Genomic DNA, 230,686 nt, shown 5'->3' on the forward strand with positions numbered 1-230,686 from the left:
GTATCGTCAACATCTTTGGCAAATTCATTGTCCAAAGCAGGTGTTTCGAGCTTCTTCAATTCGTGGATTTTAACGGCAAAAACGGCTTCCTTACCAGCCAAATCCTTGGCCTGGTATTCCTTAGGGAACGTTACTTTGACATCGACATCGTCACCAGCCTGGTGTCCGACCAATTGGTCTTCAAATCCAGGGATGAATTGTCCTGAACCCAAGCTTAAGCTGAAGTTCTCAGACTTGCCGCCGTCAAAATGATTGCCATCGACAGCACCATCAAAATCAATCACAACCGTGTCGCCGTTCTCGGCTTTGTCGCCTTCTTTAGCAGGCACCAACTCAGCTTCGCCTTTTTGCAAACGAGCTAATTCAGCGTTCAATTCATCATCGCTGACTTCATCGGACTCTTTTTCGACTTCGATGCCCTTGTAATCACCCAACTTAACGGCTGGTGCCAAAACAACTTCAGCATGAATCTTCCAAGGACCGCCATGCTTTAAATCATCAGGAATGATCTGCGGACGGCCAACGACCGTGATGTCGGCATCAGTCACAGCCTGATCATAAACGTCTGGCAGAATCGCATTGAGAGCATCTTCATATAGTGCTTCTTCACCAAAACGTGCCAAAAACATGTCTTTGGATACATGCCCCTTTCTAAAACCAGGGATGTTGATTTTATCTTTTTGCTGATTAAAAGCTTCGTCCAAGCCACCGTTAATTTGTGCGGCCGGAATTTCGAAACTAAGAGTGCCTTTGTTGCCTTCGCCGGCTTTGAAAACGGCATTGGTCTTAATAATATCTACCATTATTCCTCCAGATACGTACCTATAAAATTATATCACTCGAAAGATTGCCTTCATTTATTACCTTTATATTGGTAGGAAAGAAGACCTGTTTTGCAAAAACGAACATAGATTAAGCCTGTTTAAGTGTCTATATCCTTTGATAATTGCATTTTTCAGCATAACAAAAAAAGACCAAAAGGTTTTACAAAATACACTATTTATCCAAAGGTTTTCCCACCGCAACACCAATATCTTGACAGATGATTTTCAATAAATCGTCAGGGCTGACTGTCTCATCGATGATTCTTTCCTGAGCAAGCCCGAGCACATCATGTGGAATGAACCAAGCGGCCATTTCCTTTTCGCCAAATGTCGCTCCCTGCTTGCTCTGATGCCTTTTTAAAGTCTCTTGGAAAGGCAGATCATAATAGTAAGCAAAGACATTGTCCTCCGGCAATAGAGTCTGCCGCAGCATCTGGCCATATTTGCTGCTAGGCAGGATACCCTCTAAAATGACGCAATCACAGTGTTCCTGACCATAAATCAGCATATTTTGAATTAAGCCGATTGCTAAATTATGCGGCTTGTCGGCTACCTTCAGCATGCCGCGGCGCACAAGGTCTTGTGATATCAGCAAATTGCCGGCTCCTAATAAAGCATGCAAACGGTTAGCGACAGTCGTCTTGCCGCTGCCAGAATTTCCGCGAATCACAATCGTTTTTGCCATCTGTCCTCCTGCATGGAGATTATTCTATGGCAGAACACGACAGAAAAACGGTGCTTTAGCCAGATCTTCACACAATTTCAATCACACGGTCAGTCTGTTTAGCAACATCGGGATCGTGAGTCACAATAATCACAGTCTTACCTTGTTTGTGCATAGCAGTCAAAAGGCTCAGCACCTCATCGCGATTTTCATGGTCCAATGACCCAGTCGGTTCATCAGCCAGCACAAGATCACCTGGCTTAATCAAAGCCCGCGCAATGGCGACTCTTTGCTGTTCACCACCCGAGAGCTCGAAAATTTTCCCTTGGCTGTACCCTGATAAGCCCACTTTATCAAGCGTGGCAGCAATCAAAGCTTTTTTCTGTGCCTTGCTGGCTTTATAATATTTCAGCGCCAGCATCAGATTATCCTCGGCTGTCTCAGTCTCAATCAAAGCAAAATTTTGAAACAGATAATTGATTTTATCGCGGATCATGATTTGTGCTAAACGCGAATTGGCTTTAATATTCTTTTTCCCAAAAAACAAATATTCACCGGCATCAAAATTCTCAATCAATCCCAGGATATTCAATAAGGTCGATTTCCCCGAACCGCTCGGCCCTGTAATCGCCAGCAATTCACCAGCTTGAATCGTCAAATCAAAATGATGAAAAACGGTTTTCTTGCCAAAACTTTTTTGTAAGTGCCTCATTTCGATGATCGTGTCAGTCATGATTGTTCCCCTTTCAATGTCAGTGCTAGACTACTTTTCTCTCTAATTAGAATGAAGGCAACCGATATAGCGGCATCTAGCGCGATCAGCAGCAGGACAAAGGGAAGCAGCAGCATGGAACGCCCAAATATCATGATGGCCGCTAGCTGAATAATATATGAAGCGGCAAAACTGATAATCTCTGTCCGGTAGCGGTCAAATAATTTAATTCCTAATAAACGCTCAACGGCCAAACGATTAGCCTTGCTTTGGATAATGCAGGCTAGTAGGAAGATTGAAGAGACAAGGCTTAGGAAAAAGACAGCCAAGGTTACTGCTGATGAACGGTTAATTACTTCTGTATCAGTGGATGCCTGATCGGCCAGTAACGAATTATCTGTGACAAATTGCAGCTGCAGAGGCCTAAAGAAATTAGAATGGCTAATTGTCTTGATATTGCTGCGATTAGCAGCAGTATTTTGGATTTTGATCGGATTGTTAATCCCGTTGTTGGTTAATATGATTTTTTCAAAAAAAGTCGCATTATTGTCGTCGAAAATCTGAAAAATAGGTTGAGCAAAATTATCTTTAGTATCAGCGCTGTATGGGAAAACCGAGAGCTGAGGGTCATCGTAGTAATCAATCTGCACCGGAATATCAGTCAGATTAGTCCGCTTTTCTTCAGCCGAAGATAAATCACTGAAAATAAGATTTTGACACAGGTACTTAGTCTTAGCCGCTTGTTTTTTATAGGAAGCAGGTACTATGAACTGGCGGATATTACTTGGATTTTTTCTTAATTCCAGCTGTCGATTATGAAAATGCTTAAAATAATTTTTGTTGACCGTCATGGCTGGAAACTTGCTGCGTGCGAAATATAAGGATTGATTTTCTTTCTTTTGCGCGCCGCCCGTAGCGTATGGTTTAGTCATCTCACCATTTATGTATACGGCATCAGTTGACCTTTCTAGTTTTTTAAATAACACAAATAATTTGTCCGACGTTTGGTGTCCTCCTAACAAACTATCCTGAAATTCACTATTTGATTCGTGATACTGATTGAGCGTCAGGACTCGACCGTTTTTTTGCCAGCTGCGATTAAACGCATTCTGCTGCATCAGCGCATGTACATTATTGCCAATAAAAATCAGTAAGGCAGTAACCAACAACATCATGACGCCTTTCATGATCAGGCAAAGAACATTCCCCAGTCGAAAATTAAGAAAATTCTTCAATAATTTGCTAATTGTCACTTGCTTGATCGTTAGATAGACAAAAGCATTTAGGATAAGAAACAGAAGCAGAATGAATAATTGCGACATAAGTAGAGAAAGGAAAAAGCCACTGGGCCGATAACGGAAATAAAACCAAGCTGTCGCATCAATTAACATAGATACTAGGATAATGACGCATATGTTCGTTTTAATAAAATCCCAAAAAATCGACCTGTTGCTAATACCATTAAGTTTCTTAATCCCGATCTCTTTGATTTGTGCCAGGGGCGTGTAGATGATCACAATAGCCAAAACTAATATAGTCATCACAATAATTAGGACAAACAGCATCAGTGAAATATTGATAAAGCTAGTGCCGCTGCCATAGCTGGACGTTAACAGCACCTTGGGACTAACGGCAAAAAACTGACTCAATTTATTGACAACGGCCGTCTTATTAATTGATTGAGTCGAGGAAACTGTATAAGTGCCATTGAGCGACTTGTCATCTTGGCGATAATAGCGGGCCATTGTCTGAAGCTGCACTTTATTAGCTGACCAAAAGACGGGGATAGACCCCGCTTGATAGCGGCTGTCAGTTTTAAAACTTGTGTAGATACTTTGGCCATTTTTAAATAAGTTGTGCGGACGAAGATGGAATTGTTGAAAAGGAAAACTGCTTTTTTCAAAAACAACCGACTTTAAGACAACATCACTATTCTGTCCTTTTGTATCTGTCCTAAAAATTGAGACTTTTTCTTTATCGGCTAATTGCCTGAAAAAGGCCAGTTCTTGTCGGGCAGTTCTATTTGTATTCGAAATATAAAACTGGAAAGAGGATGGCGTCTGCCCCAGATTATTAACAGTGATATAGTCTCTAGTCTCGTAAATATTGATGACAAGAAAACTGGCAAATATAAGCGCAATCAGCAAGCACAATGACGTAATTTTTTTCATGGCAAGAACCCTCTAAATGACCAAAAAGTCCATAATAACTGTACCACTTATTGTAGTACAGTTATTGAAAATAAACAGATTATTTTGAAATAACCTGTTTGTTCTGGATGAATTATTTGTTCATACCAATCTAAAACCCATAATAATAACTCATTCTAGTTGGGGGAAAGTGTTGGATACTGGCTTTAGACCAGTGGCCAGCTGCTCCTGTGCTTGTATTTGTTTCCGACCCTCTAACAACTTTTGACCAGTGCGACCTGCTACCATGATAATAGTTCGAATAACCATAGTCACCATTCCACCCCACGCCATAGTTCCAGGTGCCTCCACTAACATTTGCAGCAAGAGCAATCGTGGAAAAACCAAAAGTACCAACAGTCAAAGTCACAATGACAATTTTTTTAATTTTGCTTCCAAAAGTCATATTTAAGTATCTCCAATCATAATGATCAATAAACAACAAAAGTTCATAACTAATTAGATCAAGGTATCGCGCACTAAGTTCGATACCTTAGCTTCTTTATACAGCGATCTGTTAAGCACAGATCAAAATTATCAGATACTATCAAAAAGCACTTTTTAAATCTTTTTTTAGTAGCAAAAAACGAGTTCTTCACAAATTTAAAAAGGGTGTTCTTGGAGAAATTTTTCTTGATATTCTTCATAAGAGGACGCTAATTGCTTAGAGCCAATAATTCTTAACGTATGAATAAGCGAACTATTATCTTGTAATGCATCAGAATTTTTAGATAAAAGATTTTTGAAAAAAGCCAACTTGATTCGAATCACGCTTGCTTCTTGACTCAATTGAGCATTCTCAAAAAATCTCACTAATTGTTGTGCCCCGGCTAAATCGTTTCGATTTAACAACACTTCTACAGCATTTACAATTGCCGTAAGAGCATACTCTTGATTATCATGCACATGAGCCATCTTGCTGATCTTAAAAGCAAGCTCCTTCATGATCGAATGAATCATTTGAGAACTTAAAATGGTCAGACAATTATTAAATATACTAATTTGAAAATTGCCCCAGTTTTCAACTGCCATCAAATAATCAAATAGCTGATTATTAATCTCGGGTTCTACAACAAAATTAGGATCCAGATCTTTAATCAAAGCAACCACCACCGCTTGTATCAATATGCCAAAATTACTTTCCTCGTTTTGATATCGTTTAGCAACATCATCCAGAGCCTCCCTTAGGCTTCTGATATCTTTATGAACATAATCTTGGTAGATTTTGTTTATTAAATCCTGGTAGCTGCGGCCAAAATCTGGTTCAATTAACTGAATAAACTCATCAGCGCTTATATGTAGCCTATCGAGGAGCATTATTACTTTCGCAAACGAAAGGTTGAGATCACCTTTCTCAAATTTGTTCAATGACGAAATAGAAGTAATACCAGCAACGAGGTCAGGCCCCTTATATTTCTCTTCTTTCCTCAATTGCCTAAAAGTTTCACCGATTTTTTTTGCTTCTAATTTCACCATAACTCTAGAATAATATAATAATAAGGTGAGTGCTGGATTACAAAAATAAAAAATTGAATCCCGCACGACGAGGCAGAATCAAAATGAAAAAAGCGAGTTCTTTAATTTTGCTCATTTTTGGCGTAATTATTGTAATCGGCGGCAGCCTTCAAGCGGAACATAAATCTAAGCCAATCGTGTCCGCTCAGCAATATCTCCAAAAATAAAAATCTATGTCTTGGAAGTATATTGAAAGTTCGATCCGTCTGAAGTGGTTTTGTTGTACCCTAAAATCAATTATTCTGACTATAAAACTCATTCATATAAGCCTGGTAAGCAGCAGCTAATTGTTTGGAGCCGAGCCGATCAAGTGAAAGGAGTAAGGCACCATTACTTTTCTTGGCCTCCTCAGCGTCTAAGAGTAGAAGATTTTTTAAAAAAATGAGTTTGAACCGTGCCAATAGAGAAATCTCTGGGATATCCATTGACTCGATATCGTTCACCAATTCCTTAGCATAGATGAAATCTTTTCGGTCAATCATGGCATCAATCGTGTTGACTAAAGCTAATAATAAATATTCTGAATTTTTTGAGTTTAACCTATGCTCCTCGTGCTGAGTAATCATCTCTTTAGCCATGATCTCAATCACGCGTGAGCTGATAATCGTCAAGCAATTGCCAAAAACCGTGATTTGAAAATTCTGCCAGCCACCAACTCTCAACAAATAGTTGGTCAAGTCCGAAACAAGTGCTTGATTAACTGGATAGTTGTGATTCAAATTCTTCAATAAAGCCATCGTTGTGGCAGCACATACGAGATCAAAATGGTCTTTATTAGACTGATACTGATGCAAATGAGATATAAAAATGTCCTCTAAATCAACCAGCTTATTCTCGCTATATAAAACATTCATCTGATTCAAAAAAATTTGATACTCATTATTGAAATTAGAATCTGTGATTTGAACGAAATCATCCAAATCAACATGCATTTTTTCCAGTAATTGAACCACTTTGATAAAAGACAAATTCACATCATTTTCTTCAAATTTATAAAGAGTCGAGACAGACAAAATACCATCTGCCACGGTGCTTGCAGAATATCCCCGCTCTTTTCTGATGGTTTTAAATTGTGTGCCTAGTGAGTGAGTTCGAGGATCATACATAGCTCTATAATAGACGAAAATGAGTAGCTTAAAATGAAAGGATTGCTTATGAGGAAATTCAGCGAAATTTTGAAAATGTTAGTCGGCATTGTTATTATTGTTGGTACTAATCGTATTATTAATGGTCTTCAGGTATTTTACGAGTTACCTCAACAGTGAGTGCAAAAAAGCAAGGGACTATGCATCCCTTGCTTTTTCAAAACATCATTTTGTCAACACAAATTACTTTTTAATAGGTGTCAAAAGAATTTTTAGATTTGGATCAATGACATTTGTCATACTGACTCGTATAAGGCGATTTTTTTGGACTCTCAAGAGCCCTTCTTTCATTCCTGCATCGTGTTTACTTGGTCCTTTATAGAGTCCCACAAGGAAATGATCTTTTTCGACACTTTGCATGACTGTAGAACCATCATACTTTGTTAACTCTAGGCTTAAATTTGTACCTGGCTTACCATCTGTAGCATGTGGCTCCTGCACAGACATCTTGCCTTCATACGTGACATGATAACTGCCCACCGGAATTTGAACGTCGGGTAAGTAATTACCCGGATTAGTAATGACATAACTATCGCCTTGTTTCTTTAAGGGACTAAATTTCGTCGGTGTTAATTGAATAGTTCTACCAGCTTCTAAACTAGTTGTTAAATTACCTATTAAGAGCAGTCCTTGCTCATCCAGCTGAGGTGTCAAACCATCCATGTTGAAATATTGTGTTGTCCCCCCAGTCAGGTGTGCATCATAAAAACCAGGAATTACTTTCATATCAGCGATCGTTTTGCTATCGATAGGCCCTGTCAGAGTTATGGCTTTGGCTGGATTCCTGTTTATATAATTGTTTGATTGGCCTGCCTTACCGACTTTTTTAACCTTAGGCACATAATTTCTGGCAGCATTTTGGCTGATTCTTTGGCTCAAAAAATTGTAGCTTAACAGCCCAAAGAGGCCAAGGACAATGATAATGAAAGCAATTAAAGAGGCTTTTTTACTGCTTCTCATACTAATTTACCTTCTTCCATATTGAAGACCTGATCTGCCAAGATGGACAAGTCTTCTGGATTATGACTTGCTAGAATAATCGTGGCACCGGCTTCCTTTTCCGCTTCAAAGATTCGGCGCATTTCTTTCACGCCCTCAATATCAATCGCATTAGTCGGTTCATCTAATAAAATCAATTTCGGTTTTTCAAACAGGGCTTGCGCAATCGCGGCCCGCTGCTTCATACCTAAAGAATATTGACGCACCTTTCGCTTATCTGTAGGATCCAACCCCACGCGTTTGATTGTCGCATCAATCATTTCCGGACTAGCCACTTTGCGAATTTTAGCCAGTAAAAGGAGATTTTTTCTTAAAGTGAATTCCGGCAGAACATTATTGTTTTCAATGAGCAAACCAAGTTCAGACGGAAAATCAATATCTCGGTGCAGGACTTTCCCATCAATAGTAATACTGCCTGAGTCCAAACGGATTAAGCCGGCAATCGCTCGCAGCAGCATCGTTTTGCCAGCACCGTTTCGGCCTTTTAGCCCATAAATTTTGCCAGTCTCGAAGGTCAAAGATAGATTGTCTAAGACCGTCTTATGGTTAATGGTTTTGATAATATTTTTAACTTCAATCATATGTATCTCCTTAGTGTGATCCAAAAAATTCTTTGCGTTGCAAAAAGAGGGCCGAGATGCACAAAACACATATGGTTGCTACACAAAGACCCAAGTAGCTCCATATCGGCACAGCGATGTGATTAATCAAAAAGAAGGCGGCCAGTCCAGCTGGTAATCGAAAAACTAATAAAGCTGTTAATAAAATCGCGCTAATAATCAGTAAGGCTGGGCCCGGTGAAAATAGCAGTTCAAATAACATATATAGACTGGTAAAAAAAATGTAGCCCATAATTAATGAAAAAAATTGTGGCCACAGGGCATTTTTTTCAAAAATGAAAAAGTCAGCCAACAGAATAAGCAGAGGATTAATAATTAAAATCATGACATTTCGTAAGTAGGTCTTCACGAGTAAATGCCAACGTGCCTTATAACGAATCAATTGATTCAGCGTGGCACCCGTCTCCCACTCTTTGACACTACCAACAATTGGCAAAAAACTAGTTAGTAACAAACCAAAAAAGAAGATGCGAGTAACAAGACTAACGTGCATATAATCAAAAAAATAGACAGCTTGGTGGCCTCGGCTCTGCATCAAAAAGGTTAGTAAGACCATCACGCTCAAGATAGCAAAGCGTAATCCATAGTTTACTTTATCCATTCGCGTCTCCGAATACTGTTTTGAAAAAAAATGTATAAACAGAAAAGAATAACTATATAAATAAATAAACCAAAAGTAGCGTAGCTAATTCCCGCTCCTAAAGCGTGAGGCGCGGCAAAAAGGGTTACTTGGGTTTGAGAAAAAATCGAATTGTTCAAAAGAGGCAGAGGAAGATAGGCAATCACAGCCATCACAGTATTGATAATTAGTCCTATTAGTATAGAAGACCAAGAAGTATAATTCATCACAATTTGTACAAGAGAGATAATGATTAATGTCCAGCCCAGAGATAAGGCGACCTGTAACGTCCATAGAACTAAAAAAGTCACCAATTCTGCACTACTTGGATTAAATTGAAAAATACGAGTCCAAGGTAACAGCCAATAGATTAAGGCAAACACAAAAGTGAGCTTCAGTGTCTTAATCATATACATACGGGAAAGTAGACTGCTTTTTTGTAGACGTACAACAGTCTGCACCGGAACCGCAATATTGATCGACCAATAAATAAGGAAAATAACTGAAAAAACCGTCTGCCAGTTAAGCCGGTAAAAGTAGATACCACCAGCTTCAGATGTTAACCAATCTCGATAAGTAATGGCCGACCAAGAGATACCAAAGACATAGCAGATGACCAAGAACAGAATCATCAGGAGAGTCGAGAACAAAAAGCGTGGATTTTTAATCATTCCAGTTCTCCTCGTTTGCGCCAAAAATAAATTGCCAAACTAAAAATCGCCAAGATGGCAAGAAGGTCTATCCAAGCATTCGCCCAATCTCGAACAAGTACCAAAGGTGCAAAGGTCTGAACCAAGGTCCCTATATTGAAAATTTGGCTACCTAACAAGACAGTAGCTAAGACTGTAACGGTTAAGACTTGATAAAAGCGATTCAGGATCAAACTAAAAGAAATCATCAACATGCCGACTAGAAAAGCGGCCAACAAAAACAAAGCTAGATAAAGCCAAAAGGTTGCCGCAGGATGCCGAAATTGCCAGAGTAAAAAATCATATTTAGGTATTTTTGGTGCAGACTGGAACATTTGTGCTTGACCATCCCATCTCGTAAAAGGAAATAATCTCAAAATATAAATGAGCAGGGCGTTCCATAATAAAGGCACAGCGAATAAAATCACACTGCTAATACCAGCACCGATATAATGGCCGCGCAGAAACTTGGCCACACCTACCCGACTCGCCACGTTATAAGCTTGGCCGGACTCAAAATCATTTAGCAAAGCAAAACCAGATCCCAACAAAATCCAGACGGGAAATAAACCAATCGTGAAAGCAATCAATAAATGACCGATATATGCCGCAACCAAACTGCTAGCCATAAAAGTTGAGAGCCAAGCAATTTTTGTGAAAGATTGTCCACTTGCCATTACGACATGTTGGATCGCATCAACGCTAGTTATGACAGTTAACACAAACAAAACGCCCCAAAAGCGTTTTGTCCAAATAATACGTTCTAAGCTATATCTAATCATAATTAATAGTTACCAAGTCTCCTCATCCCATGCACCAGTGATATAAAATACAGATGGTGTCCAAGTAGGATTGAATACTGCCATGCGGACATTCTGTTGACTTGCGTTAGAATAGGCTCCGCTATATACATACGGATAAGCTGGACCGGTATAGGCATTTTTGGTCGGCGAAGCAAGTGCTCCATTCTGCGATCCGTATAAATGAGCCGAATAGTAAGAGCCATTGCCTTCAGTTGAAGTATACACACCAACTTTCCATGGATTCGCCGTGGACTTCGTTTGTCTATAGCGCCAGCCTGTTGTTGATTCCTCCTGATAAGATTGGATTGTAAAAGCAAATCCAATATTGTTGTCAGACGCAAAAGTCGGTAAAGCGACACCGGCAACCAGTGAAAAAGCTAATACAAATAATGCAATATACTGCTTACTTATGTTTTTCATAAAGCCTTCATTTTTTCTCAAAAAATATAATTTATTTTGAGAAATTTTCTCCTTTTTTAAAATTCGGCACTTTATTTACAGGTGCCTTGTTTTTATTTATACCACGGCTTTTTTATTTTGGGAGAACTTAGCAGGATATTGATAAAAATCGAGCATTTTTTCAATCATTTATTCTTTTTTACTAAAATGCTCGCCAATCACACTCACAGCGATGCAAATAATCACGAGAGCCACATCAATAACTTGAGCGTTAGGCACGCGATAGAATTGCAGCAGCAACACGGCGGCTAACAAAATAACGATCGGCAATACTTTAAAGAGAAAACTTTTCTTCACGAGAGACTTCCTTATACGATATGAGACATTCCGACTAATTCCTGCCGATGTTTCATCATCTTGCATTAATGATACCGCTTTCAGTATTACCTCACCGTTCACCCTACGCATGGGTCTCAATTATAAATGACAGCATTTTATCGACTTCTTAAGCAGCCGGCCATCTTTGAGAGAAAATGAGAACAGGTATTTAAAATGAACAAAGAAATTGTACAAGAACAAGCGTTATTTGACCAGGTGAAGCAGAATTTAGAAGCACATTATCCAACAGGCTGGGGTGGTTCCGCTGGTGTTTTACTGGAAGATGGTTCAATTTTGACCAGTATATCACCGGATTTTCCCAACGCCGCTTCGTCCGTCTGCATGGAATTGGGTTCTTATCTGCAAGCGGCCAATTTGAACAAAAAAATAACTCACAGTCTGTGTTTGGTCCGGGAAAACGAGAAATCAGCTTTCCAAGTATTGACGCCTTGCGGTATTTGCCAAGAACGACTTAACTTTTGGGGCGACCAGGTTCTTTGTGCGGTTGAGATTGACAAACATCATTCAGTCCAATATCTTCCTTTAAAAGAACTCCAGCCGCATCATTGGCTGAATGTGTATCGGGAACAGTAGAAAAAACCAATAATTTTGTGTTACTAATCCGTGGCGCAACACCAACGCAACAAATTGTTGTGCTTTTGATGTACTAAGCCAGTGTTCACATGTTACATTAAAACTAATCCAAAATAGGAAGAAACAGAACTATTAATATTTATATGAAAAACTTAAAACAACTAACAAAATCAGCTTTAGCTTACGTTCTGTTGTTCGTTATCTTAGATTTGCTTATCATCTTTGGCTTGCGAGGCGTGATCGATCTGATTGCTGGACGAGGATATCGCTTCTCCAACTATTTACAGCATAGTTGGATAGACAGCCTTCGCACCTTCATCTTCTTTTTCTTTTGGGGCTGGGTCGAATATTCGTATCGAAAACACCAGGCTAAAAAGCGAGCCAATGTCAGTAACACTAATCCTAAATGAAAGCTGATAGAAGAATGATCCGGATGATCCTTTAACCATAGGAGCTGATTATTGATCAGACAAGACAAACAAATTTTACAATCACAGATCAACAACACAGAAACAGAGATTCAAGTGACTGGCCGCCTGGCTAAAAAGCTGAGTTGTTTAATGAAAGTCAAAGCGGCAACCTTGGAAAAATCAATTATTCTCCTTCGACCAATATCAGCCTTGATCATCAACTGCGCCGAGTCCTCACTGAGGCCGGCATCTCCTTGCTGCAAGCTTATCGAGTTATTCGGTTGCTACCTGTTGATGTCCTGCTGCAGATTCTCAGAGCATATGACATCAGCGGAAAGCCAGATGGGCTTGTTTTGACAAGAAAATATTGAACCAAGTCAGCAAGTAGCAAACAGCATAGACTTTTCCTGAAGCTCAGTTCGAGAGGCCTTAGAGGGTCGTAGCTATTGGTGACTTAGCTGTCTAAGGCAACATGAAGACCGGTGTTTTTTGCTTTTCAAACAGTCCTCGTATATACTTAATATATACAAAGACATACGGGGGTTAACGCAATGATTGGTGCCACAGTTAAAATTAGAAAATCCGGCAACTCAAATATTCTGACACTGCCTAAAGAGATAAAGCCAACTGCCAAAGAGTTTACCGTTTTCCAGGGTCGTGATGGTGAAATTGTCTATACACCCAAGAAAACCAACCCTTTCAAAGATGAAAAATGGGTCCAAGCACACGAACACTTAACCCAAAAAGAAGCGTTTGGAGGTTCGGATTTTGACACCGAGTTCTCAGATTAACTATATTCCGGATCAGCAGGATATTATCTATATTGACTTCAATCCCTCCGTCGGTGAAGAAATTAGAAAACGCCGTCCAGCTCTCGTTCTCAGCAGCCAAAATTATTCTCGCGTGACTGATTTAGCTGTCGTCTGTCCAATAACAAGTTCCGAAGATAATCGTTTGAAAGATTTTTTCATTCCTGTTTCTGGCGCTTCCACCGTCCACGGCTATATCAATCCACTGCAATTTCATACTTTCGATTACAAAAAGCGTCATGCACAAAAAGTCGGTCTGCTTCCCACCTCATCTTTTATTGAGGCTAAACAGACTATTTTGGATCTTCTTGAATAGTGGTCATGAAAAGTTCCTAATTTAGGAACTTTTTTCTGTCGAACAAACCCAGGAGACGAATTACTGCTTTTAGAAAAGCTTTTATGAGTTAAACGACTGCCGCGCTTTTTGTGTACAAACATACAAAAACAGCGTTATATCAAGCTTTCTTACACTTGATATGACGCTGTTTTATAAATATGCTGCCGACTGGCGGGTTCGAACCGCCGACCCCCGGTTTACGATACCGATGCTCTACCAACTGAGCTAAGTCGGCTAGACTTATTAGAATCTGCCCAAGCATTTCCAATAAAAAACGGTTGGCTGTGAAATCAACCGACCGCAAACTCCGACTGTCGGGCTCGAACCGACGACAACCTGATTAACAGTCAGGCGCTCTACCAACTGAGCTAAGTCGGAATAATCATGTTGCTGAACAACCATTTAAGTTTAGGGCATTTTCAAACGCAGGTCAAGCAAATTAACCCAACAACTTATTCTACTATAATATTCAAAAACAGTGGCCATCCTCATGACGAAAATCAGTTTTCATACAGGTCCTTTAACATTTCCTGCCGTTTATCATCATTGACATTCAGCAAACCAAAATAAAACAAATCAGTCAATTGTGTCACCCAGGTCTTCAGATCAATTCCCTGCGCCCAGCGGCTATTCTTCGGATCGGCAAAATAACTGGTCCAAATCTTAAAATACAGCATCAGCGATTGATCATTGATTCGCGAAGCGATATAGCCGCTGCTTCGGACCTGGGCGATCATATATTGCCAAAAAACGGTCAATTCCTGTTCATAATAGTCATAAATCTCGTGATCGCCATTTTGCCCTTGGTATTCGGCGACAACATCTTCAAAAAATACTTTGGAGAACTCCCGCGTCTCTTGTTGGGAAAACTGAATGACTTTTAAGAAATTTTGCGGCTGATCGACAGACAAATCAGATAGGGCTTGTTTCATATTTGCCAATTCACGCTGGATCAAATCTTTCAGTAAAGCCTTAAAAAGCAGCCGCTTGGAAGCAAAATACTTATATAAAGTCACTTGCGATACGTGAGCCGTCTGGGCAATCTGACTCACTTTGGCAGCTTGATAACCAATCTGATTGAAAACAGCATAAGCAGCTTGTAAAATTTTGTCCCGTTGCTGGGACTTATTTTTTTCGCGTTTTCCTGACATGACTGAACTTATTATATCGCTAAACTGAGCTATTTTTCTAAAAAGTGAACTTTAACAATAAAATATTTCATTTTTTATTGACTTTCTGCACAAAACAGTCCAAGATATTCTCGTCAGCGGAAAGGACAAGAAAATGGAAACAGTTTTGCATATTAAACATCTACAAAAGAATTTTGGTAAAACGCAGGCTTTAAAAGACATTAGCTTCGATGTACATAAAGGCGAGGTCTTTGCTTTTATCGGCCCCAATGGTGCTGGAAAATCGACAACCATCCGAATTGCGTTGGGATTATTAAAAAAATCCGGCGGCGAAATCAGTTTGTTTGGCAAGGATGTCTTTAAAAACCCAGTCGAAATTCACAAGAATCTCGCCTATGTACCCGGAGACGTCAGCTTGTGGCCGAATTTGACCGGTGGTCAGACGATTGATCTGCTTTTAAGGCTCGGAGGCCAAAAGCGTTCGCACAAGACGTGGGACTTAATCAAAGAATTTGATCTTGACCCTAGCAAAAGGAATCGTACCTATTCTAAAGGAAATCGGCAGAAGGTCGCCTTGATTGCGGCTTTCTCAGCTGATGTCGACTTCTATATTTTTGATGAACCGACCAGCGGCCTTGATCCCTTGCAGGAATTGAATTTCCAACAAGAAATTCTAAAGCTGAAAGCAGCTGGTAAGACAATCCTGCTCTCATCACACATCTTGTCGGAAATTGAAAAAATCGTTGACCGTTTGGCCATCATTCGACAGGGCAAAATCATCGAAGTCGGTGCTTTGGCCGATTTGAAACATCTTTCTGCTTTGAATGTCAGCGCCCTCGTCAAAGAAAAAGCGGATAAACTGGCTGCAATGCCTGGGGTACGAGCTTTCAAACAAGATGGCAGCCGGATTAATTTCACGATTGACCGCGAACACCTGTCAGAAATGATGCAGGTGCTGGCGGCTCTCTCCGTGACAGATTTACAGGTCACACCGCCAAGCCTAGAAGAATTATTCCTTCACTTTTATGATGGTGGCCAAAAGAAGGTGAGCTGATGTTTGCAAACATGTTTTCAAAAAACGGCTTAATCTTAAAAGCAGCACTCAAGCGAGACAGCACTTTTATCATCGTGTGGATCTTAGCAATTGCGGCCGCGCTTTTAGCCGGCGCCAGCAAATTTAACGGCATCTATGGCAATAGAAAAGCGATCGCGTCTATCATTGTTACTTTAAAAACACCTGCCATGACATCCATTTTTGGTGTACCACCCACGGGCAGCGGCATTTCGACGGGTCAAATTTTTATCGCTATGATGCTTGTCTTCACAGGGATATTCACAGTGATCCCAAATATTTTATTGGCCGTTCGAACAACACGTGCCCAAGAAGATAAGGGTGTTACAGAAATCATTCGCGCAACAGCTGTAGGCAGGCTGGCGCCCTTCTCAGCCGCTGTTTTAGAAATAATCATTTTTAATTTGATACTGATGATTATTTCTTACCTGTCCATATGGGCTGCCAATATAACCGGTATGACCTCTGAAATGATTTCGCTTTTCTCCTTAGAGACGGTCTTAGTCGGCTTGATGTTTGGTGCAGCTGCCTTGTTGGCAGCTCAAATATTTAATAGTTCCCAAGCTGCCAATTCCGCCAGTTTTATCTTTTTCGCTATCTGCTACGCGGTCCGTATGGCGACCGATGTCAGCGCAGCCAAGTGGACTTGGTTATCCCTGTTCGGATGGGTCGAGTTAGGCAAAATAGGAACACAAAACGACCTGAAAGTTGTGTGGCTGATGCTCGCCTTAACCGTCGTATTTGCAGCACTGGCCTTCCAAATTGCTGGCCATCGTGATTTGAACGCCGCTTTAATCCAAAGTGGGCGCGGACCAGTAACTGCACCGCGTTTCTTATCCAATCTCAATCGCCTTTCCTTCTACCTTCAAAAGTACATCGCTCTAATCTGGATTTTTGCCAATGTTGCTACCGCCGCCATGTATGCATCGATCTTCCCGCAAATCAGCGATCTACTAAAAATCAATCCCAGCATCGCTCAAATTATTGGCAGTGATCAGGTCAGACAAGTCAGCAGCCAGATCCTGCTGCAGTTCATTGCCATGATCAGTTACTTCCTTATATTATTAGCGATCATCCCCGGCATCCAGATGATTGCAAAAATCAATTCCGACACGGCAAAAGGTCTTACGGAACTGGTTTACGCTAAGAAGACTTCTCGTGGCGGACTACTCCTGAGTTATGTCCTCCCCGCCTTGACCACGACCATCTTGGCTGATCTGGGTGCGGTATACACAATGGCGTTGATAGGAAACGCCTTGTTAAAACACGGTCTTCCCATTAGCCATTTCAACGAATTGGCACTTGGCCTGATGCCGGGTATTTTGACCTTCTTGGCTCTGGCACTATTCTTAATTGCTTGGCTGCCTAGAATTGTGTCAGTCTTATATGCCTACTTAGGACTGTCTTTCTTCCTGCTTTATTTTCACAACATGCTAAAACTGCCGAACTGGGTTTTGACCATCACACCATTAGGCTGGATGCGTGATTTACCAGTGAAGAATATCGACTGGCCTCTTTGGTGGCTGCAATGGATCATCATGATGATACTAGTCGTCATATCTGCTTGGGGTTTTTACCGTCGCGATCTAATTTAAAAAGGCTCTGTTATCGCAGAGCCTTTTTATTTATAATCAAAACAGCGACGCATACAGTGTACTAGTAAAGAAAGAAGGATCAATGCCAAATTTATCAAATAAACACAAGAAATTTTTTATCAACTTATTATTAGCAACCAGTTTTACATTTTCGATCAGTCAGTCAGCTATGACAACCATTTACCCGACTTTAATGCAGCGTTTTTCTGTACCGATTGCAAGTGTCCAGTGGTTAACGACAGGCTTTATGCTGATCATGGTCTTGATGATGCCTTTATCGCCTTGGTTTTTGAAAAATCTGCCCTTTAAAAATTTTTTGTTAGCTTTACAGCTTATTTTTATGGTTGGCACCTTAATTGCAATCTACGCACCAAACTTTGATCTGCTGATGGTAGGCCGCTTATTAGAAGGCATCTCGGTCGGACTCTTATTTCCCAGTTTCCAGTCTGTGATTCTATCGATCACACCATCGGAGAATCGCGCCGCTCAAATGGGGGCAGTCGGATTGGTGATGGGTTCTGCGTTAGCTGTTGGACCAATTGTCTCCGGTGTCATTTTGCAGGCTTTTAATTGGCAATCCGTTTTCGCTTTTTTCTTACTAGTCCTGCTGGTCTTATTTCTGCTGTCCCTCAAATATATCAGTAATGTCATGCCGAAAGAACCTTATCATTTCGACTGGATCTCATCTTTATCTTTAGTGGGGCTGTTAATGGTCTTATACGCTTTGCAAACATTATCTTCAGGTATCCGTGTCTGGCTGCTCATTTTATTAATTGCCGGTCTTCTACTAACTGCTTACTTTGTTTATCGGCAGCTGACAGTCAAAAATCCCCTCTTGGATTTGCATGTACTAGCCAAGTCTGCTTTTCGGCTTGGCATGTTTCTGACGGCTGGATCCTATATCGGTTTAATCGTGACAACGGTTTTAATGCCGCTGTATTTTCAAAGAATCCTGAATTTGAATAGTCTATGGTCAGGCCTTTTAATGGTGCCGGCGGCGTTAAGCTTAAGCATTTTGAACCGCCGCTCGGCCAAGGTCATGGCACAATTTGGTCTGAAACGCACCATGCTGATTGGTGCGTCCATGATCTTTATTGGCTTCGCAGGTCTTTCATTAATCGTTGAACTGAAAAACTGGTTGTTTGCCGTCATCTTTGCCGCATTGGTTGAATCAGGAAACGCCTTTATGATGATGCCGGCCGTCACTTATGCAAACAACGCTTTAGATGATGACTTGATTCCCCACGGCACTGCTTTGATAACCACCGTTAGACAAGTAGCAGGCGTCATCGGTGTCTTAATTGTGAGTCAAGTGCTGTCCGTGGTTTCTCGTCCTAGACAAGTCTCAATGATCGGGATGCTGGCTGCTTTGATCGTATGCAGCGTCTTTGCTGCGATTTTGTTGTATCTGGTCTTGCGGATTAAACGGCAAAAAACCACTAATGTTTAATCTTTATTTTGGATTATCAGCATTAATCTTTTTTGCAAGTTCATCTATCTTTTTCTCCAAGCGGTCGACTGTCACTTGCAAATCGGCTGTTTGTTTACGATGAGCACGAACATGTTTATGAACACTCGTGCCAACGCCAGCCGCAATGGCCGCACCTAAGGCCGACAGGACATTCGTATAATTGCCTAGAATTAACTGGCTCGTATTCGATGGTTCAAGAAACTTGAGTTGCGGAATTAAACCCAAAATTCCGAAAATAACGAGATAAATAAATAAAAATAAGAAAATCGCGATCGATATCGGACTAGATAAAATCCGTGGAATGGCTTCTAAAAATTTATTAATTGTTGATTTCTTCTGCATGCAGCCTATTTTAGAACAAAAACCTTGATGAGGAATCATCAAGGTTTTTAAATACTGTTTTAATTTCTCATTGTTGGGAACAGCAACACATCTCGAATTGAAGCCTGGTCAGTCAAAAGCATCACCAGACGATCAATACCAATCCCCAAACCACCCGTTGGTGCCATACCGTGTTCGAGGGCTTCAATATAATCTTCATCAATCGACTCAGCTTCGTCATTACCATTTTCACGTTCAGAAGCTTGGGCTTCAAAACGCTGCCGTTGATCAATCGGATCGTTCAGTTCCGTGAAAGCGTTGGCATACTCGTTACCGGCAATATAAAGCTCGAAACGTTGAACAAAATCCGGATTGTCATCTTCTTTTTTAGCCAATGGGCTGACTTCCAAAGGAAAATGATAGACAAAAGTTGGTTCAATCAAAGTCTTTTCGACAAAAGTATCGAAAAATTCAGAAATAATATGGCCGACACCCCAGAAGCTCTCATATTTAACATGATTATCATCAGCTAATTGACGGGCATCATCTAAATCCATCTTTTGATCAAAATCAATGCCGGTCTTTTCTTTGATCAAAGCAGTCATCGACTTTTTAGCAAAAGGTTTTGTGATATCTACCTGATGATCTTTATAAGTAATCAGACCATCTTCATTAACTGCCTGAGCAGCGGCGCGAATAATATTTTCTGTCTCGATCATCACATCTGACAAATCCCAATAAGCAGCATAAGATTCAAGCGTGGTAAACTCAGGATTATGAGTTGTATCCATACCTTCGTTACGGAAAATCCGGCCAATCTCATAGACACGTTCCATACCGCCGACAATCAATCGCTTTAAATACAGCTCTGTTGCAATTCGTAGGTACATATCAATATCCAAAGCGTTATGGTGTGTTACAAATGGACGAGCAGCGGCGCCACCAGCAGAGTTTTGCAGAATTGGTGTCTCAACTTCTATAAAGCCAACCGAATCCATATAATCGCGAATGGCTTTGACGATTTTCGACCGTTTGATAAAGATATCAAAAGAATCCGGATTTGCAATCAAATCCAAATAACGTTTGCGATAACGTGTATCAATGTCAGTTAAACCATGGAATTTATCAGGCAATGGCCGCAGTGCTTTTGACAGCCAAGTAATTTTGTCAACCAAAACTGTCGTCTCGCCAGCATCAGTCTTCATAACCTGACCAGAAAAACCCAGAATATCACCTAAATCAGCACGACGCAGAAGACTATAGTTTTCGCCCAAGTCATCACGACGTGCGTAGATTTGAACTGTTCCGCTGACATCTCTGATGTCAGCAAAAATAACCTTGCCAGCACCACGCTTGGCCATCATACGACCAGCAACAATGACATGTTTTTTGGCCTCATATAGTGATTCGCCGCTTTTATCATCTGCAAAATTATGAATATCTTTTGCATATGTATCTCGTTCGAAACGATGGCCAAAAGGGTCGACACCCAGGTCATCTTTTAAAGCCTGCATTTTTTGCAAACGTACTCTGAGTTGATCATTTAATTCTTTATCTGCTTTTTCTACCATAAAATCCCTTAAATATACCTAGTCTAGTGTATCAGAAAGCCAGGCCCTTCCCCATGCTTGATTCCGTATTTCATTATTTTCCTGCTGCAAGAATCGCTTTCAATTCCTCTTCACTGAATTGATATTTGTGCCCATTAAAACGATCAACGATTTCAGCACCGTGGTCCTCAGCAATCATGGCTGTTAATTCAGTTTTCGGTAATGTCCCCAAAGCGTCTGCATACCATTTTTTGGGTAAGGGTGCTGCCAAGGTGACCGGAATTTTATCCAAAATCGTCATCTTTGTCTGTCCAAAAAATTTAGCAAAAATCTGTTCCGCCTGCAAGCCTTCTGCTAGCATTGACGAAATATTAGGTAATCTGCCTAAATGCTGTTCCAATAAGTTCAATTCATTATCGCTGGCACCCGGCATGGTTTGGATCAAAAAACCACCTGCCCGCTCAACCAAATTCTTAGAGTTAACAAAAACAGAGACACCGACTGCGCTTGGAATCTGCTCGGACTGCGCGAGATAATAGGTAAAATCATCACCAATTTCACCAGTTGTTAAAGCAACTTCGCCGGTATAAGGCTCCAACCCAGGCTGCACTTTCGTTAACCGCAGGCTCCCATTCAAGCCGACAAGGACGGGCACATTGGGTTGGCCGTCCGCTCTTTTAGCAACAGATGCCTGAGGATTAGTCACGTAGCCTCGCAGCTGCGCCTGGGCATTTGTCTCCGTAACAATTTGGCCAATCGGTCCACGGCCGTTGATAGCCACGTGGATCTGATCCGAACCCTTTAAAAGAGACGTACCGGTCAGAGCCGTCGCAATCAGTGCACGCCCTAAAACCGTCGTCGCGTCTGGACTGCTATGATGTATTTCAGCTGCTTTTCTTACCAGATCTGACATATCCGTCAGATAGGCGCGAAAGTGCCCATTGTGTGTGACGCTTTTAATCAAATAATCCATATCAATTCATAAAAACGCGGCTGTTTAAAGTCGCGTTTTCCTTACTTTTCATCTTTATCTTTTGTATCTGTATCATCATCAGTCTTAACAGGCTTTTTAGGAGCAGCCTTACGGCGAGGACGCGGTGTCGTTGTACTTGTTGTCTTTTTAGCCCTTGGTTTTTTAACTACAGGTTTAGGATCAGCGGGTGCGTTGGCATCATCTTTATTATCCTCTGATTGGTCATGTGAATTGTTCTTCTGTAATGCAGCTTTAGATTCTTCATATGACAGCGGTCGTGCATCAACATTTTTCGTTGCTGCCAAGTCGCTTGGAACTTCACCCGTCTCATACAATGACCTGATTTGTGCCTCATCCAAAGTCTCATATTTAAGCAGCGCCTCAGCAATCGCCCTATGCTGATCACGATGAGTTTGAATAATGTCGACAGCCTTTTGATAAGCCTCTCTAGTCAAACGACGCACTTCTTCATCAATCAATTCACTAGTCTTTTGCGAATACGGTGGGTTAGGATTATTCGGATCTCCGATAAATGCGTTAGCATTGCCTTCCAGCTGAACCATCCCTAATTTATCTGACATACCATATTGCGTAACCATTTCCCTGGCAATCTGTGTTGCCTGCTGGAAATCATTTGACGCACCGGAACTAGCTTGCTGATTAATAATCATTTCAGCAGCACGGCCGCCCATTAAGCCAGCCAATTCTTCTTTAGCGTCCTTTTCGGTCATCAAATACCGTTCATCTTTAGGCATCATCAAAGCGTATCCGCCAGCGCGCCCACGAGGGACAATCGTAACCTTACGGACAACTTGTGCATCATTTAGAACCAAGCCGACAATAGCATGCCCGGCTTCATGATAAGCAACGGTCTGTCGTTCAATTTCGGTCGTCTTGCGGTCTTTTTTAGCAGGACCGGCAATCACACGATCTTCAGCTTCATCAATGTCGGCAGCTGTGACAGCTTTTTCACCATTTCGAGCAGCCAATAGAGCAGCCTCGTTCAAAAGGTTTTCCAAATCAGCACCGACAAATCCAGGTGTCTGCTGGGCAATCACTTTCAAATCAACATCATCGGCCATCGGCTTATTCTTAGCGTGTACGCGTAGAATAGCTTCTCGGCCTTTAACATCCGGTGCACCCACCAAAATCTTCCGGTCAAAACGACCAGAACGGAGCAAAGCCGGATCCAAAACATCAGAACGGTTTGTAGAAGCCAGAACAATGACGCCTTCATTACCTTCAAAACCATCCATCTCAATCAAAATCTGGTTCAGGGTCTGCTCACGTTCATCATTGCCGCCACCCATACCAGCACCACGGCGCCGGCCAACGGCATCAATTTCATCAATAAAGATAATCGATGGTGCAGCTTTTTTGGCATTTTCAAATAAATCACGAACTCGGCTGGCACCAACACCGACAAACATCTCCACAAAATCAGAACCGGAGATACTGAAGAATGGTACTGATGCTTCCCCGGCAACCGCTCTGGCTAGCAAAGTCTTTCCAGTTCCTGGAGGTCCTTCAAGCAAAACACCCTTTGGTATACGAGCGCCTAAACTAGTAAATTTCTTTGGATCCTTTAAGAATTCAACGATTTCAACCAATTCCTGCTTTTCTTCTTCTTCGCCTGCAACATCAGCAAAACGTACTTTATTCTGCTTCGGATCTGAAGGTTTAGCCTTGGAACGGCCAAAACTCATAATTCCGCCAGGTCCACCGCCAGAACCGCCTTGACCCCGCTGTCCGCCAAGCATCATCCAGTAAAGCAGCGCAAATAGAATCAGCGTTGGGACAATCATCGTCAGCATCGAGCCCCAGAAATTCGACGGAGCAGGCCTTGGATTAATCGCAACCCCGGCTCGACGAGCAGTGCTCGTAATCTCTTTTAGGCTTGAATCGTTGGGCAGTACGTAAGCGGTAAAACGCGTAACCGTTGCCTGATAACCAGAAATCAGGCTAACACCGCCATTATTCTGACTAGACTTCTGTGCCTTTTTAAAATCGCCGGAAATCGTATAGACACCACTATCTCCAGGCTGAATTGTAAAATCTTTAATTTTATTGGTCCGCAGCTGCCTTAAAAAGGCAGTCGTCGAAAGATGTTTGACATTACCATCACTCCGTCCGAAGAAACTATAGATTAAGAAGATAATCGCTAGTATCACAATGGCGTATGATAACGAACTACGGAAGAATCCGCGATTCTTATTCTGCATATATTACCTCGTTTACGCTAACACAATATTTTAACATTCCTAGATACAAACAACATTAAGAATAGACTTCTGGGTTCACAACACCGATAAAAGGCAGATTCCGCCAAATTTCTTGGTAATCTAATCCATAACCGGCTACAAATTCATTTGAAATTTCAAAGCCGATATAATCGGCTTTTACCGCGACTTTATGTCCCTGCTGTTTATTTAGCATCGTGGCTGTTTTAACAGACTTTGCGCCGCGATCTGTTAGCAAAGAGATCAGGTATTGTAATGATAATCCAGTGTCGACAATATCCTCGACTAGGATAATGTCGTGTCCCCGTACATCAGAAGTCAAATCAGTTCTCAAAGTAATGGCGTTAGTCGACTTGATACCGCCATGATAACTGGCAATATCAATGAAATCCATCTCAACATCAATCGAAATATTTTTAAAGAGATCACCTGCCCACATGACAGCACCCTTTAAAACAACAACCAAAATAGGCGTTTTGCCGGCATAATCATGATCAATTTGTGCCCCAATCCGTTTGGCAGCATTTTCGATTTCATCGTGATCGTGGAGTATTCTTGAAAAACGGGGATCTGTATCAGTCATTTTATTGTTTTTATGTTAACACGAATCAGGCAGGGACAACAGCCAGTCTTATTCGTTTTCCTTTCTAACTTGAATTCCATCGTGGTGCTTGATTAACGATACCTGGTCAGCTAACTCGATTCTCCCATTTGGCGACTGCTTATTTTTCAATAAAGCCTCGAATTGGTCGATCTGAGAGCGCTTGATCGGTAAATCAGGTGCTGACTCTTTTACCCAGAGCTTTAACATTTCAAACAACTGGTCTTCTTTCAGATGCTTAATCTGCTCTGCAAAATCAGCGATGTGTTCGATTGCTTGAGGATTGATTTTTTCCAGAGCCGGCAGAACCACTTGGCGGATCTGATTTCGGCTCGTGTAGTCCGGGTCTTGGTTGCTGGGGTCTTCGATCCATTCAAGTCCTGTCGATTTGGCATACGCGTATAAATCAGCTTTTTTGATATTTAATAAGGGCCTGACAACACGGATATCAGAAGAGTTGTTTAGAGGACGCGACCAATTCATGGCAGAAATTGTTTCCCAGTCTCCCCCCCGGATCAATTTTAACAAAGTCGTCTCAGCCTGATCATTCGCATGCTGAGCTAAAATAATCGTCGAAATTCCCAGCCTGCTGGCTACTTCTTCATAGAATTGGTAGCGAAAATCACGCGCGGCGTTTTCGATACCTGAAGTTGGATGCTGAGAACGCGGCCAGATCTTATGGAATACCTGCAATCCGCGGCTTGCAAACTGACGATCAATTAATTCTTTCTCTTTAAATGAATCAGGGCGCAGTTGGTGATCAACATGAGCTAAAAAAAGATGGTCAGATGGCTGGCTTTCATATTTAAAGAGCAAGTTCGCTAAAACAGTTGAATCCACTCCGCCAGAAATCGCCACAAGAACTTTATCGCGTCCGGAAAAAAGCCGATGGCTCTGGATATTCAATTGAAATTGTCTGTAGAGACTCTTCATATTAATAAAATAACAGCAAAAAAACTGTTATTTTGTGTCGCTTCCAGCAGGCAGATTAAAAATAACTTCGCCTTTTTTGGAATATTGATATTTATCACGTAAAACCTGTGCGAGGTAATCAGGCTGTTTGAGATTAGTCAACACAGTTTTCAATTTGCCGTTTTCACCGCGAGTACGATCCAATTGCCGATTAACTTGCCGCAGCTGGGCTAAGGCTGCATTCAGTTTGACAGCTGAAGACAACAGATTGACGGAAAAAATCACAACAAAGAAAATGCCAAGGCAGGCAATTAACCGGCGGCGGCGAGCAATCTCTTTATGATAATGTCTCTCGCGAGCTTGGTTGGACCCTTGTGCCCGACGGATTTGAGCAGCGGTATCAGCTTGCACCACATGCAAAGCAGGACCTTGCGGTTCTGTCTTAGGATTGACCCTTTTCGTTTGTCTAGCTGCACCGTTCCTCATCGCTTAAAATCAATATCGCACAGGATTCCAATGATAAAAACTGCTTAAGAAAATCGCAAATAAATCTTAATAATTCGCCACGGACAATCACCCTTCAATTTCGAACTAAAAGCTTTTGGCTGCTAATAGCAGCCTGTATGAGACTCTCATTTGACAAAGCTGTATACGCATTTTATAATCCTTGCAAAGATGAGTATTGTCCTATTCCGATAAAGAGAACCGCGCGAAGCTGAGAAGCGGTCGGCCGCAGAACAAGAAGATGGTCTTTTGATGCAATCATACTAGCGAACGGCAATGGCTGAATATTTTTTGCGCAAGCTAGTGTCGGCTTTTGCCCGTTAGCGCAATTAAAAAAGTGGGTGCAAGTCATGCATCAATGAAGGTGGTACCACGGTTTTCCGTCCTTTATCGTTTTTATACGATAGAGGATTTTTTGTATCTATTTGTGTCAGGCAAACATGGCTGGCCTGATGAAGCTTCAAAGTTAAAGGAGATTTTAATGGTTACATTTGATGAATCAAAAGTGTTAAAACAACTGCCCCAACAGTTTTTCGCCCAATTAGTTAAGAAAGTCAACGCAAAAATTGCGACTGGCGCTGACGTGATTAATTTAGGCCAAGGCAATCCTGACCAGCCGACACCTGATTTTATTGTCAAAGCCATGCAAGAGGCAACAGCTGAGCCGCAGAATCATAAATATTCCCAATTCCGTGGCGATCCTGAATTAAGGCAGGCTGCAGCAGATTTTTACAAAAGAGAATACGGTGTTTCTTTGGACCCTGATAAAGAGATTGCAATCTTAGGCGGTTCTAAAATTGGATTAGTGGAGCTGCCCTTTGCATTATTAAACCCTGGGGACACGATGCTTTTGCCAGATCCGGGTTATCCAGATTACTTGTCCGGTATCGCGCTGGCTTCAGTCCGTTTAGGGCTGTTTCCCTTAAAAGCAGAAAACGGATTTTTGCCTGACTATGACACATTCGACCCGGATTTGGCAAAAAAAGGCAAACTGATGTACCTGAATTATCCGAATAATCCCACCGGTGCCGTTGCCAATCCTGAATTTTTCCAAAAAACAGTCGATTTTGCCAAGCAAAATCAAATCGGCGTTGTACATGATTTTGCTTACGGTGCGATCAGCTTTGACGGACAAAAGTCATTGAGTTTTTTGCAGACACCCGGTGCAAAAGACGTTGGCATTGAAACTTATACTTTTTCTAAATCCTATAACATGGCCGGCTGGCGTCTGGGCTTTGCTGCCGGAAATGCCGACATGATTGAAGCGATCAACCTGCTTCAAGACCATCTTTTTGTCAGTGTCTTCCCAGCTATCCAAAAGGCTGGTATTGCTGCTCTAAAAAGCGATCAGCACACAGTTCATGATTTGGTGTCATTATATGAAAAACGCCGTAATCAATTCTTTGCCGCTGCTAGAAAAATCGGCTGGGAGCCTTATCCTTCGGGTGGGTCTTTCTACGCTTGGATGCCCGTACCAACAGGCTACACGAGTGAATCGTTTACAGGCCTATTGTTAGATAAAGCAGCTGTTGCCGTGGCACCAGGGATCGGTTTTGGTAAAGGGGGAGAAGGTTTTGTCAGAGTCGGCTTGCTGATTGATGAACCTTATTTCACCGAGGCCTGCCAACGGATTGCGAAATTAAATTTGTTTTAAACACTAAATAGAGAACTCATAATCTAAAAATAGATGCAGAGATGAAAAACATATCCATAGCAGTTTAATGGATCGAAGAATTATCAGAATTTGATTCCGATGAAAGCAAGTCATACATCTCCCCTGCATCGTTTTTCTTCACAATTTCTGAAGTATCGGTAATTTTAATTGTCAAAATACGGGTGCCGAACGAAAGTACCAAGACATCCCCGATCGTCACGCTTGCCGAAGATTTGACAACTTTGCCATTGACTGTAACACGTCCCTGGTCAGCAAATTCTTTGGCCAAGGTGCGTCTTTTAATCAGGCGGCTGACTTTTAAATATTTATCCAAACGCATGTTGGATCTCCTTTGCAGCCGATTCGAGATAATCGGTTATTTTTCCTAAATAGGTTAGTTGCGGATCTTTGTTTAAAATGACGGTTAATTCTAATTGATCATCGATGGCTTTGACGCGAACCTTATAAGGCAGGTCCTGCAAGGTTTTAAAAACAGTCTCGCCAGCAAGTGCTCGGCTGGCTTTTTTGCTGAACAATATCCGGACTTGAGTCCCGTCGCCACGCAAATTAACAACATTAGCCAAATCAGCGGCATTTTTCAAACGCGCCAGCGCAAACAGATTTTCAACCTGTTGAGGAATTGCGCCAAAACGATCGATCAAATCCTGACGGACTTCGTCAAACTGTGCCTGGTTCTGAGACTTTCGGATCCGCTGGTACATCTCGATTTTCTGAGATGAATCACCCACATAGTCCTCAGGCAGCAGAGCCTCAATGTCCAAAACAATTTCAGCATTAGTCTGTATGGCTTTTTTGTGTTTGCCTTGCCTGGCTGCTACGGCCTCTTGCAGCATCTGCTGGTATAGTTCATAACCAACAGAATCGATAAAGCCGTGCTGCTGTTTGCCCAATAAATCACCGGCACCACGAATTGACAGATCGCGCATGGCCAATTTAAAGCCGGATCCTAGCTCCGTGAAATCACGAATGGCTTCCAGGCGTTTTTGAGCATCTTCAGTCGGTTGGCGATCAGGCGGAAAAGTGAAATATGCATAGGCTAGACGGTTAGAACGACCGATTCGGCCGCGTAATTGGTAAAGCTGCGACAAACCAAAACGCTGTGAATTCTCGACAATCAACGTGTTGACATTCGGAATATCAACACCTGTCTCGATGATCGTAGTCGTGACCAGCACATCATAGACGCCGTTTAAAAAGTCCATCAAAACATTTTCTAACTGGGTTTCGTTCATCTGACCATGAATATAGCCAACATTGGCATCAGGCACCAGACGTTGTACTTCACCAACAGTCCGTTCAATGTCCTGAACACGGTTATGCAGGAAAAAGACCTGTCCACCGCGTCCAATCTCTTTTTCCATCGCATCAGCAACGACTGGCCAATTACTTTCCAAAACATAAGTCTGAATCGGAAAACGGTTAGCTGGTGGTGTCTCTAGGACTGATAAATCACGTGCGCCGACAAGCGCCATATTTAAAGTACGCGGGATCGGTGTCGCTGTGAGCGTGAGGACATCGATACTGGCACGCAGCTGTTTGATCTTCTCTTTGTGTTTGACGCCAAAACGCTGCTCTTCATCAATAATCAGCAGGCCCAAATCATCAAAAACCACATCCTTGGACAAAAGACGATGAGTCCCGATAACCAGATCAATTTGGTGGTCTTTGATCTTTTTAATAGCCGCTTTGTTCTGTGCGGGCGTATTAAAGCGGGACAAAACAGCAATCCTGACATCCGGAAAATCGGAAAAACGTTCCAAGGCCGTTTCGTAATGCTGTTGGGAAAGGATAGTAGTCGGCGTCAAAAATGCAACCTGTTTGTGATCATGAATCGCTTTAAATGCAGCACGCAGGGCGACCTCAGTCTTCCCAAAACCAACATCCCCGACCAGCAGGCGGTCCATCGGCTTGGCTGACTCCATATCGCTTTTGATCTCTTTAATCGAACGCAGCTGGTCAACAGTCTCTGGGTAGGCAAACTCATTATCGAATTTGTCCTGTGCTTGATCATCAGCAGAAAAGGCAAAACCGCTTTCGGCTTCGCGCTTGGCGTATAAAGCAATCAAGTCATCAGCAATATCTTCGACTTTGGTGGCCACCTTGTGTTTTGTTTTGGCCCAGTCGGTTGAATTCAAAGAATTGATTTTAACTTTGCCCTGATCGCCGCCAATGTATTTCTGAACTAGGTTCAGGTGTGTTATCGGTACGAAAATCTTGGCGTTTTGTGCATAAGCCAGTGTCAAATAATCTTGTTTGCCGCCATTGGCTTCCAGTGTGGTTAAACCTTCATAGCGTCCGATACCATGATTAACATGTACTACATAATCGCCAACCTTGAGTTGGTTATAACTGGTAATTCTTTCGGCATTAGAAAAAGTTGCATGCCGCGGAATTCGCTTTTTGACTTTGGCGAACAATTCCGCTTCGGTTAGAACAACCAATTTCTGATCCGGCAATTCAAAACCGCGTGATAAAGCACTAACTTGTAATTGGGCCGTACCGGGCAATACCTCATCAGTGATAGCAAAATTCATATCAAAATCGTGCAAAGTCCGCTGCAAGGACAACAACCGTTCATGAGAAGCAGCAGCCAAGACCACGGTGAATTCTCGCTTACGATAAGAATCAACATCAGCTTTTAGGGCCGGCATCTGGCCAAAATACTGCTGCATCGGTCGGGTCAATAGAGTTTGTTTGGCAGTAAAAGCCAGGCCAACCAACCCACGGGTTAAATTACTCAAGAAAATTTTCGGATTGTGAAAACGCTGCAGTTTACCGGTAATATTCTGCTGTGATTTCTTCAAAAGATTAGTTGCATCAAGCTTGATTTTTAAATCAGGTAGGAGCCGAAACTCTTTTAAAGCATCAGTCATCCATTGCGCATCTTTTTCCTCTTGAAGTTTGGCCTGTTCATTAATTCTGGCGAAATCATCAATGAACAGCAGGTCGTCTTGCTTAGCATACTCTAAAAGCGAGTGTGTTAAAAAGAACTCAGCAAAAGGTAAAAGACCGCGATCAAAGCCGCTTTCCCTAGAACGAGCCAGTAGAGGGTCAAAAAAACTTGTAATTTTCTTCTTTTCGATCCCCTTCAGAGAATCACGGTAGGCAATAAAAGCATTTTGCAGTGTTTGCAAATCTGTGGAAAAATCAGCTTGTGACAGAAGGAAGTCCGAAACTGGAAACACAAAAACATGCTGGATTTTGTCCAAAGATTTTTGTGAATCGGCATCAAAAGTCCGCATAGACTCAAGCTCTTCATCGAAGCAATCCAAGCGTACAGGGCTATCCATATTGATCGGATAGATATCAACAATCTCGCCTCTGACCGCAAATTCACCAGGACTCGCAGCCAATGCTTCTTTGCGATACCCCATCTCGATCAATCTGCCGGCCAAATCCGCCTGCACATAGGTGTCCGATTTTTTAAGATCCAAAACAGCAGACCGAAAAACTGCCGGATCTGGATAACGACGCGTCAAGGCAACTAAAGGCGCAACAATCATGGCTGGAGTGTTAGACTGCATGGCTCGCAAGGCCAAAACGCGACTCAAATCTGCATCGCGCGACGCAATCGCTGTTTCCGTCGCCAAGGATTCTTCTGCTTGAATTTCAAAGACATTATCCTGGCCGACGAGAGCTTCCAGGTCACCGCTAAGCCGATCAGCACGGAATTGCGTGTCTGTGATAATTAAGCTGTTTTTTTTCTGTTTTTCAGCTTTTAAACGCACAAAAACCCCAGCGGCTAACGCGGCCTTGGGGGTATCGTCAATGCCTGAAATAAGTTGCGCCGTATCCGGGCTGCTTTGGTTCAGGACTATACTTTCAGTCAAAGGCAAACGACTGATAAAATCTGTCAATGCGCTCATCATTAATTATTGTAACGATTCGTAATTGTATTCAGTGCAATGCCCTTAATAAAATCCTCTGACGCTAAAACGGCCTGGTCAATCTGGGGCTGAACCAAGTCCATTTGCGGTTTTGTGAAATCACCCAACACATGATTAATGACAGCCTGTGCAGCATGAGCGGGCCTCCCTGTGCCGATACGGATTCGGACAAATTTCTGACTCCCAATAGCTGATTCGATTGATTTCAAACCATTGTGTCCGCCTGATGCACCGCTTTTTTTGATACGCAGCTGACCATAATCCCGATCAATATCGTCAACAAAAACGATTAAATCATCTAGCCCGGCGTCAAAATAATGCATCACGGCCTCTACGGCCAGACCAGAATCATTCATCATCGTTGTCGGTTTAACCAGATATACTTTTTCAGATGCCACAACAGCCGTTGCGATAAATGCGTGCAGATTTTGTTTCAAAGAAAAGGTTGTATTGAGTCGCTGTGCGAGTTCGTCCACCGCCATAAAACCGACGTTATGCCGATTATGTGCGTATTTTGCACCAATATTTCCCAATCCTACGATAACTTTCATCATTTATTTATGTGACCCATCCCTTCTCAAAAACGGTTTTCTTAAATTTCTCTTTTTTTATAAGCGACTTCAGCCGTGATGTAATTTGCTAACGACACAGCCACAATTTTACTATGGGTCGGATCTAACTGGCGTCCCTGTCCGCCATGGATTACCACCGAGGCTAGCGATAACTGATAACCCTGTAATGCAGTCATTGCATCACTTAGTCCAACCTTAACGATTACACCAATCGGGCGAGCAGAAAACTGATTCATGCCGCCATAGATCAATAAACCGCTGGGCACGTATTTTAAATCAAAATACGGCAGCAGCGTACCCGGATAATTAGCCGATATTGTTTCATGCGCCAGCAGATACCTCTTTATTTGCGAGCGGGAAAAATGACCATAATTCTGTTCAATCAATTTGGCCTGCAGCATTCGCTGATAGAGATTGGATAAGTTTTCTTGTTCTTCTAAACTTGACACAATCACCGTACCCAGCACTTGATCACGTCGATAAAGGCCATTGGCCGGTACAGTTTTCAGAGCAGCTTCTTCTTCAGCTTTATCGCCACCCAAAAAGTGGTCAATCAAAGGCGAAATATCCCATTTAACTGTTTTGTCTGTAAAATAATAAATCATATTCAGCACAGAAAAATACAGCAAGACGACAAAAGCTAATAGGAAAACAATCCCCCAAATCTGACGATTGATGATTAAACGCACACCAACATAAAGGAGGTAAAAGTTAGCGATAAAACCGACGATTGAATAAATACGCCCTCTAGCCTGATTGCGAACACTAAAAAAACCAAGCCATTGATTAATTAAAGCCAGTAAACCAATTCCCATTATTTACCTCCTGCCGGCGGTGTGACAGCTGATGAACTAGTAGTGCTGCTGGCAGCTGGTGCTTTATCAACAGATTGCGAGCTTTCAGACGTACTGCTAGAAGAGCCGCTTGTTTCTGAAGGCGTTTTTTGTGAAGAACTGCTGCTGGACGCTGTGTCTGGCACAGATGAAGAACTGCTGGAAGACAAGTCAGAAGATGACTGCCGATCCGGTCTGGATGAACTCACAGCTGAACTCGTTGACGAACTTTGGCTGGGCGTATAGTTTGTTGGTGCACCACCCTCAGCTGTATGAGTTGTCACATTAGTCACAACATTAACCGCTGATAAAGCAATGATAATCGACACAATAGCCGGGGGTGTTAAAAAAGGCGGAACTCGTTTAGTCATTGATTAAATTATAAGGCGGCTGCAGTTAAACATAAATTAAGTTAAAAAAATTCTAATCAATCACGATTGTGCCCGAAGACACGCGACTGAGCAAGCGATAACTTTTAGCTTCGCCGACAGTACCTAATTTAGCAGAGGATGACTCGATATCATAATCCACTGGTGCGTCAAAAACATCCTTCAAACGAACTGTACCGGTTTTAGCCGATAACTTGAAAGCAAATTCGTCTTGGCTAGGCAAAACAGCTCTAATCATGCCTGACAACGCGGTCAATTTTAAATCACCGGTTACCTTTTTAAAATCAGCACGCACAACCCCCGACGATAGATTGACACTACCGGCACCGGTTATTTTATTCAGGCGTACCGTGCCCGAGGTGGCTTTAATATCATATTTTGCCGTAACATTGTTCAAACGCAGCGTGCCTGATGAAAAATCTGATCCGAAATAATCGGCCAAGCTATCCGAAACAGATAGGCTGCCGGAATGAAAAGAACAGCCGCTTTCTGAAAAGACTGAATTTGAAATCTTCAAGCTGCCGGAATGAAAGGTGAAATTAGCGGCTGCGTGATTTTTAATCCCCTTTACCAGCATGCTGCCGGATCCAAAGTCGCTATTCAATGTACCTTTATAGCTGTTTGGCAATTCAATCAGCAATTTAGGCAGACGCGTCGTAGAAATAAAAACACCAATACTAATCGAGAATTTTTTTTCTGGTAAATGAATATTTAGATCACCGTTTTGGCTGCTGACTTGAACGATCGGATCATCAGCAGTCTGCGGATTTTTATACTGAGTCAGTTTCAATTTGTCTGAATCTGTCGAGATAATTTTTACAGCATCTGAATGGAATTTGAGATTGATTTTTTCAATCTCGTCTAAGGCAAACTCATCTTCGTAGACAACTTCGCTATCCTGTTGACTGAGGAAATGAAAATTGAATTTAAAAGTCCCGTTTCCTTTTTTTTCACCAATTTGATCGATCACTTTTGTCAGATCGCCCATTTGCAAAAATGCTTTGTCAACAGCTTCCTCATCGCTGAGGTGTTCTTTCTGCTGCAAATCTTTGGCACTTTCTTTGACATCATCGAAAATCTCGTCATGCAAATCATCTAAATCAGCAGTTTTTTCATAGCCTGAAAATAGTCTTGTCAGCTTTTTGTTAATTAAGTCATCCATTCTTCTTCTCCTGCAGCAGCGCATCAACAATTTCTTTTGAAAATTCCCAGTCGGTACGGGATCGATTGAGCTCTTTTTTGCCGCTTTCGGTCAAACTGTAGTATTTGCGGCGCCCGCCTTGATTTTCATCGTCATTGCCGTAGTAGCTTTTCACAAATCCTTGAGCTGATAAACGGCGAAAAACGGTATACAAAGTGGCTTCGTTGAGTTCGTAACGATCATCAGTTATCTGTTTGATCTGTTTGGAAATCTGGTAACCATAGGAATCTTCAAACTCTAAAACACTTAATACAATCGCACCTGTCAGTCCGCGAATCATATCTTTCGATATTTCTTGAGCCATTGATCCTCCTCATCCTTCATGTATTAATTTACAGCATATTACTATGTGTGTCAAGGTAATGTGTTCAAAAAATTACCTCAAATATAGCTGTCTAGGAAAATCCGCCGGCAGCGGTGAGGTCACACGCCGCAGCTGCTGATAATCAGTAAATAAATCCGGCAATTCAATACTGGCCGAATGCAGCAGCAGGCGTGGATAATCCGGTCCGCCGTATAGTCGATCACCAATTAACGGGTGGCCGATAGCAGCCAGATGAACTCGGATCTGATGCGACCGTCCGGTTGCCAGCTGAATACGCAGTAAAGTGTTTTGATAGACAACATGCATTTTGACCCAACGCGTCAGCGCCGGCTGTCCCGATGGATCAACAATACGGACATACAGATTTTTCGGATCCTGGGCAATGGGCAGTGTAATAACGCCGTTTGGCTCAGATAAATGGCCTGATACCCAGGCTAAATAGGTTCTTTTAATGATTTTTTTGGCAATCAGCTGATTCAAAACGGCAGCAGCCAGTGGATTTGTAGCAATCAAAACCAAGCCTGAAGTATCAGTATCGATGCGGTGAACCATATAGGCAGAGGCCGGTAGGCCGTGCGATCGACGGCCGGCTAAAGCAGCTTGAACAAAATTCAATAAGGTATCAGTCTCATTGGGTGAGTGCGGATGCATTTTCATTCCAGCTGGTTTATCAACGATGATGCAATCATCGTTTTCATAAACGATTGAAATCTGCTGCAGATTGTTGGACGGATATACCTGCTGTTTCTCTGAAAAATCAGCAGCAGATAATTTAAAACTCAGCTTATCGCCAGCTGCCAATAAAGCTGCTGTCGAAACAGGCTGGCCATTTAAGAAAAGCCGTTTATCCTGCCGCAGCAATCCGCGGACATGCTTGGGGATCAAGAGCAGAGCCAGATACTCTTTGACACTTTTGTTAACAAAATGTTGTGAGATGACAAAATTAAATTGGTAGAATTGCACTATGTTAAAATTTTAGCGCTTCCAGATTTGTGCAGGCGCTTTTTAACATTTAAAGGGATAACGAGGTGCAGATGAAGAGTAAAAATTGGAAAATCAGAGATGTCATTTTAGCAGCATTAGTCGGTGTGGTATTCGGTGCCGTTTATTTTGCCTCAGGCCAGCCATATAACTTGTTTATCAGTATCCTAACGCCTATAGCAACTTTTTTGACCGGCCACTCACTGGCGAGCTCTTTATCGACCTCATTGGTAGCAGCTCAAGTCACAACAGCAGCAACAGTTGGCCTGTTTATGATGGCGGGTCCGATTGCAGCTTTAATTATTAAAAAACCAGGTGCTGCTTTCTTGTCTAATTTGATCGCTTCGGCCGTCGAGATGGTCATCGGGTCATCTTGGGGAATTACAACTCTGCTATGGGGCATCGAACAAGGTGCTGGCATTGAAATCGGTTTTGCCAGTGTCCGCTATCGGCGGCCAATGGCTGGTCTGTGGCTATCTACAATTACCGGCAGTATTGTTAGTTTTGCTTACCACTACTTTGAGCGTTCTTATTACAAATTCGATGTTAATTATGTGCTGATTTTGTTTGTCATTTGGTTTTTGTCGATCTTTGTTTTTGCGGGCCTGATTAATCTATTAATCTTCAGTCTTTTAAAAAGAACCAAACTTGTGCAATAAACTTATGCTAGAATCAATTTAAAAGAGCTGAATACTTCTATCTGGGGTGCTTGCCTATAGCAAGCTGAGAATTACCCATTGAACCTGTAGGTTAGTACCTGCGTAGGGAGATAACAAAAAGAGTCGTTATCTTTCGGCTCTTTTTGTTATTCTTTGGAGGAATTTTATTTTATGACAGCACACACATCAACAAAAAATTGGCGGATCAGGGATGTCATTTTAATCGGCCTGATCGGTGTGATTTTCGGCATTCTGTTTTTTGCTTTCGGTATCCCTTGGAATACCATGGTCAGCTTGAGCGGTCCTTTGGTCAGCTTGGTCTCTGATCAATCACTTGCACAAACCATCGGGGCTTCGCAAATTTCTGAGCAGGTTGCCACAGCAGCGACAATCGGCCTTTGGGTCATGGCCGGCCCGATTGCCGGTATGATTATCAAAAAACCAGGTGCATCCTTGCTTGGAGAAACCTTAGCCGCCACAGTAGAAATGGCGGTTGGATCAGCTTGGGGCATTTCCGATATTCTCAGCGGCCTCATACAAGGGGCGGGTACAGAAGCAGGTTTTGCCCTGACAGGTTATAAACGTCCTTTTGCCGGATTGTGGCTTTCCACATTGACATCAACAGTTATCACTTTCGGATTTACCTATTTTCAGAATTCGTATAACCGTTTTCCTATCAGCTATACTTTGTCACTTTTTGTCATTTCTTACCTATCGATTTTGATTTTCGCCGGTATTGTGGTCTATCTGATCTACACCATTCTAAAGAAAGCTAAACTGATTAAATAAGTGTCGATAATTGATTTTAAAAATCAAAATATTGAAATTGATGGGCAGACGATTTTGCAAAACATCAACTTGAGTATTAACGCGGGTGACTTTATTTTACTTTCTGGGGCTTCAGGCTCCGGCAAGACAACTTTTATTAATGAACTCGTGGCAAAATATGATAAAACTGCAGCACGTGTTTTTCAAAGCCCTGACCAGCAGTTTACAATGGAAACACCTTTTTACGAACTGGTCTTTTTGTTGGAAAATCTGCAATATCCAGCCGATCAGATTGAAAACAAAATTAATCAGATCCTGACGGAGTTTCACCTAGAAAACAAAAAAAACCAACTGGTCGATACCCTATCAGGCGGCGAACAGCAGCGGCTGGCTTTGGCAGAAGCCGTCAATCTAGGTACTCAACTCGTTATTTTAGATGAACCTTTTGCCAGTATCGATCGGCAGAGTATCCGGTTTCTGCTTGCCAAAGTGCAGGAATTGCAGCGGCGGGGTCGGACAATTGTGATAGCTGATCACAATCCTTTAATTTACGACGGACTCGCACAGCGCATTTTTCTATTTGATAAACACACAATTACATCCTTACCAAAAACGGATTTCCGTCAATTCTATGATTCTTTTAAAAGACAGAATCACTTCCATCTAAAAAGTGATTTTCAGTCGGATAGGATTAAAATTGATCGGCTCTCCATCTCTTTTCCCGATCAAATCATTTTTGATCAAGCTTCTGCATTGATACCTGACAAAAGCAGCGTTTTAATTGTTGGTGAAAACGGTACCGGCAAATCGACCTTGTTAAAAGCCATGTCAGGTCTGCAAAAATTTAACGGCAAAATTACTAGCCGCGGAAAAATTTCACTGGCCTTTCAAAATCCTAGCGACAGTTTTTTAAAAATCACGGTTCAAGAAGAACTGTTCTTAAGCCAGCACAAAAGTTTCCATGAAGCAATGGCTCCCGCCGCCATAGAAGATTGGCTGACGCGTTTATCTTTAAAGGATCGCCTGGATGCTTCAGTTTACACATTATCCGGTGGGGAAAAGAAAAAACTGCAACTTCTGTTGCTTGTGATTCAATCTCCCGACACCATTCTCTTGGATGAGCCTTTTGCCGGACTAGATCAAAAATCTGTCCTTGATTTGATTGCGTTGTTAAAAACTTCAGCGGCTACGAAAATTTTTATTAGTCATCAATTGTTCGCCATGGATCAAATTATTGACCATGCTTATCAAATTCAAGATCATAAACTCATCAGATTGGCGGAATTATCATGAGAGCGTCCTTAAAATTCCTTCTTGTTCTTGCGCTTGCAATTGAGCTGGCCTTTGTGAGGTCTTTATGGCTGAACCTAGCCATCACGGCATGTGCCTTAATCTACGTTATTTATAAGAAAATTTCTTTTAAAAGAATTCTTTGGTTAATTATTGTCGGTATTCTCCCTTTTGTCGGGGGCTGGTTTATGTATTACACCATGAGCCCAGACCACTCAAAAACCTTTGCTTGGATTATGGCGACGCGTGTGTACGCCTATATTTTTCTCGGTAGTGTGCTAGCCTTCAGCCAGTCGATGACCGCTTTAATGCGTGGTTTTGAACAAGACTTGCATGTCAATCCGACTTTTGTTTATGGAATTTTAGGGGCCTTGAATTTCTTGCCAAAAATGACCCGTCAAATTAAGATCATTCGTGCATCTGCCAAAATGCGTGGTGTGCGTTTAACTGTCTTTTCCCCGCAGTTATATGTAAAAGCCATTTATAATTCATTTGTCTGGTCAAACAATCTCAGTCAGGCTATGTATGCCCACGGTTTTTTGGAAGGGAAGAAACGCAGCCATTATCATCATGAATCAATTCATGCTAAAGAAATTTACCTATTTATTCTGATTCTTGTCCTAAGTATTTTAATTGCATTGATAAAATGAACTTGTGTTCAAACAGTTGCAAACAATTCTTTTAAGTAGCGGCATTAATCCTGTCATAMCGCTAGGGTTGGCGCTGATTTTTCTGCTCTTAGCAGTTTTTGTCTCGCACCTCAATCGCTATTCTCTCAAGTGCGGCTGGTTTTTAAACTTATCCCTTTATTCTCTGCTGGTTTTTTTCCTGTTGGCCTCGGCTGATCGGGGGTTGCTGGCCTTTACTGTCGTTTCAATTGCTATCGGCATACTCGCAGCTGCCATTATCGGCCTAGCCCTCTATTCCGCACTAACGCTGGTTGCTTGGAGCTTTAGGCTATCAGCCAACAAGAAATACCGCTCACGATATCATTTCGCGACCGATTTGGTTATTTTCATTTTTACAGTCATCTGTATACTGCTAATCATAGATTTTTTCCAGATCAAACTGCCAGCTGCTTGGGTGGCGTTATTTGCCTTTGCCCCGCTATTTACGATTTATTTAGCTTTTGTATTCGCTAATTTTCTAACACAGACATTTTTAATTAATTGGCAGGGCCATCGTGCCGCCAGGCAAGCTGCCAGCTATGATTATGTGATTATCTTGGGAGCTGGATTAATCAACGGCAAGCAAATTTCTGCCAGTTTGGCCCAGCGCATCAAAGCAGTCATCTTTTTTGCACAAAATCACGGACAAGCAATAATTATTGCTTCTGGCGGAAAAGGCAGCGATGAAAAACTCAGTGAGGCCACGGCCATCGGCCAGGAACTACTCAAGGCTGGTTACCCGGAAAATAAAATTCGTTACGAAAATTCATCCACGAACACACGTGAAAACTTTAAAAATTCCCTGCAGCTCATTAGCCAAGAACATCATAATAGTGAATCGCTACAGCTGGCCTTTGTCAGTAACTCTTATCATTTGACCAGGGCCGCATACCTTGCCAAAAAACAAAAAATCAAAATCACGGCCATTCCGGCAAAAACGCCTAAAAATTATATCGCTTCCGGATGGTTTCGAGAATTTGCTGCCATGCTGTTGATAAAAAAACGTCAACAGATGGTCGTGCTATTATTGTTCTTGTTTGCCAGTTTATTTTTGGCGATGTTAATCTGGTTTTTCTAATGCTGAAAACACATCAAATAAATACAAAATTGATTTGGTACGAGGTGCAAGATCCCAGCCAAGCAGAACAGGATCAATTAATCAAACTGGGCGTGACCCGTGAGATGCTTTTTTATGCCTTGGATCAAAATGAATCGGCCCGTACTGAAATCGATCCGGTTAGCGGAAATTCACTGATTGTCTTTGATATTATCACACCCAATTCCCGCTTGGCTGCCACAGAGCCAGTTGGCATGCTGATTGATAAAAAAGGCAATTTTTATACCATTGCTCGCTCGACAACGACCAGAATTTCTGAAAAACTGTTTGCTACAGCCAGGGAAAATTATCCCGACAAAAGCCATTTGACAGCAATAGATATCTTTTTAAATACCAGTTCAGTTTTAATTGCAGAATACATCAGCACAATTACAACCGTGAACCGGCGGCGGAACGTCATTCAATCTAATCTCAGACAAAAAATTCAATCTGGTGCCATTTCATCTTTAATGGAATTGGAAACACAAATGATTTATATGCTGGATTCTTTGAGAACTGATCGGACAGCCATTTCACGACTGCAAGCCTATTTGGGCGATCAGGTAGATGATCGGCAAAAAGAATACTTTGCCGATGTCCTCGTGGAAAACACACAAGCGGTCGATATGGCCAATCAAGCGGCTGAAGTCATTGGAGCCATTTCGGGTGCCTATACCAATTTGAACAATCAGCGTTTGGACAAGTCATTAAGAATTTTGACAATGCTGCAAGCATTAATGGCTGTACCGACAATTGTGACAGGCTTTTACGGGATGAATATGAAACTGCCCTTTACGAATATGCCCTATTCTTGGCTGCTGACTTTTGCAATTACAGGACTATTAATCATTGTCGAAATCTATATTTTAATCAAAGCACATTTCTTCGACCGCTAAAAAAGACGTCTTACGGCGTCTTTTTTATTTCGTCCGTCCTGCCGAATCATCAGGATTGTGATACTGGATTCGAGCCCAATTAGAAGGCTTAAAATATTGTTCTGGTGCATCAGTCTTATAGAGGCTAGCTGTGGTTTTATCATTATTTTTCGACCAAAGAGAAGTGGACTTTTTGCCTAAAATACGATTTTGCCTATTCAATTGCTGGCGTGTGTTGCGGATACCATAGTCATATCTTTTAGGATCAACATCTGTAAAACCTTGAGGGTGATAAAAACGCATCAAATCTTTATAGGTTAATTGGTCTGACAAAGACAGTTCGTCGCTGACTTGGTCTTGCCATTTTTTCACTTGGTTAGCAAGTTTTGGTAACATGGTTTTTTCGTCAATCGGCTGTCCACTGGCATTGTCCCATAATTTTCCGCCAGTATAAGTATATTTGGGTGTCACAAAATCCTGATCACGAAAGGCCACTAACTGTTGATGCTGCTTGCTAAGCAGATCCTGACCAAATTGGAGATAACGTTTGTTGGATATTCCCAATAAATGTTCCAAAGTTGGTAAGGCATCTATCTCACCACCGTAGGTTGGATCGATGTGCCCGACTTTACTGCCCGGAATATCAATCATATAAGGTACACGCTGCAATTGCGCGTCGTCGTTTGCTGTCCAGGTTGCTGGATCGCGGCCGAAAACAGTGGCTAAGGTTTTATTTTCCGAATTTGAAATGCCGTAATGGTCACCGTACAAAACAATGATGGATTTTTTCAAAAGGCCGGCTTTGTCCAAATAAGCATAAAATTCTTTGATAGATTGATCCAAATAATGGTTCGTTAAAAAGTAATTATCAATAATCGGATCGCCGGTCGCGGTTGTCTGGAATTTAGGGTCTTGATCAATTTTATCGAGTTGAAACGGATAATGGTTAGTCACAGTCAGGTATTTAACGTAAAAGGGCTGCTGCATTTTTTCCAGATACGGAACGGAATCCTTAAAAAGGAGCTTATCTTTCAGACCCCAGCCCTCCGATTTATACCCGCTAACATCGAAATAAGAGGCGTCAAGAAAATGCTGATAGCCTAGTGATTTATAAACGACATTCCGGTTCCAAAAAGAAGCAACGTTTCCATGAAAAACGGCTGTTGAATAGCCCCTGCGCTGATTGATGATAGCTGGCATAGCCTGAAAGGTATTGGTTGCATATTTGTTAAATAGTGATCCCGTCGGCAGGCCGAATGTCGATGTTTCTAACATATTTTCCGCGTCTGAAGTTTTCCCTTGTCCTACTTGGTGGAAAAAATTGGAAAAAGCGATTGTATCTTTGCCGTGGTAAAGGGAATTCAAAAAAGGTGTGACTTCCTGACCATTAATTTTCAAATCGATTGCAAACTGCTGAAAGGATTCCAAATGGATATAAATAACGTTGCGTCCTTTGGCAATTCCGAAATATTTCTTGTTCGGTTTGGCGTAATGTGATCGAATAAATTGTTTAATTGGATTTAAATCGCTTGGTTTAGCAGAATTTCTCAGGGTATTGATCTGCACAGTATTAATCGCGTCTTGTACCGTGTAAAAATTGATTCCCATGTATTTCACAAAATATGTATCATCAAAACCACGTGTCAGCAATTGTGGACGCGAGCAGTCAGCTAAAAATAAATTAAAACATAAAGCCAAAAAACCTAAAGACAAAGCTAGAAAAGAGTGTTGCTTGCTCACTGATTTTTCCTGCATCCTAACTCGTCTCAATAGCAGCAAAACGATGATAACGATCAGGTCCAGCCAGTAAAATGGATCCTGAAAATGCATGAGAGACAAAGATGCGCTCCCAAGGCCTTGGTTCACTTTGGAATAGCCCAGCATCACATTAACTGATACAAAACTAGTCATTTCTCGATAGTAAATACAGTTAATATACAAAAGGAGCGTCAGCAGTGCGTCAACGCTCAAAGCCGTGATATAGAAAGGCAGTTTGTGCTTAATGAATGAAACAAGTGAAAAGATAATGATCATCGTGGCCAGAGGATTAATGATCATAATAAAAAATTGGAAAGGATCAGCCGCACCAAGACCGGCAAAATCTGAAAAGTAGGCTAATAACGTTTTTGCCCAAAAAAATAAGGTCAGCAGCCATAGGAAGGCAGCGCGACTACGATTAGGATTGAAACGATTAATAATATGGCCGGCAAAAATTTTGAGAGCTGAAGTCATTGTTTATCATTATAACGCCGAACAAAAAGACAGGTATTAAATGTGGGCAATCAAAGTTGCTGAAAAGTCATGTAAATCCATCTTAATTTGCTCATCAAAACGGTTGATTGTTGTCGAATCAATGTCCATCACACCGATTTTTTGGCCATCAGCTTTTGTCAGCGGCAAGACAATTTCGGCATTCGAGGCTGGATCACATGCAATATGTCCGGCAAACTGATGAACGTTCGGTACAATGATAATCTGTTGTTTGGCGAATGCGGTCCCTACAACGCCCTTTCCTTGGGCAATCCGCGGAGTGGCCGGCAGGCCTTGAAAGGGGCCTAGGACTAAATCACCATCCTCCTTAGAAAACAGATAAAAACCGGCCCAGTTAATGTCCTCGACAAATTGGAATAATACAGCTGCCGCATTGGCCAAATTGGCCGTCGTATCCTTTTCGTCTTCGTAAGCGGCCAAAAATACTTTGCTTAAAGTTGTATCAGCTTTTAATTCAGTCATGAAATTCTCCTAGATTCAAACTTGTGGAATGGGCTGGGCCGCCGCGTTCGGGATCAAAATAATTAACAGCCGAGTTGGCGGCTGTTGGTACTTCGCCAAAACCGCTGGCGATAATATCCGCTTTTCCGGCATAACTGCTGGCATCCCCGACCGCAAAAATGCCTGGGATTGAGGTCATTTGTGTGGGATCAGTCACAAAACCATTGTTAATTTTGACTGGCAGCGTCTCCCATAAGTCCAAGCTGGCCGATGAGGCAGTAAATCCATACCCAACAATCAATTGATCAGTCACAATAGTCTGCAAGCGGTCATCGTCAATATTCTGCATTTGAATTGCCAAACGACCGTCTGATATTTGAAGACCGACAATTTTATTAGGCGTTTCAAAAGTTGCCAGCGGGTTTTGCTGTAATTTGGTAATTGAGGATTCTAGCGCTCTGAAGCGATCCCGACGATGAATCAGATGCACCTGTTTATCGTGCTCGATTAATTCCAGTGCATAATCGACTGCTGTATTGCCGCCGCCGACCACAGTGAAATCCTGATATGGGCTTTTAGCCAGATTCGGCAGCAGATATCGCATCCTGCCGGCTTGGAACATTTCCTCAGCACCGGGTACAGACAATTTACGGGGGCTAAAAGAACCATTTCCGCTGGCAATGATGACTGATTTAGCTGTAATCAAAGCATGATTATTAATTTCTAATTCAAATTGACTATCTTGTTTTCTTAAATTCGTGACATTGGAGTTCAAAAAAGTTTTGCCATCAATCAAATTAGCCTGCTCCTGTAATTTTTTGACAAGATCACGGCCAGAAATACCGGGAAAACCAGCCACATCCAAAATATTTTTCTCAGGATAAAGAGCTGTAATCTGCCCGCCCAATTGCGGTGTCGCTTCAATCAAAGCCGTTTTCAATTCACGCAGACCGGCATAATATTGCGCAAAAAGACCCACTGGGCCAGCACCAATTATTGCAAGATCAAATAAATCGTTTGCCATTAATCCACCACGATTCTTTTCAAACGGTCCGAGAAAGCAACTGTAATTTTCCAAGGCGGCACACCTGAATGCTTATGCAGATCATATAAGGTATTTTCTTCGCTGCCATCTTTGCCGATCAAAGTCACTTCGGTCCCGATTGGATATTCTTTTGGCAGCAAAACCATCATCTGATCCATTGCAACCTGGCCTATTTGTCGGCAGCGCTGGCCATCAATCAGAAGCGAAAAGTCCTGGTATTCAGCCAGCCAGCCATCCCCGTATCCAATCGGAATCGTGCCGATCCAACTGTCTTTATCTGTCACAAATTTAGATCCATAACTAATGCCTTCGCCGGCGGGAATTTTCTTGACAAAATTCAAAGCTGATTTTAATTGAAAAACAGCCTTTAATTTGTCGATTGGGCCAAGTTCTCCCTCTGAAGGCTCTACGCCGTAAACCACTGTGCCAACCCGCGCAATGTTGTTGCATCCAGGCAATTCATCGGCGTGATACATAGCCGCGCCTGAATTCATGACGTGCACAAATTCAGGCATCGGCAAACCCTTTGTCATATCATACCAGCGCTGCTTCTGTTTTTGAAAATAACGATCATCAGCATTATCCGAACTGGCAAAATGCGTATAAATCCCCTGATACTTAAAATGGTCCTCATGTGCTTTTAAATAATCAATTTCATCCTGCAGCGCCTGTCTGTCGCGAACCCCAATCCGGTTCATGCCTGTATCGACAGCTAAGTTGGCTGCCAAACACTGATCACCTAACAACTTGTCTGCCTGCTTTAACCAATCCAAAGAAGGCACAGTTGTTAAAAAACCGTACTTAGCGGCCAGAGGCGCGTCTGCAACATCTGTCGGCCCTAAAATGAGGATGAAATCGTTCAAACCCGCTTTACGAATCGCGATACCCTCATCAATCTCAGCCACGGCCAGACCATCGATTCCTGCTTGTTTGGCTAATTTTGACACCAAAAGCAGCCCATGCCCATAAGCATTAGACTTGACTGCCAGCCATAATAATTTGGCACCAGAGACTTTTTTTACATATTGAACGTTATAAGCCAGAGCAGATTTGGAAAATTCCAAACGAGTCGGCCGATGTATCGCTTCTACCATAAGGGCAATTATATAATGAAGCCGTCTTTTTTTCTAAAATTTATTAACAATCCAAACAATTTTCAGCCTTGTATAAGACCATTTTAGATTTTGCAAAACAGCCTATAATTAAGTGATTATGTCAGATAACGAAAAATTAATTATTGCCAGCCAGTTCGGACCTGGCAAAGTTCTTGATGATGCTATGAAAATCCGCCGAGCTGTCTTTATGCTGGAAGAAAATGTCAGCCCAGCAGACGAGATAGACGGGCAAGATGGCCATTGTCTGCATTATGTCGGCTATGTGCAGGACTGGCAGCCGGCCACGACCAGCAGAATCTACACAGTGAATCATGATAGCTGGCACATTGGGCGTGTTGCAACTTTCAAAAATTTTCGTGGAAAAGGATTTGCCAGCCAATTATTGAAACAGATTGAAATCGACGCCAAAAAACAACATATAAAAGAACTTGAGCTGGAGGCTCAAGTTCATGCAATTTCTTTTTATGAAAATTTAGGATACGCCGCCTATGGCGACATCTTTTTGGATGCTAACATTCAGCACCGCAAGATGCAAAAAATACTGACAGCCTAAAACTTAATCGCTTTCAAATCCGCGGTGGTATCTATTTTGAAATAATGGGCTGACGCTGCCGTTTTCTTGGACAGCCGTGATGGCTCTAGCAAACAAATCATCGGCGCTGACAATCTGCAGCTTGTCAAAACGCTTGGATTCTGGAATATCAATCGAATCGGTCACGATCACGTGATCAAAATCAGAATGCTGCAGTAATTGCGGTGCATCGCCCGATAGCAAGGCATGGCTGGCAACAACAATAATCTTCTTGGCACCCTTTGCTCTTAACAATTTGGCACCTTCAACAATCGTATGCCCTGTATCGATCATATCGTCAATGATGATGGCGGTCTTCCCATCGACGTCTCCGATTAAATTCAAAACTTCGACCGTGTTCTTCTTATCAACAGGACGGCGCTTATCAATCACAGCATAAGAATCCGGCAGACCCAAAAACTGGTTCAGTTCCCTAGCTCGACGGACACCGCCATGGTCTGGTGAAACAACAACTGAATTTTCTGGATCAATCAAGTGGTTGGATAATAAATAATCAGCCAAGATTGGCGCACCCATCAAATGATCGACAGGAATATCGAAAAATCCTTGAATTTGAGATGCGTGCAGGTCAAAGGCGATCACACGTGTGGCACCAGCTTGTTCCAGATGATCGGCAATAATACGTGCAGCAATTGATTCTCGACTGCGCGCCTTTCGATCCTGCCTAGCATAACCGTAATAAGGCATCACAATGTTAATTGCATGAGCCGAAGCTCGTCTCAAAGCATCAACCGCGATGAATAATTCCATAATGTTGTCATTTACGCTGGCATGCGGTGAAGCGGCCGTCGGTGCAATCACGAAGACATTGTCTCCGCGTACCGAATTATTAATGTTCAAGCGAATTTCACCATCCGCGAATCGATCCAAATTAACATCGGCCAAAGGTTGATGCAGACGTTTTGCGATTTTCTCAGCCAGCGGCAGATTGGCAGAAAGTGCCATTAAAACCATGCGATGTTCATTAGCAGTCATATATTAAAGCCCCTCTGTTTTTAAGTATATCAGCCAATTAAAGGGAAAGACTATAATGTAAGATATGAACGAGGAACTTCAAAATAAATTAAAAAAGGCCGCTGCAGTTCGAGTAGCCGATTACGTGAAAGACGGTATGATAGTCGGCCTTGGCAGTGGTTCGACTGTCCGGATGCTTGTCGATGAACTTGGCCGGCGTGTTCAAGAAGAGGGTCTGCAATTCACAGCCGTTGCCACTTCCATTTTAACTGCGACGCAAGCTAAAAAATTAGGTATCAAGGTTGTTGATTTGGATTCAGTTGACAGTATTGATCTCACGATAGACGGTGCTGATCAAGTGGACAGCAATTTTAACGGTATCAAAGGCGGCGGCGGCAACTTGCTGTGGGAGAAAATCGTTGCCATCAATTCCAAAAAAATTGTCTGGGTAGTCGATGAATCTAAAATTGTCGACACAATTGGTGCCTTTCCTTTGGCGGTCGACGTAATTCCATTTGGCAGCCAGCATGTTCTCGCAAAATTCAACCAGGCAGGTTTTGAGCCGGTGATTCGAAAAGATCAAGCGGGCCATGTATTTAAAACAGACTCCAATAATATTATTTTGGATTTGCATCTGCACAAGATCACACAACCGGTCGAACTGGCAGATGAATTAATCAAAACTGTTGGCGTGGTTGAACACGGCCTTTTCCTTAATATGGTTAGCGAAGTTGTTGTCGGTAAAGAAAGCGGCCCAGAAGTATTAGTTAACCCGAATCTTGGTTAGTTTAGCTTACAAAGACTTTCTTTTTCGCTTTTTGTTATGTCATAATGGTTGCCAATATGGGAAAGCAAGTTGACTTACACATTTTTAACGCCAAAATTTTGGATGTCTTTAACCAAAAATTTGAAGATACAGATTTATGGATTGATCATGGAGCTGTCTATTTCCGTGGTAAATCAGAAAAACTAACAGCTGCTCACGATTTTGACGCAGAAGGCAAATATATTGTGCCAGGTTTGATAGATGCTCATTTACACATCGAATCATCACTTTTGGCACCATCAGAATTAGCCAAACTAGAATTAGCGCACGGTGTCACTCGAATTTTCGCCGACCCGCATGAAATAGGGTCTGTCTCGGGTGTCTCTGGGCTTTTTTATATGATTGAAGAAGCCAGAAATACGCCTCTGCATATTCACTACATGCTGCCAAGTTCGGTTCCAGCCACAAATTTCGAACACGCAGGTGCTGTTTTACACGCCGATGCCTTAAAACCTTTTTACGGTTTCCCAGAAATCAATGGTTTAGCCGAGGTCATGGATTTTCCAGCCGTAGAAAACCAAGATCCAGACATGTTACAAAAAATTAAAGATGCTCAAGCAGCAGGCCACCACGCCGATGGACACGGGTCAGGCTTAACGCGTGAACAATTAGCTGTTTACAGAGCTGTCGGAATTGACACCGATCACGAAAGCACATCCGGCAAGGAAGCCTTAGAAAGAATCCAATCCGGTATGAAGGTTTTTATCCGTGAAGGAACTGTTGAACGCGATGAAAAATCAATTCTACCGGTTGTCCATAAAAACAATCAGTCCTATTTCTCTTTTTGCACGGATGATAAATCCGCGATTGATGTTCAAAAAGAAGGATCAATCGACAATAACGTCCGTTTAGCAATTGATGAAGGTATTCCAGCTGAAAGAGCTTTTACAATTGCCAGTTATAATGCCGCCGTGGCACAACATTTGGAAAATGTCGGTGCGCTGACAGACGGCTATATTGCCGACTTAGTCTTGACGTCAGATCCCAAGAATTTCCAGGCCGAGAAAGTCATGACCGCCGGTAAATGGGTAGACAAACTCGATTCCAAAGTATTGACTTTTACCAGTCCGGCTATCAATGCACATCTAACTCTGGATGATCTCAAACTGCCTTTAAAAAGTGATCGCGCTCACGTCATTAATGTCCAGCCTCATCACATTACAACGCAGCATACTGTGGAGACCGTTTCTCGTGATGAAACAGGTAATTTTGTTGCCGATGAGGACTATGCAAAAATTGTCGTGGCCGAACGCTACCATAATTTAGGTCATGGATTGGGTATTATTCACGGCTTTAATCTTAAAGAAGGTGCAATCGGATCAACCATTGCTCACGATTCACATAACATGATTATCGCTGGTGTTGATGACAAGGCTATGATTATCGCCTACGATCGCTTAAAGCGCATGGGCGGCGGCTTGATTTTGGTTAACAAAGATGGTTTTGCTCGTGAACTGCCTCTTGAAATTGGGGGCTTAATGTCTAATAAGCCGTACCAAGAAGTGATTGATAAACAAAAGAAACTGCTATCGGCATTCAAAGACATATCAGATGATATTAATTTTGATCCTTTCCTCACGCTCTCTTTCATGGCTCTGCCAGTTATTCCAAGCTTAAAGATCACAGATCAAGGTCTTTTCGATGTTGATCAATTCAAGTTTATCGATATCAATGCCGACTAAAAGATTGTCAACACAACATATATGATCATAGAAAAAGCTCGCACAACATTGAGTGCGAGCTTTTTTAACACTATTTCTGAACAAATGCCTGATAAGTTTCAATTTGAGCAGCCGGCAATTCTACGCGCAGTCGAGTACCCTGGGCGGTAAAATCTTGTTCTAAAACGTTATTCCCATTTAGAATTTGATTCACCACAGCCCCTTGATCAAAAGGAATCATTAGTTCAACTGTTTTAAAATCGGCGAATAATTTCTCATCCAGCAGCTTGATGAAAGCATCCAAGGAATTGTCGTCCAAAGCACTGGCAATTAAATCCTCGCCGCTGCGTTCTGGATAGGTAACACCGGCCTTGTCGGCTTTATTAAACACCGTTACCATTGGAATCTGCTCGGCGCCAATCGCAGCTAAAGTCGATTTTGTCGTCGCCATCATATCGCGATAATGCGGATCGGAAACATCGACAATCTGCACCAGCAAATCTGCATGCACAGCTTCATCCAATGTAGATTGAAAGCTGGCAATCAAGTTATGCGGCAGATTAGAAACAAAACCTACCGTATCAGACAATAAGAAACGCCTTTTATTAGGCAGACGTATCGCACGAACTGTTGCATCCAACGTTGCAAAAAGCATGTCTTTTTCAAAGACTTTTTTGTCATCGATATCTTCTTTGCTTTCTGAATATTTTTCGATCATGCGATTCATCCAAGTTGACTTGCCGGCGTTTGTATAGCCGACAAGGGCAACCGTTTTTAGCCCAGAATGATCGCGCTGAGATCGCTGAACGGTTGAAGCAGACAATAGCGTTTTTAGCTCGGCTTTGATTTGAGTAATTTGATCCTCGATTGTGCGGCGGTTTAATTCCAGTTTTGTTTCTCCGGAACCACGGCTGGTAAAGGACCCGCCGCCAGCTCCGCCCTGCTGATCCAATTCATTAGCCAAAGCCGTATGCAGCCGTGGCAATTGATATTGTTTTTGTGCCAAACGTATCTGCAGTTTGGCCAATTTACTCTTCGCGCGAGAAGCAAAAATATCCAGAATTAAAGCCGTACGATCAACAACTCTTGTACCGCCACCTATCTTTTTTTTCAGATTACGAATTTGAGTGGCCGTCAGATCATCATTGGAAATCACCAATTCGGCCTCTCTAGCAGCAACGAGCTCTTTTAATTCTGTAACTTTGCCCTTGCCGAAATAAGTGCTGGCATTAGGACGATCATATTTTTGAGTCAAAACGTCCACCACATTTAAATTGTTGGCGGCCGCTAAATTTTTGAATTCTTCGATTGTGTAAGCAAAACTTGCCGAGTTTTTTTGGTTTTCCAAGGCCACTAAAATGACCCTTTCTTTTGCCTGCTCGGTGTTAAATAATTGTTCGGCCAAAAAATCCTCCTTTAAAATACATAAGATAACTGATTAAGGCATTTTTGCAATTTGGTCTTGAAGCCAATCGCGAAAACGTGCGGCATCAATATCAGTCAGCACTGTGGCATTTGTCCTGCCTTGATGATAGGCAGCACGGATATCGACAACCGTTTCACCAATTGCCGGTCCTTCTGTTACGATATCAACCCATACATCCTTAGTCTGATAAAACTCAGGGTGGCATAAATAGCCAATCGTATTAGCATCATGAATCGGCCAACCTTCAGCGTGAATGTCATTATAATGCGAAATCAAAGCTGCTAACATTTTTCCGGATCGGTTCATGGCACTGACCTGATGGATCCAATCTTGGTTGACCATGGCTTTCAGCGTGACATCCAGCCCAACCATTGTGATCGGCAGCCCGGCAGAAAGTAAAATCTTAGCTGCATCGGGATCAGTGAAAACATTAAACTCAGCCGCACTGGTCATATTGCCGCCACAGATACTGCCGCCCATTGCAAGCACTCGATCAATTTTAGCCAGATCCTGTGGATATTGACGAAACCATAATGCGAAGTTAGTGTAAGAACCGGTTAAGACTAATGTGACCTTCTCATCACTTTGTACCAGTACATTGTGCCAAGCTTCAGCAGCCGTCTGCTTAATTGGACTGCTTTGTATGGCTGGAAAAATGTAGCCCTCCATGCCTGATTCGCCATGAATACGGGCAGCATCTTCAAAAGCTTTAATTAAAGGCTGACTAGCACCAGTCGCAACCGGCGTCTGCATATTGAAAAATTCAACAAGACGCAAAGCATTCTTCGTGGTTTTATCAACGGTTACGTTACCAGCAACTGTTGTAATCAATTTAACATGAAAAGCCGGGTTGTTTAAAATAACTGACAAAGCGACTGCATCGTCAATGCCTGGATCAGAATCAATAATTACGTTCATAACTTCTAAGTATAAAGAAAAACGGCCATCGCCGTTTTAACTACACACAATCTTTACTTCACTAAATTACGATATTGTCTATTCGCTACCAGAGCAATTGGTGATTTTGTCCATTTAGCAATCTTTTTACCTTGAAAATGCTGAATCGCAATTTGAATGGCAATTTCACCCATTTTTTGGGGATGCTGCGCAACAGTTGCACTCATTTTGCCGGAACGGACAGCAGCAACACCATCTGCTTCACCGTCGATACCGACAATCACAATGTTTTTACCATTCACAGCCTGTGCGGCACCTAAAGCCATTTCATCGTTTTGCGCAAAAATACCTTGGAGATCAGGATGCCCCTGAATAATATTTTCCGCGACCGACAATCCTTGAGAACGATCAAAACCAGCTGTCTGCTTGGCAACAATAGATAGCTTTCCTCGTGCATTGCCATCAAAACCTTTTCCACGATCACGTGTGGCTGAGGCACCAGGAATCCCCTGCAATTCAGCCACTTTAGCATTGTTTCCCAAGGCTTTGATCAAAAAATCAGCAGCCATTCTGCCTGCCAAGACAGAATCTGACGACACCAGAGAGAGCACTTTGCCGCCAGTGGAAGACCGATCAATGGCGATCACAGGGATGCCGGCATCATTAGCCGCCTTCACTTCAGGTGTCACCGCATCAGAGTCGACAGGGTTAACAATCAGCAGATCAACTTTTTGCTGAATCAAATCCTCAATGTCGTTGGACTGTTTGGATGTATCATTTTTACCATCATCAATAATCAGTTGTTTAACACCTTGCTTACGGGCCTGCGTTCTGATGCCTTTCGCTACTGAAATAAAGAAGGGATTATTCATCGTTGAAATAGAAACACCAATTTTCAGCTGCTTGGCATCGATACGTTTATTCTGATCAATTCGGACCCAAGGATTATTCAGTGTCAGCAATGGTTTACCGGAAATAAACAGAGCGACCAAGATAATGACAATGAGACCGATTGAGATAATTGAAGTTTTTTTCTTTAACATCGTTTCCTCCTCAGGCCTTACTCTTCTTGCGGTCTAGTAAGACAGCAATCAAGATCACAACGCCCTTGACAATCTGTTGGTAAAAACTCGAAATACCCAACAAATTCATGCCGTTATTCAAGACCCCGATAATCAAAGCACCAACAAAAGTACCGGAAATCCGACCTTTTCCGCCAGCCAAACTTGTGCCGCCTAATACGACCGAGGCAATGGCATCCATTTCATATCCAGTTCCCGCATCCGGCTGTGCCGAGGACAAACGAGAAGTTAATATCATGCCGGCCAAAGCCGCAGCAGCTCCAGAGATCGCATAAATCCAGATGAGAATTTTATTTGTTTTAATACCAGAAACAAAAGCTGCTTTGATATTGCCGCCAATTGCATAAGTTTTCCGGCCAAAGCTCATGCGATGAAGCAGCAGGTAAAGGACTACAAATGCGGCAAACATAATGATGACCGGAACCGGAATACCGAGAAAGTATCCCCGCCCCAGCACTTGAAAACTATAATTATTTGTAATTTTCGCACCGGTAATCGGTGAGCCGTCAGTGAAAACATAGGTGGCACCACGAAAAATGGTCATCGTAGCCAAAGTGACGATAAACGGCGCAGCACCGCCTTTTGTGATTAGTAAACCATTAATTGCACCGGCAACACCACCCAGTAAGATACCGCTAACAACAGCGATAACAGTTGGCACGCCGCTGACAATTAATTGAGCTGTAATCGCAGCGGAAAAAGCCAGGATCGAACCAACGGACAAGTCAATGCCGGCAGTTAAGATGACAAAAGTCATCGCAAAGGCGATAATGGCGTTAATTGAGACTTGTCTTAATAAATTTAAAAGGTTGTTAATGTCCAAGAAGGCCGGGTTCAGGATTGCCACGATCAGTACTAAAACGATCAGAGCTCCCCATGGTCCAAGTTTGGCCAGGAAAGACTTTACAGAATTGCTTGTACCTGTTTTCATTTTTTATTTCCCCTTTGTCGCAAGTGCCATAACCTGCTCTTGAGTTGCTGTTGTGCCATCTAATTCACCGACCAGCTGCCCCTCATACATTACTTCAATCCGATCCGACATGGCAATGAGCTCAGGCAGATCAGATGAGACTAAAATAATGGCAACTTTTCGATCCGTCAATTCGTTCATCAGATCGTAGATCTCTTTTTTGGCACCGACGTCAACGCCTCGAGTGGGTTCGTCAAGGATTAAAATATTTGTTCCAGCACCAATCCATTTTGCCAAGACAGCTTTCTGCTGGTTGCCACCCGATAGACTTGAAACCAGATCATATTCACTCATGGCTTTGACACCTAGGCGTTTAATTAACGCTTCGGTAAACTCATCGACAGCCTTCTCATCAATAAATAAACCTTTTTTAAAGCCGTCAATACTTGGCAGAACAATATTTTCTTTCAGATTGAAGTCTAAAATCAATCCTTCATCTTTACGATTTTCTGTCAAAAAACCAATATTCTCTTTAATCACTTCAGCAGGATTGGCAATCCTGTTTTTCTGACCATGAACATAAATATCGCCAGCGGTCACCCTATCGACACCAAATATTGCCCGCATCGTTTCTGTACGGCCGGCACCCATCAAACCTGAAAATCCTAGAATTTCACCTTCGTGAAGCTGAAAGTTGACATTGGAGAAACTCGCTCCGCTCAGACCAGAAACTTTTAAAACCTCCTTGCCTAATTGCGGCGTTCTTTTCGGGTAAAAATCACCTATATCCCGGCCAACCATGTCTTTAACTAGCTGAGTAATTCGGCTTTGTGCTGTCGGCCGGCTAGAGACACTGACGCCATCGCGCATCACAGTCACTGTATCCGTAATTTGGAAAATCTCTTCCATACGGTGAGAAATATAAATAAATGACACATTCTGCGCTTTTAATTTTTGGATATTTTTAAACAAGGATTTGATCTCAGTCTGTGTCAGAGCCGCTGTCGGTTCGTCCATAATAATGACTTGGGCCTTGGTCATTAACGACTTGGCAATTTCAATCACTTGCTGCTTGCCGACCGGCAAACTGCCGATTTCATCGTAAATATTGACATCCGATCCCATTTGGGCAAGATATTTTCGAGCAATTTCGGCCATTTTTTCTTCATCCAAGAGACCGAACTTGTTTTTGATTTCACGATTAATAAACATGTTGTCCAGAACTGACATCTCGCTATAATTGTTCATTTCCTGATGAATAAAGGAAATACCAGCCTGTTCAGCAGCCATTGCATCGGGATATTGAACAGCCTTGCCATCAACCATAATTTCGCCTCGATCAGCTTTTAAAAGCCCGGTCAAAATGTTCATTAAAGTAGATTTGCCGGCCCCGTTCTCACCAACCAGGGCATGTACTTCCCCTGGCTGAATCATTATATTGACACCCTTTAAAACTGAGTTTTGGCCAAAGGCCTTCCAAATGTTTCTCAGCTCAATTTTCATGTTTCCTCTTTTCTAGAAGACAACGCCTGATTCTAAAATCACGTTTGAAAAAGGATGTTCCTCGCCGGTGCGGACAAATGCCCGCGCATATTTAAGGTCTTTTTTCATTTGTTCGTGCGGAATAAACACAATTTCCACTTGACTGCCCAGAATATCAATTAGGCTCTTTAATCCTTCTGGATTATTTGTCTTCATTTCTAAAGCAACATAGGCTCTTTGAACTTCCAATTCTTGAAGAATTGTTTTTACAACATCATCAAAACGAGGTAAATCTTTTGTCACAGCCAAATCGATTTTTTTAGTACCGGCAGGCACAGGCATGCCGGCGTCACCGATAGCCAAAGTATCAAAGTGGCCCATATCAGCAACGACAGCCGAAATTTCAGAATTTAACAGAACACCTTTTTTCATTTTTCATCTGCCTCAACCTCTGCAAAAGTAGGAATAGAAGGCAAAGCGCCAGCTTTTTGGACAGTCAGCGAAGAACTCCGGCTGGCCCAAATCAGCGTTGGTACCAAATTGCTCAAATCGTTTTTGATGTTGGCCGCAAAAACACCGATAAAAGTATCACCAGCGGCAGTCGTATCGACAGCTTTAACTTTAAAACTCGGAATCATACCGGATTTATCAGCGACTTTGTAAAAGGACCCTGACTTCCCCAAGGTAATCAATGTATTTTTGACGCCTAATTTTTCTAATGCTTGAGCAGCATTCATGAGTGAGTCCTGATTAAAGGCAACATCCTGGTCAATTAAAACCTGTGCCTCGGTCTCATTGGGCGTGACAAAATCAGATAAACGCAGCAGTCCCGCGTCAATCTTTTTCGCCGGGGCCGGGTTTAAAATCGTCATAACGTGATGCTTCTTCGCAATTTCAAAAGCACGGATCGCAGCTGGAATCGGCGTCTCAAATTGAGTGATAATCGCATCTGCTTCAGCAATTTCATCTTCGGCTGCCTGAACGTCTTCCACCGTTACCCGCATGTTGGCACCACCATATACTAGAATCGTGTTGCTGCCATCAGCTTCCAGCAGAATCGAAGCTGACCCGGTTGGTACCGACTTAGTCACAATCCGAGAAACATCAATCTGATTATCAGCCAATGCTTGTTTCATAAAACGGCCATTAGCATCATCGCCCACAGCTCCGATAAAGCTGACTTGCGCACCTTGCCTAGCAGCCGCAACGGCTTGATTGGCCCCTTTGCCGCCCGGTGCACTCGTCAGACTGTTAATGTGAATCGTCTCGCCGCGTTCAGGCAATTTATCCATGTGCTGAATCGTATCGACATTCAAAGACCCCAAGACAACAATTTTTTTATTTTGTTTTTCGATTACGTCCCCCTCCGGCCGAATCCCCAGCCGCTTAATGCATCCCTTTGTATGGTAAAACGGTTTACCATCTGCGAATAGTATAACAAATATTCAACGAAAACGCTTACATTTTACTGAAAGAATTTAAATTTCTCGAACCGAGTCGCGTACAATCAACTCAACATCAACAGCCATAACCTGCCAGTCTATTTGGGGATCCGCAATTCTATTCTTCAGCATTTCCAAAACATATTTGGCAATCAGCTCTACGGGCTGGCGAACAGTAGTTAACTTAGGATTTGTGAATTCGGCATAATCTGTATCATCGTAACCAACTAAGGAATAATCCCGCGGTACCTGCTCGCCGGCGTTAAATAAACCGCCCAAAACGCCAATTGCTAATTCATCGCTTAAAGTAAAAATCGCACTTGGTTTAAAGGCTAGAATATTTGGGACAGCCCGCTGCCCGCCATGTTTCGTAAAAGCAGTTTTAACAATTTGAATTTGTGTTGTTTGAATACCTAAATCGCGGCAGGTCTCTGTAAAACCTTGTAATCGCAAGGCTAAATTGGCAGTCATCGCATTTTTATCAGGCACCACGACACTGAAGCGGCGATGTCCTAACGAATAAAGATAGTGTGCAACAATTTCACCGCCATGAAAGTCATCAGAAGCAATAAAATCAGAATTTTTGCTGCTATTTTGATCAAGCACAATATAAGGGGTGCGATTTTCTTTTAACAAATTGGTCACTTGAGAATTTTCTTGAATGGCAACTGCAATAATCAAGCCGTCAACATTCTGGCCAATCAAACCTTCAATCGCAGAATACAGCTGGCTTCTGTCGCCATCCAAGCCGACCATTAAAATATGTGTATGTGCATCGGAATAGTTTTCCAGCAATTGTAAAAATTCACTAAAAAAAGGGTTGGAAATTGTTGGTACCAAGACCCCGATCGTAGAATCCGTCTTATTACTGAGGTTTCTTGCGGCAGAATTTGGTACATAATGCAGCTCCTCTTTTGCCTGCAGAACCTTTTGAATATTTTTTTTGGAAAAACGCGCGCCTTTGCCATTCAGGATTTGGCTGACGGCCGTAGCTGATAACCCGGCCTTAGCAGCAACTTCTTTAATCGTAATTTTCCTACCCATACAGCCAAGTATAAGTAAAATGATGCCAAAAAACTCATTTTGAAATAATCGTTAAATTTGTTGGCTGTTGCGACTTGATCGGTGAATGATCAGCTATGTAATTGCTTATCAGATCCACCATGTCTACGGTCGAACTTTCAACAATTTTGTCAACTGAATAACTAGTGTAGCCTCCAACACCCGAACTGCGATAGTTCGAGATAGCTAGACGATACTTTTTATTTAACTCGATCTTTTTACCCTGATAACTGACATTTTTAACACGATGGCCAAAAGGTTGTGTAAGATCAAAAGTATAATCAATGCCTGAAAAATAATCGTAGTTATAATGTTGAATATTAGTAATACCAAAACGGTCCGAAATGTTAATTTTGCCGTCAGAATCTACAATGAAATATTCCGCAGCACGCTCCAAAGCTGATAGGAGATCGCGTCCCGATACTTCTTCAGCCACGGCCGTATTAGGAAAAAGATAGTTTGTTGCAATAGCACGACGTGTGACAACGTTTCCTAATCCAAACTGTCCATCAGAAAACAAGGCAGTAGCAGAAATATCAGCGTGCACGGCCTGCCCCTGTACTTTGTTGATCATCGATAAATAAGGATGGCCATGCAGACGAGCAGCGAACGGATCCTTAATTAGCATGTCGGGTTGGATTTCGCCAATTTTTTCATCCAAGAAACTATCCAATTGCTTCTGCACTTGATTCAGTTTCTGCATGATATCTGTGTCGGCCACAAAATTTTTCGTTGGTAGCAGGCAAGCCTCACTGCGCGTGATTTGCTTATTCGCAGGATCAAAATCCAATTCGATTTCCCCGACTGCCTCCGCCTGATAACCCGGCTGGGTAACCGGTACGGAACAGTGCCCAGCATCAACTAATTGTGCCAACTTACGGTGCTGGTGACCAGTAACAAGCGCATCAATACCGGGAACTTGCTGCAGGAGTTCATAAGCACGGTTCTCACCAGTAAATTTTTCCGTCGCTTCGCCACTATTTAAGTCACATTCAAAACCGGCATGGTAAGCCACGACAATAATGTCAGCCTCTTGAGCACGCATGATAGGAATGTACTTTTTCGCTGTTTCAACCGGATTTTCAAAGTGGACATTGCCAAGGTGGGCAGCTGTTTCCCAATGCGGAATATATTCAGTCGTTAATCCCAAAACACCTATTTTCGTGGAAGCGTAGTTGAAAATCTTATAAGGATTTGGGTATAAATTTTTTTGTCTTTCAAAGACATTAGCATCCAAAACGCCCGCATCCGGCCCAATTGCTTTTTTTAAAAAAGACAAGCCATAATTAAATTCATGGTTGCCTAAAATTCGCACATCATAGCCAATAATATCGGCAAATTTCTGATACAGTGACGCATATTCAGGATGTTTTTGAGCAATAAAATTCGTCAAGGGAGATCCTTGAATGAAATCACCGTTCTCTATTGTCAGAACTAGATCGTTTGGATGATCCAAACGAAATTTTTTAATTAAACTAGCCGCTCTAGCCAAGCCAAAATCCGTTTGCTCCGAATCTACAAAATTACTTGGCGCAATGTAACCATGTACATCAGACGTGGACAGGATATACAACTTCATAAATTAGATGATCCGCTTTCTCAGTTGCCCAGATATAAAGTCAATCAGTGTCACCATAATCACAACGCCAATCAAGATAATGCCAGCCCGCGGCCAATTACGTACCTGCGTGCTTAAAATCAAATCCTGTCCAATACCACCGGCACCGACCATTCCTAAAATAGAAGCAGATCGTACAGAAATTTCAAAGCGATACAAAGTGTTGCTCAAAAAACTTGGCATCGCGTTTGGCAGCGTTGCTAACGTCAAAGTATCTAATTGCGTCCCACCAGCAGCAACAATCGCTTCATTAGGGCCGCGATCCAAATTTTCAATTGCCTCACCGTCTAGTTTACCCAGCATACCAACTGAATGAACGGATAAAGCCAGCACACCAGCAAAAGAACCCGGGCCAACAGCTTTGATAAACATCAGAGCCAGGACAATTTCAGGAAACACACGTATAAAAGTCAGAATAAATTTACCATTAGTGGATTTGGGACGAAAAATCGTATATTTACTGATATCTTGCACGAGGCCATTCGCAACAATAAAGAGGCTTTCAAAAAACCAAAGCACAAAAATGAAGATAAATAAATTTTTCGGGAAAACATCAAAACCAAAAATTAAACGAAATCCCCAGATGATTAACGCAACAGCTAACATACCAACCGCCAAATAGAGAATAGCTTTGGCGCGTTGTTTCCAAGACTCGCGGCTTCTTCCTTCAGTGCGTGCTGACAAAAAAGCAAAGGGAATAGCCAGGAAAGCCGAAACAAAGGTTCCCAAAAATGCAATCGCAACTGTCTGCAGAAGTTTGGCCACCAAATCTTCACCATCAGCCGTCGCCAAGGTCGAAGGAATGCCGGTTTGAAAAGTTGCATTCAGCCATCTGTCCAGCGGTGCAGAAACAAACTGCCAATCTGGATGAACCAGCCCGTTAAAAACGGCAGCCGTGATCTGTCCAGCCATCTGTTGAATACCATTAAATTGAATGCCGGCAAAGGCCCAAATATAGATCGCAAGAATGATAATCGCAATCACGTAGGGCTGAATTTTTCGAAGAAAACTTTTTTTCGGAATATCTATCATGCCAGCTTCTCCCGCAAATAATTGTTCATAAATTCAATTAATACAACCACTATCAAAATCACAAAAATAATGACAGCTGTTTCATCGTAACGGAATTGATTAATCGTCACTTGGAGCAGCTGGCCAATACCGCCAGCGCCAACATAGCCAATCACAGTTGAAGCGCGCACATTAACTTCGAATGTGTATAAAAAGTTCGAGAAAAAGGTATTCAAAACTTGTGGTACAACAGCAAAGATAATGATTTGTACTTTGCTTGCTCCGGCAGCTTCTAACGCCTCTAATGGCCCCTGATCAATTGTCTCGATCGCCTCAAACATCAGCTTAGCCATTTGTCCAAAAGTGAAAATCAGCAAAGTCACCACACCAGCCAAAGGGCCGAAACCCAAAATCGCAGTGAAAACAGCTGCCAATAAAAGATCAGGCAGCGTTCTAACCAGATTAGAAATAACGCGGATGACACCACGAAGCCAGCCTAGCGACACAATATTTCTTGCTGATAATAAGGCAAATGGAATGGCAATAATGGTACCTAGAAGCGTTCCTACCAGTGCCATTCTGATTGTGTCTAGTAATGGCCCAACAACATATGACCAGTAAGGCCAATAGGGATGAAACATCTTCTGCCAAAGGACTGCAAACTGGCCTAATGAATCATGATTAAAAAATTGGTCCAGTTGCGTACCGGTAATAATTGAAGAAAAAATCAACAAAAAAATGATTAGAAAAAAGTACAGGACCCCTTTGATGTGAAAACGCTGTGTATTACTTCTTTTTGGCAGGACATTCATTTGGATCCCGCCTCATGCTTATCTTGAACAGATTGATAAATTTGTTGAAAATCCGATTCGGAAACTTGATCGGCCTCTTTATCGAAAATCAGCTCGCCGTCTCTCAATCCAACTATCCGAGAACCATATTTTAACGCCAACTCCTCGTTATGCAAATTCGCTACCACTGTGATACCTAAATCCTGGTTGAGTGCTTTTAAATCATCCATAACAAGATTGGAAGTCGCCGGATCCAAGCTTGCCGTTGGTTCATCTGCCAACATAATTTTCGGTTCCTGCATTAAAGCTCTGGCAATTGCAACACGCTGCTGCTGTCCACCGGATAACGCATCGGCACGGTCATAAAATTTCTCGGCTAAATTGACCCGTTTGAGAGCCGTGACGGCATGCTGAACATCCTCTTTCTTCCAAAAACCAAAACTCGAACGAAGAAAGCCATAATAGCCAACCCTGCCAGAAAGTACGTTCCTCCTGACGGAAGCACGTTTAACCAAGTTAAAGTTTTGAAAAATCATCGCAACGTTGCGTCTCATCATACGCAAGGCTTTGCCGCTAGCGTGTTGGATTGATTGCCCGTCAATCAGAATATCGCCGGACGTCACGTCGTGGAGACGATTAATTGAACGTAGTAAAGTGGACTTTCCGGCTCCGGATAAACCGACAATCACAAGAAATTCGCCTTTTTTAACATTCAGATTAATGTCTTTTAAGCCAACGACACCGTTATCATAAATTTTATTTACATTTTTGATTTCGATCAGGTTAGTATCAGTCATAAGTCTTCTTTATTATCTATGTAGGAAGAAAATTGAGCAAGCATTTTCACTCAATTTTCAACAATTTATTAATTGCCTGTAACGGCTTTATCAGCTTTACGCACAACAGCAAAATTCGAATTCTTGGACTTTGCAAATCCTGCAATGTCGTACAGATTTTCTACTAATTTGTTACCTTTCTTGGTTTTAGCAATCTTGATAAAGGCATTTTGGACCTTAGTGGATAATTTCTTAGACAAACTCTTACGCGCTGTAACGGTATCGTTAGGAATCTTCATCGTTTCAGCTAAAATTTTTGTGTCCTTGAAAATAGTTGGCACATCACCCTTAACAATATTACGAGCATCTTGGAAGACAAAGGCAGCATCGGCTTGCTTATTCTCAACAGCTAAGACACCTTGATCATGCCCTTTAACTGTGACTAAATTAGAATTCTTAACAACGTTGATACCTTTACTTTTCAAATAGTAAATTGGGAAGATGTATCCCGAAGAACTTGTAACATCCTGCACGGCAATATTCTTACCCGTGAGGTCTTTGATACTTTTAACTTTTGAATCTTTACGAACAAGGATTAAAGCTCGATACCAGCTCACCATCTTTTTCTGGAGACTGCCATCGTTATTGACACCATTTCGAACCGTCTGCAAAAGTACTCTGGCACCATATTGTTTATGTGCCTGAACATATCCGTCAGGCGGCAAAAATCCGATATCAATCTTTCCTGAACCAAGTGCTTCAACAATCGAATTATAATCAGTTGAAACCGTCACAACGACCTTTTGTCCCAATTGCTTTGAGAGCATCTGTCCCAAAGGTTTCGCCCGAGCTTCCATGGTTGTTGCATTACTCGAAGGAACAAACCCAACGCGAAGCGTCTTCGGATTTGCTGCTTGAGAAGCACTAGCAACGACAGGAACTGTTGTTGCCAGAACGCCGGAAACAATAGCAAGAACTGCAGCAGAATGTGCGAATTTTTTCATTACTAACCTCTTCCAAATTTTTGCCACCCTAATGGCTAAGAAAATCGTATCATAATTACAGACGAATCCGAATCATTTTCCTTTTTTTGTAATAAATTACGAATTTTATCCACAAGCAAAAACCGAATGTTCGGTTTTTACTGTCTATGTGATTTTTACCCCAAATCATATAAATAAAACACGATGATAAAAGATACCTTTCAGCTATAATGAATATAATTAAGGTTTTATTAAGAGGTTAAGATGATTGTTAGGATGCCAAAATTTTTGAAAAAAGCCGGGCTTGCTGCCGCACTTGTTTTTTTGCTGCTGCTGGTTTTGGTCGGCATTAGATTTGGAATGACAATATCCATCGATAGATGGTTGACAAGTTCGCTAGGAAATACAAGTTTTTCCTTTGGAGATGGCTTAATGACCATTATATCGGCGCTAGGCTCTCCTTTGGCAACTTTTATTTATGCGGTCGTGATCGCTGGGCTACTGTATTTTTCGAATCTGCGCATTCCAGCTATTTGGGTATTACTTACATATATCAGCGGTTTAGCAATTGGGCAAATCTTTAAAGTCGCTGTTGGCCGAGCCCGCCCTATTGGCCACTTAGCCTCAGGCTACGCTTTCCCTTCTAATCATGCTCTAACTACATTTATCATTATCACGATCATTTTCGTCTTGGTTCTGCCCAATCTTTCTTCGACAAGCCTGCAGCTTTGGTTTGGCTGGGGAACGATTACATTTGGGTTGCTGTTAATGGAAGCAACGCTTTACCTTCAGGATCATTTCTTAAGTGATGCGCTTGCCGGTGCAGCTTTCGGTATTGCTTGGGTGACATTATGGGTGTGGCTCTATGAGAAATATGCACGAGTTTTGCACGATCGGATTCCAATGCTGCAGTACGATGCCATTTAAAATATAAAAAAACGTTTGGTTAGGAACACAACAGCCAAACGTTTTTTTATATTTTAATTAGAGCAGTTAAATCAGTCCAACCCAGAATATTATTGTTTTGAGAAACCAGTGCCAGAACTTGGCCATTAGATAAAGTACCAATTTCTTTAACTGTCACATTTTTGGCAGATAAAGTTGTTGAGTTACCGATAACCTTGCCGGCAACAGACCGGTCGAAAATTTCTGTATTTCTGCCAAATTTCAGCCAACGTGTTTGTGTATCCCGCTTAATAATGCTTGGCAGGCCATACCCTCGCATGAGAGTGGCTGATTTTATTTGATTAACCAGCCATATAAAATCATCCATATTGTAACTGCCGGAAAACCAATTGGAAGCAGAATTATTCCAATAACTTACCGGGTCACTATGATTGGTGCCTCCCAAAACACCGCTAACATCATCATGGCTCCAAATAGTAGCTCTCCGACGACCCATACCAAGCCCGTAGTAGGACAATTGATCAGCCGTAAATTTAGCTAAATTCAACTGCTCGCGTGCGAAATCATCTTTGCTATGAACTTCCAGCTGTTCTACTTGAATAAAGCGCTGATTGGCAATCGTACCAGCACCCCAACAAAGATAATCTGTATTAGCAACACCCACCAAATGATTAGCGTCAACAAATTCGTGCACAAATGCCGACTGCCAGTGTCCATACATATACGAAATTTCATTGTAAATCGTTGATGTCGGGTTAGCAGTTTCATGAATCACAATTCCTTCCGGGCGGCCTTGCCCATTGCGATAATTATTTCTCGGCAGCATTCCTGACCGATTCAAAAAATTTTCTTCTTGAACAGGCTGCCAAGATTTGCGCGCTATCCCTTCTTGTATGTACTGAATAACAAGATTACTGGATAAATCAGCCTGTGCGCTTTCATTAAATAACCAAATCCCGCTTAATAAAGATGCCAAAAATAAAAACTTTGATAATTTCATAAATCCCTCTAATAGTTAGTACGAATTTACGAGACAATTCAAAGTTTTTAATGAGTTGCTTTTAATTTGGGTAAGACCACCTTAAAAACACTGCCCTCCGGATAATTGTCGCTCACAGTAATCTTTCCCTTGAATGCGTCCACGATCCACTTGGCAATCGAAAGTCCAAGGCCAGTACCGCCTGTATTACGGTTTCCTGATTTTTCTTCCCGGTAAAAACGATCAAAGACATGCCGTTTGGCTTCCTGAGAAATTCCGCGACCCGTGTCAGCCACTTCCAGGATCAAATTATTTTTATCCCGCCGTGCTTTAAGTGTGATGCTGCCTTTTTCATCTGTATATTTCAATGCGTTATCCAAGAGAATCACAATTAATTGGTGAACACGCTTATTGTCAAAAGTCATTTGCCCTTTAACGTTGATATCGCTATTGAAAACCTTATTTTCAGACTGCGCAATTTCGGAATACGGCTCAACGACTTCATCAATAAATTTCTTTACATCGATGGTTTTAGGATCCAATCTCGACATATTTGAGCCTGTCTTTGCTAATGTCAGCATATCTGAAGTCAATTGATTCAGACGACGAACCTCAGATAATGACACTACAATGTTTTCAGAAACATCAGCCACTGGTTTGGTTGGCGTACGCAGTAGATTCTCTAACTTATTTTGAATAATAGTTAAAGGGGTCCTGAGTTCATGGGCAGCATTATTAACAAAATCTTGTTGCTGTTTCCATGATTGCAAAATGGGTTTCATCACTCTTAAGGTAACTAGCCAACTGACCACTAACGATAAGACTGCTGCAAACAACAAGCTCCAAAGTAGAACCGATCTAAAAGATTCAATATTCGCCAATTCAGAATCGAAATTATATGTGACAGCCGCATAATCAGCTTTGCCCAATAAGATGCTGTCATTTTTTTGATCGTTGTAAACCAAAATCACAGGTTTTCTCAGACGAATCAAACGGACTCTGAAATAGGACCCTCCTAATTTGACTGCTTGAGTAGTGGAGAAATCACCCATAATTTTTTTATAGAGATTTTCATATGTAAAATAGCGCAGCCCCAAAGAATTATAGTTAATGATATTGCCGTCTTTGTCATAATAAATCGTATCCTGCCCGGCAACATCTGGTTGGATAACGCCCACACCTTGCACAGGATTGGTGCCAGCTGGCGAGTTTTTGCTAGGATCATTGTCGTTACTTTCCCGGCCTGGAATCGTTAATCGTTTGACACCGCTTAATTGAGAGTCTCTTTGGACTCGCATCACCATCGTGCTAAGAATTTGATCAAAGTTCTCTTGAACAGAACGCGTATATGTAAAGTAAATGTATCCGCCGACAAAAGAAAAAATCATTAAAAAACCGATCGCTTCAAGAAAAAACAATCGCACATATTGTTTTAAATTAATTTTTGCTTTGTTCATCGTATTCGAGAATAAAACCAACATTTCTTAAAGTTTTTATTAAGTCATTTTTCCCGACCGATTCCAACTTGCGTCGTAGATTATTCAAATAAATATTAACAACGCTGGTCGTTGTTTCGGAATCAAGTCCCCAGACACGGTCGAAGATCTGATCTTTAGTGATAATAATATTTTTATTTTTGGCCAAATAAACCAAAATATCATATTCTTTTCCGACCAACTGTACATTTTGCTTACCGACCGTGACAGTACGGTTAGCTAAGTGTATCGCCAGATCACCAATTTTAATTTTTTTTTCTTCTGTATCGATACCAGCACGCCGCAATAAGGCTTGGACACGAACTAGGAGCTCCTCACGATGAAAAGGCTTAGTCAGATAATCATCGGCACCGACTTCAAATCCCTTAACTTTATCATCCACAGAATCCTTAGCAGTCAAGATTAATACTGGAGTCTCGATATGCGAGTCCCGCATTTCCTTAATAATATCCAATCCATTCATTTCCGGCAGCATCAGATCACAGACGATTAAATCATAAGGCGCTTCAACCGCTTCGTATTCACCATCCGCACCATTGAAAACCTGTTTGACAGTCGCAATTTCAGAAAGCATGGCAGCGATATCATCGTTAAGTGTCTTATCATCTTCAATTAAAAGAATTTTTACAGAACTGTTTGCCATATTCAGGATTTTGCTCTTTTCCGATTAAATTTACATTAACTCTCCTACCCATTTTACACTGAGACGAAAAAAACGCCTTGATAAGCGTTTTTTGGTTTTTCGGGATTATTTATGAAGAGAGTTTTTTTATTTGGAAGGGATAGTTTATTTTTCAGAGAGTGCTCCGCGGGTGGTTTCCTTTGGAACAAGATTAGTATCGTCGGACCAGATTAAAAGAATATAAAAAGGAAATAAAACGAAAATTAAAGCAGAAGATAGAGGGCAGAAAAAGTTAATAAAAACGTAAAAAATTCAATTGTTACAAATTTTCTTCTTGTTAATTCTCATTCTTGTATAATACAACCTATGTTAATTCTTCAAACTGTCACAAATTTGTTATCTAAAGACATTTTATCGTAATTTTCATTTGGAAAACTAATCGGGTGATCAAAGGGATAAAATATTTCATTAATAAAAAAATACTCTTTGCGTTGGCATTATTATCGGCAATCTGTGTATCAGCTAATGCACAAGCAGCCAGCAGCCAAGGCACAACGCAAGTAGCGCCTATCTACTTCGCATCGGATAAAAAAGCTGTTAATCAATACCTGCGCAGAGCTAGTGATGCTGCAAGTAAGAAAATAAGAGATCAGCAGCAGGCTAAAGAGCAGGCCGCTAAAAAGGCCGCCGACGAGAAAAAAGCCGCTGATCAAAAACAGGCTGAGCAAGCAGCGTCTGCACCACGGCAGATAGCGTTTCATAACACAGCTGTAATGAACGGCAGCAACAATTACGTTTACGGCACTTGCACTTGGTACGTAAAAAATATGCTTCCCTGGGTGCCATCTAGCCTAGGAAACGCTTCTAATTGGGCAGCAAGTGCAGCTGTACGGGGATATTTAGTCGATAACTCCCCAGCTGCTGGGGCAGTCGTTGTGTTCGCCCCCGGACAAGCAGGAGCTAGTGTTTACGGCCATGTAGGCGTTGTCCTTTCAAATAATGGTGATGGCAGTATTACAATTTCCGAAGGGAATTTTTCAAGTGCTGGACCAGATATTCGCCGCGTGTATGCTGCAAGCAGCTATCTTTATATCCACCCCTGATAAAAAGCAATTTAAAAAAGATCTGCAATCGCAATGATTGCAGATCTTTTTTACTTAATCCTGGTCCTCAGAATCAAAACCGCTTTGCGTCGACTTACCAACTTCATAATCGCTATCAGTCAAATTTTCAACTTCACCCAAGCGATAACCATTACCCACCTGACTGAAGAAATCATGATTGGCAGTTGATGTAGAAATACCATTCATAACAACTGGGTTTACATCTTCAGCACCATCAGCAAACATAGGCTCCAAGCCAAGGTTCATTAAAGCTTTATTGCCGTTATAACGTAGAAATACCATTACATCGTCAAACCAATCAATATCGTCATACAGTTCGTGTGTATAGGCCTCTTCGTTGGCATACAAATCATAAAGCAGATCATAGGCCCACGCAGTTAAATCCTGCTGTTCTTTTTCTGTCAATTTTTTATAGGCAACTTGAAATTTATAACCAATATAAGTACCGTGGACCGATTCGTCACGAATAATCAATTTAATGATTTCAGCGACGTTAACCATCTTGTTATGCCCGGCAAAATAGAGTGGCGTATAGAAGCCCGAATAAAACAAAAATGTTTCCAAAAAGACAGAAGCGATTTTACGTTTTAATGGATTTGGATCATGATAAATTGAGTTGATTTTGTTCGCTTTATATTGCAAACGTTTATTTTGTGATGCCCAGTCAAAAATTTCATCAATCTCAACTGGTGTGTCTAATGTTTCAAAGATACTAGAATAACTCTTAGCATGGACTGATTCCATAAATTTAATATTATTCAGAACAGCTCTTTCATGCGGCGTAACAGCAGCTTCTAGCAAACTGGCCATACCATCTTGACTTTGCAAGGTATCCAGCATCGTCAAACCACCAAAAACATGATCGTAAAGCCTATGTTCTTTCTTACCAAGCGAACGCCAATCCTTCAAATCGTTAGAAATAGGAATTCGTGTATCCAACCAAAACTGTTCAGTCAGCTTTTCCCAAGTGGCTTTATCAATTGGGTCGATTACCTTGTTCCAATTGATCGCATCATAGTGTGTAAATTGATTTTTCTCTTCCGACATCTCTTACCTCTAAGTCTATTTTATGCTAGCAAGTCAAATGGAACATGATTCGCATTCGTTAACGCCCTGTTCGGTATTGTCATCCGTAAAAGTCCGGATGTAGTAAATTGATTTGATCCCCTTGCGAAAAGCGTAATGCCGAAGAATCGTCAGATCGCGCGTGGTCATCTTTTCTGTGTGACCTTTTTTCCAATCATAGATGCCATCAGGAATCGTGGAACGCATAAACAAAGTCATTGCCATCCCCTGGTCAATGTGTTCCTGAGCTGCTGCATAGGTGTCAATGACCTTTCTCTGGTCCAGATCGTAAGCAGAAACATAATAAGGCATCGTTTCGTTATTCAGACCACTGGCTGGATAGAAAACACGCCCCGTCATACCTTCAGCACGGGCCTCAACGCGGGATACGATTGGCTGCAGACTAGCAGTTGTGTCATTAACGTAAGAGATGGAACCTGTTGGCGCGACTGCTTGACGGTAAGCATTATACAGACCATCGGTCATGACTGATTCCTTTAATTGCTGCCAATCAGCAATCGTGGGGATGTGATAATTAGTAAAGAGGTTCTTAACTTTTTCAGTTTTTGGACCCCAATCTTTGGCTAAATACTTGTCAAAATAACTGCCATTAGCGTAATCTGATTTCTCAAACTCAAAGAAGGTCTGTTTTCTCTCTTTGGCAATTTTATTAGATGCCAGCAATGTGTAATAGTTCGTCATCAAAAAGAAAGTGTTGACGAAGTCCAAAGCAATATCATCACCGTAGTAGATCTTATTCTTAGCCAGAAAGGCTGCTAGCCCCATAGCTCCTAAACCGATCGCGTGTTTCTGCTGATTACCGTTTTGAACCGAAGGAACGACCGAAATATCAGAACTTTCGGACACAAAAGTCAAGGCACGCGTCATCGCTTCGATTGACTGAGCAAAATCAGGCGTATGCATCATATTATCAATGTTGATAGAACCTAAATTACAAGAAATGTCGGCTCCCAAAAGCGTATATTTCTGTTCGTTATTAATGTGCGAAATAGTCTGAGTCTGTAAGATCTCCGAGCATAAATTCGAAGAAACAACTTTACCAAAAATAGGATTGGCCTTGTTAACGGTATCCAAATTAATGATGTAGGGATAACCTGACTCTTGTTGAAGTTTTGAAATCTCCGTCTCTAAAGTACGGGCATCGATCCAGTGTTTGGTAATTCGATCGTCAGCCACCATGTTGTCATATTCTTTGGTTAAATCGACATAATTAAAAGGCACACCGTAGACTTTTTCAACATCTGCCGGTGAAAAGAGCGCCATCTGCTCGCCCTTTTCTGTCAATTCATAGAATTTATCCGGTACAGTTAGGCCAAGTGATAAAGTCTTAACACGAATTTTTTCATCCGCATTCTCTTTTTTTGTCGATAAGAAACGAACAATATCCGGATGAAAGATGGATAAATAGGCAACACCAGCGCCTTGTCGTGCGCCGGCTTGATTACTATATGTAAAGACATCCTCCATCAATTTCATAATCGGAATCACGCCGGCCGCCATGTTGGCAATGCCCATAAAAGCGGCACCTGCCTCACGAACATTCGACAAGTTAATGCCGACACCGCCGCCGATCTTAGATAACTGCATGGCAGAATTAATAACGCGGCCGATCGAATTCATGTCGTCGGTTGTTTGCAAAACAAAACAACTTACCAGCTCGCCACGGCGCGCACGACCAGCATTCAAAAAACTAGGTGTCGCCGGTTGGAAACGCTGATGAATCATTTCATCAGCAATGCGCATAGCCAAGGTTTCATTGCCATCGGCGTAATAAAGTGCATTGATCGCAATCCGATCCTCATAAGACTCGACGTAATAGTTGCCGTCATTTGTTTTCAGTGCATATTGCGTGTAAAACTTGTAAGCGGCCATAAAACTGTGAAACTGGAAATGAACCGCATCCAAAAAGTCATACAGTTTCTCAATAAATGAAAACTGATACTTATTGATGAACGTTGGATCAATAAAATCATTTTCAATCAGCCAATCAAAACGCTCTTTAAGCGAAGCAAATTTCAGGCGGTTCGGTTCAACGTTTTCTGTTAAAAATGCTTTGAGTGCTTCTTGGTCTTTTCCAACTTGAATTGTATTATTCTTCGGGATATTGACCTCATTATTCAAGTCATAATAATGCACTTTTTCAAGATCGATTTCTTTTAACGGCATAGAATCCTCCTAGTTATTTTGATTAAAAAACACCGAGAAAAACCCGATGCTTGCCTAGATTATTTTGTAAAAGACAGTTAAGCAGCGGCTGAAGAGGCGAGTGCTTTTTTCAAAACATCCGGACGAAAACCGGAGAAAGCATCAAGACCATCGATTTTGACAACCGGTGTTTGACGATAACCGGCTTCTTTCAACTGAGCAACAAATTCTGGATGCTGATCGATGTTGATTTCTCGGAAATCGGCTCCCATTGAAGTCAAAAACTTTTTAGTCATTTTGCACTGGACGCAATCATTTTTTGTATAAACCGTAATATCTGTCATCTTTTACCTCCTAATGTTTGTTTTTAGCGCCTTTATTTATTGGATGTTTATTAATATAAACGCCTTGAAAACAAGATACAAGGGCAATTTCACATGCGAACAAGCGGTCGCTGTCCCAAAAGCTAGAACTGGTGCGGATCGAGCCGAAATATTACAATTTATTATCAGATCGTTGTCTTAAACAACTTGCAATAATTTAAAAATTGTTGCAAGCTTAATAGCGTCTAAATGCCTATTTAAGGGCATTTTTGAAAGATTAAGAATATTAAGAAAAGGTAATGTTAGGATTTTCGTTCAAATATCTGAGAAGAAAAAACCACGGAACGTTATTTCCTGATAAAGAGGTATTTTCCATGAAAAAAGTTCGTGTTTTATATGTGTCTATTGAGGGAAATTCACGAAATTTTATGCAGCGTTTAGCAGCCTATGCAAAAACGCAAATACAGGAAAATCCGAACAATGTCGAAATTGAGGCCGTCGAAATTAGCGATTCTACTGATTTCGCTGAAGAAAAGGCACCATTTTTTATAAACGTCCCGACTTACCTAGAAGGAGGCACTGGTATCGGACCAGAAATTCACGAAATTTTTACTAACGCTTTAGGCGACTACCTTGACTACCATGAAAATTACAAAAAACTGCTTGGCGTTTTCGGGTCCGGCAATCGTAACTTTAACGTTCAATACGTGCTGACTGCCAAGCGTTATGCAGCCAAGTACAATAAGCCATTACTCTATAGTTACGAATTATCCGGCATTCAATCGGATTTACAAAAATTATACACAAGAATAATTGCTAATCTGTCTAAAGCTGGCCAATAAGTGTGTTTTCTGTACTCAAAGCTTGATATAATAGCAATTAGACTATTTAAGAAAGTAGATATCAAACATTAATGGACTCCGACCCCTCAATATTAGTTTCAGTGATTGCCTTACTCATTTCCCTTATCTTAGCTGTGATGTTCACACTCACAGAATACTCCCTTATCCGTTCGCGTCCATCCGCTCTAAAAGCGATTCAAAAAGATCAGAAAAAGCCAAATAAGCGGGTTGCCTTAGCAATTCATATGACAGATCATCTTAATGAATATCTGTCGACGGCACAGACTGGCGTTACACTCACTTCATTAATTATCGGGTGGTTGGGTGAAGGCGCGGCTTCCCAATTTTTACAGAATTCCGGCGTTTTTGCATTTCTGGGCAGGGAAAGTGAATTAGTCGTTTCATCTATCGTTGGTATCCTTATCTTTACCTTTGTGCATGCCGTATTTACCGATTTGGTACCAAAGAACATTGCGATTGATGAACCAATCAAGGTATTATTGAGCATCGCGCGTCCAGTGCGTTTTTTTCATGTTGTTCTTTTCCCTTTGATTTGGTTATTCGACCGTACGGCCGCAGCGGTATCTAATCTACTAGGTTTTAAGACTGCAACTGATGAGGATATTTATTCACCGACCGAGATCATTAGTTTAACGAAAAATTCAGCCTTGGCCAGCGACTCTGAGGTTGACGAAGAAGATGCCAACTTTATGCAGCGTGCTTTTGAGATGAATGATAAAGTTGCTAGCGATGTGATGGTAGATCGAACTTCCATGAGCGTGATCGACGTTGAAGACAAGATTGCCGATGCTTTAAAGCTCTATCTGGAAGAACAATATTCACGTTTTCCCGTAACGGCTGATAATGACAAAGATAAAATCATTGGTTATGCCTATAATTACGATATTGTTCGTCAGGCGAGAATTGACGACCAAGCTAAAGTTTCCACGATCATGCGTGATATCGTTTCTATTCCAGAGAATATGAAGGTTCCTGATGTCATGGACGAAATGAGCGCCCACCGTGTGCCGATGGCAATTGTCATTGATGAATACGGCGGAACTTCAGGTATCATTACTGATAAAGACATCTATGAAGAATTGTTCGGTAACTTAAAAGATGAACAAGATGATGAAGATGATGAGATGATTAAAAAACTTGGTAATAACCGTTATCAAGTGGTTGGCAAGATTTCATTGTATGACTTGGAAGATTTTTTCAAAACTAAAATTCCTGATTTTGATGAAGACGAGGCTGTCACTTTAACCGGATACATCCAAAATAATTACCCCGATACCAGAAAAGGCGATACCGTAACCGTTGAAAATGATGATTTTCGTTTCGATATCACTGCCAATGATTATGAAGATGCCTACATCAATTTTTTCACAGTTAAAAAGATAGAAAAAGAGTACCAGCCAAACGGTGATTTTGAAGAGAAAACAAGCGAAAAATAAAAGTCTGATTTATATCAGGCTTTTATTTTTTGATCTGCCAAAGATATAAACAACACCATCAAGAATCAGCAACAAGAAAAAGCTGCTCATAAAAAGAGCAAAAATCCACCCCCGATCCATAAAAATGCCCGCGTAAACTGGCCCGATCGCACGTCCCAAGCTGATCATAGCGCTAATAAAAGCCATGCCTTGCCCTTGAAACTGTGCAGGCACCAAATGAGCAATCCAAGCTGTTGTTCCGGGCGAAAATAACATTTCGCCAACGACCAGCACGATTGTAATCAAGATCATTTGCCAAAAACGATTGGCCCAGATCAAAGGCGGAAAACTCAGAGCAAAAATAAAAGTACCAATGACTACCGTTTTCATAAAGGACCAATTTTTTGTTGCTTTCGTGACCAAATTTTGGAAAAAGATAATGACCAAGCCGTTAATTGTCCACAAATAACCATATTGTTCGATTGACATGCCCAAGCTGACCATGTGCGGGCTCATAACTGTTTCCCAAAACTGATAAGTTAAGTAGGTCATCATCGTCAAGGCGCCAATCGCAATTAATAAGCGTGAAAAAGCCAAACGGCTCGGTTGTTTTGCGGCAAGCACCATAGACGCAGGCCGGATTTGGACGCGAAAAAATAAAATAGCCAGCCCAAGCATTTCCAGATAAAAAACGATAGCAAGGAGCATCATGCCCTGGATTTTCATTTTGTCAAAGATCCAGGTACCGAAAAAAGTGCCAATGACTGTGCCGATATTCAAAGTAATGGCCATGTTCGAGAAAAAGTGCTTTGGATTATCTGTTGAGAGGTAGGCACCATATGAGTTTATCAGCGTTTGAAGCATGCCAATACCAATATTCAGAATCATGAGCCATGGAACATATATTGGCCAGTCATGAAAACAGAGCATCATCAATGATCCAAACAAGCAAATGGATAAAGCAATAATAAAGCTGTGGTAAGGCCGCCAGCGATCAAATAAAAGTCCCGCTCCCCAAGCGGCCAGCATTGAAACGAGGGATCCCAGCATTAAAATCACGCCAATAATTAAAAAAGACTGATGCAGATAATTATGCAGATACAAAGAGGTCACCGGCCAGGTCATTGCAGCAGCCGCGTTGCTGATTAAATTTTCTGCATAAACGTAAATTGGGCGGATCGTGCTCGTTTGAACATGCAAAGGCGGTCTGCGACGCGGTTTTTTGTCTTCCGAATATTGATCCATATGAAAATAGTAACATCTTCACAAACTTAACTAATCCGATAGGTTATACTTTTATATGTAAAAGTTTGGAGTGAATATGGATAATAAACCTACTGAATTACCTTTAGTTCTGCTGCTGTTTGGCGGCACCGGGGATCTTGCCAAGCGTAAGTTATACCCCTCATTGTTCAATTTATTTAAAAAGGGCTACCTGCAGGATCGTTTCGCCGTGATCGGGACTGCGCGTCATGATTTAGATGATGAAAAATTCCAGGAAATAGTTCGCCAATCTATCGCCAATAACGGTACAGAGGGGCAGATTAAGGCTTTTGCCGCTCACTTCCGTTACCGCAGTCATGATGTGACCGACTTAAAGGATTATGGCAAGCTGAAAGATCTTCTGGCTCAACTGGATCAACAATACAATGCCAATGGCAACCGCATTTTCTATATGTCAGTTGCGCCACGCTTCTTTGGACAGATTGCACAAGCAATCAAGTCTGAGGGCTTAATGTCAGATAATGGCTATAACCGTTTAATGGTTGAAAAACCCTTCGGTACGAGTTTTGACACAGCACAAGAATTACAAAACCAGCTCGAATCAGGTTTTTCTGATGACCAAATATTCAGAATCGATCATTATCTTGGCAAGGAAATGGTTCAAAATATCCCAGCGCTGCGTTTTGGCAATGCCTTTATTGATGCAACTTGGAATAATAAATACATTAAAAATATTCAAGTAACACTAGCTGAGGAGTTGGGTGTTGAAGAGCGCGCCGGCTACTATAATACAGCCGGAGCTTTGCTTGATATGATTCAAAATCATACCTTCCAAATTGTCGGTTGGCTCGCTATGGAAGAACCAGCTTCATTTTCAGACAAAGATATCCGTGCCGCTAAGAACGCTGCTTTTTCAAAACTCAAGATGTACAAGGGTGAGGAAGTTGCCGCGAACTTTGTGCGTGGTCAATATGGCCGCGGCCGTGAAGTTTGGCAAAAGGCCTATACTGAAGAACCAGATGTGCCGGCCGATTCCAAAAATGATACTTACGTAGCTGGCCGTCTGCAATTCGACACAGACCGCTGGCAAGGTGTTCCTTTCTACATTAGAACCGGTAAGCGTTTGGCTGCTAAGCAGACGCGTGTCGATGTGGTCTATAAGAAATCCACTTTCGATTTTGGTACTACGAATGATGACAAACTGACCGAGCCTGTCCTAAGTATTTTGATTGATCCAGTCGGCGGCATTCAATTCTCTTTGAACGGCAAAGATGTCACAACCGAATTCAGTACCCGTTCTGACTTGCTGGCTTGGTCCATTTCTGATAAAGATAAAGCCCAGACGCCGGATCCTTACGAAAGAATGCTGCATGACGCGATGAATGGAGACGGTTCGAACTTTGCCGATTGGACTGGTGTTTCCATTTCTTGGAAATTCGTTGATCAGATTGCTAAAGTCTGGGCTGAAGATAAAGCGCCCCTTGAAAGTTACGAGTCCGCTACTATGGGGCCGGTTGCTTCCGACCGTCTATTGGCTGAGACTGGTGACCGGTGGATTTACCGCGGTTAAAAAATTAATCCGTGTTTTCAAACACAGCAGACGCTGTGTTTTTTTGTCTAATAGCAAAGGAATTGTTTTTAATCTGAAAGATCGAGCACTTTTCTTATATCATGGAAAGTATGGAAAAAAAACAAAAGAGTCAAGCTAGAAATATAACACTTATCGGCGTTGTTGCCGCTTTATACATTCTAATCGGTATGATCCCGCCTTTTAATCTGCGTGGCGGTGCCATTCAGATCCGTCTTGGGGAAGGCTTCAACAACCTAGCCATTTTCAATAAACGTTATATCATCGCCCAAACAATTGGTGTTTTCGTCTTTAATCTATTTTTTGGTTTGGGAATCGTTGATGCAATTATCGGTGGTTTGCAGACTTTAACCATGACTTGGGTAGTTTATCAGGTTACGCGGCGCATTCCTAACACAATTCTCAAATTCGTTGCTTCAACATTGATTGTCAGCATATTTATGTTTTGGATCGCAGCTGAATTAATTATTTTTTATCCTAAATTTGCTGATGGCGGCTTTTGGCTGACATACGGCATGCTCTTTATCAGTGAACTTGCTTCAATGATTGTCGGATCGATTGTCATTTACGCTGTTTCCAAGGGCATTAATTTAAAAAAATAATGAGATACTAGAGACATGAAATTTACATCCTTTCTCCATCGGGTCATTATTGGAAAAAACGACCGCGCCGAACAACAATTACAGCCTAAGCCTGTTTCACCTTCACGTGTGCAAATTTCTCTTCCGGAAAATAAGACGACTCCTGCTGCAGCTACGAAGCCAGATCTTGTCACTAATTTAAAAGCTGAAACACCCATAGAGCAAAATGACAATTCTGTACCATACAAGTCAACGCCAACCGACAATGGCACAGCTGCCTCGCTGTCTCATTTAGACATGATGATCAGCCAATTAAACCCTAGCCAAAAAATCTTGTTAGAAAATTTCGCCCAACAGTTGATTAATCGGCAGCATACCACTGACGCGGTCCCTAACGTTTCCTCAAGCAGTCCAAATAGTTTGCCATCATCACTCCGATCCGAGGCCGCCAGCATTCAAGCAGAGGATCAAACTTCTCAGGCCGCACTAGAAGAAGATAGTCGGCAAAGGGTCGCGCAAGCCAGCGAGTTCATCAATTCATTAGCACAAGATGAAGAGAAACAGACCTATTCCAGAGCAAACATCGATTTCTACAAGAAAGAATCTGCTCAAGAAGAGATTCGTATTCCGGAACGGGACGTCCGTCTAGACAATCTGCGACAGTTACTAGCTTCATCCGTCAAAGATCCTCGCGGTTTAGGCCGGATTCTTGCATCAAATCATTTTTAGATAAAAAAATCCACTTGATTTCTAACGATCAAGTGGATTTTTTAAATTACTTAGCAAGCAATTCTTTATTTGTAACTTTTAAATCCTTATCAAAATCATAAACGATTGGCTGCCCGTTGGCGATTTCAAGGCCCATGATATCAGCATCGGAAATGTTTTCAATATACTTGGACAAGGCACGCAACGAGTTTCCGTGAGCAGCAATGATCACGTTCTTGCCGGCGCGCAAATCTGGCGCAATTTTATCTTCCCAGAAAGGCATAACGCGTGTCAGAGTTACTTTTAAGTTCTCACCCAAAGGCAGTGTCTTAGGATCCAACTCAGCATAACGACGATCTAAGGCAGGATAAGTCCGACCATCTACAGTAATTGATTTCTGAATTGAGTCTTGCAATGGCGGCAAAACATCATAGGAACGGCGCCAAATATGCACCTGATCATCACCCCATTTTTCAGCTGAAGCCTTCTTATTCAGCCCTTGCAAAGCGCCATAATGGCGCTCGTTCAAGCGCCATGATTTTTCTTCAGGAATCCAAAGCTGGCCGATTTCTTCCAAAGTGATATGAAGCGTTTGAATTGCACGCGTCAGCACAGAAGTGTAAGCCTGATCAAACTCAATACCTTTTTCCGCGAGCAGTTCACCGGCCTCTTTTGCCTGGCGAATGCCCTCTTCAGATAGTTTTGTGTCGACCCAGCCATTGAATAGATTTAAAGCATTCCATTCAGATTGACCGTGACGAATAAATACTAATTTAGCCATTTTTCCTCCAAAGTTTCCTAATTTATCATAGCGCAAACGTGAACAAATTCGCTAGTCTAATGAGTTAGCCAACGCCAATATCTGACAAAAGGATTGAGTTGCCAGACGGCAGACCTCATGGTTTTTAAGTACAGTTTGCCCACCGGCTTTTGACCATATAAATAATCAAAATCACGTAAATTATTGATCCTGGTAACTAAAATACTATCCTTGGCAATATTGGCAGACCGCCGATCATAAGCAATGTGGTTTGCTGAAACCTGTTTCCTCTTGCCAGAGGTCCAAAAATTAATGCTTGAGGCATTTTGTAAAGCAATCCGGCTAGGAGATGTCTTTTGCAGATAAAGGTTTTCAGCACCCGAAATCTGTGTATTTTTAGGTATCGATAAATAGCTGCCTTGCCGTGACACCTGTGCCGCAGTCTTCGCCGTCAAATCCCAAGTTGGCCAAAGATTAGTGTAATCAGAAGCATGCATCGTCAAGACAATATAGCGATGACCATTGGGCATTTTGTTTGTCAGCGCGAGCAAAACCGATCCGGCCGCCTCAGAAGCACCGCTTTTAACGATAGAGAAAACTTTTGCATCTTGAGGAAATTGTTTGTTAAAACGCGTTAAAACAGAATCTCCGCAAAATGCATAATCGCTGGCAGGAAATGGAAAGAATAATTCCGGTGATTGCATTTCTTTGATAACTTTTGGATATTTTTTAAATAAACGGTTCGCAATTGTTGTGAGTGCTTTAGCCGAGGCCACATTCTCATCGTTATCTAAAGCCTTAGGTATTTTATCTTGGCCTGATAGGTAAACATTGTTGATGCCCACTGCATTATAAAAATGATATTGCGAACTAGGGATACCAAAGGAAGCCGTTGTACGATTCATTAAATCGGCAAAATTTCTCTGGTTGCCAGAGATGGCATCTCCTAATAAAATGCCTGTCGCATTACTCGAAATCAGCAAAGTCGCATCCAATAACTCCTTCACTGTATATGCCTGGCCTGCCTGCAAGGGTATATTCATAAGTTCGCTATTACGGGAAAGTGCTTGAATTTGCGGCGTTACTTTTATGCGCTGCTGCCAAGACAATTTCTTTTGCTGGACAGCTTGATAAACTAAATAAGCCGTCAGCAACTTGCTAGTAGAGGCGATAGCTAAATTTTGATTCGGATTCTTCTCTGCAATGATTTGTCCACTATCGAAGTCGGCAACCAATGATGCGGCAGCCTTGTTTTGAAGCTGAGCCGGTTTCCCACTAATGACCGGTAATACTCGGCTAGGTACTTTTTCGTTGATAAAAACACCAACTACACAAGAAGCGACCAGAAATAAACACAAAAGGCCGAGCAAACACGCCATTATTTTGTGTCGAAACCTGTGCTCTTTAAACATATAATTAGACCGACGATTAACCACGAGGCATCCCCAAAGAAGCGTCCAAGGGAAGTTCGATCACAAAACTCGTCAACTGAGAATTGGATTCCGCTCGAATTGTCCCGTGATGCTGTTGAGCAATGCCTTGTGCAATGGCAAGGCCCAAACCGGTACCAGAGATATTTTTGTTTCCCGATTGGTCAACACGATAAAAACGATCAAATAGCTTGCTCAAACTCGACTTAGGGATCTGCTCGCCATCATTTTGCACTTTAATCTCGACCTTGTCTTCCTTTGTGGCTGCGGTCAATTTGATAAAAGTCATGGTTTTGCCATATTTAAAAGCATTATTGATCAGATTCATGAATAAACGAGCCAATTTTTCCGGATCAGCCACGATCTGAATCTGGTCCGGGTGAGTCAGACTAGACATTGTAATAGCGTGTTTGCGAGCCTCCAACTCAAACTGCACAATCAGCTGGTCAAAAAATTCAGAGATTTCCATCGGCTGGAAATGCAGATTTTCGCCGCTAGTCTGTGTTTGGGAATAGGAAAAGAGATCTTCCACCATCGATACCAGCTGCTGTGCTTTGGTATAGGCAGTTGAGGCATGCTTACGCATCTGATTAACCGGCATATTCGGGTTCGATTCAATCAGACCCAGATAACCAATAATTGATGTCAGCGGTGTTCTCAAATCATGGGAAACATTAGTGACCAACTCCTGCTGCTTGCGTTCATTTTGACGTTCTGTATCAAGGATTTTCTGTTTTGAGGCTGTCATTTGATTGATTTGCAAAACGAGGCTCGTGACCATAGGATCAATCGATGACATTTTAATCTGATCATTATCTTCTGTTTGATTAATTTTCGTAATTTCAGCCGAAAGCCGTTTTAGCTGAATTTGCTGATATTCACGTAAAAATAAAAATACCCACAGCGCAATACCCAGCAGCAAGATCAAAACAAAGCCCCACCATTGGTAATTTGCTGGTGTAAAATTTTTGCCATTAAACAAAATATATGCCGTCGTTTCAAAACGCCCGCGGCCAACTTTAAAATCACCGGATATGAGTGCTGCAATTAAGCCAAAAACAGCCCAGTCTAAAAGAAGCAGTACGAAGGCCGCGACTGCTCCAAAAAGAATCAGATGAATAATTTCTCTAGCTGTTAGTTTCATAGGCTAATTGATTTCGACTTTGTAGCCAACACCCCAGACGGTTTGAATGACTTCATCACCGTTTGTACTCTCCTTGATTTTGTCGCGTAGATGGGAAACATGAACCATCACCGTCTTTGCTGAAACGACAGATTCGGTCTGCCAGACACGTTCAAAAATTTCATCTGCAGAAAAGACCCGATTCGGGTGGCTAGCCAGCAAATAGAGGATGCCGAACTCCAAGGCTGTCAATTGAATCACTTCACCAGCAGCTGTTTTCACCTCATGAGAATCTTTATTGATTGTCAGAGCGCCGGCATCAATAATTTCAGGCGCTTCGTCTCGGACTGCATTTGACGACCTGCGCAGCAAAGAGCGGACACGAGCCATCACTTCCAATGGATTAAAGGGTTTTGTCACATAATCGTCTGCACCGGTAATCAGGCCCTGAATCTTGTCCATATCGCCCGTTTTAGCAGAAACAATCAAAATAGGAATATTTGTATCCTTGCGAACGGCTTTGACCACATCAAAGCCGTTCATCCCCGGCATCATCACATCCAAAATCATAAGTGCGATATCTGGATTAGTATTGAGTTTTGAAAGCGCCTCTTCGCCTGAATAAGCCAAAATAGGGTCATTGCCCTCATTTCGAATATAAATCTCCAGTAATTCAGCAATTTCTTTATCGTCGTCAACCACTAGAATTTTTGTCATTACTTCTTCGTCCTAACTTTTTTCGCTTTCGGATATTTCTCGCGATACTTAAGTGCTGCATTTGTTGCCAAGCTGCCAATAATTAAAATTCCCTTTGGCAACGGTGACTGCCTGCGCCAAATATAATAAACTGCCGCACCAACCACCGCAATCGTAAATAGCCATGCTGAATTGAGTGCTGGATTTATAACAGGCGGAATAATCAAAGCCAAGCCGGAAAACGCACCAACCCAGACCACACCGGCAACTAAGGTGAATAAGACCCGCTGCCAAACAGGGCGCCGCTCTTTTTTACTAGGATTCGGGCTGACAATTCTAAGAACAAAGACATAGGCTGCACCGGTAATAATCGCCCAGATAAACAACGTCACAACACCTACGCCTTGGTTTCGGCCATTACTGGTCAGCATTGTCAAGCCATACAACGCTGCCAGTATAATCAAAAGCGTCCAGCTGGTATCAATGAATTCCAGCCAAAAACTAAAGTCAAATAGCTGCTCACTGATTTTTGGACGCGCACGTCTATCAGCGGGTGCAGCCTTTTTCCCTTGCTGCATCTGTGCAAGTTTTCTTCTACGTTCAGCTGCGCCCTTAGGGTCGACTAAATCCTGGTAATATTCACTGGGAGTGCCAAAAAGTTGACGAGCCGTTTGACCAGTTTTTTGTCCTGCCAAAAGTTTTTCAGTGACATTGCTGATTGTTGAATTTGTTTTATCATCATCAAAACTTTTCGATTCGCCGAGAAGTTTTGTTAAATGAAAAACAAATTCCTGATTTCGTTTAGAAAGTTCGGAATTTGCCATGAAGCCTCCGTGTAAAATTATACTAAAAAGGCGAACAAATTCTTAAGATTGTTCGTCCGCGTTTGAATTTGATTAAACATTGAAACGGAAATTGATAATATCGCCGTCAGCGACCAGATATTCTTTGCCTTCAGAACGAAGCTTCCCAGCTGCTTTCACAGCAGCCATCGAACCCAATTGATCCAGATCCGTATAGCTGACAGTTTCAGCTCGGATAAAACCTCTTTCGAAGTCGGAATGGATAATACCGGCTACTTGCGGTGCCTTCATGCCTGCTTTAAAAGTCCAAGCACGGGTTTCTTTACCGCCAGCCGTAAAGAAAGTCCGCAGGCCCAGCAAATGGTAGGCCGTTCTGATCAGACGATTTAATCCAGCCTCTTGTACGCCGGCCATTTCCAAAAAATCAGCTTTATCGCTTTCAGCCATTTCAGAAATTTCTTCTTCTGTTTTCGCCGCTAAGCCAATAACTTCCGCGTGATCTTTGGCCGCATAATCAGCGACTACTTGGTAAAGAGGTGATTGAGAAGGATCGGCCATGTCATCCTCAGCGATGTTAGCTACATAGAGCATGGGCTTGTCAGTCAAAAAGAAGAGGCCGTGCACAATTTTAGCTTCATCCGTATCAAATTCGAGGCTACGGACCGGTTCTCCAGCCTCTAAAACGGGTTTGATTTTTTTTAATAATTGATATTCAGCAATGGCTTCTTTATCTTTAGAATTGACAGCTGCCTTTTCAACTTTGCTATAACGATTATTGACATGATCTAAATCAGCAATAATCAATTCTGTATTCAGTGTTTCAATATCTTCTAAAGGATCAACCTTACCAGAAACATGTGTAATTTCTGAATCTTCAAAAGCTCGGACAACTTGGATAATCGCATCAGTCTGGCGGATATTTTCCAAAAACTTATTGCCTAATCCTTCGCCTTTAGATGCGCCTTTGACAATACCGGCAATATCTGTAAATTCAAAAGTCGTGGGCACGACCTTATCGGCTGGCTCGATTTCTTGAATTCTGACCAAACGTACATCTGGTACTTCGACAACCCCAACGTTTGGTTCAATTGTGGCAAACGGATAGTTGGCCATTTGAGCACCAGCTTTCGTGATCGCGTTAAAAAGGGTCGATTTACCTACATTGGGCAGACCAACAATTCCTGCAGTTAATGACATATTTACTCCTGATTCCTTATTTATTCTACTATTTAATTTCCGGCAAACAAAAAGGCCTCTTCAGCCCTTAATAATTTTGCTCAAGCGTTTTTCAAAATCTTGGCGGGTCATCATAATCACACGATGGCAATTCGTACATTCAATCTTAATATCAGCACCCATTCGAACGATTTTCCAAGCATTCGCCCCGCAAGCGTGTGGCTTTTTCATTTCAACAATTGTATTTAGCGTGTAGTTCATTAAATTTAGTCGGCATTAACACCGAGTATTTCCAAAATACGATTTAACTCATCTTGATCCGAAAAACTGATTTCAAGTTTCTTTTTAGATAAGGAAACTTTCGTTGAAAACTTATCTTCAAGTCGTTTCTCGATTTCCTCGGCATAGATATTAGTCTCACTATGTTTTTTCGTCAACGAAACCGGCTGCTTTTGGCTCTGCCCGCGAACTAATTCTTCGACTTGACGGACAGATAATCCTTCTGACACAATTCTGTTGGCCAGCGCCACCATCTCGGCTGGTGTATCCAAGCCCAGCAGAGCTCTGGCATGCCCCATAGCGAGCCTGCCATCGATCATAAACTGCTGAACCGCTTCTGGCAGATTCAATAAACGCAACGTGTTTGTAATTGCTGCTCGTGACTTGCCCAGTTTTTCAGCTACTTGAGACTGCGTCAGAGCCAGCTCCTTCATATACGAATTAATGCCCTGTGCCTCTTCAATCGGATTTAAATTCTCCCGCTGAAGATTTTCAATGATAGCCAATTCAATCATGGCACTATCTGAAAGCGTCTTTTCAATAACCGGCACTTGAGTCAAACCAGCTAACTTTGCCGCACGAAAACGACGTTCTCCAGCAATAATTTGATAACTGCTGCCGTGTTTTCTGACAATCAAAGGCTCGATCAAGCCAGTTTGCTTCAGCGATTGTGCCAGCTCAGCCAAAGCCGTCTGATCAAAAGTCTTTCTGGGTTGATATGGATTAACTTCTAATGACGACAGTTTTAATTGTAGTAACGATTGGCCAGCCGTGTCTTTTGGAGCAACTTTTGCAACAGCCTGCAGCGTCTTTTGATCATCCTCATCAGAAAACAAAGCATCAATACCACGGCCTAAGCCGCGTTTATTCGCCATCTATGGTCGCCTCAAACTCGATAACCGTATAAAAATGGCCGGGTTCATGACGATGATTAACATCTGGTGTTCCTACAAAAGAAGCAACAACATGTCCACCAGAATATGCCAGATAGTCATTTACCTTCTGCTCGTGAAGGTGATAATCACCAGCAGTATGTATAATTTCAACTTGGTTCACTTTCTTCTGTGCCATCTTTGCTAATAATTTCCTTTACTAATTTATTGTATGCCCGTGCACCCGATGAAAAACCGGCAAAGTCAAAAATTGACTGCCCAAAACTCGGAGCCTCTGTTAAACGCACATTGCGAGGAATCGTAATCGAATATGTTTCCTCTGGAAAATGCTTTTCAACTTCCGCCACCACTTGCCGGCTTATTTTTGTGTGTGTAGTCATTGTCATCAAAATACCTTCGATCGTCAAGCCTAAATTACCATGTTCTTTAACTAAATCAATGGTTTTTTTAAGTTGGGCCAAGCCTTCCAAAGCAAAGTATTCTGCTTGAACAGGAATCAAGACAGAATCAGCTGCCATTAAGGAATTTAAGGACAATAATCCTAATGCTGGCGGGTTATCGATAATCACAAAATCATAATTTTCTTTTTCCTGGGCAATTTTCCGTTTGAGGATCATTTGCCGATTTTTCTTCTTGGTCAATTCAATCTCTGCACCGGCTAATTCCGGTGAAGACGGCAGGATATCAAAATTATCTGTCCGCTTGAGAATGGCAGATTTAACCGAACGATTAGAAATTAAAACATCGTAAGCATCAAAATTAATCTCTTTTTTGTCAACACCAGCGCCCGAAGTCGCGTTGCTTTGAGGATCCAAATCAATCAAAAGAACTTTCTGTCCATTTTTAAGCAAACCAGCTGCGATATTCAAGGCTGTGGTTGTTTTACCAACACCGCCCTTTTGATTTGCCAGCGCAATTACTCTAACCATTTTTCCCACCAATTGGCGATCTTTTTGGCGTACCGGCCTTCCGTGGATACTTGTTTTTCGTTGGCTCAATCTTATCGACCACTATCAAAACACGCGGATCGCCATTGGGCAATTCGAAAGAAAATGACTGTGAAGCGCGGCCGCCTAGTTCTTCGAGTGCTTTGCTGGCGTGGAAAATTTCGTTTTCATCGTGAACGGTCTTCATGAGAATTGCTTTGCCGCCGACCTTAACAAAGGGTAACAGCAGTTCTAATAAAGTATTGGTTCCCGATACAGCCCGCGCAATGGCAAAATCATATTTCTCACGAAAATTAGGATTCTGCCCAAAATCTTCGGCACGGCCATGAACGGTCTCAACGTCATCTAACGACAGTTTCCTAACAAGCTTGTCCAGAAAAACAATGCGTTTCTGCAGCGAATCTAACAAGGTCAGCTGTAAATTTGGATCGGCAATTTTTAAAGGGATTCCTGGAAATCCAGCTCCGGACCCCACATCAATCAACGAGAATTTTATAGTTGGATTCGGCACCGGCAGAAAGATCAAGGGTGTCAATGAATCATAAAAATGTTTCAGCCAAATATCCCCTGGTTCTGTAATAGCTGTTAAGTTAACTTTTTCATTGTAGGCCAGCATAAAAGTCAAATATTCTCTAAAAAGACCAATTTTCTGCTCTGAAATCGGCAGACCTTGTTTTTCCAATGCTGATGCAAATTCCTCAGGCGTCATTTTTATTCTCCTTATTAGCAGATTTTTTCAATAATTTCGCTGAGTCCGCTGAACTAACTTCGCCCACAGCATGCTGTTCATCTTTTTTTAATTGATAAATGTTGTAAACAAAAATCACGAGAGTTCGGATAATTGCATATATCGGCACGCCCAAAATCATTCCCGGCAATCCCCAAATATTACCGGCAGAAAGCAGAATGATAATAATGGTTAAGGGGTGAATTTTCAAATTACGCCCAATCACATTGGGATAAATCAGGTTGCCATCTAATTGACTAACAATGATAACGACCAAAGCCACAGCCAAAACTTGTTGTGTGCTAATTGTGATCGCAATCAACATGCTGGGTACCATACCGATAAAGGGGCCAACGTATGGTATTAAAACGCACAGACCTGCAAACAACCCTAACAAAGGCGCAAAGGGCTGCCGAATAATCAGATAACCAACCATGACACAGATCATGACAAACAGCGCTTCGATAAATTGCCCACCAATATAACGGCCGATGGTACTATTCATGCGTGCCGCCAAATCGTTGACCTCTTTAGCGCGGCTAGGAAAAATAAAATGGTTCACAAAGGGAACGAATCGATCAGCATCAGCCAGCATATAAAAGAGCATGATCGGAATTGTAATGATGTTGATCGTAAAAGTAGTCAGAAAGGACAGAGCATTCCCCAAGCTGCTGAGCGAGACTCTGAGAAAGGTTGACGAATATTTACTGATTTGCTGTTGAAAATCATTGGTCCGAATCTGCCAGCCGAGTTGTTTAAACCAAGTTGATCTTAACCAACTATTCACATTTTTCCTGATACCATTTGCAAAATCGGGCAGCGTTCCTAAGAGATTGCTTATTTGACCAATTAATTGGGGCAGAAAGGTCACAAATAAAGATGCAATAATAATCAGAAATGCTGTGAAGGTCAAAACCACAGCTAGCATGTGTTTCAGATTAAAATGTTTTTCCAAAAAATCAACTACCGGATGCAGCAGATAATACAGGAAACCCGCCGCAATAATCGGAATAAAAATTGTTCGGAAAAAAATGCCAATTGGCTCAAAAATAAAGCTCAGCGAAGAAAGAACTAAGATCAAGATTGCGAGCAGCAAAACTTCAACGGTCCAGTAAAGCAATCTATTTTTTTTGATAAATTCCATTAACTAAATTATAGCTAAGATTGCCGTCTTACTTGCTTTTTCGGGCAAAAGCACGTAAAATAAACAATTGCTTAAAATATTCCTAGAGGTATAGTAATGTCTAATAAAAATTTAACCGGCAAGTCGCCTTTCAACAGCTTCTCAACACCGCGCCCTGTCTCTCACAACCAACAAAAGAAAAACCAATTAAAGCGTACTGCTCAACTGCAGCAATGGGCTAAGGGCGTCGAAGGCGTCGAGCTTCCTAAAGCTGTTAAGATTAACGGAAATTGATTAAACTCGCACTTATCTGCGGGTTTTTATTTGTGGTAAGGACTGCCTTCGTTGATCATAAAGGCCCGATATATCTGTTCGGACAGTACAACTCGAGCCAATTGGTGCGGCAAAGTAATACGGCCAAAGGAAATTTTTTGGTCCGCTCGCTGTTTAACTGCGTCAGATAACCCTAAAGAACCGCCAATCACGAAATCAATTGTTGAAAAGCCATCTAGGGGAATCAATTTTAGCATCGAGGCTAATTCCGGAGAAGAAATAAGTTTGCCTTCAATCGCCAAGACAATTACATAATCTCGGGGACCGATTTTGTCCAACAAACGCTGGCCTTCTACTTCTAAAATTTCTAAATTTTCTGCTTGACTGGCCTTTTCAGGAGTAGCTTGATCCTTAACAACACAAATTTCCGTCTTGGCAAAACGTGAAAGCCGTTTTGTATATTCGGCCAATGCTTGCGAATAGTATTTTTCTTTAATTTTGCCAACGACGATAATCCGAATATTCAGCATATAAACAATTATACTGTTCGTCTACTTTTCCACTTTTCCACACGAACAAAAAAATTTTTCGATAATACAAAAAGCCGATTTCTCGGCCTTTAGCGTGTTCGTATCCAAAGTTATCCACAGATTTTAGAAAACCTTAATAATTTGTGGATAGCTATTCTTTTAAGGATTCACTCATTTTAACGGTGACAGTTTTTTGATCAGCACCGCGATAAAAACGGATTCTGACCGAATCGCCAACAACCATTTTGTAGATAATATCCCGCATGTCCGCTAAATCACTAACGTGCTTGCCATTGACAGCAACAATCACGTCATAACGCTTCATACCAGCTTTTTTGGCTGGTGATTTGCTATCCGAAAAACCAGCAATAACAATGCCGCCTTTGACACTATTAGGCAGTTTCAAACGATTCTGCCTATCATCAGTGGAAACCTCGCTGAGATCAACTACTTGTACGCCTAAGGCCGGACGAGTCACCTTGCCATCCCGCACTAATTTATTCACAATATCAACAACTGTGTTTGATGGGATCGCAAAACCCATCCCCTCAACAGATTCGCCGCTGGTCGTCTGAGTCAATTTTTGAGAATTAATGCCAATTACTTGTCCAGCTGTGTTAACCAAAGGCCCGCCTGAATTTCCCGGATTAATCGCGGCATCAGTCTGAATGGCGACCGAATCGCCATAATTCGTTTTACCATCCTCGGATGTATTTGAGACAAGTCTTTTCGGTGCTGAAACGATGCCTTGAGTCACAGAAGAGGCATAATCAGTTCCAAGAGGCGATCCAATGGCCAAAACAGTCTGGCCTGTCTGAATTTGATTTGAATTGCCGAATTGAGCAACGGATTTGACACTACTATTAGGAATTTGCAGGACCGCTAAATCTGTCATCGCGTCCGATCCGATTAATTTGGCCGTTACTCGCGTGCCATCATATAAAACGACTTGCAGACGGTTAGCACCTGCAACCACGTGCCGATTGGTCACAATATAAGCAGCTGCATCAGCAGAGCGGTATATAACACCCGATCCTTCAGATACGGTCTGCAGGCTATTACCGGATGAACTGCTGGAACTGGCAAAAAAACTATCAGCCGAGCTGCTGCTATTACGCTGTTGGTTAAGTACTGAAACAACAGCACCCTTTAAGTTGTTATAAACCTTACTGGCATTTGTTTTTCCAGAAATCACAGGTGCTTGAATTGTTTTTCGGCCGGACAAACTAGAAAAAGTCGGCCCATTGGTCGAGCCGTTCGTCTGCAGATAAAGATAACCAGCCCCAGCGGTAATACCACCACCAAGAATACCGGCAAGTAAAATCGTCACCAATAGGCGGCCGCCATGATTATGGTGATCATTTGTGCCTTGATCGTTTATGGTATTTTGTTTTTTTTCTTGATTTGAATCTTCAGTCACTGCAAAGAGCCTCCGTCAAATATTATCTGGATTAAAGATTAAAGGAACATTAATTGAAGTCGAGTTTTGATGCACTCATATCAACTTTTGGCAAAGTAACAAAGAAAGTCGTACCGACATCAACAGTGGATTCAACACGTATTTTGCCATTCAAAGCTTCAACAACTTCTTTTGAGATAGCTAACCCTAATCCTGAACCACCTTGCTTTCTGGCTCTGGACTTATCTACACGATAGAAACGGGTAAAGATATTATCTAAATCTTTTTTAGGAATACCAAGGCCATGATCTTTCACGCTCAAAACGATACTACGATCAGTCTCTTGGATATCAACTTCAACATTGCCACCATCTGGTGAATAATTAATGGCATTATTGATCAAATTATCGACAACTTGAATGAACTTCTCCGAATCGATTTCAACATAAGTCGATTTTGCCTGGTCATAGTTTCGAATGATGTGGTAAGTATGATTGGCGTGCATCGAATGGCCTTGTTTGAACATGACATCGAAACGATCAATCACGTAATTCATAAACTTTGTGAAATTAACCGGTTCGGTTTCCATTTTAGTCCGCCCTTGATCCATTCTTGATAATTCAAGCAGATCGTTAATCATACGAATCATACGCTGGGTCTCATCATGAGCAACACCCAAAAATTCAGTCGCAATCTCCTTTTGCGATAAGGCACCTTCCTGTAAGGTTTCGATATAAGAGTTGACGGATGTCAATGGTGTGCGCAATTCATGGCTAACATTGGAGACGAAGTTCTTCTGATCAGTTTCCAACTTCAGCTGCCGCGTGATATCACGCAAAACAACAACACCGCCGGAAATAAAACCCGATTGACGACGCACAAGGCTGGCAACAATATTTAATGTAATGCCGTTAGAGCCATCAGGCTGAACGGCAAAACCATGTGCAGACTGAAAAAGATCCCGTAGCGTGATTCTCTTATCAACAAGCTTAAGGAGATCAGAAATATTATGCCCGACTGCACTGTCCGAATTCGACAAATGAAGCAGATCCAGTGCCGCCTGGTTAATAATCGTAATCGTCCCGTCTCGCGTGATCGCTAAAACACCATCGGTCATGTTGGATAAAAGAGAATTCAGACGATCCCGCTCCATATTAGAAATCGCTGTCTCAGAAGCAATCGTATCTGAGAGATCGTTAATCTGGGTAGCCAGGATACCGATTTCATCTTTTGACTTAATCGTATTTCTCCGCGAATAATTGCCACGCGTGATTTGCCCCGTCTGATCTGCCAATTCTTTGATAGGCTGTGTCAACAGGCGTACCATCAAAAAACCAATCATAATGGCCATCAGCAGCGGAATAAACAAAGCACCAATAAACATACTGGTGATGTTTGCAATTGAAGCATAGATGGATTCCATGCTAGCTGTATAAACCAGCACACCTACAGTTGATTTACGATCACCGGGCTTTGTTTCCAGAGGTACCATCAATGTTTCATAGCGGCGGCCCAAAAGGCGCGTGCGAAAACGCCGCGTATAGGAATCGCTGCTGGATAAAGCCCGATAGATATTGTTACGTGCTCGGCTGCTCGTCACCGAAGAACTATCAATACCTTGTCCGACCAGCTGCTTCATTTCAACAGTCAGGCTGCCGCGGATAACGCCTTTTTGATCAACTACATAGACATAATCCTGATCAGTAGCGCCACCAATCGTAGACAATGTCTCGTTGATTCGCTGATTAGCCTGACTAGTATCAGAAACTTGCAGATCGGAGATCAGCTGGTTTTCAATTGTTTTCGGAATTGAGACACGCGCATCAAAAGACTGTATCAGCTGTGACGAATATTGATTGACAAAAAAAGCGCCAACTAGACCCAGAGTTATCAGCGTAATAGATGTGAAGATCAAGGCAATTTTAAAATGGACTGATCGAAAGAATCTGGAAATAGAGTTGGAAATATTATTCATATGTTACTTATTTATTTATGGACACTATCTGGTTTGATGAAATAACCAACTCCGCGTTTTGTAATTAGAATTTCAGGACGGCTAGGCGCGTCTTCAACCTTTTCGCGCAAACGGCGAACGGTCACATCAACGGTTCTGACATCCCCAAAGTAATCAAATCCCCAAACCTCGGTCAGCAGGGCTTCACGAGTTAGCACTTGTCCTGGGCGACGGGCTAAATAATGCAAAAGGTCAAATTCACGGTGAGTCAAATCCAGATCAACACCATTTTTTGTGACAGTATAAGCATCAGGTTTAATGACAAGATCAGCAACCTTAATTTCTTTTTGCGACTTGCCGTCAGCAGCGTCAACACCTGGCAGCGTTGCATCTTGTCGGCGTAAATTAGCTTTTACCCGCGCTACAAGTTCGCGATTAGAAAAAGGTTTGGTTACATAGTCGTCAGCGCCCATCTCAAGGCCGACAACTTTATCAATCTCGCTGTCTTTGGCAGTCACGATAATGACAGGTGTCGATGATTTAGAACGGATCTGACGCAAGACTTCTGTACCCTCTATTTCCGGCAGCATTTGGTCTAAAAGCACCAGATCTGGATTTTCTGCGGCGAAAACATCCAAGGCTTCGCGCCCGTCAAAAGCAGTTACGACATCGTAACCCTCTTTTTGCAAATTAAATTTGATGACATCAGAAATCGGCTTCTCGTCATCAACAACTAGAATTTTGCTCATATTTAATATTATACCAGCCAAGAAATAATTTATTTAGAGAAAGGCGGTTTGTGCTTGTATATTCGCAGGCAGTCGTGATAAAATATTAACTTGTTCGGATGCTTAGCTCAGCTGGCAGAGCAACGGACTCTTAATCCGTGGGTCCAGGGTTCGATCCCCTGAGCATCCAGAGCGATATGTTGACAAGGCGCTTTAACCGCATGGTTGAGCGCTTTTTGTTTGTTTTAGTGTTGCAGATAAGTCCTGATATTACTTACAAAAGTAATACGAAAAGTAATATCATTTTTAAGCAAAGTGAGGTTATGAAGATGACTTTACACACACAATCAGTCTCTACAATAAACTAGAAAAGAGATAGAAACATGTTCTATACAGTTAGTAAAGAAACGTTTGAAGAAACAGATTACAAAGCCTCAGCTCCATGATCTAATGTTTATCCTGAGCGACTATGGTGGTTTAATAACAGACAATGCAAGCCCTTTTAATCATGATGGTGCTTATGATGCCTATCAGCATGTCGCTAGCGTCACTGGTGCGATTGTCAGCCTTGTAACCGAGATTGACAACAACCTGAGCAAAATGGAAAAAGAGGATATGGCTTATAAGAAAACTGTCGAGGTGGCCGCTCATGATTGAAAATGAAGCATGGGACTTACTCGATAGGGCAAGTTCATACAGTACTCGACTAGAGAAAATGATCGGTAGCTTGAAACTAGATGAGCTAAGCAGTAAGCAAGCCATTATCAGATTGAGTGTGATCTTCTCACTGTCGCAAGCCGTCAGAGATGATATTAAGGCCTTTAAAGACGTGACAAAAATAGAAAGAGAATAATAATGTGGCTGCTGATTACAATTATTTTGCTAGTTGCCTGCTTTAAACTCCTTGGCAAGCTATTGCCTTATCTACTGATTGCTTTAGTGGTTCTATGGTTGATTAAGCTCTGGTGGCTGATTGTTATTCTAGTTGCGGGTGGCTTAGCTTTAGCTAAATATCATAAATGATAAAAAAAGCGTCCATAATGGGCGTTTTTGTTTGCTTGACGGGAATATTATGGGTGTGCTTGTAAGCACGGTTGTAAAAACTTTGCTGTGTGGATGCATCCACGGCTGTTAAAAATAATGCCGGCTTAAAACTCAAAGCCCCCAGTATTGACCGTCTAACAGAGCGCACACATTGCCATCATTTTGTGTCAAAGCAAAATTTTTAAAACTTTTTAGGTGGGGGTGGGTGTGGATAACTTGCCTTTTTTACCTGAATTTAGTTTGTTTTAACTGCTTTGGTTCGTGATTTAGTCATTAATCTGTGCAATTACTGAAATTAATTGCCATAAAGCGAACGATTTTAACTGTTTTTCTATTGAGTATAGGTTTTAAGCTAGTCATATCAAGGGCTTAGAGCGTTTTTAGCGATAATGTGGTGCTTATTCTAACCCTAAAAACGACTTTTAAGCTCATTAAACACGCCTCATCATATTCACATTCAATAGCATTCATGCTATTATATGGACGTGATAGATAATCCAAAATTTGAAGATATAAAACGTGCTGATGGCACGAGTGAATTTTTTGATTATTTATCTGGACTATCAGACAAAGAACAAGCCAAAATATTAAGCCGGATCAAAAACATTGAAGAGTTCGGTATTCAAATTGCCCAACAGAACCAATGGGTGGCTTATCTGGATGATAATTTATACGAGATACGCTCACGAGTTGGTAATAGTCAGCAAAGAGAGATTTATTTTAGACTAGAGCAGAATGTTTATAAGATTACACACGGCTTTATAAAGAAGACAAAAAAGACACCTCCTAAAGAATTAAGGCATGCACAAGAGGTAAAAAAACGTTTTCTTAAAGATTGGCAAAAACAAAAAGGGTCAAACGATTAGTTAAGGAGGTACATGATGGAAAAAGGCTTTAAAGGTTCGATAGATGACTATATAGCAGCTAAGCGGCAGCAGAGTCAAGCGTTTGCTGATGAATACGATCAAGAAGATATCCGACTAAAATTAGCCGTTATGATCTCTCAGAAAAGAAGAGAAGCTAACCTCAGCCAGGCACAGTTAGCAGATAAGGCAGGCTTGCCTCAGTCTACAGTCGCTCGGATTGAGTTAGGCGATAACTACCCCTCTAGTAAAACCTTGCAAGCGATTGCTAAGGCATTGAATAAAAAGCTCAGTGTCCAGCTTGTTTAACCAGAAGCTAGCTAAAAGGATTGAACAAAACTATGGATAAAGAAGATGTGAAGTTATTAGAAGAGAGTATCGGAGATGTTTCTAAGGCATTAAAAGGCGATCTGAGCGGTATTTCTGAGATTGTGCATCTTAATAAAACTGCTTAATCTGAGTGCATAGATAACCATCACACAACCGTTTTAGTCATCACTAGAGCGGTTTTTTGTTGCCTTGCGGGTTGAATTTTCTTGAAAAACGACTTTTTTATCAAGGCAGCAGCATACCGTTCAGTAGCCGATCATTGCTCAGCAGAAAAACGATATGGGGGTGCTATCTGCACTCAGGAAGCCTAAAAGACCGCTGTCAGGGCTGATAAGCCAGTCTAGTCCGCTAGGTAGAGGCAATGAAACAAGTTGTATCTGTGCTATATGGTGTGTCTGAGAAGCAATAAGACTAAGTGGACAAAGTGGGCGATAAATGTCGATTATTGACCTGCTTTAAGCCATTTTTAAGCTGTTTTAGCCCGATTAGAACCACTTTCCTGTTATGAACTAATGAGTGGTCATAGGCCTGATCTGTCTCTGTTACTAACGCTGCTCAGAACCTGTTAAAACTTGTTATCAAAACAACCTGCGTTCTCTGATAAGGCGGTGGTTGATTAAGGGTCTATCAGGCGTGACTAGGTTACACCGTTTAAAAGTTCTATCGGAGAACCTTAGGCTAGCTGTCTGTAATCAGTCAAAACAACAGGTTAGAACGAGAACGAGGCAAAGCGCCCGAATTCTTGGGCTGTCCTGTTTGAGGATGATTATGCAGTGTTCACCAGCGTAGTGATATGCGACTGGTCATACTGCAAAATACTGCATTGAAAACCTGTTAAAACCTGTCATTAAATCATGGCCGTGGCGAGCTTCGTGTTGTTAGAGTTGCCCATTCTGGTATGGTTCCACAACCATCACTGAAAAAAGGAACTTCTTATGAAACCTTGCCTAACCAAGCGGCTGATAGAATGCGACAGCTTTATTCGTCAGAGGGTCTCTCTAAGACCACCTTAGTCTCACAGACGATTTTAAAAGCTGTCAGTTCTAGTAGTCAACCAACGAGTTCTGCTGCTCAACCAGCAGTGGGCACAATTGTGAATCGGCCACAAGGCGCTTGGGTAGTGACCTTTGAACGTAATCTCTACAATGGCTACAAAGTCACACCTAAATACTATAAATATTATGGTAATGGGCTTTGGGAAGTTTGGGTCAAGGAAATCAATACGCAGGATTATCCTTATGTTACTGTCGACCAGTATACAGGTAACTTCCACGGTTAAAAGAAAGATTTAAATTAAAAGCCTCTCCATGATGTTCTCGTGGCAGAGGCTTTTTATATGTACCGGTATTTTTTTGGTTAATTTACTTTTTTGTGAATCGCCTGTGGCACTCAAATTGGTCTATACTTAATTACAAATTTATCAAAAAGGAGAGAAAATGAAAAAAACGATAGCCATCATTTTGGTGATTTTTGATGTAGTTATTATTATTCAACCTCATGACATCACTAAACTTAATACAACAAATCATAATTATTCTGCGCTGCAAATTCAGGATCAGAACAATATCCAAGAATGAGTACCCCAAAAGAAAGATTGATGATGATTAGGACACTTATTATCATAATTTTCAAACGATGTAATTAATCGACTTGGTGGCTTCGTTCAGAAATTTTTTGGATACAATACTTGTAAATGGCTGAGGATAGGACAAGTCAGATCAAAAAAATGGGCATAGCCTTTAAGACTCTAAGAAAGGATCGCGGTTACGCCATCAGAGATGTAGGCGATAAGATCGTTTCTGCCTCAAATTTGCGCAAATTTGAAGAAGGATTGATTGATATTTCGGCGACTAGATTAATTTATCTATTGGGCAGGATGCACGTTAGTTTTGCGGAATTTGTTAACTTCGTCGATCCTAATTTGGATACAGAATACAGTGTTTTTTTAACAAAAGTATCCTCGCTATATTATAAAAATGACCAAAAAACCTTAGAGAGCGTTATTGAAAATGAAGCAAAAAAATATTTCAACAGCCAAGATGAGTTCTATTTAATAACTGAGGCCACTGCTGCAGCATTACGAAAAAATATCGATCACAGCTATGTCGTTGAAACAAGTCTAGCGCGTCAAGTGTCAGATTATTTAATGAGGGTTGAGATTTGGGGCGGCTTTCAGATTTCAGTTTTTGGTAATTGCTTGGCAATTATTAATTCAGAAACAATTAAAACTATTACTCGAGAATTCACTAAAAGAATTAGTCGATTAAAAAGTAGTTCGAATAACTATACCGAGTTTTTATTATCACTGGTTAATGCTGTTGGCACCATGACGGATCGTGGACACTTTGATTATGCCAGAGAGCTGATTAATTTCATCAGTAGTCTGGATATTCCTCAAATTGATTTGATATTCAATTTTAAATTAAGCTTTTTTAAGAATTTGCTATTCCTCGAAAAAAAACAAGCTCTATTGCAGAATGATAAACTAATTGAGTCTTTAATCTTAATGAATCTTGATCAAACGGCTGCGGCTTATCGCGAGTACTTGAATAATTTTTATAAACCAAATCAGCATGCCTGAATGATTCATGAATTAAAAGGCTTCAAGCGAAGTATTCAAAAGTCACCACCAAGCAAGAAGAAATAGCATCTTGGGGTTAGATAGAATTTTTTGGCCAATTTGAGTGTCCATTATAGTAAAGAAATTGTAGGGAATGCTGTTTTTAGAGAGGAAGTAAATTATTCCAGCTGACCCAGAAAATAGAAGCAAAGAATACAGAATTCCTTTCACATGACTAATAATCAAACTTAAAAGTAAAGTCAAGAAAATTGAGAGTAGGACACCAATAATCACTTTTCCTGTTAATTGATTTAGAACAGTACTTTTTGTTTGGTTTAAAGAAGTACTTGCGAACCAAGAATATTGGCCACCTTTTAAGTAAGGCACAGCAAAGAAAATTGAGAGGACGGCGCTTTCTAAGAAGGACAGAATTGTCCAAAAAAATAATTGTATTAAAGCAAAAAGTACGACCGATTTGAACCAATCAACTTGGCGGTGACTATTCAGAACCATGAAATACTTATTGGAAGAGTTTTTATCTAATAAAAACCCAGCTAGAATTAGGATGGAAGCGACACAGACTAAAGGTAAAAAGAAAAAGTAACTGGCATAAGTTGATAAAAAATTTGGAAAAACAGAACTATAGCGTTCGCTTTCTAGGGCCAGGTGCTGCTTCAGAAGGTGATGATATAGTTTGAGTTCGTGCTGATCATTAAATTGGTTTACAAAGAGCCCGTTGCCACTATTCTTCTGGTTATAAAGATTGATTTGTTGGTGAAGCATCACAGCCGATCGCAAATATGCTTGCCCGCGGTTATCTTGGAAATTTGTTAAAAACTGCTGAGTATATCGGGATAAAATGACCCCATCTTGAATTTGCTTTTTAATTTGTTTATAGGCACGCGAACCCGGTTCCTCTTGAGTCAATTTTTGTTTGAGATTAGTGATTGTAAGTATATAGCTATTATTAACGTTGTTTCTGATTTGGCCTAAATAATTTGTTCGTTGGATATGAACCTGTTCATTAGAGTAAACAAAAACAGCTAAAGGCAAAAGAACAAAAAATGACAAACCTATCCAACGGCTCAAAGACTTTCTTGTCTTTAAAAACTCAAATTTGAGAGAACTAAACATCGAAATCCTCCAAGTTCATATAAAGCTCTTCGTAAACTTTTTCGGTCGATTCTTGGTTGTTTAATTCTTTGAGCAAGATTTTGTGTCCTTTAACAAAGAAAACATTTTTGGTAATCTTGTTTAACTCATCCAAATTATGGGAGGAAATGAGCAATGTGCTTCCTTGATCTCTTAATTCAGTGACTACTTTCCTTACAATCGCTAAGCTAGTGGGATCAAGCCCGTTGAGGGGCTCGTCCATTAAGATTAGTTGAGGTTTCGTTATAATGGCCAAGCCTAATAATAGCCGCTGCTTCATGCCCAAGGAATATGAGATAATTTTCTGATCAATGTAGTTACTCATACCTAACACGTGAGCCACTGTTTCAATCTTTTTTTGATCAACGTGATGTTGCTCGCATACAAAGTTTAAATGTTCACGGGCCGTTAAATAAGGATAAAGGACACGATTATCTTGTAGAAAAGATGCATAATTAAAAAAAATATCAGGAGTATCTTTTTGCCCAAATATATCGATACGGCCGTTTTTCACTGCTAGTAAGTTTGCGACAAGGTTCAGCAAAGTAGTTTTGCCAGAACCATTAGGTGCAACGAGACCATAAATACCTACTTTAGTAATCTCTAAATTAGCTTCATCATAAATTAGTTTGCTCCTATATGAAAAGCTTAAATGATTAATCTGAAGAATGTCCCCACTCATATTAAATACTCCTTTTTTTGTTAAAAATGAGATATCCTATCAATAAGCATATAGTCGTGGCTGTTAACAGGATGAGCATGGTTAGAGATTGATTCCCAGAACCTGCTTGAAAATAACTATACCCATCAATAGCTTGGCTAGTATTAAAGTATGTTATTGGAACGTAAATCCAATGATTAATAAACATACTAGAAAAAAGAATTAAAGAACAGAAAATAGCAGTTGCCCAAATTTGTTGAAACCAGACTCCGAATAGAAAAACTAAAGAAAGAAGGAAAGCAACAGTCAGCAAAACAATCGGAAGGGCAACCAACAAGCTCGAGCCAATAGTTTTAAAATAATAGCCTGCTTGTAACGGATCATTTTTCCAGAAAAAAATCGGATAGTTTAAACTTCCTGAACGGCCCAAGCAAAAAGTTATGAAAATTAGAATTCCCGCCGGGATAACTACGAGTAACATTGATGAAATCAGTGAAATGGCATACTTGACGAAAAAAAATTTCTTTTTACTAATTTTTTGCGTTAATAGCCAAGTACCGGACAAGGAATTTTGAAACTCGCTAACTAAATAATAAGTAAAAACCAGAATTAAAGAAAAATAAAAAATAAGAGGTAGAAACTGATTCTGTAAGATACTATACAAATAATTCCAACCATAAGTATAAAATCGAGAAAGGTAGAGCCGAGCGGATTTTTGATAGTTATGAATTTGAGTATTATAGTTGAGACCAAGCGTATTTGGAGCTGATATATAATTGTTAAAAATTGTTTCGTTAGACAAAAGCCGACTAGGGTAGAGAAAGTACAACTTTTTGTTTTTAATAATGGACATTTCTTTTGCTGTTGACTGCGTCTCAATTGAATCAGAGCTGTTCGATCCGTCTAACCATCCAAGCGATGGGTTAGTCGTGCCGTTACTGAAATAATTTACGTCAAAACCAACCGTATTAGCGCTGTAAGGAAGAACTGAGGCCTGTCTAATGATACCTTGGTTGTTTTCAATTGACCGAAAATATCCTTTGAAATATTGTGCCGGGTTTTTCAAATCTTGGAGCTCTCGTTGATACATCCGATTAAAGATCTGTCGCGTATTTCCATCAACATGTACGTCTCGCTTGTTAGCCAAAATTTGTTTATCAATTTCATTTCGGTAAAAATTTAAGAACTGTTTTTGTGCATAAAATTGATAAACAAATCCAACCAATAAAAATATCGAAATTACCAAAGCCAGTAGCAAAAAAAATTTTTGCCGAATTAATTTTCTTATCTCAAAGCTTATGTAAGTCTGATCCATTAGAGGGCAATTCCTTTACAACATCTTAATTAGCTAACATTATAAATCATGAAAAATGTTCCTGTTTTTTTTCACTATATATGGTGAAACTTACCCTTTTTTAATCCAACTAAACCATTTATGGTGTTTTTTGTTTCGATTTCCAAATCTGTTCTTAAATACAAGTTAAATGCTAAAAATAAATTTTTAGCATTCAACAAAAAAAATAGAGAAACAGGTGAAATATTCATGAATAAAACAGTACAGATTCTCAAATTATCAGTAGTGCCGGTTTTAGTTCTCTTATCAACAACGGTAGCTACTTTATCTTTAAATACTTCCACTAATTCCGCACCTCAGATTACGGCCTACGCTGCCACTAGCCAAAAGCGAGTTAGCATAGGTATACATTCAAAAACTTATCCAGCATTAACGTATCATTATTCTCAAGCTGGATATTCAGGCACTTTGTCTAGAGTTGCCGTTGAAAGAGACGCTGCAACGGGGGAATATATTGGTATATATCAGGGCACGGTTTATCAATAATTCAATAATTGATATTTTCTATCTCTAAATTGCTCAAATTTTTAGACTAAAGAGGGCATCTGTTAAAGGCTGCACCCTTTTCAAAAACGAAGGATGGAAGACCTGTCGAAAGACAGGCCTTTTTTGTTGACTGCTAGGTGTGTACATCAAGCGATAAAGAGGGCTTGTTGCAGGGTCTGCTATCTGTCTTATAAGCGGCACAAAAGCAAAAGTAAGAAAAAGCCTATCAACTAGGCTTTTTTGTTTGTTCTGTAAACATGTTTCAGAAACAAATTTTGTTTTTCTCATCGTTCTTAAAATGCAAATGATTTTGATCCTGGTGATATTTGGTTACTGCTGGCTAGTGCATGATTTTATATTGCGTAGTTAGCTCTGCTGGCATGTGACTATTGATTGCTTGAATAATATGACCAAACTTGTGTTGGAGTGTCTCTTGTTAAGATGACAGCTGGCTTGCCTGTAGGCTGAAACAAAGATAGGAATCAGACTCAAAAAAATTCAGAAGAAATATAAGATTTTTTAGGTATCGACAATTAAAACATGATTTTCCCTCAGGAACCAATCTGATTTTTGAAAATAAAACGAACTTATTACGTGGGATGCAACAACCCGTTCAGCACTCAAACAGCATTCAGCAGAAAAATAATAGGGGGTTGCCCATGTCTGGTAGAGCGTTCACATCACTGTCTACCTGTGTTAAAAATGCCAAAATTAAAACTTTTTTATAAGCTGATTTAGCGCTATAAATGTCCCTATAACGGTGTTTGATTGTACACCAGCACACACCGGCTTTTAGTCATTCTAGTCTATCTGACTGCACTAGAGAGGCTATCGGATCAATCAGAGAAAAAAATAAATAAAAGGGAAGACAATGCCTTAACAGCAGCCTTAGTAGCCATTAAACACACAAAAACAGCCAAAAATAAGCGATTATTTGCCACTTTTTTCCTTGTTCTTAGCGTTTTTTAGCCCTGATTTCTGCCAATACCCCCATGCCTATTCTTGTAAAGGGTAACGGCGTCTAGGTGGACAAGCGTTAAAAATTCCCAAAAAATCAGATTTTATTAGAGCAACCTGTGTCCTCTGATAAGACGCTGGTTGATTAAGCGTCTTATCAGGCGTGACCAAAGTACATCTGTTCAAAGTGCTGTCAGAGAAGTTTAGAGAAGCTGTCTACTCATCAGTTAAAACAACGGGTTAGATAAGGCAAAGCACCCGAATTCTTGTGCTGTCCTGTTTGAGGACGATTGTTCAGCGTTCACAAGCGTAGCGATATGCGACTGCCACTACTGTAAAATACTGCGTTGAAAACCTGTTAAAACCTGTCATCAAATCAGGGCTAAGACTTGCTCATATAGATAAGCTGGCTCGGCTGTTTACCGACTCAGAGAACCAGTACCCTGTCAGAGGGTAGTGGTTTGATCTCACAGCCATCACTGAAAGGCTATCCTGTTTCCCAACTTTTTGAGAATTGCACTTTGTGTTAACTGAGTAAGAACGTTTAAAAAGCAGTATAACAACGTTTTGGCGCACTTTTAGCATAGATAAAAAGGCGCCGTTTTGCACAATTTGCGCAATTATTTATCTCGGTTCTGTGATTTTAACTGCAGGTTTTTGCAGGTTTTAGGCTAGCAAAAGCAAGCATTTAGACTAGCGTTTACTAGCATTTATGCCCTGAAATGTCATGATTTTATGTTGTGTTTTGTTAGGTTACTTAATAACGATATCTAACCTTTAAGCCATCCTTTGCTATCCATCTAACCTTAGGGTTTGCAAGGGTGCTAGACCATCAAATACCATCATTTAACCTTATGAATTATGAACATTGAACCTTAGCAATTCTTAGCATGCAAGCCTGATCTAACGGCTTTATAACGCTGATATAACAGCTTGCAACCTGTGCAACCTTTTGTTTTTAAGGTGCAACGTTTGTGTGCAACGGCGTTGCGTTGCGTTGCAGCAGATTGACCCCCTGAATTTCATTTTTTGGCAATTTTATACAAGGTGCCATCTATGCGCCGTTCTCTTTTCAGCAGCATAATAGCCCCCATTAGCCAGTTATCAAAACCAAGTTTTTATTTTATTCTTTTTGATAAAGCCTGCTTTTTTTAGATCGTGATAGGTCCCCCAAACAAGTGAAGTGATTGAAATAATCAAGATAATAATGATTAGCTGAGTTTTCGCTAGATTTGAAAACGGGCTTTGCAAGGCATAAAGCACAATGAGTGTCGTAAAAGTCATATCCATGATTGGCAGCACAATAGCCAGAAAGATAAAATACCAAGTTCTTTTATCGTGTTGCATCGTTGCTGTTCCTTAGTCCTTTATTTTGGATTTCTTTCGACCAATAAAACCATCCTTTTTGAGAAGATGATAGGTAACGATAATTGTTTCAACTAACAAAATAAGGATAATCGTAACAGAGATAGTCAGTTTTTCTGAAGCCGTAAAGGGCAAGAGCCGAGCAGTCATAATTAAGAAGACAGCCGCCACGATAATCAATAGTGGATATAAAAGAGCATCATATAAAAAACGCCAAGTGCTTTTACTCTTATTTGTCATCTTCATCACCTCAATTCAAATCTGCATAAACTGGACCCTCAACGAGACTCAGTTGCAGGTTGGTATAATTTGAGTTCCTGTAAAAATTATAGTGGATTTCATATTCAACTTCGCCACTACCGATTATCTTATAGCTGTAATAATAAGATACATATTTGCCCTTTGGAGTCTTGTGGTTAGGATAGACCGTCGCATAATAGGTTCTAAAGTAACCGTAAATATCGAGTGCTATGCCGCCGCCAGCGCCGATAGGACCCGTTAAAGCAGCAGTGATAGTTGTAGCTATGCCATTCCCTAATGTTTTGGCAGCTTGCTGTTTAGTGTAAGTCTTGAGTGTGGTATGAAAAGTCTTTCCTTTCGTCCAAGTACTGGCAGCTTTGGCAGTCACAGATAAAGCTGAGGCACTGCCAGTGATGACGCTAGTCGCTGGCACCTCACCAATATAAACCCCATCCACGAATAAATGAGTCCCTTCAGTATAAAAACCACTTTTAACAACAGATGGCGTAATGAGCGTGTTATCACTTACTTGTGATGATGTTGATCCTATGACCTCACTACTAATATCCGCAAAGGCTGCCAGTGGTGTGATACTTGTTGACAGCGTGACTGCGACCAAGGCTGAAGCTAACAATGAATGCTTCTTCATTTTCATTTTTCTTTTCTTCCTTTCTTAGAATTGCCCTTATTCTAGTTCCTAAATCCTGATGTGGCACATAAAAAGCGCAACAATTTGTTGCGTTTGTGTTGCGCGATGGATTAGTGAAGTACATGAGGTCATCAGGAATTTTCTAACGATTCTTTTCATGAAAAAAGAGCATTGTTTACATGCTCTTATCGTTTGAATAATCGGCTGAATAAGCCTTTTTTCTTTGCCTGCTTGTCTTCTATGAGTGCTGGCTTCTTATCGCTTAACTGTAGTTTCTGGGCTTGATCTAGCAAAGTGTGCAGCTCTTCTATTTGTTTATCTTTGCTTGATAGTTGGCTATCCTTAACTTTTAGCTGTTCGTGCATCACGTCTAACTGATCTATTAGTGCGCTAATAGTGTGCTGGTTTTCGCTTTTTGGTGTGCTATTAGCTTGTTTGCTCTGATTGCTGTTAACTTCTAGAGCATCCCCGTTATTGGTTTCTATTCCGTATTTTTGGCTTAAATACGTTAGCGCACTATCATCATATTCAGTGTGCTATTTAGTGGCTACGGTCAGCAGACGGTTAAGAAATGAGCGGGCTTATTTTGCTGCCCATTTTGATCTGTTTGATCTGCATAAGCTAGGCAAACAGATACAAGATACGAATTATAAAGGCATTGCGCTGCATATTTAATTGCCATCCCCGCTGAGTTCTTTGAATCACTTATCATCTCACTGAATCATTTAAGGCAATTCTCTATGCTCCCTTTTACTATGAGTTAATTACTAACTTAACTTAACTTAACGTCCCTTTTTACCGGCAACCTGCCGGCGGTTTGTCGGCGATTTACATAACATAAATTAAGATAAATAAAAAAGCCCGATTTAACGGACTTTGTCACAAGTTATGGCTGTGAGTGTCTCATTCTTGCATGTAAAGCGAAGCGCTGCTCGCTGTTGAGAATCTGTTTCTTCCTAGCTGAAAAGCTCATATTGAACTGATCTGTATCAAAGTAGCCCCGTAAATAATTGTCTTCCTCTTGTTCAATCACTTTGAGAAAAGGACGATATTTTTTGATATGTTTCTGTACCGTGGTATCAATGTGCCAAGATTTCTCTTGATAGTCATAAATAATGACCGTTTCTCTTTCTTCATTCAAGACTTTCATCTTGTTACCTCTAATCTGCGATATTTGTCTGTTTTATCCAAGCCCAGCTCGTGTTTACGAACCTCACTAACGAATCAGGTATCTTGTACCCTTATCAGAGTGAAGGCGTTTCTTGCGGGTTGTGGCTGAGCAGAATCTGTATTCTTTGAATCATCGCCTCACTCAAGATGTGGCTGTTTTCAGTGAGCCATTTCTTCAGCGGGCTAAAGTTGGCAGAAGTTTGGTAGATATTTTCAATCAGTAACTGATGATTAGAGATAAAGGACTCATTTTCGGCTTGCTGATTATTCTTGTAGACCGTTAAGCCTTTATCATCCACGAACAAATCAGGAATCAATAGCTGATTGAAGATACCACTGATCTGAAAATGTCTAAGGTGTTGAATACCTGACCATTCTTTGAATAAATAAGCGGGTGTGTGGCCATTATCGACTCTGAGCAAGTAACCGGCATTGGTTAATTCCTGTAAAGCATTGGTATCAATTCCTTGGCCTTTCAAAGCACTTTTTGGGTTCACGATCAGCCCTAAGTCGTCTGTCTTATCAAACAGTGGCAATAAAGCACTTTTACCGTCTAAGCTGAGGTCTGTGTAACGATCATCAACTAGCCAGCCTTTTTTATAATTCCGACTATTAGCCATGTGCCCGCTGCTTTCTGTCGGCGCTTTTACTCACAGAAACGATGGCTCTTTGTAATTCATCATCAGCCAGTGGGTTATCCGAGTGAGCGTTTGACCAGCTTAGCAGCGTTTCAATCACAGGCTGATCTAATTTCATAAACAAGAGCGAACCAACTAGGGAACTGAAATAAAGATGACGGTTGATACTGGGCGGGTTAATCAGACTAGTCAAAGTTCGGTTAGCCATATCCTGCCAAGGCTGACGATCAAGCGGGACTGTCTGCCTGTCAGGGGATGAAGTGTGTGCCTTGATTGAAAGAATCTTTGTCTGTGATAAGACTTGATGAAGGCTTAAAAAGGGTGCTGTATGGCTAATCGACTGATAATCATGCGCTAATGAATAGGCGTTTAAGATAGGCAAGCCGGCTAATTGTGACCAATTAGAGCGATAACTGGTCAAGTCTGTTTCCCAGTCCTCAGGCAATAAGTCAGCCAGATAAGTGCCAAGCTGTGCCCGTTGTTGGGCATTGAAGGGCTGATCTATGGGAACGGCTACTCTCAGCCGTGTGCCTTTATAGCCGTTTGAAATAGTCGGGTAAATTAGATAAGCCATTGCTTTCAAAGCTGTTTGAATCTTGGCTACAGCAGTCGGGTAGTCATCCCCATTAGTGCTGTCGATATCAAAGAACAAAATTGACCGGTTGATTAAGTTAGCATTCTGCCGAATGGTTTTTGTCATTGTCCCAGCAATTACAAAGGTGGCTTTGTCCCGTTTATAGCTTTTAGCTTTCACAGCACTGTCAATCTCGGGGACTTTTGAACCCACTATAGCCAATAACTCCTGCCAGTCGTTGACTGTGTGCCTAGTCCGCAGACGATTAGTGACTATCCCAGTCTGTAGATACAGCATTAGCTTGCCCTCCGTTGGCTGTTTGCCAGGGCTTGAATGGCTTTTTGATAGAGATTGTAGCCAGCGATCACGCCGTGCATACGTTCATTACTGTGATCTATTCGTGCTTGCGCTTGGGCAACAAACGCAGCCAACTCGTTATCATCAATCAGGATATAGTTGCCTTTGTTATCTCCGACTGTGATGGTGGCTAAGGGTAGATGATACTTAGCTGTCAGAATGTGCGTATAAGCCGAGAATGTACGAGGTTGTAGGTGCAGCGGTTTAGCCAGTGTGTCCACTGTGCGGGCATTAGCTAAACCTAAAGGAATACTATTAGCCACTGCCTTGAGATAAGTGGGAATCTTGAAATTATCAAAATAACCGTGTGTCTTGATTTCCGGCATACCGGCTAATTCAAGCTGTTGGAACTTGGCAGCCTGCTTTTCGCTGATGTTTTCGTTATTATTAAAGGTAGTTAGACTCTTTTTGTCTAGCTGTTTCTTCGATCTGTTAGCGCCAGTGCCGTGCAAAGCTGAAGCGTTAGCAGATTTTTTTATATCTTTATTTGTCATGATTGTTTATCCTGATTTCTTATTTGATTTGTTTTTTATCCAGATACGCCAGCATGTCGCTAGTCTTATACAGCTTTAAGCTGCCGAAGACAATCGGGTGTAGCTTACCCTGATTAACCAACGTATCGAACGCTCGAACGTTAAAGCCGAATAATTTCGGTATATCTTTACGTCTGAATGTCACAGGCCAGAATTTACTTTCATTGTCCATTGCCTAGCTCCTGAATCGCAGTGAGAACTTTGTTTCTCTGATCCGCTGTCATATCGTCTTCAAACTTGAGCCAGCCCCATAAGGTAGCCCGATTGATACCTGCTTGATGTGCGACTTGAAAATAGTTTAATTTGTTGCTTTTAATTAACTGATTGAGTGATTGTGTTTGTACTGCCATTTCTGACCTCCTTTTGTTTTGAATTGACACCATTGTTTTCGCTGATGTCGTTAGATAAGTTATCAGATAAAAAAATATTCAACAACAGCGGAAATGTTTCAAAATATCTTGTTAGTGCGATTGGTCTCAAAAATTTTGAGTCTCTATACATCTCTATACATCTCTATACGTCGATTTACGCTGTCGTTTCAACACTTTTTTAATGTGAACGCTATTTAGATGTTTTTTTAATCTTAATAATTACTTAATATTCAAGTCATCTCGTCACGTCCTTTTCTTCATGAAACGCTGCTGAAGTCTTGCTATCAACAACAGCAACCTTTATACTTAATTATAAAAGGATGTAATCGTAAATTTAACTTAATTTACTAAAAGCAAAATATACGAATTATGAAAATCAATAGTGATGAAGCGTACAAAGACCCTAAACCAAAACGGCTTAGGGGAAATAAAAAGCATTTTTCTGAATTGCTCATTTCTTTAATGGACAAATATAATCAAAAACTCAGTGATCTAGTTTTGCCAATACTTAGGGTTCAAAAAAACCGATTAGACGAACAAGAATATTTGAACAGTCTTTCCAAAATTAGTAATTGGCGTGTAGGCAAAACCTTACCATCAGATAATGAACTATATCTATTAAGAAATTTTTACCTTTCTTTAGGAGAAAGCCCCGAAAGATTAGGGAGTTTCTTTTCTTGGTTATATCCAGCAGATTATCAATCTCATGCGAGGGATTTTTTTAAAAAATTTGCTGACCGATCTTCCCAGCGATATAAAAAGATTGATGACGTATTTGGTTCTGGTTTTGAAGATACTTTTACTACAGAAGAAAGTATGATGTGGGACGCATTAGAATCGTTTTTCTTTAGTTCTAGTTTTGAATTTGCAAAAGAAAAGAACGGTTTTGACTATCAACAGGATAGAGGGGACGGTTTGGCTAAATTTATCAAAAAGGGCATTATCCAAAACAGCGGCAACCTCGCCTTGTTCTCAAAAAAAGAAATTTTTACAAATAATAGCTTGTGGGAATTTACACAGCCGCTCTATAAAATTTTGTTGACAAAAGAAAGGCTGGTTATAACGGATATGGTTTTTGGAAAGGATAGTTATTCTCTAGAATATCTTTCCAGCACGTTTTATAACGAAATTTGGAACATAGCCCCAGTTACTCCCGCGTTAGTGCCTGATGAATCAGTAAATAAGATCAGGAAAATCAATGACTTTAACGAAAAAAAGAAGTTATTCAATTCACTAGTTGAACATAAATTTGCCGAAAAAAAATATGCGTTTTTGCATGAAATAGAAGCTCTGCATACGGAATTGTCTAAAGAGAAAAAAGAAATTTTTGATTAAATATCCCGCCAAAGACAAGGCGTTAAAACTCTCGTGACTGATGATGTGTGTACTGTCATTGAATAAATGACAATGAAAATTAGAAGTAAAACATTGAAAAACGGACTGAAGTCCTATTATTTTAGAATCGTATTGAATGGTAAGCCAACCATGAAAAGCGGTTATATCAGCAATAAAGAGGCTGTGAACGCCTATCGGGCCTATAAGATAGCCGAAGCGCACGGCCAACTAGAAAGTCAGCAGACCAAGAGAATTAAGTTCAATGAGCTTGCTAAAGAATGGTTGGCGATGAAGGCTAAAGAGGTCAAGCCATCCACTTACAAGAAAATTGAAGAGCGCTATAAGCTGCATATTCAATCTTATTTTAAGGGGATATATCTAGACGAACTCACGCCGATCAAAGCTCAAAAATTTGTTAATGGCCTTGCAGCTAAGTTAGTCGGCTATACGGACTCTTTAGATATCGTGAATCAGGTCTATAAAAAGGCTGTGCAGTATGGCTATGTCAAAGCCAATCCCTTTACTAACGTGGATAAGCCAAGAGCTAAAAAAGCACCATCTAGCGCCTCTGTGAAGTTCTATGATGTCGAACAACTCAGAAGGTTTCTAAACAGTGCTTATCAGTTATATGCCAAAGACTATTATAGCCGATACTTGTTTTTTCGACTATTAGCCTTTACAGGCATGCGAAAAGGCGAGGCGTTGGCCTTGAATTGGTCTGATGTTGATTTCAGCAATAAAACGCTGTCGATCTCTAAGACGGTTGTCACGGTGGCCAGCGGAGAAGTTATTTCTGATGAGCCTAAAACCAAAGCCAGCAACCGCTTAATGACGCTTGATGATGAGACTGTTTCAGCTTTGGCTGAATGGAAGCTCAGGCAGCATGATCTGTATAAAGCACTAGGCTACTCGGCATCCCCGTGCAGCTACGTTTTTAACAGCGAGGTCAATTCATTTATTAGTTTAAGTCGTCCCAGAGCGTGGGCGAGGGCGATTGCTAAGGCGGCTGGTCTGCCTGCGATTATCATTCATGGCTTTCGGCATACTTATGCAACGTTGGCTGTTCAGTCAGGCATGGATATCAAACAGCTTCAATACCAGCTCGGTCATAACGATGTGCATACAACTTTGCAGATATACGCTGAAGTAACCAAGAAACAGAAAACAGAAACAGCGAAGATTTTTGCTAATTTCGTCAACGAAAGTAATATTAAAAGTAATATTGAAAACAATTAAATAGCTAGTACCTTGTCACACAAGCGTTTCAGCGTTTAGAGTTGGAATCCCTGAGCATCCAGAGCTATATGTTGACAAGGCGCTTTAACCGCAAGGTTGAGCGCTTTTTGTTTGTTGAGGTGCTGTGGATAAGTCCTGATATTACTTACAAAAGTAATCTGACTAATTAAAAAACAAGACACATGTCTTGTTTTTTAATTGTAATCATTTTGAGACGTTGTAAATCTTATCAAGCGGATCGGCGCAAACCAAGTTAAGTACCATTTCGCACGATTGAATAATATGAACGAAGCGGCTGTCATCCTTATGAAGAGCAGCATAACAATACGACAAGGAGAATGACGCAGACCTAACTCTGAGTGTTGTGAATTGCTAGCGACTTTCATAAATTAACAGAGTTGTGTGTCAAGATAATAATGTAATGAAAAAAATTCTCCGAAAACTGCCATGCGACATCAGAAATTATAAGATATAGTGCTTACCAGTACGATACCCATTCTTATTATGGTTCTATGGCTGCCGGAGCGATTGATGGGACTGTTCTGTATTTAACAACTGCTCCAGGAAAAAATAAAATCAGTAATTTTAAATGGTGAATTTATGCAAATATTAAAAATTAAAAATCCTTATTTACGAATAGCAAGTGGCATATTTTTGTTTACTGCAATTTGTGTTGTGACACAATGGCTAGTTCCACAAAACATAAGATTGTTCTTTTTAATTTTTGGATTTATTAATATAGCGACACCGTTTTTGCGATTATTAGCGTCAGGCAATTTGTTTAATTATGGTGATTTTCATGTGTTGCTTGATCCTAAGAATATATGGACAAAATATATATATGGTATTCTAGTTCTTTTGTTTCTTATGTTTTTACTAATACCCATAATTTAGTTTTCGTATTTTTTTGTATAGATGAGATACTAATAGGTCTATTTAGATCTGATAGGAGAAATATCGAATGATTACCCATCGTCGATTTGAAAGTTCGGATGCAGATGAAGCTACCAGTTTAATCGCCACAACCATGCTCACCACTAATATCAAAGACTATTCCAAAGCATACATTGAGGATGATTTGAAACATTTAACAGCTAAAGATTTGATTGAACGAGCAAAAGATTTTCATTGTTATGTGCTGGTTGATAATGGCCAAAACAAAATCGTAGCTATCGGTTCAATTGGCCCTTATTGGGGCAAAGAAGATGAAAGTAGTCTGTTTAATATTTTTGTCTTGCCGGATTATCAAGGACAAGGGATCGGTAAACAGCTGATTCAAATATTGGAGCAGGATTCGTATTTTAAACGAGCAAAAAGAATAGAAATTCCTGCCTCAATTACCGGACTGAAATTTTATGAAAAGATGGGATACACTTTTAAAAATGGTATCAGCCAAGTGGATCAAGAAGGACTGTATCGACTAGAAAAGTTCAATAATTAACAAAATTTATACATGGAATCTGATTATTTTTTGGAATCCTTGACAAAATCCAGTAAATCGTAAAACCTGCCGTTTTTCTCAAAGGCTTTTTCTTCTTTTTTTGAAAACACCATGCCATTTTTAAGCATGACTTTTGCCGAAGCAATATTGTCCGCCACACAGCTGCCGATTATTTGACTCAATGAATAATTTCTAAAGCCCAGCCTGATTAGCATTTGCACGCTTTCACTAGCAAAACCTTGTCCCCAATATTCTTCGGCAATCGTATAAGACAGTTCACCAGTTATCTTATGAATGGACAGCTGGCAATTACCAATTAATTGACCATCCTTTAAAAAAATCCCCCAGAAATTGCCCAACCGATTGTGTTTTTTAATAAAATCCCGTGCTTCTTCAACGCTTTTAAAATAATCATGTTTTGTATAAACAAATAAATTTGGATTTTTGAATATTTGATATTCTTCCTCTGCCAATGACAGCGGCATAACTGCCAGTTTAATTTTAGTGCCATTCATTTCCGTCATGATAAATTTAAGTTATCATAATGGCTGAACGAGATGCTATATGAATTTAAATGACGCACAACAATTACTAGCTAATGTAAGCCAGAAAATGCCAATTTGGGAGGAGTATCGCGCGAACATCTCCAGTAGTAAAATCTATTATGACGCACAGCACCAGCCATCGGCTCTACTTGTCTTCTCGACAAATCAATTTCATCCCCACGCACTTGGCATAGCGGTTTATGCACTCTCTTCAGACATGTTTTCGATCATTTTAAATGATGCAATCCAAGAAGTTGGCCGCCAGCATAAAGATCGGCTCGTCATTTGGGAATACCGACCCTTTAGTCCCTTCACAGAATGGTTGCTGACTCAAGGATTTTCCGTGTGGCGAGAAACTGTCAGCCCGAACGCTCAATTAGCAGATATTGCCTTGCCAAGCACAACAGAGGGCCAAATATTAACAACAGCTGATATTCAAGCCAATCATCCTTTAAAAACACAACTGATTGAGATGAGCCTGACCGATTACCGTCAAGTGCATACAATCAATCCCATGGCTGTAACAACCCCGGCTCAATGGGAACGGATAGTATTTCCTGATGTTTTATTAGATGCGCCGATGGTTTTGATCAAGCACAATCAAATCACGGCTTATACTTTTCCCTTTGAAGATAACCCAGGAACTTTAACATTTGGCTGGTTAGGTGCAACAAATCCGACTGCTTTATGGATGCTGCAAGCTGCTCAAATACAATGGGCTAAAGGTCGGGGGATGACCAGTCTAAGCGGCGAACTTGATAGTACTGATCCGCTCGCTTTAGCCACTTATCGTCACTGGCCTTTTGTGCCCGCACCCGTCTACACCATGGTCGGCAAGAAAATAAAAAATTAATCCAGGCTGCTTTTCGGCACAGCTTCTGTACTGAAAATGATTTTTATGAAGAATTTTTATCATTTTAGTAGATAACAATCGTTGACAAACAAAATCATCCGTGCCATACTTTCGACATGCTTACTAGATAAAACACAATCAACCAAATCTAAACGAAAAGAGTTTATTGTCTTGCAGACAAACGATTATTGTATTTTATCTTATCTTTCATCTAACCAACTTGATCAGCCTATCGACCAAGTTGGACGCATCATTCAAATTTTTAATCAAAGCAATATTACGATTGCCGATCGTCATGGTACGATTCACCATTCGCTACTTTTGACCGGTCTTTTAAAACAACAAATAAGTCAAGCATCTGATTCGCTCACGGTTGGCGATTTTGTCTCCTTTGAAAATAAAGCGGGTCAATTAGTTATTTCAGATGTTTTGCCAAGAGTTAATCAACTATCAAAAAATATTAGTTCAGCCAGAAAATCTATTCATGTTAAAAGCGGTGTTCAACTATTAGCTGCAAATGTCAGCGATGTTTTTATTGTGGTTGCCTGCGATCAGCGTTTTACGATCGCCTTATTAGAACGCTATTTGCTGGCTTTCAGCTTGAATCATGTCCAGCTGCATATCTTATTAACCAAGCGGGATTTTCGTCAAGGATTCACACAAATCAGTCAGCTGATCGAGCAAGCCTATCCAAAATTATCTTGTCTGTCCTTGTCGATTTATGATCAAACAGTTTTGCTGTTTTTGACACGCTTTTATCAGCCCAAAGTACTTCGATCTTTATCGGCGCTTCTGGAGCTGGTAAATCGACGATTATCAATCAGTTAGCCGGCCGCCAGCTGCAAAAAACTGGTGCCGTTCGGCTAGGCGATCAGCGTGGCAAACATACAACGACGAGCTCTCATTTATATTTCATCAGCCCAGAGTTCGGTTATCTGATCGACACACCTGGTATCAAAGAAATCGGGCTCGTCAACAATGATCAGTCAGGTTTATTCTCTGACATTGATGCTCTAGCAGCTCAGTGCAAATTTCGAAACTGCCGTCATGAAAACGAACCAGGCCGCGCCGTTCAAGCAGCGATTACTTCTGGACAGCTGGATGCTGAGCGTTTTCAACGCTATCGCAAATATCAGCGCGAATTACAGCGTCATCTTAAAAGAGACGGGAGGTAATTGATGGTTAAGACTCAGAAAAGCTTATTCACTTATTTAAACGAACACAAAAGCAAGGCTCTTGGATTGGCGGCAATTAATTTTACCAATTCAGCTTTGCAGACTTTAGGTGGGATTGCCAGCGCCAATGCGTTGACCGTCCTGGTTGCCGGGCATTTCCAAAGTTTTCTGCTTTGGATCACAATTATGCTGGTCTCCTATCTATTGTTTGCCCTAGGCATGTACTTTAGTATTTACGCTTTAACGCGTGTTAAGCAGGCCGCCAATACGTCAATTCGAAGAGACATTACAGAACGGATTGCCAAAAGCAGTTACGGAAATTATCATCAGCGGCAAGCTGGCGATTATAGTTCTTGGATGTCCAACGATCTTTCGATCATTGACTCGGAAGGGATTGAGAATTTCTTTGCAATTGTGACAGCCATTACCGATGTGGTCTTAGCCAGCTTGACTCTAGCTTATTTCCATTATTCGATCCTCATCACAGTCTTCGTTTTGAGTATTGTCATGATGGTTCTGCCTAAGATATTCCAGAAAGCCCTTAGTCAGACCTCGTTAAAGCGGACTCAAGCCAATGAACGGTTAATGTCTCGCATCGAAGATCTGTTAGAAGGCTTCAATGCCCTGTTTATGTTGAATGCACGCTCCTTGATTGTTGCTAAAACAGTCGCGGCCTCTAAAGAGGCGAATCATGCTTTTGAAACCCGATCCAAAGTATTTGGCAAAATGATGGCCACAGTCAACGGTATGAGTATTATCAGTCAAGTGATTGTCCTTGCCCAGGCTGGTTTTCTGATCTTTCTCAAACTCACTCCGATTGGAGCCGTCTCAGCGGCTCAATACTTTTCTGGGACCATCTTTTCTCAGCTGACCGGTATTAGTCCGAGTTAAAAGCTACAGCTCCGATTATGGCCAAATTTACAGAACTATCTACGGTTGATAACACAACGGCGTTACCCGCAGCAGCTGCTTTTCAATCAGCCTTAACCATTCAGCAAGTAGATTTTAGCTATCAAGGCAAAAACATCTTGCGTCACTTAAATCTCACGATCAAAAAGGGAGCGAAATACGCCCTTATCGGTCCGAGCGGTGCCGGTAAATCCACGCTCTTAGCTTTATTAGCTACCAAACTGACAGATTATCAAGGCAGAATTACTTTAGACGGTGCTGATTACAAAACCCTTGATCCGGTTTCTATTCGTAACCAGCTTTATGAATTGGATCAGGATCCCTATATCTTTAATGACAGTTTGAAAAACAATATCACAATGACTCGGCCAGTCAGTCAAGACCTTTTGCAAAGTGCCATCGACCAAGCTGGTTTGGCCGATTTAATCAAAAGTCTCCCTGATGGTCTACAAACGCAGCTTGCCCATAACGGTTCCGATCTATCTGGTGGGCAAAAACAACGCATTGTCCTGGCACGCGGCCTTGTTTCCGGCCGATCAATCTTTCTAGTCGATGAAGGCACTTCGGCTTTGGACCCGGCTTCAGCTGATCAAATTGAAAACAGTCTGATTAACGATCCGACTATTACCCTCTTGATGGTGACACACCACTTAAAACCTGAGATCGCCGATCGTATGGATCAAGTCTTTACAATACAAAATCAGCAGCTTCGCCCAGCAGCAGATTGAAATGATCATGTTCAAAATAAAAACGTCCTAAAAATAAAGGGCGTTTTTTCATGAATGAAAGCATTTTATTGTTCCCAATAAGCATCATCGCCAAAGCTCAAATGCGTTGCATCCTCTTTATGAGCCTCGAACTCGTCTAGTGCTTGCCGGTAAGTACTTGTCGCTGTGCGGTAAGCATCTTTACCAAACAGATAATGCATGGGCTGCTTTTCCATGTTGGCCAATTTGATAAAAGCCTTAGCTGCCAGTTTCGGATTACCGTCTTGCGAACCAGAACGTGTTTCTGAAGCTGATCTGGCATCATGAACAGCTTGATAGTCATCAATTAAATTCGTAGCACCTTTATGACTTTCACCAGCCCATTTGGTTCGAAAAGCGCCGGGCTCGACATTGGTTACTTGAATCCCGAATGGCGCCACTTGTTCACGCAAGGACTGGAATAAGCCTTCCATCGCAAATTTTGTCGCATGATAATAGGCAAAAGTCGGAAAAGCGGCTAATCCGCCAATTGAAGTCACATTCAAGATGCGGCCAGATCGATGTGCCCGCATCTTTGGCAAAAGGGCTAGCGTCATGTCGTTAGCGCCCCAAAAATTAGTTGCCATCATACGCCTGACTTCAGCCTGATCAGACTCTTCGACAGCACCAAAATAACCATAACCCGCATTATTTACCAAAACATCAATAAAGCCAAAATGCGCTTCCGCTTGAGAAACAGCATCACGAATCTGCTCTTGGCTTGTAACGTCCAATGGCAGTTTTAAAACATCGGCTTCTCCTGTTGGCAAATCAGCAAGGCTGGCAATTTTTCTTGCCGTAGCGACGACCGGATAATTTTCATGAATTAACTCTTCGACCAATGCTCGTCCGAATCCGGATGAAGCACCCGTTACAAACCAAACTTGATTCTTTTTACTCATGTTGATACCACCTTTCATCAGTTGCTATGGTGATACTAGCATGTTAAAGTTACTTTAAGTCAACTTTAGATTTGAGGTAAAGATTTGGTATCCATTTCAGAAATTGCTAAACAGCATAATTTAACCGCGTCGGCTATCCGCTACTACGAAAGCCAGGGGCTGATCAATATTCAACGCGACCGTGCCGGTAACCGTTTATTTGATAGTAAAAGCGAGGAACGGATCCGTGTCCTTTCTTATCTTCACCAAGCGGGTCTGTCGCTTAGCGAGATGAAAGATTATGTGAATCATTTAATGGATCACAACTACGAGGTCCGCTTGCTGCAAGCAAGCAGGCGGCGTCTAGAAAACAAAATAAACCAACTCGATCGCACACTTCAATTTCTGGATTATAAAATCGTTTATCACGAAAATTCTCGAAATAGCTGAGTAACACAACTTAAAAAAGAGCGTTTCCGCCCTTCGATTTTTTTAAAATCATCAGCAGTAGTAAAGCATCAATGGTGGATGAGAAGTGGAAGAGAAAAGTTACATAGAACCATAAAAGCTTACGACTGCTTATCGAAACTATAACGCATCATGCACTCTTTGCGACAAAACGGTAAAAATAGCGGTTTTTTAGTTGATTTCAACTCTTTTTCGGAGTATTTGAGAGCTTTTCAGGAAAATCATATTTACGCATATATACTTCATACGAAGAAGCTAAATTATTGGATCCAATCATGCGCAGTGATTCAATTAACTTATTATTATCGATAACAGCTTGTTTCCGACTGGACGAAAGCAGATTTTTCATAAACGTTAATTTAAAACGGATCATTAATTTTGTTTGGTCAGAAAAAAGCGTTTCACATTTAAGCATAATTTTTCGAGCTGCCTCATAATCTTTGCGGCGATAAAAAATATCAGCCGCATTACATAGCAACGATAAGATCCGGTCCGAAGCTTCGACACCATCCAGAGAATACAAAATTTCTTTCAGCAGATTTTTGATCATGACAGATGTAAATAAAATCAAGCAGTTGTTAAATAAAGAAATCTCAAATGGATCCCAATACTCAATAGCTAGTAAGTGGCTGGCAATTTTTTCGATCATTTTTGTATCAACCGAATATTGCTGATCAATTCCTTTGATTAAAGAAAACAGCGTCACTAATTGACCTATTAAATCAAAATCGGGATTATGAGCAACTTCGAGTGCTTTCTTCTGAGCTATTTTTTTTAATGTCGGCAAATCGTTACTTTCATAAATTGGCTTGATTTTGTTTAAAAAAATCGTGTAAGCAGAACCTTCTTGCTTATAAATTTCCTGAAAAAAATAATCTGGTCGCAAATTCATCCGTCTCGATAACTCAGCTAGGATCGTAAAAGATAATTTAGCGTGTCCGTTTTCAAATTTATTAATCGAAGACACAGATAATAAGCCAGCAGCTAGTTGCTGAGTCGAAATTTGCCGTTGTCTTCTTATTTTCCGGAATATTGCACCGGCCTTTTTTGCCGTATCACGATTCATTTGAAAAAATTATGACACAAAATTTGGATGATATGGATTATTTTTTAATCGTTTATCAAAAATTTATTCTTGCAAACAGGGACTTTCTTGCTCATATTAAAAATTTAATAGTTGTTTTTTTATTAAATACACCAGCCTTTAAGCGGGAAGACAATCGGCATTTTATAATGGTAAGTATGCAAAATGATCGAATTGCTGTCATCAGCGCAAAAAGAAGTGCCATCGGTAAATACGAAGGACAATTCCATTCACTTTCCGCGGTCGATTTAGCTACTTTGGTCAATCAAAACATTTTTCAAGAGACACATATTGACCCACAACTTGTCGACCAAGTGATTCTAGGCAACGTTTATCAAACAGGCAGTGGACAGAATCCTGCTCGTCAGACGGCATTAAGAAGCGGTCTCTCCAACTCCGCCACTGCCTTTACAGTCAACCAGCTCTGTGCATCCGGCATGAAAGCAATTAAATTAGCTAGCGATACCCTCCGGTTAGACGACAGCCGAGTCGTCTTGGCAGGCGGTTCAGAAAGTATGACCAACACAGTCCGTTTTATCAAAAAAGATGAACAATTGACGGAAAGCAATCTCCAAGACAGCTTATTTGTTGATGGTCTGGTTGACCCCTTTAATAACAAAGCTATGGGTCTGGAAACAGAATCATTGGCTGAAAAATATCAAATTACACGAGAATCTCAGGATCGTTGGGCTTACCGATCGCATCAAAAAGCCTATCAAGCCACTCTACAAGGACGTTTTTTAAATGAAATTGTGCCTATCCAAGTCCAAAATCAAAATATTAAAGAGGATCAATCAATCAGACCTGACAGTACGCTAGAGAAATTAGCACAACTAAAAAGTGTTTTTAAAATATCAGGACGAATTACAGCCGGCAATGCTGCACCGTTGAATGATGGCGCAGCATTGCTGCTGCTCACTAAGGAATCTTTTGCAGAAAAACAAGACTGGCCTATTATTGCTTATTTGAATACAGCAAGTGAAGCTGGTGTCCAATCCGAATTCTTTGGATACGGGCCAGTCGAGGCAACGCAGAAATTATTAAAAAAACAAGCAAGAACAATTGCCGATTACGATTTATTTGAGATCAACGAGGCTTTCGCAGCACAAGTTTTAGTTGATGCTGAAATTCTTCACATCCCCGCAGAGAAAATAAACGTCAATGGTGGATCATTGGCTTTGGGCCATCCCTTAGGAGCATCGGGCGCTCGAATTGTTGTTAGCCTGATTCACGCATTGAGGAATCGCGGGTTAAAAAGAGGCCTTGCAATGCTTTGCGTCGGCGGTGGTATGGGTATGGCAATGGAAATAGAGGTGGATTAAATATGAAAATTGGCATTGATAAAATCGCTTACTATACGCCAGAATATTATCTCGATTTAGTCGATTTAGCCCACGCAAGAGGGGTTGATCCGAACAAATATCTGATCGGGTTGATGCAAAAAGAAATGTCTGTCGCACCATTAGACCAAGATACAGTCACAATGGCAGCCAATGCAGCAGATCAAATCTTAAGTAAAACAGATAAAGACGAGATTGGCTTATTAATTTTAGCAACCGAATCAGGCATCGATCAATCAAAAGCGGCAGCGTTATATGTGCAAGAATTACTCCACATCAGTTCTCAAGCTCGTGTCTATGAGATCAAAGAGGCTTGTTACGGGGCAACCGCGGCTTTGACCAGTGCACTGGATTACATTACAAACCATCCATCCAAAAAAGCACTTATCATCGCCTCTGATATTGCACGTTACGGCCTCAACACACCTGGCGAAGTCACACAAGGTGCAGGCGCAGTGGCGATGCTTATTAGTACAGATCCTAAAATTGTCAGCTTAGACGGTCAAAGCGAAATTCATAGTGAGCAGATCATGGACTTTTGGCGGCCGAACTATGCTAAAGAAGCGCTCGCAGACGGCCACTATTCACAAGAACAGTATTTAAAATTTTTTCAGATTGTTTTTAAGGCCTACATGCAAAAACACCATCTGGATTTGAGTTATTTTTCAGCGATGCTCTTCCACCTGCCCTATGCTAAATTAGCTTTTAAGGCATTGAATCTGGCATTAGAAACCGATAAAAGCGGCTCGTCAAAACGACTCTCGCAAGCCTTTTCGCAAGCAATCCATCTCAATCAAAAAGTCGGGAATATTTATACAGCTTCTCTGTACCTTAGTCTGATTTCATTATTGCAATTTGATCAACAACTGAAAACTGGCGACAAAATTGCTGCCTTCAGCTACGGATCCGGTGCAGTCGCGGAATTTTTCACTCTAACTATTGAAGCAGGTTTTGAAGGCAGGCTGTCTAAAATAGATAACGATCGCCTTATCGGAAATAGAAAAAAATTGTCTATAGCAGAGTACGAACGTGCTTTTCAAGCCTCGCTACCTGAGGACGGCAGTGATTTTCAAGTGACAGCAATGTCTAAAGCACCATTTAAATTATTAGGAATTCATGGTCACAAAAGAATTTACGGTCAATAGATAGCGCCTCATTTGAAGAGACGGCTGAAAAAGCCTTCTTTTTTTTCTGCACCATCTTCTAAGAGTGGCTTCTTTTTTTCACTTAATTGCAATTTTTGAGATTGGTCCAGCAGTGTGTGTAAATCTTTTATCTGTTCATCCTTAATAGTCAACTGCTTATTAACTTCTTCAAGTTGTTTAATTAAAGCGTTAAGGGCCAGGCCGCTTGCCAAGTCATTATCAGCAGCTTTTTCTTGTTTAGTATTCTGGCCGGATTTGTCAACAATTGTACTATCTTTATCTTCACCATATTTCTTAGCTAGAAAAGAATGTGTTTTCTCGCTATATTCAAGTACCGTTAACTTACCGGTCTTTTTCCGGTTACTTACCGACAAACCACCTTTGGTAATGGCGTTTCGAATAGCTTGTTTAGATTTTCCAAATTCATCTGCAAGTTCTTTGATTGTATAATTTCTCTCGGTCACTTAGTCTATTTTACACATTTTTATTTTCAATTCCCAAACTTATCAATCAGATTTCTGCCTGCCTTTGCCATACAAAAAAAATCGGGAACACATTCCCGATTCTAAGCGGTTTAGACATTTTCCAAAACAATTTGCGTTGGTTCCCAATCCCAAGGTGCGACGGTCTCTTGAACACGATCTTCGCCTTGAAAAGTTGACACATCATGCGTAACAGCCACACGAACAGGTTTATTAATCAGCTCTTTTTTAAAATCTTCAAAAGTTTCATAAATACGCTTATTAGAAGCCCCGGCGGCGACAGCGATCGCATTAAGAGTTGTAAAACGATACTCAGGATTTCTTTCTGAATTCCACACCGTTGTAAAGAAAACGCGACCTGCAAATTTGCCGTTGGCATTAACTAGACCTGCTTCGTTTCCAATGCCGTGACGCACCTCTAACTGAAAGGCAATACCCGCATTACCGGTTGCCGCTTCTTTTTCATTAATATCTTTGATAACAACCTCATAATTACCGGTAGGCAATGCATCGTAACCGCCTCCTTCAGGCAAATGGTCATAATCTGTTTTCAAAAAATTCATTATAAATTCCTCCTATAACTCTTGATACGTATTTAAAGAGTTAAATCAGAAAAATGACGAATAAAATCGAACATGTCTCAATCACGGAAATCCATGGTTAAGAAAACAAGAAGGGGGCCGCATTTAGGAAATAAAAAAAGAGCTTTAGCTCCTCAAACTGTCCAGGCTGGGTTCGAACCAGCGACATCCACATTAACAGTGTGGCGTTCTACCACTGAACTACTAGACAATATTCTATTCATTATAAAGACATGTTTGCTATAAAGCAAGCCTTTTTTAATCAGCAAATGAGAAATACGGCATTTATCCCAAGACTATGTGTAAAAAGGAACTAATACCGCTAATATAGTAAATATGAGTCTTAGCCTCTTAATTACTTACATTTTGATTGGTGTCCTGGCTGGTATTTTTGGTTCGATATTAGGGTTAGGCGGCGGCATGATTGTCACACCGATTTTAGTACTTGCTTTTAATTTACCTATTCATTATGCTATCGCCGCTTCAATCATTGCAGTTATCGGTACCTCTTCCGGTGCATCGGTAGCATATTTAAGAGATGATTTATTAAATGTGCGTGTGGCGATGTTTCTAGAGATTTTTACAACCATCGGTGCATTAATCGGAGCCGTTCTTGTCGGTATTTTTCAGCCCGCATGGCTGAATGCTTTTTTCGGTTTATTGCTCGTCTACCAAGGTTACGCTATGTGGCAGAAAATTCATAATAAAAAAGCGGATGAGCTCGCATCAAAGGACGACAAGATAGCCGCCAAACTCAAATTAGACTCCAGTTACTACAATAAATTGGAACAAAAAAACGTATCCTATCATATCCAAAGGGTGCCTTTAGGTGCTCTGATTATGTTCGGTGCTGGTTTTGCCTCTGGACTATTAGGAATCGGCTCTGGTGGTTTTAAAGTGTTTGCTATGGACAGTGTGATGCAGATGCCATTAAAGCCTTCTAGTGCTACCTCTAACTTTATGATGGGTGTAACAGCTGCAGCATCAGCGGTCATTTACTTTTTTAATGGTACTTTGCAGCCCTTGATTGTTGCACCAATTGCCATCGGGATTATTTTCGGCTCTACTTTGGGATCTAGAATCATGCCGCACTTACCAAATAAATTGCTTCGAACTATATTCATTCCGGTGGTTCTGATCGCCGGTATCCAATTGATTATTAAGGCTTTCGGGATTAATTTATACTAATGGCAGATAAACAAGAAATAACAAACGAGAGAAAAATAGAAAATGGCATCGGCTGGATTCTGCGTGTAGGCGTTTTTTTTGCTGTTATCGTGATGAGTGTTGGCGTTATTCTGCTGCTGCTTCACGGAAATACCGGTTACGGAAAAAATATTCCTACAGATTTAGGTCCCCTAATCGCAGGCCTGATAAGTGGAAAAGCAGCAGCTTGGCTGATGATGGGTATTTTTATACTCATTTTGACGCCAACTATTCGTGTCTTTGCCTCCATTTTTGCTTTTTTAGCTGCTAAAGACTTTCTCTATGTAGGTATTACAACCTTGGTATTTATTATTCTATTATTCGCAGCCTTTATTGGACTCCGGGGATAAGATATGGCAGTTAGGCTAATCACAATCGATGTCGACGGTACTTTATTATCCAGTGGGCAAACCGTCCCCAAAGACAATATCAAAGCTATTCAGGAAGCAATGTCTCAAGGATCTAAAATTGTGATTGCTTCCGGTCGTCCCCTATCCGGTATTATGCCATGGCTAAAAATTATTGGCGTCCCGATTGCAGATGATCAATTTGTAATTGCATTTAATGGCGGAGTCGTTCAGACAACTTCAGGAAAATTGCTTGAAAAAAATCAAATCACTTATCAAGATTATGAGCAGCTGCAGGCTTTTGCTGACCAGCAGCAGGCATACTTTCAAGTGGAGTCTTTAGATGGGTCTCACACCATAGCCAATAAAATTCCTAAAGAAGCTCAAATGGAAAATTATCTGATAAACGCTGATTTACAGATACACAAAAAAATGCCAGAACAAATAGAGTTTATCAAACCAATGATTAACGGCAGTAAAGATGAGTTGGATCGCATCATCAAACTTGTTCCAACGGAGATATCACGCAATTTTAACGTCGTACGCGGTGCTTGGTATAACTTGGAATTCATGTCAAAAAAAGCTTCTAAAGGAAATGCGCTACATATGCTGTCTCATCACCTGGGTATCGAAAACACACAAACGATGGCAATTGGTGACCAGCAAAACGACCTATCCATGTTCAGCCAAGCCCATTATGCAATTGCAATGGGCAACGCCGATGATGCAATTAAAAATCAGGCTGATTTTACGACCAAAAGCAATGATGAAGCGGGTGTTGCACTGGCCATTAGAAAATTTGCGCTTGCAAAATCTTAAATATTGACAAACAAATCTATCCGAGTAATAATATAAACACATCTAGGAAAGGGGGCGATCCGTTTTGAATTCAAATAAATCTGAACTTCTTAACGGCTTCGCCGCTTAAAGGAAAAGCGGCGAGAGCTGTTGAGAGAACCCGGGCAAATTTAGTTAGGTGGCCCGGGTTTTTGTTTGAACTTTTTCAAGAAATACTTGATATTCGTGTGGTTTTCCCTTAGAATAATTTAGTCAAAGCGTTTGGGAGTGTAGCGAAGTGGTTAAACGCTGCGGACTGTAAATCCGCCCTCTTACGAGTTCGTAGGTTCGAATCCTACCGCTCCCATCGGTAATAAGTTCGCTTGCTTGTCACAAATTTATTACCAACAAATGCCCCATAGCCAAGTCGGTAAGGCAACGGTTTTTGGTACCGTCATGCGCTGGTTCGAGTCCAGCTGGGGCAAGAAATAAAAAAAGACCTGTTGGAGGTCTTTTTTTATTATCCTAATATTTTATTGTGCATCATCCACAAATCCCTTAGGATACTTCTGAGCCAAACGCGACCCGGCTGCTGCCGCAATCCCACCAATGACATCATCAATAAAAGTTGTTGTGACACCCTTGGTCGTTTTACCAATTTTATCTAGTTTACCGATAATACCAGGTTTGATGTTATCAACATAACCATACCCTGTAAATCCAATTGAGCCAAACGAAGTTGCAATTGCATTGCCTAGTAATTCATCAACGCCAAACAGGCCAAAATCTTCCTTAATGACATCGCGCAAGGGCTCATTAATGAGATTTTCTTCTGTCAAACGATCAAGCTCCAAAGCAACCCACACAACATGCTGTACTTCTCTTTTCTCTAGTACGCGTTGGACAGATTGCATCGCAATCTGCTTGGTCAGTCCCGGTAGATAACGCAACTGGAAATGATAAGCTATCTCGGCAATATCATCCAAGTCAACGTGCCGTTCTTTTAATTTTGCAACTGTATTTTCATAATTTACGTGTTCAGACATACCTACCTCCAAATATAGATTTTTAATTACAAGCCAATTTTGATTAATTCAACGGCGTATCAAAATACCGAAAGTTAATCCTAGCAGCATAGCAATTGCCATCATCCAATAATTTCTCATCGCGAGATTAGCGGTTGCGAGTATGAATGGACGAGAAATAAATTTAATAACGTTGTTGAACACAGGAGGCAAAGCAGCGACTAGCAGCAGCGTTGTCCATGGTAGGAAGGCAAACAGAACCGCTCCGGCCACGGCAAAAAATGAAATAACATAAGCAGTAGAAAACATAATCAAATCCCGCCTCAAAGACTCAACCTCCTCAGCATTTGCCGGACTGTTGTGCATGATAATTCTATGAGACAAAAGAACATTAAAAATACTAACAACGGCAGGAAAACAGGCTAAGAAAACCAAAACATAGCTGCTCAGCGTTAAATTATTGTTTGAATTTAAAAAAATTAAGGCTGCAGGAATGATATAGCCCAAAATCAAGGAATAGATAATAATAGCCGTTTTTTCAGTTGGCAGCTGACTAAAAAACGAATAGATCATTGTAATAATAATCACAGCGAAAACAGCTGCAATTGAAGACCAGAAGTTAAGCTTGCTAAAATTGAATTGAGCAATTAAAAGAGCTAAAACGATTGGAAAAACAATCAATTTAATTGTTAAAAACTTATCCGTCATTTATCAGCCCTTTCTGGGCTCTTCCTATATTCTACCTGCTCTTCTATAATCATGTATAGAAGCTCTCTTTGAACTTCAGGTTTGCTGGAACGTTAAATCTTTTTTCTGTCATATGGGGGACTTTATATGCAAATAAGTGCAAAGACATTAACAGATACATATTCATTAAAAAACGGCATTAAAATTCCAGTAGTTGGTTTTGGTACTTGGCAATCCAATAATGGTGCAGAAGCATACAATGCCGTAAAATGGGCCTTAGAAGCGGGTTATCGACACATTGATACCGCAGCTGTGTATGGCAACGAGGAATCAGTTGGAAAAGCCATTCGCGATTCAGGCATTAAACGCGATGATTTGTTTATCACAACTAAATTATGGAATTATCAAAGAGATAGCTATGAACATACATTACAAGCATTTGGTGATTCTCTTTCACGCTTGGGGCTGGATTATGTCGATCTCTATCTGATTCATTGGCCGGAACCAATTGAATATCGCGATCACTGGCAAAGCCTCAATGACAACTCTTGGCGAGCAATGGAAAAAATTTATCGAGACGGCGGAACACGCGCAATTGGTGTCTCTAATTTTAGAGAAACACATATCAACGAATTACTAAAAACAGCCGAAATCACACCAATGGTCAACCAAATTTTCTTAAATCCTGGCGATCAAGAGAAAAACTTAATCAAATATAATCAAGATCATAAAATTTTAACTGAAGCTTATTCACCACTAGGAACAGGTCAGCTGCTTTCGCGCCCCGATCTCAAAAAAATTGCCAACAAACACAATGTATCTGTGGCTCAAATCTTAATTAGATGGAATTTAGAAAAAGGTTACCTACCCCTGCCGAAATCAACACACCAGGATTTTATTAAAAATAATACTCAAGTGTTTGATTTTCAGTTGGATTCTGATGATCATCGACTTTTGGATCAGATGGACGGCCAAGGCCAGCAGCATACAGAACCACGTTTACATGATTTCCAAAAGATAGTCCCTTTTTTGGAATAATAGCAAAAAGATAAGCTGTAGCAAATTATGTTACAGCTTTTTAATATAATTGAAGGTATATGAAAATTGCGATTATTGGTGCTGGCCCAAGAGGTTTGGCCGTAGCAGATCGGTTAGTAGTTCGAGCTGCAAAAGAACAAATAAAAATTGATATCAAACTCTTTGATCCCTACGAAATAGGCGGGCGAGTCTGGGATCCTTCAATTAAGGCCAATAACATCCTGCTGATGAATACTGTTGTCAGCCAGGTAAGCTTTTTTGCTGATGATTCCATTTACCACCCAGGTCCCACCAGACAAGGACCTAATTTTTACCATTGGATTAAAGAAGACGCTGTTGAATTTTTGAAAAATACACCACAAGGTATCCGCTACTTGGACAAACTGAATTTGAATGAAAACAGTTATGCGGTTCGCGGACTTGCTGGTCTATACCAACAGTGGTTTTTCAATGACATCAAAGAACAGTTAGAAAATAATTCCTCTCTTGTCTATCAGAAGACAGAAATTAAAAAAATTGCAAAACATAACGACCAATATCGATTGAGCTTTGCAAATAGCTTTGAAGATTTTGATTTTATCTTTATGGGCCTAGGCTTTGGCAACAATCGACTAACAGATGAAGAAAAAAGCTTTTCTGAGTTCGCCAAACGTTACAATCTCCGGTATATTGCACCCGGCCACCCTGCAGAAATAGATCTGAGCCAAATTCCTGGTAAGCAAAACGTTATTATCAGAGGGCTTGGCCTTTCCTTTTTTGATTATCTGGCTCTGTTAACGGAAGGTCGAGGCGGCCATTTTGTTGAAGATAAAAGCCAAGAACTCCGGTACCATCCTAGCGGAAAAGAGCCGACAATATATGCTGGTTCTCGTAGTGGCAATCTGCTCCATGCTCGCGCCTTAAATCAAAAGTCAGAAAGCGAACAATATGCTGCACAATTTTTCACAACTGCTAATTTAAAAAAATTAGAAGATGAAAATGGTCATATCACTTATTCAGATTTCTTCTCATTGTTCGACAAAGAGCTGCAGTTCAAACATTACGAAAATCTTACCAAGGCAATAGCCTATCGAAATCTCTTTCATAAAAAAACTCATCGGTTTTTGGAAAGGCTTAGAAATAGCGAAAGTAAAGATTTTGAGGTCATTGCACATAATTTTCAAATTCCCGAGGAACAAATTTGGCATTGGAATGAAATTATTGATGCCATTCACCAAGTCAAGAGCAAAGATGATTTAACAACTTGGTATGAAAGATACTTAGCTAATGATATTGAGGACGCTTCTGAAGGTAACAAGAATGCCATCTTTGCCTCAGCATTCGATATTTTAAGAGATATTCGCGAAACAATCCGCGACCTGATCAACCAGGACCGTTTTCAGACTCAAGATTTAAAAAAATTCCTGACAATTTTTAATCACATCAGCACGGTTATTAGTGTTGGACCGCCTTTGATCAGAATCAAACAACTAAAAGCACTTTTAAAAGCCAATATCGTGCACTTACTTGGCCCAGATCTCAAGGTTGAGAATAACCCTAGAGAAAATTCTTATATCGCAAAGACTGCCTTATCAGAGAGAGTCTCAGCCTCAAGCTTCATAGATGCTAGGTTGCCTCAGGTGAGTGTGTCCTTATCTGAGCAAGATCTCAGAAAGGAGCTGATTAACTTAGGCTGGTTCCACGAAACATCCTATCATGATAAGCAAGGCCATTTGATTTTAGATGCTGCTCAAATCAATCCCAATACTTTCCAATTAATTGATGAATTTGGACAAATCCTACCCAATTTATACTCTGCAGGTATTCCTCATGAGAGCATCAGCTGGTTCACCACCGTTTTACCCCGTCGTGGTGTGAATACGATTATTTTCCATGAGGCTGCCATCATTTCTGAAGAAATTATTCAGACCATTAAAAAAACGTCCAAATGACCTGTACTCCTAAAATTGTTTCCGACTTTTTGGGTACAGATCAGGATAGGGCGTTTTTTTGTTTCACGTGAAACCTATTCAAAAAAATGGCGAGACCACGAATTAATACGGCGCATACGTGTTCGCTGATTCCACGAATAGTATTGTACCGATCCTTGAATCTGTGATTTTTTTATTAGACCGCACTTTCGACTATCTGTGGGCATACTTCGATTATCTGCTAAAACAAAATACGTATTTTTTTTAACTTTTAGAATATTTTGTTGGGATCTTGGCCAGTTCCGATTAAGAGATAAAGAATTTAAGGACCAGCCGCTATCAATTGACATGCTGGTAGCTTGCTGTTGTTGTTTGCTAATAAATCGCTGATTAACCGTTTTGCCATTAACTTGCAGCTTATTTTTCCGAAAAACGATATGATCTCCTGGCAGTCCTATAACTCTCAAAACTGCCATCGTTGTACCTGTATCTGACCTCTGCCTAGCATTTGTATTAAAGACAACAACCGTTCCACGTGAAACATTTTGATTTTTTCTCAATAAAACAACTTGGTTATTAACTAAATTCGGCGACATGGACTGTCCGGAAATTCTGATAAAAGAAAAATAATTAGCCCTAAGAAAAACCGCAAACGCGATACCAGCGAATGCGGGAAATAACCAAATCTTCAAGAAATATTTGACATGTTTATTCATTTGGTAAAAAAGTTCTTCCAAACATCATTAATTTGAGTATGATTACTACTCCAAGGAAAGACTTTAGCAACACCAAGCATGTGTGCTTGACTCACAAATCCAAAATATCGGCCATCTTCTGATCTTGCACGATTATCCCCAAGAACAAAATAATTACCAGCAGGAACCGTCGTTGCCTTTCCATCGGCCCAATGCGAGCTGCCGGAAACGAAAGGCGAATCGCCTGAAGATAAAGACGTCAAAGTCCAATTCCCAGTACCGCTCGTCCTATTATAAAAAGAAATATAACTTTGAGATATTTGTTTGCCATTGACATAAATATTGCCATTCTTAGCTTCAATTCGATCGCCAGGTAATCCGATAACACGCTTAACATAGTCCTTTTCACCAGATTGAATGCCCGGATCTTCTTTACGAGCATCAAAAACAACGACTGATCCGCGTCGAATCCGCGCCATTTTCAAGACCCAAATGCGTTCACCGTTAGTAAGGTTGTTTAACATGGAATCACCATTGACGGTTACCGGTACTAAAATAAATATTTGAATGAGCCAGGCGGCCAGCAAACCTACGATAATTGGGACAATCCAAGAAAAAAGAACTCTAAGTTTTGCCATTTTTTATCTCCTTCGTTTGTGTACTTTACGCAATGTTTTGGTAATGACCCGTTTTCTTTCAATTTCTGCTTGCACTTTGGCCTTTTCCTCCGCGCGAACTTTGAAGGGATTTTGGAAGAAGAAAGTCTGAACAGCTTGAAATGCATTGGTTGCAACCCAGTAGAGAGATAGTGCTGAAGGTACAGCAAGCGAAGAGAAAAAGATAATAAATGGAAATATATAAGGCATGACTTTAGCAAATCCTGGCTGATCTTTTCCAAGAGATACCGTACTCATCCAAGAACTGATGAACGTAAACAAGGCAGCGAGAACCGGGAGAATAAAGTATGGATCTGTATTTCCCAGCTGTAACCAATAAAATGATCCGCTTTTTAATGCTGGTGTCGAGTTAATCGCTTGAAACAAAGCCCAAAGTACAGGCAATTGAATCAGCAAGGGCAGCATGGAAGCATAGGGATTAACACCAGCTTCCTTATAGACTGCCGACGTCTCCGCCTGCATATTCATCATGGAATCACGATCACGTTTCCCTTTATATTTTTCCTGGACTTTCTTAATCTTTGGTGTGACCTTAGACATTTTCTTTGAGGAAGAAATCGAATAGACCATTAAGGGTAAAATCAGAAAACGGATCAAAACTGTAAAAGCAATAATGCCAAAGCCATACGAGTTGGTAAATAAACTTGCAGCACCAAAGATCGAATTAGCGAAAAAACCAGTTATCGAACCCAAGATACCGTGATAGTTTGTCTGATCTGAATTAGGAATCAAAGCAAGGGCAATGATTGCAATCAAAGAAAGTACCGCAAGAACAATTGATGGCCAACCAACTTTTTTTAAAAAATTCTCTATTTTATTTATCATGTAATATGCCTGCTAAATCCAATACGTGTTTGATTTGATCTTGGATTACCGTCTGTGCTTGCCCAGAAACGGCTGGTCGCGCAACAACGACGATATCCAAATCATCAGCTATCATTTGAGATAGATTGTTAAAAGATTCACTAATACGGCGCTTAACCCAGACGCGTTCATGAGCTTTACCGATTTTTTTTGAAACAGACAGACCAATGCGCCAATGGTTAAGATGAAGATTTTCTGGTTGCTGCTCACTGTATACAACAAAATAGCGGTTTGCAAAAGATTGATGCTTTGCAAAAACTTTTGCAAAATCGCTAGCCTTCTTTATTCTAAAAATTTTTTTTGTACTCATTTTACAAAAAAAGTCGCATACGCGACTGAATTAAGCTGCTAACACCTTACGGCCCTTAGCACGACGACGCGCAAGTACCTTACGACCATTTGCGGTGCTCATTCGTTTACGGAATCCATGGACACGTTGCAAGTGCCTCTTTTTAGGTTGATAAGTTCTTTTCATGTTCTACTCCAATATATGCCCAACCGGGGCAAAGTTACTGAAATATAGTACCACAAAAGCATACGTAAACTCAACTGGCGCAAGCTTTTAAAAGAAATTTACTTGTCCACAATACCACGGAATGTGGTGTGGAATTATTAAGAAAGTTTAAAGTTAAAAGCGCCTAAATCAGGGGTTTTCCACTAATTAACTACATTTCCACAGCTTGTGAACAAATAATGGACATTTTCTTGTGTATTCTGTGGATAAGTGGTTAATTTGTGGAAAGATCGGCATTTTCATGAGAAAGTGCCTTGTGGAAAAGTATTAAAAAAGTGGAAAGGGTTAAAAATACCCACAGACTTGGGGATAAATTAGTTAACAGACTGTAAATATCTCGGAAAGTTGTTTGCACATACTGTTGAAAATAACAGAGAGTTCCCGTTTAATTAGTCTAGTCGGAAAATATTATGAATGATGATTACTTTGATTTGAATAATTTTTGGAAGAGTGTCCAAGATCGCTTCGCTGATAACATGGGTGAAACAGCCTATGAGAACTGGATTCGGCCAGTTAGAGCAGCCAGCGTTGACCTAGCAAATCGTACCGTATCTCTGCAAGTCCCAAGCGATCTAGTCATGCAGGCTTGGGACAATGGCAACTACACAGCGAAGTTTATGGAATATGCCTATGATGTTGCTCATGATTTTTTTAAGCCTGACTTAAAAGTTGTCAAGGTCGTTGTCAATCCAGTTAACAATTCAAATCAAACCTCGTCCAATTTTCAAACGAACGACTACCAGCTCAATCCCGCTTTCACTTTTGATACATGGGTAGTCGGAGACGCTAATGAACTGGCAACAAGTGCCGCAATGGCAGTCTCAGAGCAGCCAGGCCGGCAATATAACCCTTTACTTATATATGGATCCTCAGGTTTGGGAAAAACGCATTTGATGGAGGCGATCGGAAACCGTCTAAAAGAGGTACAGCCCAATGCGATCGTGCGCTACATTACGACTGATGATTTTATGAATGATTGGGTCAATGCGATCAGTAAAAAATCTACCAGTGAATTTACAGATACGTATGAAAATGTCGATTTGCTCCTTGTTGACGATATCCAGATGCTGCAGGGGAAGGATCGTTTTCAAGAAGAGTTCTTTAATATATTTAACAAAATCACAAAAGCTCAAAAACAAATTGTTATGACTTCCGATGTTCTTCCCAAAGATATCCCTGGCCTTAATGCACGGCTTGTTTCCAGGTTCATGCAAGGTGTGGCCTATGATATTCAAAAACCCGATTTTCCAACTCGCCTGGCGATTCTAAAAAACAAGTCCGAAGAAGCTGGCATGCAGATTGATAATCAGACCCTGACCCTGATCGCAGAACAAATAGATACGAACGTTCGGGAATTAGAAGGAGCCTTCAATACCTTAACTTTAATGGCTAGAGCCGGTCGACCCATCAATGTTGCCAATGCTCAAAAAATTCTCGAACATCTCAACATCAGCAGGCAGAAAGTAATAACTGTTTCAGATATTCAAAGAATTGTTGCTGAAGATTATGGGGTTGGCTTGTCTGATTTGCTTGGGAAAAAACGAAATTCAGATATCGTGCTTCCTAGACAAGTTGCTATGTACTTAATAAGAACGCTAACCGATACCTCGCTGCCCAAAATCGGTCAAGCCTTTGGCGGGCGCGATCACACAACGGTGATGCATGGCACGGAAAAAATTGCCGATCTGATCGAAACTGACTACAGTATGAAGCAGAGAATTGAAACTCTGTCGACAAAAATCAAAGAAAAATCATAAAAATACGTATCATAAGAGTATAGACAGTTGTGGATAAAACGTTTGGTTTTCCAGAAATGTTTCCACCAGGTTTATCCCTGCCGAACAAGTAATGAGACGGCTTTTCCACAATATCCACAGCCCTTATTATTACTATTAACAAATTTATTATTAGGATGAGCGATGAAATTCTCTGTTAAACGAAGCGAATTAGTTAATAAATTAAATATTGTCAGCCGTGCCATTTCAGGCAAAGTCATGATTCCTATTTTGACTGGAATCAAAATTTCAGTCACCGATAGTGATCTAACTTTGATCGGGTCAAATTCGGAGATCTCTATTAAAACAGTGTTATCAAATACGCCGGAAAAACAAGAAAATCTTGTAATTGCAGAAAAAGGCGAAATAGTGGCCAATGCCAATTTCTTTACGAATATCATAAAGAGACTTTCTGGAGACCGCGTTGATATCACGACAGAAGGCTCCCAAATTAAAATTGTTGCCGGTAAGTCGGAATTTATGGTTTCCGGCCAGTCAGCAGACAACTATCCGCAATTACCACGTATTGACGACTTAGATTCCATTAGTCTCTCTTCTAAACAACTCATTGATATTATCGGCGAGACAATTCGATCAGTGTCGATTCAAGACTCTCGGCCACTGCTAACCGGTATCCATTTCATAATTGATAACGAACAGCTCAAGGCGGTCTCGACAGACTCGCACAGGCTCTCTCAAAGAATTACACAAATATCATCTGCCAACTCAGCTGACGTTGTGGTTCCCGGCCGTACTTTGACTGAATTAAGAGCACTACTTGAAGGTATTGACCAGTTAAATCTGCAATTTGACCAATCACAACTGCTGGTTGATTTAGGTCAGACAACTTTTTATTCTCGCCTGCTCGAGGGTCAGTATCCGGATACTGACCGGTTGATCCCAAGCGAATCAACTACAGGATTCGTGATTGATGCCGCTCAGTTGGCCTCATCCTTGGATCGTGTTAGTTTAGTGGCACACCAATCTGGTAATTTGGTCGCAAAATTTACGATAAAGCAGGGCAAGTTAACCATCAGTACAGCGCAGAGCGAAGTAGGAAAAGTTTCTGAAGAATTGTCAATTGATCATTTTATAGGCCAGGATCTGGAAATCAGTTTTAATCCGGATTTTGTTCGCGATGCTTTAAGCTCGATCGCTGAAGAGCAACTCAATTTTTCTTTCACGACTAATTTGCGGCCTTTTGTCATTAGGCCGGCCTCTTTTTCGGACAATAACAAGGTACAGTTAATCACACCCGTTAGAACCTTCTAGTTTTTTGCGATCTAAGCAAAAAAAGCATTTTATGATTAAAAACGCCAAAATGTCAAAAAATTGCTCAAACGGCAAAATACGGCGTTTTTTTGCTATAATGGAAAAGGTAATCTTGGGGGTGAAAATTTGAAAAAAGTTCAGATCAACACCGAATTTATTACGCTAGGTCAATTATTGAAGATTGAGAATATAGTTGATTCTGGTGGCAGCGCAAAGTTTTTTCTAAGAGAAAATCCAAGCTCTTTTTTTATAAACGGTGAAGCGGATAACCGGCGTGGTAGGAAATTACGTCCCGGGGATATGATCAGCATTAAGCAGGTTGGAGAGTACCAAATTGTTTCTCAATAATCTTAGGCTTGTTAATTTCCGAAACTATAAAGAATTAAATGTGGCTTTTTCACATTCGATCAATGTTTTAATCGGTAATAATGCCCAAGGAAAAACCAATTTATTAGAAGCAATTTATTTTTTATCCATGGGAAGATCTCATCGTGATAGCAATGACAGAGATTTAATTAACTGGTCAGCAAAGTCGGCTGTCATTAGCGGGGAGATTGAAAGCAGAACAGCTCGTTATCCTTTAGAAGTCCGAATTGAGAAGGGTGGAAAAAGAGTTCTAGTCAACCACCTTACCGAAAACCGGCTATCCGATTATATCGGTAATTTGAATAGCGTTTTGTTTGCACCTGAAGATTTGGAATTAGTAAAAGGCTCTCCCGGTGTTCGACGAAAATTTATCGATAGCGAATTTGCTCAAATGTCCAGCAATTATTTGTTTAACCTGCTGCAATATCGTAACGCGTTAAAGGACCGTAACGCGTATCTGAAAAACATCAAATGGGTGGCCAACTCGCCTAAGTTTGATGAAACTTATTTAAGTGTTTTGGATGATCAACTAATTAAGTTTGGCAGTGCTATCATTCTGCAACGCTTTTCTTTAATCCAAACTTTAGAAGCCTACGCACGTGAAGTTCATCTGGCGATCTCAAAAATCGAAGAATTGAAACTTTGCTACATTACTTTTCCAACAGTCAACGAACAGTCCAGTCAAGAGGAAATTAGTGAGATTTTTAAAAAACAGTTATTAAAAAATCGGAATCGTGAACTTTTCTTGAAATCGACAAGTGTTGGTCCTCATCACGATGACCTCAAATTTTTGATTAACGGGAAAGAAGTTGGTTCCTTTGCTTCTCAAGGCCAGCAGCGTACGACGGCGCTGTCGATTCGATTAGCGGAAATTGAAATGATGAAATTTGAGACCGGTGAATATCCGATTTTGTTGCTAGACGATGTACTTTCTGAATTAGATGGCAAAAGGCAGACACAACTATTAGATTTTATTCAGGATAAGGTTCAAACTTTTTTGACCACCGCAAGTCTTTCTGACATCGACAAGGGACTAATCAAAGATCCAAAAATTTATCACGTGAAGGATGGAGTACTTATTAATGATTGATGAAAAAAATAATAATCAAATAGCACCTGATGATAATAATGCTTACGGCGGATCTTCAATCCAAATTCTTGAAGGTCTTGAAGCTGTCCGTAAACGTCCAGGAATGTACATAGGATCAACTGCTAGTTCTGGATTGCATCATCTGGTCTGGGAAATCATTGATAACGGGATTGATGAAGCTTTAGCCGGATTTGCACATCATGTCACACTAACAATTGAGAAGGACAATTCGATTACTGTGACCGATGACGGCCGTGGTGTCCCTGTTGAGATCCAGCCTAAAACTGGTCGTCCAGCCATGGAAGCCGTTTTCACAATTTTGCACGCGGGCGGTAAATTTGATTCGAAAAACTACAAGGTATCCGGCGGTCTTCATGGAGTTGGTGCTTCGGTTGTTAATGCATTATCCAAAGAAATGGACGTACGCGTCTATCGTGACGGAAAAATTTATTATATGGATTTTCAGCGCGGCCATATTCAAACAGAGATGAAACTTTTGGATGAGCCAATGCGCTTAGAACGTGGCACCATTGTTCATTTTGCTCCGGATCCAGATATTTTTCGAGAGACGACAACTTTTGACTATAATACTTTAGCCAGTCGTATTCGTGAATTGGCCTTTTTGAATAAAGGACTGCGTCTATCAATTACAGATCGGCGTGTCGAACCAGAGAAAAAAGAATCTTTCATGTACGAGGGCGGTATCGCAGAATATGTGAAATTTTTGAATAAAAATAAACAGCCCCTATTCCCAGAACCCGTCTATGTGGAAGGTGAAGAAAATGGTATCCAAGTAGAAGTTGCTTTACAGTATACAGATGCCGTTGCTGAGACATTAATGAGCTTCACGAATAATATCCATACGCACGAAGGCGGAACTCATGAGACCGGCTTTAAAATGGCGCTGACACGAATCATCAATGATTATGCTAAGAAAAAAGGCATATTGAAAGATTCCGATGATCCTTTGACTGGCGAAGATGTCCGCGAAGGCATTACGGCGATTGTTTCGATTAAGCATCCAGACCCTCAATTTGAAGGTCAGACCAAAACTAAGTTGGGGAATACCGATGCGCAACAGGCAGTCAACCATCAATTTTCGACAATTTTCAATCGTTTTATGATGGAAAATCCAGAAACGGCTCGCGCCATTGCCAACAAGGGTATTATTGCATCCAAAGCACGAGTAGCTGCTAAAAAAGCTCGTGATTTGACCCGACGCAAGTCAGGACTGGAAATCAGTGCGCTTGCCGGTAAACTAGCCGATAACACATCAAAAGATCCCGATATTTCTGAATTGTTTATCGTCGAGGGTGATTCTGCCGGCGGTTCTGCTAAACAAGGCCGTTCACGTTTAACACAGGCCATTCTGCCTATCAGGGGAAAAATTCTCAATGTTGAAAAAGCGACCCTAGATAAAGTACTGGCCAACGAAGAGATTCGTTCTCTATTTACAGCGATGGGAACTGGATTTGGTGATGAATTTGATATCAGCAAAGCCCATTACCACAAGGTCATTATTATGACTGATGCCGATGTCGATGGTGCTCATATTCGGACACTTCTTTTGACGCTATTTTTCAGGCATATGCGGCCATTAATTGATGCAGGTTATATTTACATCGCTCAGCCGCCTTTGTATGGTGTCGCGATTGGAAATTCTGATCAGCGTGTATATCTGGACTCAGATGAAGAACTTGATCGTTACATTGCAACATTGCCGGCTAGTCCGAAACCAAGAATCCAGCGTTATAAGGGACTTGGTGAGATGGATGCCGAACAGCTTTGGGATACGACTATGGATCCTAAGCATCGGCGTCTGCTGCGAGTTAGTCCTGACTACCAGCCGGAGGTTGATACGACTTTTGATATGCTGATGGGTGATCGCGTCGAACCGAGACGTGAGTTCATTGAAGATAATGCACAATTTGTTGAAGATTTGGATGTTTGAGGAATTATATGACCGAAGAAGAAAATAACAATTTTACACCTGATTCCCGAATCAAGAGTGCCGATCTGAATAGCACGATGCGGACTAGTTTTTTATCTTATGCGATGTCTGTTATCGTGGCTCGCGCGTTGCCAGATGTACGAGATGGTTTGAAGCCGGTTCACCGTCGTATTTTGTATGGTATGAACGAATTAGGCGTCACGCCTGATAAACCGCATAAAAAATCGGCTCGTATTGTTGGAGACGTCATGGGAAAATTTCATCCGCATGGCGATTCGGCAATCTATGAATCGCTAGTTAGAATGGCACAGCCTTTCAGTTATCGTTACCCGCTGGTGGACGGCCATGGAAATTTTGGATCTGTTGATGGTGATCCAGCTGCCGCAATGAGATATACCGAAGCGCGTTTATCTAAAATTGCTTTGGAGATGCTGCGAGATATCAATAAAGACACGGTAGATTTTCAGCCCAGCTATGATGGCGATAACCGGGAACCGGTTGTGTTACCGGCTCGTTTTCCTAACTTGCTGGTAAACGGTGCACAAGGAATTGCGGTTGGAATGGCAACCAATATTCCGACGCATAATTTACGAGAAGTCGTGGCAGCTATTCATGTTTTAATGGACAATCCCGATGCAACGGTTGCTGATTTGATGGAAGTATTGCCGGGACCGGATTTTCCGACTGGTGCGATTGTCATGGGCAAAGCCGGTATTAGACGGGCTTATGAGACTGGTCGCGGGTCTGTCACGGTTCGTTCCAAAGTTGATATTGAGACAACTTCGACCGGGCATGAACGGATCGCCATTTCTGAATTGCCTTATATGGTCAATAAAGCCAAGCTGATTGAACGCATTCGAGAATTAGTTTTGGAGAAAAAAATGGATGGTATTACAGCTATCCGAGATGAGTCAGATCAAAAAGGCCTGCGAGTGGCGATCGATGTTGGGCGAGATGCAAATGCCAACGTTGTTCTCAATAACCTTTATAAACAGACACTCCTGCAGACGAGCTTTTCCTTTAACATGATTGCCATTAATCATGGTAAGCCTCAGACAATGAGCCTCAAGCAGATCTTGGTGGCTTACCTGGAGCATCAACGTGAAATTATCCGCCGTCGGACTGAATTTGATTTAAAGAAGGCACAAGATCGCGCTCATATTCTCGAAGGACTGCGTATTGCGTTAGACCATATTGATAAAATCATTGCCTTAATCCGTGCCAGCTCGACAGCTGAAATTGCCAAGACCGAGTTGATCACGCGTTACCAATTGTCTGATAAGCAGGCACAAGCTATCTTGGATATGCGTCTGGTACGTTTGACAGGATTGGAACGCGACAAGATTGAAGCTGAATACAATGATCTGCTCAAATCAATTGAGGACTACAAAGATATTTTGTCTAAGCCGGAACGGATTGATCGGGTTATTTATCAAGAACTGCTGGATATTTCTAATAAATTTGGGGATGACCGTCGTACAGAACTGCAGGTAGGCGATGTAACATCGATTGAAGATGAAGATTTGATTGATGAAGAAGATGTTTTGATCTCTTTGACACATAAAGGCTATATCAAACGGCTTTCGACAAACGAGTTCCATACGCAGAATCGTGGCGGCCGTGGTGTCCAGGGAATGAATACGCATGATGATGATTTTGTGGAACAGCTTGTTTCGACGAGTACCCATGATACTTTATTATTCTTCTCTGATCTCGGCAAAGTCTACAAAATGAAGGGCTATGAAGTTCCTGAGTATGGTCGCCAAGCCAAGGGAATCCCTGTAATCAACCTACTAGGTTTGGATTCCGGTGAACGTGTACAAGCTGTGATTAATGTCCGCGGGGAAGCAGCCTCATCGAAGAACTTTCTCTTCTTCACCACGAGACTCGGCACTGTTAAACGCACTGCTGTATCTGAATTTACCAATATTCGTCAGTCGGGTCTTCGTGCGATTAATCTGCATGATGATGATTCCTTGATTAGTGTGCTGCTGACAGATGGCAAAAAGAATATTGTTATCGCATCCCATTCTGGTTATGCTGTATCTTTTGCCGAACTAGATGTGCGTGCCATGGGCAGAACCGCTTCTGGTGTTCGCGGGATGAATTTACGGACTGGCGATTATGTTGTTGCTGCTGACTTGCTGATTCCCGGTCAGAATGTTTTGGCGATTACGGAAAAAGGTTACGGAAAACAGACCGCAGTTGAAGAGTATCCAATACGCGGTCGTGGCGGCAAAGGCTATAAAACAGCTAATATCTCTGAAAAGAATGGGCCTTTAGCTGGTTTAGCTGTTGTTTCCGGTAATGAAGATATCATGATTACCACTGATTCTGGTGTCATGATTCGCTTTAAAGCCGGGGATGTTTCAATTACCGGAAGAGCCACCTTAGGAGTTCGTGTTATTCGAATCGAGGAAGGTTCTAAAGTTGCTACTTTGGCTAAAGTTGAAGCAGAAGATGATGAAACTTCGCAAGATGAAGTAGGATCTGCAGAAGACCAGACAGATAACGCAACAAAAGTTCAAAATCTTGCTGATCAATTAATTGATGAGAATAAAGATGATAAACAAGATTAATAAAAACCACTTCATGATTGAGGTGGTTTTTATTAATCTTAAAAAAAATAAGCAGACTTTTATTGATACCACCAAGTATCGTAAATAGTTACCGGTAAATGGCGCTTTTGTTTGGTACTAAGATACAGTTTTTCGATTGTTTCGGCCGCCTGTTCAGGTACCTGACGTCCCTCTAAGTAGTCGTCAATATATTTATAAGAAACCCCCAATGCCACCTCGTCAGGCAGCTGAGGACGCTCATCTTCGAGATCTGCAGATGGTACTTTGTTATATAGAGCCTCGGGCGCGTGTAGAAATTTCAGCATTTGTTTGCCCTGACGCTTATTTAACCGCCACAAGGGATCGATATCGGTTCCGCCGTCACCATATTTGGTAAAGAAACCAGCAAAAGCTTCAGCAGCGTGATCTGTACCAACAACGACGCCGGCGTGCTCTCTTGCAACTGCATATTGAGCAATCATACGCATCTTGGGTTTAATCGAACCCCGGCTCATATCGTCAACGACCAAACCGGCATCTCGCAAGGTTGCTGTCAGTGCATCTGTCGCTGCTTTGATGTTGGTTGTCACTGTTATATCGGGCTCAATGAAATCTAGAGCAGCTCGTGCATCATCTTCATCGGCTTGCTGGCCATATGGTTGTCTGATCGCAACGAATTGATAGGACGAATCCTTTTTCTCTTCTCTTAATTCTTGAATGGCTGTTTGTGCAAGCTTACCTGCTAAGGTCGAATCTTGACCACCTGAAATAGCTAAAGCATAGCTTTTATAATTTGGATTAGCTAGTAAATAGTTTTTTAAAAAGGAAATTGAGCGGTCAATTTCTTCTTTGGGATCGATAACCGGCTGTACATGCAGGTCAGCAATGATTTCAGCTTGTAAAAGTCTCATTAGTTCTGTTCTCCTGATGATTTTTGTTCTTTTGTTCTTCTGGGGCAACCAACTGCCCATTGAAGACATTCTTTGGATAATCAAGATTATTCTACCTTTTTTTGCTTCCTGTAGCGGATTTCAGTCAGCTGCAATTGTTTATATAAAAATGAAGAAGATATATCCTATAGATGGCTGATATTTTAAGTGTGAGAGAGAAATATACGAAATTAAATTCTAGAGATCATCAGACGAAACGAGGTTTGAAAATGACAGAAATTTTAAATAAGTATTTATTTGACGAAAAAGCTTATGACTATCACGATGCGGCTTATAAAGCTTTGGTTGTGCCCAAAACTAAAGTTCATAGCCTTAGAATTCCAAAAATTCTAGAAGCAGACAAAATCCAAGGGGACACAATTTATTACACCATTCGTGCACAAACAGGAGAAACACAAATTTTAGATGGCAAGCCAACCGCTACATGGGGATATGATGCCAGTGTCCTTGGGCCCTTAATCAAATTCGTATCAGGCAAACACTACCATTTGACTTTGATTAACAACCTGCCCGAAGTGACAACTTGGCATTGGCATGGATTGGATATTCCCGGTCCAATCGAAGACGGAGGTCCGCACGCACCGGTACGGCCTGGTGAAAAAAAAGAGATCGAATTTGATATCAATCAGCAAACGATGACAGCTTGGCTTCATCCGCATCCATGTCCACATACTGCAGAACAGGTCTGGCATGGCTTGGCAGCACCTGTTGCCGTGATTAATCCGGCAGATAATTTGCCACAAATTCCACATGATTGGGGAATTGACGATATTCCGATTATTTTCCAGGATCGAACCTTCCACGATAATCAATTAGACTATCAAAGCGATTATGATATGGATGGAACCTTGGGGGACACTGCTTTGGTAAACGGTACTGCAAACGCCGAATTTACAGTAACACGGCCTTGGCTTCGTTTGAGAGTATTGAATGGTGCTAACCGGCGGGAACTTCGGCTAAATTCAAATGATAATATCACAATGACACAGATAGCATCGGATGGCGGCTTTTTGCCGCACGCGGTTCCGCTGACTAAATTAATGCTGACTTGCGCCGAACGAGCAGAATTGCTGCTTGATTTTTCATCATATAAAACTGGTGATCAAGTCGTATTGAAAGCTGACGACACGCCGATTCTGAGACTTAAAGTCGGTGATTTTACAGAAGATAACCGTTCACAGTTACCGGCAACTTTAAAGCAGATTGAACGTGGTTTTACCGGTGGTGCCACACATAAAGTTGTTATGGCTGGGATGGATGATTCTGTTCGGATTAATGACAAGCTTTATGACATGACCCGTATTGACGACCAGCAGGTAATGGGTAAAAACGAAATTTGGGATGTTTCTAATACAAATGATGATATGCCGGGTATGGGAATGATTCATCCATTCCATATGCATGGCATGTCCTTTCTCGTGTTATCCAGAAATGGGCATGACCCCTATCCGAACGAATTTGGTTTTAAAGATACGATTGGTGTTAATCCTGGCGAGCACGTTAGACTGCTGGTTAGATTTTCTGTTCCCGGTATCTTCATGTATCACTGCCACATATTGGAACACGAAGATACTGGTATGATGGCTCAAATTGAGGTCATTGATCCAGCACATCCGATACACTGGGATTTGAAAGATTTGTGCGAGAAAAATGGTGTCGATCCGCATATGCAGATGTAGTCTGTTTGTTTTTGAAACATAGCTTGAAGTTGATGCAGCTTGCTTTTAAGCGCGTTTCCCTGTATCATATTTGTCCGTGATGAAATACTCACTTTCCTTACCGCTTAGGCGGTCAGAGACCAAAAGGAGGTAAAAAATGGCTAGTTATGAATTAACTTATATTGTTCGTCCTGACTTAGATAAAGACGCAAAAGCAGCTTTGGTTGCACGTTTTGATAAAGTATTGACCGACAATGGCGCTACAATTGATAAATCCGAGGATTGGAATTCTCGTCGCTTCACATACGAGATTAACGGTTACCGAGAAGGAACTTATCATGTTGTTGTTTTTGCGGCCGCTGATGATAAAGCGACTAATGAATTTGATCGTTTGGCTAAGATCTCAGAAGACATCTTGCGTCATATGATCGTTGCTGTTGACCCTGCAAAACTTGCTGATGCTCACGCTAAACAAGCGGCAGCGGCACAAAGGGCAGCTGAGCGTCGTGCACAGCGTGAAGCTGAACGCAGCGCTGCACAAGCGCAATATAATGCTGCTAATGAGGCAAAAGCTGCATCAGCACCTGTATCAAGCGAAAAGTAAGGAGTTTTATGATCAATCGAGTTGTATTAGTTGGCAGATTAACCCGTGATGTTGAATTACGCTATACCGGGAGCGGTGATGCGGTTGGCTCGTTTACGATTGCAGTTGAAAGAAATTTTACAAATCGTGCCGGTGAACGTGAAGCGGATTTTATTAGTTGTGTTATTTGGCGCAAACCAGCAGAAAACTTTGCCAATTTTACAGGCAAAGGTGCCATGATTGCTGTCGAAGGACGTTTGCAAACGCGAAGTTATGATAATAATCAAGGTCAGAAAGTTTATGTGACTGAAGTTGTTGTAGATAATTTCCAGTTATTAGAGACGCGGGCTCAATCTGAAGCTCGCCGTTCTCAAAATGGCAGTTCCGCGGCGCCTCAGCAGAACCAGAATAATTTTAAAATCCCGGCTCAGCAGTCAAATCCGTTTGACGCGCAATTTAACAATCAATCACAGTCAAGCTCAGCTAATAATGATCAATCTAGTGCTTCCAGCCCCTTTGATACAGATGCTGGAAACAATTCGGTTGATATCTCGGATGATGATCTCCCATTCTAAATTTTTAAGAAAGGACTATCAATAATGCCTGAAGAACATTCAAACCAAAGAACTCAGACTTTTAATGGCGAGCGGACAAACCGTCCTAGCCGTACTCCTCGTGGAGACGGTGATCGCCGCGGCCGTCGTCAAGGTGGCCGTCGTCGTGTCGATTACCTCGCTGTCAATCACATTGAATATGTCGACTATAAAGATACTGAGTTATTGCAGCGTTTCATTGCTGACAATGGTAAAATTTTGCCGCGCCGGATTACCGGCACTAGTTCAAAAAATCAGCGTAAAATTGCAATTGCAGTTAAGCGTGCGCGCATCATGGCTTTACTGCCATTCGTTGCTAACAACTGATTTTCATATTGTTGGTTAAAAAGCATTTCCGTCAGGAGTGCTTTTTTGTTTCTTAAGAAAGGGTTAAAGTTCTTGGATCGTGATAAAATTAGATTCTTGATGAAGAAATATTCAAATTTACCTGCCTTCATAAAAAATTATCGCGTCATCTATCTGATTGGCATTTTTTTGTTGCTGGCAATTAGTGGTTTCGTTTTTTCATTACGTTTTGGTCCGATTATTTCTGTCATATGGGTCGCGTTTGTCATTTTGGCTGCATTGCTCCTGTATAGCTTGATAAGTTCTTTAGGTGTTGACTTTCAGACATATATGACCAACCTGTATGGGCGAGTGTCTATTTCTCAAACAAGCGCGTTGGATCAAATGCCTATCGGTGTTATGCTGCTCAATTCAAACGGGGAAATTGAATGGGTGAATGAGAATCTTTTGAATGTCATTGGTGATCGGTCGGTTATCGGCAAAAATATAAAAGATGCTGATCCTGAGCTTAATCAATTTGTACAAGCTAATAAAGATAGCGGGCCGGCCGAAATCAGCTGGCGGGATGGTAAGTTCTCTCTTCAGGTTCAAGGAAATGGTCGAGCAATATTCCTTCTTGATCTAACAGACGTATCTAAATATGAACTGTTGTATCAAAATGACCGACTTTTTTACGGTTTAATCAACGTTGATAATTATGAAGAAGTTATTCAAGATGCAACGGATTCTGATTCAAGTCGTTTGATAGCATTTATTTCTGGCAGACTCGATAATTGGGCGAAAAAGTATCATTTGTTTTTACGACGGATATCAGCAGATCGTTATCTTTTTTTTGGACGTTTGCCAAATTTAAAGCAGCTTGAAGACGATCGTTTTTCTATTTTGGATGAGATACGAGAAGAATCTTTAAAACAAAACATGCCTTTGTCTTTATCGGTCGGTATTGCATATGGTATTTCAGATTTAAATAACTTAGCTGATTTAGCACATCGAAATCTAGACTTAGCCTTAGGCCGAGGCGGCGATCAGGTTGTGATTCGCGACAACGAAAATCCAGCTATCTATTATGGCGGGACCTCAAATCCAATGGCCAAAAGAACACGAGTCAGAGCGCGTATGATTGATCAGGCTTTGTCGGATTTGCTAAACAACACTGATGTTGTCTTTATTTGCGGTCACCAAAATCCAGACATGGATTCTCTTGGTGCAGCTTTAGGCATCTGGCGAATGAGCCGTTTGCATGATTTGCCTGCCTACATTGTGATTGACGAACAAAATCTGCAGCGTGATGTCAAACTAGTCACGACAAAATTTAGCGAAGAAATTGCAGCTGCGAATGCCAAAATTAAAGAGCAGGCAGCAGCTTCTGACGACAATCAGCCGCCTAAACTCATCGAGTATCCCTTCATTTCAGAAAAGAAAGCGATGGCGCTTGCCAGTGACCAAAGCCTTCTCGTACTCGTGGATCATTCTCGGCCGACCATTTCAGCTGCCGGACAACTTTTGGACCGATTAAAGTCTTCTTTGGTCGTGATTGATCATCACCGAATTGCTGATGAAGGTTTTGCTGAAAAACCACTGCTTTTCTATGTTGAACAATATGCCTCATCTACCTCTGAATTGGTTACTGAACTCTTAGGTTACGAGGATCGCCGCAAATCACCATTAACTAAAGTCGAGGCGACAGCATTGTTAGGCGGCATCCAGCTGGATACCAAGGGCTTTACAGCTCACAGCGGGTCAAGAACTTTTGATGCTGCTAGTTTTTTAAGGGCTGCTGGCGCTGATACACAATTATTGCGGAGCTTCGGTAAGGAATCCAAGGAAGATTTGCTAGTTAAAGCACATTTGTTAGAATTAACTGATCTAAACGAAAATATTGCAACCGTTGTTGGTGAAAATGAGATTGACTATAATTCTGTTTTAGCTGCTCAGGTTGCGGATGAACTCTTAAAAATTCAAGGCGCATCTGCCAGCTTTGTCATTACTCGCCGACCAGATAAGAAAGTTGGTGTTTCCGCTAGATCAGATGGCAGTGTTAATGTTCAATTGATTATGGAAAAAATTGGCGGCGGCGGATCGTTATCTAATGCAGCGGCACAAATCGAGACTGATAATATTGTTGAGGTTAAGCAGCAGTTGGAGAAAGTTATTTTTGATTCATCAGATGAAAAGAAATAGGAGGCCATATGAAAGTTATTTTTTTACAAAACGTCAAAAACCAAGGGAAAATTGGTGACATTAAAGAGGTTCCCGATGGATATGCAAATAATTTTTTAATTAAGAATAAAAAAGCCGTCTACGCTTCTCCTGAAAATGTCTCAAAATTACATGGACAACAAAATTTAGAAGCAAAGCAGGCTGCTAAGGTTTTGGCTGATGCACAACAACTCAAAGAGACATTAGCTTCGCCAAAAACAATTGTGCAATTTGCAGAACACGTGGGTCCTGATGGCCGTTTGAACGGTTCTGTGACTGCGAAAGAAATTGCCGATCAATTGGCAAAACAGTACCAATTAAGCGTTGACAAGCGTAAATTGGACCTTTCACAGCCGATTAAGACGGTTGGCCTGCATGAAATTCCGGCAAAGCTTCATCAAAAAGTCTCAGCCTCAATCAAAGTCAATATTTCGCAGCTGGATTAATAATGGCAGATTCATTAATGGACAATAGAATTCCACAGGAAATTCAGACTGAAAAAGCATTGCTTTCAGCTTTTTTTTATACCAATGGTCTCAGCCAGCAGCAGGACGTTTTGGATCGCATGCTGGGGATTATTTCCGAAGATGATTTTTATGATCCTAAAAATAAAAAAGTTTTTCAAGCGATTAATGAACTGCTAAGTGATGATAAAATTGTTGAGCCCCTAACTGTATCGGATCAAATGAAAACCGACAAGAGTCTGGATATGGTCGGCGGGGAAGGTTTTATTTCGGAAATCCTGCTGGCTGACGGTACGATAGCCAACGTTGAAAACTATGCTAAGGCGGTTCATGAAAAGGCCACTCAACGGCGCTTGATTGATTTATTCAACCAAGGCAACGGTTTGGCACACGATCCCTCTTCTCAATCGCAAGATCTTATTGCTAATGTGCGAGCAAAACTAGATTCAATCGAAGATCAATCTGAGAATACTGATTTTATTGAACTGAAAAACTCACTTAGTAAAACAATCGATAACTTAAATAATTCCGCAAAAAACAATTCTATCCTGCGTGAAGGCGCTTTGCCTAGCGKTTATGCCTACTTGGACAAACTTACAAAGGGTTGGCAGCCGAATAACCTCATTATCCTAGCAGCACGTCCCGCCGTTGGTAAAACTGCTTTCGCTTTAAATCTAGCAATTAATGCTGCTAAATCTAAGGAGATTGGTAAAAAAACTGTTGTCGTCTTTAACATGGAAATGGATGACCAATCCTTATCAACACGAATTTTAGCTGCTAATGCACGTGTACCCATGGACAAATTGATGACTGGTAAAGATTTGACTCAATCTACTAACGGGCAGGTGGATCCGAATGCCGATTGGACGCGGATTATGCTGGCTAACGAAAGATTGAGTCGGTTGAATATTCACTTAGACACAACTCCAGGAATCCGCATCAATGAGATCCGTGCCAAATTGCGTAATCTGCAATCACAGTCGCAAAGAGAAGACCCGGAAGGCGGTATCGGACTTGTGATTATCGATTATCTGCAGCTGATCGAGTCCGATGTGACTGAATCTCGGCAGCAAGCCGTCGCTGCGATTTCACGTTCATTAAAAAAATTAGCCGGTGAATTGGATTTGCCGATTATTGCTTTGTCCCAATTATCCCGAGGCGTTGAAGGCAGGACGACAAAACGGCCGATGCTGTCTGATTTGCGTGATTCTGGCGCGATTGAGCAGGATGCTGATATCGTGATGTTCTTGTATCGTGACGATTACTATGATCAGAACGGCCATTCAGAAGATGATGAAGATTTTGATGAATCAGCTATCCCGGATCGCGGGCCAGTTGAACTGATTGTTTCAAAGAACAGACAGGGTGCCAATGATACGGTTAAACTCATGTTTGATCGAAGCATTCAATTCTACGGCAATTTGGATCCGCATAACAGTTAGTATGACTTGTGATTGATATTTTTATCACAAGTCTTTTTTATTCAACTGGTTCTAAATTGGTTTTTTCTAATTGCTAATCGTGTCTTTCTTTGATAAATTTATTCTTCGTAAGGTATTTCTTTAATTTGAGAAGGGGATCAACTTGAAGCTTGTTGCGAAGAACCTGACATTAGCCTATGAGGCCGGTCAAAACATTATTGACGATATCAATTTCGAAATTGAGGATCATAAACTTGTTTCGTTGCTGGGGCCTTCTGGTTCTGGTAAATCAACGATTTTAAATATGATTGCAGGTTTATTAACACCAACTGCAGGTGAAATATATTTCGGTGAGCAGAATGTGACCAAATTGACAGTCTCTAACCGAAATATTGGTATGGTTTTTCAAAATTATGCCCTTTATCCAAATATGACGGTCAGGAATAATATCGGCTTCCCACTTAAAATTGCCAAAATTGCTAGAAATAAACGTCAAGAGGAAATAGAGAGGCTAGCCAAACTTGTCCATGTTGATGATCAGCTGGACAAACGGCCTGGTGAACTTTCTGGCGGTCAGCAGCAGCGTGTCGCAATCGCCAGAGCGTTAGCCAGAAAACCAGCCGTACTTTTATTAGATGAGCCTTTATCTAATTTGGATGCCAAATTAAGAACTGAAATGCGGGAAGAGATTGCGCGTATCCAACATGAGACTGGTGTTACGACTATTTTTGTCACGCATGATCAGAATGAGGCTATGCATATTTCTGATAAAATTATGCTCTTGTCTGATGGCACGATTCAACAGTATGCTGTGCCCAATGACCTCTATGATCGGCCGGCCAATTTGTTCACGGCCAAATTTATTGGAGATCCGCAAATCAATACCTTTGATCAGCCGCAAGCTTTGGCTTATCTACAAAAGTATTTTGCAAAACCCGTTAAAACCATTGGCATTCGTCCAGATGCGCTCTCGACAATTAAGACTACAGGCAGTGTTGCTTTGCCGGTAACATTGAAATCCTATTCTAAATATGGTGCTGAGGAATTGTCTCGTTTTGATTTTTTCTCTGTTGAACTTGATGGTGAAAATGTGGATGGCGTCAGCGATACACAAATCGGTCAAGCATTAGAAGTATATGTTCCCTTAACGCAAATTCATGGCTTTGACGATCAGGATCAGCACGTTGATGTTATCCAACCCTCGGCCAAGATTCTTGAGGCCAATCGTTAATCATGATGAATGCTAAGCAAACTTGGAAAGGCTCAATCAAGGGCTGGCTGTATATTCTGCCAATGCTGATCGGTATTGCTATTTTTAGTATTTACCCGATTCTAAAATCCTTCTCCATGTCATTTTACACAGATTATCAATTTCTCACTGATACGGTATTGGCTCGCGGGTGGGGAAATTTTACATATCTATTCTCTGATGGCGATTTTCATCTGGCGGTAGTTAATACGCTTATTTATGTTGCAGGGGCAGTACCCTTGACGATTATTTTTTCGCTACTGTTTGCAGTTTTGCTGTTCAGGATTAAATGGCTGTCCGGATTTTTCCGTACAGTCTATTTTTTGCCTTTTGTTACATCTACGATTGCGATTTCAATGGTCTGGACTTGGATATTTAATGCGCGGTCCGGACTGGCTAACTATTTTTTGGGCCTGGTAGGTATTCATCCCATCGATTGGCTGAATGATCCTAAATATGCCATGCTGACTTTGATTATTATTTCTATCTGGAAAGGATTGGGATTCAATATCATTCTCCTTATGGCTGGTTTAGGTAATATTGATAAACGATATATGAATGCTGCTCGAATCGATGGTGCTAATGCTTGGCAGATTTTCTGGCACGTTACTTTGCCACAATTGTCACCGACTATTTTATTTGTCTTCATCAATGGCGTAATCGTTGATTTTAAAGTTTTTGATGAGGTTTTTGCGGTATTTGGCGGCCAGCCCGGCCCAGCCCAATCTGCGATGACGATGGTCTTTTATATTTATCAGCAGTTTTATGTCATGAATCAATATGGCAGAGCAGCTGCGGCATCTGTGATCTTGTTTATCATGATTTTAATTGTCACTGTTTTACAATTACTGATTTCACGGCATTTTGATTACCGTCGTCCCACAAAGGTTAGGAAAGCAAAGGGAGGCGTTTCCCTATGAATAATATGCAGCAGACCAGGTTGAAGACAAAAAAAAAGATCGATATTATTACGGTTCTGGTGTACTTGCTTGTTATCGCAGGCGCTATTGTCATGGTGATACCCTTCATTTGGATGCTTTCGACCGCCGTAAAAACACAATCAGAGTCGATTGAAGTACCTCCGATTTGGATTCCAAAAGTATTCCATTTTGAAAACTTTGTTAGTGCGTGGCAGGCAGCGCCCTTTGCAACTTACATGATGAATTCAGTCTTTGTGACAGTTGCAACAACAGCCTTACAGTTATTTACGAGCATTTTGGCAGCCTTCGGCTTTGCGAAACTTAATTTTAAAGGTAAAAATTTATTATTCATTCTGTTATTGGCAACTATGATGGTGCCTGGCGAAATGTTGATTATTCCAAATTATGTGACGCTTGCTAAAGTAGGTTTGATTAATACTTATGGCGCTCTGATCATACCGTGGATTGCAAGTTTTTTCTCGGTATTTGCTTTACGTCAAAGTTTTCAGTCGGTTCCTGATTCTGTTTATTATTCAGCAAAAATTGATGGATCTTCTGATTGGCGTTTTCTATGGCGAATTTTAGTTCCAATGAGCAGGTCATCGATTGTCGCTGTCACAATGCTGCAAGTAATTGGTTCATGGAATAGTTTTATGTGGCCATTGATTGTTACTAATAGCGACAGTCTCAGGACTTTGCCAGTCGGATTGCAGTCTTTTATGACTGAATCAGGCATTCAATATCCACAGTTGATGGCGGCAACGACTTTTGTCATTCTGCCGATGGCAGTACTATACTTATTCCTGCAAAAGTATATTATTGCAGGAATTTCAAGATCAGGATTGAAAGGATAATTTAATGAAGAAAGTTAAAATATTTGGCATGGCCACTTTGGCTTTGTTTGGAAGTACAACGGCAATTAGCGCGGTTGCCCCGGTCGCAGCCAGTGCGGCTAGAACAAAGGTCGTACTTTGGGATGGTATGACCGGTCCTTATGCCAAGGCTTTAGACAAGATTGTGAAGGGTTACAATCGTTCTCAATCTAAGTACACAGTTGTTCGCCAATCGCAAGGGAACTATGCAGCTTTAAATCAGAAAATTATGGCTGCGGCCAAGTCGAGAACCTTACCAGACATGGCTCAAGCTACTTATACACAAGTGCCTGATTATCAAAAAGAAAATCTTGTTTCGCCTCTAGACAGCTATATGCTGAAGGGCAGCGACAAAATTTCAAAAGCACAATTGAAAAATATTTATCCTGGTTTTATTTCATCTTCTAAATGGCAGGGTAAATATTATTCAATACCTTTCTCTAAATCGGTTCGTGTCATGCTTGTGAACCAGGATCTGCTCAAGCAATTAGGATTCTCGACACCGCAAAGCTGGAATGACTTGGAAAAGATTGCGAAGGCTGCCAAGGCCAAGGGCGATGCCGGAATTGGATTTGATGCTTCCTTTGATATGGAACTTGAAGGTATGTCCACAGCAGCTGGAAATAAGTTCGTTTCCAAAAATTTGAAAGTCAATTTTGCTAAGCCGAAAGTCCTCAAAGCAGCCAATACTATTTACGACATGCTGCAAAATGGCGAAGCTTGGACTGCCGGTGCTGACGTATATGGTACAAATCGTTTTGCTGAAGGTAAGACGGCTGTCTACTTCTCTAGTTCAGCCGGAGTCACAATTTCTGCTTCCACAGTGAAGAAGTTCAAGCTGGGTACAGCAGTGTTTCCTAGCTATCAAGGAAAACGTGCAACTGAATTTGCCGGTAACGATATCGTGATGATGAATAACGGCAAAAAGCATCAAGCTGGTGTTTGGTCCTTTATGAAGTATCTGTTGAAAAACAAGACTACGGAACAATGGGCTGAATCAACTGGTTATCTGCCTCTGACAAAGAAGGCACGCAACTCTGCCTCTTATAAGAGTTATTTGAAAAAGAACCCGCTTTTCAAAGCTGCTGCTGACTCATTGCCATACGGCTTCCAAGCTACGGCCTTTTCTGGGTATAACGACTACCGGAATAAGATGCTGACAGCGATTGATGCAGTGACTGCTAAAAAAGAATCCCCATCCAAGGTATTCCCAGCCACAGCTAAAGAAATGAAAACAATTATTTCAGACAACAAGTAAATAACTGTAAGTGCTAAAACCATTCGCGATATGAATGGTTTTTGTTTTGTCTTAAAATAGAATACATGACAACTGAAGTAACTTTTTTAAATGGACTTAATACAATTGGCGGAAATATTGTCAGTTTTACGAATGGAAAAACACGTATAATCATGGATTTTGGTGTTCCCAGCGACCCCAGAGACGGTGATTCAACATCTGATTTAATCCAGCAAGGAATATTACCAAACACGCCGGAATTATTTGATGCAAAGGCGCAGCAGCTTTTTGATCATCAAGCTATTTTTATTTCGCATTTGCATATCGACCATATTGGCGCTTTAAAATTTTTAAAAGCCGAGCTGCCAATATATATGACAACCGATTCAAAAAAATTGTACGAGGATTTAATCGCTAGTGGTGATGAAGCGGCTGTAGCTAATCTGCAAGCTGTTGATTATGAACAACCGGTCAAAGTTGGACCTTTTTCGATTAGCTTTTTTAAATCGGATCACGATATTATTGGTGCCAGTGCCATAAGAGTGGTTGATGATGAAGGACATATCTTCGTTTATTCTGGGGATGTGCGTTATAATGGCCCAGATCCTCAGAGTGTTGCACATTGGGCAAAGTCTGTAGCCAATCCCCAAGCGGATCTATTTTTGCTGGAGGGCACTAGTTTTTCTTTTGATGATGAAAAAGGTGATCACGCAGAAAAGATTGTTCCCGATGTTGAAGGCAGTCTGGTCGAGCTGTTTTCTGACAAACTTTCCTCTAACCACTTGCTGGTAATCAATCCCTATCCTCGGAATGTGGCGCGTTTGTATGCCTTGGAACAGGCGGCTCGGGAATTTGGACGGCCAATTGTATGGGAGAAATTCTATGCCGATCTATTGAAGCAATTTTATTCCCAGACACACCCATTAACACTTGGCAAAGAGGTTGATTTATCTGAAATAATCGCATATCCGGAAAATTATGTGCTGCAAAATAGTTTTCAGAATTTAGATAATCTAGCCGATTTTTATCAGCCGATATTTTTGCAGATGAATGGTGAACCGCTGGGCGATTATGATCCGCGATATCGCGTGCAGCAGGAAAAATTGCAAAAGTTTGCTGCAGAATTTATCTACGCTGGTGCATCGGGGCACGCTGTTAAATCTGATTTAATCAAAATTGCTCAGCAGGTCAAAGCAAAATTAACAGTTCCCTGGCATTCATTTAAGCCTGAAACAGAGGCTCGCGTGCTAGAAGAAGCTGGACTTCGAGTCAAACTGCCGCATAAAAACGAAACGATGGTTTTTAACTAACCGATTGTTAATGAATTCTCTTTAATATGTAATTGGCGACTTGCACATCATATTGACTAATAAAAGCCGTTGACTGCATCGAGGCGTTCATGAGTGCATCACCGTTGATGTGCTTTAATCCGATGACGTGACCCAATTCATGTTCGATTACCGGTATGATGTATGGTTGGTCGTCCACTTGCTGCATAAAATCACGATTGAGATAAATACCTCCTTGACCGGTGGCAGCTAAGATGTGTTCACCATAGCCGACGTCTCTATTAATTTTAGAGAATTGCTGATTCGACAAGTCATAGAGTGTAATCGTAGCCTGTGACTGATCAAATTCATGAAACAAATGACGTTTTAGTGCTTTGTTCCATAAGGACATTGCTTTTCTTGCTTCAGGCGCATAGTGGGTCTGGCTTAAATTGATCAGCACTTTTTTATTGCGCGGAATTTGAGTGGTCATGACAGAGTCCCTGAGAGCTGGGCGCCGAATATAAAGAACAAAAGTGAAGCTGGCGGCCAGCAGTAGTAGGATAGCAATCAGTGAGAGTACTAGCTGAAGATTTTTTGCTAGCCGTTGACGCATTGTTATCCAAAGAAGCCATGCAGCAGATTCGCAACTTGGGCCGCTGCCCAGATGATGAAGAGCAAATCTGAAATAATGGTTGTCCAGCCAAAATACTTGGTCAAAGGCAGGTAGGAAAAGGCGGGCAGATTATGATTTTCCCGGTATCTTACGATAATCGAGGTCGAGAAAATATTGATTGTGATCACGACGAAGAAAACATTGGTCAAAATTCGTGAAAAAGAATTTTGAAAATAATTAGGCAGTAGGATAATTAACAAGGCGATCCATTGAATTTTGCCTGAGTTAATCCATTGAAGGAATCCCCGCAGAAAATCTGAATAAACTATTTTCTCAAACCATTTTCCTGATGTAACAACCGTTACGGAACGCTCATAGCTTTCATTTTTTAATTTAAATCGTTGCGAGCTGCCATAAATTTTATCTGGATTTTCAGCTGCCCAGGCGTTGGCCATAGATAGAGCGAGAAACAGAATAATAATTGCTATCAACGTAATGAGTAACCAAGTTAATAGACTGCTGAGCCACCTCAAAGACGGCATAAAAAAGGGCAGAATAAATAGGGCAATCAGAAAACCAAGCAGCGGAATATACCGGCGTTTTTGAATGAATCGTGTGAAAAAACGTATCCAGCGATCAAAACTGGGACTGTTTTCCCGCTCGTGAGCAAAGGTTGCAATTAAACGATCGTTTTCAAAACTGTCTTTAGACTGGGGAAGTGTCAATCCTTGTGCCAGCAGCCATGAAGCCAAATTCCGGCAGGATTTTTTGAATTGTGTTAATTTAGTTAACATTTCACTGTCATTGTATAATAACGGCATTCATAGATGAACAAAAATCAAGTTGGTTGTTTTATCTGCTTGATTTTAAAGGGAGAGATCATGCGTGTTCTTTTACAGAAAGTTAGTTCAGCCAGCGTGTCAATTGATAAAAAAGTCGTTTCGCATATTGGAAAGGGCTTTTTATTATTAGTGGCTGTTGAAGATTCTGATGGTGCAGAAGAAGTGGCTTACCTAGTACATAAAATTATTAAACTGCGAGTATTCCTAGATAAAAAAGGCAAGATGAATTTATCGATTTCAGACGTTGCTGGTTCGATTTTGTCTGTGTCGCAATTTACTTTATATGCTGATACAAGAAAGGGCAATCGGCCAAGTTTTACTGATGCCGGACAGCCAGCGCATGCTCAGGCAATCTATAACGACTTCAATCAAGCATTGACTGCCACTGGTATTCCGCTAGAGACAGGTGTCTTCGCAGCTGATATGGCGGTTAAGTTAGTCAATGATGGCCCAGTTACGATCATGTTTGATACAGATCAACGATAAAGGTCAACTTTGATCATCAGAAGTTGAAATTAATTCACGAATCAAGGCTTCCAATATGAAAACGACTGGTACTTGGGTCGTGACGTTTAAATCAGGTCCAATCATCTCAGATTTAGCCTGGTAGGCAAAGTTCACATCAGATAATTTAGCAATACTGTTACTGCTGTTGTTGGTAATACTGATAATTTTTGAGTTTTGTTCCCGCAGTTTTTGAGTCTGGGCGACACTTTCTTTTGTTTCGCCGCTTACTGAAAGAACAATTCCAGTCACAGAATTGGCCAAACTGCCAAAACGAAAAGGAAAAAAAGGGTCGTTGCTAAAGTGTGCGTTGAATCCGAAATTTGAAAATTCCCTCGCACCATATTCTGCAAGCACACCGGAAGTGCCGATACCGAAGAAGATGATGAACTTGCTTGGTAAGAGAATTTTTTTGGCTGATGCCATTTCATTTTTGAATCGATCGACTAATTTATCATTAAAAAACTCTTTGGCTTCTGAAATTAAATCAAAATTTTTGCCGTTTATCTTAGTTGCCGCATACACTTGTGAAAGTGTAAATTTGAATTCCTGAAAACTTTGATAACCGATTTTGTTAATACATCTGAGAATCGTTGTCGGGGAAACGTTGCTCCTTTTGGATAATTCTCTAATCGTTAGAGCTGGAATATCAACCAAATGAGAAATGATGTAGTTGTATGCTGAAGCTTCAGATGAAGTCAGGTTTTTAATTTCTGTCATGTTAAGAAAATTATAGTTGTCTTTCTGGGCCAAAAAATCGTGAAGTCTCTAGTAGCCTATCTGTTACAAAAAATGGTTCTTGTACCATTATTAGGCCTTTTTGTTATTAATGGAAGCGCTTACAATTATAATAGATGGTGTTGAGGATATCAAATCTTCAACAAGCTTTCACAAGCTTTTTTTAAGGAGAGGAGAATATGGTTGGAAAATAGTAAGACTTTTTCGTTAAATGATCATTTTTTGTGGGGTGGCGCGGTCGCTGCGCACCAACTTGAAGGTGCTTGGAATGTCGATGGCAAAGGCATTAGTATTGCCGATGTGATGACGCAAGGCGCTAATGGTGTTGAAAGAAAAATCACTGATGGCGTGTTGGATGGTGAAAATTATCCAAACCATGAAGCGATTGATTTCTACCACCTCTATCCTGAAGATATTAAGCTGTTTGCGGAAATGGGATTTAAATGCTTTAGAACCTCTATTGCATGGTCAAGAATTTTTCCGCAGGGTGATGAGGATCTGCCCAACGAAGCTGGTTTGAAATTTTACGATGACTTGTTCGATACTTGTTTGAAATACGGTATCAAGCCTGTGATTACTTTGTCCCATTTTGAAATGCCCTACCACTTGGTCCAAGTATATGGTGGATGGCGTAATCGCAAAATGATCGGTTTTTTCACCAAATTTGCCAGAGTTGTGTTTGAAAGATATAAGGACAAGGTCGAATATTGGATGACCTTTAATGAAATCAATAATCAGACTTCATATGATATGACCTTTTCTCTTTTTACAAATTCAGGAATTCTGGCAAAAACAGGGGAAGATCCAGAAAAATTAATGTATCAAGCTGGCCACTATGAAACGGTTGCTAGTGCTTTAGCTGTTCAGATTGGCCACCAAATTAATCCTAATTTTAAAATTGGTGCCATGATCGCTATGATTCCAATTTATCCGGCAAGTTCTAAGCCGGCAGATATTTTCAAAGCCGAAAAGGCCATGCAGATCAGATATTGGTTTGCCGACGTGCAGGTCAATGGCAGGTATCCTGATTGGTTAGTTAAATATCAGCAGAATCATCATTTTGATCTGGATATTACGTTGGCAGACTTAGATGTATTGAAATCGGGTCCAGTTGACTATTTGGGTTTCAGTTATTATATGTCCGCGTCTGTTGCTGCCTCTGAAAGCGATGAACCGGAATACGGGTATAAAGAAAATCACAAATTTGTGAAAAATCCGTACTTAGCTGCTTCGGATTGGGGCTGGCAGATTGACCCGCAAGGCTTGCGTTATGCCATGAATTGGTTAAACGATCGTTATCACCTGCCGCAATTTATTGTGGAGAATGGTTTAGGTGCAATTGACCAACTCGAAGATGATCAAACAATCCATGATGCATATAGGATTGATTATCTGAGGGAGCACATCCGACAGATGGAACTAGCTGTGGCTTACGATGGGATTAATTTGATCGGTTATACCCCTTGGGGTTGTATCGATCTTGTCTCTGCCGGCACCGGACAAATGGATAAACGCTATGGATTCATTTATGTCGATAAAAACGATGCTGGTCATTCTACTTTAAAAAGATATAAAAAAGATTCATTCTATTGGTACAAAAAAGTAATCCAATCCAATGGTCGGGATCTGGACTAGTTTTCATCAACTGAAAGGTTATGTAAGATGGCAAAAAAACGATTATGCTTGTTTGCGCGGCCGGCATGTCAACCAGCCTTCTGGTTAGCAAGATGCAAAAAGCCGCTGCAGAAGATCACGAAGATGTCACTATTTTCGCTACAGCCGCCTCGGATGCTCAATCGAAGATCGAGAGTGAACATCCCGATATTTTAATGCTGGGACCTCAGGTCAATTATCTGTTCAGCAGTTTTAAAGAAAGAGAAACGATTCCTGTCGAGGTCATCAATATGCAGGATTACGGCATGATGAACGGCCGCAAAGTCTTAGAACAAGCACTAAAGGACATGACTTGAAATATCACCGTATTTTCTTGAAAAAGACAGTTTAACAAATATCGCGCTTATTTAATTCAATTGAGAGGAGCGTTAATTATTTATGAACAATTTTGTCAACAAAACAATTTTGCCTCCTGTGATGAAATTTGTGAATACTAAAGCGATCACGGCCTTAAAAGACGGTATGATCGTCAGTTTGCCATTCATCATGGTTGGGTCGGTCTTCCTGCTGCTGAGTTCATTTCCATATACACCAATTGCAAATTGGATGACATCCACAGGCCTATCGGCATATTTTACGCAGGCATATAATGCTTCGTTTGGTATCGTTTCTGTTTTTGCAGTTACCGGTATTGCTTATGTTTGGGTTAAAAATGAAGGATATGAACCACTTCCTGCTGGTTTGACTGCCTTCGTGAGTTTTATTCTTGTTATGCACCCGACCACTGCTGTTATGAATGGTACTAAAACCGTCATTTCAGCTAGTCCAGCACCAACGCTGCTTGGTGGTTTCATTGATCGAACATGGCTTGGCGGTCAGGGTATGATTGCCGCTATTATTGTTGGTATGATTACTGGTTGGATTTATTCTTGGTTTATCAAGCATAAGATTACAATCAAGCTGCCGGAGCAAGTTCCGCCAGCTGTATCTGCTTCATTTGTTGCTTTAATTCCGGCTTTTGTCATTGTTGTTGGCTGGCTGCTGGTTTATATTCTGTTTGATGCAGCAGCAAATGAAACCATGACACAGTGGATTTACCATGTGGTTCAGATTCCTCTGCAAGGCTTGACTGACAGCTTCGGTGGCGTGTTGGGTGTTGCACTTTTGATACCTTTCTTCTGGTTCTTTGGTGTTCACGGTGCCATTATTGTTAGTGGTATTATGTCACCAATTCTGCAAGCTAATGCACTTTCAAACGCTGCTATTTTTTAAAGCTGATGGTGTTGTAACTGCTGCTAATGGCGGCCATATCTTCATTCAGCCTCTGCTTGATCAATTCGGTACGGTTACCGGTTCTGGTATGACTCTTGGACTAGTAATCTTCATGTCATTCTTTGCACGTTCTGCTCAAATGAAGAGTATCGGAAAACTATCCCTAGTACCGGGAGCCTTTAATATCAATGAACCGACACTGTTTGGATTGCCAATCGTGCTTAATCCTTTGCTGGCATTGCCGTTTATTTTGATGCCAGCTCTGTCGATGTGTGCCACATATGTCTTAATTCAGATTCATGTGCTGCCTTATTTGACCGGTGTTATGGTTCCCTGGACAACGCCGCCGATCATCTCAGGATTCTTGGTTGGCGGTTGGCAGATGGCAATTTGGCAAGCAATTGTTATAGCTGCTTCATTCTTTGTCTACTTCCCATTGGCACGTCGTTACGATAAGATTCTTTATCAGCAAGAGCAGGCAAAAGAACAAGAAATCTTAAGCAAATAAATATGTTTAGAATATGAAACCTGAAAAAACTAGCCCAACAGGTTAGCTTTTTTATTACTTAAGATTCCTTGGGGATGTTATTGTTTTTCTAGATTAGCTGTATTGCTGTCAAGCTGGTTGTTTTTAAGCCCGGTGCTATAATGTTTTTAGTTTTAGGCTAGGAGATCTGTCATGCTGCTCGCAATCATTGAAGATGATGAACGCACACGTGAAAACAATGCTGAATTATTTGCCCAAGCAAGCACTACTAACTTTCCTGTTGTAGTACGTAGCTTTAGTTCGGCTGAATCCTATCTTTTCGCGGCCATTACGCCAGACTTACTAGTCTTAGATATTCGTTTAACCGGAGCAGATGGCATGACGCTGGCTAAGAAAATCCGGCAGGTCGATGCCACGGTACCGCTTGTTTTTCTTAGTAATTATGAGGAATATGTCTTTGAAGGTTACGATGTGAATGCATTGGCTTATATTATGAAGCCGCTTACTTCGGGTAAGGTGGCACATATTCTTCATAAAGTTACTAAGTTGAAGCCGCCTGCAGGCATTGTTGTGAAAACGGATGATGGAACCCGCCGGATTAATTTATTCGATTTACTGGCCGTTGAAGTTTTGAACCATGAGCTGTTGTTTCACACACAACAAGGTGTTATACGAAGCTCTGGGCAATTAAAGGATTTTTCGAATCTCACGAAACAAGGTTTTGTTCAAGTTTATCGGTCAGTACTTGTGAATCTCAGTTTTATCCGGCGTCTGTCTCCAAGCCTTGTCGATATGGCAGACGGTACGCAATATCCTTTGTCGCGGAAGCAAGCCGCTAAGGTGAAACAAGCCTTTTTTACACATTATCGAAAGCTGGCTGATAATGACTAGTATTTTAGTGGCGGCCATTGCTGTCGGCACAAACAGCTGGCTTCTCAGTCAATCTTTCTCTCTTTTTCGTCGTACAGCAGCAGCTGTGATAGCTGCTGCTATAACGGTATTATTCGTCTGGTGGGGACTTTACTGGTTACCGGCTTGCTTACTACTTATTCTTAGTTTATGGGATTGGCATCGGCGTAAAGCGGCATTATCCCAGTTGATCATTTGCGGGGACATCATCGTAGCTGTGATCCTGAGCTTTTGGTTGATAGCTTTGCCTTATGTTTGGCTGCTGCTGGCAACGGGCGAAATTCATTTGTGGCAAAGCCAACGGCATTGGCCGCTGCGCCTACTAGGAACTGGATGGATGCTGGTACTAGCCCTTTTAGTATCTCTTTTGTCGAGCTGGCCGCAAGTTGTTTTGACTTTAGCGATTGCTTTGCTGCTGTTATTTATGACCGAACTTATTTCTTTTTTCTTTACGCAGCAGGATGCTGTTTTTGCCATTGGATTAGACCAGATGATGGCTCAGTATAGTCAGGAAGTGCAGGATTTGTATGCCAATATGCGCGGCTGGCGGCATGATTATCATGATCACTTGCAGGCTTTAAAAGCGTATCTGGATGATCAGCATGTCGCCGAAGCACGCAATTACCTGGATTCCCTCGAAGAACGCTTGGATACAGTAGATACACTGATCCATTCTGGCAACATTTTGCTGGATGCAATCATGAATGCAAAACTCACTTTAGCCGAACATGCACATATCCCAACCAATGCTAAGGTGTTTGTCGGCACAAGGCCTTTGATTAAGGATTTAGACTTGGTCGTGATTGTGGGAAATTTAATGGATAATGCCCTGGAAGCAATTGAAGAGCAGCCGGATGGCGAGATGCGGCGCCTGCGTGTTTATATCGCCATTTTGAAACAGCAGCTTTATATATCTGTGACGAATTCGCGCCCGCGCGATCAGACTATTGATTTTCATTATGCCTCGACCAAAAATGACAAACGCGGCCTTGGCATTCGCCGTATCAACAAACTGGTTTCTAAATATGGCGGTATGATCAACCGTCAATACGAAGACGAAGTTTTCGTGACGGAAATTGCCATACCACTTGCGCAGAGTAAATAACCATTTACGCAAAAAATGGCCTCAATGGTCATTTTTTTTGTAGGGTAAGTGAAGTAAAGAAAAGAAGGCGATTATCATGGCTGAAAAACATCTGACATATTCTTTGTGGAACAACTTACACTGGTGGTGGGGAATTATGCGCCAAGAACGTCCTTGGATTAAATGGACACTTGTCGGTTATATCTGCCTTACCGCTATCGTATCGGTAATTAGTGTAATTATCCCGGCTTGGCTGGTCTCTTTGCTGGCGTCGCGCGCGCACTTTGCAAACTATGCCACAGTCGCTTTGGCGATGGCTGCCGCTTTGGCTGGTACTGTCGTGGCTCAGAACTTGTGTCTCTCATATGGACGCGATCTTAGCGGTGCAGTCCGATCTCGCGTCCTGCTGCAGATGCATAGTCGTGTCTTGTCAGTGCCTTATCAGCAATTAATCGAACCAAGTACCGAGAAACTTTACCATGAAGCATCGACCAATGGTACTTCTTGGACAATGGCTGGCGCTCAGGCAATCTTTTTCGGGCTTGAAGGTGTTCTGGCAGATAGTATCACGCTCTTGATTTTTGTGCTGACTTTAAGTGCTTTTACCCCTTGGCTATTTGTTTTGGTGTTGCTGGCGGCAGTAGCCAGTTATTTTGCTTTGCAATGGTTCCGTGCTTGGTACGACAAACATAAAAATATTTGGGCGGCTGACGAGAAACAGCAGGATTATCTCGAACGTACGGGTTATGCCAGTGAAAACGGCAAGGATGTCCGCCTTTATCATGTTCAAAGCTGGTACCACGCGCATCTGAACAAATTGATTCACGATCGTATGCAGTGGCAGCGCCGCAGTAGTAGGCGCGAGATGGTTAGCCGCATGATCGGGGAAGTGGCCGGATTGGTTAGAGACGCCGCGGCATATAGCTATTTAATCGCAGCTGTATTGGCTAAAACCCTCACTTTGGGCCAGTTCACGCTGTTGTTTTCTGTGACTAATCAGTTTGTGACACTAACCAATCAACTGCTGGAAGATATGCATATACTACAAAAGGCTAGTATTGATTTGCAGGATGTCAGGCGTTTTCTGGATACTGCCAAGGAGAAAAATCTGCCTCAATTATCAGCTGCGATGGCAAAACAGTTATCGAAAAGACCTATCACGATTAGTTTTGACCATGTGAACTTTACCTATCCGGAAGCGGATAAAGCGACATTGCAAGACGTAAGTTTTACGATGCACGCTGGTGAAAAATTGGCTTTGGTCGGTGTCAATGGCGCTGGCAAAAGCACGATCGTCAAATTAATGATCGGACTTTTTACGCCTGGCAGCGGCCGTATCACCATTAATGGCCTTAATGCGGCTATGATACCGCTGCAGGATCGCTATGATCTGTTTGCTCCGGTCTTTCAGGAAACAACACTGATAGCTGCTTCGGTCGCCAACAACATCGCGCTAACAAGCACGCCTGATTCTGCACGTGTTCAAACAGCTTTAGCAACGGCTGGTCTAACGGAAAAAATCGCCAGTCTGCCCAATGGGGTTGAGACCCCAATGACACGAAATATTGAAGATAAGGGTGTTGAATTTTCAGGCGGACAAGCACAGAAACTCATGCTGGCACGAGCAGTTTACAAGAATGCACCGGTATTGGTGCTTGATGAGCCGACTGCTGCCTTGGATGCGCTGGCTGAAAATGAGGTGTATGAAAGTTTTGCTGGATTAGTACAGGGGAAATCAGCTATTTTTATCTCACATCGTTTGGCGTCGACACGTTTTTGCGACCGGATTATTTTTTTGGCAGACGGCAAGATTACAGCACAAGGCACGCACGAAGAATTGATGGCCCAAGGCGGGGGCTACGCGGAAATGTATCGAGTACAAAGCAAATATTATCAAAAGAATCTGAAATCGGGTGATGACCATGACTAATCAGAAGAAAAATTTTGGACAAAAACTTTGGAATATTATTCGCGTTGTTCATACACTTGATGCTAAAGCAGTCTGGTTGGAATTGGCTTATGCCTTTGCAATGCTCGCCAGTCCATACCTGAATATCGCTTTTTTGGGACTATTGTTGATCGGCTTGCAGCGTGGGTTTTCAAATGATCATATGCTGCTGTTATTGGCAATCTTCCTGGGGACGCGTTTGTTTGTAACGCTTATTACCAGCTGGCTGGAAAAATTAGCCGCCGATCATGAGACTTATGTTGGTCAAAGATTGAGAGCTAAAACAACAGAAAAACTGCTTAGTATCAGTTATTCGGATTTTGAATCGCCGGAGATGCGTGAAGCATACACAGGAACTAAGCGCGGCATAAATATGAGTGGTGGTCTGACGTCATTATTGCAGAACGGTTTTAGGGATACTTTTTCCTTAATCATTTCGGCTATTTTCGCCATCGGAATCTTTATCACCTTGGCGCAGGGCCATGTGAGAATGAGTGCAACAGCTGCTGGTTTTTTCAATGGTTTCCATTATCCGTTGACCCTTGTGCTGCTGCTGGCTGCACCAATCGGATTAGGCTTCTGGGCGACTAAACGCGGCAACATCCAACAGCGTAAAATGATTGCCGGCATTATTCGAGAAAATCGTGTATTTGGTTATTTTATTAATTTTGTTGATACCTTTAAACACGGTGAATTAACACGGCTTTATGGTGCAGATAAGTTGATCAAATCCCAAGAAGAGGCCTCTAATAACAGGAGCTGGGAAGATTATTGGCGGGGAGCAATCGGTTCGCTCCTTTATGCCTTGCCGCCTACTATTCTGATTAATCTTTTAGTTGGTGCCTTGTTTGCCTTGATTGGACTGCAAGCCTTTGGCGGTGGTATTGCGATCGGCACAGTTTTGATTGCTGTCGGCTATTTTCAACAATTTATGAATGCCTTTAATGAATTTACAGGCAGTGTTGGCTGGTATCTGAATATGATTGATTATCTGCAATACTTTAGTGATTTCTTTTCTCTACCCGACGCGGCAGAATCGGGCAGTTTACCGGTCGAAAAACGAACCGATAATGATTTTGCTATCAGTTTTCATGATGTGTCTTTCAAATATCCCGGTAGCGATGCCTGGGCACTGAGGCATGTGAATTTAGATCTGCATATTGGAGAACGTCTGGCAATTGTCGGACCCAATGGATCTGGTAAGACGACATTAATTATGCTCTTGACGCGTTTGTATGCGCCGACTGAGGGAAGGATTACGCTTAATGATATTGATATAGCCAAGTATGAAGCTAAAGAATATGAGAGCCTGATGGGTGTTGTTTTCCAAGATTTTCGTCTATTCGCCTATAGTATTTCCGAAAACGTGGCCGCGGATTCTGTCCCTGACAAAACGCATGTCTGGCAAGCTCTTGATGTTGCAGATATTAAAAAACGAGTCGTCGCATTGCCCAAGACGATCGATACGCCGCTAACAACAGCTTTATCTCCTGATGGTGTCGCGGTGTCGGGCGGAGAAGCACAAAAAATCGCGATTGCCCGGGCTTGGTATAAAAATGCGCCTATTGTCATACTAGATGAGCCGACTGCAGCTTTGGATCCAATTTCTGAATATGAAATTTATCAGCGTTTTGATGACCTGATCGCCGATAAGACAGCAATTTATATTTCGCATCGCATGAGTTCGACGCGTTTTTCCCAACGAATTATTGTCTTTAATCAAGGACAGATTGTCCAAGATGGGACGCATGATTCTTTGATGGCACAGCCGGGCTTGTATCGAGATCTCTTCAATGCACAAGCAAAATACTATACGGATGATCGAGTTGCGTCCGAACGCGCCAATGGCGACAAAAAGACAAATGCTGTGACTGGTTGACTAGCGGAGTATCTTGGGAAACATTTCCTATATTTTGTGAGATGATGTCAGCTAGATGTCGAGGTATTCAATATGGGTTTATCGGTCAATTTAGTTAACGACCTTTCAGATGGGATTAAAGGCCCTAAAAACTTAATCACAGATGTTGCCGGTGTCAAAGTGGGCCAAATAAACCACGATGAAGGCGATTTTCATAGTGGTGTGACAGCGATTTTTCCTCATTCAGGTAATCTGTTTAGAGAAAAAGTACCAGCTGCATCTTATGTCATTAACGGTTTTGGAAAAAGCATCGGACTGATTCAGATTGATGAACTGGGCACGATTGAAACGCCGATTGTTTTAACAAATACTTTTGCAGTGGGCACGGCAATCAATGCTTTGACAAAATATATGCTGAAGGAAAATCCGGAAATTGGTCAGACAACCAGTACGGTTAATCCGATTGTCGCTGAATGCAATGATGGTGTTATTTCGGATATTCGCAGCATGCAGATTACCGAGTCGGATGTTTTTTCGGCATTGGATGCTGCCAAAGATACTTTCTCAGAAGGAGCTGTTGGTGGCGGTCGTGGCATGATTTGTTACGGTTTGAAAGGCGGCATTGGCTCGTCTTCTCGCATTGTTGACCTTGATGGCCGCCATTATACACTTGGTGCCTTGGTGATGACTAATTATGGCTTTCTCTCAGATTTTATTGTTGGCGGAATGCCGATCGGTAAAGCTTTGTCGGAAATTTTAGTTACCGGTAAGCAAAAAGAAGAAAAAGGATCAATTATTACTGTCTTGGCTACTGATGCACCTTTGGACTCACGACAGTTGAAGCGTTTAGCCAAGCGGGCCGCAGTTGGTATTGGCCGGACTGGTGGCTATGAGGGAAACGGCAGTGGCGAAATTGTTTTTGCCTTTTCGACAACGAATTTGGTCCAGCATTTTGCCAAGCATGATTTTGACACGGTTTCCCGATTTAATGACAATCATATTGATACCTTTTTTAGAGCAGCCGCTGCCAGCGTTGACGAAGCTATTTTGAGTTCCTTGCTGCATGCCAAAACAACCATGGATCGCAAGGGTTGTTTATGTCTCAACCTAGCGGATGCCGCTAAACAATTAATTGAAACGCAGCCCAAATATACTGGTATGGTTCATGATCTTTTCCACCAGCTCGGTATCAAATGAATCAAAAAAGGAGCCGCAGCTCCTTTGGTAAATTATGTTGGTCTCTTTAATTTAAGAAATACTACGATAGCATTATACAGATTTTTATTTTGTAAAAAATTGACCGAATCAAGTACTGCTTGATCCTTGGAGGCCAAAGGATGCTGTGGAACCTGTTTCAATTCCTTGATTTCAACATTCTTTGGATGAGATTGTTGTGTCTGAGTAATCATAGTTCCTCCTTTAAAAGGCAGGTTCGCTAGATGTTTACAACTCTATTCTATCAAGGAAAATTAAAGGCCACATTAAAACCGACCTTCTGTGACAGTGGTAAAATATTGGCAAATCATCCGCTCAGAATGATCGATTAACTGGTGTTAGTGGAATAAGCCGGTAGTGAATTGAAAAAGAGTTTTAAAAATGAAGTCATCAGATAAAAAACAAAGTCTTAAGGAAGAATTGCAAAAAATTCAGTTCAATAAGTTGGATGAAAAGCAAATCATAAATACTGCTATTGCTCGGCTTGAAGGCGGTCAGCGGGACCGTATGGTACTTGTATATTTGGCACAGCAGTTAAGGAAACTAGCTTTAGAAAGAAACTTATCCAAAGAAGGCCTTGATTTGCTAACGAGGATCACACGTCCAAACTTTGATGAGGATGTTGCGTTTTCATCAATCACTTGGTTTTAATTCTCAATCAGGGAGCTATTTTTCTTCTGAGTTTTAATCGCTTTTAACGCCGTCGTTGATAGACAAAGACAGTCAGGGGCATAAAAATCAAAATAATGATTCCTCCGCTAATAAAGACCGCAGTGGCATTGCCGCTCCATTGACCAGTTCTCAGAATGGTTCTAATTGCCGAGATGGTCAAACTCACCGGGTTAATCTTCACTAGCGTCTGAATAAATTTTGGCAATGTTTTTGTGGGAATAAAGGCGTTAGATAAAAATGTCATCACTAAGATAATTACCATAGATAAGCTGCCAATTAGCTCCGCATTCTTGGCAATCAAGCCTACCAAGGCAAAGATCCAAGAGGTGGMCCAGCCGATAAAAATAGCTAACAATAGCACTGTGATTAGTGCTGGCAAGCCGACTGTTGGTCGCCAGCCCATGAAAAAGGCCGTGATCAACGCCATGGCTCCTGAAATCAGTAGGCGGAAGATGTCACCCACTAATTGACCTGCTAGCGGCACAATTGGCGAAATCGGCAGAGTCTTGAAACGATCAAAGACACCTGCATTAATGTCTTCACGCAATTGCTGACCGGAACCTGAGGCTGCGTTTAAAATACTTTGCACCAGAATGCCAGACACCAGCATGGGCAAGTAGGCGTGAACACTTCCCGCAATGACGCCGCCGAACAGATAACCGAACAATAATGTGAAGATCACGGGTTGCATAATTACGTCACTAAAATTATCGGGATTATGCAGCGTCTTCAGTAGATTGCGGTGCGTCATAGTTAAGATGTTGCTGAAAACAAGATTTTTGTTTGTAGTTGATTGCATCATTTATTCTCCCTAATTTTTTCCCACCGTCATTTTTAGAAAAACATCATCCAGCGATGGTGTTTTAACAGCAAAATTGTTCATGGCAATCCCCGCAGTCTGGAGCTGATTTAAAATTTGTGAAACTACCGACATTCCGGAGTCGTCAAGCAATGCGGTCAGGGTTCGTTCATCAACGTGCACAGATGCTGCTAAAACGTCTTGAATAATTGTTTGGGCTTGTGTGACTTGTTTTAAATCAGCCACCTCTAGTCGAAGCTGCAGACCGCCGACTTGTTGTTTGAGCTGGCTTGGCGTCCCGATTGCGATCATACGACCATGGTCAATCAGGGCAATACGATCAGCTAAGTGGTCGGCTTCTTCTAGATATTGCGTTGTTAATAACACGGTCGAACCTTGGGCAACCAGTTTTTGGATGGCCTGCCACATCTGTGTTCTTGTTCTTGGATCCAATCCAGTGGTTGGCTCATCTAAAAACAAAATCGCGGGTTTTCCAATCAAGCTAACAGCTAAGTCCAATCGGCGGCGCATACCCCCAGAAAATGTTGCTAATGTTTGATCAGCTGAATGCAGTAAGTCGAAATCTGTTAATAATTCGATGGCACGGTTACGAGCGACGGCACCTGTTAAACCGTTTAGCTTACCGAAAATCATTAAATTCTCGCGTGCACTCAAATCTTCATCAACCGCCGCAGTTTGGCCAGTCACACTGAATTGTTGACGTGCAAAACGGCTCTGTGCCAGCGTGTCAAAACCGTTCAATAAAATTTTTCCTGCGTCTTGGCGCAATAAAGTCGTGATCATCTTTAAAATAGTGGTTTTTCCAGCGCCGTTTGGGCCTAATAAACCGAAAATCTCACCTTTTTTAATGGCAAAAGAAACACCTTGGACTGCTATTTTGTCGCCAAAATGTTTTTCAATATTCCTGACTTGAACGATGTTATCGTGATTCATAATTTGTTCTCCTATTATTCGATCAGGGCCCCAGATCAAATATATAGTAAGGGTATCTGACTAAATTGTCAAGCGGCCGTTTTCAGGGCTAGGAATGTTGTATATTTAAAAGAGTAATGGATGGCGTAGCGAATCATGGCAAATAAAATCAAGGCAGAACTGGCCGCCGGAAAATTGGCGGAGTATGACCAGCTCAGTAAAATCTATGATGATGTCATCAAACAGGCGCGGCCACGCTTAACGGTTCAAGGCCAAGGCAAGATTTTACTGGCATTGGCCGATGAAGACCATTTATCACAACGGGAACTGGCTACACGCCTGGGAATTTCGCCTCAGTCTACGAGCGAATTTGTCAATAAACTTGTTAAGTATCATTTAGTCACTTTGACAAAATCACCTAATGATCGGCGCATCAACTTAGTGAATTTAACTAGTGAAGGTCGAAAACAAATCGAGTCCGCTGCCCAAGAAGTACCTCCATTCATTAAGACACTCTCCGACACTGAACTCGATCAATTGTCATCGTTGTTGTCTAAGATCACGACGGCCATGTATGCAGATATAGATGCCGCTAACTCTACTTTAGGAGTTAAACTTCATAAGTTATTTGCCAGCCGATATTTAAAACAGTTTAAACCTTAACCGTAGTCAACCTTAGCGATTAAGCTAAAAAGCAATAGATATCGTTTATCGACATTTTTCCTCAATCAATTAATGGTATTTTTGACGATTTTTCGGGACAAGTGGTGAAACCAATAATGAAACTGGCCAAAGTAATTTCCCTATTTGTAGGGTTTTATACACCCTTAGACCCCCAACATTCTGGACATTACGGGATTCGAACCATAAATGCTGTAATGCTTGTGCGACAAGGCTTGAGTAATTTAATTGTTTCCTTGATTACTTATTTGATTACTTTGATTCAAAAAATTGGCGAATATCTTCGCTGTTGCTGTTTTCTGTTGCTTAGTTACTTCCGCATAAATCTGTAGGGTCGTATGCACATCGTTGTGGCCGAGCTGATATTGTAATTGCTTGATGTCCATCCCCGCTTGAACGGCTAAAGTGGCATAGGTATGGCGAAAGCCGTGAATCGTCACGGGGGATAAATTAGCTTGTTTGGCTATGGCTCGACACCATTGTCTGGGTTTGCCTAAACTGACAAACGAGTTCACAGAGCTGTTAAACACGAACTCACAAGGAGATGCACTATATCCCAGTTTCTTGTATAGCTCATGTTGCTGCAGTTTCCATTCGGCTAGAACAGATACCGTACCTTCATCTAGAGTTAAGACACGATTACTGGCTTTGGTCTTGGGCTCATCAGAAACGATTTCGCCATCAGTGACAGTTACAATGGTCTTATTGATTAACAATGTTTTTTGACTCAAATCGATATCAGACCAGTTCAAAGCCAGGGCTTCGCCTTTTCTCATACCGGTAAAGGCTAATAACCTAAAGAAGGCATATCGTCCGAAGTAGTCTTGATGATATAACTGGTAAGCACTATTTAGAAACTCAATAAGTTGTTCTTTATCATAGAAGTTCGCTGAGTCTTTGTCAGCTGCTTTTTTAGCTCTGGGCCTATCAACGTTGGCAAAAGGATTCTCAGCTATATAGCCATACTGGATGGCTTTTTTATAGACTTGATTTAGAATAATCAGAATGTTGCGATAATCTACCAGTTCTTTAGCTATTCGGTTCACGTAATTCTGTGCCTGAATAGCGGTTATCTCATCTAAAAACTTGCCTTGAAAAGTTCTTCTAATATGCAGTTCATAACGTTCTTGAAATTTTTTGAACGTTGAGGGTTTGACCTCTGTTGCTTTCATAGCTAACCATTGATTAGCTAATTCAGTCAATTTAATCCGCTTTGGTTTTTGGCTTTCTAGCTGGCCATTAGCCGCAGCGACTTTATAAGCACGATAGGCATTAACAGCCTCTTTATGGCTATTGAAGCCTCTTTTTGTTGTTGGCTTACCGTTTAAGGTAATCCTAAAATAATATGATTTAACGCCATTTTTAAGCGTTCTATTTTTGATTTTCATTGTTTTTATTTCAATGAACAATCACGGATATGATCAATGACGAGAGTTTTAACGGCTTGTCTTTGCCTGATAGATTTATTTTTTAATCAATATGTGAGCCGATTCGTTCTTGGTTAAAAGCCTCCAGTTGTGAGAGAAAATCCATGGTGGCTTGATTGATTTTGTGCTGTAAGACGTCAGCTTTCGAGTTGCCGCTGTGAACATCTAAGTAGTCGCGTTGGGTAAGATCGTAAAGGGGTGAATGTTGAGCAGTGTTTCTATATAATTGACTGAGTTCGTTTTGAATTTGACTATTAGCGGCCGTTATGAGTTCCCCAATATAAGCGAGTAAGTGCTCATTAATCAGGCTGCCTAAGCTATTGGATAAGGTTTCAAAGCTGTAAAAGGTTTGTGCCACTATGTAATGATCAAAGCCATCACTGAAACGATGCTTATTGAGAATGTGCTCTTTAAAAAAATTAGTTAGTTCTTCTTCTGACAGCGGTTGGCCGGTTTCTGGGTCTGTTTCGTATTCTGAGACGGTGGCTTTCATATATGAAAAATCCTGAGAAAACAGATCGTCAAATCTCGTCGCTAAAAGTCGAATATCTTTAGATTTGAACTTTTGGTCTAAAAGCCGGTAGGATGATGATTTCTCTCGTTGGATAGTAAAGAATTCGTGTTCAATGGCGCGATGCAGGTCCCGGAAAAAACGGTTGAGGTAGCTAGGAAGCCGATCAGGGTAGAGCATGGCGAAATAGTCGAGATGGTCGCCTTGTTTAGCATAAAAATCCCGAAGTGCTTTTAACTCTAAATTAGAGGGCAAAGTTTTACCGACACGCCAATTACTAATTTTAGAGATACCGTTCTGATAGCTGTCTGACGAGCTAGTACCTTCGTAGAGACGCAGCACAGGTGCTAAGAGATCCTTGATTTCTTGATTATGCTTAGCCATTAAGCCCTTGAGAAGTTGACTGAAATATTTACGGTTGCCTTTAACTCGTTTGAAAGCACTACTGTTCTGATTTGGTTGTAGAGATGTTTTTATTGTCATAATCGTATTTAATTTAATTCGTAATTAAATATAATTGCAAATAATAATTATTACGATTAGTATAGCACATTTCTGAAAAAGACGCTGAAGGTTCTCATTACGCAGGCTAAGTTGAAAATGACTAAACAAAAAACAGCGCTTCTAAGCACTGCAAAATAAGCAAGCAAAACCAAAAATACCCCCCAAAGATTGAGCGAAAAGAACTAACTTGCTTTTTTTAATCAAATGTGATAGAATGTATCTATAAAGTAAATCCTATTAAATTATACCATATAAAAAATTGAATGGCAATATAAATTTGAAAGATTTAAAAAAAAGAAAGAAGATGAAAATTTTGGATAGAGAGTAACGAGCTATCATAGCTAAAAAAATATCTTATTAGAACTCAAGAACAGTGAAATATTTAAAAAATGGCAAGGCACTGAGCAGAGAATAATTTTGTCTCAATGATATTGCTAATGATTGGCCCATTAAGTTAAGAGGTCTGTCACTATTTCAAGAGCCATAATGAGATTTTAAATGATCAAAAGATAGATTTAAAACAAGATGTTTTGTTGAAGAGAAAACGAAAATTAATCTTGAATGGGTATCTATTTTTTAGCCTCTCTTGACTAGCTAAGTTCTTTGTTGTATTTTTTTGCCTTCATAATCGTAAAAAAAGTATATATAAATTATATATACTTACGATTATGAACAGTAAACAAGCAGCTGGCTAAGTGCTAGAAAAAAAGAACTTAATTCACCATTCAACCGCTTGCTTGAAAAGTTAACATTCCCAATGCGTGTCTTTACGGAAAACAATATTAATCAAAAAGGAGAAATGGGCACACGGATATGATCATTGCACCGCCGTTAAGACCTTTTTTGGACGAAACTTCAACAATGATTTCAGTAGGTTGATGGGTTGATTTAGAAATTGAGTCAAGAAAATGCAAAAAATAAATCAGTAATAGGAGAAGAAATGTACAAAGAAAAAGAACTTTATCCGGTGACCTTTAGGCGCCGGGATGTACTACAGTATTTTTCGATTAGTCCAAGGACATTCGATAAATTCATACAAAAAGCTCAGATCAAGCCGATTATCTGGGGCAGTTTGAAGCTTTACAAAACAGCAGATATGCTGGCATTAATGGAAAGGAAGCAAATTAAATGACAAGAATCAAAACAGAATCATTTGAAGATACAAAAAAATTCACTAATTACACAACTTTGGCGAGCACAGTAGTCAGTGAATTGAAAAATAATAATCATACGAGCATCAGAATCAATGTCTACGTATATATTAACAGGCTTTTCCTATTTGTGGAGGAAATCTGATGATTTATCTGCAAAAAGGATTAAAGAATAGCCACTTAACGAAGCAGCCAACAGAGCTTTCTGACTGGGACTGGCTTAAGAGCTACCAGCCGTTAGAACGAACTGAGATTAATTCAAGCGACCTGGCTCACAACTATAAAGAAAACAAGGCTGCCTTTGTACTGGCTGGCCAAATGGCGACGCTAACTAGAAATGACACTAACCTGACCAAACGTTCAATCTTATTTTTCGATATTGATGGTACAGATGGGGATGATTATCAGACAGCTGTGTCAAGTGTCCAGTCAGCTTTGGCCAAGATAGCTTATCTGATCTACCCGACTGTTTCTAATGGCTATAAAGGCACTCGCTTGCGCCTAGCTGTACCCATTGACTCGACTTTTGATGCAGCACAGCGGATCCAAATAGGCGATTATTTAAGGCAGTTATTACCCAATAATTGGCAAACAGACTTGACTAGCTATGGTTCTCATTGGTCACAACTAGCCGGACTGCCTGTTTTAAATGCCTACTCTGTGATGCATAAATGCAAGCTGGCCATGAATGATGCAGAGTCTTTTTTGGGTCTGGCTCAAATCAAATCAAGTCAGGCTCCCATGATTAAGCCTCAGCGTAAAGAGCTAAAAGATTTAGCTGAGTCAAAAGTTCGGAATGATCGCGAGCCCTGGCAAGATTTGGTTAATCGAGCAATGGCACAATCAATCAATCCGCCTAGCCATGGCCGGCATATCTTCTACAGCTCTTTAATTGGGTCATTATTGCTGATGAAACTAGATCAACCTGTGATCAAAACCTTGATAACGTGGTCAAACCAGCACTCAGATAATCCCTTACCGGAGTCTGAGCTATACCGGACAATTGACTCTGTGAGTAGAACGGCAGCCAGAAAAGAGCGCGTCAATGGCTAACAGCCGGAACTACACAAAGGGCTGGCTAGTGAATGACCGTTTTGCCGAACTCACGCCCGAAGGTCAAGGCACGTTGTTAGTTGCGTTGGATAAAGCTGATGATATCGGTTTTATTCCAAATCCAAAGGCGACTTTGCGAGCACAAAACATTCCTGGTAAAACACTAGAGGAACTTGTAAATAATAACTATTTGATCAAAGCACCTTCAGAGGACAACGATCTGTATTTGTTTAAAGAATGGTCAGAACATCAGCGTCTTCGGCACTTTCTTTTAAGTGGTATATCTAACCCCTTCTTGATTCCAAATCTATTTGTAGATGAAAAGGGTCAAACCGTTTTTAAAGATAATACCGATACCAACAACGTTGATTTTATTGATTCACATTGTTTATTAATTGAGAATGTTTATCAGAAATCATCTAATTTTAAGCAAGATTTGCTGCCCTGGATTAAGATGAATAAAAATATTATTTCAGATGTTGTTATGGAAAGATTAACAAAACTAATTAACCTCCAAGCAACTAATGCTAGCGAAGACACGAAAAAGGAAGTATAAAAAATGAAAAGCCCGCTTAAGCGGGAGTATTTTATTATTTTAAATGCTGGCGGATTCGTCAGCATTTTTAACAGCCTAAGGTAAGTCAAGCTAAGTCAAGGCAAGGTAAGTTGGGTTAACTCAAGTCGTGCATTGGAGCATCAATTTTCAATCTTGTTTAAGAAATGCAAATAAATAAATGTTGAAAATGAATTCATATAGCGCCGGAAAAGTTGGTTATTAATCTAAGGCCTTGGTGTTACTTAATTATGTTTATTTTTTGACTCTTAATCTAGATCCACCTAGCACTTCGAAGTTGCTAATCAAACTTTGATCTTTCATCCAATGGAGTAAGTTAGTATCAGGTTCTAAATTATCTAATTTGACACTAGTGAACCCACGAACATGGTCCATTACCTTTAACAGCTTATCAGAATCATCATCGTGTAACTGGCGAAGCTGTTCGTGAATTTTGTCTTGTGTTAGTAGGGACAGATTTCTAGAGAGAATCAATTTATTGTTCTTACCCGGCGTTTTCAGCACATTCAATAACAGCGCTTTGCTTAAAGAAATTTTCTTGTCAACAACTAATTGTTTGAAGTCTTTATCAATAAGTGTGGAGCCTACTTGGACATCCTTATCAATTAGTAACTGAATCGTAGTAGCCTTTATTGGCAGGCCACCTAATTCAAACAGAATCTTTATTTTTTCTGGTTTCAAATTATTTATTAAAGCATCACTAAGCCAACCAGCTATGTCGGTAGATGCTTTCATAAATACCGTGAATTGTGGTTCTGAAATATTTTCTGTAGCAACAAACTTCTGGTAAAATTCATCGGATAATCCCTTAATTGATGAACTTTCCCAATTGTTATTGTTGATAAATTCAACAAGCTTTTCATCAAAAACCTTACCTGATAAGTCGAAATAAGCTAAAAGATTCTCTGTTGTTTTGTGGATTTTATTCTTCTGCAATGCAAGTTTCTTGAGATCGTTATTGGTAATATCTGCCAAATCAACACGTGCAAGAATGTCTGTTATGATTTTCTGTTTGAGAGCAACATAAACTGTTTCATTGTTAATAATTTGTAAATTCAGCTTATTATCTGTCAATTGATCTAAGTAGCTGATTAAAATTTCCTCATTTGAGTTCGTATCATCGTAGCGATTATGTTTGATGATATCCTCTAAATTAGAATCCGCTATCCAAAACTCACTTGTGAATTGAGATAAATCAAAATGAATTTGTGGTTGCAGTTCCAAAACCTTCTGATGAAAACCTTGCAGTTGTTCTACCAAAGGATTTCTTACAGTTGGTTTATCTTCAAGATCAATATTAGAATCACTGTATTCTAAATTGATTGCTTCTTCAATAAATCCAGACTTATAACGTATGGCTGTTTCAAGCATGACAAGCAATTTATCACTTTGATTTTCAGTAAAGAGATAGGCTAATAGATCAAAGTTAAGAATCTGTTTCTTTGAAAAATCCTCTGCCTCGAGTCTGGGAATCAAGTCTCCTATTTTCGTTAGATGCAGATGCGTATCGAAGTCATCACTATCACTTAATAATCCCCGCATAAAGATGCGATTAGCGTTGTCGCCATAATAATGATTAATCACGTACAGATAATCCTCTTTGATGTAACCGGATCTAATTAAGGCATATAGCATTTCGTTAAGGGGCTTTCCCTCAAAAACATCTTTATCAATGTTTTGTAGCGGTTGTTTGGTGATTAACTCTTTTTGCGATCGCAATTTCTGCAGTTCTTCATCAAAAGCAGTCACATTCCTTAGATCATTTGCATAGTTGACTTGATTAGATTTGAAATCCAGATAGGGTTCCCTGTTTTCGTTGCCTATTTGAACTACTAAATTTTTCTGAATAATGTGTTGCGCTAGATCGAAAGTGTTGATAGACCTTCTCGTGAAGTCATTTGCAGTTGCATAATAAACCAAGTTATTTTTTCTAGCCCAATAATATAAATATTCAGCTTCTTTATTAGCAATGGTGCTATCTTTTTGGATTTTAATTTCGATTATTTTTTGATCAATGGCATTGACTTGCTTTTCAATGTTGGCCTTATAACTAGAGACAATCTCTGCCAGCTCGCCCTTCCCATTTTGTAAATCATCAAATCTGTCTGGAAATTTGTTTTTATAAGCAATCAAAGCGAGCAACTGATCTTTTTCTGCTGTATTCCCAGTTGCAGATCCAATTGATTCGAACACTTGATATTCGTTATGAATGTTTAACAGCAACCGGTAATCATCGATGTAGAGACTCAATATATAACGCAAACGATCATTATTTTTGGGGAAGAAACTTGTCAGTTTATCGAAAGAGTTGTTTGATGTGATATAAGGGATAACAGGAATGATAAGATCAAAAAATTTGACACGGTCGTTTGGATCAGCAAAGATATCATCTTTAATGAGGTATATAAACTGCCAATGTTGTGCGGATTTACGAAACTTGTTTATATGATTGAGTTTGATATTGAGTTCACGGAGCTTTTCAAAAATAGTTAAATTATCAAAGCGGTCAAGATCCTCGATAATTAAAATGCGTTTACCTGATTTTTCAAACAAATAAACAATCTCATCAATATACTTTTCAAATAAATCATCGTTAGAAGTATCTATTTCGGTATCAACACTTTTAAGCGAGATCTTAAACTTAGATATCTCCAAGCGAGCCAGTAACTGAAATAGCAAATAGATAAAAAGAGTGATGATTAGAACCGCTCTGACCCCGTTGATTACAAAGGCCACATTTTTAGGCCAAAAGAGATGGAAATTCAACCACAAGGATAACAGCAACACTAATTCGATACAAATAGCTGACTGGTTGGAAATTAGAATAGGCCTTTTGACTTTAAATCTAGTTAAAGGAATTTTTTTAGGATCCACTTGGTAAATAATCTGGTTGATAATATTTGCAGATATTCTTGCGTTTTGCTTTTTCTCGTGCTTGCGTTCTTCTTTAGTATTTTCGGTCTGATCATCTTTTTCTATATCGGCTGTTAGTGGCTTTTTATTAAAGGTTGCAAAACTGACTTTTAGATAATTATTTTTATTCGGATTGTCCTCACGTGCAAAATAACTATCAATAATCGAAGATTTCCCGCTACCATATTTACCAGCAATAGCAATATTATCAATCTCGCTACTTTTTTTGCCTGTTAATGCCTGATCTAAATATGTGACGTATTGGTGATATTCTTCGTTGTCTAAATGCTTATTGGGGGAAAGAGGCTGAAGCTGATCTCGTAACTGCTCTTTGTTATCCACTATTTTCCCTTCGTATTTGTTTTGCTTCATTATTCCTCTTAATCGGCACTAAGTCAGACGTTACAAATTCACGCAGATAGAAACCTTTATTGTTGTCAATTTTACTCTGTGAAAGTGCTTAAAAACTGGAAATAATCGCAAATAATTGCTTATTTTTGGCTGTTTTTTTGTATTTTATGGCTACTAAGACCGCTGTTAAGGCATTGGCATCCCCTTTATTTATTTTTTATCTGATTGATCTTATAGCATCTTTAGTGAAGCCAGATAGACCAGCAACAGCTAAAGATTGGTGTGACCCCTAGAGACAATCAAACGCCGTTATATCGGCATTTATAGGACTAAATCAGCCTATAAAAAAGTTTTAATTTTGGCATTTTTAACACAGACAGACAGTTATGTGAACGCTCTATCAGACACCGATACCCCCCCTATCATTTTTCTGCTGAGTATTGTTTGAGTGCTGAACGGTGTGCACATACCTGTGTGATAAGTCCGTTTTATTTTTTAAAAGTCAGCTTGGTTACTGAAGAGGAAAGCTATGTTGTAATTGTCGATATCTTAAAATTAAAAGTCTGTATTTCTCTGAATTACTTTTGAAGCTAAAATATCAAAAAGTCGCTTTTTCAGGCTTTTAGATCTCGAAAGGAACGAAATAATCGCGAATTTTTGGTGATCAATCTTGTTGCGTAACGGTCATGACCTATCAATTCAGTTTCAGCCCTCTTTTTTTAATTTTTGTCGGGCATATCACTCGTTAGAAACAAAATACTTTTTTTGATTGGAGTGAGAGAATGGTGCTAAAACATTGGTAGCTGGATAATTTAGAAGAAAAGTGGGTTCAATTATGTCAAAAGTAATAGTAATTAGCGGTCTGACAGCTGGAGGGAAGACAACCCTTATTAAGGCGCTGGCACAAAAATTAATCAATAGCAAAATTATTTCCTTTGATGATTATGATATTGACCAATTGCCTTCAGCTCCCTCATTGGGCACTCCCTTGTCCCAAACGGTGAACCAGTATGATATTACGGAAGTTGTGCGAGCCGTAAAATCTGCTAGAACGAAATTCGATTATGTATTGGTGGATTTTCCATTCGGAAATCGCCATAATTCATTGGCTTCTTTAATTAACATAACCGTGTATATCAAAACACCCTTAGATCTTTTATTAGCCCGACAGATTTTACGCGACTATTCGACTAGCGAACTAACAGATATTCTCGATTGGTTAAAAACATACATCAGAATTGCCCGGCCTATATTTCTCGCAAATGAACAATTTGTTTCATCAAGTGCTGATTTGATCCTAGACGGCAGTAATCCTCTGCCGTCAAAAGTAGGTTCTGTCTTAAAAACACTTCAGCGCAATAAATTTTAAAAGGAAATCTATGATTTAATACTCAAGTTTATATTGATACTTTACTCACAGTTATTTTTCAGAAACGAGCTTAAAGCCAGTGGACATAAGCCGACAACGGTGCAAAATTACATCATTGCAGTTAAACAACTCTTTAATTTTGCTGAAGTCTACAGCTTATATCCCAACATTGCCAAGGGCGTCAAAGGTGCAAAGGTCTCAGGCAATATCAAAGACCAATACTTTACAGCTCAGCAAACAAAAAGCGCTCAACCATACGGCTAAAGCGCCTTGCTAGCATATAGCTCTGGATGCTCAGAAATTCAAGTTGTCAGCAACAAGACACTGACCATCAGTGATAATCTAACGAAGCGGTTAGGCTTACAGCAAACAGATAAACTCACTCAACAACCGTCTCTATCTATATCTCAACTAACTAGTAATGAATTAAATAGGAGCTATTTGTCCCTAGAAGCACAAATCAAACAAGCAAATAACCCAAATCAAAAAGAGGCACTCCAACATCAGCTTAGCCACGTTATCCAAGGGATCAGTAGTCGCACAGAAACAGAGTTAAAAGAGTTTACTGGAAACAATCCTGATATTAAACAATCAGGCAAAAATGTTGCGCAAGAGCTAAAGCCTTAAAAACTAGGAAGAATCCTTCAATCATCACGACAATTAGAAAGTTCTAAAAACAAGAATCAGCAAATGAGTTGGTTTTATTTCAATTGCTTTTATATATAGACGTATTAGTAGACGGTTAACCAAGGTTATTAGTTCTTAATAAACTAGTTTTTCAACTAAGTCGATTGGGATCAAAGAGCACACCAGTTATTTGTTGGTGTTTTGGATGAATTAGATATACATCAACGTTTTTTAAAAGGAGAACAGTAAGATGTCAGACAAAAAAATCTCGCCTATCCTAACGCACCATAAAACCAATTCCTTGCAAGAAAAGCATGTTCAGATTGCAGGTACGAATGATTTTGGTGATCGATCAGATATTATTGCTACAAACAAGATGCCGAAGCAGTCAACCAAAGTGACCACCACCCAAAGGATTACTTTTGCCACCAAAGAAAAGATTAAACTCTTAGCTTATTTTATAGATGGCACCAACGATAAACAAAAACTGGCCTTTAACGATACAGTTGAGCTCTTAGCCGATCTCTATGTGAAAAACAACTTGAATGATCGGCAAAGGGAACTGTTTAAAGATATGCTAGAAGAGAAAGAATCTAATCTATAACTCCTGACTGATAAACTGGATTATTGAAAAGAGCTAAGAGGCCGTCACTAGTCCAAGTAGAATGGCGACAGTTTCTAGTAAGAAAAGAAAATAATGCCTTTTTTGTATAAGTCGTAGTAACACTCACAACAAGGAGACTATGCTAACAATAAATTCCGCGCCTATAAAAACATCCTAGTTTATGAGACTAGGATGTTTTTGTCTCTACTAGTCTCGTAAGTACAGGCAAGATTGTCTGCAGGAATAGTCTTACGAGTTTCGAACGGTGATTTTAGTGTGTAGGCAACGAGAGCCTACAGACAGCCATTTTAGACAACTTCTGGCTGGTACACAAGTTTTTATTTGAATCGAAAACTTTAAGTAAAGCGTTTACATTAAGAATAATTCATGGTATATTGGGTTCGTCAAAGATGTTGGAACGTTCCAAGTTGATCGGTTACTAGCGAATGGTCAAGTGGAATTATGACGATACAGACATTTTGAAACTAATTGATATTTACGCGAATGTCACGAAAGGAAGGAAAACTATGTCAGTTATATCTGCACGAATTGACCAAAGACTGATACATGGCGTCACGGTCAACCAGTGGAACCGTGCTTTGCAACCAAAACGTTATATGGTTGTGGACGATCAAGTGAGTCAAGACGAAACCGTGAAGGCTAGCATGCGCATGAGCAAACCAGCAGGTACGGGCATGTCTATTATTAATCAAGAAAAGGCTATTGCGAATTTTAAAAATGGTAACTATGATAATCAGCGTGTTTTTTTAATCGTCAAAGAGCCTGCTGTGGTTCTTGCTCTGCTAAACGGAGGTGTCAAAATACCGGAAGTGAATGTTGGTGTTATTTTTGAGGATAATGGTCGAACCCCTCTAACGGGTCGTGTTGCTATTGACCATCAGGAATTGACCGACTTAAAAAAAATTCAAGATCAAAATATCCCCGTATTTATCCAATACACACCAGAAGAATCAAAACTGAGTTTAGATAATGCCATTAAAGGCAAAGATATTTAAGGAAGAGTGGTTAAAATTATGCCAATCGTATTACAAAACATTCTGATTATTCTACTCGCTGCCGAAATGGCATGGGATACAGGATCTGGTGGCCAAATATTTAATAATTGGCCGGTCACTATTGGTCTAGTCATGGGAATCATTATGGGGGACACTCAGACTGCCTTAATTGTGGCGGGTACTTTGCAGCTAATGTCCTTGGGTGTTGCTGGCATCGGGGGCTCCTCGGTTCCTGAGTATGGTTTAGCTACTATTGTGAGCGTATATCTGGCTATCAGTACTGGCGCCAATACGGGTACTGCTGTTGCTGTTGGTTTACCGGTGGGTATGCTGACGCTACAATTGGACGTTATTGTTAAGTTCATTAATAACTTTTTTGCTCATCTATCTCAACGCTACTTACACGAAAAAAAATTTGAAAAGATGCAATGGTCTTTTATTGCCTCGGTATTAGTTTGGACATTGAAATACGTAATTCCTGTTGCCGTTGTTATTACGTTCGGCCCTTCAATTGTCAAAGTAATTTTAAAGGTGATTCCGCAATGGTTTACTGATGGCTTGACTATTGCTGGTGGCATGCTGCCGGTTGTCGGAGTTGGCATGCTGATGCGCTTTATGCCAACAAAAAAGTATTTGACATTTTTGATCGTTGGGTTTGTCTTTTCTGCCTATTTACAACTACCGATTCTAGGGATTGCGTTGCTTGGGGCTGCCGCTGCATATTTCTTGTATCAGACACGCGTTAAAAATTTGAGTCAAGTACAAACTGCTGGTACTAGCAATACTAACCAAGGAGATGACTACGATGAGTGAACCGCGTAAGTTAACTGAAAAAGAAAAGAAGGCCATGTATCGTCGCTGGATTTTTACTGCCGGCTTAGGATACAACTATGAAACTCAACAAGCACCATCAGTAGCTTTCTCTATGGCTAAGGCGTTGCGTAAAATTTATCCAAACGATGATGATTACATCAAAGCAATGGATAACCATTACAAATATTTTAATATTACCCCCCAAATGGGCAATGTTATCTTAGGCGCGACCTTAGCAATGGAAGAGAAAGATGGAATCAAGGCTTATGATGCTGTGCAAAACTTGAAAACATCACTCATGGGCCCACTTTCCGGCGTTGGTGACTCGGTCTTTTGGATTCTTTTTCCAACGATTATGGGTTCCATCGCCGGCTATATGGCTCTCCAAGGTAACCCAATCGGTGCGATTATCTGGATAGCTATGTATGTGGCATTATATTTTGTGAAAATGTGGTTATTTAAGCTTGGTTACACTTCTGGTGTTAGGCTCATTACTACCCTAGGTGAACGAATCAATATTTTCACGGATGCCGTTTCTGCAATGGGCCTAATGGTTGTTGGCACATTGATTGCTACTGTAGTCAAGGTTTATACACCACTGACATTTATTACTGGGAAAGTTAAATTATCTGTTCAAACGGGTATTTTCGATAAAATTATGCCTGGATTACTGCCAGTTGGCTTAGCCATATTAGTTTATTGGCTTTTAGGGAAAAAGTCTTGGTCACCATCAAAAATAATTTTATTAATCATTGTTATTTCCTTAGCTGGCGCTGCAACAGGCATTCTCGGTATCACGCCAACCAAGTAGTCAATCAATAAGTTAGGAGTTTTTTATGAAACGTCATTATATCATTGCTTCACACAGTACTTTATCTGCCGGTATGGCTGAGGCTGCCAAGTTCTTTATTGGTGATAAACAAGATATTAAAGTTATCACAGCTTATGTTGATAATCAGCCCGTTGATGCACAGATTGCTTCTTTGTTTAAAAGCTTTCCAAAAGAAGATGAAGTGGTGATGCTAACAGACATCATGGCCGGATCGGTTAACCAAAAAGCGTTTCCTTACATTCATAGAGAACATACGCATATTGTTAGTGGTTTTAACTTAGCCTTGGTACTAGGATTTTTAATGGAACCAGAATCGAAATATATTAGCCATGAGCGAGCAGTGAATCTAGTTGCCGATGGACAAAAACAAGTTATCTACATGAATGATTACAAGCCGGAGGTAGCTGATGACGACGAATAATTGGTGGAAAACAAGCACTGTATATCAAATTTATCCTCAGAGTTTTAAGGATAGTAATGGTGATGGCATTGGTGATCTTAACGGTATCACAGAGTCGCTGCCTTACCTCAAAAAATTGGGTATTGATGTCATCTGGTTAAACCCCATTTATGAATCACCATTGGTTGATAATGGCTATGATATTTCAGATTATTACAAACTAGATTCGCAATATGGTACTATGGCTGATTTTGAGAATTTGCTTACCCAGACTCACGCTTTAGGAATCCGCTTAGTGATGGACTTAGTTGTGAACCATACTTCAAATAAAAATAAATGGTTTGAGGAGTCAAAAAAAAGCCAAGATAATGATTATGCTGACTGGTATATTTGGAAAGATCCGAAGCCAGATGGTTCAGTACCAAACAATTGGGGCAGTTCATTTGGCGGTTCTGCTTGGACTTATGTTCCGGAACGAAAACAATATTATTTGCATCTTTACGCACCAGAACAGCCCGATTTGAACTGGGAGAATGAGGAAGTTCGTGATGCTATTTATAAAATGATGAAATTCTGGTTTGAGAAAGGAGTTGATGGTTTTCGGATGGATACCATCAGCTTATTATCAAAGGTACAAAGTTTTCCGGATGCGCCACTAGAACCAGGCAGGAAATACGGATCAGCCTACTTTGGCGCTGCAAATGGACCCCGGATTCATGAATTTTTACAAGAAATGAACCGAGAAGTTCTAAGCAAATATGATGTTATGACAGTTGGTGAGACGCCACATACGACATCCGATCAAGCTAAGCTTTATACAGATCCCGAACGTCATGAATTGAATATGGTTTTCCAATTTGAAGCGATGCATTCCGATTACGGCTATTATGGTCGATATTCGGACTTACGCTTTAAATTAAGCGATATGCGCAGAATTATGAACCATTGGCAACTCGCTATGGATGGTCATGGATGGAATTCTCTATTCTGGGGGAACCATGATCAGCCTCGAGCTGTGTCACGCTTTGGTGATGATGGTGAATTCAGAGTACAATCAGCTAAAATGTTGGCTACGGTGTTACATTTTCAGCAGGGAACTCCTTTTGTGTTCCAAGGTGAAGAAATTGGCATGACAAATGCTCATTTCACTAAGATCAATGAGTATGAAGATGTTGAAGCACTGAACATTTATCGAGATCTCAAGGCGTTAGGACTAGATGAGAAGCTGATTATGTCAATGCTAGCTAATAAATCCCGTGATAATTCACGTACTCCGATGCAATGGGATAAAACAGAAAATGCTGGTTTTACCACAGGCACACCTTGGTACCAAGTGAATTCTAACTATCAACAGGTCAATGTGAAACAGGCTTTAATCGACCCAAATTCGATATTTTATTATTACAAAAACTTAATTAAGTTGCGGCATGATTTGCCTATTATTAGTCAGGGTCGGTTTATTCCATTATCTGAAGATGATTCAGATGTGTATGCTTATATACGTCAATTGGATCATCAACAACTACTAGTGGTCGGGTCTTTCAATAGACATAAAATTCGTTTCGCTGTGAATGAGTCCTTTGCTGTTGATCAGGCGAAATTATTGATTGATACTTATGGAGACAAACCTGAGTATCGGAAGAATATCTTGTATTTACGTCCCTATGAAGGAGCAGTATTAAAACTTGGTTAATATGAATGATGTTGCCCGTGAGGCCAAGGTCTCTCGTGGCACGGTGTCTAACTATTTGAATAAGGAACGTGTCTTGCCAGAATCTGCCACTAGGATCAAAGCGGCGATTTCGAAATTACACTATGTGAGAAATGCCGCGGCTGCAGAAATGCGGACTCAAAGTTCGCGTTATGTTGTCTTTATCACGCCTACAGTTTGGACGCCATTCTTTGCTGAACTAACTTATCATATTCAAAAAGCCTTAAATCAGAAAAATTACAAGATGATCTTGTGCGTTTCTAACAGTCGATATGATGAGGAACGAGAGTACGTCGAGATGGCACAAGAACAAAAAGTTGCTGGCATTATCTCCATTTCGTATTCGCAAATGAACCGGCATGTTGCCCCTGGGATGCCCTTAGTTTCAATTGAAAAAGATGTGACAGGTTTATTTCCAATGGTCTCATCTGATAACTATTCTGGTGGCCAATTGGCGGCGGCTACTCTTAAGCAGTCTGGTGCTAAACGCCAATATTTCTTAGGGGCAACCCATCTTGAGTCTGCAGCAATGCAGGCACGATATGATGGTTTTAAGGATTATTGTGAGGAACATAATATTGAGTTTGATATTTTCAAAGTTCCTGAAATAAAAGATGAGAAAAGCCTTGCTTTAAAAGGGATCAGCGTCATGTTAAACCAGCTGGCCAATAGCAATAAATTAATCGGGAGCGGTATTTTTACCATGTCTGATGAGTATGGGATGGCAGTCTATCGTCAATTACAAGACATGAAAGTACCGGTTCCTGCTGCCGTCCAAATTATTGGTTTTGATGGTGGACGAGCGACGGCCAGCGATACACCGCTTTTGACTTCTATTCGTCAACCGGTTTCTGAGATTGCTCGAACAGCTGTCGATGAATTCAATAAAATGATTCATCACCAACTGGAGGGCCCGGTTCCTCGTATACAATTACCCATTTCTTTATACCAAGGACAAACTACACAAGAGAGTAAATAACTATTTATATCATTTTTAGAACAGTATTTAATTTGTGGAATTTGTCTCATGATCCATTCATGGCAACACCATTGAACTCAAGTCAATGAATAAACCTTTGATGTCCCCGATCAATTTTGGGGATATTTTTGTTTTATATTTCTTTTAAAAAAGGAGACAATGAGATTCAAAGACCAAAGAAAGCATCAATTTTCTCTTGTCAGAGTTCTTCGAAGCAAATGCTTATTTTTTTGGTTCAGAGTAGCCAAGAAATTCAAAAACAAACCGACTTTTATTTGCTTCTAAATATATTGGTATCAAAATACTGGATTGGCATGAACTACTTGTTGTCTCTATACATCGGTCATGTTTTACTCACCATTTATTCCATTTATCTATATCGGGGACTAGCCAAGGTTTGATGCCTAAGCGTTCAGCCGTCCCGTCTGTTTGCAGTCGATGCAATTTATCGACCAGTTCCTGGCAGCCGAACTGTTCAATGATATAAGGAATTTTCAGCATCCATTTTTCGTTACTGAAGTCTGGATAAAAGAGTTGGGTGTCGTTATCTGAGAAGGGGATCCAAATATGGTCACTGGTCCAATGGCCGATGGCATGGTTGATAAAGAAGTCATTAAGTTTGTAGTAAGCCATGAGCTTATCATGGTTGTGATCATCGTAATGAACATGGCCATTCTGATCAATAATTTTTGCTGTCATGCTTTTAGTTTAAAACAAATACGAACAAATGTTCGTATAAAAGGAGGCTTACACTAGAAGCTATGGCAACGATAAAAGATCAACTGAATCAGTTAGGACCACAAGGACAACAGGTCGCTAGTGACATCATCAAGCAGGCAAAACAAAGTCAAGAAGGTCTAGTTAGCTTAGACTTTGCCAGCGGCCAGTTCCCAATTAGCGAAAGCGACAAGGTTGCTGCTCTTGGTGATAATCAAAATCATTTGTTCATTAATTATGTGACTGATAGAGAAGACAATCAGTTTGTTAAAGATTTGCAAGCAAGACTCAATCAACAAGTTTTAAATGAGATTGATTAATCACTTGGCTGATATAACAAAAGAGTCAAAACTCTTCTCAACTGACACCACTTCTTTCACACTTAAAAACACCAAAATCGTACTGTATGATCCCTATTTTTGAACTATTTCTGAAACATTGATCATAAATTATCAACTAGCGACTTGCAAAAGTACAATGCTTAATCGGTAACCTATCCGCAATATTTATATGTATCTAAGTGAAGTAAAATTGATTTGTTTTTAAGGAGAGAAGACGATGGCAACTGGAGATTTTTCTAATCTGATTAATCACAGGTTTAACTAGATTAGAGCGGCACAAGCGGTTTTTAAAGTAATCAAAAAGCATAGTTGGAGATGTTACAAAAAATGGAAAATAGAAAATTACAAGTCTTTATTTCATCCACCTATACAGATCTAAAGGAAGAGCGTCAGGTTGCTGTCCAAGCCGTTTTAAGATCAGGGAACATTCCCGCCGGAATGGAACTCTTTAAAGCTGATGATAAGTCACAGATGGCCGTGATTGACAACTGGATTGATCAATCGGACGTCTATTTGCTGATTTTAGGTGGCAGGTATGGTAGCTTGGATAAAGAATCCAACAAAAGTTATACCCAACTAGAGTACGAATATGCCCTGTCAAAACAAACTCCAGTTTTTGCCATTGTGTTATCGGATAAGTTCTTACAGGACAAAGCAAATAAAACAAGCAAAGAAACAATTTACGAACAACAGAATAGGACCTTATATAATAATTTCAAAGACCAAGTTACATCTAAAATGGTTGAATTTGCGAGCGATGCCAAGGATATACGATCAAGTATTCTGGCCAAAATGTACGACTTCAAAGACGATAAAAAGCTTATTGGCTGGATTCGCACCAACGAAGTTGAACAAAACAGCAGTCTGCTAAGAACTGAATGATTTAAATAAAGAAAATAAAAAGTTAAGGGATCAAAATTCTGTTCTTGAGAGAGAAGTAGCAGATCAAAAGCTAGAATTTAGCAATGATATAGCCTTTGAAGGGAATTCTATAGAAATCAAGGGAACATATATATTTGGTTACGGAACAAATATGGATAGTTATCCAGTAACCAAGCCTATAGATTGGAAGGATCTTTTTCTGCTGTGGGCGCCTAATTTAATACAGGCTCGAACGAGTCATGACGCAAAAAACCTTTTAGAAACAGCACTACAAGATTTTGTGGGGCATAATAGATTTACTATCAACGAGAATCTTTTTCAGACAATTAAAACTCAATTTTGTGCCTTACAGCTCATTCAAGATGGGCCAGAAAAATCTGTTAATGACGGTTATCTTGAATTTGTTTCTTTAACCAAGAAAGGTCGTAACTATATGCTGCAAGAAAAGACAATCAAAAAATAGTTAAACAATACCAGTCTTGAAAGGATACATATTATCTTTGGTGTTCTACAGCTTGTAAGTGAGTGGGGGTATTATCTGGCGGCCCTAGGCTACCCTGAGAATTAGATGCATGAGCAATGTGATACATATATTCATTAAAAGAAGTTCCAAACTCACAATTAGGAATTACAATTTCAGTAGTCAACACGTTAAGACTGATTTTTTGACTAAATTATAGAAAGAAAAACACGAACGGATGTATATAAACTATATTCAAAAATATACCACGGTTACTGGTAGTGGCCAAACCCCAAGTCTTCTCGCCCAGAGTCTCCAACAATCGATTACAAAAATTTGCCAAATGGCGGGAAATAATTATTACAAGGTTGGTCTAGTTATTTCGCCTGGATACTTGTCTACAACAAGCCAAACCGCTGATAAATTAGCAAAAGCAATTATTAATAACCAAAAAATTGCTCATTGTTGGATTTTAGGTACGATGAATGGTGGTTTTTTACGCAAAAAAAAGATACTTAATTTTACCCTACGCGCATTGAGCAGCACGCCAAAAAGCGCCACTCAGCCACGCTTAAAAACGTCATTTGGGTTTTCAAGAGATCATCGAAAAATGTTTTTTATTGTTTGCTGGAGACCTCAATCAAATCCAACATTAAGAAATAAAAAAGATATCTCTGGATTTATGAAAGATATCTATGTCCCTATTGCGACAATTGGATCGTCTAATTTTAGTAAATCAACATATTTTATGGGTAATGATCACAACGAAGCTGATATTTTGTGGGTGGACGATGATGTGTTAAAGAAAATTAATCCAGGTAAGAATATGAATGATAAAAAGTTTAATAGTGCGATTATTTCTAGTGATGATTCACAGTCACCTAATAACGATTTTCCTGGAATTGTCAGTGCCCAAGTTTACTCGCTGCCACAAAATAGTAATTACTTAAAGTTGATATTGAAAGAGACACTTGATTCGGTCTTAATTTAAAAAGATAATCTTAATCAGACTCAACCCGCGTCCGGATTCTAATTCAGGATATGAGGTTAGCTTCTCAAATGTCTCTTCGTAGTTACCGTAAACAATATTTTCGTCGAACATTCATTAATCTATTTTGAAATAAGGTATCTTCAAATAACGTCAGCGTTTGTCTACCTGTTGATGCCGAAAACCGTTAGGACAAGCAACTCCGTATTGTTTCATAAGTCTAAAAAACAGGAGACACAATAGATGGATATTTTAAATTTACTCAAACAGCAGGGTGAAATATTTACTTTGGTTTATTACGGTGAAAGTGATTGGGCATCGGGTAATGATATAAAAGTGCTCATTAAATATGAGAAGACGTTTACCGAGTACTTTGGACACTATTCATTGTCAGAAGAGCTCAGTCTAAAGAACTATATAGATTATCTTGTAATTGCCAATATCTTGCATTTAAAAGCAATGGTTCCCTTACTAAAAAATAGTGAGGATACAAATAAAATCAATGAATTAATCAAGATGGTTGAAAAGATTCAATTTAACAATTTACAAATTGTTAAATTTATCAGTGGCCACTACTCAGAAATTTTTTCCTTGAGCACTTCAAATTTTTTGAAGAAACAGGTGTCTGAGGCCACCATGCCTTTACTTATTAAATTTCAAAGAGGCATTTCAAATGATGTCTTCAGATACTTGGCGAAAAATCGTTTTTATATCATCATTGACCATTTTCAAGAATTTACAGAACATTTGGAAAAGAATGGTTCCCTCGAAAAAATATTCACTGTTGAGTCAATTAAAAAAGTTTTTCCTCTCAGGCAACATGAAGTTTTAGATATCCTGATCTATCTCCATAATAAACAAGATGACCAAATAAAAATATTTATAAAGCCCTTGATTGATTTTGTATTTAATAAACTCTCTGCCTTCCCATCGCAGCTTCATCTAAGAGAAATCGGAAGTTATCAAAGTAATATTAAGGACCTTTCTTATTTCTTGGATGCCATCCAAGATACAAGAGCAAATCAGATCAGAGACAAGTTAAAAGGTGCTAATCAATTGCTCGATAAATATTTACAAACCGAAGGACAAGAGATCACACAAGAAATTCCTTTAGAAGAGGGTCTTGGCAGATTATTCACCCACCCAAGATGGCCAGATACGCTATTAAAGCTGTCCTATGAACGAGATGAAGATGGAAAATTAAAAAATTGTTTGAATCAAGCATCTAAAGGGAAGAAAGAATTAGCGGACCTTGTCTCTTCTAACATTGATTCGGATGACTATTTTTCGTATAGCTACCAGAACTGGTTGCAAAATACCGTGGATTGTATGGGTGCCTTATTAATAGGAAGCCTCTATAACGGCCAATTTGAGGAAACGCTAGCCCCCATGTATTTGCAATCAGCCAAAGTCATAAATGAAAAACTGAATGGAGAAATACCTGGGTTTGAGCAAGATACCAAGATGTTTATCCAAATGCTGGTAAATATCAAAAATACAAATTCTCTTTCTTGTAATCAGCCGGATCAAATACTTAAAAAAAATGCTTGTTACGCAGCTAGTGCTTTTCTGTGTTCTTTGACAGAAAAACTGCTTAAGTATTTTTGCTATCATTTCGAAAAAAATAATAAATTTATAAACTTAGACCATAAGACGTTGGGAGATTTATTAGATGCTCACCAACATATTGTCCAATTGGCACTAGGAAAATTCCAAGTTAAAAATCTGAAATTCTTCTTTTTGCGTTATGAAGAAAATAATAAAAAAATCGGTTTAAATTTTAGAAACCGTCTAGCTCATTGGTTTGCTATATCTGATAATGATTTGGATGACAAGCTAGTAGGGGATATCTTTTATCTTTATACAAGTGTGTTGAATTCTGTTCTTATCTTCTTATTGTCGGCTGGTCCAGAAAACGGATCGGCGAATTAACCAAATTAGCTAGATAGCCGAACTGAGTTTCGGATCTATCAGACAATTTGCATGAAGGTTGCGTCAACTTTTTTCCATAGCATATTTAATAAGGTCACACGGCAATGTCCAACATTTTTATTAGATAAATTTTAAAATTTAATATTGAAAGTATATCTTTACTAACGAATACTGTTTTTGATACCTATAAAACTAGTATCCATGAGTTTGCCGGTTTTTGTGTTTTATTAATGAAATCACCATATCTGTTTCCTACATATTATATGTTGTGTCCAACAACGTAAATGATTTTAGTTTTTTACTCCTCTTCTTTAATCCGTTTCATAACCCGATAAACCGTTGAACGGGCAATGCCATACTGCTGGGCTAATTGTGTGATGGAATAAGTCTGACTCTGATAAGCGGCTTGTAAGCCAAAGTAAATAGCACGCTTACCAGGATTCACGCTGTTGGGTGCATATTCTAATTGCTTGCCAATATAAGCGCCACGCTTTTTGGCTTCGATAATCCCTTGTCTTTGTCTTTCTTTAATCTTCTCTCTTTCATTTTGAGCGACAAAGCTCATGAGGCCGATAATCATATCCAACATAAATTGATCAATTAAAGGATTGCCAGTTGCCAGATTAGGCAGATCGTCAGCAATGAAGGCCACATGTTTATGACGGAGTTCAGAAACAATGTTTTTAATATCCTGGTAGTTTCTGGATAGCCGATCTAAGCTCAAGACTTCTAAGGTATCGCCCTCTCTTAAGTAAGTTAGGCACTTGATAAATTCTGGCCGTTGAATGTCTTTCCCGGATAACTTGTCAGCAAAAATTTTATCAGCCTGAACCTTTTTGGCTCTAGCTAACTGTCGAGCGAGATTTTGATCTGTGGAACTGACTCTGGCATAAAAGACTAAACTCATGGTATTTTTCCTTTTTCTTTATGATACATGTTTATAGAACAAACAAAAAGCCTAGTTGATAGGCTTTTTCTTACTTTTGATTTTGTAMCGCTAGGGTATAGGTTTATGAAACAAAAAAAGTCTATAAAAATCCTATCAGGGCTTCCATAGACTATTTTGTGATAAAGGTTTTTACTAAAAGCAGCATTGGCAAAGCATCCTGGATGTTTCTTATTTTTTTAGTTCTCTTGCTAAATATTCAAGGAGAAAAAGTACTGGAATTTGTGTAGTTGTATTGATAGTGTCCGCAACTACTTCTGCACTGACATTATAGGAAAGATTAATATCTGAAAGCTTTGCAATAGTACTATAGCTGGTATTGGTTATGCTGATAATTTTGCATTTTAAATTTTTCAAACTTGTAATCTGCCTAATAGCCTCACCTGTTTCTCCGCTTACTGAAAGTACAATGAGTACCATTGACTTCATGTCTTTACTAATGCGTTGATAAGGATAATACGGGTCTTTATTGTAAAAAGCATCTATGCCAAAATTTGCAAATTGACGCGCTCCGTACTCTGCCAAAATGCCCGAAGTGCCAACGCCAAAGAAACAAAGCGTTTTGCTTTGCCTAATCATCTTTTTAATATTTGCAAGTGTAACTTGATACTCAGATAACAGTGGGCGAGTAAAAAAATCTCGGGCGATGTCAATTAAATAATTCTTTTGACTTTGACCATTAATTTGGGCGGACTGCTGATTTCGGAAATTAAATTTTAGCTCATAAAAACTATCACAACCCATTTTTTTAATGCACCGCAAGACGGAGGCTGGAGAAACGTGAATTGTTTTTGCCAAATCGCGAAGATTTGACTCTATAACTTCGGCTTTGTGTGATATTAAAAAATCGTAAATATTCGTTTCCGTAGCTGTGAAATTGAAGTCCTGATTTGCTTGCATCAGATTCCCTCATCAATTAACCCATTTAGTTTAAAAAACAACTAGATTGTTACATAATTTTGTTTTTGGAACAAGATGCAATGCTGGAGAACAAATCAACTTGCATGTTTATAGATTTATGGTAGCGCTTTCATTATATAATGGCCACTGTAAAGTAAAAAATGTTGATTTGAAAAAAGGGGTGATTAACAAATAAAACACCATTACAGAAACCTAATATTTCATCAAATTTAGATTAAGGAGTCAAATATATTGAGTAAGTATTCTTTACCAAAAAATTTCTTGTGGGGCGGTGCTGTCGCGGCTAATCAGCTGGAAGGCGCCTATAAAGAAGAGAATAAAGGCCTCAGTGTGGCCGATATTATGACCGCTGGAGCCAATGGAAAAAATCGAGAGATTACTGATGGCGTGGTGGATGGCAAATATTATCCTAGCCATGAGGCTATTGATTTTTACCATCGCTATAAAGAAGATATCAAATTATTTGCAGAAATGGGATTCAAATGTTTTCGAACTTCTATTGCCTGGTCGAGAATCTTTCCAAAGGGAGACGAGGATCAGCCTAACGAAGCTGGATTAAAGTTCTACGATGACTTGTTTGACGAGTGCCGTAAATATGGCATCGAACCAGTCATTACCCTATCGCATTTTGAAATACCTTATCATCTAATTACAAAATATGGTGGTTGGCGTAATAGGAAATTAATTGACTTTTTTACCCACTACGCCGAAATTGTTTTTAAGCGTTATCGCGATAAAGTGACATATTGGATGACCTTTAACGAGATTGATAATCAAACCGATTACACGAACCAATTTTTGATGGCTACTAATTCTGGACTAATATTGAAAGATAATCAAGCAGATGCAGAAGCATTAATGTATCAAGCAGCCCATTATGAACTGGTCGCTAGTGCTTTAGCAGTCCATCTTGGTCATCGTATCAATCCTAATTTTAAAATCGGTTGCATGATTAACATGACACCAATCTATCCGGCTTCATCAAAACCAGTAGACATTTTTCAGGCAGAAAAAGCAATGCAAAGGCGCTATTGGTTTGCTGATGTTCACGCTTTGGGTAAATATCCGCGCAATATGGAAGCTTTTTTTGCCAAGAACGAACTACGTCGTGATATTACAGCGGAAGATCGTTTGATATTAAGCGAAGGTACTGTAGATTATATCGGATTGAGCTACTACAATTCCATGACGGTTGCTTATAAGAAAGAGAACCCAGATTTTCATTTTGTTGGTCCTGAACTCGTTGTTGATAATCCTAATGTTGAAAAAAGTAGTTGGGGTTGGCCAATTGATCCGCTAGGTTTTCGATATTCCCTCAATTGGTTAGCAGATCATTATCACAAACCGTTAATGGTAGTTGAGAATGGTCTCGGTGCTTATGACAAAGTCGAGAATAACGGTGAGATCCATGATCCCTATCGAATTGATTATCTCAAAGCACATATTCGAGCAATGATTGATGCAGTAGAAGAAGATGGTGTTGAGGTACTGGGCTATACGCCTTGGGGTTGCATTGATCTAGTTTCTGCTGGTACTGGTCAAATGTCCAAACGATATGGCTTTATCTATGTAGACAAAGATGATCAGGGCCATGGAAGCCTGAAGCGAATAAAGAAGGACTCGTTCTTCTGGTATCAAAAAGTCATCCAATCTAACGGTACTGCGTTAGATTGACTATGACGAAACTCAAGAAAGGAAATAACATGGCAGAAAAAACAATTATGTTGGTTTGTGCAGCAGGAATGTCAACCAGCCTGTTGGTAAGCAAAATGCAAAAAGCGGCAAAAGAACAGGGAGAGATAGTTAATATCTTCGCGACAGCCGCTGCGGATGCCAACAACAAACTGGAATCTGAAAAACCTGATATTCTCATGCTTGGTCCACAAGTTAGTTATTTATTCGATCAGTTCAAATCAAGATTAACTATTCCGGTTGAAATGATCAATATGCAAGATTATGGCATGATGAACGGCGCAAAGATCTTAGCCCACGCCTTAGAAGAGATTAAATAATATGGCAGACGAGATAGAAAATCAAACAGTTATTATGAGTTTGATCATTAACGGAGGAAATGCTAAGGGATCTGCTTTCCAAGCCATCCACGCTGCTAAAGATGGCCATTTCACAACAGCCGATCAGAAGCTTAAAGAAGCTGACAGTTATTTGTCCCAGGCTCATAACGCTCAGACTGATATGTTGACCAAAGAAGCCAATGGCGACCACGCCAAAATGAGTCTCTTGATGGTACATGCCCAAGATCACGTCATGACTGCGATCACTTTTCGCGATCTGGCTGGCGAAATTGTTGATTTGTATAAACAAATCAATCAATCCCGATCTTAACTGAAAGGAGGATATCTATTATTATGACAGGAACAAATGAAGTTTCGTTTAAAGATAGGATGACCAAAGCGGCCGGTAAGTTCGCTGGTTCACGATTTGTAAGAGCAATCATGGCTGCCGGCTACAGCGTTATCACATTTTCAATTATTGGTGCTATTTTCTTAATTCTGACAATTTTGCCGCAAGCGTTTCCAATCCCTGGATTTGCAGGGTTCTATGCTAATACCTTGGGTCGCTTTGCTAGTTTATTCCAAGTTGTTTATAGTTCTTCGATGGGAATTTTAGCCTTAGTATTTGCAGGGACTTTCACATATACTTACACACAGATTTATCAAGAGGAAGAACATCTTAACCTAAATCCGCTCAATGGGTTGCTGATGTTCTTAATGGCAATGTTTATCACCGTACCGCAATTAATTTGGAAGAACGGTGCTATCCAATTTGTTCAGTCTTTGAACAAAAATAATATTATCGGCGGTGGTTATGCTGTTTCAGCTGGTGGTGTTACCAGAATTGCCTCTGTTGGTATTTTTACAGGTTTAGTCGTTGGCTGGTTAACAGTTCAAATTTATCGTTTCACTATCAAACACAATTGGTCAATCAAGATGCCGGACTCTGTACCTGCGGGCGTTTCTAACTCATTTAGCGCCCTAATACCAGGTTTTTGTGTGGCTGTTGTCGTCACTGTTATAAATCTGTTTCTAGTTTTAGCTGGGACCGATATTTTTAAAATTCTTTATATTCCATTTTCATTTATTAGTGACATTGCCAATACTTGGTGGGGATTTCTGATTATCATCTTCATGGTTCATTTCCTATGGTGGTTTGGTGTCCATGGCGCCACGATTATGAGTTCATTCTATACGCCAATCGTGCTAGCCAATATGGCGGCCAATGTCAAAGGCGCTTCTTACTTTTTTGCCGGCGATCCAATGAACGCTTTTGTTATTATAGGTGGTTCTGGTGCTACCTTGGGATTAGCTCTTTGGTTAACCTTCCGTGCTAAGTCAATTCAGCTAAAAGAAATTGGTAAAGTCGAAATCGTGCCGGCAATATTTAATATTAACGAGCCTATCCTATTCGGTTTACCAATTGTTTATAACATTCAGCTTCTGATACCATTCATCGGTGCTCCTCTAGTATCTGGTATCGTTGGCTACGCTGCTGTAACTTCTCATCTAGTACCTAAAATTATTGTGCAACAGCCGTGGCCAACGCCAGTTGGTTTAAGTGGTTTTATTGCCACTGCTAGTTGGCAAGGTGCTGTTTTATCTATCGTTTGCGCTTTTGCTGCCTTTGTTGTTTGGTATCCATTTATCAAACATTATGATCGGGTTCTGCTTAAAAAAGAGCAGGCAGCAACTGCAAATTAATATTCAATTTGGTTGAGTCACATTAAGAACAGGCCCCGTTAAACACTAATGAGCCTGTTTTTTTACTGCGGATGACTATATAGCTACAAAGTGAACTTTCAAGTAGTTGATAATGCTTGGCTAATCAGGAAACAAAGCTTTGAATCCTAAAACCAGACTTGATTGCCCCCCCACCTACGCGACAGACGCAGTGGCCCAATTTACTTTTGCGTTGTTGCTGGAAGTGGTTAGCCAAGTTGGTTTGCACAACCATCTAGTCCATGATGGCAATTGGTTAGCTATAGGCTTATAGGACAAAAAATTTTGTTAGGTAGGGTCGAAAGACCAAAGAATGGCCCTTATTATGATGAAAGGCTTGATGATGACATGGTAGAACAAACACAAAAGAACTCACTGGCTTGTTTTAAGTTATGGATGTTGAGGACTTTTTCATAAATGTGCTTCTCGTTTTTCATCTTTACAAAACTTTGATACGTGAGCTGACCATATCAAAAAGACATCATTAGTGGCTTTTATCAGCATATACAATGACAATTATCATAAAAATTTTTAAGTTAGTATTAGGCATAAATGAATTGAATATTTATGGGAATACAATTTTCTAGGATCACCAACATCAAAAAGCAATCACGGATCTGATCCCGTTTTGAGAAGTGTTGGACCAGTTCTTTGTGGCTGTTTCTGGAGAAATTATTGAAATATCACCATGAATTTTTTCGTTTATCAACCAGTTCCACAAAAACTTAGCTGCTTTCTTTCGGTTCTCTAAACTTTTAGTCGTCATCATTCCTCTTAGCTGAACCCCGGAGGTTCTTAAAGCTGTGGCCGGGAGTGTGATATCGTTTTGACCAGTTGCTGCGCCAATTTCGATAATAATCGTTTGTCGATGATTGGCCGGAGAATCTGGAATTAAATTCTTTAGGAGTTTTTCAGTTGGTACTCCCCAAAGATAGTCTAGGATGACGAGGTTCCCTGTAATTTTTATGTGATCCATGTTGATTTTGGTCTGGCTGATATCCAACAACTGGTTAGCTCCTAAAGCCAGACTGTGTTCTAATTTGGTATGATTGCGACCTGCGGCAATAATGTTTTTGACACCCAATTGTTTGGCAACTTGAATTGCTAGTTTTCCAGCGAAACCTGTTGCGCCATTGACGATCACGGTATCTTCGGAGCTGATATTTATATCGTATTTTAATGGTAGTAGACTCGTTAAAGCAGATGAAAAAGAGGCTACCGCAACGTTATTATCAATTTCTGAAGGTAGTTCAACCAACATATTTCCTTGAGCAACTGTATATTCTGCCATACTGCCATTGAGCGGGCGCATAGACATTGCCGGCAAATAAACCAGTTCGTTAGTATCGACTTTTTGGCCAATCGCGCTGGCCCCAGGAATGCTCGGGAAACTTGGATGCCAATATTTGCTTGAATAATGTTTTCCTGATGCAACTCCTTTGTCAAGATTTTCAATTGGCGTAGCTAATACCTTTATTAAGGTGTCATATTTGGAATCTTTTTCGGGCATAGGGAAATTATCAACGAACCTTGGTGATGAATCGAAATTATCTATAATCAAAGCTTTCATTTTCAGGCTCTTTTCTAAATATATATTACCAGTAATCAATTACTGGTAATATATATTCTACATGTAAAAAGGTCTGGTGTCAATAATTAATTACTGGTAATATAAAATGCAAGAGAGGTTATCACATATGAATGATAAACAATACCAGACTATTGCGACTCTTTTAGAACGATTATCTAAAAGTGATGCCATGAGCGTTTATGGGGATTGGATTAGAAGTACTTTCCCTAGTGAACTGGTGACTATAATATCTGGATTGACTCATAACGATCTAAGAATTTTGGATAATTTATCTCAACAGGATTTATCAGTCAGCCAGATTGTTGCTAGAGTTGATTTATCTCAAGGTGGCATTTCTCGTCGCGTGAATGTCATGTCTAAAAAGGGAATTGTGAAGAAATATCAAAATGATAAAAATAAAAAAACAGTTTATTTAAAACTAACCCCTATTGGACAAGAACTAGCTTCTGCTCATCACAAATTACATAATCACATCAAAGAGAACTTTTTTAAAAAGACTGAGAGATTTCATGAAGACGAAATTGAGATCGTGATTTCTTTTCTCACGGCTATCTTAACAAAGTAAAAATACATTTTTGGTTATGAGAGAACAACTGATAGTGCCCAACAACTTCTAGAATCTTGTCCTTTACTACATCTTGGCAGTGGACTCTTGTCATCTTTTATCACGGGATATCCAATTTTAAATCATCCAAAGAGAAAAAAGAGTTGAAGAGTTTTTAAATGGTCATTAGACAGAACCACCATGATTTCTAAGATTAAATTTGATCAAGGCGTCAAAAATTTGGCTAGGCAAAATTGTATGTAGCAAAACTAACGATTTAGCCCCAGTTCCGACTAGATAACGAGGTCTCGGATGTGCAGAACTGGCAACTTTTAAAATCGTCTGTAAGACTAAGGTGGTCTTAGAGAGATCCTCTGACGAATAAAGCTGTCGCATTTTGTCAGCCGCTTGGTTAGCCGAGGATTCATAAGCAGTTCCCTTAGAAGACTGGCTTAAGTGATCAGCTGTAATGAGCCCCCCAGTTGGTTTTAATACCGCCGGGTTCAATTAAAACGACTTGAATCCCAAAGGACTTGGTTTCCATTCTCAAGCTATCACTCAACCCCTCTAAAGCATATTTGCTGGCATGGTACCAGGCTCCCATAAAAGTGGGGATTCTGCCAGCGATTGAAGAAACATTAATAATTCTGCCATGTTTTTTTAAGCGCATACTAGGCAATGCCAATTGGATGAGTCGAACTGAACCGAATAGGTTCACTTCCAATTGCTGCTTGGCCTCTTTAATGGAAACATTTTCTACGGCACCATAAGAACCATAGCCAGCGTTATTAATTAAAATATCGATGCCGCCTTCTAACCGGTTAATTTGGCTCATGGCCAATCGAATGGAGGCTTCTTGAGTCAAGTCAAGCTGAATTGGGATGACTCCAATACTCGTCAACGCTGACATCTTTTCAATGTGTCTAGCCGCCCCATAAACACGATAGCCTTGTTCAGCCAACAATTCGGCCGTCTGGTAGCCAATGCCGCTGCTGGCACCCGTGATTAAAACAACCTCTTTATCTTGCATATCTTTATTATCTATTATTCACTTACTAAACTTTTGACGGATCCAAGGGTTTGTGCAGGTTATGATACGTATAAGAAGGTACTTGGTTGATGTCCTAAGCGCCTTATTGGTATTCGTTATGGTGAAACTAGTGTTTGATTTGCTTCAGTTGTGCTCAATCAATGAGTTTATTTCTTAATTTCTTGCAGTTTTTGGTRCTGATCAAGCTGGAGAGATCTCGTAAATGATGTTGCTATAGTCATATATATAATAGTTCGCGGATTGGCAATTGAATTGGCACCTCGGATCAGAACCAATGCCGTTCTTCTATAAATTTGGTTCAACGACTGTTGCTAAACAATCTTGCGGCTCTTTTATGTTTCTCATAGGATCCTTTGATAAAATGAGTTTATGGAAAAGGAATTGGCTGCCTCTTCGTTAGCGATGTTTACCTTTATCTTTCATCATAGCGATGTAACGGGTCGCATGTGGTACAGCGAGCTTCCCAGGACTGAAAGTTTTTGTGAAGACTGCCGTATCCTAATCGATCTTGGCTTGATTCAAATTCGTTCTGTTCAGCAGCTGACTTCTTATATTCGTTTGACCGATAAAGGAAAATCCTTGGCCAAACAATTATCAAGCTAACCATCATCATCTTATCCTCAGCATATGTTGATTTAACTAAGATAGTTATCGAATCAAAAAAGCATCGACTTGTATCGGTGCTTTTAACTATTTAATTTTAACTAATCATCACCAAGACTGATGACCAGCCAGACCAGCTCTAACATTTCTGAGCCATGCCACAATCAGTTCAATTAAGGGCAAAGATAAAAATTGAAAAACCTACCAGTCCCGCTATTAATAAGGTATAGCCTGCTAATCTACCCAAAATCATCAGCCACAGCATTTTTTTGGCTCCCACCAATTATGATACTGCCGTCAAAATAGATTTGCCATTAAAAACAACAAAAGCCAGTCCTTGGACTAGCCTGATTGATATCTCAATTACTTGTTGTTTTGTGTAAGATCTCTTAGGTAATAAGAAACTTCTTCTTTAGTCAGATCTGTCTGCTGTTGAATCTCTGAGAGACTGTGGCCTTTGTCCTGCAAAGCCAGGCATTGGTTTCGAAGGGCTCTAACAGAGGAAGACTGGTGTCTGGTTGGCCTTTGGCTCTCACCCTCTCCTAAGGGTAAATCGTCCCATTCTTTAATAACTTGACGGGCTAGATCACCATAACCGTGTTTCTCAGAAAAGATCAGGCCATCCTTAAAAGCTGTATTAGGAGGTATACCATCCTTTTCCTGCTTATTCAGTAATACAGAAGCCAATCGAGAAAGTTCTGTCATATCTCAATCATAACAAGAACCAGAAAGATTCGTGTTTTTTAGTTGGCCTATCTGCCATAGATCAACTATACTCGCCGTTGCTTCAAGCGCTAAAAGTGTTGTCTGCAAATAGATTCGGACTAGGTTCGTAACCCTGCCAATCAACAAAAGTAGAAGCCTCTGCAATAGGAAGATATGTTGAAAAAAACTCCCAGTGATCAACTGGGAGCCACGATAGTGAAGATATCTACTTAGATAATTACACTCTGTATGCGTTAAGGGGGATAACGATTGATAGGCGCTTATCTATTGTAAGCGCCTACATTTATTATACTAAAAAATACTTATTAATAAGTTGTGAGTGCTGCGCATTATGAGAGGCTGTGTCCTCACTAAGAATTAAAAAGTGCCCATCACAATTAAGTCATGGACACCAGGAAAGGGTAAATTTTTATGGGTGTAAGGGTTTGCACTCCCCTACGCCCTTTATTATAAAACAAAGCCCACCATGATGGCAGGCTGCATTAATAGAGTTAGGTAACCTTGAGGACCTGCACCAGTCCTCAAGATGGCTCTGGTGCAAAGTTTGCCGGGCAACTTCATTCTAGTATACTGAGTGACAAGAAACGAGGGATTGTGCGCATGAATTACTTTAAAGGACGCCACTTTCAACAGGATATCATTATAGTAGCCGTTGGCTACTATTTTAGGTTCAGTCTCAGCTACCGTGATATCGTTGAATTGCTACGTGATCGCGGGGTTAGTGTGCAGCACACCACGGTCATGCGTTGGGTTCATCATTATGGTCCCATCTTTAAGGCTTTATGGCGCCAACATCAAACCTCCCATACCAAAAGTTGGAGGATAGACGAGACTTACATTAACGTCAAAGGTCATTGGACTTATCTGTATCGTGCAATTGATAGCAACGGTCTGACGCTCGACTTCGAACTGCGAAAGCATCGTGATTATGCGGCAGCCTATCACTTTTTGAAACGGCTTTTGACGACCAATGGTCGTCCTGATCGCTTAGTCACCGATCAATATCGAGCAACACTTAAGGCAGTGAAGCACCTGATGAAACAAGACTACTTGAGCAAATCAGCACACCAATGTTCCAAGTATCGAAACAATTTAATCGAACAAGATCATCGATTCATTAAACGACACCGGGTGCGGTCAGCAAGTTTCCAAAACATCCGAACCGCTAGTGCAACACTCAGCGGCATTGAAGTCATCCATGCATTACGCAAGAAAACCCGACGAGAGCTAAGCCTCATCGGGTTTTCAGCCGTGGGCGAATTAAAAGCGATGGTGCCAGCATAACCTACAACACCCTATCAACAACTAGGTAAAAGGCACACTCTCAGACTATTTGCACCAGATCCTCTTTGAGCTTTGAGATATTCCTCTTCAAACATCCGATAGTATTTTCCCGGGACTTGATTGCCGCTCTCATCATACTGGCGATAGTTTGCTACCTTATCCAAGAAGAAAAGTGTAAGAACTTTAATTCCTTTAGGATTAAGTTCCTGTTCTTTACGCAAATGTATTTCGATCGCCTTAGCTATTTGAGCCCGTTTGAGTGTGTCATCATTTTCAGTCGTTTGATTCTCGGTGCTGATACTATCTGGAGCGCCATCAAAAGTGACAATTCCTGATCCCGCCTTCGGATCAGTTATCTCAATATCTTGAATAAAACTAACAGACTCATAAGCTGGCAAAAAACCTGATTTTTCAAATAAATCATCATTTTGTTTTAACCAGACTTTCTTACGCTTAATTTGTCCATTCCTTTCAGAAACATCCAACTCGATCTGTGCACGAAGTCCTTGTGATCGATTTTCGACTTTAATTAATTTCAGATAAGCAGAGTTTCCTTGATCGTCTAGCTGGCTTTCTACGACTTTAATTTGTTTAACCATTTTCGCGTTGAAAGCATCTACAGCGTCAAATTTGTAAATCAAGGGGTAACTTTTTTCTTTATGTGTTCCTGAATAGCGCAGGCCAAATAATGGCTCTAATGCATTCAAAGCTCTCTTAGCTTTAGGCGTATTATCAACCGATTGGGGTTCATCAATGATCAGAATTGGTCGAGTTGCAGCGATTAAATCAATTGGTTTGCGACCGTTCAAAGTATCGTTTTCACGGTACATAATGTTTACATTGCTTTGGTTCGAATCTGAAGCCTCTGGACCCAACTGTTTGTTGAAGGCGGCTATATTCATAACCATGATTTCAATATTATTGCTACTGGCGAAATTCCAAACCTGATTGAGATTTTTAGAATCGTAGACAAAAGAGTCATAGACAAGACCAGAGTAATGTGCACCAAAATATTCTTTTGTTTCTCGCAAAGCACTGTTCGTACCTTCTTTAATAGCAATACTCGGCACAACGACAACAAATTTTTTGAAGCCATATCTTTGATTCATTTCCAACATGGTTTTTAAATACACGAAAGTTTTGCCAGTCCCTGTTTCCATCTCAACATTGAACTGTAAAAAATCTTTATTTTTGCCATACAAGTCTGTAGACTTTGCCAAATGATTCCTATTTTCAATTGCATGAACATTTTTAAGAATTTCATCATCAGAAAGTAACAATCTATTAGAAATTGTCAGATCAGTCAATAGCTCATCGTCTTGACACAAATCTTCACTAGTCTCAATACTGCTAAGGGAATCCTGGCCCTTAAGAATATCTACAGCAGCATTAACTGCATCCTCCTGATAAGGCAATTGGGTAAATTGAATTTGCATATTTCAATTATAGGAATTAAATGATCAAATGAGCGACGCATCATCCTAAGATAGCACATCTTATATCTAGTCAATGAATTCAAGGATCGCCACTAACGCAATTTAATAGATTAGATTCTTTTTTCTTCTAACATATCTTTGAACAGTTCTCTTTGTCGGTCATTCAGATTGTTTTTGACGTAAAGATCAGCTAAGAGCTCAACCGTATCATTGAAGGCCAGTTTTTGTTTATCGTTGGTACCATCAATGAAATAAGCCAAGAGTTTAATCTTCTCTTTGGTGGCAAAGGTAATCCTTTGAGTAGTCGTGACTTTAGCCACTTGCTTAGCTGATTTACTGGTAACAGCCATATCTGATCGGCTACCAAAATCATTCGTACCGGCAATCTGAACATGCTTTTCTTGTAAGGAATTAGTTTTATGGTGTGTTAAGATAGGTGAGATTTTTTTGTCTGACATCTTACTGTTCTCCTTTCAAAAGATGCTGGTGCGTATCTAATTCATCTAAGACATCAATAAATAACTGATGAGCTCTTTGATCCCATTGATCTTTATTACCTGTATACATGTGGCCCATCGAGATGCCTTCGGCATCGTAGGCTTTTAATCTTTCTTGGTAAGTCACAATCGTCTGCAAGACGTTATTGCCATAAAGTTCTTTAGCTTCATCTAGGACCTTTTTATCAACACGACCACCAGGTCGCAGCATACAAGGCAGAATGCCTAGCACATCTAGTTTGGCATCAAATGTATCAATCAAATATTGCATATAGTTGATATAGGTTTTTGCCCCGTCAAGGCTAAGTTCTTGTGTCTGCAAGATGATAATGCAATAATCAGAGGCCATCATGGCATTATCGGAAAAATCACTAATAGTTGGTGGCACATCAAGGTAAATAGCATCGTATTTGTCTTTTAACGGCTGAATGAGTGTTTGTAGGTAAGAAACCTGCTGGCGATCATCGTTTGGGAATTTGCTCAATAAAATATTAGGTAATTTGCTGAATTTGGTATTCGCCGCTATTAAATCAAGATTTTCTTGAATGTGGGTAATTTGGTTAGTCAGATCTCCGTTGACAAAACCATCTTGCACATTTTTGCTGATTTCAGAAATATTGCCCGTTTTAGCTAGCACGCTGGAAGCATTGGCTTGGGGATCTAAATCAATCACCAAAGTTTTTCGGTGTTTATAAACAGCCGAGACATAGCTCAGCATGGTAACCGTTTTAGTCTTCCCTACCCCGCCTTTGAAATTTCCTACAACATAGATAGTCGCCGTCATAAAGTCTCCCTCTAATTACAATCAGTATACATTTGAGAATGCTTAATTACAATTGTAGATTTTATCTACAAGAATAAATATAGATACTATCTACTTGCATACATGTATGCAAGTAGATATTGATTATTCGTAGATCTCTATATATACTGCATCACACAGGCCAAGTGGACAAGGAAATAAGGACGCATAATCACGATATCTGTATACAAATAGATATATAAATGGCATCTACTAATCTACATGCATACAAATAGATTAGTTCTACATTGTATATTTGCATACAAGTAGATTTTGTATACATGTATACAAAGATAAAATAATCAGGTTTGTATACTAAATTAAAAAAAGCTCAATACAGCCTTTACTTAAGACGTACAAAGCTTTATATTTAAAACTGATCAGTTGATTACGCGATGATTTTCAATTGATTCGGAAATAAAAAAGCTACCAATGGGTTTGGTAGCTCAAATATTCTAAAACAAATTTAGTCAGCCTGTATATCCGTAAAACGAAATGGGTTTTCTTTTTACGAGACCTCATTAGCAATTATATCAACTCTTAGTTGAAAAACCAATCCTGGTCATTTTGCCATTAAGACATGAAATATACAGACACTGGCGCCACAGGAAGGTGTCAAAGAATGGGCGAGACATTTAATTTTTTTCAAGTCAACAAAGTTTATGGCAATTTATTTTTTCAATTTCCAAAAGTGCTGCTGTATGGGACAAAATATAAAGAACTCAGCGATGCAGCAAAGCTGGCTTACATAGTTTTAAAAGAACGCCTCGAATACTCCATCAAAAACAATTGGGTTGATGAGCATGATCATGTGTACTTCATTTTCACAATCAATGAACTCAAGGATTTATTCAACTGCAGCAACGATAAAGTCATTAAAATCAAGCATGAGTTAGAAGAAACCGATTTATTGCTACAAAAAAGAATTGGTTTAAATAAACCGAATCATTTATATTTGGCAGACCTCGAGGTAGATGCGAGTGATGTTTATTTAATTAGCAAAATCAATCAAAATAACGATCAAACCCTTGCTACGAGCGGAATTCCGAAAAACAGAATTCCAGATAATGCCGGTATAACCGGAATTCTGAAAAACAGAATTCCGGTTATACCAACAACTGCCGACTCTCAAACCCTTGCTACGAGCGGAATTCCGAAAAACAGAAACAATCTAGATAAAGATCTTAAAGAAGATACATCAAGATACAACATAGAGACTCAAAAGTTAAGCTTTTCCACAACTCATTTTTCTGCAACAACAATTGACAAGCAAAACCAGGATCTCATCACTCATGCCGATGACTTTTTAACAGACGAAGATGGTGGATGGCCAATCTTCTTAGAACCAACAGCAGTCAAATTACTCAGTTTCTGGTGTCAGACACCTCAACAAATGCACCGTTTTATCGGCATTATCCTAAATGCTAAATATTCTGTAGAACAAGATCACCAAGACTTAAACGTCCATATTTTCCTTGATAATCCTGAACTAAAAACACTAATAACAAAAACTTTGAGGCGTTACTTCAATGTCTTAAGAAGCGACGAGAGACATGTTCAAGACGTTGAAAACTATTTATACGGAACCATGAAAAACTTGTTTGGCACGTGGTGGAATAAACAGGTTGCTGAAAATATCCAAGATGACCAGCAAGAAGAGAGCAATCACAATAGGCTTTAAAAAGCCCCAGAATCGTTTCTAAGTGATTTTAAGGAGCAAATGTAATATGAGCCAAAGCTTATTTGCAATCGCTTAGAGATTCATTTATAGCCTTCAAACAAGAATCTATTTGCTATCAACCAAAAACAACAGCAGCAAAACATTCTTCAAAATTCATACGGGTTAAAATGGTACTCAAAAGGTAGTATAATGTGAGTAGTAATAAAGGGGAGCGAGAAAATCATGGCAGTTAAGGAAAAGAAACGGGTCCAAGTCAAGATTGATAAAGATTTGGCCGATGATACCGAAGCCGTTTTAAGCGAATTGGGCTTAAATCCAACCACAGCCATTAACATGTTTTACAAGCGGATTGTTGCTAATGGTGCTTTACCTTTTAATGCGTCTTTAAGCGAAGAAGAAAGAGCTAATTTACGCTTTTTAAAGGCGACCGAAGGGACACCAGTCACCGAGTTCAAAGACGCTAAAGAGGTCGCTGATTGGCTCAACGATCCAGATGAGGACTAATGACTTAGTCAGCCTATACGTTAGTTTTGTAGAAACTAACGGTGGCAAGTCTCGGCCAGTTTTAATTCGTCGGGTATCGGAGCAAACAGTCGAAGCTTTTAAAATCACCAGCAAGTATCAAAATAAATCGGCTTATATCAAACAACAATATTATCCGATTCAAGATTGGCAATCCGCTGGGTTGAAGAAACCTTCCTGGGTCGATCTTGGTAATATTTATCGCTTTCCCAAAGCCGGTTTAAACTTTAAAGAGATCGGTCATTTAAGTAAGCTAGATCAAAATAATATTGCTGATTTTGCTCTTGACTTAAAGGCCAAAAGAAGGGGCAAGGGTCAAAAGATAATTCGACGGCAATCAAGTAAAAAAATAATCAAAGAAAGTAAAACAGAGTTGACACAAAGAATTCAAAAACAGTTAAAAGACTTTGCTAAACACAATCCAGAAATTAAGCCCAAAAACAATCCAGAAAATAAAAACGATCGGCCTAGTTATTAGGTTGATCGTTTTTTAATTTATCCGGTTTATGGGCGTTAACATAGTCAGCAAATATTTTTAAAAGTTCTTCGGTTTGTTCGACCGAGAGGTTATCAGCTTGAAAGTACTTTTCTAATAAAGCCCCTTTTTGAATTAATCGGCGAGAACGAGCTTTGCGAGCTTGTCGGCTTTCATAATATTTAGATTGCCGTAATTTAAAATCTTCCCGCTCAATTTTTTGTTTTAAACGCGCTTGTTGTTCAACTAGTTTTTCATATTGATTAGGCATAGTCATTACCACCTAACTATTATTGGTTATTTTGATCTTGATTTAAAAAGGCGGCAATTTTTTTAGCAATCATTTTAATTTGTGGAGTGGTCAGTGTTGCATAATTCAAATTAGATGATTTAATGATTTCCTTACCAAGGCTTTGTTCAATTTTGCTTTTTTCAGCTTTAATCTTTTGATTAAGCTGTTTTAATTTAGTTTCTTGTTTTTCTAAGTTACTTTGAGACATAACGACCCCTCCAATCATCTTAAAAATAATCACCGACACTATATCATAAGGGAAACGCTAAGTCAAAGGATAAAAGTTGAAATAGCGAAGCGGAAGGCATACACTAAGTTAAAGTTAAGAGAATCAGAAGACCGAGTGAAATGAGGTCAATGCGCACTTACACATAGAATTAATTCTATGTTGTGCTAACCCCCAAAACCCTGTATTAGAAGTCGCCGATGGCGACAACAAAATCAAACCCATAAACCCAAAGAAAGGTGATGACCGACATGGCGATTTTTCACATGAGTTTTAGTAATATTAGTGCTGGTAAAGGACGAAGTGCGATTGCCAGTGCGGCTTATCGAAGTGGTGAAAAATTATTTGATGATAAAGAAGGTCGCCGATATTTCTATGCCCGCTCGGTTATGCCAGAAAGCTTTATTTTAACTCCCGAAAATGCACCAGCATGGGCCAGTGATCGAGAGCAGTTGTGGAATGAAGTTGAAAAGAAAGATCGTAAATCAAACTCGCGGTATGCCAAAGAGTTTAACGTGGCTTTACCAGTTGAGTTAAGCGCAGATGAACAGAAAGAATTATTAACTAAATACGTGCAAGAAAACTTTGTCGATCAAGGCATGGTAGCTGATGTAGCTATTCATCGCGATCACCCGGACAATCCGCACGCACATGTGATGTTGACTAATCGCCCATTTAATCTTGATGGTACTTGGGGATTAAAAGCAAAGACGCAGTACATTAAAGATGAAAATGGCAAGCAACTTTTAACCAAAAGTGGGTTTCCAAAACAAAGAAAAATTTGGTTGGTTGATTGGGATAAAAAAGAAAAAATAACTGAATGGCGGCACAATTGGGCGTTGAGTGTCAATCAGTCTTTAGCACAAAAAAATATTCCGGATCGGATTAGTGAAAAATCGTTTGTCGATCAAGGGATTCAAGAGACACCTACCCAACACGAAGGCATTAACAGCCAAAGAAAAAATCGAAAAGCATTTAATCAACAAGTTAGCGCACAAAGAAACGCTCAAGCTAAATATCATAATCTTGACGAAAAGATAAGAAATCATGAACATTTTGACGCGTTAACTGACGAGCTATCGTTCTCTGAAAAACACACAATTAGTCATCTAAGTCAACAGCTGAAAACCTATGTCGATTTAGAACATTTAGATGATAAACAGCGCATGCTTTTTAATTGGAAAAACAGCTTATTAATTAAACACGCGGTTGGTGAAGATGTAACCAAACAACTGCTGACCATTGACCAGCAAACGACATCACTAGCACAAGCTAACCAGTTGTTAAATAAAGTGGTGGAACGAGCAACGAAAAAGCTTTATCCGGAACTTAATTTTGAACAGACAACCGCAGCTGAACGTCGGGAACTGATTAAAGAAACTAATAGTGAACAAACGATTTTCAAAGGTAGCGAATTGGCAGAACGGTTAGCGGATATTCGAAGTGACTTATTAACCCAGCAATTATTGACGTTTACCAAGCGGCCATATACCAGTTGGCAGTTAGTTAATCAGCAAGCCCAAACAATTGAAAAGCAATTAACCACGGTGCTAGCCAAACATGGTCACCAGTTAGACGATTTGAAGCCTACTGATCGGGGCATACTAGCCGCTTATGAGCCTAACGAACTCGAATTCATTTCTAAAGCGGTGAAAAATTTACGGGTCATTCGGGAAGTTAAAGCCGTAGTGCAAACCCAATACAACAGCATTCTAACGACCGCTTTTCCGAACAGCGACCTGGATAAGCTAGAGACGATTGATAAGGAACAAATCTATACCGCTGTGGTTTACTATGACCCAGAATTAAAGCCATTAAGCGCCAATGAGCTTAGTCAATTACAACAGCAGCCACCGGTCGTCTTTACTAGTCAGCAACACCAAGCCGGTTTGAATTACCTGTTAGGTAAAATTGAATTAAAAGATATTCAGGATCATCGACTGCAACGGGTCTTAAAACATGATGGCACCCGGCAACTGTTTCTCGGTGAATGTGGCCAAGATCCTAAGTTGGATCACAAACAAATTGAAATGGTGCAAGCCCGTTTGAAGCAACAGACAACACGGTTTGATCAATATAAGCAAGACCAAATTAAGGACTATCAGGCCATTAATTATTACCCAACTAGCCCGAAAAACTACCTGACTAATATTTTGGACGAAGCCTTAATAACCATTTTATATGTGAAGAACACAGACTATCTAAGAAAGCAGCAACTACGTGGCTTAAAAGAGACTGAGTGGGAAATGACGAAAAAGCAACGGCAACACCAAGCTCGAAACCGGCATGAAGATGGGGGCATGCACTTGTAATCTAAATGTAAAAAAATAAATGGTGTAAGTTACACCTTTTAGTGTTAAACTATGACTAAATTAGGAAAGGAGAACTTACATGTGACAGGCAATCAGGAATGGTACAGCTTAACGCAAGCTAATCATAAGCTGGGGCGTGGCCGAAATTATGTCAGCAACTGGATCAAACGACATCCAGAGTTCCCTGATCAATTTTTGCTTGGTTCAGGTACCAATAAATTAATATCTGATGAAGGGATAGAGTGGGCTAAAAACCACATAAAAAAAGAGGGCGTCCTCGTAAGCAGTGAAGTTGCTAACGGGGATCAGCACCTAGAAATACGCCTTCTAGGTGTCACCCTCCTAATAATCCATTTTACCGGGCGGGTTAGGGGAAAGCTAGTTGTTTAATATTTCTAACCCAACAAACAACATAAGGAGGTGATCCAATGAAAGTAGAAAGCTGGCAAGGCATTAATGGCAAGCTAGTTCATGATGATCAAAAGGCGATTGTGGTTGATGATGACCAAGCATTGACTAATCCAAAACAGTTACAAGCGATTTTAGATCAAGACGGTCAGCCAATTGACAAAGTCCGGCAAGCAATGATTAAGAAGACCGTTAAACGCCAGTTGAAAACTGATCCCTTAAAGCTTAGTGGTTGGTTTAATCGCCATCAAGACAGTCAAAATGCTAAAAAGGCTGAAAAATTGGTGAGTGATAAACCGACCCATCAATATAAGCAGATCAAAAACGAAATGACCTTTTTTGGTGAGAGCTTCTTAGAAGGTTTCCTAGGCTTCTATGGCTTAGAAGTTGATAACGCCTTAGGCCGTTACGAACATAATTTGCATGTCTTAGAGACCCAAGAATTAGGCCAGTCAGAAAAAGAGTATTACTTAGCTACGAGTCAAAATGGCCGCGTCAAATTAGCCACCGACCCATTACCGAGCCAGCAAATTGCCGAGGAACAATTGAACAAGTTCTATCAGCGTGAGCCAGAAGAAACGCAGGCAGAACAAATTCAATTACGAACATCAGAAGACGATAGGAAGGAGGAATAACATGAAGTTCAGCAAAATAAAAGCGTTAGCAACTACTGGAGCTACTGCGATTTATTTGGGCTTGATGAACGCCCAGGTTGTTTTGGCGGCGGACGGTGGCGAAGTTAAAAGCAAGCTAACCAGCGCTGGTAAGACGATTCAAGGTATTTTAACTGGCTTGGTCGTTTTAGTTGGGATTTGTGTCGCGCTATTTATTATTATCAAAAGAATGCCTGACGCAGACGATCCGCGAGAGAAATCAGAAGTTTATCACGCGGTTGGMCGKGTKGCTGGTTTAGTGGCCTTAGCGGCGGCCATTATCTGGCTATTACCTTGGGTTTACAGCCTATTCACTTAATTTAAAAAGGAGCCTGCCAAATGAAGAAAGGAAAAGAATTTATCTTCCCAGAAAACGTGGATAAAGACTACGGGATCTGGAAAGACTACACCTTGAAGGATTTTGGCGTAGCGGGACTGGCGGGCCTAGTGGGCTTAATTTTTATTGCAATCCCACCCTATGGTCTGATCTTAGTCCTGATGAAAATAGTGATTGTTGTCTTAGCCATGACGATTGTCATGGCTATTTTAACAATTCGGCCAGTTGCGGCGCGGAAGAATATTAAAGTGCGGGATAACTTTAAGCTGAAACGCCGCTATGCCAATGGTCAGAAACTGTTTTATTTAAAACCGAAGAAGCGAGGTGAACTAAATGCGTTTGAAGAAGAACAAAACCGCCAATAAATCAGCCAGGCTAGATTGGGATTACCAACCGCCCAAAATCAATGGTGGCAAAGAAACCATTGATGACATGAGCTTGGTGGTGGGTATGTATGGTAACTACGAAGTTACCAAAACGGGTAATCTCGTTGGCATTTTGGAAGTTAGTGGGATCAACCTGGATCTACTTAATGAAACCGAACAGCAAGACGTCTTTGAGGACTATGGCGCTTTTCTGATGAGTACGTTAGGTGAAGGGGTTGATGACACCTTACAGTTCTTAGAGCCGACAATTCCCGTCAATATGACAGCTTATCTCAATGGTCTCAAACGGCGGTATCTCGCTTTACAAAAAGATCACCCCGAGCAACAGTTCAAAATCAAGCTCATAGCCAGTTACTTGGATCACTTTACTAAAGTCCAGGAATCCAAAAACATGACAACTAAGCAACATCTGCTAATCGTTAAGGTACCGATTAAAGACAAGAGCGTTAAAAGCTTAAACTTAGCCGTCACTCATTTAGACGAAAAGATCGAACAGGTTAAACGAGACATTGAAAATGCGTTAACGGATTTTGATGTGACGGCCAAAGTTTTGACCAGTCAAGAAGTCCAAGAGATTTTAAAGAACTTGATCAATTTTAATGGATAGGGGGCAACAGTATGAGTTTTGGTGATAAGGTCATTGATTTATTTATGCCAACTAAAAAAGAGCATAACCAAGGCAACAGCGACCAAACGGGTAGTAAGCTCAAACCGGAGGCTGAGGATTTTACCAAGCTGATTGATCGCGACAGTTTGCATTCACTATTTCCGTTCAGCTGGGAACAGTACCCCACCTACGTCCAGTCGGGCGAGAATTTTATTCGGGTGTTAGCGATYGCTGAYTATCCMAARCGGGTGTATGGCAACTGGYTRTCAGAATTRAAGCGSAAAAAAGGCGTTATCGATATTGTGCAATATATCGACAGCGCCAGTAACAATTCAATGATTACCTATTACAAGAAGACGATTCAAAATAAGGAAGCGCAGAAGTTAAATACGTTCGACCCGTATAAAAAGAAGATTCTGCAAAATTATATTGATTCAGCCAACATGCAACTAGATAAATACCTTGATAATTCTACCACATTTGTCTATCAACATATGTTGGTTTATCTGCGGGCTAACAGTTTAGCAGAATTAGATGACTTAACCGAGAACGTCAAGAATACGTTGATTAAACTACAAATGAAGCCCTTAGTGCCCGTTAAAGCAACCTTTCAAGCTTTCTGGTCAACCATGCCAATTAACGAGAACCTCATGGGGGATTACACCTATAAAGAGAGTAATACCGAAGTCGCCAGCAGTATGTTTCCTTTTGATGACGCTGAAATTCTGGACTTAAAGCCGAGAAGCGATATTGAAGGAGTTAATAAAGATACCAACAGTTTAATTGCCGTAGATATGTTGGACCGCAACAAGACCCTAAATCAAAATCAAGTGATTATCGGGACCTCGGGGGTCGGCAAGACCACCTATATGATTCAAAAAATCCTACGCTATGCCATTCAAGACTACCAACTCTACATTATTGACCCAGAAAACGAATATACCAAGATTGTTGAAGCCCTGGGTGGCGCAGTCTTGCACCTAACCTCGAATGCTAAGTACAAAATTAACCCGCTCCAAATTTTTTCCGAAGAAATCTTAAGTGCCGATGAAGCGGTCACAAACCTTGATTTACTAGTCAAAGATAAAATCCAGCGATTAAAGGGATTCTTTGAAGTCCTTAAAACCGGGATTACCCAAGTTGAGCTGGCAATCCTTGATGATGTGGTTAAACAAGCTTACGTCAACAGTGGCGTTTTGAAATATAGCCGCTTAAAAGAGATTAAAGACGATCAGTGGCCGACCTTATCCAATGTTTATGACGAATTGGAAAAACTGGCTGATAGAGACGAAGACAAATTCAATCGGGTTAAAGACTTCTACTACATCTTAGGCAGCTATACCCATGGTTCTAACAGCCTATTTGACGGCCATACCAACGTTAACTTAAAAGGGAAAATCATTTCCTTTGATTTAAAGCCACTACAAAGTGAACAGGAAGTCCAATCAGCGGCTTATTTGAATACCTTCCAGTATTTGTGGGACGAAATCACCAAAGATCGGCATAGCCGCAAGAAGTTGTTTGTCGATGAATTTCACTTTTTGACTTTGCACAAAGCGGCTGCCACCTTTTTCCATCAAGCATACAAGCGATTTAGAAAGTACAATGCTGGGGCCATTGCCGGAACGCAGCAAATTCAAGATGTGATCGAAGGCACGACAGATACCGGGCAGAACATTGGTGAAGCCATTATTGGGAACTCCTACACCAAAGTGTTCTTTGGTCTTGACGGTAAAGGCGTTGATGATGTGATTACCAAATTGCGTATGACGTTCTCGGATAAAGAAAAGAAGCTACTAGAACGCCGTAGACAAGGCGAAGCCCTGATGATCTATGGTAGCCAACGCGCCTTTATGCGTGTCGAGTTGACCGAAGAAGAACTACGGCTAATCGACCCAGAAGCTTACCAAGAAAAATACAATCGTGAGGCAGCCGAACAACCGGATTATCAAAAGCGCGTGATCTTAACTCCCAGTGAAATTGACGCTTTAACTACCACCGAGGAGGAAGGAGGGACTTTAAATGAGTAAATCAAACCAATTATTGAATATCGAGGTTGGCACCTTCAAGCGACAGGGAAACAAGTTAATTCTCGAACTCAATCACAATCAGTTTCGATATGACCAGTTGAGTGAGCTAAACGAATTAAAGCAAGCTGATGCCAATTTCTTGCAGTTGGTTAACGTGGTTGAGCAAGATCAGAAGGTCGTTTTAACTTATACCTTGCCGGATAAGGTCAGATCATTAAAGGAATTACCGCAGGAAAATAAGGCGATCCGGTCAGCGATTGCCAAGAAAATTATGGCGCAAAAGGTGGTTAACGATAGCCAGTATCATATTGCCTTAAACCCAGCTAATCTATGGTATTACCCCATGCAACATGTTTGGTACGCTTACCGGGCCAATGAACTTATGCCTTATGATGACAAACATAGCAATTTAGCCAAATACAAAGCGCTGATTCTATTTTGCTTGACGGGGACACCCTATGAACGGCTACTAAGCAATCCTAAAGAAGCCCTAGCTAAACACCCTGATGACTATTTACAACAAGTAGCTAAAGCTACGTCGTTAAATGAGTTAACGGAAGTGGTTAACGGCATTGAGGACTTTGTGAGTTATCACGAATGGCAGGAAGTTGAAACGGCCCAGCAGAAAACCAAACAACGTTTATGGTTGAGCGTGGCCGGAGTGGCGATTGTGGCCGTTTTGGCTGTCGGTTTAGTCCATAAAAGTGACGAACGGCAATATCAAAGCTTAGCTAACCAGAACCAAGCGCAGGTCACGCGATTAAAATATAGCGGTCAAATTCAGGCCGCTTTAAATGATCAGAAGTGGTCAGAAGCGCAAAAAGATATGCAACGGGCCGGCTATCCTGCAACTAAGCAAGTCAGTGTCTTTTTAAAGCATCGTCAATACCAGCAAGCCTTGAAGGTTGACCCAAGCCAATTGAATAAGGTTGTCAATGCAGCTTATGACAATAAAGATAGCAGTCAAGTGGCTGATTGGCAGTTGCCAACTAAGGCGACGAGTAAGCAAAAAGATCAATTGAAACTTGAAAAAGCGATTGTTAATTATGATACCAATACGCTTAATAACCAATTATCCTTTACGACGAACGCTGATGTTTTATTGAGAATGGGACAAGCCTTCTTAGCCCATAACGATACGCAAGACGCCCAGACTGTCCAAACCAAGTTAGCCGGCGTGAACAGTCCTAAAGCTAAGTATTTAAAAGCCTTGTTAAGTCTCAATGCCGCTAAGAACGAAGTTAGTGACGCCCAAAAGAAGTTAGATGACGCCAACAAGATTGATGGCAGTAAAGATAAGGACAAAGACAAGAAGGTGGATTCGGCTAAGTCGGACTTAAAGAACGCGCAGAGTGACCAATCAGCAGCGCAAAAACAAGTCGAACAAACCAAGCACAAAACGGGTGATTAAATGCAAGTACTGTCTTTCGAATATAAGAAAAAGAAGTGGAAGTTGATTGCTTATATTGTGGGCGGTGCCATTCTGCTAATCATCTTGCTGATTGCCGCGATTACTGGTCAGCTACAAGAAAACAGTTGTGATAACTCAACCACCACAGAAACGCAATTAGATAGTAAGAGTATGACGGAAAATGCCAAAAACATCTATGCGCACTGGAAACAGAAGTATGGTGCCACCCCACAAGCGGCCGCCGGAATCTTGGGGGTCTTACAACTGGAAAGTCGCCTTGATCCCAATTCGGTTAATTCAAGTTCCGGTGCCACGGGCTTAGCCCAGTGGTTAGGTGGTCGAAAAGATAAGCTGGAAGATTTAGCCCATAAAGGAAATAAACCAGCGACGAATCTCGGTGTGCAGTTGGACTATCTCGATCAAGAATTGAACAGTAGTTACTATGCGTCAAACAAACAGATTTTTAAGTACACGGACGTGCATAAAACGACGAAAGCCTGGTTAATGGATTACGAGGGTATGAGTAAGAACCCGGAACAATGGTATTTAAGCCAAAGATACGGGTATGCCGATCACTGGTATTCCGTGTTCGGGGCGAGTGACCCAGTGGCCGGTAATACCTTAGACAATGCGAGTTCAGGCGATCTGACCGAGCTAGGTTGTGATAGTGACCCGGGCTATTCCGGTGGGAGTATCGTCAAAAATGCGGAAAGTATGAAAGGTGACTTCTACTATGTGCAAACCCACCCCAGCCCCGATTTAGGTAGCGATTTAAAGAACCCTAACAAAACCGGTGGGACGGATTGTTCGGGCTTTGTCTGGTTAGCGCTTAATAAAGCTGGTTACAAGGTACCGGCCAACATGGGCTGGTTTACCGGCACGATGGCCAGTGACGCCAAAGGCAGCCATCAATATCTGAAACAGATCAGTGAAAATGACGCGAAAGCCGGCGATATTGTCATCGTCAATCAAGGTGCGGGAGCCGGAAACAACGGTCACACTGCCATTCTGCTAGGCAAATGGCAAGGCAAAGCCACCAAAATCATTGAACAAGGTGGCGTAGGCGACAAGGTTAACGAAAGCACCTTTGGCACCGCCTTTTATAGCTTACTAAGTGGTAGCGATGTAACGTTAGCCCGGCCAATCAAGAAGTAAGGAGGAACCAACAAATGAAGCGTAGCGTGGTTTTAAGTATTGCACTTGGTAGTTTGATCTTAATTATGTCATTAGGAACGAATGCCTATCAACATAGCCAAGTTAAGCAGGCGCAACAACAGATCAGTCGCTTACAACAGCAAAAGCGACAAGTTAGTCAGCAATTGACTAAAACCAACCAACAAAAGCAGTTATTGAGCACCCAAATTGACAGTTATAAGACCTACCAAAATAATAAAGACAAAAGTCAGGCTGAACTTAGCTTTAATACGGTAGTCACCAAGTTCTTTAAGGTCATGAACAACTTTAAGCCCAAGACCTACGGCCAGCGTAAAGATGGCGTGAAAGACTTGATTTCCGACAAGCTATATCAGCAATACTTTTCAAATAAGGGCACGTATGGTGATAGCAATAGTGTTTCAGCCAAGTTAAACCAACTAAATCTGTATACACAAAGTAAGCAAGGCCAAAACATGAAAGGCTTAGCTGTCGTCAGTTATGAAAGTAAGAGTGGCGACAACGACTGGCAAAAGGCGACGGTACTTTATCAGGTGACTTTCGATACCACCACGGATCGAATCACTGCGGTACAAAATTTAGGCAGCAGTTTTAAAGCGAGTGACCTTGATTAAAAAAGTAAGCAAAGCCCTAGCGGTGATCGTGGTGATACTTGCAGTATTAGGCTTTGCAGGTCATAGCTATGTGAACCATGTTGAGAAAGAGAAAACAGTTGTGACGCTAACTAAGCACCCTAAAAAAGTGTTGTTCTTCTATCGCGATGATTGCCCGGATTGCCAAGCTATTTTTCATCAGATTTATTGGCACAACGCAATCAGTCACAACATCGTCTTGATTAACATGAACCAACCGCAGAATCGGCATTACATTCAAAAATATCAATTAACGTCAGTACCAACCTTGATCCATGGCAAGCAACGATACTCCGGTACCAACCAACAAAGGATTAAACAGATAGTAGGTGATTAGATGAAAGACAAATTATTAAACAGCGTTAAAGTCAGCTGGCCATATCTACTAACGCTAATCATTGGCTTGTATTTAGCGGAGATTTTAGCTGGATCAGTCATGGCCTTATCGCACTATAAGCTAACTTTTGCGGATCATATGCCAACCGTATTAAAACAATTAGCCTTGCACCCCTGGCACTATTACAACTCGTATTTGGGTCAAAAGAACCCGGTATTAATTATCGTCAGTATCGCTGTGGTTCTATACACCATTTATTTTGCTTTGAAACGCAATAGCAAGCACAAAGCGTGGGAAACTGCGGACACTGAAACCCACGGGAGTGCGACCTGGGGGAATTTAAAAGAATTGAGTGACCATTACTTTAGTATCAATGCCAAAGACCTCACCACAGCATTTAACAAGAGCACCAAGGCCGAAATTCTCAAATCATTAGTGGATCGAGAAAAGTCAGCGAAAGGGGGAGATTAACATGAATGGGACGATTTTAGGGATCGTGGATAAACGGATTGTTTACCAGAATAACAGCACCAAACCCAATCGGAATATCTTTGTGGTTGGGGGCCCTGGATCATATAAAACCCAGTCAGTCGTCATTACCAACCTGTTTAATGAAACGGAGAACAGCATTGTCGTGACCGATCCAAAAGGGGAATTATACGAAAAGACGGCCGGTATCAAACTAGCCCAGGGTTATCAAGTACATGTCGTCAACTTTGCCAACATGGCGCACAGTGATCGCTATAATCCTTTTGATTATATTCAACGGGATATTCAAGCTGAAACCGTCGCCACGAAGATCGTTCAGAGTGAAAATGCCGAAGGCAAAAAAGATGTGTGGTTTAGTACCCAAAGACAGCTTTTGAAGGCTTTAATCCTGTTTGTCATGAACCACCGGTCACCAGAACAACGGAATTTGGCGGGTGTGACCCAAGTGTTGCAAGAAAACGATGTGGAAGCCGAGGAAAAGGGCGCAGATAGTCCGTTAGATATCTTGTTTCTTGATTTAACCATGACTGATCCAGCGAGACGTGCTTATGAGTTAGGGTTCAAAAAAGCCAAAGGGGAAATGAAAGCCAGCATTATTGAAAGCCTGTTGGCGACCATCTCGAAATTCGTTGACAAAGAAGTGGCTGATTTTACCAGCTTTTCTGATTTTGATTTAAAAGAGATCGGCAATGACAAAGTGGTGCTATACGTGATTATACCCGTCATGGATAACACTTATGAAAGCTTCATCAATCTGTTTTTCTCACAATTGTTTGATGAATTATACAAATTAGCCGCCGATCATCACGCTAAATTGCCCCACCAAGTTGACTTTATCCTTGATGAATTTGTCAATTTAGGGAAGTTTCCTAAGTACGAAGAATTTCTGGCGACGTGCCGGGGGTACGGTATTGGCGTGACGACCATTTGTCAGACCTTAACCCAGCTACAAGCCTTGTATGGTAAGGATAAGGCCGAAAGTATCTTAGGTAATCATGCCGTTAAAATTTGCTTAAATGCTGCTAATGACGTAACTGCTAAATACTTTAGTGATTTACTAGGAAAATCAACGGTGAAAGTGGAAACGGGAAGTGAAAGTACTAGTCACAGTAAGGAAGAGAGCCACAGTAAGAGCGATAGTTACAGCTATACGAGCCGTTCGCTGATGACACCTGATGAAATCATGCGTATGCCTGAAGATCAGAGCTTATTAATCTTTAGTAATGCCCGACCAGTCAAAGCTACAAAAGCGTTCCAATTTAAACTATTTCCAGGAGCCGATCATTTGGTTAACTTGTCACAAAACGATTATCAAGGCCAACCAGAGGCCAGCCAGGAAACCCACTTTAAGAATAAGGTAGATAAGTGGAATCAGACAGTTAAAGCACAGCACCAAGCCAAAAAAGACGATCAAACAACCGATGACGAAGAAGACAAATTGCAGGATAATATCGATCAAGAATTAGAGTCTAGACATAAGAAAATGCTTGGATAATGGAGGACATATTAATGAAAAAATATTGGAAATATATAATCGCTGTGATGACAGTGTTGCTGATTGTTGTTGGTCTTACCGCTTGTAGGAAGTCTACAGCACAGGATTTGCAAAGTCACCAGTGGACGTTTGCTTCTAGCAAAGATAATGGTATGGCCGCTACTGCAAAGTTTTCAAAAAGCAATCTAACACTTACCCAAGCGGGATTTAGTGAAGTGTATGAGTACAAGTTGCTTGAAAGCAAGGGCAATGAACAAATTAAGTTCATTGGTAAAAATAGTGTTTCAGGTAGCACAGAAACACGACTGTTTAAGATTAAGAAGCAATCAGACAAATATAAACTAACACCAATTAACACACTAGCTAAAAGTGATACTGGTACAGTCTCACTTATTCCCAAATAGACAAAGGAGGGATTTAAAATGACAAATATCATTCAATCAGCTATTACACACTTTTTTGAATGGGCATTATCTGGTTTGTTGGACGGTTTATTCAACATCTGCAAGGCCATTATTGACCAAGCCAATCAAAGCTTGCCGATTGTTAAAACGTGGTATGCCATCTTCCTGTCCTTTGCGACATCGTTAGTCGTTGTGGTCGTCCTTGGCCGCATTGTGATGACAATTCTAAAAGAAGCAGATGAAAGTACCGATGTTACTTGGGCTAATATCATCATGGACGGGATTAAATCAGCGGCCGTGATTCCGGTTTTCGTGTTTTTACAGGGCTTTATTCAAGGTTCAATTACCTTGCCCCTGCTAAAGTATATGTTTAGTTCTGATCAGAAATTCACTGCTAAATCAATTACCGGCATGAATAAAGTTCCTGGGCTAAAAGATGTTGGCATTTCGCTACCCTTACAGATTTTGTTTCTGCTAATCTTCACTGTCGTAACCGTCGTGTTCTTTATCAAGATGTGTGTGTTTGTGGCTGATATGGCTTGGTATAACCTGACAATTCCTTTAGCTGCAATGAGCATGGCGACTGAAAGCTTTGATTATAGTGGCACGTGGTGGAAGAAGTATATTTATTACAATGCCTCCATTATTAGCCAGGTGCTTTGTATGTCATTATCAGTATGGTGTTTCACTAATATGGCTAAATACGGGTTTATTGCTTTTATTGCCTCAATCGGATTCGGTTTTCTGGTGGTCAAGACACCTGACGCCGTTAAAGACTTTTGGGCTTCAACCGGTGTGACTAAGAGTGCTGGTATGGGTGCCATGAGAATGTTTCAAAATTATTTCCGTAGCCACTAGGAGGGAGAAATAGTTATGAAAAAAATCGCACACTGGTTATTGGAAAAAGCCAAAAAGGATATGCGAACCGACCCTTTTACAACACCTTCCCGGCGGACTAAGCTGTCTTACTATTTTGATACCTTAGTTAGTATGATCTTCTATTTGATGGGAATTTACCTCATGTTAATGGATTTATACCAAGAGCTTTTCACGGCGAACCATACCGATTTTTTAGGAACTGCACTAATGGCCTTAGTTTTACTGCTGGGTGGCTTATTATTCCGTTGGTCAGCCTATGCAGATTTCAAAGCCATCAACCGGTATCAACAATATTTAAAGCAACCGGTAAGGTCCCAACTAAGCAAGGCTGGCAAGCTTTATTTGATGATCACAAAGCCGAGCAGCAAGAAACAGCCACCTTACCACTCGTTCATCAGGGCGATCAGGTTAAAGCAAATCTGCAAACACCGCAAAAAGAAACGACACCACCAGTGCCCTTTACCGAAGGTACCTTAATTACGGCAATGAAGACGGCCGGTAAAACACTTGATGATGAAGAAGCCCAAGCGATTCTTAAAGATGTGCAAGGCATTGGAACGAGTGCAACCCGGGCAAATGTGCTGGAAGTGTTAAAGAAGCGCGGCTATTTAGTTACTGAAAAGAACAAGCTCCACGTCAGTGAAGCGGGGATTACTTTATGTAAAGCGGTTGAACTCGAACCCTTGTTAACTAGCCCAGAGATGACAGCAAAATGGGAGCAAGCGTTACAACAAATCAGTACCGAAGAACGCACCCCGGATAATTTTTTGAGCCAAATCAAAAAGTTCGTGGCAAAGTTGATTGCTGATGTTCCCACGCAATTAACTGGCAGTGCAGCCATTAAACAACAAATCAATCACCAACAGCAAGTCCAAAAAGCCGCCGAAGTCTTCTTAGAAACACCACAAGCAACCGTGTTAAATAAACAGAAGTTTTACATTGTAAAACCTAAGCAAGGCGAAAGTTTTACCTTACCTAAGAAATGGAGTAGCAAGACGCTCGGGAAGACCGCAATTAAAGCGTTGGTTACCAAGGGTGAAACCAGCAAATTAAAGGGTTTCAAGAGCAAAAAGGGAAAGTCGTTTGACGCCAAGTTAAAGCTTGACGGCCATAAATTAAGTTTTGATTTTGATTAGAACCTGCCTACCGCCCTGCACTACGTTCCGGTTGGTGAATCTTTGATATAGTGAGACCAATGCAATCAATGCAACGACCAGCCATGACGCAAATAAGTCAGATCATCGGGAAAGGTTCTTCTTATGATGGATATGAATAACAAACAGAGTGATATTAAAAGCTTGTCGCCATTGATTAAATATCGTGGTGGCAAGTCAAGAGAGTTGTCGCAATATTATCGGTACATTCCAACCATGCATCGTTATTTTGAACCGTTTTTTGGTGGCGGTGCTACATTTTTTAAGTTAGCGCCACAAGATTCTTACATTGCTGATATCAATAAACCCCTTATTCAGTTTTACAAAAGTTTTCGGGATGAATATCCCCGAGTACGTGAGGAACTAGATTCACTGCATTTGAAGTATGTACAGAACCGTAACATCTTTGCAGCCCGAAAATCCGTCCATCCAGATGATCACGTAGAAGATCCTAATGAACAGCTGTACTATTCGATTCGGGATATGTTCAATGGCCTTAAGCCATCACCATACGCGTACGGCACGCTGTATTTCTTTATCAATAAGCTCGCCTATTCAGGTATGATTCGATATAACAGCGCAGGAGAATTCAATGTGCCTTATGGGAGGTATGCTAATTTCAACACGAAGCTCGCAACAGCCGCTCATCAAGCATTGCTCTCAAAGAGTGAGATCGTAAATGAGTCGTATGAACACTCATTTGACCTTGCAGGGCCAAACGATTTTATGTTCTTGGATCCACCGTATGACACTACTTTTTCTGATTATGGGAATGAGGTCTTCACTGGAGATTTTAATGAAGATTCTCATCGAAAGTTGGCGGCTGATTTTAAGAACCTTAACGCCCCAGCATTAATGATTATTGGAAATACACCACTAGTGAGTGATCTGTATCAGAAATACATTCAGGGATCTTATAAAAAGAGCTATTCAGTGAACATCCGCAACCGGTTCAAATCCAGCGCTGAGCATCTTATTATTGCAAACTATAAAATCAATGACATTTATCGAGAGGGTTGACAGACTATGGCGACATTCAGTTCACGATATATTTTTTTCTCGACAAGCCCGCGTAACCCAAGACTTATTCAAGGTATACTTAAGGTTATTCTTGATGGAGGCCTTGACGGTAAAGCATACACTAGGGCACTTCAGGCTCATTTCTATAATTTGTATTCTGAATCCGATGTTGGTGTTAAGGGTGCTAATAGTTCTAAGTCGCCAGACCTCTCTGGTCGAGATAAATTAACGAGGGCGCCACAATCTTTAGGATTCTTACAGACACAAACCCGGAAGCCGTTGCAAATAACAGCTGCTGGTAAGCAATTGCTAAACAATGACCTATTTGAAGATGTGTTGATGCATCAGATGCTGAAATTCCAGTTACCATCACCACTTCATCATGAGACAGCACAAAATAAGGGTCGTTTTTACATTAAGCCGTTTCTAGAAATATTGCGGTTGATCAATATCCTTCAGTATTTGACTTATGATGAACTGACGATTTTTGGAATGTCCATGACGGATTATAGAAATTTTCAAGTAACCGTTGATGCAATCCGGCAATATAGACGTGATCGGGAATCTACTCGTGGAAAAAAGTCTCTGAAGAAATTATCAGATGATACAAAGTATGCTCACTACCGTGCCATTTATGCAGATATGATTACTGCCGGTAACATAGCAACACGGGAATCAAAGACTACTAGTGAAAGTCAGTTCATGAAGAAGAAACTGGCCAATCTTAGTGACTACACTGATGCAGTATTCAGAAGCCTTCGTCAATCTGGATTGATTGTCATGTCTGCAGGCCGAACTTTGAGTATCAGCCCGGTACGGCAGCGCGAGGTTTCTTACATCTTGACTCAAATCGAGCGTAAACCAATGCCTGAGGATATGGCTCGTTCTCAGTTTGATAAATATATGTTCAATCCAGAGCTTCCGATCTTGTTGAATGACAATCGTGCCTCGCTACAATCCGATATTGTGTCCTTCAAGCCAAGCACTTCCATCGACCGGGATCTTGACGGTATGAATACTTACGAGTTGAAATCTGTCCTTGCTAAGCTTCGTCGTCGTCAACGTGAGGATCGCGTGACTGCTCAAGCCAAACGCTTGAAGGAACGCCGCGATGAAGATATTCAAAATATTTTGGCTGTGTTCAAGCATATTTCGGACAAAGAAGAGGGTCGAGATGGCCCATTGATGCTTGAATGGAACATGTGGCGAGCAATCACTATGATTGATCACGGTGACATTAAGGGAAATTTTGTTCCTGATGACAACGGTATGCCAATTTCTACGGCTGGTGGCGGTCAGGGCGATATCGTCGGAAATTATGGTGATTTTCAGATGATTGTTGAAGTTACCCTATCTACTGGCAAGCGACAGTACGATATGGAAAGTGAGCCTGTAACACGTCATGTTGGTGAAGTTCAATCTAAATCAGACAAACCTGTTTTTGGAATGTTTGTTGCCCAGAATTTAACACCAACCGTAGTTAATTACTTTTGGACTACCAACGTCTTGAATCATAAGGTGTATAACGGTAGCGTTGATATTATTCCAATGAACTTGGCTACATTTGTTGTGTTCTTTAAAGCAGCATCCCACAAGGTGTTGGACGCCAGTGATTTACTTAGCATTCACCAGTATTCTACCAAGATTGCAAGAAAGACCGCACTAGCTGGTCAGACCGAAGATGATTGGCATAGTAAGGTATTGGACTATGTGCAAGAGGTGGCTGGTGTCGAGTAGAATGCCTTGCCCAATTGGTTCTGGTGCAAATTTTCCTCGCTGACTTGATTTTAGTATACTGGGTGCCAAGAAACGAGGGATTGCGCGCATGAATCACTTTAAGGGACGCCACTTTCAAAAGGACATCATCTTAGTAGCCGTTGGCTACTATTTCAGATTCAGTCTCAGCTATCGTGACATCGTTGAATTGCTTCGGGATCGGGGTATCACTGTTCATCACACCACGGTCATGCGTTGGGTTCATCACTATGGCCCCATCTTTAAGGCTCTATGGCATCGGCATCAAACAGCTCACGCTAAAAGTTGGCGAATCGATGAGACCTATATTCGAGTTAAAGGCCGTTGGGCCTATTTGTATCGCGCTATTGACAGTAACGGTTTGACCATAGATTTTGAGCTACGAAAACACCGCGATTATACCGCATCCTATCACTTTTTGAAGCGTCTCTTGACGACCAATGGTCGGCCTGATCGATTAGTCACTGATCAATATCGGGCAACACTGAAAGCAGTGAAGCACCTGATAAAGCAAGACTATTTGAGCAAATCAGCCCACCAATGTTCCAAATATCGAAATAATTTGATTGAACAGGACCACCGATTCATTAAACGTCATCGTGCCCGCTCAGCAAGCTTTCAAAGCATTCGAACCGCTAGTGCAACGTTGAGCGGTGTGGAAATTGTTCACGCAATACGCAAAAGAACCCGACGAGAGTTAAGTCTCATCGGGTTCTCAGTCGTGGACGAATTAGAAGCATTGTTAGCTGCATAACCTTCAACATAGGATCAATAGCTGGTTAGATGGTCATCTCTCACACCGTTTGCACCAGATCCAGAAATAGTAGTTGTTTTTAGGTTATAGTAAAAAGTTCTGAAAATAAATTTCAAAATAAAGAAATATATTTACAAGTTATGAAAACGGTTACCTTATTATAGAAAAAGGATTGATTTACTGCAAATGCCCCAATATAATACGAAGTAATTGGTTTATTTTTCCAAGTCGACTGGAAAAGAAAAGCAATAATGATTTTAGATGAAATGAAGACAACAGAAGGATTAACCGTGCAAGAAAAAGCTGTTTTGGATTATATCGTTAAACATCCCCGAGATATTTTAGGTATGAATATCAAGGAATTAGCGCGTGAGAGTTTTTCTAGTGCTGCTACGATAGTTAGGTTATGTAAAAAGACAGGATTAAAAGGATATTCTGATTTTAAATATAGATTTGCTTCAGAATTTCCGAGCATCATCGGGTTAAGTGATGATTTGAATGTGCAATCAATCGATTCAAATGTCCAAGTAGGTGATGTTTTCAAACGAGTTGAATTGGTGCATAAAAGAGCAATCGAGTATACAAACGGATTACTAAGCAAAGACAAGATATTGAACATCGTAGGTTTGATAGAAAAAGCTCCTAGGATCGAGATCTATGGTGAAGGTCTTAATTATGAATTGGCTCGTTCCTTTTGTTTGGAGTTTGAGGAAGTTGGTTGTGAATCTAATGCTTATAATTCTGCGAATCCAATGCATACTGAAATGGGCAAAGACAAAAGACATCCAATCTTAGCTTTTATTCTGACTCATACGGGTAATAATGAGCATATGTATGAGATCGTCGACCAATTAAAAAACAAAAATTATCAAACTGTGGTTATTTGTGATAATGCACAACGTCCAATATGCAAGATCTGTGATGAAAATGTAGTGATCATGACCACTGAAGGCACTTTAGACTTAAGCAATATAGTTTATATTTCGTCTTTACAATACCTGTTTGACGTTTTTGTGTCTTTAAAGCTAAAGTCAAATTACCATATGATACGAAGAGTTTCTAACAAGGTAGACAGTGAAAAGGATGGTAAGTAAATGTTGAAAAAAGATTTCTTGTGGGGAGGCGCTGTTGCTGCCAATCAATATGAAGGAGCTTGGAACATTGATGGCAAGGGACCTAGCGTGACAGATGTTATGACAAAAGGAAGCGTTGATC

General features: G+C 40.7%; 244 protein-coding genes, 6 tRNA genes, 5 pseudogenes and 1 riboswitch (2 of these 256 running past the window's edge). Of the genes and pseudogenes, 136 read left to right on the forward strand and 119 right to left on the reverse strand.

The features are described 5' to 3' along the window. The 14 genes from tig to OKIT_RS09580 all read right to left on the reverse strand — a co-directional run. A protein-coding gene (gene tig, locus OKIT_RS01415) for a trigger factor (protein ID WP_007744674.1) crosses the window boundary here: on the reverse strand, positions 1-803 show its 5' portion. It extends 517 nt beyond the left edge of the window; the window shows 803 of its 1,320 coding nt (coding positions 1-803); it begins with the start codon at positions 801-803; its stop codon lies off the left edge, out of view. 193 nt (positions 804-996) lie between these two features. Then, positions 997-1,509, reverse strand: coding sequence for a P-loop NTPase family protein (locus OKIT_RS01420; protein ID WP_007744675.1), 513 nt, complete (start codon positions 1,507-1,509; stop codon positions 997-999). Between the two features lie 67 nt (positions 1,510-1,576). Further along, on the reverse strand, positions 1,577-2,209 hold the full coding sequence (locus OKIT_RS01425; protein ID WP_028291815.1) for an ABC transporter ATP-binding protein: 633 nt from the start codon (positions 2,207-2,209) through the stop codon (positions 1,577-1,579). An 8-nt stretch (positions 2,210-2,217) separates the two neighbouring features. Next, on the reverse strand, positions 2,218-4,371 hold the full coding sequence (locus OKIT_RS01430) for a bacteriocin-associated integral membrane family protein (RefSeq protein WP_007744679.1): 2,154 nt from the start codon (positions 4,369-4,371) through the stop codon (positions 2,218-2,220). Positions 4,372-4,501: 130 nt separating this feature from the next. Further along, positions 4,502-4,795, reverse strand: coding sequence for a lactococcin 972 family bacteriocin (locus OKIT_RS01435; protein ID WP_007744680.1), 294 nt, complete (start codon positions 4,793-4,795; stop codon positions 4,502-4,504). Between the two features lie 197 nt (positions 4,796-4,992). Then, positions 4,993-5,865, reverse strand: a complete 873-nt coding sequence (locus OKIT_RS01440) for a helix-turn-helix domain-containing protein (RefSeq protein ID WP_007744682.1) — start codon at positions 5,863-5,865, stop codon at positions 4,993-4,995. A gap of 272 nt (positions 5,866-6,137) precedes the next feature. Next, positions 6,138-7,010 carry a helix-turn-helix domain-containing protein gene (locus OKIT_RS01445; protein WP_007744684.1) on the reverse strand — a complete coding sequence of 291 codons (873 nt, stop codon included), beginning with the start codon at positions 7,008-7,010 and terminating at the stop codon, positions 6,138-6,140. A 222-nt stretch (positions 7,011-7,232) separates the two neighbouring features. Beyond that, positions 7,233-8,009 (reverse strand): hypothetical protein, encoded by a 777-nt coding sequence (locus tag OKIT_RS01450; protein WP_007744685.1) that lies wholly within the window; start codon positions 8,007-8,009, stop codon positions 7,233-7,235. Further along, entirely contained in the window at positions 8,006-8,629 is a 624-nt protein-coding gene (locus OKIT_RS01455) for an ABC transporter ATP-binding protein (RefSeq protein WP_007744686.1), read from the reverse strand. The genes OKIT_RS01450 and OKIT_RS01455 overlap by 4 nt, the downstream gene beginning before the upstream one ends. Positions 8,630-8,639: 10 nt before the next feature. Beyond that, positions 8,640-9,269 (reverse strand): hypothetical protein, encoded by a 630-nt coding sequence (locus OKIT_RS01460; RefSeq protein ID WP_007744687.1) that lies wholly within the window; start codon positions 9,267-9,269, stop codon positions 8,640-8,642. Then, entirely contained in the window at positions 9,257-9,958 is a 702-nt protein-coding gene (locus OKIT_RS01465) for a hypothetical protein (RefSeq protein ID WP_007744688.1), read from the reverse strand. Before OKIT_RS01465 ends, OKIT_RS01460 begins: the two co-directional genes overlap by 13 nt. Further along, the gene (locus OKIT_RS01470; protein WP_007744689.1) at positions 9,955-10,653 is read right to left on the reverse strand and encodes a hypothetical protein; all 699 of its coding nucleotides are present in this window, start codon (positions 10,651-10,653) and stop codon (positions 9,955-9,957) included. The genes OKIT_RS01465 and OKIT_RS01470 overlap by 4 nt, the downstream gene beginning before the upstream one ends. A 114-nt stretch (positions 10,654-10,767) precedes the next feature. Beyond that, positions 10,768-11,220 carry a DUF2712 domain-containing protein gene (locus tag OKIT_RS01475; RefSeq protein ID WP_241778149.1) on the reverse strand — a complete coding sequence of 151 codons (453 nt, stop codon included), beginning with the start codon at positions 11,218-11,220 and terminating at the stop codon, positions 10,768-10,770. Between the two features lie 147 nt (positions 11,221-11,367). After that, entirely contained in the window at positions 11,368-11,535 is a 168-nt protein-coding gene (locus OKIT_RS09580) for a hypothetical protein (RefSeq protein ID WP_007744691.1), read from the reverse strand. Between the two features lie 195 nt (positions 11,536-11,730). Here OKIT_RS09580 and OKIT_RS01485 point away from each other — a divergent pair, with 195 nt between their 5' ends. The 5 genes from OKIT_RS01485 to OKIT_RS01505 all read left to right on the forward strand — a co-directional run bounded on the left by OKIT_RS01485 (position 11,731) and on the right by OKIT_RS01505 (position 13,685). Then, positions 11,731-12,150, forward strand: a complete 420-nt coding sequence (locus OKIT_RS01485; RefSeq protein WP_007744692.1) for a cytidine deaminase — start codon at positions 11,731-11,733, stop codon at positions 12,148-12,150. A gap of 143 nt (positions 12,151-12,293) precedes the next feature. After that, complete coding sequence (locus OKIT_RS01490; protein WP_007744697.1) at positions 12,294-12,560, forward strand: hypothetical protein; 267 nt, start codon at positions 12,294-12,296, stop codon at positions 12,558-12,560. A gap of 143 nt (positions 12,561-12,703) precedes the next feature. Next, positions 12,704-12,931 carry a hypothetical protein gene (locus tag OKIT_RS01495; protein ID WP_007744699.1) on the forward strand — a complete coding sequence of 76 codons (228 nt, stop codon included), beginning with the start codon at positions 12,704-12,706 and terminating at the stop codon, positions 12,929-12,931. 180 nt (positions 12,932-13,111) lie between these two features. Next, positions 13,112-13,351 carry a type II toxin-antitoxin system PemI/MazE family antitoxin gene (gene mazE / locus OKIT_RS01500; RefSeq protein WP_007744700.1) on the forward strand — a complete coding sequence of 80 codons (240 nt, stop codon included), beginning with the start codon at positions 13,112-13,114 and terminating at the stop codon, positions 13,349-13,351. Next, the gene (locus OKIT_RS01505) at positions 13,329-13,685 is read left to right on the forward strand and encodes a type II toxin-antitoxin system PemK/MazF family toxin (RefSeq protein ID WP_007744701.1); all 357 of its coding nucleotides are present in this window, start codon (positions 13,329-13,331) and stop codon (positions 13,683-13,685) included. The genes mazE and OKIT_RS01505 overlap by 23 nt, the downstream gene beginning before the upstream one ends. A 183-nt stretch (positions 13,686-13,868) precedes the next feature. Here the strand turns inward: OKIT_RS01505 and OKIT_RS01510 are convergent. The 3 genes from OKIT_RS01510 to OKIT_RS01520 all read right to left on the reverse strand — a co-directional run bounded on the left by OKIT_RS01510 (position 13,869) and on the right by OKIT_RS01520 (position 14,857). After that, positions 13,869-13,941: transfer RNA gene (locus tag OKIT_RS01510), tRNA-Thr, on the reverse strand. 70 nt (positions 13,942-14,011) lie between these two features. Next, a tRNA-Asn gene (locus tag OKIT_RS01515) sits at positions 14,012-14,084 on the reverse strand. A 122-nt stretch (positions 14,085-14,206) separates the two neighbouring features. Beyond that, positions 14,207-14,857 carry a TetR/AcrR family transcriptional regulator gene (locus OKIT_RS01520; RefSeq protein WP_007744702.1) on the reverse strand — a complete coding sequence of 217 codons (651 nt, stop codon included), beginning with the start codon at positions 14,855-14,857 and terminating at the stop codon, positions 14,207-14,209. 133 nt (positions 14,858-14,990) lie between these two features. On the opposite strand from OKIT_RS01520, the gene OKIT_RS01525 reads away from it, so the two are divergent. From OKIT_RS01525 to OKIT_RS01535, 3 genes are all read left to right on the forward strand, one after another. Next, entirely contained in the window at positions 14,991-15,890 is a 900-nt protein-coding gene (locus OKIT_RS01525) for an ABC transporter ATP-binding protein (RefSeq protein WP_007744703.1), read from the forward strand. Continuing rightward, a complete protein-coding gene (locus OKIT_RS01530; RefSeq protein ID WP_007744704.1) occupies positions 15,890-17,503 on the forward strand; it encodes an ABC transporter permease in 1,614 nt (537 codons plus the stop codon). The genes OKIT_RS01525 and OKIT_RS01530 overlap by 1 nt, the downstream gene beginning before the upstream one ends. An 82-nt stretch (positions 17,504-17,585) precedes the next feature. Then, a complete protein-coding gene (locus tag OKIT_RS01535; RefSeq protein ID WP_007744705.1) occupies positions 17,586-18,953 on the forward strand; it encodes an MFS transporter in 1,368 nt (455 codons plus the stop codon). A 3-nt stretch (positions 18,954-18,956) separates the two neighbouring features. Here the strand turns inward: OKIT_RS01535 and OKIT_RS01540 are convergent, their stop codons facing one another. The 7 genes from OKIT_RS01540 to OKIT_RS01570 all read right to left on the reverse strand — a co-directional run bounded on the left by OKIT_RS01540 (position 18,957) and on the right by OKIT_RS01570 (position 26,057). Further along, a complete protein-coding gene (locus OKIT_RS01540; RefSeq protein ID WP_007744707.1) occupies positions 18,957-19,316 on the reverse strand; it encodes a hypothetical protein in 360 nt (119 codons plus the stop codon). A 59-nt stretch (positions 19,317-19,375) separates the two neighbouring features. After that, positions 19,376-20,866: a lysine--tRNA ligase gene (lysS, locus tag OKIT_RS01545; protein WP_007744709.1), complete on the reverse strand. Its 1,491-nt coding sequence runs from the start codon at positions 20,864-20,866 to the stop codon at positions 19,376-19,378. Between the two features lie 73 nt (positions 20,867-20,939). Next, positions 20,940-21,818, reverse strand: coding sequence for an Hsp33 family molecular chaperone HslO (hslO, locus tag OKIT_RS01550; protein WP_007744711.1), 879 nt, complete (start codon positions 21,816-21,818; stop codon positions 20,940-20,942). 41 nt (positions 21,819-21,859) lie between these two features. After that, complete coding sequence (ftsH, locus tag OKIT_RS01555; RefSeq protein ID WP_007744713.1) at positions 21,860-24,040, reverse strand: ATP-dependent zinc metalloprotease FtsH; 2,181 nt, start codon at positions 24,038-24,040, stop codon at positions 21,860-21,862. A 55-nt stretch (positions 24,041-24,095) separates the two neighbouring features. Then, complete coding sequence (gene hpt, locus OKIT_RS01560; RefSeq protein WP_007744714.1) at positions 24,096-24,641, reverse strand: hypoxanthine phosphoribosyltransferase; 546 nt, start codon at positions 24,639-24,641, stop codon at positions 24,096-24,098. Positions 24,642-24,689: 48 nt separating this feature from the next. Continuing rightward, positions 24,690-25,592: a tRNA lysidine(34) synthetase TilS gene (tilS, locus tag OKIT_RS01565; protein WP_007744715.1), complete on the reverse strand. Its 903-nt coding sequence runs from the start codon at positions 25,590-25,592 to the stop codon at positions 24,690-24,692. A gap of 27 nt (positions 25,593-25,619) precedes the next feature. Further along, entirely contained in the window at positions 25,620-26,057 is a 438-nt protein-coding gene (locus tag OKIT_RS01570) for an FtsB family cell division protein (protein WP_028291819.1), read from the reverse strand. A gap of 499 nt (positions 26,058-26,556) precedes the next feature. Here OKIT_RS01570 and OKIT_RS01575 point away from each other — a divergent pair, with 499 nt between their 5' ends. Next, complete coding sequence (locus tag OKIT_RS01575) at positions 26,557-27,729, forward strand: pyridoxal phosphate-dependent aminotransferase (RefSeq protein ID WP_036593946.1); 1,173 nt, start codon at positions 26,557-26,559, stop codon at positions 27,727-27,729. A 64-nt stretch (positions 27,730-27,793) separates the two neighbouring features. Here OKIT_RS01575 and OKIT_RS01580 read toward each other — a convergent pair whose 3' ends face one another. The 8 genes from OKIT_RS01580 to OKIT_RS01615 all read right to left on the reverse strand — a co-directional run bounded on the left by OKIT_RS01580 (position 27,794) and on the right by OKIT_RS01615 (position 35,920). Beyond that, a complete protein-coding gene (locus OKIT_RS01580) occupies positions 27,794-28,069 on the reverse strand; it encodes an RNA-binding S4 domain-containing protein (RefSeq protein WP_007744719.1) in 276 nt (91 codons plus the stop codon). Beyond that, positions 28,056-31,619 (reverse strand): transcription-repair coupling factor, encoded by a 3,564-nt coding sequence (gene mfd / locus OKIT_RS01585; protein WP_028291821.1) that lies wholly within the window; start codon positions 31,617-31,619, stop codon positions 28,056-28,058. The genes OKIT_RS01580 and mfd overlap by 14 nt, the downstream gene beginning before the upstream one ends. Next, complete coding sequence (gene pth, locus OKIT_RS01590; RefSeq protein ID WP_007744727.1) at positions 31,619-32,191, reverse strand: aminoacyl-tRNA hydrolase; 573 nt, start codon at positions 32,189-32,191, stop codon at positions 31,619-31,621. The genes mfd and pth overlap by 1 nt, the downstream gene beginning before the upstream one ends. A 38-nt stretch (positions 32,192-32,229) precedes the next feature. Further along, complete coding sequence (locus tag OKIT_RS01595; protein WP_007744728.1) at positions 32,230-33,024, reverse strand: DUF6681 family protein; 795 nt, start codon at positions 33,022-33,024, stop codon at positions 32,230-32,232. Then, a complete protein-coding gene (locus OKIT_RS09460) occupies positions 33,024-33,413 on the reverse strand; it encodes a hypothetical protein (protein ID WP_036593678.1) in 390 nt (129 codons plus the stop codon). The genes OKIT_RS01595 and OKIT_RS09460 overlap by 1 nt, the downstream gene beginning before the upstream one ends. A 52-nt stretch (positions 33,414-33,465) precedes the next feature. Beyond that, on the reverse strand, positions 33,466-34,593 hold the full coding sequence (locus OKIT_RS01605) for a DUF4097 family beta strand repeat-containing protein (RefSeq protein ID WP_007744731.1): 1,128 nt from the start codon (positions 34,591-34,593) through the stop codon (positions 33,466-33,468). Further along, positions 34,586-34,936 carry a PadR family transcriptional regulator gene (locus OKIT_RS01610; protein WP_007744732.1) on the reverse strand — a complete coding sequence of 117 codons (351 nt, stop codon included), beginning with the start codon at positions 34,934-34,936 and terminating at the stop codon, positions 34,586-34,588. Before OKIT_RS01610 ends, OKIT_RS01605 begins: the two co-directional genes overlap by 8 nt. A gap of 72 nt (positions 34,937-35,008) precedes the next feature. After that, positions 35,009-35,920, reverse strand: coding sequence for an RluA family pseudouridine synthase (locus OKIT_RS01615; RefSeq protein ID WP_007744733.1), 912 nt, complete (start codon positions 35,918-35,920; stop codon positions 35,009-35,011). 71 nt (positions 35,921-35,991) lie between these two features. Between OKIT_RS01615 and OKIT_RS01620 the strand changes: the two genes are divergently transcribed. The 6 genes from OKIT_RS01620 to OKIT_RS01645 all read left to right on the forward strand — a co-directional run bounded on the left by OKIT_RS01620 (position 35,992) and on the right by OKIT_RS01645 (position 41,315). Next, positions 35,992-36,597: an ECF transporter S component gene (locus OKIT_RS01620; protein WP_007744734.1), complete on the forward strand. Its 606-nt coding sequence runs from the start codon at positions 35,992-35,994 to the stop codon at positions 36,595-36,597. Between the two features lie 32 nt (positions 36,598-36,629). After that, a riboswitch (TPP riboswitch) is annotated at positions 36,630-36,723 on the forward strand. 45 nt (positions 36,724-36,768) lie between these two features. Then, the gene (locus OKIT_RS01625) at positions 36,769-37,386 is read left to right on the forward strand and encodes an ECF transporter S component (RefSeq protein ID WP_007744736.1); all 618 of its coding nucleotides are present in this window, start codon (positions 36,769-36,771) and stop codon (positions 37,384-37,386) included. After that, positions 37,387-38,658, forward strand: coding sequence for an ATP-binding cassette domain-containing protein (locus OKIT_RS01630; protein WP_007744737.1), 1,272 nt, complete (start codon positions 37,387-37,389; stop codon positions 38,656-38,658). Beyond that, entirely contained in the window at positions 38,655-39,305 is a 651-nt protein-coding gene (locus OKIT_RS01635) for an energy-coupling factor transporter transmembrane component T family protein (RefSeq protein ID WP_007744738.1), read from the forward strand. The genes OKIT_RS01630 and OKIT_RS01635 overlap by 4 nt, the downstream gene beginning before the upstream one ends. A gap of 4 nt (positions 39,306-39,309) precedes the next feature. Then, positions 39,310-40,401, forward strand: a complete 1,092-nt coding sequence (locus OKIT_RS01640; protein ID WP_007744739.1) for a YdcF family protein — start codon at positions 39,310-39,312, stop codon at positions 40,399-40,401. Then, positions 40,401-41,315: a magnesium transporter CorA family protein gene (locus OKIT_RS01645; protein WP_007744740.1), complete on the forward strand. Its 915-nt coding sequence runs from the start codon at positions 40,401-40,403 to the stop codon at positions 41,313-41,315. Before OKIT_RS01640 ends, OKIT_RS01645 begins: the two co-directional genes overlap by 1 nt. Before the next feature lie 24 nt (positions 41,316-41,339). Here OKIT_RS01645 and OKIT_RS01650 read toward each other — a convergent pair whose 3' ends face one another. The 4 genes from OKIT_RS01650 to alr are packed head-to-tail and all read right to left on the reverse strand — an operon-like array spanning position 41,340 to position 46,145. Continuing rightward, positions 41,340-43,526 carry an LTA synthase family protein gene (locus OKIT_RS01650; protein ID WP_007744741.1) on the reverse strand — a complete coding sequence of 729 codons (2,187 nt, stop codon included), beginning with the start codon at positions 43,524-43,526 and terminating at the stop codon, positions 41,340-41,342. Between the two features lie 36 nt (positions 43,527-43,562). Further along, a complete protein-coding gene (locus OKIT_RS01655) occupies positions 43,563-44,027 on the reverse strand; it encodes a free L-methionine (R)-S-oxide reductase MsrC (RefSeq protein ID WP_007744742.1) in 465 nt (154 codons plus the stop codon). Continuing rightward, positions 44,020-45,030 (reverse strand): NAD(P)/FAD-dependent oxidoreductase, encoded by a 1,011-nt coding sequence (locus OKIT_RS01660; RefSeq protein ID WP_007744743.1) that lies wholly within the window; start codon positions 45,028-45,030, stop codon positions 44,020-44,022. Before OKIT_RS01660 ends, OKIT_RS01655 begins: the two co-directional genes overlap by 8 nt. Further along, a complete protein-coding gene (alr, locus tag OKIT_RS01665) occupies positions 45,030-46,145 on the reverse strand; it encodes an alanine racemase (RefSeq protein ID WP_007744745.1) in 1,116 nt (371 codons plus the stop codon). The genes OKIT_RS01660 and alr overlap by 1 nt, the downstream gene beginning before the upstream one ends. 118 nt (positions 46,146-46,263) lie before the next feature. Here alr and OKIT_RS01670 point away from each other — a divergent pair, with 118 nt between their 5' ends. After that, positions 46,264-46,719, forward strand: coding sequence for a GNAT family N-acetyltransferase (locus tag OKIT_RS01670; protein WP_007744746.1), 456 nt, complete (start codon positions 46,264-46,266; stop codon positions 46,717-46,719). 3 nt (positions 46,720-46,722) lie between these two features. Here the strand turns inward: OKIT_RS01670 and OKIT_RS01675 are convergent, their stop codons facing one another. Further along, positions 46,723-47,733: a ribose-phosphate diphosphokinase gene (locus OKIT_RS01675; protein WP_007744747.1), complete on the reverse strand. Its 1,011-nt coding sequence runs from the start codon at positions 47,731-47,733 to the stop codon at positions 46,723-46,725. A 64-nt stretch (positions 47,734-47,797) separates the two neighbouring features. Here OKIT_RS01675 and rpiA point away from each other — a divergent pair, with 64 nt between their 5' ends. Together rpiA and ade are read left to right on the forward strand one after the other, a co-directional pair. After that, positions 47,798-48,499, forward strand: coding sequence for a ribose-5-phosphate isomerase RpiA (gene rpiA / locus OKIT_RS01680; RefSeq protein WP_007744749.1), 702 nt, complete (start codon positions 47,798-47,800; stop codon positions 48,497-48,499). A gap of 56 nt (positions 48,500-48,555) precedes the next feature. Further along, positions 48,556-50,220 carry an adenine deaminase gene (gene ade, locus OKIT_RS01685; protein ID WP_028291825.1) on the forward strand — a complete coding sequence of 555 codons (1,665 nt, stop codon included), beginning with the start codon at positions 48,556-48,558 and terminating at the stop codon, positions 50,218-50,220. 70 nt (positions 50,221-50,290) lie between these two features. Here ade and hflX read toward each other — a convergent pair whose 3' ends face one another. The 13 genes from hflX to OKIT_RS01750 form a co-directional block, all read right to left on the reverse strand. Then, positions 50,291-51,604 (reverse strand): GTPase HflX, encoded by a 1,314-nt coding sequence (gene hflX, locus OKIT_RS01690; RefSeq protein WP_007744756.1) that lies wholly within the window; start codon positions 51,602-51,604, stop codon positions 50,291-50,293. A 33-nt stretch (positions 51,605-51,637) separates the two neighbouring features. After that, complete coding sequence (gene rihC / locus OKIT_RS01695; protein ID WP_007744758.1) at positions 51,638-52,543, reverse strand: ribonucleoside hydrolase RihC; 906 nt, start codon at positions 52,541-52,543, stop codon at positions 51,638-51,640. Positions 52,544-52,596: 53 nt separating this feature from the next. Beyond that, positions 52,597-53,565 carry a substrate-binding domain-containing protein gene (locus OKIT_RS01700; RefSeq protein WP_007744763.1) on the reverse strand — a complete coding sequence of 323 codons (969 nt, stop codon included), beginning with the start codon at positions 53,563-53,565 and terminating at the stop codon, positions 52,597-52,599. 10 nt (positions 53,566-53,575) lie between these two features. After that, positions 53,576-54,535 carry an ABC transporter permease subunit gene (locus OKIT_RS09585; RefSeq protein ID WP_007744771.1) on the reverse strand — a complete coding sequence of 320 codons (960 nt, stop codon included), beginning with the start codon at positions 54,533-54,535 and terminating at the stop codon, positions 53,576-53,578. 3 nt (positions 54,536-54,538) lie between these two features. Beyond that, positions 54,539-56,017, reverse strand: coding sequence for a sugar ABC transporter ATP-binding protein (locus OKIT_RS09590; protein WP_007744772.1), 1,479 nt, complete (start codon positions 56,015-56,017; stop codon positions 54,539-54,541). Positions 56,018-56,029: 12 nt separating this feature from the next. Continuing rightward, entirely contained in the window at positions 56,030-56,428 is a 399-nt protein-coding gene (gene rbsD, locus OKIT_RS09740; RefSeq protein ID WP_007744774.1) for a D-ribose pyranase, read from the reverse strand. Beyond that, entirely contained in the window at positions 56,425-57,351 is a 927-nt protein-coding gene (rbsK, locus tag OKIT_RS01720) for a ribokinase (protein ID WP_028291826.1), read from the reverse strand. The genes rbsD and rbsK overlap by 4 nt, the downstream gene beginning before the upstream one ends. A 123-nt stretch (positions 57,352-57,474) precedes the next feature. Then, positions 57,475-58,482 carry a ribose utilization transcriptional repressor RbsR gene (rbsR, locus tag OKIT_RS01725; RefSeq protein ID WP_007744778.1) on the reverse strand — a complete coding sequence of 336 codons (1,008 nt, stop codon included), beginning with the start codon at positions 58,480-58,482 and terminating at the stop codon, positions 57,475-57,477. Between the two features lie 34 nt (positions 58,483-58,516). Beyond that, positions 58,517-60,079, reverse strand: a complete 1,563-nt coding sequence (locus OKIT_RS01730) for a bifunctional metallophosphatase/5'-nucleotidase (RefSeq protein WP_007744779.1) — start codon at positions 60,077-60,079, stop codon at positions 58,517-58,519. A gap of 3 nt (positions 60,080-60,082) precedes the next feature. Next, positions 60,083-61,150 (reverse strand): PhnE/PtxC family ABC transporter permease, encoded by a 1,068-nt coding sequence (locus tag OKIT_RS09745; protein WP_007744781.1) that lies wholly within the window; start codon positions 61,148-61,150, stop codon positions 60,083-60,085. Further along, positions 61,147-61,941 carry a phosphonate ABC transporter, permease protein PhnE gene (gene phnE / locus OKIT_RS01740; RefSeq protein WP_007744783.1) on the reverse strand — a complete coding sequence of 265 codons (795 nt, stop codon included), beginning with the start codon at positions 61,939-61,941 and terminating at the stop codon, positions 61,147-61,149. Before phnE ends, OKIT_RS09745 begins: the two co-directional genes overlap by 4 nt. Next, complete coding sequence (gene phnC / locus OKIT_RS01745; RefSeq protein ID WP_007744785.1) at positions 61,938-62,717, reverse strand: phosphonate ABC transporter ATP-binding protein; 780 nt, start codon at positions 62,715-62,717, stop codon at positions 61,938-61,940. The genes phnE and phnC overlap by 4 nt, the downstream gene beginning before the upstream one ends. Positions 62,718-62,785: 68 nt before the next feature. After that, positions 62,786-63,700: a phosphate/phosphite/phosphonate ABC transporter substrate-binding protein gene (locus OKIT_RS01750; RefSeq protein WP_007744786.1), complete on the reverse strand. Its 915-nt coding sequence runs from the start codon at positions 63,698-63,700 to the stop codon at positions 62,786-62,788. A gap of 255 nt (positions 63,701-63,955) precedes the next feature. Here OKIT_RS01750 and OKIT_RS01755 point away from each other — a divergent pair, with 255 nt between their 5' ends. Then, positions 63,956-64,606, forward strand: coding sequence for a phosphatase PAP2 family protein (locus OKIT_RS01755; RefSeq protein WP_241778150.1), 651 nt, complete (start codon positions 63,956-63,958; stop codon positions 64,604-64,606). A gap of 46 nt (positions 64,607-64,652) precedes the next feature. On the opposite strand, the gene OKIT_RS01760 is transcribed toward OKIT_RS01755, so the two are convergent. From OKIT_RS01760 to OKIT_RS01770, 3 genes are read right to left on the reverse strand one after another with little or no spacing between them, the layout of a single operon-like run. After that, positions 64,653-65,585: a peptidoglycan recognition protein family protein gene (locus OKIT_RS01760; protein WP_007744788.1), complete on the reverse strand. Its 933-nt coding sequence runs from the start codon at positions 65,583-65,585 to the stop codon at positions 64,653-64,655. A gap of 47 nt (positions 65,586-65,632) precedes the next feature. Continuing rightward, on the reverse strand, positions 65,633-67,021 hold the full coding sequence (locus OKIT_RS01765; protein WP_007744789.1) for a sensor histidine kinase: 1,389 nt from the start codon (positions 67,019-67,021) through the stop codon (positions 65,633-65,635). Next, positions 67,002-67,703 (reverse strand): response regulator transcription factor, encoded by a 702-nt coding sequence (locus OKIT_RS01770; protein WP_007744790.1) that lies wholly within the window; start codon positions 67,701-67,703, stop codon positions 67,002-67,004. Before OKIT_RS01770 ends, OKIT_RS01765 begins: the two co-directional genes overlap by 20 nt. Before the next feature lie 470 nt (positions 67,704-68,173). Between OKIT_RS01770 and OKIT_RS09750 the strand changes: the two genes are divergently transcribed. Continuing rightward, on the forward strand, positions 68,174-68,785 hold the full coding sequence (locus OKIT_RS09750; RefSeq protein ID WP_241778151.1) for a CHAP domain-containing protein: 612 nt from the start codon (positions 68,174-68,176) through the stop codon (positions 68,783-68,785). 54 nt (positions 68,786-68,839) lie between these two features. On the opposite strand, the gene nrdF is transcribed toward OKIT_RS09750, so the two are convergent. From nrdF to nrdH, 3 genes are all read right to left on the reverse strand, one after another. Next, positions 68,840-69,853 carry a class 1b ribonucleoside-diphosphate reductase subunit beta gene (nrdF, locus tag OKIT_RS01780; RefSeq protein WP_007744794.1) on the reverse strand — a complete coding sequence of 338 codons (1,014 nt, stop codon included), beginning with the start codon at positions 69,851-69,853 and terminating at the stop codon, positions 68,840-68,842. Positions 69,854-69,886: 33 nt separating this feature from the next. Further along, complete coding sequence (gene nrdE, locus OKIT_RS01785) at positions 69,887-72,058, reverse strand: class 1b ribonucleoside-diphosphate reductase subunit alpha (protein WP_007744796.1); 2,172 nt, start codon at positions 72,056-72,058, stop codon at positions 69,887-69,889. Between the two features lie 77 nt (positions 72,059-72,135). Continuing rightward, the gene (gene nrdH / locus OKIT_RS01790) at positions 72,136-72,381 is read right to left on the reverse strand and encodes a glutaredoxin-like protein NrdH (RefSeq protein WP_007744798.1); all 246 of its coding nucleotides are present in this window, start codon (positions 72,379-72,381) and stop codon (positions 72,136-72,138) included. 353 nt (positions 72,382-72,734) lie between these two features. Between nrdH and OKIT_RS01795 the strand changes: the two genes are divergently transcribed. Both OKIT_RS01795 and OKIT_RS01800 read left to right on the forward strand, forming a co-directional pair. After that, positions 72,735-73,202 carry a class Ib ribonucleoside-diphosphate reductase assembly flavoprotein NrdI gene (locus OKIT_RS01795; protein ID WP_007744800.1) on the forward strand — a complete coding sequence of 156 codons (468 nt, stop codon included), beginning with the start codon at positions 72,735-72,737 and terminating at the stop codon, positions 73,200-73,202. Positions 73,203-73,273: 71 nt separating this feature from the next. Then, on the forward strand, positions 73,274-74,659 hold the full coding sequence (locus OKIT_RS01800) for a hemolysin family protein (protein WP_007744801.1): 1,386 nt from the start codon (positions 73,274-73,276) through the stop codon (positions 74,657-74,659). 9 nt (positions 74,660-74,668) lie between these two features. Here the strand turns inward: OKIT_RS01800 and OKIT_RS01805 are convergent, their stop codons facing one another. Continuing rightward, entirely contained in the window at positions 74,669-75,883 is a 1,215-nt protein-coding gene (locus OKIT_RS01805; RefSeq protein ID WP_007744803.1) for an MFS transporter, read from the reverse strand. Positions 75,884-75,959: 76 nt separating this feature from the next. Here OKIT_RS01805 and zwf point away from each other — a divergent pair, with 76 nt between their 5' ends. The 3 genes from zwf to OKIT_RS01820 all read left to right on the forward strand — a co-directional run bounded on the left by zwf (position 75,960) and on the right by OKIT_RS01820 (position 78,760). Continuing rightward, on the forward strand, positions 75,960-77,432 hold the full coding sequence (gene zwf, locus OKIT_RS01810; protein WP_007744804.1) for a glucose-6-phosphate dehydrogenase: 1,473 nt from the start codon (positions 75,960-75,962) through the stop codon (positions 77,430-77,432). A 110-nt stretch (positions 77,433-77,542) separates the two neighbouring features. After that, positions 77,543-78,052: a QueT transporter family protein gene (locus OKIT_RS01815; RefSeq protein WP_007744805.1), complete on the forward strand. Its 510-nt coding sequence runs from the start codon at positions 77,543-77,545 to the stop codon at positions 78,050-78,052. Positions 78,053-78,067: 15 nt separating this feature from the next. Then, entirely contained in the window at positions 78,068-78,760 is a 693-nt protein-coding gene (locus OKIT_RS01820) for a hypothetical protein (RefSeq protein ID WP_007744807.1), read from the forward strand. Between the two features lie 46 nt (positions 78,761-78,806). On the opposite strand, the gene gpmA is transcribed toward OKIT_RS01820, so the two are convergent. The 12 genes from gpmA to OKIT_RS01880 form a co-directional block, all read right to left on the reverse strand. Beyond that, positions 78,807-79,520, reverse strand: coding sequence for a 2,3-diphosphoglycerate-dependent phosphoglycerate mutase (gene gpmA / locus OKIT_RS01825; RefSeq protein WP_007744809.1), 714 nt, complete (start codon positions 79,518-79,520; stop codon positions 78,807-78,809). Between the two features lie 56 nt (positions 79,521-79,576). Continuing rightward, entirely contained in the window at positions 79,577-80,869 is a 1,293-nt protein-coding gene (locus tag OKIT_RS01830; protein ID WP_007744810.1) for a D-alanyl-D-alanine carboxypeptidase family protein, read from the reverse strand. Positions 80,870-80,927: 58 nt separating this feature from the next. Further along, positions 80,928-82,073, reverse strand: a complete 1,146-nt coding sequence (locus OKIT_RS01835) for a sensor histidine kinase (protein WP_007744814.1) — start codon at positions 82,071-82,073, stop codon at positions 80,928-80,930. Positions 82,074-82,076: 3 nt separating this feature from the next. Next, on the reverse strand, positions 82,077-82,769 hold the full coding sequence (locus OKIT_RS01840; RefSeq protein ID WP_007744816.1) for a response regulator transcription factor: 693 nt from the start codon (positions 82,767-82,769) through the stop codon (positions 82,077-82,079). After that, positions 82,769-83,572 carry a DUF1129 family protein gene (locus OKIT_RS01845; protein ID WP_007744817.1) on the reverse strand — a complete coding sequence of 268 codons (804 nt, stop codon included), beginning with the start codon at positions 83,570-83,572 and terminating at the stop codon, positions 82,769-82,771. Before OKIT_RS01845 ends, OKIT_RS01840 begins: the two co-directional genes overlap by 1 nt. 72 nt (positions 83,573-83,644) lie before the next feature. Next, a complete protein-coding gene (gene ychF, locus OKIT_RS01850) occupies positions 83,645-84,748 on the reverse strand; it encodes a redox-regulated ATPase YchF (protein ID WP_007744818.1) in 1,104 nt (367 codons plus the stop codon). A gap of 60 nt (positions 84,749-84,808) precedes the next feature. After that, positions 84,809-84,988: a DUF951 domain-containing protein gene (locus tag OKIT_RS01855; protein ID WP_007744819.1), complete on the reverse strand. Its 180-nt coding sequence runs from the start codon at positions 84,986-84,988 to the stop codon at positions 84,809-84,811. Positions 84,989-84,993: 5 nt separating this feature from the next. Next, a complete protein-coding gene (locus OKIT_RS01860; protein ID WP_007744820.1) occupies positions 84,994-85,881 on the reverse strand; it encodes a ParB/RepB/Spo0J family partition protein in 888 nt (295 codons plus the stop codon). After that, positions 85,871-86,077 (reverse strand): hypothetical protein, encoded by a 207-nt coding sequence (locus OKIT_RS01865; protein ID WP_007744821.1) that lies wholly within the window; start codon positions 86,075-86,077, stop codon positions 85,871-85,873. Before OKIT_RS01865 ends, OKIT_RS01860 begins: the two co-directional genes overlap by 11 nt. Further along, positions 86,049-86,828 carry a ParA family protein gene (locus tag OKIT_RS01870; protein WP_007744822.1) on the reverse strand — a complete coding sequence of 260 codons (780 nt, stop codon included), beginning with the start codon at positions 86,826-86,828 and terminating at the stop codon, positions 86,049-86,051. The genes OKIT_RS01865 and OKIT_RS01870 overlap by 29 nt, the downstream gene beginning before the upstream one ends. Continuing rightward, positions 86,821-87,555 carry a 16S rRNA (guanine(527)-N(7))-methyltransferase RsmG gene (gene rsmG / locus OKIT_RS01875; protein WP_007744823.1) on the reverse strand — a complete coding sequence of 245 codons (735 nt, stop codon included), beginning with the start codon at positions 87,553-87,555 and terminating at the stop codon, positions 86,821-86,823. The genes OKIT_RS01870 and rsmG overlap by 8 nt, the downstream gene beginning before the upstream one ends. Further along, entirely contained in the window at positions 87,545-88,717 is a 1,173-nt protein-coding gene (locus tag OKIT_RS01880) for an AI-2E family transporter (RefSeq protein WP_007744825.1), read from the reverse strand. Before OKIT_RS01880 ends, rsmG begins: the two co-directional genes overlap by 11 nt. Positions 88,718-88,813: 96 nt before the next feature. On the opposite strand from OKIT_RS01880, the gene OKIT_RS09690 reads away from it, so the two are divergent. Next, positions 88,814-88,990 carry a hypothetical protein gene (locus OKIT_RS09690; protein ID WP_007744826.1) on the forward strand — a complete coding sequence of 59 codons (177 nt, stop codon included), beginning with the start codon at positions 88,814-88,816 and terminating at the stop codon, positions 88,988-88,990. A 26-nt stretch (positions 88,991-89,016) separates the two neighbouring features. Here OKIT_RS09690 and rlmH read toward each other — a convergent pair whose 3' ends face one another. From rlmH to yycF, 4 genes are all read right to left on the reverse strand, one after another. After that, positions 89,017-89,499 (reverse strand): 23S rRNA (pseudouridine(1915)-N(3))-methyltransferase RlmH, encoded by a 483-nt coding sequence (gene rlmH, locus OKIT_RS01885; protein ID WP_007744827.1) that lies wholly within the window; start codon positions 89,497-89,499, stop codon positions 89,017-89,019. Positions 89,500-89,650: 151 nt separating this feature from the next. Continuing rightward, complete coding sequence (locus OKIT_RS01890; protein ID WP_007744828.1) at positions 89,651-90,919, reverse strand: S1C family serine protease; 1,269 nt, start codon at positions 90,917-90,919, stop codon at positions 89,651-89,653. 49 nt (positions 90,920-90,968) lie between these two features. Next, the gene (locus OKIT_RS01895; RefSeq protein WP_007744829.1) at positions 90,969-92,873 is read right to left on the reverse strand and encodes an ATP-binding protein; all 1,905 of its coding nucleotides are present in this window, start codon (positions 92,871-92,873) and stop codon (positions 90,969-90,971) included. A gap of 11 nt (positions 92,874-92,884) precedes the next feature. After that, on the reverse strand, positions 92,885-93,601 hold the full coding sequence (gene yycF / locus OKIT_RS01900) for a response regulator YycF (RefSeq protein ID WP_007744830.1): 717 nt from the start codon (positions 93,599-93,601) through the stop codon (positions 92,885-92,887). A 96-nt stretch (positions 93,602-93,697) separates the two neighbouring features. Between yycF and OKIT_RS01905 the strand changes: the two genes are divergently transcribed. From OKIT_RS01905 to OKIT_RS01935, 9 genes are all read left to right on the forward strand, one after another. After that, positions 93,698-93,770 (forward strand) — tRNA-Lys (locus OKIT_RS01905). 260 nt (positions 93,771-94,030) lie between these two features. Further along, positions 94,031-94,237, forward strand: coding sequence for a hypothetical protein (locus tag OKIT_RS01910; RefSeq protein ID WP_007744831.1), 207 nt, complete (start codon positions 94,031-94,033; stop codon positions 94,235-94,237). Beyond that, entirely contained in the window at positions 94,230-94,433 is a 204-nt protein-coding gene (locus OKIT_RS01915; RefSeq protein ID WP_007744833.1) for a hypothetical protein, read from the forward strand. The genes OKIT_RS01910 and OKIT_RS01915 overlap by 8 nt, the downstream gene beginning before the upstream one ends. A gap of 2 nt (positions 94,434-94,435) precedes the next feature. Then, the gene (locus tag OKIT_RS09600; protein ID WP_007744835.1) at positions 94,436-94,603 is read left to right on the forward strand and encodes a hypothetical protein; all 168 of its coding nucleotides are present in this window, start codon (positions 94,436-94,438) and stop codon (positions 94,601-94,603) included. A gap of 500 nt (positions 94,604-95,103) precedes the next feature. Then, positions 95,104-95,490 (forward strand): type II toxin-antitoxin system RelE/ParE family toxin, encoded by a 387-nt coding sequence (locus tag OKIT_RS01920; RefSeq protein ID WP_007744838.1) that lies wholly within the window; start codon positions 95,104-95,106, stop codon positions 95,488-95,490. Positions 95,491-95,502: 12 nt separating this feature from the next. Beyond that, a complete protein-coding gene (locus OKIT_RS01925; RefSeq protein WP_241778152.1) occupies positions 95,503-95,796 on the forward strand; it encodes a helix-turn-helix domain-containing protein in 294 nt (97 codons plus the stop codon). A gap of 919 nt (positions 95,797-96,715) precedes the next feature. Then, the gene (locus OKIT_RS09325) at positions 96,716-97,096 is read left to right on the forward strand and encodes a hypothetical protein (protein WP_241778153.1); all 381 of its coding nucleotides are present in this window, start codon (positions 96,716-96,718) and stop codon (positions 97,094-97,096) included. 157 nt (positions 97,097-97,253) lie between these two features. Further along, entirely contained in the window at positions 97,254-97,394 is a 141-nt protein-coding gene (locus OKIT_RS09605; protein WP_155811384.1) for a hypothetical protein, read from the forward strand. A 116-nt stretch (positions 97,395-97,510) separates the two neighbouring features. Beyond that, positions 97,511-98,398, forward strand: a complete 888-nt coding sequence (locus tag OKIT_RS01935) for an Rgg family transcriptional regulator (RefSeq protein WP_007744844.1) — start codon at positions 97,511-97,513, stop codon at positions 98,396-98,398. 42 nt (positions 98,399-98,440) lie between these two features. Here the strand turns inward: OKIT_RS01935 and OKIT_RS01940 are convergent, their stop codons facing one another. The 3 genes from OKIT_RS01940 to OKIT_RS01950 are packed head-to-tail and all read right to left on the reverse strand — an operon-like array spanning position 98,441 to position 101,505. Continuing rightward, positions 98,441-99,511, reverse strand: a complete 1,071-nt coding sequence (locus tag OKIT_RS01940; RefSeq protein WP_007744845.1) for a hypothetical protein — start codon at positions 99,509-99,511, stop codon at positions 98,441-98,443. Next, positions 99,504-100,211 (reverse strand): ATP-binding cassette domain-containing protein, encoded by a 708-nt coding sequence (locus OKIT_RS01945; RefSeq protein WP_007744846.1) that lies wholly within the window; start codon positions 100,209-100,211, stop codon positions 99,504-99,506. The genes OKIT_RS01940 and OKIT_RS01945 overlap by 8 nt, the downstream gene beginning before the upstream one ends. Position 100,212: 1 nt before the next feature. Continuing rightward, a complete protein-coding gene (locus tag OKIT_RS01950; protein ID WP_007744847.1) occupies positions 100,213-101,505 on the reverse strand; it encodes an ABC-2 family transporter permease in 1,293 nt (430 codons plus the stop codon). A 120-nt stretch (positions 101,506-101,625) separates the two neighbouring features. On the opposite strand from OKIT_RS01950, the gene OKIT_RS01955 reads away from it, so the two are divergent. Then, entirely contained in the window at positions 101,626-102,030 is a 405-nt protein-coding gene (locus OKIT_RS01955; RefSeq protein ID WP_007744848.1) for a hypothetical protein, read from the forward strand. Between the two features lie 2,061 nt (positions 102,031-104,091). Here the strand turns inward: OKIT_RS01955 and OKIT_RS01960 are convergent. Genes OKIT_RS01960 through OKIT_RS01970 form a run of 3 tightly spaced genes read right to left on the reverse strand, consistent with a single transcriptional unit; the run spans position 104,092 to position 105,241 of the window. Further along, a complete protein-coding gene (locus tag OKIT_RS01960) occupies positions 104,092-104,334 on the reverse strand; it encodes a hypothetical protein (protein ID WP_007744850.1) in 243 nt (80 codons plus the stop codon). Positions 104,335-104,346: 12 nt separating this feature from the next. Then, positions 104,347-104,592: a hypothetical protein gene (locus tag OKIT_RS01965; RefSeq protein WP_007744851.1), complete on the reverse strand. Its 246-nt coding sequence runs from the start codon at positions 104,590-104,592 to the stop codon at positions 104,347-104,349. A gap of 10 nt (positions 104,593-104,602) precedes the next feature. Further along, positions 104,603-105,241: a hypothetical protein gene (locus OKIT_RS01970; RefSeq protein WP_148126067.1), complete on the reverse strand. Its 639-nt coding sequence runs from the start codon at positions 105,239-105,241 to the stop codon at positions 104,603-104,605. Positions 105,242-105,772: 531 nt separating this feature from the next. Between OKIT_RS01970 and OKIT_RS09470 the strand changes: the two genes are divergently transcribed. Continuing rightward, positions 105,773-105,916: a hypothetical protein gene (locus OKIT_RS09470; protein WP_241778154.1), complete on the forward strand. Its 144-nt coding sequence runs from the start codon at positions 105,773-105,775 to the stop codon at positions 105,914-105,916. Positions 105,917-106,127: 211 nt separating this feature from the next. On the opposite strand, the gene OKIT_RS01980 is transcribed toward OKIT_RS09470, so the two are convergent. From OKIT_RS01980 to OKIT_RS02005, 6 genes are all read right to left on the reverse strand, one after another. Beyond that, positions 106,128-106,391, reverse strand: a complete 264-nt coding sequence (locus tag OKIT_RS01980) for a hypothetical protein (protein ID WP_007744863.1) — start codon at positions 106,389-106,391, stop codon at positions 106,128-106,130. 94 nt (positions 106,392-106,485) lie between these two features. Continuing rightward, entirely contained in the window at positions 106,486-107,031 is a 546-nt protein-coding gene (locus OKIT_RS01985) for a hypothetical protein (protein ID WP_007744864.1), read from the reverse strand. Next, positions 107,024-107,920 (reverse strand): hypothetical protein, encoded by an 897-nt coding sequence (locus OKIT_RS01990; protein ID WP_007744867.1) that lies wholly within the window; start codon positions 107,918-107,920, stop codon positions 107,024-107,026. The genes OKIT_RS01985 and OKIT_RS01990 overlap by 8 nt, the downstream gene beginning before the upstream one ends. Next, a complete protein-coding gene (locus tag OKIT_RS01995; protein WP_007744868.1) occupies positions 107,920-108,474 on the reverse strand; it encodes a hypothetical protein in 555 nt (184 codons plus the stop codon). The genes OKIT_RS01990 and OKIT_RS01995 overlap by 1 nt, the downstream gene beginning before the upstream one ends. A 19-nt stretch (positions 108,475-108,493) precedes the next feature. Further along, positions 108,494-108,685 carry a hypothetical protein gene (locus OKIT_RS02000; RefSeq protein ID WP_007744870.1) on the reverse strand — a complete coding sequence of 64 codons (192 nt, stop codon included), beginning with the start codon at positions 108,683-108,685 and terminating at the stop codon, positions 108,494-108,496. Further along, positions 108,675-108,863, reverse strand: coding sequence for a hypothetical protein (locus tag OKIT_RS02005; RefSeq protein WP_007744872.1), 189 nt, complete (start codon positions 108,861-108,863; stop codon positions 108,675-108,677). Before OKIT_RS02005 ends, OKIT_RS02000 begins: the two co-directional genes overlap by 11 nt. 390 nt (positions 108,864-109,253) lie before the next feature. Here OKIT_RS02005 and OKIT_RS02010 point away from each other — a divergent pair, with 390 nt between their 5' ends. The 3 genes from OKIT_RS02010 to OKIT_RS02025 all read left to right on the forward strand — a co-directional run bounded on the left by OKIT_RS02010 (position 109,254) and on the right by OKIT_RS02025 (position 112,896). Beyond that, complete coding sequence (locus OKIT_RS02010) at positions 109,254-110,219, forward strand: hypothetical protein (protein WP_007744881.1); 966 nt, start codon at positions 109,254-109,256, stop codon at positions 110,217-110,219. Between the two features lie 66 nt (positions 110,220-110,285). Further along, a complete protein-coding gene (locus OKIT_RS02015) occupies positions 110,286-111,455 on the forward strand; it encodes a tyrosine-type recombinase/integrase (RefSeq protein WP_007744883.1) in 1,170 nt (389 codons plus the stop codon). 961 nt (positions 111,456-112,416) lie between these two features. Then, on the forward strand, positions 112,417-112,896 hold the full coding sequence (locus tag OKIT_RS02025) for a GNAT family N-acetyltransferase (protein ID WP_007744884.1): 480 nt from the start codon (positions 112,417-112,419) through the stop codon (positions 112,894-112,896). Positions 112,897-112,919: 23 nt separating this feature from the next. On the opposite strand, the gene OKIT_RS02030 is transcribed toward OKIT_RS02025, so the two are convergent. After that, complete coding sequence (locus tag OKIT_RS02030; RefSeq protein ID WP_007744885.1) at positions 112,920-113,420, reverse strand: GNAT family N-acetyltransferase; 501 nt, start codon at positions 113,418-113,420, stop codon at positions 112,920-112,922. Positions 113,421-113,460: 40 nt separating this feature from the next. Here OKIT_RS02030 and OKIT_RS02035 point away from each other — a divergent pair, with 40 nt between their 5' ends. From OKIT_RS02035 to OKIT_RS02050, 5 genes are all read left to right on the forward strand, one after another. Then, positions 113,461-114,294: a hypothetical protein gene (locus OKIT_RS02035; protein WP_007744886.1), complete on the forward strand. Its 834-nt coding sequence runs from the start codon at positions 113,461-113,463 to the stop codon at positions 114,292-114,294. A gap of 81 nt (positions 114,295-114,375) precedes the next feature. After that, positions 114,376-115,122 carry a GTPase RsgA gene (gene rsgA / locus OKIT_RS02040; protein ID WP_007744887.1) on the forward strand — a complete coding sequence of 249 codons (747 nt, stop codon included), beginning with the start codon at positions 114,376-114,378 and terminating at the stop codon, positions 115,120-115,122. Further along, positions 115,110-115,469, forward strand: a complete 360-nt coding sequence (gene rsgA / locus OKIT_RS09845; protein ID WP_415634890.1) for a GTPase RsgA — start codon at positions 115,110-115,112, stop codon at positions 115,467-115,469. Before rsgA (OKIT_RS02040) ends, rsgA (OKIT_RS09845) begins: the two co-directional genes overlap by 13 nt. Positions 115,470-115,472: 3 nt before the next feature. Further along, positions 115,473-116,360: an ABC transporter transmembrane domain-containing protein gene (locus tag OKIT_RS02045; RefSeq protein WP_007744893.1), complete on the forward strand. Its 888-nt coding sequence runs from the start codon at positions 115,473-115,475 to the stop codon at positions 116,358-116,360. 17 nt (positions 116,361-116,377) lie between these two features. Next, entirely contained in the window at positions 116,378-117,106 is a 729-nt protein-coding gene (locus OKIT_RS02050) for an ATP-binding cassette domain-containing protein (RefSeq protein WP_007744894.1), read from the forward strand. A gap of 65 nt (positions 117,107-117,171) precedes the next feature. Here OKIT_RS02050 and OKIT_RS02055 read toward each other — a convergent pair whose 3' ends face one another. Beyond that, a complete protein-coding gene (locus OKIT_RS02055) occupies positions 117,172-118,026 on the reverse strand; it encodes an oxidoreductase (protein ID WP_007744895.1) in 855 nt (284 codons plus the stop codon). A gap of 84 nt (positions 118,027-118,110) precedes the next feature. Between OKIT_RS02055 and OKIT_RS02060 the strand changes: the two genes are divergently transcribed. Beyond that, positions 118,111-118,455, forward strand: coding sequence for a MerR family transcriptional regulator (locus OKIT_RS02060; RefSeq protein WP_007744896.1), 345 nt, complete (start codon positions 118,111-118,113; stop codon positions 118,453-118,455). Between the two features lie 199 nt (positions 118,456-118,654). Here OKIT_RS02060 and OKIT_RS02065 read toward each other — a convergent pair whose 3' ends face one another. Continuing rightward, positions 118,655-119,539 (reverse strand): helix-turn-helix domain-containing protein, encoded by an 885-nt coding sequence (locus OKIT_RS02065; RefSeq protein WP_007744897.1) that lies wholly within the window; start codon positions 119,537-119,539, stop codon positions 118,655-118,657. Positions 119,540-119,715: 176 nt separating this feature from the next. Between OKIT_RS02065 and OKIT_RS02070 the strand changes: the two genes are divergently transcribed. Both OKIT_RS02070 and OKIT_RS02075 read left to right on the forward strand, forming a co-directional pair. Next, on the forward strand, positions 119,716-120,879 hold the full coding sequence (locus tag OKIT_RS02070) for a thiolase family protein (RefSeq protein ID WP_028291835.1): 1,164 nt from the start codon (positions 119,716-119,718) through the stop codon (positions 120,877-120,879). A gap of 2 nt (positions 120,880-120,881) precedes the next feature. Further along, positions 120,882-122,042, forward strand: coding sequence for a hydroxymethylglutaryl-CoA synthase (locus tag OKIT_RS02075; protein ID WP_007744901.1), 1,161 nt, complete (start codon positions 120,882-120,884; stop codon positions 122,040-122,042). 8 nt (positions 122,043-122,050) lie between these two features. On the opposite strand, the gene OKIT_RS09330 is transcribed toward OKIT_RS02075, so the two are convergent. The 3 genes from OKIT_RS09330 to OKIT_RS02090 form a co-directional block, all read right to left on the reverse strand. Continuing rightward, positions 122,051-122,506, reverse strand: a complete 456-nt coding sequence (locus OKIT_RS09330; protein WP_007744902.1) for a hypothetical protein — start codon at positions 122,504-122,506, stop codon at positions 122,051-122,053. Between the two features lie 110 nt (positions 122,507-122,616). Further along, entirely contained in the window at positions 122,617-123,087 is a 471-nt protein-coding gene (locus OKIT_RS02085; RefSeq protein WP_007744903.1) for a DUF669 domain-containing protein, read from the reverse strand. A 157-nt stretch (positions 123,088-123,244) separates the two neighbouring features. After that, positions 123,245-123,316, reverse strand: a tRNA-Asn gene (locus OKIT_RS02090). Between the two features lie 125 nt (positions 123,317-123,441). Here OKIT_RS02090 and OKIT_RS02095 point away from each other — a divergent pair. The 5 genes from OKIT_RS02095 to OKIT_RS02115 all read left to right on the forward strand — a co-directional run bounded on the left by OKIT_RS02095 (position 123,442) and on the right by OKIT_RS02115 (position 125,920). Continuing rightward, positions 123,442-124,293, forward strand: coding sequence for a sulfite exporter TauE/SafE family protein (locus OKIT_RS02095; RefSeq protein ID WP_007744904.1), 852 nt, complete (start codon positions 123,442-123,444; stop codon positions 124,291-124,293). Beyond that, complete coding sequence (locus tag OKIT_RS02100; RefSeq protein ID WP_007744906.1) at positions 124,293-124,661, forward strand: DUF1634 domain-containing protein; 369 nt, start codon at positions 124,293-124,295, stop codon at positions 124,659-124,661. The genes OKIT_RS02095 and OKIT_RS02100 overlap by 1 nt, the downstream gene beginning before the upstream one ends. A 3-nt stretch (positions 124,662-124,664) precedes the next feature. After that, positions 124,665-125,477, forward strand: a complete 813-nt coding sequence (locus tag OKIT_RS02105) for a Cof-type HAD-IIB family hydrolase (RefSeq protein ID WP_007744908.1) — start codon at positions 124,665-124,667, stop codon at positions 125,475-125,477. Between the two features lie 242 nt (positions 125,478-125,719). Beyond that, positions 125,720-125,802 (forward strand) — tRNA-Tyr (locus OKIT_RS02110). Between the two features lie 45 nt (positions 125,803-125,847). Then, positions 125,848-125,920: transfer RNA gene (locus tag OKIT_RS02115), tRNA-Gln, on the forward strand. Between the two features lie 48 nt (positions 125,921-125,968). Here the strand turns inward: OKIT_RS02115 and OKIT_RS02120 are convergent. Continuing rightward, entirely contained in the window at positions 125,969-126,481 is a 513-nt protein-coding gene (locus OKIT_RS02120; RefSeq protein ID WP_007744910.1) for a phosphatidylglycerophosphatase A family protein, read from the reverse strand. 48 nt (positions 126,482-126,529) lie between these two features. Further along, positions 126,530-127,168, reverse strand: a complete 639-nt coding sequence (locus OKIT_RS02125; protein WP_007744912.1) for a hypothetical protein — start codon at positions 127,166-127,168, stop codon at positions 126,530-126,532. A gap of 126 nt (positions 127,169-127,294) precedes the next feature. On the opposite strand from OKIT_RS02125, the gene OKIT_RS02130 reads away from it, so the two are divergent. Together OKIT_RS02130 and OKIT_RS02135 are read left to right on the forward strand one after the other, a co-directional pair. Continuing rightward, positions 127,295-128,185, forward strand: coding sequence for an aldo/keto reductase (locus OKIT_RS02130; RefSeq protein WP_007744914.1), 891 nt, complete (start codon positions 127,295-127,297; stop codon positions 128,183-128,185). Between the two features lie 59 nt (positions 128,186-128,244). After that, on the forward strand, positions 128,245-130,116 hold the full coding sequence (locus tag OKIT_RS02135) for an FAD/NAD(P)-binding protein (protein ID WP_007744915.1): 1,872 nt from the start codon (positions 128,245-128,247) through the stop codon (positions 130,114-130,116). Between the two features lie 74 nt (positions 130,117-130,190). Here OKIT_RS02135 and lepB (OKIT_RS02140) read toward each other — a convergent pair whose 3' ends face one another. From lepB (OKIT_RS02140) to rpmH, 5 genes are read right to left on the reverse strand one after another with little or no spacing between them, the layout of a single operon-like run. Beyond that, positions 130,191-130,811, reverse strand: coding sequence for a signal peptidase I (lepB, locus tag OKIT_RS02140; protein WP_007744917.1), 621 nt, complete (start codon positions 130,809-130,811; stop codon positions 130,191-130,193). Beyond that, complete coding sequence (lepB, locus tag OKIT_RS02145) at positions 130,808-131,428, reverse strand: signal peptidase I (protein ID WP_007744919.1); 621 nt, start codon at positions 131,426-131,428, stop codon at positions 130,808-130,810. The genes lepB (OKIT_RS02140) and lepB (OKIT_RS02145) overlap by 4 nt, the downstream gene beginning before the upstream one ends. Positions 131,429-131,431: 3 nt before the next feature. Next, a complete protein-coding gene (locus OKIT_RS02150; RefSeq protein WP_007744921.1) occupies positions 131,432-132,292 on the reverse strand; it encodes a membrane protein insertase YidC in 861 nt (286 codons plus the stop codon). After that, positions 132,282-132,641 carry a ribonuclease P protein component gene (rnpA, locus tag OKIT_RS02155; RefSeq protein WP_007744922.1) on the reverse strand — a complete coding sequence of 120 codons (360 nt, stop codon included), beginning with the start codon at positions 132,639-132,641 and terminating at the stop codon, positions 132,282-132,284. Before rnpA ends, OKIT_RS02150 begins: the two co-directional genes overlap by 11 nt. Positions 132,642-132,671: 30 nt before the next feature. Continuing rightward, positions 132,672-132,806 (reverse strand): 50S ribosomal protein L34, encoded by a 135-nt coding sequence (rpmH, locus tag OKIT_RS09480; protein ID WP_002819722.1) that lies wholly within the window; start codon positions 132,804-132,806, stop codon positions 132,672-132,674. Positions 132,807-133,255: 449 nt separating this feature from the next. On the opposite strand from rpmH, the gene dnaA reads away from it, so the two are divergent. From dnaA to gyrA, 6 genes are all read left to right on the forward strand, one after another. Further along, positions 133,256-134,602, forward strand: coding sequence for a chromosomal replication initiator protein DnaA (dnaA, locus tag OKIT_RS02160; RefSeq protein WP_007744923.1), 1,347 nt, complete (start codon positions 133,256-133,258; stop codon positions 134,600-134,602). Between the two features lie 162 nt (positions 134,603-134,764). Beyond that, positions 134,765-135,892 carry a DNA polymerase III subunit beta gene (gene dnaN / locus OKIT_RS02165; protein WP_007744924.1) on the forward strand — a complete coding sequence of 376 codons (1,128 nt, stop codon included), beginning with the start codon at positions 134,765-134,767 and terminating at the stop codon, positions 135,890-135,892. 126 nt (positions 135,893-136,018) lie between these two features. Beyond that, a complete protein-coding gene (gene yaaA, locus OKIT_RS02170) occupies positions 136,019-136,240 on the forward strand; it encodes a S4 domain-containing protein YaaA (RefSeq protein ID WP_028291837.1) in 222 nt (73 codons plus the stop codon). Next, positions 136,227-137,348, forward strand: coding sequence for a DNA replication/repair protein RecF (gene recF / locus OKIT_RS02175; protein ID WP_007744926.1), 1,122 nt, complete (start codon positions 136,227-136,229; stop codon positions 137,346-137,348). Before yaaA ends, recF begins: the two co-directional genes overlap by 14 nt. Continuing rightward, positions 137,341-139,299 (forward strand): DNA topoisomerase (ATP-hydrolyzing) subunit B, encoded by a 1,959-nt coding sequence (gene gyrB / locus OKIT_RS02180; RefSeq protein WP_007744927.1) that lies wholly within the window; start codon positions 137,341-137,343, stop codon positions 139,297-139,299. The genes recF and gyrB overlap by 8 nt, the downstream gene beginning before the upstream one ends. 8 nt (positions 139,300-139,307) lie before the next feature. Beyond that, positions 139,308-141,878, forward strand: coding sequence for a DNA gyrase subunit A (gene gyrA / locus OKIT_RS02185; protein WP_007744928.1), 2,571 nt, complete (start codon positions 139,308-139,310; stop codon positions 141,876-141,878). A gap of 59 nt (positions 141,879-141,937) precedes the next feature. Here gyrA and nadE read toward each other — a convergent pair whose 3' ends face one another. Continuing rightward, positions 141,938-142,768, reverse strand: a complete 831-nt coding sequence (gene nadE / locus OKIT_RS02190; protein WP_007744929.1) for an NAD(+) synthase — start codon at positions 142,766-142,768, stop codon at positions 141,938-141,940. Between the two features lie 248 nt (positions 142,769-143,016). Between nadE and OKIT_RS02200 the strand changes: the two genes are divergently transcribed. The 12 genes and pseudogenes from OKIT_RS02200 (at position 143,017) to OKIT_RS02255 (ending at position 155,619) form a co-directional block, all read left to right on the forward strand. Next, a complete protein-coding gene (locus OKIT_RS02200; protein WP_036593974.1) occupies positions 143,017-144,486 on the forward strand; it encodes a multicopper oxidase family protein in 1,470 nt (489 codons plus the stop codon). Positions 144,487-144,622: 136 nt separating this feature from the next. Next, a pseudogene (gene rpsF, locus OKIT_RS09755) lies at positions 144,623-144,898 on the forward strand (30S ribosomal protein S6); the annotation flags it as partial. A gap of 179 nt (positions 144,899-145,077) precedes the next feature. Then, positions 145,078-145,623, forward strand: coding sequence for a single-stranded DNA-binding protein (gene ssb, locus OKIT_RS02210; RefSeq protein WP_007744940.1), 546 nt, complete (start codon positions 145,078-145,080; stop codon positions 145,621-145,623). A 24-nt stretch (positions 145,624-145,647) separates the two neighbouring features. Beyond that, positions 145,648-145,968: a 30S ribosomal protein S18 gene (rpsR, locus tag OKIT_RS02215; RefSeq protein WP_007744941.1), complete on the forward strand. Its 321-nt coding sequence runs from the start codon at positions 145,648-145,650 to the stop codon at positions 145,966-145,968. 99 nt (positions 145,969-146,067) lie between these two features. Continuing rightward, on the forward strand, positions 146,068-148,128 hold the full coding sequence (locus tag OKIT_RS02220; RefSeq protein ID WP_028291840.1) for a DHH family phosphoesterase: 2,061 nt from the start codon (positions 146,068-146,070) through the stop codon (positions 148,126-148,128). A gap of 8 nt (positions 148,129-148,136) precedes the next feature. After that, positions 148,137-148,592, forward strand: a complete 456-nt coding sequence (gene rplI, locus OKIT_RS02225; RefSeq protein ID WP_007744945.1) for a 50S ribosomal protein L9 — start codon at positions 148,137-148,139, stop codon at positions 148,590-148,592. 2 nt (positions 148,593-148,594) lie between these two features. Further along, a complete protein-coding gene (gene dnaB, locus OKIT_RS02230; RefSeq protein WP_007744946.1) occupies positions 148,595-150,052 on the forward strand; it encodes a replicative DNA helicase in 1,458 nt (485 codons plus the stop codon). 142 nt (positions 150,053-150,194) lie between these two features. Continuing rightward, entirely contained in the window at positions 150,195-151,262 is a 1,068-nt protein-coding gene (locus OKIT_RS02235) for an ABC transporter ATP-binding protein (protein ID WP_007744947.1), read from the forward strand. 2 nt (positions 151,263-151,264) lie between these two features. Next, positions 151,265-152,200 carry a carbohydrate ABC transporter permease gene (locus OKIT_RS02240; RefSeq protein ID WP_007744948.1) on the forward strand — a complete coding sequence of 312 codons (936 nt, stop codon included), beginning with the start codon at positions 151,265-151,267 and terminating at the stop codon, positions 152,198-152,200. Continuing rightward, complete coding sequence (locus tag OKIT_RS02245; RefSeq protein WP_007744949.1) at positions 152,197-153,054, forward strand: carbohydrate ABC transporter permease; 858 nt, start codon at positions 152,197-152,199, stop codon at positions 153,052-153,054. The genes OKIT_RS02240 and OKIT_RS02245 overlap by 4 nt, the downstream gene beginning before the upstream one ends. Positions 153,055-153,058: 4 nt before the next feature. Then, complete coding sequence (locus OKIT_RS02250; protein WP_007744950.1) at positions 153,059-154,330, forward strand: ABC transporter substrate-binding protein; 1,272 nt, start codon at positions 153,059-153,061, stop codon at positions 154,328-154,330. Between the two features lie 65 nt (positions 154,331-154,395). Then, positions 154,396-155,619, forward strand: coding sequence for an MBL fold metallo-hydrolase (locus OKIT_RS02255; RefSeq protein ID WP_007744952.1), 1,224 nt, complete (start codon positions 154,396-154,398; stop codon positions 155,617-155,619). A gap of 7 nt (positions 155,620-155,626) precedes the next feature. On the opposite strand, the gene OKIT_RS02260 is transcribed toward OKIT_RS02255, so the two are convergent. Beyond that, a complete protein-coding gene (locus OKIT_RS02260) occupies positions 155,627-156,193 on the reverse strand; it encodes a matrixin family metalloprotease (RefSeq protein WP_007744954.1) in 567 nt (188 codons plus the stop codon). 2 nt (positions 156,194-156,195) lie between these two features. Next, complete coding sequence (locus OKIT_RS02265; RefSeq protein ID WP_007744955.1) at positions 156,196-156,987, reverse strand: hypothetical protein; 792 nt, start codon at positions 156,985-156,987, stop codon at positions 156,196-156,198. A gap of 87 nt (positions 156,988-157,074) precedes the next feature. On the opposite strand from OKIT_RS02265, the gene dtd reads away from it, so the two are divergent. Next, positions 157,075-157,521 carry a D-aminoacyl-tRNA deacylase gene (gene dtd / locus OKIT_RS02270; protein WP_007744956.1) on the forward strand — a complete coding sequence of 149 codons (447 nt, stop codon included), beginning with the start codon at positions 157,075-157,077 and terminating at the stop codon, positions 157,519-157,521. 3 nt (positions 157,522-157,524) lie between these two features. On the opposite strand, the gene OKIT_RS02275 is transcribed toward dtd, so the two are convergent. Beyond that, positions 157,525-158,259 (reverse strand): MurR/RpiR family transcriptional regulator, encoded by a 735-nt coding sequence (locus OKIT_RS02275; protein WP_007744957.1) that lies wholly within the window; start codon positions 158,257-158,259, stop codon positions 157,525-157,527. A 201-nt stretch (positions 158,260-158,460) separates the two neighbouring features. On the opposite strand from OKIT_RS02275, the gene OKIT_RS02280 reads away from it, so the two are divergent. The 9 genes from OKIT_RS02280 to OKIT_RS02315 all read left to right on the forward strand — a co-directional run bounded on the left by OKIT_RS02280 (position 158,461) and on the right by OKIT_RS02315 (position 168,646). Then, complete coding sequence (locus OKIT_RS02280) at positions 158,461-159,912, forward strand: 6-phospho-beta-glucosidase (RefSeq protein ID WP_007744958.1); 1,452 nt, start codon at positions 158,461-158,463, stop codon at positions 159,910-159,912. 44 nt (positions 159,913-159,956) lie between these two features. After that, positions 159,957-160,247, forward strand: coding sequence for a PTS sugar transporter subunit IIB (locus OKIT_RS02285; RefSeq protein ID WP_028291844.1), 291 nt, complete (start codon positions 159,957-159,959; stop codon positions 160,245-160,247). Positions 160,248-160,368: 121 nt separating this feature from the next. Continuing rightward, positions 160,369-161,163 (forward strand): PTS transporter subunit EIIC, encoded by a 795-nt coding sequence (locus OKIT_RS09825; RefSeq protein WP_338417547.1) that lies wholly within the window; start codon positions 160,369-160,371, stop codon positions 161,161-161,163. Continuing rightward, positions 161,135-161,671, forward strand: a complete 537-nt coding sequence (locus OKIT_RS09830) for a PTS transporter subunit EIIC (RefSeq protein ID WP_007744959.1) — start codon at positions 161,135-161,137, stop codon at positions 161,669-161,671. The genes OKIT_RS09825 and OKIT_RS09830 overlap by 29 nt, the downstream gene beginning before the upstream one ends. Positions 161,672-161,842: 171 nt before the next feature. Then, positions 161,843-162,541, forward strand: a complete 699-nt coding sequence (locus tag OKIT_RS02295; protein WP_007744960.1) for a LytR/AlgR family response regulator transcription factor — start codon at positions 161,843-161,845, stop codon at positions 162,539-162,541. A 253-nt stretch (positions 162,542-162,794) separates the two neighbouring features. Beyond that, a complete protein-coding gene (locus OKIT_RS02300) occupies positions 162,795-163,664 on the forward strand; it encodes a sensor histidine kinase (protein WP_415633388.1) in 870 nt (289 codons plus the stop codon). Between the two features lie 76 nt (positions 163,665-163,740). Continuing rightward, the gene (locus OKIT_RS02305) at positions 163,741-165,573 is read left to right on the forward strand and encodes an ABC transporter ATP-binding protein (RefSeq protein ID WP_007744962.1); all 1,833 of its coding nucleotides are present in this window, start codon (positions 163,741-163,743) and stop codon (positions 165,571-165,573) included. Then, positions 165,566-167,470, forward strand: a complete 1,905-nt coding sequence (locus OKIT_RS02310) for an ABC transporter ATP-binding protein (RefSeq protein WP_007744963.1) — start codon at positions 165,566-165,568, stop codon at positions 167,468-167,470. Before OKIT_RS02305 ends, OKIT_RS02310 begins: the two co-directional genes overlap by 8 nt. Positions 167,471-167,542: 72 nt before the next feature. Continuing rightward, positions 167,543-168,646: a P1 family peptidase gene (locus tag OKIT_RS02315; protein WP_007744965.1), complete on the forward strand. Its 1,104-nt coding sequence runs from the start codon at positions 167,543-167,545 to the stop codon at positions 168,644-168,646. Between the two features lie 32 nt (positions 168,647-168,678). On the opposite strand, the gene OKIT_RS02320 is transcribed toward OKIT_RS02315, so the two are convergent. Beyond that, a complete protein-coding gene (locus OKIT_RS02320) occupies positions 168,679-168,858 on the reverse strand; it encodes a hypothetical protein (RefSeq protein WP_007744966.1) in 180 nt (59 codons plus the stop codon). A gap of 187 nt (positions 168,859-169,045) precedes the next feature. On the opposite strand from OKIT_RS02320, the gene OKIT_RS02325 reads away from it, so the two are divergent. After that, positions 169,046-169,315 (forward strand): hypothetical protein, encoded by a 270-nt coding sequence (locus OKIT_RS02325; RefSeq protein WP_007744967.1) that lies wholly within the window; start codon positions 169,046-169,048, stop codon positions 169,313-169,315. 43 nt (positions 169,316-169,358) lie between these two features. Here OKIT_RS02325 and OKIT_RS02330 read toward each other — a convergent pair whose 3' ends face one another. Together OKIT_RS02330 and OKIT_RS02335 are read right to left on the reverse strand one after the other, a co-directional pair. Beyond that, complete coding sequence (locus OKIT_RS02330; protein ID WP_040610104.1) at positions 169,359-170,135, reverse strand: ABC transporter permease; 777 nt, start codon at positions 170,133-170,135, stop codon at positions 169,359-169,361. 12 nt (positions 170,136-170,147) lie between these two features. Continuing rightward, positions 170,148-171,089 (reverse strand): daunorubicin resistance protein DrrA family ABC transporter ATP-binding protein, encoded by a 942-nt coding sequence (locus tag OKIT_RS02335; protein ID WP_007744971.1) that lies wholly within the window; start codon positions 171,087-171,089, stop codon positions 170,148-170,150. Positions 171,090-171,224: 135 nt separating this feature from the next. On the opposite strand from OKIT_RS02335, the gene OKIT_RS02340 reads away from it, so the two are divergent. Beyond that, on the forward strand, positions 171,225-171,731 hold the full coding sequence (locus OKIT_RS02340) for a MarR family winged helix-turn-helix transcriptional regulator (RefSeq protein ID WP_007744978.1): 507 nt from the start codon (positions 171,225-171,227) through the stop codon (positions 171,729-171,731). A gap of 242 nt (positions 171,732-171,973) precedes the next feature. Here the strand turns inward: OKIT_RS02340 and OKIT_RS02345 are convergent, their stop codons facing one another. Beyond that, the gene (locus tag OKIT_RS02345) at positions 171,974-173,137 is read right to left on the reverse strand and encodes a tyrosine-type recombinase/integrase (protein ID WP_007744980.1); all 1,164 of its coding nucleotides are present in this window, start codon (positions 173,135-173,137) and stop codon (positions 171,974-171,976) included. An 82-nt stretch (positions 173,138-173,219) separates the two neighbouring features. Further along, positions 173,220-174,170: a hypothetical protein gene (locus tag OKIT_RS02350; protein ID WP_007744982.1), complete on the reverse strand. Its 951-nt coding sequence runs from the start codon at positions 174,168-174,170 to the stop codon at positions 173,220-173,222. 961 nt (positions 174,171-175,131) lie between these two features. Between OKIT_RS02350 and OKIT_RS02355 the strand changes: the two genes are divergently transcribed. The 3 genes from OKIT_RS02355 to OKIT_RS02365 all read left to right on the forward strand — a co-directional run bounded on the left by OKIT_RS02355 (position 175,132) and on the right by OKIT_RS02365 (position 176,951). Next, positions 175,132-175,323: a hypothetical protein gene (locus OKIT_RS02355; protein ID WP_007744983.1), complete on the forward strand. Its 192-nt coding sequence runs from the start codon at positions 175,132-175,134 to the stop codon at positions 175,321-175,323. A gap of 163 nt (positions 175,324-175,486) precedes the next feature. After that, positions 175,487-176,395 (forward strand): primase C-terminal domain-containing protein, encoded by a 909-nt coding sequence (locus OKIT_RS02360; protein WP_007744984.1) that lies wholly within the window; start codon positions 175,487-175,489, stop codon positions 176,393-176,395. 28 nt (positions 176,396-176,423) lie between these two features. Beyond that, positions 176,424-176,951, forward strand: a complete 528-nt coding sequence (locus OKIT_RS02365; protein WP_241778139.1) for a hypothetical protein — start codon at positions 176,424-176,426, stop codon at positions 176,949-176,951. A gap of 252 nt (positions 176,952-177,203) precedes the next feature. On the opposite strand, the gene OKIT_RS09760 is transcribed toward OKIT_RS02365, so the two are convergent. After that, positions 177,204-180,254 carry a YobI family P-loop NTPase gene (locus OKIT_RS09760; protein ID WP_007744994.1) on the reverse strand — a complete coding sequence of 1,017 codons (3,051 nt, stop codon included), beginning with the start codon at positions 180,252-180,254 and terminating at the stop codon, positions 177,204-177,206. Positions 180,255-181,068: 814 nt separating this feature from the next. On the opposite strand from OKIT_RS09760, the gene OKIT_RS02375 reads away from it, so the two are divergent. The 10 genes from OKIT_RS02375 to OKIT_RS02420 all read left to right on the forward strand — a co-directional run bounded on the left by OKIT_RS02375 (position 181,069) and on the right by OKIT_RS02420 (position 188,584). Continuing rightward, positions 181,069-181,602 (forward strand): nucleoside/nucleotide kinase family protein, encoded by a 534-nt coding sequence (locus tag OKIT_RS02375; RefSeq protein ID WP_007744995.1) that lies wholly within the window; start codon positions 181,069-181,071, stop codon positions 181,600-181,602. A gap of 99 nt (positions 181,603-181,701) precedes the next feature. Beyond that, complete coding sequence (locus OKIT_RS09610; RefSeq protein ID WP_007744996.1) at positions 181,702-181,866, forward strand: hypothetical protein; 165 nt, start codon at positions 181,702-181,704, stop codon at positions 181,864-181,866. A gap of 177 nt (positions 181,867-182,043) precedes the next feature. Then, complete coding sequence (locus tag OKIT_RS09335; protein ID WP_007744997.1) at positions 182,044-182,229, forward strand: hypothetical protein; 186 nt, start codon at positions 182,044-182,046, stop codon at positions 182,227-182,229. A 250-nt stretch (positions 182,230-182,479) separates the two neighbouring features. After that, complete coding sequence (locus OKIT_RS02390; RefSeq protein WP_007744998.1) at positions 182,480-182,833, forward strand: hypothetical protein; 354 nt, start codon at positions 182,480-182,482, stop codon at positions 182,831-182,833. A gap of 527 nt (positions 182,834-183,360) precedes the next feature. Further along, positions 183,361-183,849: a PTS sugar transporter subunit IIB gene (locus OKIT_RS02395; RefSeq protein WP_007744999.1), complete on the forward strand. Its 489-nt coding sequence runs from the start codon at positions 183,361-183,363 to the stop codon at positions 183,847-183,849. 18 nt (positions 183,850-183,867) lie between these two features. Continuing rightward, positions 183,868-184,662, forward strand: a complete 795-nt coding sequence (locus OKIT_RS02400; RefSeq protein WP_007745000.1) for a PTS sugar transporter subunit IIC — start codon at positions 183,868-183,870, stop codon at positions 184,660-184,662. Next, entirely contained in the window at positions 184,655-185,473 is an 819-nt protein-coding gene (locus OKIT_RS02405; RefSeq protein ID WP_007745001.1) for a PTS system mannose/fructose/sorbose family transporter subunit IID, read from the forward strand. The genes OKIT_RS02400 and OKIT_RS02405 overlap by 8 nt, the downstream gene beginning before the upstream one ends. A 25-nt stretch (positions 185,474-185,498) precedes the next feature. Further along, positions 185,499-185,915: a PTS sugar transporter subunit IIA gene (locus OKIT_RS02410; RefSeq protein ID WP_007745002.1), complete on the forward strand. Its 417-nt coding sequence runs from the start codon at positions 185,499-185,501 to the stop codon at positions 185,913-185,915. Then, on the forward strand, positions 185,902-187,587 hold the full coding sequence (locus tag OKIT_RS02415) for a glycoside hydrolase family 13 protein (RefSeq protein WP_007745003.1): 1,686 nt from the start codon (positions 185,902-185,904) through the stop codon (positions 187,585-187,587). Before OKIT_RS02410 ends, OKIT_RS02415 begins: the two co-directional genes overlap by 14 nt. 1 nt (position 187,588) lies before the next feature. Then, a complete protein-coding gene (locus OKIT_RS02420) occupies positions 187,589-188,584 on the forward strand; it encodes a LacI family DNA-binding transcriptional regulator (RefSeq protein WP_036593696.1) in 996 nt (331 codons plus the stop codon). Between the two features lie 354 nt (positions 188,585-188,938). Here OKIT_RS02420 and OKIT_RS02425 read toward each other — a convergent pair whose 3' ends face one another. After that, positions 188,939-189,283 (reverse strand): hypothetical protein, encoded by a 345-nt coding sequence (locus OKIT_RS02425; RefSeq protein WP_007745005.1) that lies wholly within the window; start codon positions 189,281-189,283, stop codon positions 188,939-188,941. Between the two features lie 62 nt (positions 189,284-189,345). Here OKIT_RS02425 and OKIT_RS02430 point away from each other — a divergent pair, with 62 nt between their 5' ends. From OKIT_RS02430 to OKIT_RS02445, 5 genes are all read left to right on the forward strand, one after another. Then, positions 189,346-189,621 (forward strand): hypothetical protein, encoded by a 276-nt coding sequence (locus OKIT_RS02430; protein ID WP_007745006.1) that lies wholly within the window; start codon positions 189,346-189,348, stop codon positions 189,619-189,621. Positions 189,622-189,969: 348 nt separating this feature from the next. Then, entirely contained in the window at positions 189,970-190,524 is a 555-nt protein-coding gene (locus OKIT_RS02435; protein ID WP_007745007.1) for a DUF4062 domain-containing protein, read from the forward strand. Between the two features lie 151 nt (positions 190,525-190,675). Next, positions 190,676-190,987 (forward strand): hypothetical protein, encoded by a 312-nt coding sequence (locus OKIT_RS09340; protein WP_007745008.1) that lies wholly within the window; start codon positions 190,676-190,678, stop codon positions 190,985-190,987. A gap of 340 nt (positions 190,988-191,327) precedes the next feature. Next, complete coding sequence (locus tag OKIT_RS02440; protein WP_028291851.1) at positions 191,328-191,975, forward strand: hypothetical protein; 648 nt, start codon at positions 191,328-191,330, stop codon at positions 191,973-191,975. A 240-nt stretch (positions 191,976-192,215) separates the two neighbouring features. Continuing rightward, positions 192,216-193,904, forward strand: a complete 1,689-nt coding sequence (locus OKIT_RS02445) for a hypothetical protein (protein WP_007745013.1) — start codon at positions 192,216-192,218, stop codon at positions 193,902-193,904. A gap of 298 nt (positions 193,905-194,202) precedes the next feature. Here OKIT_RS02445 and OKIT_RS02450 read toward each other — a convergent pair whose 3' ends face one another. Continuing rightward, positions 194,203-194,811, reverse strand: a complete 609-nt coding sequence (locus tag OKIT_RS02450; RefSeq protein WP_007745015.1) for a recombinase family protein — start codon at positions 194,809-194,811, stop codon at positions 194,203-194,205. A gap of 210 nt (positions 194,812-195,021) precedes the next feature. Continuing rightward, entirely contained in the window at positions 195,022-195,750 is a 729-nt protein-coding gene (locus tag OKIT_RS02455) for a MurR/RpiR family transcriptional regulator (protein WP_007745017.1), read from the reverse strand. A gap of 252 nt (positions 195,751-196,002) precedes the next feature. Between OKIT_RS02455 and OKIT_RS02460 the strand changes: the two genes are divergently transcribed. The 5 genes and pseudogenes from OKIT_RS02460 to OKIT_RS09615 form a co-directional block, all read left to right on the forward strand. Then, positions 196,003-197,445: a 6-phospho-beta-glucosidase gene (locus tag OKIT_RS02460; RefSeq protein WP_007745019.1), complete on the forward strand. Its 1,443-nt coding sequence runs from the start codon at positions 196,003-196,005 to the stop codon at positions 197,443-197,445. A 29-nt stretch (positions 197,446-197,474) separates the two neighbouring features. Continuing rightward, positions 197,475-197,783: a PTS sugar transporter subunit IIB gene (locus OKIT_RS02465; RefSeq protein WP_007745021.1), complete on the forward strand. Its 309-nt coding sequence runs from the start codon at positions 197,475-197,477 to the stop codon at positions 197,781-197,783. 1 nt (position 197,784) lies between these two features. Then, positions 197,785-198,114: a PTS lactose/cellobiose transporter subunit IIA gene (locus tag OKIT_RS02470; protein ID WP_007745022.1), complete on the forward strand. Its 330-nt coding sequence runs from the start codon at positions 197,785-197,787 to the stop codon at positions 198,112-198,114. A 23-nt stretch (positions 198,115-198,137) separates the two neighbouring features. Continuing rightward, positions 198,138-199,487: a PTS cellobiose transporter subunit IIC gene (gene celB, locus OKIT_RS02475; protein ID WP_007745023.1), complete on the forward strand. Its 1,350-nt coding sequence runs from the start codon at positions 198,138-198,140 to the stop codon at positions 199,485-199,487. Between the two features lie 169 nt (positions 199,488-199,656). Then, a pseudogene (locus tag OKIT_RS09615) lies at positions 199,657-199,761 on the forward strand (D-2-hydroxyacid dehydrogenase); the annotation flags it as partial. Positions 199,762-200,103: 342 nt separating this feature from the next. Here OKIT_RS09615 and OKIT_RS09765 read toward each other — a convergent pair. Continuing rightward, the gene (locus OKIT_RS09765; RefSeq protein WP_007745026.1) at positions 200,104-201,075 is read right to left on the reverse strand and encodes a quinone oxidoreductase family protein; all 972 of its coding nucleotides are present in this window, start codon (positions 201,073-201,075) and stop codon (positions 200,104-200,106) included. 127 nt (positions 201,076-201,202) lie between these two features. On the opposite strand from OKIT_RS09765, the gene OKIT_RS02485 reads away from it, so the two are divergent. Next, positions 201,203-201,661 carry a MarR family winged helix-turn-helix transcriptional regulator gene (locus tag OKIT_RS02485; RefSeq protein ID WP_007745027.1) on the forward strand — a complete coding sequence of 153 codons (459 nt, stop codon included), beginning with the start codon at positions 201,203-201,205 and terminating at the stop codon, positions 201,659-201,661. Between the two features lie 165 nt (positions 201,662-201,826). Here the strand turns inward: OKIT_RS02485 and OKIT_RS02490 are convergent. Continuing rightward, positions 201,827-202,670 (reverse strand): annotated as a pseudogene (locus OKIT_RS02490) (oxidoreductase). A gap of 390 nt (positions 202,671-203,060) precedes the next feature. On the opposite strand from OKIT_RS02490, the gene OKIT_RS02495 reads away from it, so the two are divergent. Then, the gene (locus OKIT_RS02495; RefSeq protein WP_007745031.1) at positions 203,061-203,294 is read left to right on the forward strand and encodes a hypothetical protein; all 234 of its coding nucleotides are present in this window, start codon (positions 203,061-203,063) and stop codon (positions 203,292-203,294) included. Between the two features lie 363 nt (positions 203,295-203,657). Here OKIT_RS02495 and OKIT_RS02500 read toward each other — a convergent pair whose 3' ends face one another. After that, the gene (locus OKIT_RS02500; protein ID WP_007745032.1) at positions 203,658-203,999 is read right to left on the reverse strand and encodes a hypothetical protein; all 342 of its coding nucleotides are present in this window, start codon (positions 203,997-203,999) and stop codon (positions 203,658-203,660) included. A gap of 621 nt (positions 204,000-204,620) precedes the next feature. Between OKIT_RS02500 and OKIT_RS02505 the strand changes: the two genes are divergently transcribed. Then, entirely contained in the window at positions 204,621-205,304 is a 684-nt protein-coding gene (locus tag OKIT_RS02505) for an IS6 family transposase (protein ID WP_007745033.1), read from the forward strand. A 14-nt stretch (positions 205,305-205,318) separates the two neighbouring features. On the opposite strand, the gene OKIT_RS02510 is transcribed toward OKIT_RS02505, so the two are convergent. From OKIT_RS02510 to OKIT_RS02520, 3 genes are all read right to left on the reverse strand, one after another. Continuing rightward, positions 205,319-206,740 (reverse strand): DEAD/DEAH box helicase family protein, encoded by a 1,422-nt coding sequence (locus OKIT_RS02510; RefSeq protein ID WP_007745034.1) that lies wholly within the window; start codon positions 206,738-206,740, stop codon positions 205,319-205,321. Positions 206,741-206,850: 110 nt separating this feature from the next. Continuing rightward, positions 206,851-207,198 (reverse strand): hypothetical protein, encoded by a 348-nt coding sequence (locus tag OKIT_RS02515; protein WP_007745035.1) that lies wholly within the window; start codon positions 207,196-207,198, stop codon positions 206,851-206,853. 1 nt (position 207,199) lies between these two features. Continuing rightward, entirely contained in the window at positions 207,200-208,021 is an 822-nt protein-coding gene (locus tag OKIT_RS02520; RefSeq protein WP_007745036.1) for a ParA family protein, read from the reverse strand. A gap of 640 nt (positions 208,022-208,661) precedes the next feature. On the opposite strand from OKIT_RS02520, the gene OKIT_RS02525 reads away from it, so the two are divergent. The 3 genes from OKIT_RS02525 (at position 208,662) to OKIT_RS09695 (ending at position 210,720) form a co-directional block, all read left to right on the forward strand. Further along, positions 208,662-209,720: a replication initiator protein A gene (locus OKIT_RS02525; RefSeq protein WP_007745044.1), complete on the forward strand. Its 1,059-nt coding sequence runs from the start codon at positions 208,662-208,664 to the stop codon at positions 209,718-209,720. Positions 209,721-209,942: 222 nt separating this feature from the next. Further along, entirely contained in the window at positions 209,943-210,224 is a 282-nt protein-coding gene (locus OKIT_RS02530; RefSeq protein WP_002819873.1) for a type II toxin-antitoxin system RelB/DinJ family antitoxin, read from the forward strand. Then, the gene (locus tag OKIT_RS09695; RefSeq protein ID WP_007745048.1) at positions 210,214-210,720 is read left to right on the forward strand and encodes a hypothetical protein; all 507 of its coding nucleotides are present in this window, start codon (positions 210,214-210,216) and stop codon (positions 210,718-210,720) included. The genes OKIT_RS02530 and OKIT_RS09695 overlap by 11 nt, the downstream gene beginning before the upstream one ends. On the opposite strand, the gene OKIT_RS02540 is transcribed toward OKIT_RS09695, so the two are convergent. Together OKIT_RS02540 and OKIT_RS02545 are read right to left on the reverse strand one after the other, a co-directional pair. Next, positions 210,710-210,988: a hypothetical protein gene (locus OKIT_RS02540; protein ID WP_007745049.1), complete on the reverse strand. Its 279-nt coding sequence runs from the start codon at positions 210,986-210,988 to the stop codon at positions 210,710-210,712. The two genes, OKIT_RS09695 and OKIT_RS02540, sit on opposite strands and share 11 nt — an antisense overlap. A 19-nt stretch (positions 210,989-211,007) precedes the next feature. Beyond that, positions 211,008-211,217, reverse strand: a complete 210-nt coding sequence (locus OKIT_RS02545; RefSeq protein ID WP_007745050.1) for a hypothetical protein — start codon at positions 211,215-211,217, stop codon at positions 211,008-211,010. Between the two features lie 269 nt (positions 211,218-211,486). Between OKIT_RS02545 and mobQ the strand changes: the two genes are divergently transcribed. From mobQ to OKIT_RS02650, 22 genes and pseudogenes are all read left to right on the forward strand, one after another. Then, on the forward strand, positions 211,487-213,547 hold the full coding sequence (mobQ, locus tag OKIT_RS02550; protein WP_007745051.1) for a MobQ family relaxase: 2,061 nt from the start codon (positions 211,487-211,489) through the stop codon (positions 213,545-213,547). A 51-nt stretch (positions 213,548-213,598) separates the two neighbouring features. Next, positions 213,599-213,937, forward strand: coding sequence for a hypothetical protein (locus OKIT_RS02555; protein WP_148127721.1), 339 nt, complete (start codon positions 213,599-213,601; stop codon positions 213,935-213,937). A gap of 38 nt (positions 213,938-213,975) precedes the next feature. Continuing rightward, a complete protein-coding gene (locus tag OKIT_RS02560; RefSeq protein WP_007745054.1) occupies positions 213,976-214,590 on the forward strand; it encodes a hypothetical protein in 615 nt (204 codons plus the stop codon). A 1-nt stretch (position 214,591) separates the two neighbouring features. Then, on the forward strand, positions 214,592-214,927 hold the full coding sequence (locus tag OKIT_RS02565) for a CagC family type IV secretion system protein (protein ID WP_007745055.1): 336 nt from the start codon (positions 214,592-214,594) through the stop codon (positions 214,925-214,927). Between the two features lie 20 nt (positions 214,928-214,947). Further along, positions 214,948-215,310 carry a hypothetical protein gene (locus tag OKIT_RS02570; protein ID WP_007745056.1) on the forward strand — a complete coding sequence of 121 codons (363 nt, stop codon included), beginning with the start codon at positions 214,948-214,950 and terminating at the stop codon, positions 215,308-215,310. Beyond that, positions 215,279-215,938 (forward strand): TrsD/TraD family conjugative transfer protein, encoded by a 660-nt coding sequence (gene trsD / locus OKIT_RS02575; protein WP_007745057.1) that lies wholly within the window; start codon positions 215,279-215,281, stop codon positions 215,936-215,938. The genes OKIT_RS02570 and trsD overlap by 32 nt, the downstream gene beginning before the upstream one ends. An 11-nt stretch (positions 215,939-215,949) precedes the next feature. Further along, on the forward strand, positions 215,950-217,968 hold the full coding sequence (locus OKIT_RS02580) for a VirB4 family type IV secretion system protein (RefSeq protein ID WP_007745060.1): 2,019 nt from the start codon (positions 215,950-215,952) through the stop codon (positions 217,966-217,968). Then, a complete protein-coding gene (locus OKIT_RS02585; RefSeq protein ID WP_007745062.1) occupies positions 217,961-219,379 on the forward strand; it encodes a type VII secretion protein EssB/YukC in 1,419 nt (472 codons plus the stop codon). The genes OKIT_RS02580 and OKIT_RS02585 overlap by 8 nt, the downstream gene beginning before the upstream one ends. After that, the gene (locus OKIT_RS02590; protein WP_007745063.1) at positions 219,380-220,534 is read left to right on the forward strand and encodes a phage tail tip lysozyme; all 1,155 of its coding nucleotides are present in this window, start codon (positions 219,380-219,382) and stop codon (positions 220,532-220,534) included. Positions 220,535-220,548: 14 nt separating this feature from the next. Then, on the forward strand, positions 220,549-221,166 hold the full coding sequence (locus OKIT_RS02595; RefSeq protein WP_007745065.1) for a hypothetical protein: 618 nt from the start codon (positions 220,549-220,551) through the stop codon (positions 221,164-221,166). Further along, positions 221,153-221,521: a thioredoxin family protein gene (locus tag OKIT_RS02600; protein WP_028291655.1), complete on the forward strand. Its 369-nt coding sequence runs from the start codon at positions 221,153-221,155 to the stop codon at positions 221,519-221,521. The genes OKIT_RS02595 and OKIT_RS02600 overlap by 14 nt, the downstream gene beginning before the upstream one ends. Next, on the forward strand, positions 221,522-221,992 hold the full coding sequence (locus OKIT_RS02605) for a hypothetical protein (protein ID WP_007745067.1): 471 nt from the start codon (positions 221,522-221,524) through the stop codon (positions 221,990-221,992). Position 221,993: 1 nt separating this feature from the next. Beyond that, a complete protein-coding gene (locus tag OKIT_RS02610; RefSeq protein ID WP_007745068.1) occupies positions 221,994-223,505 on the forward strand; it encodes a VirD4-like conjugal transfer protein, CD1115 family in 1,512 nt (503 codons plus the stop codon). 14 nt (positions 223,506-223,519) lie between these two features. Beyond that, complete coding sequence (locus OKIT_RS02615) at positions 223,520-223,909, forward strand: hypothetical protein (protein ID WP_007745069.1); 390 nt, start codon at positions 223,520-223,522, stop codon at positions 223,907-223,909. An 18-nt stretch (positions 223,910-223,927) separates the two neighbouring features. Next, on the forward strand, positions 223,928-224,767 hold the full coding sequence (locus tag OKIT_RS02620) for a conjugal transfer protein TrbL family protein (RefSeq protein ID WP_007745070.1): 840 nt from the start codon (positions 223,928-223,930) through the stop codon (positions 224,765-224,767). 15 nt (positions 224,768-224,782) lie between these two features. Then, a pseudogene (locus OKIT_RS09485) lies at positions 224,783-225,091 on the forward strand (hypothetical protein); the annotation flags it as partial. After that, a pseudogene (locus OKIT_RS02625) lies at positions 225,082-225,924 on the forward strand (DNA topoisomerase); the annotation flags it as partial. The pseudogenes OKIT_RS09485 and OKIT_RS02625, both read left to right, overlap by 10 nt. A gap of 132 nt (positions 225,925-226,056) precedes the next feature. Further along, the gene (locus OKIT_RS02630) at positions 226,057-226,962 is read left to right on the forward strand and encodes a DNA adenine methylase (RefSeq protein ID WP_207635519.1); all 906 of its coding nucleotides are present in this window, start codon (positions 226,057-226,059) and stop codon (positions 226,960-226,962) included. A 150-nt stretch (positions 226,963-227,112) separates the two neighbouring features. Next, the gene (locus OKIT_RS02635) at positions 227,113-228,699 is read left to right on the forward strand and encodes an AlwI family type II restriction endonuclease (protein ID WP_007745077.1); all 1,587 of its coding nucleotides are present in this window, start codon (positions 227,113-227,115) and stop codon (positions 228,697-228,699) included. 88 nt (positions 228,700-228,787) lie between these two features. Continuing rightward, entirely contained in the window at positions 228,788-229,471 is a 684-nt protein-coding gene (locus tag OKIT_RS02640; protein ID WP_007745078.1) for an IS6 family transposase, read from the forward strand. 251 nt (positions 229,472-229,722) lie between these two features. After that, positions 229,723-230,565: a MurR/RpiR family transcriptional regulator gene (locus OKIT_RS02645; protein WP_007745079.1), complete on the forward strand. Its 843-nt coding sequence runs from the start codon at positions 229,723-229,725 to the stop codon at positions 230,563-230,565. Continuing rightward, positions 230,566-230,686 carry the beginning of a 6-phospho-beta-glucosidase gene (locus OKIT_RS02650; protein ID WP_007745080.1) on the forward strand. Its footprint extends 1,295 nt past the window's final position, so 121 of the gene's 1,416 nt are visible here — the first part of the coding sequence; the start codon lies at positions 230,566-230,568; the stop codon falls past the right edge of the window.

This window comes from Oenococcus kitaharae DSM 17330 (assembly GCF_000241055.1).
GTDB classification, from domain to species: Bacteria; Bacillota; Bacilli; order Lactobacillales; family Lactobacillaceae; genus Oenococcus; species Oenococcus kitaharae.

Excerpts from the sequence above, each read along its gene's own strand:
- OKIT_RS01420 (WP_007744675.1), bottom strand. The coding sequence starts at position 1,509 with ATGGCAAAAACGATTGTGATTCGCGGAAATTCTGGCAGCGGCAAGACG.
- OKIT_RS01430 (WP_007744679.1), bottom strand. The coding sequence starts at position 4,371 with ATGAAAAAAATTACGTCATTGTGCTTGCTGATTGCGCTTATATTTGCC.
- OKIT_RS01435 (WP_007744680.1), bottom strand. The coding sequence starts at position 4,795 with ATGACTTTTGGAAGCAAAATTAAAAAAATTGTCATTGTGACTTTGACT.
- OKIT_RS01440 (WP_007744682.1), bottom strand. The coding sequence starts at position 5,865 with ATGGTGAAATTAGAAGCAAAAAAAATCGGTGAAACTTTTAGGCAATTG.
- OKIT_RS01445 (WP_007744684.1), bottom strand. The coding sequence starts at position 7,010 with ATGTATGATCCTCGAACTCACTCACTAGGCACACAATTTAAAACCATC.
- OKIT_RS01450 (WP_007744685.1), bottom strand. The coding sequence starts at position 8,009 with ATGAGAAGCAGTAAAAAAGCCTCTTTAATTGCTTTCATTATCATTGTC.
- OKIT_RS01455 (WP_007744686.1), bottom strand. The coding sequence starts at position 8,629 with ATGATTGAAGTTAAAAATATTATCAAAACCATTAACCATAAGACGGTC.
- OKIT_RS01460 (WP_007744687.1), bottom strand. The coding sequence starts at position 9,269 with ATGGATAAAGTAAACTATGGATTACGCTTTGCTATCTTGAGCGTGATG.
- OKIT_RS01465 (WP_007744688.1), bottom strand. The coding sequence starts at position 9,958 with ATGATTAAAAATCCACGCTTTTTGTTCTCGACTCTCCTGATGATTCTG.
- OKIT_RS01470 (WP_007744689.1), bottom strand. The coding sequence starts at position 10,653 with ATGGCAAGTGGACAATCTTTCACAAAAATTGCTTGGCTCTCAACTTTT.
- OKIT_RS01485 (WP_007744692.1), top strand. The coding sequence starts at position 11,731 with ATGAACAAAGAAATTGTACAAGAACAAGCGTTATTTGACCAGGTGAAG.
- OKIT_RS01490 (WP_007744697.1), top strand. The coding sequence starts at position 12,294 with ATGAAAAACTTAAAACAACTAACAAAATCAGCTTTAGCTTACGTTCTG.
- mazE (WP_007744700.1), top strand. The coding sequence starts at position 13,112 with ATGATTGGTGCCACAGTTAAAATTAGAAAATCCGGCAACTCAAATATT.
- OKIT_RS01520 (WP_007744702.1), bottom strand. The coding sequence starts at position 14,857 with ATGTCAGGAAAACGCGAAAAAAATAAGTCCCAGCAACGGGACAAAATT.
- OKIT_RS01525 (WP_007744703.1), top strand. The coding sequence starts at position 14,991 with ATGGAAACAGTTTTGCATATTAAACATCTACAAAAGAATTTTGGTAAA.
- OKIT_RS01530 (WP_007744704.1), top strand. The coding sequence starts at position 15,890 with ATGTTTGCAAACATGTTTTCAAAAAACGGCTTAATCTTAAAAGCAGCA.
- OKIT_RS01535 (WP_007744705.1), top strand. The coding sequence starts at position 17,586 with ATGCCAAATTTATCAAATAAACACAAGAAATTTTTTATCAACTTATTA.
- OKIT_RS01540 (WP_007744707.1), bottom strand. The coding sequence starts at position 19,316 with ATGCAGAAGAAATCAACAATTAATAAATTTTTAGAAGCCATTCCACGG.
- lysS (WP_007744709.1), bottom strand. The coding sequence starts at position 20,866 with ATGGTAGAAAAAGCAGATAAAGAATTAAATGATCAACTCAGAGTACGT.
- hslO (WP_007744711.1), bottom strand. The coding sequence starts at position 21,818 with ATGGATTATTTGATTAAAAGCGTCACACACAATGGGCACTTTCGCGCC.
- ftsH (WP_007744713.1), bottom strand. The coding sequence starts at position 24,040 with ATGCAGAATAAGAATCGCGGATTCTTCCGTAGTTCGTTATCATACGCC.
- hpt (WP_007744714.1), bottom strand. The coding sequence starts at position 24,641 with ATGACTGATACAGATCCCCGTTTTTCAAGAATACTCCACGATCACGAT.
- tilS (WP_007744715.1), bottom strand. The coding sequence starts at position 25,592 with ATGAAGAGTCTCTACAGACAATTTCAATTGAATATCCAGAGCCATCGG.
- OKIT_RS01570 (WP_028291819.1), bottom strand. The coding sequence starts at position 26,057 with ATGAGGAACGGTGCAGCTAGACAAACGAAAAGGGTCAATCCTAAGACA.
- OKIT_RS01575 (WP_036593946.1), top strand. The coding sequence starts at position 26,557 with ATGGTTACATTTGATGAATCAAAAGTGTTAAAACAACTGCCCCAACAG.
- OKIT_RS01580 (WP_007744719.1), bottom strand. The coding sequence starts at position 28,069 with ATGCGTTTGGATAAATATTTAAAAGTCAGCCGCCTGATTAAAAGACGC.
- mfd (WP_028291821.1), bottom strand. The coding sequence starts at position 31,619 with ATGATGAGCGCATTGACAGATTTTATCAGTCGTTTGCCTTTGACTGAA.
- pth (WP_007744727.1), bottom strand. The coding sequence starts at position 32,191 with ATGATGAAAGTTATCGTAGGATTGGGAAATATTGGTGCAAAATACGCA.
- OKIT_RS01595 (WP_007744728.1), bottom strand. The coding sequence starts at position 33,024 with ATGGGAATTGGTTTACTGGCTTTAATTAATCAATGGCTTGGTTTTTTT.
- OKIT_RS09460 (WP_036593678.1), bottom strand. The coding sequence starts at position 33,413 with ATGACTAAACGAGTTCCGCCTTTTTTAACACCCCCGGCTATTGTGTCG.
- OKIT_RS01605 (WP_007744731.1), bottom strand. The coding sequence starts at position 34,593 with ATGGATGACTTAATTAACAAAAAGCTGACAAGACTATTTTCAGGCTAT.
- OKIT_RS01610 (WP_007744732.1), bottom strand. The coding sequence starts at position 34,936 with ATGGCTCAAGAAATATCGAAAGATATGATTCGCGGACTGACAGGTGCG.
- OKIT_RS01620 (WP_007744734.1), top strand. The coding sequence starts at position 35,992 with ATGAAGAGTAAAAATTGGAAAATCAGAGATGTCATTTTAGCAGCATTA.
- OKIT_RS01625 (WP_007744736.1), top strand. The coding sequence starts at position 36,769 with ATGACAGCACACACATCAACAAAAAATTGGCGGATCAGGGATGTCATT.
- OKIT_RS01635 (WP_007744738.1), top strand. The coding sequence starts at position 38,655 with ATGAGAGCGTCCTTAAAATTCCTTCTTGTTCTTGCGCTTGCAATTGAG.
- OKIT_RS01645 (WP_007744740.1), top strand. The coding sequence starts at position 40,401 with ATGCTGAAAACACATCAAATAAATACAAAATTGATTTGGTACGAGGTG.
- OKIT_RS01650 (WP_007744741.1), bottom strand. The coding sequence starts at position 43,526 with ATGACTTCAGCTCTCAAAATTTTTGCCGGCCATATTATTAATCGTTTC.
- OKIT_RS01655 (WP_007744742.1), bottom strand. The coding sequence starts at position 44,027 with ATGACTGAATTAAAAGCTGATACAACTTTAAGCAAAGTATTTTTGGCC.
- OKIT_RS01660 (WP_007744743.1), bottom strand. The coding sequence starts at position 45,030 with ATGGCAAACGATTTATTTGATCTTGCAATAATTGGTGCTGGCCCAGTG.
- alr (WP_007744745.1), bottom strand. The coding sequence starts at position 46,145 with ATGGTAGAAGCGATACATCGGCCGACTCGTTTGGAATTTTCCAAATCT.
- OKIT_RS01670 (WP_007744746.1), top strand. The coding sequence starts at position 46,264 with ATGTCAGATAACGAAAAATTAATTATTGCCAGCCAGTTCGGACCTGGC.
- OKIT_RS01675 (WP_007744747.1), bottom strand. The coding sequence starts at position 47,733 with ATGACTGCTAATGAACATCGCATGGTTTTAATGGCACTTTCTGCCAAT.
- rpiA (WP_007744749.1), top strand. The coding sequence starts at position 47,798 with ATGAACGAGGAACTTCAAAATAAATTAAAAAAGGCCGCTGCAGTTCGA.
- ade (WP_028291825.1), top strand. The coding sequence starts at position 48,556 with ATGGGAAAGCAAGTTGACTTACACATTTTTAACGCCAAAATTTTGGAT.
- rihC (WP_007744758.1), bottom strand. The coding sequence starts at position 52,543 with ATGAACGTAATTATTGATTCTGATCCAGGCATTGACGATGCAGTCGCT.
- OKIT_RS01700 (WP_007744763.1), bottom strand. The coding sequence starts at position 53,565 with ATGTTAAAGAAAAAAACTTCAATTATCTCAATCGGTCTCATTGTCATT.
- OKIT_RS09585 (WP_007744771.1), bottom strand. The coding sequence starts at position 54,535 with ATGAAAACAGGTACAAGCAATTCTGTAAAGTCTTTCCTGGCCAAACTT.
- OKIT_RS09590 (WP_007744772.1), bottom strand. The coding sequence starts at position 56,017 with ATGAAAATTGAGCTGAGAAACATTTGGAAGGCCTTTGGCCAAAACTCA.
- rbsD (WP_007744774.1), bottom strand. The coding sequence starts at position 56,428 with ATGAAAAAAGGTGTTCTGTTAAATTCTGAAATTTCGGCTGTCGTTGCT.
- rbsR (WP_007744778.1), bottom strand. The coding sequence starts at position 58,482 with ATGGGTAGGAAAATTACGATTAAAGAAGTTGCTGCTAAGGCCGGGTTA.
- OKIT_RS01730 (WP_007744779.1), bottom strand. The coding sequence starts at position 60,079 with ATGAAGTTGTATATCCTGTCCACGTCTGATGTACATGGTTACATTGCG.
- OKIT_RS09745 (WP_007744781.1), bottom strand. The coding sequence starts at position 61,150 with ATGATAGATATTCCGAAAAAAAGTTTTCTTCGAAAAATTCAGCCCTAC.
- phnE (WP_007744783.1), bottom strand. The coding sequence starts at position 61,941 with ATGAATGTCCTGCCAAAAAGAAGTAATACACAGCGTTTTCACATCAAA.
- phnC (WP_007744785.1), bottom strand. The coding sequence starts at position 62,717 with ATGACTGATACTAACCTGATCGAAATCAAAAATGTAAATAAAATTTAT.
- OKIT_RS01750 (WP_007744786.1), bottom strand. The coding sequence starts at position 63,700 with ATGAAAAAATTCGCACATTCTGCTGCAGTTCTTGCTATTGTTTCCGGC.
- OKIT_RS01755 (WP_241778150.1), top strand. The coding sequence starts at position 63,956 with ATGCCAAAATTTTTGAAAAAAGCCGGGCTTGCTGCCGCACTTGTTTTT.
- OKIT_RS01760 (WP_007744788.1), bottom strand. The coding sequence starts at position 65,585 with ATGAAATTATCAAAGTTTTTATTTTTGGCATCTTTATTAAGCGGGATT.
- OKIT_RS01765 (WP_007744789.1), bottom strand. The coding sequence starts at position 67,021 with ATGAACAAAGCAAAAATTAATTTAAAACAATATGTGCGATTGTTTTTT.
- OKIT_RS01770 (WP_007744790.1), bottom strand. The coding sequence starts at position 67,703 with ATGGCAAACAGTTCTGTAAAAATTCTTTTAATTGAAGATGATAAGACA.
- nrdF (WP_007744794.1), bottom strand. The coding sequence starts at position 69,853 with ATGTCGGAAGAGAAAAATCAATTTACACACTATGATGCGATCAATTGG.
- nrdE (WP_007744796.1), bottom strand. The coding sequence starts at position 72,058 with ATGCCGTTAAAAGAAATCGATCTTGAAAAAGTGCATTATTATGACTTG.
- nrdH (WP_007744798.1), bottom strand. The coding sequence starts at position 72,381 with ATGACAGATATTACGGTTTATACAAAAAATGATTGCGTCCAGTGCAAA.
- OKIT_RS01795 (WP_007744800.1), top strand. The coding sequence starts at position 72,735 with ATGAAAAAAGTTCGTGTTTTATATGTGTCTATTGAGGGAAATTCACGA.
- OKIT_RS01800 (WP_007744801.1), top strand. The coding sequence starts at position 73,274 with ATGGACTCCGACCCCTCAATATTAGTTTCAGTGATTGCCTTACTCATT.
- OKIT_RS01805 (WP_007744803.1), bottom strand. The coding sequence starts at position 75,883 with ATGGATCAATATTCGGAAGACAAAAAACCGCGTCGCAGACCGCCTTTG.
- zwf (WP_007744804.1), top strand. The coding sequence starts at position 75,960 with ATGGATAATAAACCTACTGAATTACCTTTAGTTCTGCTGCTGTTTGGC.
- OKIT_RS01815 (WP_007744805.1), top strand. The coding sequence starts at position 77,543 with ATGGAAAAAAAACAAAAGAGTCAAGCTAGAAATATAACACTTATCGGC.
- OKIT_RS01820 (WP_007744807.1), top strand. The coding sequence starts at position 78,068 with ATGAAATTTACATCCTTTCTCCATCGGGTCATTATTGGAAAAAACGAC.
- gpmA (WP_007744809.1), bottom strand. The coding sequence starts at position 79,520 with ATGGCTAAATTAGTATTTATTCGTCACGGTCAATCTGAATGGAATGCT.
- OKIT_RS01835 (WP_007744814.1), bottom strand. The coding sequence starts at position 82,073 with ATGAAACTAACAGCTAGAGAAATTATTCATCTGATTCTTTTTGGAGCA.
- OKIT_RS01840 (WP_007744816.1), bottom strand. The coding sequence starts at position 82,769 with ATGACAAAAATTCTAGTGGTTGACGACGATAAAGAAATTGCTGAATTA.
- OKIT_RS01845 (WP_007744817.1), bottom strand. The coding sequence starts at position 83,572 with ATGGCAAATTCCGAACTTTCTAAACGAAATCAGGAATTTGTTTTTCAT.
- ychF (WP_007744818.1), bottom strand. The coding sequence starts at position 84,748 with ATGTCATTAACTGCAGGAATTGTTGGTCTGCCCAATGTAGGTAAATCG.
- OKIT_RS01855 (WP_007744819.1), bottom strand. The coding sequence starts at position 84,988 with ATGAACTACACGCTAAATACAATTGTTGAAATGAAAAAGCCACACGCT.
- OKIT_RS01860 (WP_007744820.1), bottom strand. The coding sequence starts at position 85,881 with ATGGCGAATAAACGCGGCTTAGGCCGTGGTATTGATGCTTTGTTTTCT.
- OKIT_RS01865 (WP_007744821.1), bottom strand. The coding sequence starts at position 86,077 with ATGGCACAGAAGAAAGTGAACCAAGTTGAAATTATACATACTGCTGGT.
- OKIT_RS01870 (WP_007744822.1), bottom strand. The coding sequence starts at position 86,828 with ATGGTTAGAGTAATTGCGCTGGCAAATCAAAAGGGCGGTGTTGGTAAA.
- rsmG (WP_007744823.1), bottom strand. The coding sequence starts at position 87,555 with ATGACGCCTGAGGAATTTGCATCAGCATTGGAAAAACAAGGTCTGCCG.
- OKIT_RS01880 (WP_007744825.1), bottom strand. The coding sequence starts at position 88,717 with ATGGAATTTATCAAAAAAAATAGATTGCTTTACTGGACCGTTGAAGTT.
- OKIT_RS09690 (WP_007744826.1), top strand. The coding sequence starts at position 88,814 with ATGTCTAATAAAAATTTAACCGGCAAGTCGCCTTTCAACAGCTTCTCA.
- rlmH (WP_007744827.1), bottom strand. The coding sequence starts at position 89,499 with ATGCTGAATATTCGGATTATCGTCGTTGGCAAAATTAAAGAAAAATAC.
- OKIT_RS01895 (WP_007744829.1), bottom strand. The coding sequence starts at position 92,873 with ATGAATAATATTTCCAACTCTATTTCCAGATTCTTTCGATCAGTCCAT.
- yycF (WP_007744830.1), bottom strand. The coding sequence starts at position 93,601 with ATGAGCAAAATTCTAGTTGTTGATGACGAGAAGCCGATTTCTGATGTC.
- OKIT_RS01910 (WP_007744831.1), top strand. The coding sequence starts at position 94,031 with ATGTTTATCCTGAGCGACTATGGTGGTTTAATAACAGACAATGCAAGC.
- OKIT_RS01915 (WP_007744833.1), top strand. The coding sequence starts at position 94,230 with ATGATTGAAAATGAAGCATGGGACTTACTCGATAGGGCAAGTTCATAC.
- OKIT_RS09600 (WP_007744835.1), top strand. The coding sequence starts at position 94,436 with ATGTGGCTGCTGATTACAATTATTTTGCTAGTTGCCTGCTTTAAACTC.
- OKIT_RS01920 (WP_007744838.1), top strand. The coding sequence starts at position 95,104 with ATGGACGTGATAGATAATCCAAAATTTGAAGATATAAAACGTGCTGAT.
- OKIT_RS01925 (WP_241778152.1), top strand. The coding sequence starts at position 95,503 with ATGATGGAAAAAGGCTTTAAAGGTTCGATAGATGACTATATAGCAGCT.
- OKIT_RS09325 (WP_241778153.1), top strand. The coding sequence starts at position 96,716 with ATGGTTCCACAACCATCACTGAAAAAAGGAACTTCTTATGAAACCTTG.
- OKIT_RS09605 (WP_155811384.1), top strand. The coding sequence starts at position 97,254 with ATGAAAAAAACGATAGCCATCATTTTGGTGATTTTTGATGTAGTTATT.
- OKIT_RS01935 (WP_007744844.1), top strand. The coding sequence starts at position 97,511 with ATGGCTGAGGATAGGACAAGTCAGATCAAAAAAATGGGCATAGCCTTT.
- OKIT_RS01940 (WP_007744845.1), bottom strand. The coding sequence starts at position 99,511 with ATGTTTAGTTCTCTCAAATTTGAGTTTTTAAAGACAAGAAAGTCTTTG.
- OKIT_RS01945 (WP_007744846.1), bottom strand. The coding sequence starts at position 100,211 with ATGAGTGGGGACATTCTTCAGATTAATCATTTAAGCTTTTCATATAGG.
- OKIT_RS01950 (WP_007744847.1), bottom strand. The coding sequence starts at position 101,505 with ATGGATCAGACTTACATAAGCTTTGAGATAAGAAAATTAATTCGGCAA.
- OKIT_RS01955 (WP_007744848.1), top strand. The coding sequence starts at position 101,626 with ATGGTGTTTTTTGTTTCGATTTCCAAATCTGTTCTTAAATACAAGTTA.
- OKIT_RS01960 (WP_007744850.1), bottom strand. The coding sequence starts at position 104,334 with ATGCAACACGATAAAAGAACTTGGTATTTTATCTTTCTGGCTATTGTG.
- OKIT_RS01965 (WP_007744851.1), bottom strand. The coding sequence starts at position 104,592 with ATGACAAATAAGAGTAAAAGCACTTGGCGTTTTTTATATGATGCTCTT.
- OKIT_RS01970 (WP_148126067.1), bottom strand. The coding sequence starts at position 105,241 with ATGAAGAAGCATTCATTGTTAGCTTCAGCCTTGGTCGCAGTCACGCTG.
- OKIT_RS01980 (WP_007744863.1), bottom strand. The coding sequence starts at position 106,391 with ATGAAAGTCTTGAATGAAGAAAGAGAAACGGTCATTATTTATGACTAT.
- OKIT_RS01985 (WP_007744864.1), bottom strand. The coding sequence starts at position 107,031 with ATGGCTAATAGTCGGAATTATAAAAAAGGCTGGCTAGTTGATGATCGT.
- OKIT_RS01990 (WP_007744867.1), bottom strand. The coding sequence starts at position 107,920 with ATGCTGTATCTACAGACTGGGATAGTCACTAATCGTCTGCGGACTAGG.
- OKIT_RS01995 (WP_007744868.1), bottom strand. The coding sequence starts at position 108,474 with ATGACAAATAAAGATATAAAAAAATCTGCTAACGCTTCAGCTTTGCAC.
- OKIT_RS02000 (WP_007744870.1), bottom strand. The coding sequence starts at position 108,685 with ATGGACAATGAAAGTAAATTCTGGCCTGTGACATTCAGACGTAAAGAT.
- OKIT_RS02005 (WP_007744872.1), bottom strand. The coding sequence starts at position 108,863 with ATGGCAGTACAAACACAATCACTCAATCAGTTAATTAAAAGCAACAAA.
- OKIT_RS02010 (WP_007744881.1), top strand. The coding sequence starts at position 109,254 with ATGAAAATCAATAGTGATGAAGCGTACAAAGACCCTAAACCAAAACGG.
- OKIT_RS02015 (WP_007744883.1), top strand. The coding sequence starts at position 110,286 with ATGACAATGAAAATTAGAAGTAAAACATTGAAAAACGGACTGAAGTCC.
- OKIT_RS02025 (WP_007744884.1), top strand. The coding sequence starts at position 112,417 with ATGATTACCCATCGTCGATTTGAAAGTTCGGATGCAGATGAAGCTACC.
- OKIT_RS02030 (WP_007744885.1), bottom strand. The coding sequence starts at position 113,420 with ATGACGGAAATGAATGGCACTAAAATTAAACTGGCAGTTATGCCGCTG.
- OKIT_RS02035 (WP_007744886.1), top strand. The coding sequence starts at position 113,461 with ATGAATTTAAATGACGCACAACAATTACTAGCTAATGTAAGCCAGAAA.
- OKIT_RS02045 (WP_007744893.1), top strand. The coding sequence starts at position 115,473 with ATGGTTAAGACTCAGAAAAGCTTATTCACTTATTTAAACGAACACAAA.
- OKIT_RS02050 (WP_007744894.1), top strand. The coding sequence starts at position 116,378 with ATGGCCAAATTTACAGAACTATCTACGGTTGATAACACAACGGCGTTA.
- OKIT_RS02055 (WP_007744895.1), bottom strand. The coding sequence starts at position 118,026 with ATGAGTAAAAAGAATCAAGTTTGGTTTGTAACGGGTGCTTCATCCGGA.
- OKIT_RS02065 (WP_007744897.1), bottom strand. The coding sequence starts at position 119,539 with ATGAATCGTGATACGGCAAAAAAGGCCGGTGCAATATTCCGGAAAATA.
- OKIT_RS02070 (WP_028291835.1), top strand. The coding sequence starts at position 119,716 with ATGCAAAATGATCGAATTGCTGTCATCAGCGCAAAAAGAAGTGCCATC.
- OKIT_RS02075 (WP_007744901.1), top strand. The coding sequence starts at position 120,882 with ATGAAAATTGGCATTGATAAAATCGCTTACTATACGCCAGAATATTAT.
- OKIT_RS02085 (WP_007744903.1), bottom strand. The coding sequence starts at position 123,087 with ATGAATTTTTTGAAAACAGATTATGACCATTTGCCTGAAGGAGGCGGT.
- OKIT_RS02095 (WP_007744904.1), top strand. The coding sequence starts at position 123,442 with ATGAGTCTTAGCCTCTTAATTACTTACATTTTGATTGGTGTCCTGGCT.
- OKIT_RS02100 (WP_007744906.1), top strand. The coding sequence starts at position 124,293 with ATGGCAGATAAACAAGAAATAACAAACGAGAGAAAAATAGAAAATGGC.
- OKIT_RS02105 (WP_007744908.1), top strand. The coding sequence starts at position 124,665 with ATGGCAGTTAGGCTAATCACAATCGATGTCGACGGTACTTTATTATCC.
- OKIT_RS02120 (WP_007744910.1), bottom strand. The coding sequence starts at position 126,481 with ATGTCTGAACACGTAAATTATGAAAATACAGTTGCAAAATTAAAAGAA.
- OKIT_RS02125 (WP_007744912.1), bottom strand. The coding sequence starts at position 127,168 with ATGACGGATAAGTTTTTAACAATTAAATTGATTGTTTTTCCAATCGTT.
- OKIT_RS02130 (WP_007744914.1), top strand. The coding sequence starts at position 127,295 with ATGCAAATAAGTGCAAAGACATTAACAGATACATATTCATTAAAAAAC.
- OKIT_RS02135 (WP_007744915.1), top strand. The coding sequence starts at position 128,245 with ATGAAAATTGCGATTATTGGTGCTGGCCCAAGAGGTTTGGCCGTAGCA.
- lepB (WP_007744917.1), bottom strand. The coding sequence starts at position 130,811 with ATGAATAAACATGTCAAATATTTCTTGAAGATTTGGTTATTTCCCGCA.
- lepB (WP_007744919.1), bottom strand. The coding sequence starts at position 131,428 with ATGGCAAAACTTAGAGTTCTTTTTTCTTGGATTGTCCCAATTATCGTA.
- OKIT_RS02150 (WP_007744921.1), bottom strand. The coding sequence starts at position 132,292 with ATGATAAATAAAATAGAGAATTTTTTAAAAAAAGTTGGTTGGCCATCA.
- rnpA (WP_007744922.1), bottom strand. The coding sequence starts at position 132,641 with ATGAGTACAAAAAAAATTTTTAGAATAAAGAAGGCTAGCGATTTTGCA.
- rpmH (WP_002819722.1), bottom strand. The coding sequence starts at position 132,806 with ATGAAAAGAACTTATCAACCTAAAAAGAGGCACTTGCAACGTGTCCAT.
- dnaA (WP_007744923.1), top strand. The coding sequence starts at position 133,256 with ATGAATGATGATTACTTTGATTTGAATAATTTTTGGAAGAGTGTCCAA.
- dnaN (WP_007744924.1), top strand. The coding sequence starts at position 134,765 with ATGAAATTCTCTGTTAAACGAAGCGAATTAGTTAATAAATTAAATATT.
- gyrB (WP_007744927.1), top strand. The coding sequence starts at position 137,341 with ATGATTGATGAAAAAAATAATAATCAAATAGCACCTGATGATAATAAT.
- gyrA (WP_007744928.1), top strand. The coding sequence starts at position 139,308 with ATGACCGAAGAAGAAAATAACAATTTTACACCTGATTCCCGAATCAAG.
- nadE (WP_007744929.1), bottom strand. The coding sequence starts at position 142,768 with ATGAGACTTTTACAAGCTGAAATCATTGCTGACCTGCATGTACAGCCG.
- OKIT_RS02200 (WP_036593974.1), top strand. The coding sequence starts at position 143,017 with ATGACAGAAATTTTAAATAAGTATTTATTTGACGAAAAAGCTTATGAC.
- ssb (WP_007744940.1), top strand. The coding sequence starts at position 145,078 with ATGATCAATCGAGTTGTATTAGTTGGCAGATTAACCCGTGATGTTGAA.
- rpsR (WP_007744941.1), top strand. The coding sequence starts at position 145,648 with ATGCCTGAAGAACATTCAAACCAAAGAACTCAGACTTTTAATGGCGAG.
- OKIT_RS02220 (WP_028291840.1), top strand. The coding sequence starts at position 146,068 with ATGAAGAAATATTCAAATTTACCTGCCTTCATAAAAAATTATCGCGTC.
- rplI (WP_007744945.1), top strand. The coding sequence starts at position 148,137 with ATGAAAGTTATTTTTTTACAAAACGTCAAAAACCAAGGGAAAATTGGT.
- OKIT_RS02240 (WP_007744948.1), top strand. The coding sequence starts at position 151,265 with ATGATGAATGCTAAGCAAACTTGGAAAGGCTCAATCAAGGGCTGGCTG.
- OKIT_RS02245 (WP_007744949.1), top strand. The coding sequence starts at position 152,197 with ATGAATAATATGCAGCAGACCAGGTTGAAGACAAAAAAAAAGATCGAT.
- OKIT_RS02250 (WP_007744950.1), top strand. The coding sequence starts at position 153,059 with ATGAAGAAAGTTAAAATATTTGGCATGGCCACTTTGGCTTTGTTTGGA.
- OKIT_RS02255 (WP_007744952.1), top strand. The coding sequence starts at position 154,396 with ATGACAACTGAAGTAACTTTTTTAAATGGACTTAATACAATTGGCGGA.
- OKIT_RS02260 (WP_007744954.1), bottom strand. The coding sequence starts at position 156,193 with ATGCGTCAACGGCTAGCAAAAAATCTTCAGCTAGTACTCTCACTGATT.
- OKIT_RS02265 (WP_007744955.1), bottom strand. The coding sequence starts at position 156,987 with ATGTTAACTAAATTAACACAATTCAAAAAATCCTGCCGGAATTTGGCT.
- dtd (WP_007744956.1), top strand. The coding sequence starts at position 157,075 with ATGCGTGTTCTTTTACAGAAAGTTAGTTCAGCCAGCGTGTCAATTGAT.
- OKIT_RS02275 (WP_007744957.1), bottom strand. The coding sequence starts at position 158,259 with ATGACAGAAATTAAAAACCTGACTTCATCTGAAGCTTCAGCATACAAC.
- OKIT_RS02285 (WP_028291844.1), top strand. The coding sequence starts at position 159,957 with ATGCTTGTTTGCGCGGCCGGCATGTCAACCAGCCTTCTGGTTAGCAAG.
- OKIT_RS09825 (WP_338417547.1), top strand. The coding sequence starts at position 160,369 with ATGAAATTTGTGAATACTAAAGCGATCACGGCCTTAAAAGACGGTATG.
- OKIT_RS09830 (WP_007744959.1), top strand. The coding sequence starts at position 161,135 with ATGCACTTTCAAACGCTGCTATTTTTTAAAGCTGATGGTGTTGTAACT.
- OKIT_RS02295 (WP_007744960.1), top strand. The coding sequence starts at position 161,843 with ATGCTGCTCGCAATCATTGAAGATGATGAACGCACACGTGAAAACAAT.
- OKIT_RS02305 (WP_007744962.1), top strand. The coding sequence starts at position 163,741 with ATGGCTGAAAAACATCTGACATATTCTTTGTGGAACAACTTACACTGG.
- OKIT_RS02310 (WP_007744963.1), top strand. The coding sequence starts at position 165,566 with ATGACTAATCAGAAGAAAAATTTTGGACAAAAACTTTGGAATATTATT.
- OKIT_RS02315 (WP_007744965.1), top strand. The coding sequence starts at position 167,543 with ATGGGTTTATCGGTCAATTTAGTTAACGACCTTTCAGATGGGATTAAA.
- OKIT_RS02320 (WP_007744966.1), bottom strand. The coding sequence starts at position 168,858 with ATGATTACTCAGACACAACAATCTCATCCAAAGAATGTTGAAATCAAG.
- OKIT_RS02325 (WP_007744967.1), top strand. The coding sequence starts at position 169,046 with ATGAAGTCATCAGATAAAAAACAAAGTCTTAAGGAAGAATTGCAAAAA.
- OKIT_RS02335 (WP_007744971.1), bottom strand. The coding sequence starts at position 171,089 with ATGAATCACGATAACATCGTTCAAGTCAGGAATATTGAAAAACATTTT.
- OKIT_RS02340 (WP_007744978.1), top strand. The coding sequence starts at position 171,225 with ATGGCAAATAAAATCAAGGCAGAACTGGCCGCCGGAAAATTGGCGGAG.
- OKIT_RS02345 (WP_007744980.1), bottom strand. The coding sequence starts at position 173,137 with ATGAAAATCAAAAATAGAACGCTTAAAAATGGCGTTAAATCATATTAT.
- OKIT_RS02350 (WP_007744982.1), bottom strand. The coding sequence starts at position 174,170 with ATGACAATAAAAACATCTCTACAACCAAATCAGAACAGTAGTGCTTTC.
- OKIT_RS02355 (WP_007744983.1), top strand. The coding sequence starts at position 175,132 with ATGTACAAAGAAAAAGAACTTTATCCGGTGACCTTTAGGCGCCGGGAT.
- OKIT_RS02360 (WP_007744984.1), top strand. The coding sequence starts at position 175,487 with ATGATTTATCTGCAAAAAGGATTAAAGAATAGCCACTTAACGAAGCAG.
- OKIT_RS09760 (WP_007744994.1), bottom strand. The coding sequence starts at position 180,254 with ATGAAGCAAAACAAATACGAAGGGAAAATAGTGGATAACAAAGAGCAG.
- OKIT_RS02375 (WP_007744995.1), top strand. The coding sequence starts at position 181,069 with ATGTCAAAAGTAATAGTAATTAGCGGTCTGACAGCTGGAGGGAAGACA.
- OKIT_RS02390 (WP_007744998.1), top strand. The coding sequence starts at position 182,480 with ATGTCAGACAAAAAAATCTCGCCTATCCTAACGCACCATAAAACCAAT.
- OKIT_RS02395 (WP_007744999.1), top strand. The coding sequence starts at position 183,361 with ATGTCAGTTATATCTGCACGAATTGACCAAAGACTGATACATGGCGTC.
- OKIT_RS02400 (WP_007745000.1), top strand. The coding sequence starts at position 183,868 with ATGCCAATCGTATTACAAAACATTCTGATTATTCTACTCGCTGCCGAA.
- OKIT_RS02405 (WP_007745001.1), top strand. The coding sequence starts at position 184,655 with ATGAGTGAACCGCGTAAGTTAACTGAAAAAGAAAAGAAGGCCATGTAT.
- OKIT_RS02410 (WP_007745002.1), top strand. The coding sequence starts at position 185,499 with ATGAAACGTCATTATATCATTGCTTCACACAGTACTTTATCTGCCGGT.
- OKIT_RS02415 (WP_007745003.1), top strand. The coding sequence starts at position 185,902 with ATGACGACGAATAATTGGTGGAAAACAAGCACTGTATATCAAATTTAT.
- OKIT_RS02420 (WP_036593696.1), top strand. The coding sequence starts at position 187,589 with ATGAATGATGTTGCCCGTGAGGCCAAGGTCTCTCGTGGCACGGTGTCT.
- OKIT_RS02425 (WP_007745005.1), bottom strand. The coding sequence starts at position 189,283 with ATGACAGCAAAAATTATTGATCAGAATGGCCATGTTCATTACGATGAT.
- OKIT_RS02430 (WP_007745006.1), top strand. The coding sequence starts at position 189,346 with ATGGCAACGATAAAAGATCAACTGAATCAGTTAGGACCACAAGGACAA.
- OKIT_RS02435 (WP_007745007.1), top strand. The coding sequence starts at position 189,970 with ATGGAAAATAGAAAATTACAAGTCTTTATTTCATCCACCTATACAGAT.
- OKIT_RS09340 (WP_007745008.1), top strand. The coding sequence starts at position 190,676 with ATGGATAGTTATCCAGTAACCAAGCCTATAGATTGGAAGGATCTTTTT.
- OKIT_RS02440 (WP_028291851.1), top strand. The coding sequence starts at position 191,328 with ATGGCGGGAAATAATTATTACAAGGTTGGTCTAGTTATTTCGCCTGGA.
- OKIT_RS02445 (WP_007745013.1), top strand. The coding sequence starts at position 192,216 with ATGGATATTTTAAATTTACTCAAACAGCAGGGTGAAATATTTACTTTG.
- OKIT_RS02450 (WP_007745015.1), bottom strand. The coding sequence starts at position 194,811 with ATGAGTTTAGTCTTTTATGCCAGAGTCAGTTCCACAGATCAAAATCTC.
- OKIT_RS02455 (WP_007745017.1), bottom strand. The coding sequence starts at position 195,750 with ATGCAAGCAAATCAGGACTTCAATTTCACAGCTACGGAAACGAATATT.
- OKIT_RS02465 (WP_007745021.1), top strand. The coding sequence starts at position 197,475 with ATGGCAGAAAAAACAATTATGTTGGTTTGTGCAGCAGGAATGTCAACC.
- OKIT_RS02470 (WP_007745022.1), top strand. The coding sequence starts at position 197,785 with ATGGCAGACGAGATAGAAAATCAAACAGTTATTATGAGTTTGATCATT.
- celB (WP_007745023.1), top strand. The coding sequence starts at position 198,138 with ATGACAGGAACAAATGAAGTTTCGTTTAAAGATAGGATGACCAAAGCG.
- OKIT_RS09765 (WP_007745026.1), bottom strand. The coding sequence starts at position 201,075 with ATGAAAGCTTTGATTATAGATAATTTCGATTCATCACCAAGGTTCGTT.
- OKIT_RS02485 (WP_007745027.1), top strand. The coding sequence starts at position 201,203 with ATGAATGATAAACAATACCAGACTATTGCGACTCTTTTAGAACGATTA.
- OKIT_RS02495 (WP_007745031.1), top strand. The coding sequence starts at position 203,061 with ATGGAAAAGGAATTGGCTGCCTCTTCGTTAGCGATGTTTACCTTTATC.
- OKIT_RS02500 (WP_007745032.1), bottom strand. The coding sequence starts at position 203,999 with ATGACAGAACTTTCTCGATTGGCTTCTGTATTACTGAATAAGCAGGAA.
- OKIT_RS02505 (WP_007745033.1), top strand. The coding sequence starts at position 204,621 with ATGAATTACTTTAAAGGACGCCACTTTCAACAGGATATCATTATAGTA.
- OKIT_RS02510 (WP_007745034.1), bottom strand. The coding sequence starts at position 206,740 with ATGCAAATTCAATTTACCCAATTGCCTTATCAGGAGGATGCAGTTAAT.
- OKIT_RS02515 (WP_007745035.1), bottom strand. The coding sequence starts at position 207,198 with ATGTCAGACAAAAAAATCTCACCTATCTTAACACACCATAAAACTAAT.
- OKIT_RS02520 (WP_007745036.1), bottom strand. The coding sequence starts at position 208,021 with ATGACGGCGACTATCTATGTTGTAGGAAATTTCAAAGGCGGGGTAGGG.
- OKIT_RS02525 (WP_007745044.1), top strand. The coding sequence starts at position 208,662 with ATGGGCGAGACATTTAATTTTTTTCAAGTCAACAAAGTTTATGGCAAT.
- OKIT_RS02530 (WP_002819873.1), top strand. The coding sequence starts at position 209,943 with ATGGCAGTTAAGGAAAAGAAACGGGTCCAAGTCAAGATTGATAAAGAT.
- OKIT_RS09695 (WP_007745048.1), top strand. The coding sequence starts at position 210,214 with ATGAGGACTAATGACTTAGTCAGCCTATACGTTAGTTTTGTAGAAACT.
- OKIT_RS02540 (WP_007745049.1), bottom strand. The coding sequence starts at position 210,988 with ATGCCTAATCAATATGAAAAACTAGTTGAACAACAAGCGCGTTTAAAA.
- OKIT_RS02545 (WP_007745050.1), bottom strand. The coding sequence starts at position 211,217 with ATGTCTCAAAGTAACTTAGAAAAACAAGAAACTAAATTAAAACAGCTT.
- mobQ (WP_007745051.1), top strand. The coding sequence starts at position 211,487 with ATGGCGATTTTTCACATGAGTTTTAGTAATATTAGTGCTGGTAAAGGA.
- OKIT_RS02555 (WP_148127721.1), top strand. The coding sequence starts at position 213,599 with ATGACTAAATTAGGAAAGGAGAACTTACATGTGACAGGCAATCAGGAA.
- OKIT_RS02560 (WP_007745054.1), top strand. The coding sequence starts at position 213,976 with ATGAAAGTAGAAAGCTGGCAAGGCATTAATGGCAAGCTAGTTCATGAT.
- OKIT_RS02570 (WP_007745056.1), top strand. The coding sequence starts at position 214,948 with ATGAAGAAAGGAAAAGAATTTATCTTCCCAGAAAACGTGGATAAAGAC.
- trsD (WP_007745057.1), top strand. The coding sequence starts at position 215,279 with ATGCGTTTGAAGAAGAACAAAACCGCCAATAAATCAGCCAGGCTAGAT.
- OKIT_RS02585 (WP_007745062.1), top strand. The coding sequence starts at position 217,961 with ATGAGTAAATCAAACCAATTATTGAATATCGAGGTTGGCACCTTCAAG.
- OKIT_RS02590 (WP_007745063.1), top strand. The coding sequence starts at position 219,380 with ATGCAAGTACTGTCTTTCGAATATAAGAAAAAGAAGTGGAAGTTGATT.
- OKIT_RS02595 (WP_007745065.1), top strand. The coding sequence starts at position 220,549 with ATGAAGCGTAGCGTGGTTTTAAGTATTGCACTTGGTAGTTTGATCTTA.
- OKIT_RS02605 (WP_007745067.1), top strand. The coding sequence starts at position 221,522 with ATGAAAGACAAATTATTAAACAGCGTTAAAGTCAGCTGGCCATATCTA.
- OKIT_RS02610 (WP_007745068.1), top strand. The coding sequence starts at position 221,994 with ATGAATGGGACGATTTTAGGGATCGTGGATAAACGGATTGTTTACCAG.
- OKIT_RS02615 (WP_007745069.1), top strand. The coding sequence starts at position 223,520 with ATGAAAAAATATTGGAAATATATAATCGCTGTGATGACAGTGTTGCTG.
- OKIT_RS02620 (WP_007745070.1), top strand. The coding sequence starts at position 223,928 with ATGACAAATATCATTCAATCAGCTATTACACACTTTTTTGAATGGGCA.
- OKIT_RS02630 (WP_207635519.1), top strand. The coding sequence starts at position 226,057 with ATGAATAACAAACAGAGTGATATTAAAAGCTTGTCGCCATTGATTAAA.
- OKIT_RS02640 (WP_007745078.1), top strand. The coding sequence starts at position 228,788 with ATGAATCACTTTAAGGGACGCCACTTTCAAAAGGACATCATCTTAGTA.
- OKIT_RS02645 (WP_007745079.1), top strand. The coding sequence starts at position 229,723 with ATGATTTTAGATGAAATGAAGACAACAGAAGGATTAACCGTGCAAGAA.